The sequence below is a fragment of the Streptomyces sp. NPDC040410 genome (assembly GCF_055595715.1).
On sequence record NZ_JBVIVK010000007.1, the window covers coordinates 111,547 to 330,328 of the forward strand.

Annotated in this window: 192 protein-coding genes, 1 tRNA gene, 23 pseudogenes and 1 riboswitch (1 of these 217 cut by a window edge); of the genes and pseudogenes, 110 read left to right on the plus strand and 106 right to left on the minus strand. The window is 71.0% G+C overall.

What is annotated here, in order from left to right:
• On the plus strand, nucleotides 1–1,169 hold the 3' portion of the coding sequence (locus ACZ562_RS16830; RefSeq protein ID WP_471179138.1) for a DoxX family protein. It extends 658 nt beyond the left edge of the window; the window shows 1,169 of its 1,827 coding nt (coding positions 659–1,827); the start codon falls outside the window, past its left edge; it ends in the stop codon at nucleotides 1,167–1,169.
• Between the two features lie 164 nt (nucleotides 1,170–1,333).
• Here the strand turns inward: ACZ562_RS16830 and ACZ562_RS16835 are convergent, their stop codons facing one another.
• The 3 genes from ACZ562_RS16835 to ACZ562_RS16845 form a co-directional block, all read right to left on the minus strand.
• Nucleotides 1,334–2,065, minus strand: a complete 732-nt coding sequence (locus tag ACZ562_RS16835) for a nucleotidyltransferase family protein (protein ID WP_471179141.1) — start codon at nucleotides 2,063–2,065, stop codon at nucleotides 1,334–1,336.
• Between the two features lie 94 nt (nucleotides 2,066–2,159).
• Nucleotides 2,160–2,615, minus strand: a complete 456-nt coding sequence (locus ACZ562_RS16840) for a hypothetical protein (protein ID WP_471179144.1) — start codon at nucleotides 2,613–2,615, stop codon at nucleotides 2,160–2,162.
• A gap of 246 nt (nucleotides 2,616–2,861) precedes the next feature.
• Complete coding sequence (locus ACZ562_RS16845) at nucleotides 2,862–3,998, minus strand: ABC transporter ATP-binding protein (RefSeq protein ID WP_471179146.1); 1,137 nt, start codon at nucleotides 3,996–3,998, stop codon at nucleotides 2,862–2,864.
• A 229-nt stretch (nucleotides 3,999–4,227) separates the two neighbouring features.
• Between ACZ562_RS16845 and ACZ562_RS16850 the strand changes: the two genes are divergently transcribed.
• Nucleotides 4,228–4,301 (plus strand) — tRNA-Thr (locus ACZ562_RS16850).
• Nucleotides 4,302–4,373: 72 nt separating this feature from the next.
• Here ACZ562_RS16850 and ACZ562_RS16855 read toward each other — a convergent pair.
• Both ACZ562_RS16855 and ACZ562_RS16860 read right to left on the minus strand, forming a co-directional pair.
• Nucleotides 4,374–4,556 carry an IS3 family transposase gene (locus ACZ562_RS16855; protein ID WP_471179149.1) on the minus strand — a complete coding sequence of 61 codons (183 nt, stop codon included), beginning with the start codon at nucleotides 4,554–4,556 and terminating at the stop codon, nucleotides 4,374–4,376.
• A 139-nt stretch (nucleotides 4,557–4,695) separates the two neighbouring features.
• Nucleotides 4,696–5,117: pseudogene (locus ACZ562_RS16860) on the minus strand (IS3-like element ISMyma3 family transposase); the annotation flags it as partial.
• Between the two features lie 223 nt (nucleotides 5,118–5,340).
• Here ACZ562_RS16860 and ACZ562_RS16865 point away from each other — a divergent pair.
• The 3 genes and pseudogenes from ACZ562_RS16865 to ACZ562_RS16875 all read left to right on the plus strand — a co-directional run bounded on the left by ACZ562_RS16865 (nucleotide 5,341) and on the right by ACZ562_RS16875 (nucleotide 6,821).
• On the plus strand, nucleotides 5,341–6,207 hold the full coding sequence (locus ACZ562_RS16865) for a PhzF family phenazine biosynthesis protein (RefSeq protein ID WP_471179151.1): 867 nt from the start codon (nucleotides 5,341–5,343) through the stop codon (nucleotides 6,205–6,207).
• Nucleotides 6,208–6,396: 189 nt separating this feature from the next.
• Nucleotides 6,397–6,552 (plus strand): annotated as a pseudogene (locus ACZ562_RS16870) (hypothetical protein); the annotation flags it as partial.
• Between the two features lie 68 nt (nucleotides 6,553–6,620).
• Entirely contained in the window at nucleotides 6,621–6,821 is a 201-nt protein-coding gene (locus ACZ562_RS16875; RefSeq protein ID WP_471179647.1) for a hypothetical protein, read from the plus strand.
• Nucleotides 6,822–6,841: 20 nt separating this feature from the next.
• Here ACZ562_RS16875 and ACZ562_RS16880 read toward each other — a convergent pair whose 3' ends face one another.
• Nucleotides 6,842–7,129, minus strand: coding sequence for a hypothetical protein (locus tag ACZ562_RS16880; protein WP_471179650.1), 288 nt, complete (start codon nucleotides 7,127–7,129; stop codon nucleotides 6,842–6,844).
• A 35-nt stretch (nucleotides 7,130–7,164) separates the two neighbouring features.
• Nucleotides 7,165–7,365, minus strand: a pseudogene (locus ACZ562_RS16885) (enoyl-CoA hydratase-related protein); the annotation flags it as partial.
• Between the two features lie 305 nt (nucleotides 7,366–7,670).
• Here ACZ562_RS16885 and ACZ562_RS16890 point away from each other — a divergent pair.
• A complete protein-coding gene (locus tag ACZ562_RS16890) occupies nucleotides 7,671–10,412 on the plus strand; it encodes a SpoIIE family protein phosphatase (RefSeq protein ID WP_471179154.1) in 2,742 nt (913 codons plus the stop codon).
• Between the two features lie 90 nt (nucleotides 10,413–10,502).
• Here ACZ562_RS16890 and ACZ562_RS16895 read toward each other — a convergent pair whose 3' ends face one another.
• Nucleotides 10,503–11,393 (minus strand): ABC transporter substrate-binding protein, encoded by an 891-nt coding sequence (locus tag ACZ562_RS16895; protein ID WP_471179156.1) that lies wholly within the window; start codon nucleotides 11,391–11,393, stop codon nucleotides 10,503–10,505.
• 270 nt (nucleotides 11,394–11,663) lie between these two features.
• On the opposite strand from ACZ562_RS16895, the gene ACZ562_RS16900 reads away from it, so the two are divergent.
• Together ACZ562_RS16900 and fxsT are read left to right on the plus strand one after the other, a co-directional pair.
• The gene (locus ACZ562_RS16900; RefSeq protein ID WP_471179159.1) at nucleotides 11,664–13,145 is read left to right on the plus strand and encodes a VMAP-C domain-containing protein; all 1,482 of its coding nucleotides are present in this window, start codon (nucleotides 11,664–11,666) and stop codon (nucleotides 13,143–13,145) included.
• 339 nt (nucleotides 13,146–13,484) lie between these two features.
• Nucleotides 13,485–17,426, plus strand: coding sequence for an FxSxx-COOH system tetratricopeptide repeat protein (gene fxsT, locus ACZ562_RS16905; RefSeq protein WP_471179161.1), 3,942 nt, complete (start codon nucleotides 13,485–13,487; stop codon nucleotides 17,424–17,426).
• Nucleotides 17,427–17,485: 59 nt separating this feature from the next.
• Here the strand turns inward: fxsT and ACZ562_RS16910 are convergent, their stop codons facing one another.
• The 3 genes from ACZ562_RS16910 to ACZ562_RS16920 form a co-directional block, all read right to left on the minus strand.
• Nucleotides 17,486–19,312: an HEXXH motif domain-containing protein gene (locus tag ACZ562_RS16910; RefSeq protein WP_471179164.1), complete on the minus strand. Its 1,827-nt coding sequence runs from the start codon at nucleotides 19,310–19,312 to the stop codon at nucleotides 17,486–17,488.
• A gap of 17 nt (nucleotides 19,313–19,329) precedes the next feature.
• Nucleotides 19,330–19,503 (minus strand): hypothetical protein, encoded by a 174-nt coding sequence (locus ACZ562_RS16915; protein ID WP_471179167.1) that lies wholly within the window; start codon nucleotides 19,501–19,503, stop codon nucleotides 19,330–19,332.
• Nucleotides 19,504–19,633: 130 nt separating this feature from the next.
• A complete protein-coding gene (locus tag ACZ562_RS16920; protein WP_471179169.1) occupies nucleotides 19,634–20,698 on the minus strand; it encodes an effector-associated domain 2-containing protein in 1,065 nt (354 codons plus the stop codon).
• A gap of 306 nt (nucleotides 20,699–21,004) precedes the next feature.
• Here ACZ562_RS16920 and ACZ562_RS16925 point away from each other — a divergent pair, with 306 nt between their 5' ends.
• Both ACZ562_RS16925 and ACZ562_RS16930 read left to right on the plus strand, forming a co-directional pair.
• Nucleotides 21,005–21,184: a hypothetical protein gene (locus tag ACZ562_RS16925; protein WP_471179172.1), complete on the plus strand. Its 180-nt coding sequence runs from the start codon at nucleotides 21,005–21,007 to the stop codon at nucleotides 21,182–21,184.
• An 8-nt stretch (nucleotides 21,185–21,192) separates the two neighbouring features.
• The gene (locus ACZ562_RS16930; protein WP_471179174.1) at nucleotides 21,193–22,908 is read left to right on the plus strand and encodes an HEXXH motif domain-containing protein; all 1,716 of its coding nucleotides are present in this window, start codon (nucleotides 21,193–21,195) and stop codon (nucleotides 22,906–22,908) included.
• Here the strand turns inward: ACZ562_RS16930 and ACZ562_RS16935 are convergent, their stop codons facing one another.
• Nucleotides 22,909–23,385 (minus strand): GNAT family N-acetyltransferase, encoded by a 477-nt coding sequence (locus ACZ562_RS16935; RefSeq protein ID WP_471179177.1) that lies wholly within the window; start codon nucleotides 23,383–23,385, stop codon nucleotides 22,909–22,911.
• Between the two features lie 116 nt (nucleotides 23,386–23,501).
• Here ACZ562_RS16935 and ACZ562_RS16940 point away from each other — a divergent pair, with 116 nt between their 5' ends.
• On the plus strand, nucleotides 23,502–24,155 hold the full coding sequence (locus tag ACZ562_RS16940) for a rhomboid-like protein (protein WP_471179179.1): 654 nt from the start codon (nucleotides 23,502–23,504) through the stop codon (nucleotides 24,153–24,155).
• A 130-nt stretch (nucleotides 24,156–24,285) separates the two neighbouring features.
• On the opposite strand, the gene ACZ562_RS16945 is transcribed toward ACZ562_RS16940, so the two are convergent.
• The 4 genes from ACZ562_RS16945 to ACZ562_RS16960 form a co-directional block, all read right to left on the minus strand.
• Nucleotides 24,286–24,810: a hypothetical protein gene (locus ACZ562_RS16945; protein ID WP_471179182.1), complete on the minus strand. Its 525-nt coding sequence runs from the start codon at nucleotides 24,808–24,810 to the stop codon at nucleotides 24,286–24,288.
• A gap of 201 nt (nucleotides 24,811–25,011) precedes the next feature.
• A complete protein-coding gene (locus ACZ562_RS16950) occupies nucleotides 25,012–26,511 on the minus strand; it encodes an MFS transporter (RefSeq protein ID WP_471179185.1) in 1,500 nt (499 codons plus the stop codon).
• 56 nt (nucleotides 26,512–26,567) lie between these two features.
• Nucleotides 26,568–27,548 (minus strand): zinc-binding dehydrogenase, encoded by a 981-nt coding sequence (locus ACZ562_RS16955; RefSeq protein WP_471179187.1) that lies wholly within the window; start codon nucleotides 27,546–27,548, stop codon nucleotides 26,568–26,570.
• Between the two features lie 45 nt (nucleotides 27,549–27,593).
• Complete coding sequence (locus ACZ562_RS16960; RefSeq protein WP_471179190.1) at nucleotides 27,594–28,754, minus strand: NAD(P)-binding protein; 1,161 nt, start codon at nucleotides 28,752–28,754, stop codon at nucleotides 27,594–27,596.
• A gap of 129 nt (nucleotides 28,755–28,883) precedes the next feature.
• On the opposite strand from ACZ562_RS16960, the gene ACZ562_RS16965 reads away from it, so the two are divergent.
• Nucleotides 28,884–29,570, plus strand: coding sequence for a pentapeptide repeat-containing protein (locus ACZ562_RS16965; RefSeq protein WP_471179192.1), 687 nt, complete (start codon nucleotides 28,884–28,886; stop codon nucleotides 29,568–29,570).
• Between the two features lie 26 nt (nucleotides 29,571–29,596).
• On the opposite strand, the gene ACZ562_RS16970 is transcribed toward ACZ562_RS16965, so the two are convergent.
• Complete coding sequence (locus tag ACZ562_RS16970; RefSeq protein ID WP_471179625.1) at nucleotides 29,597–30,097, minus strand: hypothetical protein; 501 nt, start codon at nucleotides 30,095–30,097, stop codon at nucleotides 29,597–29,599.
• Nucleotides 30,098–30,362: 265 nt separating this feature from the next.
• Here ACZ562_RS16970 and ACZ562_RS16975 point away from each other — a divergent pair, with 265 nt between their 5' ends.
• Nucleotides 30,363–31,793, plus strand: a complete 1,431-nt coding sequence (locus ACZ562_RS16975) for a M1 family metallopeptidase (RefSeq protein ID WP_471179195.1) — start codon at nucleotides 30,363–30,365, stop codon at nucleotides 31,791–31,793.
• A gap of 228 nt (nucleotides 31,794–32,021) precedes the next feature.
• Here the strand turns inward: ACZ562_RS16975 and ACZ562_RS16980 are convergent, their stop codons facing one another.
• Together ACZ562_RS16980 and ACZ562_RS16985 are read right to left on the minus strand one after the other, a co-directional pair.
• On the minus strand, nucleotides 32,022–33,023 hold the full coding sequence (locus ACZ562_RS16980) for a bifunctional GNAT family N-acetyltransferase/NUDIX hydrolase (RefSeq protein ID WP_471179197.1): 1,002 nt from the start codon (nucleotides 33,021–33,023) through the stop codon (nucleotides 32,022–32,024).
• 82 nt (nucleotides 33,024–33,105) lie between these two features.
• A complete protein-coding gene (locus ACZ562_RS16985; protein ID WP_471179200.1) occupies nucleotides 33,106–33,681 on the minus strand; it encodes a TerD family protein in 576 nt (191 codons plus the stop codon).
• A gap of 172 nt (nucleotides 33,682–33,853) precedes the next feature.
• Between ACZ562_RS16985 and arfB the strand changes: the two genes are divergently transcribed.
• Nucleotides 33,854–34,291, plus strand: a complete 438-nt coding sequence (gene arfB, locus ACZ562_RS16990) for an alternative ribosome rescue aminoacyl-tRNA hydrolase ArfB (protein WP_471179202.1) — start codon at nucleotides 33,854–33,856, stop codon at nucleotides 34,289–34,291.
• Nucleotides 34,292–34,356: 65 nt separating this feature from the next.
• Here arfB and ACZ562_RS16995 read toward each other — a convergent pair whose 3' ends face one another.
• A complete protein-coding gene (locus ACZ562_RS16995; RefSeq protein ID WP_471179628.1) occupies nucleotides 34,357–34,962 on the minus strand; it encodes a hypothetical protein in 606 nt (201 codons plus the stop codon).
• Between the two features lie 6 nt (nucleotides 34,963–34,968).
• The gene (locus tag ACZ562_RS17000) at nucleotides 34,969–35,553 is read right to left on the minus strand and encodes a flavin reductase family protein (protein ID WP_471179205.1); all 585 of its coding nucleotides are present in this window, start codon (nucleotides 35,551–35,553) and stop codon (nucleotides 34,969–34,971) included.
• Between the two features lie 359 nt (nucleotides 35,554–35,912).
• Here ACZ562_RS17000 and cdgB point away from each other — a divergent pair, with 359 nt between their 5' ends.
• Nucleotides 35,913–37,565 carry a diguanylate cyclase CdgB gene (cdgB, locus tag ACZ562_RS17005; protein WP_471179207.1) on the plus strand — a complete coding sequence of 551 codons (1,653 nt, stop codon included), beginning with the start codon at nucleotides 35,913–35,915 and terminating at the stop codon, nucleotides 37,563–37,565.
• A gap of 122 nt (nucleotides 37,566–37,687) precedes the next feature.
• Nucleotides 37,688–38,641, plus strand: a complete 954-nt coding sequence (locus tag ACZ562_RS17010; RefSeq protein ID WP_471179209.1) for a CBM35 domain-containing protein — start codon at nucleotides 37,688–37,690, stop codon at nucleotides 38,639–38,641.
• Between the two features lie 221 nt (nucleotides 38,642–38,862).
• Here the strand turns inward: ACZ562_RS17010 and ACZ562_RS17015 are convergent, their stop codons facing one another.
• The 3 genes from ACZ562_RS17015 to ACZ562_RS17025 form a co-directional block, all read right to left on the minus strand.
• Nucleotides 38,863–39,792, minus strand: a complete 930-nt coding sequence (locus ACZ562_RS17015) for a 1-phosphofructokinase family hexose kinase (protein WP_471179211.1) — start codon at nucleotides 39,790–39,792, stop codon at nucleotides 38,863–38,865.
• A 117-nt stretch (nucleotides 39,793–39,909) separates the two neighbouring features.
• Nucleotides 39,910–41,124 (minus strand): N-acetylglucosamine-6-phosphate deacetylase, encoded by a 1,215-nt coding sequence (nagA, locus tag ACZ562_RS17020; protein ID WP_471179213.1) that lies wholly within the window; start codon nucleotides 41,122–41,124, stop codon nucleotides 39,910–39,912.
• Nucleotides 41,124–42,068, minus strand: a complete 945-nt coding sequence (locus ACZ562_RS17025; protein ID WP_471179215.1) for an ROK family protein — start codon at nucleotides 42,066–42,068, stop codon at nucleotides 41,124–41,126. The genes nagA and ACZ562_RS17025 overlap by 1 nt, the downstream gene beginning before the upstream one ends.
• 107 nt (nucleotides 42,069–42,175) lie before the next feature.
• Between ACZ562_RS17025 and ACZ562_RS17030 the strand changes: the two genes are divergently transcribed.
• From ACZ562_RS17030 to otsB, 3 genes are all read left to right on the plus strand, one after another.
• Entirely contained in the window at nucleotides 42,176–43,450 is a 1,275-nt protein-coding gene (locus ACZ562_RS17030; RefSeq protein ID WP_471179217.1) for an ABC transporter substrate-binding protein, read from the plus strand.
• A gap of 40 nt (nucleotides 43,451–43,490) precedes the next feature.
• Nucleotides 43,491–43,724, plus strand: coding sequence for a DUF3263 domain-containing protein (locus ACZ562_RS17035; RefSeq protein WP_471179220.1), 234 nt, complete (start codon nucleotides 43,491–43,493; stop codon nucleotides 43,722–43,724).
• A 148-nt stretch (nucleotides 43,725–43,872) separates the two neighbouring features.
• Nucleotides 43,873–44,721: a trehalose-phosphatase gene (gene otsB, locus ACZ562_RS17040; protein ID WP_471179222.1), complete on the plus strand. Its 849-nt coding sequence runs from the start codon at nucleotides 43,873–43,875 to the stop codon at nucleotides 44,719–44,721.
• Here the strand turns inward: otsB and ACZ562_RS17045 are convergent.
• Both ACZ562_RS17045 and ACZ562_RS17050 read right to left on the minus strand, forming a co-directional pair.
• Nucleotides 44,709–46,127, minus strand: a complete 1,419-nt coding sequence (locus ACZ562_RS17045) for an alpha,alpha-trehalose-phosphate synthase (UDP-forming) (RefSeq protein WP_471179225.1) — start codon at nucleotides 46,125–46,127, stop codon at nucleotides 44,709–44,711. The genes otsB and ACZ562_RS17045 overlap by 13 nt on opposite strands.
• A gap of 90 nt (nucleotides 46,128–46,217) precedes the next feature.
• Nucleotides 46,218–47,162 carry a glucosyl-3-phosphoglycerate synthase gene (locus ACZ562_RS17050; protein WP_471179227.1) on the minus strand — a complete coding sequence of 315 codons (945 nt, stop codon included), beginning with the start codon at nucleotides 47,160–47,162 and terminating at the stop codon, nucleotides 46,218–46,220.
• Between the two features lie 162 nt (nucleotides 47,163–47,324).
• Nucleotides 47,325–47,479, plus strand: a riboswitch (SAM riboswitch).
• Nucleotides 47,480–47,497: 18 nt separating this feature from the next.
• On the opposite strand from ACZ562_RS17050, the gene thrC reads away from it, so the two are divergent.
• From thrC to ACZ562_RS17075, 5 genes are all read left to right on the plus strand, one after another.
• Nucleotides 47,498–48,781 (plus strand): threonine synthase, encoded by a 1,284-nt coding sequence (gene thrC, locus ACZ562_RS17055; protein WP_471179229.1) that lies wholly within the window; start codon nucleotides 47,498–47,500, stop codon nucleotides 48,779–48,781.
• Nucleotides 48,778–49,053 carry a MoaD/ThiS family protein gene (locus ACZ562_RS17060; protein ID WP_128381122.1) on the plus strand — a complete coding sequence of 92 codons (276 nt, stop codon included), beginning with the start codon at nucleotides 48,778–48,780 and terminating at the stop codon, nucleotides 49,051–49,053. Before thrC ends, ACZ562_RS17060 begins: the two co-directional genes overlap by 4 nt.
• Nucleotides 49,054–49,494: 441 nt before the next feature.
• The gene (locus ACZ562_RS17065) at nucleotides 49,495–49,701 is read left to right on the plus strand and encodes a cold-shock protein (protein WP_007493268.1); all 207 of its coding nucleotides are present in this window, start codon (nucleotides 49,495–49,497) and stop codon (nucleotides 49,699–49,701) included.
• Nucleotides 49,702–50,024: 323 nt separating this feature from the next.
• A complete protein-coding gene (gene groL / locus ACZ562_RS17070; RefSeq protein ID WP_471179233.1) occupies nucleotides 50,025–51,647 on the plus strand; it encodes a chaperonin GroEL in 1,623 nt (540 codons plus the stop codon).
• 198 nt (nucleotides 51,648–51,845) lie between these two features.
• Nucleotides 51,846–52,979 carry an NADH:flavin oxidoreductase gene (locus ACZ562_RS17075; RefSeq protein WP_471179236.1) on the plus strand — a complete coding sequence of 378 codons (1,134 nt, stop codon included), beginning with the start codon at nucleotides 51,846–51,848 and terminating at the stop codon, nucleotides 52,977–52,979.
• 103 nt (nucleotides 52,980–53,082) lie between these two features.
• On the opposite strand, the gene ACZ562_RS17080 is transcribed toward ACZ562_RS17075, so the two are convergent.
• The 4 genes and pseudogenes from ACZ562_RS17080 to ACZ562_RS17095 all read right to left on the minus strand — a co-directional run bounded on the left by ACZ562_RS17080 (nucleotide 53,083) and on the right by ACZ562_RS17095 (nucleotide 55,515).
• Nucleotides 53,083–53,652, minus strand: coding sequence for a hypothetical protein (locus ACZ562_RS17080; RefSeq protein ID WP_471179238.1), 570 nt, complete (start codon nucleotides 53,650–53,652; stop codon nucleotides 53,083–53,085).
• A 52-nt stretch (nucleotides 53,653–53,704) separates the two neighbouring features.
• Nucleotides 53,705–53,980 (minus strand): annotated as a pseudogene (locus ACZ562_RS17085) (Uma2 family endonuclease); the annotation flags it as partial.
• Nucleotides 53,981–54,425: 445 nt separating this feature from the next.
• Nucleotides 54,426–54,692, minus strand: a complete 267-nt coding sequence (locus ACZ562_RS17090; protein ID WP_471179240.1) for a DUF397 domain-containing protein — start codon at nucleotides 54,690–54,692, stop codon at nucleotides 54,426–54,428.
• Nucleotides 54,676–55,515, minus strand: coding sequence for a helix-turn-helix domain-containing protein (locus ACZ562_RS17095; RefSeq protein WP_471179243.1), 840 nt, complete (start codon nucleotides 55,513–55,515; stop codon nucleotides 54,676–54,678). Before ACZ562_RS17095 ends, ACZ562_RS17090 begins: the two co-directional genes overlap by 17 nt.
• Nucleotides 55,516–55,623: 108 nt before the next feature.
• Here ACZ562_RS17095 and ACZ562_RS17100 point away from each other — a divergent pair, with 108 nt between their 5' ends.
• Entirely contained in the window at nucleotides 55,624–56,016 is a 393-nt protein-coding gene (locus ACZ562_RS17100) for a hypothetical protein (RefSeq protein WP_471179245.1), read from the plus strand.
• Here ACZ562_RS17100 and ACZ562_RS17105 read toward each other — a convergent pair.
• From ACZ562_RS17105 to ACZ562_RS17115, 3 genes are all read right to left on the minus strand, one after another.
• The gene (locus ACZ562_RS17105; protein ID WP_471179248.1) at nucleotides 55,988–57,400 is read right to left on the minus strand and encodes a PTS transporter subunit EIIC; all 1,413 of its coding nucleotides are present in this window, start codon (nucleotides 57,398–57,400) and stop codon (nucleotides 55,988–55,990) included. The genes ACZ562_RS17100 and ACZ562_RS17105 overlap by 29 nt on opposite strands.
• Nucleotides 57,401–57,416: 16 nt before the next feature.
• Nucleotides 57,417–58,352: an N-acetylmuramic acid 6-phosphate etherase gene (gene murQ, locus ACZ562_RS17110; protein ID WP_471179251.1), complete on the minus strand. Its 936-nt coding sequence runs from the start codon at nucleotides 58,350–58,352 to the stop codon at nucleotides 57,417–57,419.
• A 139-nt stretch (nucleotides 58,353–58,491) separates the two neighbouring features.
• On the minus strand, nucleotides 58,492–59,409 hold the full coding sequence (locus ACZ562_RS17115) for a MurR/RpiR family transcriptional regulator (RefSeq protein WP_471179254.1): 918 nt from the start codon (nucleotides 59,407–59,409) through the stop codon (nucleotides 58,492–58,494).
• Between the two features lie 55 nt (nucleotides 59,410–59,464).
• Here ACZ562_RS17115 and ACZ562_RS17120 point away from each other — a divergent pair, with 55 nt between their 5' ends.
• Nucleotides 59,465–59,848 carry a hypothetical protein gene (locus ACZ562_RS17120; protein ID WP_471179257.1) on the plus strand — a complete coding sequence of 128 codons (384 nt, stop codon included), beginning with the start codon at nucleotides 59,465–59,467 and terminating at the stop codon, nucleotides 59,846–59,848.
• Nucleotides 59,845–60,123: a DUF4031 domain-containing protein gene (locus ACZ562_RS17125; protein ID WP_471179259.1), complete on the plus strand. Its 279-nt coding sequence runs from the start codon at nucleotides 59,845–59,847 to the stop codon at nucleotides 60,121–60,123. The genes ACZ562_RS17120 and ACZ562_RS17125 overlap by 4 nt, the downstream gene beginning before the upstream one ends.
• Here ACZ562_RS17125 and ACZ562_RS17130 read toward each other — a convergent pair.
• Entirely contained in the window at nucleotides 60,105–61,199 is a 1,095-nt protein-coding gene (locus ACZ562_RS17130) for a GNAT family N-acetyltransferase (protein ID WP_471179262.1), read from the minus strand. The two genes, ACZ562_RS17125 and ACZ562_RS17130, sit on opposite strands and share 19 nt — an antisense overlap.
• A gap of 26 nt (nucleotides 61,200–61,225) precedes the next feature.
• Entirely contained in the window at nucleotides 61,226–61,870 is a 645-nt protein-coding gene (locus tag ACZ562_RS17135; RefSeq protein WP_471179265.1) for an HD domain-containing protein, read from the minus strand.
• Between the two features lie 47 nt (nucleotides 61,871–61,917).
• Here ACZ562_RS17135 and ACZ562_RS17140 point away from each other — a divergent pair, with 47 nt between their 5' ends.
• Both ACZ562_RS17140 and ACZ562_RS17145 read left to right on the plus strand, forming a co-directional pair.
• Entirely contained in the window at nucleotides 61,918–62,589 is a 672-nt protein-coding gene (locus tag ACZ562_RS17140; protein ID WP_471179268.1) for a maleylpyruvate isomerase family mycothiol-dependent enzyme, read from the plus strand.
• 87 nt (nucleotides 62,590–62,676) lie between these two features.
• Nucleotides 62,677–63,375 (plus strand): copper homeostasis protein CutC, encoded by a 699-nt coding sequence (locus ACZ562_RS17145; RefSeq protein WP_471179271.1) that lies wholly within the window; start codon nucleotides 62,677–62,679, stop codon nucleotides 63,373–63,375.
• Between the two features lie 194 nt (nucleotides 63,376–63,569).
• Here ACZ562_RS17145 and ACZ562_RS17150 read toward each other — a convergent pair whose 3' ends face one another.
• Nucleotides 63,570–65,639: a HelD family protein gene (locus tag ACZ562_RS17150; protein ID WP_471179273.1), complete on the minus strand. Its 2,070-nt coding sequence runs from the start codon at nucleotides 65,637–65,639 to the stop codon at nucleotides 63,570–63,572.
• A 274-nt stretch (nucleotides 65,640–65,913) separates the two neighbouring features.
• Here ACZ562_RS17150 and ACZ562_RS17155 point away from each other — a divergent pair, with 274 nt between their 5' ends.
• A complete protein-coding gene (locus ACZ562_RS17155) occupies nucleotides 65,914–66,099 on the plus strand; it encodes a hypothetical protein (protein WP_471179276.1) in 186 nt (61 codons plus the stop codon).
• A 67-nt stretch (nucleotides 66,100–66,166) separates the two neighbouring features.
• Here the strand turns inward: ACZ562_RS17155 and ACZ562_RS17160 are convergent, their stop codons facing one another.
• Together ACZ562_RS17160 and ACZ562_RS17165 are read right to left on the minus strand one after the other, a co-directional pair.
• Nucleotides 66,167–67,810: a DNA repair helicase XPB gene (locus ACZ562_RS17160; protein ID WP_471179279.1), complete on the minus strand. Its 1,644-nt coding sequence runs from the start codon at nucleotides 67,808–67,810 to the stop codon at nucleotides 66,167–66,169.
• Nucleotides 67,811–67,877: 67 nt separating this feature from the next.
• Nucleotides 67,878–70,400 carry a helicase-associated domain-containing protein gene (locus ACZ562_RS17165; RefSeq protein WP_471179282.1) on the minus strand — a complete coding sequence of 841 codons (2,523 nt, stop codon included), beginning with the start codon at nucleotides 70,398–70,400 and terminating at the stop codon, nucleotides 67,878–67,880.
• 211 nt (nucleotides 70,401–70,611) lie between these two features.
• Here ACZ562_RS17165 and ACZ562_RS17170 point away from each other — a divergent pair, with 211 nt between their 5' ends.
• Complete coding sequence (locus tag ACZ562_RS17170; RefSeq protein WP_471179285.1) at nucleotides 70,612–71,622, plus strand: hypothetical protein; 1,011 nt, start codon at nucleotides 70,612–70,614, stop codon at nucleotides 71,620–71,622.
• A 48-nt stretch (nucleotides 71,623–71,670) separates the two neighbouring features.
• Nucleotides 71,671–72,321: an HAD family hydrolase gene (locus ACZ562_RS17175; protein ID WP_471179288.1), complete on the plus strand. Its 651-nt coding sequence runs from the start codon at nucleotides 71,671–71,673 to the stop codon at nucleotides 72,319–72,321.
• Here ACZ562_RS17175 and ACZ562_RS17180 read toward each other — a convergent pair.
• On the minus strand, nucleotides 72,300–72,548 hold the full coding sequence (locus ACZ562_RS17180; RefSeq protein WP_471179291.1) for a hypothetical protein: 249 nt from the start codon (nucleotides 72,546–72,548) through the stop codon (nucleotides 72,300–72,302). The two genes, ACZ562_RS17175 and ACZ562_RS17180, sit on opposite strands and share 22 nt — an antisense overlap.
• A 163-nt stretch (nucleotides 72,549–72,711) precedes the next feature.
• On the opposite strand from ACZ562_RS17180, the gene ACZ562_RS17185 reads away from it, so the two are divergent.
• Entirely contained in the window at nucleotides 72,712–73,095 is a 384-nt protein-coding gene (locus ACZ562_RS17185; RefSeq protein WP_471179293.1) for a cold-shock protein, read from the plus strand.
• 124 nt (nucleotides 73,096–73,219) lie between these two features.
• Here ACZ562_RS17185 and ACZ562_RS17190 read toward each other — a convergent pair whose 3' ends face one another.
• The 4 genes from ACZ562_RS17190 to ACZ562_RS17205 form a co-directional block, all read right to left on the minus strand.
• A complete protein-coding gene (locus ACZ562_RS17190) occupies nucleotides 73,220–74,083 on the minus strand; it encodes a 1,4-dihydroxy-6-naphthoate synthase (protein ID WP_471179296.1) in 864 nt (287 codons plus the stop codon).
• The gene (locus ACZ562_RS17195; RefSeq protein ID WP_471179298.1) at nucleotides 74,067–74,780 is read right to left on the minus strand and encodes a futalosine hydrolase; all 714 of its coding nucleotides are present in this window, start codon (nucleotides 74,778–74,780) and stop codon (nucleotides 74,067–74,069) included. Before ACZ562_RS17195 ends, ACZ562_RS17190 begins: the two co-directional genes overlap by 17 nt.
• Nucleotides 74,781–74,805: 25 nt before the next feature.
• Nucleotides 74,806–75,318: a hypothetical protein gene (locus tag ACZ562_RS17200; RefSeq protein WP_471179301.1), complete on the minus strand. Its 513-nt coding sequence runs from the start codon at nucleotides 75,316–75,318 to the stop codon at nucleotides 74,806–74,808.
• A gap of 62 nt (nucleotides 75,319–75,380) precedes the next feature.
• Nucleotides 75,381–76,814 (minus strand): MFS transporter, encoded by a 1,434-nt coding sequence (locus ACZ562_RS17205; RefSeq protein WP_471179303.1) that lies wholly within the window; start codon nucleotides 76,812–76,814, stop codon nucleotides 75,381–75,383.
• A 299-nt stretch (nucleotides 76,815–77,113) separates the two neighbouring features.
• Here ACZ562_RS17205 and ACZ562_RS17210 point away from each other — a divergent pair, with 299 nt between their 5' ends.
• Entirely contained in the window at nucleotides 77,114–78,040 is a 927-nt protein-coding gene (locus ACZ562_RS17210; protein ID WP_471179306.1) for a DUF3027 domain-containing protein, read from the plus strand.
• Nucleotides 78,041–78,219: 179 nt separating this feature from the next.
• The gene (locus tag ACZ562_RS17215; RefSeq protein ID WP_471179309.1) at nucleotides 78,220–81,354 is read left to right on the plus strand and encodes a sacsin N-terminal ATP-binding-like domain-containing protein; all 3,135 of its coding nucleotides are present in this window, start codon (nucleotides 78,220–78,222) and stop codon (nucleotides 81,352–81,354) included.
• Nucleotides 81,355–81,526: 172 nt separating this feature from the next.
• Here ACZ562_RS17215 and ACZ562_RS17220 read toward each other — a convergent pair whose 3' ends face one another.
• The 3 genes from ACZ562_RS17220 to ACZ562_RS17230 form a co-directional block, all read right to left on the minus strand.
• Complete coding sequence (locus ACZ562_RS17220) at nucleotides 81,527–83,923, minus strand: HAD-IC family P-type ATPase (protein ID WP_471179312.1); 2,397 nt, start codon at nucleotides 83,921–83,923, stop codon at nucleotides 81,527–81,529.
• A 137-nt stretch (nucleotides 83,924–84,060) separates the two neighbouring features.
• Complete coding sequence (locus ACZ562_RS17225) at nucleotides 84,061–84,345, minus strand: DUF2530 domain-containing protein (RefSeq protein ID WP_471179315.1); 285 nt, start codon at nucleotides 84,343–84,345, stop codon at nucleotides 84,061–84,063.
• A 102-nt stretch (nucleotides 84,346–84,447) separates the two neighbouring features.
• Entirely contained in the window at nucleotides 84,448–84,639 is a 192-nt protein-coding gene (locus ACZ562_RS17230) for a ribbon-helix-helix protein, CopG family (protein ID WP_471179318.1), read from the minus strand.
• Between the two features lie 152 nt (nucleotides 84,640–84,791).
• On the opposite strand from ACZ562_RS17230, the gene ACZ562_RS17235 reads away from it, so the two are divergent.
• Both ACZ562_RS17235 and ACZ562_RS17240 read left to right on the plus strand, forming a co-directional pair.
• Nucleotides 84,792–85,229: a MarR family winged helix-turn-helix transcriptional regulator gene (locus ACZ562_RS17235; protein WP_471179321.1), complete on the plus strand. Its 438-nt coding sequence runs from the start codon at nucleotides 84,792–84,794 to the stop codon at nucleotides 85,227–85,229.
• Between the two features lie 28 nt (nucleotides 85,230–85,257).
• Nucleotides 85,258–86,634, plus strand: coding sequence for an MFS transporter (locus ACZ562_RS17240; protein WP_471179324.1), 1,377 nt, complete (start codon nucleotides 85,258–85,260; stop codon nucleotides 86,632–86,634).
• Nucleotides 86,635–86,646: 12 nt separating this feature from the next.
• On the opposite strand, the gene ACZ562_RS17245 is transcribed toward ACZ562_RS17240, so the two are convergent.
• Nucleotides 86,647–87,234, minus strand: a complete 588-nt coding sequence (locus tag ACZ562_RS17245) for a Uma2 family endonuclease (RefSeq protein WP_471179326.1) — start codon at nucleotides 87,232–87,234, stop codon at nucleotides 86,647–86,649.
• Nucleotides 87,235–87,345: 111 nt separating this feature from the next.
• Between ACZ562_RS17245 and thpR the strand changes: the two genes are divergently transcribed.
• Together thpR and ACZ562_RS17255 are read left to right on the plus strand one after the other, a co-directional pair.
• Nucleotides 87,346–87,918 carry an RNA 2',3'-cyclic phosphodiesterase gene (thpR, locus tag ACZ562_RS17250; RefSeq protein WP_471179329.1) on the plus strand — a complete coding sequence of 191 codons (573 nt, stop codon included), beginning with the start codon at nucleotides 87,346–87,348 and terminating at the stop codon, nucleotides 87,916–87,918.
• 206 nt (nucleotides 87,919–88,124) lie between these two features.
• Complete coding sequence (locus ACZ562_RS17255; protein WP_471179332.1) at nucleotides 88,125–89,120, plus strand: aldo/keto reductase; 996 nt, start codon at nucleotides 88,125–88,127, stop codon at nucleotides 89,118–89,120.
• A 99-nt stretch (nucleotides 89,121–89,219) separates the two neighbouring features.
• On the opposite strand, the gene ACZ562_RS17260 is transcribed toward ACZ562_RS17255, so the two are convergent.
• Nucleotides 89,220–89,894 (minus strand): SGNH/GDSL hydrolase family protein, encoded by a 675-nt coding sequence (locus tag ACZ562_RS17260; protein ID WP_471179335.1) that lies wholly within the window; start codon nucleotides 89,892–89,894, stop codon nucleotides 89,220–89,222.
• 89 nt (nucleotides 89,895–89,983) lie between these two features.
• Between ACZ562_RS17260 and ACZ562_RS17265 the strand changes: the two genes are divergently transcribed.
• Complete coding sequence (locus ACZ562_RS17265) at nucleotides 89,984–90,955, plus strand: WD40 repeat domain-containing protein (RefSeq protein WP_471179338.1); 972 nt, start codon at nucleotides 89,984–89,986, stop codon at nucleotides 90,953–90,955.
• A gap of 161 nt (nucleotides 90,956–91,116) precedes the next feature.
• Here the strand turns inward: ACZ562_RS17265 and serC are convergent, their stop codons facing one another.
• Entirely contained in the window at nucleotides 91,117–92,235 is a 1,119-nt protein-coding gene (gene serC / locus ACZ562_RS17270; protein ID WP_471179341.1) for a phosphoserine transaminase, read from the minus strand.
• A 144-nt stretch (nucleotides 92,236–92,379) separates the two neighbouring features.
• On the opposite strand from serC, the gene ACZ562_RS17275 reads away from it, so the two are divergent.
• From ACZ562_RS17275 to ACZ562_RS17285, 3 genes are all read left to right on the plus strand, one after another.
• On the plus strand, nucleotides 92,380–95,328 hold the full coding sequence (locus ACZ562_RS17275) for an FAD-binding and (Fe-S)-binding domain-containing protein (RefSeq protein WP_471179343.1): 2,949 nt from the start codon (nucleotides 92,380–92,382) through the stop codon (nucleotides 95,326–95,328).
• Nucleotides 95,329–95,412: 84 nt separating this feature from the next.
• Complete coding sequence (locus ACZ562_RS17280) at nucleotides 95,413–96,543, plus strand: lipid II:glycine glycyltransferase FemX (protein WP_471179346.1); 1,131 nt, start codon at nucleotides 95,413–95,415, stop codon at nucleotides 96,541–96,543.
• 89 nt (nucleotides 96,544–96,632) lie between these two features.
• Entirely contained in the window at nucleotides 96,633–97,613 is a 981-nt protein-coding gene (locus tag ACZ562_RS17285) for an EamA family transporter (protein ID WP_471179349.1), read from the plus strand.
• Between the two features lie 46 nt (nucleotides 97,614–97,659).
• On the opposite strand, the pseudogene ACZ562_RS17290 reads toward ACZ562_RS17285, so the two are convergent.
• Nucleotides 97,660–97,773: pseudogene (locus ACZ562_RS17290) on the minus strand (XRE family transcriptional regulator); the annotation flags it as partial.
• A gap of 119 nt (nucleotides 97,774–97,892) precedes the next feature.
• Between ACZ562_RS17290 and ACZ562_RS17295 the strand changes: the two are divergent.
• From ACZ562_RS17295 to ACZ562_RS17330, 8 genes are all read left to right on the plus strand, one after another.
• Nucleotides 97,893–98,687 carry a TIGR03084 family metal-binding protein gene (locus ACZ562_RS17295; protein WP_471179351.1) on the plus strand — a complete coding sequence of 265 codons (795 nt, stop codon included), beginning with the start codon at nucleotides 97,893–97,895 and terminating at the stop codon, nucleotides 98,685–98,687.
• Nucleotides 98,684–100,408, plus strand: coding sequence for an acyclic terpene utilization AtuA family protein (locus ACZ562_RS17300; RefSeq protein WP_471179354.1), 1,725 nt, complete (start codon nucleotides 98,684–98,686; stop codon nucleotides 100,406–100,408). Before ACZ562_RS17295 ends, ACZ562_RS17300 begins: the two co-directional genes overlap by 4 nt.
• Complete coding sequence (locus ACZ562_RS17305) at nucleotides 100,405–102,003, plus strand: acyl-CoA carboxylase subunit beta (RefSeq protein ID WP_471179357.1); 1,599 nt, start codon at nucleotides 100,405–100,407, stop codon at nucleotides 102,001–102,003. Before ACZ562_RS17300 ends, ACZ562_RS17305 begins: the two co-directional genes overlap by 4 nt.
• Nucleotides 102,004–102,008: 5 nt before the next feature.
• Entirely contained in the window at nucleotides 102,009–103,856 is a 1,848-nt protein-coding gene (locus tag ACZ562_RS17310) for an acetyl/propionyl/methylcrotonyl-CoA carboxylase subunit alpha (protein WP_471179360.1), read from the plus strand.
• Between the two features lie 97 nt (nucleotides 103,857–103,953).
• Nucleotides 103,954–105,114 (plus strand): acyl-CoA dehydrogenase family protein, encoded by a 1,161-nt coding sequence (locus ACZ562_RS17315; protein WP_471179363.1) that lies wholly within the window; start codon nucleotides 103,954–103,956, stop codon nucleotides 105,112–105,114.
• Nucleotides 105,115–105,151: 37 nt separating this feature from the next.
• Nucleotides 105,152–106,717 carry a 4-coumarate--CoA ligase family protein gene (locus ACZ562_RS17320; RefSeq protein WP_471179365.1) on the plus strand — a complete coding sequence of 522 codons (1,566 nt, stop codon included), beginning with the start codon at nucleotides 105,152–105,154 and terminating at the stop codon, nucleotides 106,715–106,717.
• On the plus strand, nucleotides 106,714–107,448 hold the full coding sequence (locus ACZ562_RS17325) for an enoyl-CoA hydratase family protein (RefSeq protein WP_471179368.1): 735 nt from the start codon (nucleotides 106,714–106,716) through the stop codon (nucleotides 107,446–107,448). Before ACZ562_RS17320 ends, ACZ562_RS17325 begins: the two co-directional genes overlap by 4 nt.
• Nucleotides 107,436–108,044 (plus strand): TetR/AcrR family transcriptional regulator, encoded by a 609-nt coding sequence (locus tag ACZ562_RS17330; RefSeq protein ID WP_471179370.1) that lies wholly within the window; start codon nucleotides 107,436–107,438, stop codon nucleotides 108,042–108,044. The genes ACZ562_RS17325 and ACZ562_RS17330 overlap by 13 nt, the downstream gene beginning before the upstream one ends.
• Nucleotides 108,045–108,156: 112 nt before the next feature.
• Here the strand turns inward: ACZ562_RS17330 and ACZ562_RS17335 are convergent, their stop codons facing one another.
• Entirely contained in the window at nucleotides 108,157–109,257 is a 1,101-nt protein-coding gene (locus ACZ562_RS17335) for a citrate synthase 2 (RefSeq protein ID WP_471179373.1), read from the minus strand.
• Between the two features lie 281 nt (nucleotides 109,258–109,538).
• On the opposite strand from ACZ562_RS17335, the gene pdxH reads away from it, so the two are divergent.
• From pdxH to ACZ562_RS17365, 6 genes are all read left to right on the plus strand, one after another.
• Nucleotides 109,539–110,207, plus strand: a complete 669-nt coding sequence (gene pdxH / locus ACZ562_RS17340; protein WP_471179376.1) for a pyridoxamine 5'-phosphate oxidase — start codon at nucleotides 109,539–109,541, stop codon at nucleotides 110,205–110,207.
• 424 nt (nucleotides 110,208–110,631) lie between these two features.
• The gene (locus ACZ562_RS17345) at nucleotides 110,632–111,012 is read left to right on the plus strand and encodes a hypothetical protein (protein ID WP_471179379.1); all 381 of its coding nucleotides are present in this window, start codon (nucleotides 110,632–110,634) and stop codon (nucleotides 111,010–111,012) included.
• Entirely contained in the window at nucleotides 111,009–111,227 is a 219-nt protein-coding gene (locus tag ACZ562_RS17350) for a helix-turn-helix transcriptional regulator (protein ID WP_471179382.1), read from the plus strand. The genes ACZ562_RS17345 and ACZ562_RS17350 overlap by 4 nt, the downstream gene beginning before the upstream one ends.
• Complete coding sequence (locus ACZ562_RS17355; RefSeq protein WP_471179384.1) at nucleotides 111,211–111,651, plus strand: hypothetical protein; 441 nt, start codon at nucleotides 111,211–111,213, stop codon at nucleotides 111,649–111,651. Before ACZ562_RS17350 ends, ACZ562_RS17355 begins: the two co-directional genes overlap by 17 nt.
• A gap of 233 nt (nucleotides 111,652–111,884) precedes the next feature.
• Nucleotides 111,885–112,445: an RNA polymerase sigma factor gene (locus ACZ562_RS17360; protein WP_471179387.1), complete on the plus strand. Its 561-nt coding sequence runs from the start codon at nucleotides 111,885–111,887 to the stop codon at nucleotides 112,443–112,445.
• Nucleotides 112,442–112,789: a hypothetical protein gene (locus ACZ562_RS17365; protein WP_471179390.1), complete on the plus strand. Its 348-nt coding sequence runs from the start codon at nucleotides 112,442–112,444 to the stop codon at nucleotides 112,787–112,789. The genes ACZ562_RS17360 and ACZ562_RS17365 overlap by 4 nt, the downstream gene beginning before the upstream one ends.
• Nucleotides 112,790–112,824: 35 nt before the next feature.
• On the opposite strand, the gene ACZ562_RS17370 is transcribed toward ACZ562_RS17365, so the two are convergent.
• Nucleotides 112,825–113,337: a CGNR zinc finger domain-containing protein gene (locus tag ACZ562_RS17370; protein ID WP_471179392.1), complete on the minus strand. Its 513-nt coding sequence runs from the start codon at nucleotides 113,335–113,337 to the stop codon at nucleotides 112,825–112,827.
• A gap of 26 nt (nucleotides 113,338–113,363) precedes the next feature.
• Here ACZ562_RS17370 and ACZ562_RS17375 point away from each other — a divergent pair, with 26 nt between their 5' ends.
• Together ACZ562_RS17375 and ACZ562_RS17380 are read left to right on the plus strand one after the other, a co-directional pair.
• Entirely contained in the window at nucleotides 113,364–114,449 is a 1,086-nt protein-coding gene (locus ACZ562_RS17375) for a threonine ammonia-lyase (RefSeq protein WP_471179395.1), read from the plus strand.
• A 174-nt stretch (nucleotides 114,450–114,623) separates the two neighbouring features.
• A complete protein-coding gene (locus tag ACZ562_RS17380) occupies nucleotides 114,624–116,030 on the plus strand; it encodes a PAS domain-containing protein (protein WP_471179398.1) in 1,407 nt (468 codons plus the stop codon).
• A 35-nt stretch (nucleotides 116,031–116,065) separates the two neighbouring features.
• Here ACZ562_RS17380 and ACZ562_RS17385 read toward each other — a convergent pair whose 3' ends face one another.
• Complete coding sequence (locus tag ACZ562_RS17385; RefSeq protein ID WP_471179400.1) at nucleotides 116,066–116,821, minus strand: SIS domain-containing protein; 756 nt, start codon at nucleotides 116,819–116,821, stop codon at nucleotides 116,066–116,068.
• Between the two features lie 281 nt (nucleotides 116,822–117,102).
• On the opposite strand from ACZ562_RS17385, the gene ACZ562_RS17390 reads away from it, so the two are divergent.
• Both ACZ562_RS17390 and ACZ562_RS17395 read left to right on the plus strand, forming a co-directional pair.
• Nucleotides 117,103–117,795 (plus strand): metal-dependent transcriptional regulator, encoded by a 693-nt coding sequence (locus ACZ562_RS17390; RefSeq protein ID WP_355190959.1) that lies wholly within the window; start codon nucleotides 117,103–117,105, stop codon nucleotides 117,793–117,795.
• A 505-nt stretch (nucleotides 117,796–118,300) separates the two neighbouring features.
• The gene (locus ACZ562_RS17395; RefSeq protein WP_471179405.1) at nucleotides 118,301–119,164 is read left to right on the plus strand and encodes an alpha/beta fold hydrolase; all 864 of its coding nucleotides are present in this window, start codon (nucleotides 118,301–118,303) and stop codon (nucleotides 119,162–119,164) included.
• A gap of 220 nt (nucleotides 119,165–119,384) precedes the next feature.
• Here ACZ562_RS17395 and ACZ562_RS17400 read toward each other — a convergent pair whose 3' ends face one another.
• The 3 genes from ACZ562_RS17400 to ACZ562_RS17410 form a co-directional block, all read right to left on the minus strand.
• Nucleotides 119,385–120,974, minus strand: a complete 1,590-nt coding sequence (locus tag ACZ562_RS17400) for a transporter (RefSeq protein ID WP_471179407.1) — start codon at nucleotides 120,972–120,974, stop codon at nucleotides 119,385–119,387.
• On the minus strand, nucleotides 120,971–121,762 hold the full coding sequence (locus ACZ562_RS17405) for an ABC transporter ATP-binding protein (protein ID WP_471179410.1): 792 nt from the start codon (nucleotides 121,760–121,762) through the stop codon (nucleotides 120,971–120,973). Before ACZ562_RS17405 ends, ACZ562_RS17400 begins: the two co-directional genes overlap by 4 nt.
• A gap of 147 nt (nucleotides 121,763–121,909) precedes the next feature.
• Nucleotides 121,910–122,563, minus strand: a complete 654-nt coding sequence (locus ACZ562_RS17410; RefSeq protein WP_471179412.1) for a bifunctional DNA primase/polymerase — start codon at nucleotides 122,561–122,563, stop codon at nucleotides 121,910–121,912.
• Between the two features lie 316 nt (nucleotides 122,564–122,879).
• On the opposite strand from ACZ562_RS17410, the gene ACZ562_RS17415 reads away from it, so the two are divergent.
• Both ACZ562_RS17415 and ACZ562_RS17420 read left to right on the plus strand, forming a co-directional pair.
• Complete coding sequence (locus ACZ562_RS17415) at nucleotides 122,880–124,265, plus strand: transcriptional regulator (protein ID WP_471179415.1); 1,386 nt, start codon at nucleotides 122,880–122,882, stop codon at nucleotides 124,263–124,265.
• A gap of 200 nt (nucleotides 124,266–124,465) precedes the next feature.
• Nucleotides 124,466–126,145 carry a hypothetical protein gene (locus ACZ562_RS17420; protein WP_471179417.1) on the plus strand — a complete coding sequence of 560 codons (1,680 nt, stop codon included), beginning with the start codon at nucleotides 124,466–124,468 and terminating at the stop codon, nucleotides 126,143–126,145.
• A gap of 81 nt (nucleotides 126,146–126,226) precedes the next feature.
• Here ACZ562_RS17420 and ACZ562_RS17425 read toward each other — a convergent pair whose 3' ends face one another.
• Nucleotides 126,227–127,534: an ABC transporter substrate-binding protein gene (locus ACZ562_RS17425; RefSeq protein ID WP_471179420.1), complete on the minus strand. Its 1,308-nt coding sequence runs from the start codon at nucleotides 127,532–127,534 to the stop codon at nucleotides 126,227–126,229.
• A gap of 117 nt (nucleotides 127,535–127,651) precedes the next feature.
• Between ACZ562_RS17425 and ACZ562_RS17430 the strand changes: the two genes are divergently transcribed.
• Nucleotides 127,652–128,152, plus strand: a complete 501-nt coding sequence (locus tag ACZ562_RS17430) for an SCO4402 family protein (RefSeq protein ID WP_471179422.1) — start codon at nucleotides 127,652–127,654, stop codon at nucleotides 128,150–128,152.
• A gap of 47 nt (nucleotides 128,153–128,199) precedes the next feature.
• The gene (purU, locus tag ACZ562_RS17435; protein ID WP_471179424.1) at nucleotides 128,200–129,081 is read left to right on the plus strand and encodes a formyltetrahydrofolate deformylase; all 882 of its coding nucleotides are present in this window, start codon (nucleotides 128,200–128,202) and stop codon (nucleotides 129,079–129,081) included.
• 72 nt (nucleotides 129,082–129,153) lie between these two features.
• On the opposite strand, the gene ACZ562_RS17440 is transcribed toward purU, so the two are convergent.
• On the minus strand, nucleotides 129,154–130,701 hold the full coding sequence (locus ACZ562_RS17440) for a zf-HC2 domain-containing protein (RefSeq protein WP_471179427.1): 1,548 nt from the start codon (nucleotides 130,699–130,701) through the stop codon (nucleotides 129,154–129,156).
• Entirely contained in the window at nucleotides 130,698–131,279 is a 582-nt protein-coding gene (locus tag ACZ562_RS17445) for a sigma-70 family RNA polymerase sigma factor (RefSeq protein WP_471179429.1), read from the minus strand. Before ACZ562_RS17445 ends, ACZ562_RS17440 begins: the two co-directional genes overlap by 4 nt.
• Before the next feature lie 318 nt (nucleotides 131,280–131,597).
• Here ACZ562_RS17445 and ACZ562_RS17450 point away from each other — a divergent pair, with 318 nt between their 5' ends.
• Both ACZ562_RS17450 and ACZ562_RS17455 read left to right on the plus strand, forming a co-directional pair.
• The gene (locus ACZ562_RS17450; protein WP_471179630.1) at nucleotides 131,598–131,978 is read left to right on the plus strand and encodes an STAS domain-containing protein; all 381 of its coding nucleotides are present in this window, start codon (nucleotides 131,598–131,600) and stop codon (nucleotides 131,976–131,978) included.
• A 145-nt stretch (nucleotides 131,979–132,123) separates the two neighbouring features.
• The gene (locus ACZ562_RS17455) at nucleotides 132,124–132,636 is read left to right on the plus strand and encodes an EF-hand domain-containing protein (protein ID WP_471179432.1); all 513 of its coding nucleotides are present in this window, start codon (nucleotides 132,124–132,126) and stop codon (nucleotides 132,634–132,636) included.
• Here ACZ562_RS17455 and ACZ562_RS17460 read toward each other — a convergent pair.
• A pseudogene (locus ACZ562_RS17460) lies at nucleotides 132,615–133,605 on the minus strand (class I adenylate-forming enzyme family protein); the annotation flags it as partial. The gene ACZ562_RS17455 and the pseudogene ACZ562_RS17460 sit on opposite strands and share 22 nt — an antisense overlap.
• On the opposite strand from ACZ562_RS17460, the pseudogene ACZ562_RS17465 reads away from it, so the two are divergent.
• A pseudogene (locus ACZ562_RS17465) lies at nucleotides 133,603–134,308 on the plus strand (amidohydrolase family protein); the annotation flags it as partial. The pseudogenes ACZ562_RS17460 and ACZ562_RS17465 sit on opposite strands and share 3 nt — an antisense overlap.
• A 205-nt stretch (nucleotides 134,309–134,513) precedes the next feature.
• Here the strand turns inward: ACZ562_RS17465 and ACZ562_RS17470 are convergent.
• Together ACZ562_RS17470 and ACZ562_RS17475 are read right to left on the minus strand one after the other, a co-directional pair.
• Nucleotides 134,514–135,866, minus strand: coding sequence for a WD40 repeat domain-containing protein (locus ACZ562_RS17470; protein ID WP_471179435.1), 1,353 nt, complete (start codon nucleotides 135,864–135,866; stop codon nucleotides 134,514–134,516).
• Between the two features lie 210 nt (nucleotides 135,867–136,076).
• Nucleotides 136,077–136,265, minus strand: coding sequence for a hypothetical protein (locus tag ACZ562_RS17475; protein WP_471179437.1), 189 nt, complete (start codon nucleotides 136,263–136,265; stop codon nucleotides 136,077–136,079).
• Between the two features lie 273 nt (nucleotides 136,266–136,538).
• Between ACZ562_RS17475 and ACZ562_RS17480 the strand changes: the two genes are divergently transcribed.
• Both ACZ562_RS17480 and ACZ562_RS17485 read left to right on the plus strand, forming a co-directional pair.
• Entirely contained in the window at nucleotides 136,539–137,213 is a 675-nt protein-coding gene (locus ACZ562_RS17480; protein ID WP_471179633.1) for an acyl-CoA dehydrogenase family protein, read from the plus strand.
• Between the two features lie 509 nt (nucleotides 137,214–137,722).
• Nucleotides 137,723–138,184, plus strand: a complete 462-nt coding sequence (locus ACZ562_RS17485; protein ID WP_471179440.1) for an ATP-binding protein — start codon at nucleotides 137,723–137,725, stop codon at nucleotides 138,182–138,184.
• A 382-nt stretch (nucleotides 138,185–138,566) separates the two neighbouring features.
• Here the strand turns inward: ACZ562_RS17485 and ACZ562_RS17490 are convergent.
• Nucleotides 138,567–139,498 (minus strand): annotated as a pseudogene (locus ACZ562_RS17490) (cyclase family protein).
• An 84-nt stretch (nucleotides 139,499–139,582) separates the two neighbouring features.
• Between ACZ562_RS17490 and ACZ562_RS17495 the strand changes: the two are divergent.
• Nucleotides 139,583–139,873: pseudogene (locus ACZ562_RS17495) on the plus strand (SDR family NAD(P)-dependent oxidoreductase); the annotation flags it as partial.
• Between the two features lie 86 nt (nucleotides 139,874–139,959).
• Here the strand turns inward: ACZ562_RS17495 and ACZ562_RS17500 are convergent.
• Nucleotides 139,960–141,015 (minus strand): GlxA family transcriptional regulator, encoded by a 1,056-nt coding sequence (locus tag ACZ562_RS17500; protein ID WP_471179443.1) that lies wholly within the window; start codon nucleotides 141,013–141,015, stop codon nucleotides 139,960–139,962.
• 71 nt (nucleotides 141,016–141,086) lie between these two features.
• On the opposite strand from ACZ562_RS17500, the gene ACZ562_RS17505 reads away from it, so the two are divergent.
• Nucleotides 141,087–142,400: an MFS transporter gene (locus ACZ562_RS17505; RefSeq protein ID WP_471179445.1), complete on the plus strand. Its 1,314-nt coding sequence runs from the start codon at nucleotides 141,087–141,089 to the stop codon at nucleotides 142,398–142,400.
• 246 nt (nucleotides 142,401–142,646) lie between these two features.
• Here the strand turns inward: ACZ562_RS17505 and ACZ562_RS17510 are convergent.
• From ACZ562_RS17510 to ACZ562_RS17520, 3 genes and pseudogenes are all read right to left on the minus strand, one after another.
• Nucleotides 142,647–142,934: pseudogene (locus tag ACZ562_RS17510) on the minus strand (acetate--CoA ligase family protein); the annotation flags it as partial.
• Nucleotides 142,935–143,070: 136 nt separating this feature from the next.
• A pseudogene (locus ACZ562_RS17515) lies at nucleotides 143,071–143,181 on the minus strand (FAD-dependent oxidoreductase); the annotation flags it as partial.
• A 21-nt stretch (nucleotides 143,182–143,202) separates the two neighbouring features.
• The gene (locus tag ACZ562_RS17520; RefSeq protein ID WP_471179448.1) at nucleotides 143,203–144,468 is read right to left on the minus strand and encodes a flavin-containing monooxygenase; all 1,266 of its coding nucleotides are present in this window, start codon (nucleotides 144,466–144,468) and stop codon (nucleotides 143,203–143,205) included.
• A gap of 303 nt (nucleotides 144,469–144,771) precedes the next feature.
• Here ACZ562_RS17520 and ACZ562_RS17525 point away from each other — a divergent pair, with 303 nt between their 5' ends.
• From ACZ562_RS17525 to ACZ562_RS17535, 3 genes are read left to right on the plus strand one after another with little or no spacing between them, the layout of a single operon-like run.
• Nucleotides 144,772–145,221, plus strand: a complete 450-nt coding sequence (locus ACZ562_RS17525; RefSeq protein ID WP_471179451.1) for a DoxX family protein — start codon at nucleotides 144,772–144,774, stop codon at nucleotides 145,219–145,221.
• Nucleotides 145,221–145,640 (plus strand): Zn-ribbon domain-containing OB-fold protein, encoded by a 420-nt coding sequence (locus tag ACZ562_RS17530; protein WP_471179635.1) that lies wholly within the window; start codon nucleotides 145,221–145,223, stop codon nucleotides 145,638–145,640. Before ACZ562_RS17525 ends, ACZ562_RS17530 begins: the two co-directional genes overlap by 1 nt.
• Nucleotides 145,640–146,242 (plus strand): GNAT family N-acetyltransferase, encoded by a 603-nt coding sequence (locus ACZ562_RS17535; RefSeq protein ID WP_471179453.1) that lies wholly within the window; start codon nucleotides 145,640–145,642, stop codon nucleotides 146,240–146,242. The genes ACZ562_RS17530 and ACZ562_RS17535 overlap by 1 nt, the downstream gene beginning before the upstream one ends.
• Before the next feature lie 25 nt (nucleotides 146,243–146,267).
• Here the strand turns inward: ACZ562_RS17535 and ACZ562_RS17540 are convergent, their stop codons facing one another.
• Both ACZ562_RS17540 and ACZ562_RS17545 read right to left on the minus strand, forming a co-directional pair.
• The gene (locus ACZ562_RS17540) at nucleotides 146,268–146,933 is read right to left on the minus strand and encodes a pyridoxine/pyridoxamine 5'-phosphate oxidase (protein WP_471179456.1); all 666 of its coding nucleotides are present in this window, start codon (nucleotides 146,931–146,933) and stop codon (nucleotides 146,268–146,270) included.
• Entirely contained in the window at nucleotides 146,906–147,895 is a 990-nt protein-coding gene (locus ACZ562_RS17545) for an acetyl-CoA acetyltransferase (protein ID WP_471179459.1), read from the minus strand. Before ACZ562_RS17545 ends, ACZ562_RS17540 begins: the two co-directional genes overlap by 28 nt.
• Nucleotides 147,896–148,025: 130 nt before the next feature.
• Here ACZ562_RS17545 and ACZ562_RS17550 point away from each other — a divergent pair.
• Together ACZ562_RS17550 and ACZ562_RS17555 are read left to right on the plus strand one after the other, a co-directional pair.
• Nucleotides 148,026–149,209: pseudogene (locus ACZ562_RS17550) on the plus strand (acyl-CoA dehydrogenase family protein); the annotation flags it as partial.
• A 1-nt stretch (nucleotide 149,210) separates the two neighbouring features.
• The gene (locus tag ACZ562_RS17555; protein WP_471179461.1) at nucleotides 149,211–149,702 is read left to right on the plus strand and encodes a nitroreductase family deazaflavin-dependent oxidoreductase; all 492 of its coding nucleotides are present in this window, start codon (nucleotides 149,211–149,213) and stop codon (nucleotides 149,700–149,702) included.
• A 3-nt stretch (nucleotides 149,703–149,705) separates the two neighbouring features.
• Here the strand turns inward: ACZ562_RS17555 and ACZ562_RS17560 are convergent, their stop codons facing one another.
• Nucleotides 149,706–150,329, minus strand: coding sequence for a LysE family translocator (locus tag ACZ562_RS17560; protein WP_471179464.1), 624 nt, complete (start codon nucleotides 150,327–150,329; stop codon nucleotides 149,706–149,708).
• An 82-nt stretch (nucleotides 150,330–150,411) separates the two neighbouring features.
• Here ACZ562_RS17560 and ACZ562_RS17565 point away from each other — a divergent pair, with 82 nt between their 5' ends.
• The gene (locus tag ACZ562_RS17565) at nucleotides 150,412–150,864 is read left to right on the plus strand and encodes an Lrp/AsnC family transcriptional regulator (RefSeq protein WP_471179470.1); all 453 of its coding nucleotides are present in this window, start codon (nucleotides 150,412–150,414) and stop codon (nucleotides 150,862–150,864) included.
• Nucleotides 150,865–150,949: 85 nt separating this feature from the next.
• Here the strand turns inward: ACZ562_RS17565 and ACZ562_RS17570 are convergent, their stop codons facing one another.
• Nucleotides 150,950–151,585, minus strand: a complete 636-nt coding sequence (locus ACZ562_RS17570) for a TetR family transcriptional regulator (RefSeq protein ID WP_471179637.1) — start codon at nucleotides 151,583–151,585, stop codon at nucleotides 150,950–150,952.
• 134 nt (nucleotides 151,586–151,719) lie between these two features.
• On the opposite strand from ACZ562_RS17570, the gene kbpA reads away from it, so the two are divergent.
• The 3 genes from kbpA to ACZ562_RS17585 all read left to right on the plus strand — a co-directional run bounded on the left by kbpA (nucleotide 151,720) and on the right by ACZ562_RS17585 (nucleotide 155,653).
• Nucleotides 151,720–152,451 carry an AfsK-binding protein KbpA gene (kbpA, locus tag ACZ562_RS17575; RefSeq protein ID WP_471179473.1) on the plus strand — a complete coding sequence of 244 codons (732 nt, stop codon included), beginning with the start codon at nucleotides 151,720–151,722 and terminating at the stop codon, nucleotides 152,449–152,451.
• A gap of 188 nt (nucleotides 152,452–152,639) precedes the next feature.
• Nucleotides 152,640–155,012 carry a protein serine/threonine kinase AfsK gene (gene afsK / locus ACZ562_RS17580; RefSeq protein ID WP_471179476.1) on the plus strand — a complete coding sequence of 791 codons (2,373 nt, stop codon included), beginning with the start codon at nucleotides 152,640–152,642 and terminating at the stop codon, nucleotides 155,010–155,012.
• A gap of 86 nt (nucleotides 155,013–155,098) precedes the next feature.
• Nucleotides 155,099–155,653, plus strand: coding sequence for a hypothetical protein (locus ACZ562_RS17585; protein ID WP_471179479.1), 555 nt, complete (start codon nucleotides 155,099–155,101; stop codon nucleotides 155,651–155,653).
• A 12-nt stretch (nucleotides 155,654–155,665) separates the two neighbouring features.
• On the opposite strand, the gene ACZ562_RS17590 is transcribed toward ACZ562_RS17585, so the two are convergent.
• The 3 genes and pseudogenes from ACZ562_RS17590 to ACZ562_RS17600 all read right to left on the minus strand — a co-directional run.
• Nucleotides 155,666–156,439, minus strand: coding sequence for an enoyl-CoA hydratase/isomerase family protein (locus ACZ562_RS17590; RefSeq protein WP_471179481.1), 774 nt, complete (start codon nucleotides 156,437–156,439; stop codon nucleotides 155,666–155,668).
• A pseudogene (locus ACZ562_RS17595) lies at nucleotides 156,436–156,851 on the minus strand (Zn-ribbon domain-containing OB-fold protein). The gene ACZ562_RS17590 and the pseudogene ACZ562_RS17595 overlap by 4 nt, the downstream one beginning before the upstream one ends.
• Before the next feature lies 1 nt (nucleotide 156,852).
• Nucleotides 156,853–157,251: pseudogene (locus ACZ562_RS17600) on the minus strand (thiolase C-terminal domain-containing protein); the annotation flags it as partial.
• Here ACZ562_RS17600 and ACZ562_RS17605 point away from each other — a divergent pair.
• Nucleotides 157,250–157,543 (plus strand): annotated as a pseudogene (locus ACZ562_RS17605) (AMP-binding enzyme); the annotation flags it as partial. The pseudogenes ACZ562_RS17600 and ACZ562_RS17605 sit on opposite strands and share 2 nt — an antisense overlap.
• Nucleotides 157,544–157,777: 234 nt before the next feature.
• Here ACZ562_RS17605 and ACZ562_RS17610 read toward each other — a convergent pair.
• The 5 genes and pseudogenes from ACZ562_RS17610 to ACZ562_RS17630 all read right to left on the minus strand — a co-directional run bounded on the left by ACZ562_RS17610 (nucleotide 157,778) and on the right by ACZ562_RS17630 (nucleotide 164,593).
• The gene (locus ACZ562_RS17610) at nucleotides 157,778–157,954 is read right to left on the minus strand and encodes a hypothetical protein (RefSeq protein WP_471179484.1); all 177 of its coding nucleotides are present in this window, start codon (nucleotides 157,952–157,954) and stop codon (nucleotides 157,778–157,780) included.
• Nucleotides 157,955–158,158: 204 nt separating this feature from the next.
• The gene (gene afsR, locus ACZ562_RS17615; protein ID WP_471179486.1) at nucleotides 158,159–161,131 is read right to left on the minus strand and encodes an SARP-family global regulator AfsR; all 2,973 of its coding nucleotides are present in this window, start codon (nucleotides 161,129–161,131) and stop codon (nucleotides 158,159–158,161) included.
• A 302-nt stretch (nucleotides 161,132–161,433) separates the two neighbouring features.
• Nucleotides 161,434–161,967, minus strand: a pseudogene (locus ACZ562_RS17620) (aldehyde dehydrogenase family protein); the annotation flags it as partial.
• Nucleotides 161,968–162,403: 436 nt separating this feature from the next.
• Complete coding sequence (locus ACZ562_RS17625) at nucleotides 162,404–162,799, minus strand: nitroreductase/quinone reductase family protein (RefSeq protein WP_471179489.1); 396 nt, start codon at nucleotides 162,797–162,799, stop codon at nucleotides 162,404–162,406.
• Nucleotides 162,800–163,122: 323 nt separating this feature from the next.
• A pseudogene (locus tag ACZ562_RS17630) lies at nucleotides 163,123–164,593 on the minus strand (CehA/McbA family metallohydrolase).
• Between the two features lie 156 nt (nucleotides 164,594–164,749).
• On the opposite strand from ACZ562_RS17630, the pseudogene ACZ562_RS17635 reads away from it, so the two are divergent.
• The 3 genes and pseudogenes from ACZ562_RS17635 to ACZ562_RS17645 all read left to right on the plus strand — a co-directional run bounded on the left by ACZ562_RS17635 (nucleotide 164,750) and on the right by ACZ562_RS17645 (nucleotide 168,774).
• Nucleotides 164,750–165,420 (plus strand): annotated as a pseudogene (locus ACZ562_RS17635) (TIGR03619 family F420-dependent LLM class oxidoreductase).
• A 69-nt stretch (nucleotides 165,421–165,489) separates the two neighbouring features.
• Nucleotides 165,490–168,075: a bifunctional FO biosynthesis protein CofGH gene (locus ACZ562_RS17640; protein ID WP_471179492.1), complete on the plus strand. Its 2,586-nt coding sequence runs from the start codon at nucleotides 165,490–165,492 to the stop codon at nucleotides 168,073–168,075.
• Nucleotides 168,076–168,207: 132 nt separating this feature from the next.
• Nucleotides 168,208–168,774, plus strand: a complete 567-nt coding sequence (locus ACZ562_RS17645; protein WP_471179494.1) for a hypothetical protein — start codon at nucleotides 168,208–168,210, stop codon at nucleotides 168,772–168,774.
• Nucleotides 168,775–168,937: 163 nt separating this feature from the next.
• Here the strand turns inward: ACZ562_RS17645 and ACZ562_RS17650 are convergent, their stop codons facing one another.
• Both ACZ562_RS17650 and ACZ562_RS17655 read right to left on the minus strand, forming a co-directional pair.
• Complete coding sequence (locus ACZ562_RS17650) at nucleotides 168,938–170,542, minus strand: solute symporter family protein (protein WP_471179497.1); 1,605 nt, start codon at nucleotides 170,540–170,542, stop codon at nucleotides 168,938–168,940.
• Nucleotides 170,539–171,225, minus strand: coding sequence for a DUF485 domain-containing protein (locus ACZ562_RS17655; protein WP_471179499.1), 687 nt, complete (start codon nucleotides 171,223–171,225; stop codon nucleotides 170,539–170,541). The genes ACZ562_RS17650 and ACZ562_RS17655 overlap by 4 nt, the downstream gene beginning before the upstream one ends.
• 463 nt (nucleotides 171,226–171,688) lie before the next feature.
• Between ACZ562_RS17655 and ACZ562_RS17660 the strand changes: the two genes are divergently transcribed.
• Entirely contained in the window at nucleotides 171,689–172,804 is a 1,116-nt protein-coding gene (locus ACZ562_RS17660) for an ADP-ribosylglycohydrolase family protein (RefSeq protein WP_471179502.1), read from the plus strand.
• Nucleotides 172,805–172,868: 64 nt separating this feature from the next.
• On the opposite strand, the pseudogene ACZ562_RS17665 reads toward ACZ562_RS17660, so the two are convergent.
• Nucleotides 172,869–173,653: pseudogene (locus ACZ562_RS17665) on the minus strand (SDR family oxidoreductase).
• Nucleotides 173,654–173,733: 80 nt separating this feature from the next.
• Between ACZ562_RS17665 and ACZ562_RS17670 the strand changes: the two are divergent.
• Nucleotides 173,734–174,572, plus strand: a pseudogene (locus ACZ562_RS17670) (hypothetical protein).
• Here the strand turns inward: ACZ562_RS17670 and ACZ562_RS17675 are convergent.
• Together ACZ562_RS17675 and ACZ562_RS17680 are read right to left on the minus strand one after the other, a co-directional pair.
• Complete coding sequence (locus ACZ562_RS17675; protein WP_471179504.1) at nucleotides 174,573–176,465, minus strand: MFS transporter; 1,893 nt, start codon at nucleotides 176,463–176,465, stop codon at nucleotides 174,573–174,575. It abuts the pseudogene before it with no gap.
• Between the two features lie 241 nt (nucleotides 176,466–176,706).
• On the minus strand, nucleotides 176,707–179,238 hold the full coding sequence (locus ACZ562_RS17680; protein WP_471179507.1) for a D-alanyl-D-alanine carboxypeptidase: 2,532 nt from the start codon (nucleotides 179,236–179,238) through the stop codon (nucleotides 176,707–176,709).
• Nucleotides 179,239–179,459: 221 nt separating this feature from the next.
• On the opposite strand from ACZ562_RS17680, the gene ACZ562_RS17685 reads away from it, so the two are divergent.
• From ACZ562_RS17685 to ACZ562_RS17695, 3 genes are all read left to right on the plus strand, one after another.
• Nucleotides 179,460–180,215 carry a GOLPH3/VPS74 family protein gene (locus ACZ562_RS17685; RefSeq protein ID WP_471179509.1) on the plus strand — a complete coding sequence of 252 codons (756 nt, stop codon included), beginning with the start codon at nucleotides 179,460–179,462 and terminating at the stop codon, nucleotides 180,213–180,215.
• Between the two features lie 350 nt (nucleotides 180,216–180,565).
• Nucleotides 180,566–181,423 (plus strand): helix-turn-helix domain-containing protein, encoded by an 858-nt coding sequence (locus ACZ562_RS17690; protein ID WP_471179512.1) that lies wholly within the window; start codon nucleotides 180,566–180,568, stop codon nucleotides 181,421–181,423.
• A 181-nt stretch (nucleotides 181,424–181,604) separates the two neighbouring features.
• A complete protein-coding gene (locus tag ACZ562_RS17695; RefSeq protein WP_471179514.1) occupies nucleotides 181,605–181,793 on the plus strand; it encodes a DUF397 domain-containing protein in 189 nt (62 codons plus the stop codon).
• A gap of 166 nt (nucleotides 181,794–181,959) precedes the next feature.
• On the opposite strand, the gene ACZ562_RS17700 is transcribed toward ACZ562_RS17695, so the two are convergent.
• From ACZ562_RS17700 to ACZ562_RS17730, 7 genes are all read right to left on the minus strand, one after another.
• Entirely contained in the window at nucleotides 181,960–182,457 is a 498-nt protein-coding gene (locus ACZ562_RS17700) for a glutathione peroxidase (protein ID WP_471179516.1), read from the minus strand.
• A 374-nt stretch (nucleotides 182,458–182,831) separates the two neighbouring features.
• Nucleotides 182,832–183,581 (minus strand): PP2C family protein-serine/threonine phosphatase, encoded by a 750-nt coding sequence (locus ACZ562_RS17705; RefSeq protein ID WP_471179518.1) that lies wholly within the window; start codon nucleotides 183,579–183,581, stop codon nucleotides 182,832–182,834.
• Between the two features lie 53 nt (nucleotides 183,582–183,634).
• Entirely contained in the window at nucleotides 183,635–184,087 is a 453-nt protein-coding gene (locus ACZ562_RS17710) for an SRPBCC family protein (RefSeq protein WP_471179521.1), read from the minus strand.
• Nucleotides 184,088–184,169: 82 nt separating this feature from the next.
• Nucleotides 184,170–185,126: an ATP-grasp ribosomal peptide maturase gene (gene tgmB, locus ACZ562_RS17715; RefSeq protein ID WP_471179524.1), complete on the minus strand. Its 957-nt coding sequence runs from the start codon at nucleotides 185,124–185,126 to the stop codon at nucleotides 184,170–184,172.
• Nucleotides 185,127–185,140: 14 nt separating this feature from the next.
• Entirely contained in the window at nucleotides 185,141–185,332 is a 192-nt protein-coding gene (gene tgmA, locus ACZ562_RS17720) for a putative ATP-grasp-modified RiPP (RefSeq protein WP_471179527.1), read from the minus strand.
• 252 nt (nucleotides 185,333–185,584) lie between these two features.
• Nucleotides 185,585–185,737: a hypothetical protein gene (locus tag ACZ562_RS17725; RefSeq protein ID WP_471179530.1), complete on the minus strand. Its 153-nt coding sequence runs from the start codon at nucleotides 185,735–185,737 to the stop codon at nucleotides 185,585–185,587.
• A gap of 487 nt (nucleotides 185,738–186,224) precedes the next feature.
• The gene (locus ACZ562_RS17730; RefSeq protein WP_471179532.1) at nucleotides 186,225–186,578 is read right to left on the minus strand and encodes a carboxymuconolactone decarboxylase family protein; all 354 of its coding nucleotides are present in this window, start codon (nucleotides 186,576–186,578) and stop codon (nucleotides 186,225–186,227) included.
• 189 nt (nucleotides 186,579–186,767) lie between these two features.
• On the opposite strand from ACZ562_RS17730, the gene ACZ562_RS17735 reads away from it, so the two are divergent.
• Nucleotides 186,768–187,037, plus strand: a complete 270-nt coding sequence (locus ACZ562_RS17735; RefSeq protein ID WP_471179639.1) for a maleylpyruvate isomerase N-terminal domain-containing protein — start codon at nucleotides 186,768–186,770, stop codon at nucleotides 187,035–187,037.
• A gap of 72 nt (nucleotides 187,038–187,109) precedes the next feature.
• Here the strand turns inward: ACZ562_RS17735 and ACZ562_RS17740 are convergent, their stop codons facing one another.
• Together ACZ562_RS17740 and ACZ562_RS17745 are read right to left on the minus strand one after the other, a co-directional pair.
• Nucleotides 187,110–188,153, minus strand: a complete 1,044-nt coding sequence (locus tag ACZ562_RS17740; protein WP_471179535.1) for a fatty acid desaturase family protein — start codon at nucleotides 188,151–188,153, stop codon at nucleotides 187,110–187,112.
• 343 nt (nucleotides 188,154–188,496) lie between these two features.
• Nucleotides 188,497–189,264 carry a hypothetical protein gene (locus tag ACZ562_RS17745; RefSeq protein WP_471179537.1) on the minus strand — a complete coding sequence of 256 codons (768 nt, stop codon included), beginning with the start codon at nucleotides 189,262–189,264 and terminating at the stop codon, nucleotides 188,497–188,499.
• Between the two features lie 201 nt (nucleotides 189,265–189,465).
• On the opposite strand from ACZ562_RS17745, the gene ACZ562_RS17750 reads away from it, so the two are divergent.
• The 5 genes from ACZ562_RS17750 to amaP are packed head-to-tail and all read left to right on the plus strand — an operon-like array spanning nucleotide 189,466 to nucleotide 191,899.
• Entirely contained in the window at nucleotides 189,466–189,897 is a 432-nt protein-coding gene (locus ACZ562_RS17750) for an Asp23/Gls24 family envelope stress response protein (RefSeq protein ID WP_471179641.1), read from the plus strand.
• Nucleotides 189,898–189,935: 38 nt separating this feature from the next.
• The gene (locus tag ACZ562_RS17755) at nucleotides 189,936–190,163 is read left to right on the plus strand and encodes a hypothetical protein (protein WP_471179540.1); all 228 of its coding nucleotides are present in this window, start codon (nucleotides 189,936–189,938) and stop codon (nucleotides 190,161–190,163) included.
• The gene (locus ACZ562_RS17760) at nucleotides 190,160–190,609 is read left to right on the plus strand and encodes an Asp23/Gls24 family envelope stress response protein (protein WP_471179542.1); all 450 of its coding nucleotides are present in this window, start codon (nucleotides 190,160–190,162) and stop codon (nucleotides 190,607–190,609) included. Before ACZ562_RS17755 ends, ACZ562_RS17760 begins: the two co-directional genes overlap by 4 nt.
• Nucleotides 190,606–191,295 (plus strand): DUF6286 domain-containing protein, encoded by a 690-nt coding sequence (locus ACZ562_RS17765; RefSeq protein ID WP_471179545.1) that lies wholly within the window; start codon nucleotides 190,606–190,608, stop codon nucleotides 191,293–191,295. The genes ACZ562_RS17760 and ACZ562_RS17765 overlap by 4 nt, the downstream gene beginning before the upstream one ends.
• Before the next feature lie 10 nt (nucleotides 191,296–191,305).
• The gene (gene amaP, locus ACZ562_RS17770; RefSeq protein ID WP_471179548.1) at nucleotides 191,306–191,899 is read left to right on the plus strand and encodes an alkaline shock response membrane anchor protein AmaP; all 594 of its coding nucleotides are present in this window, start codon (nucleotides 191,306–191,308) and stop codon (nucleotides 191,897–191,899) included.
• 31 nt (nucleotides 191,900–191,930) lie between these two features.
• Here amaP and ACZ562_RS17775 read toward each other — a convergent pair whose 3' ends face one another.
• The 6 genes from ACZ562_RS17775 to ACZ562_RS17800 all read right to left on the minus strand — a co-directional run bounded on the left by ACZ562_RS17775 (nucleotide 191,931) and on the right by ACZ562_RS17800 (nucleotide 197,619).
• A complete protein-coding gene (locus ACZ562_RS17775) occupies nucleotides 191,931–192,647 on the minus strand; it encodes an ANTAR domain-containing protein (RefSeq protein WP_471179549.1) in 717 nt (238 codons plus the stop codon).
• Nucleotides 192,648–192,727: 80 nt separating this feature from the next.
• Entirely contained in the window at nucleotides 192,728–193,417 is a 690-nt protein-coding gene (locus tag ACZ562_RS17780; protein WP_471179552.1) for an ANTAR domain-containing protein, read from the minus strand.
• Between the two features lie 61 nt (nucleotides 193,418–193,478).
• Nucleotides 193,479–193,931: a hypothetical protein gene (locus ACZ562_RS17785; protein WP_471179554.1), complete on the minus strand. Its 453-nt coding sequence runs from the start codon at nucleotides 193,929–193,931 to the stop codon at nucleotides 193,479–193,481.
• Nucleotides 193,932–193,987: 56 nt separating this feature from the next.
• Nucleotides 193,988–194,413 (minus strand): STAS domain-containing protein, encoded by a 426-nt coding sequence (locus ACZ562_RS17790; protein ID WP_471179556.1) that lies wholly within the window; start codon nucleotides 194,411–194,413, stop codon nucleotides 193,988–193,990.
• Nucleotides 194,414–195,061: 648 nt separating this feature from the next.
• Nucleotides 195,062–196,303, minus strand: coding sequence for a PP2C family protein-serine/threonine phosphatase (locus ACZ562_RS17795; RefSeq protein ID WP_471179559.1), 1,242 nt, complete (start codon nucleotides 196,301–196,303; stop codon nucleotides 195,062–195,064).
• A 611-nt stretch (nucleotides 196,304–196,914) separates the two neighbouring features.
• Entirely contained in the window at nucleotides 196,915–197,619 is a 705-nt protein-coding gene (locus tag ACZ562_RS17800; RefSeq protein ID WP_471179562.1) for a DUF5994 family protein, read from the minus strand.
• Nucleotides 197,620–197,813: 194 nt separating this feature from the next.
• Here ACZ562_RS17800 and ACZ562_RS17805 point away from each other — a divergent pair.
• Nucleotides 197,814–198,005, plus strand: a pseudogene (locus ACZ562_RS17805) (acyl-CoA desaturase); the annotation flags it as partial.
• Nucleotides 198,006–198,402: 397 nt separating this feature from the next.
• Here the strand turns inward: ACZ562_RS17805 and ACZ562_RS17810 are convergent.
• Nucleotides 198,403–198,654 carry a hypothetical protein gene (locus ACZ562_RS17810; RefSeq protein ID WP_471179564.1) on the minus strand — a complete coding sequence of 84 codons (252 nt, stop codon included), beginning with the start codon at nucleotides 198,652–198,654 and terminating at the stop codon, nucleotides 198,403–198,405.
• 167 nt (nucleotides 198,655–198,821) lie between these two features.
• Between ACZ562_RS17810 and ACZ562_RS17815 the strand changes: the two genes are divergently transcribed.
• From ACZ562_RS17815 to ACZ562_RS17835, 5 genes and pseudogenes are all read left to right on the plus strand, one after another.
• Entirely contained in the window at nucleotides 198,822–199,307 is a 486-nt protein-coding gene (locus ACZ562_RS17815) for a DUF5994 family protein (protein WP_471179566.1), read from the plus strand.
• Nucleotides 199,308–200,015: 708 nt separating this feature from the next.
• Entirely contained in the window at nucleotides 200,016–200,327 is a 312-nt protein-coding gene (locus ACZ562_RS17820) for a hypothetical protein (protein WP_471179569.1), read from the plus strand.
• A 52-nt stretch (nucleotides 200,328–200,379) separates the two neighbouring features.
• Nucleotides 200,380–200,907: a WXG100 family type VII secretion target gene (locus ACZ562_RS17825; protein WP_471179643.1), complete on the plus strand. Its 528-nt coding sequence runs from the start codon at nucleotides 200,380–200,382 to the stop codon at nucleotides 200,905–200,907.
• Nucleotides 200,808–203,891 (plus strand): annotated as a pseudogene (locus ACZ562_RS17830) (polymorphic toxin type 28 domain-containing protein); the annotation flags it as partial. The gene ACZ562_RS17825 and the pseudogene ACZ562_RS17830, both read left to right, overlap by 100 nt.
• A gap of 18 nt (nucleotides 203,892–203,909) precedes the next feature.
• Nucleotides 203,910–204,326 carry a contact-dependent growth inhibition system immunity protein gene (locus tag ACZ562_RS17835; RefSeq protein WP_471179572.1) on the plus strand — a complete coding sequence of 139 codons (417 nt, stop codon included), beginning with the start codon at nucleotides 203,910–203,912 and terminating at the stop codon, nucleotides 204,324–204,326.
• Nucleotides 204,327–204,628: 302 nt separating this feature from the next.
• Here ACZ562_RS17835 and ACZ562_RS17840 read toward each other — a convergent pair whose 3' ends face one another.
• Together ACZ562_RS17840 and ACZ562_RS17845 are read right to left on the minus strand one after the other, a co-directional pair.
• The gene (locus tag ACZ562_RS17840) at nucleotides 204,629–204,811 is read right to left on the minus strand and encodes a hypothetical protein (protein WP_471179574.1); all 183 of its coding nucleotides are present in this window, start codon (nucleotides 204,809–204,811) and stop codon (nucleotides 204,629–204,631) included.
• 424 nt (nucleotides 204,812–205,235) lie between these two features.
• Complete coding sequence (locus ACZ562_RS17845; protein WP_471179577.1) at nucleotides 205,236–205,775, minus strand: DUF2252 family protein; 540 nt, start codon at nucleotides 205,773–205,775, stop codon at nucleotides 205,236–205,238.
• A gap of 72 nt (nucleotides 205,776–205,847) precedes the next feature.
• On the opposite strand from ACZ562_RS17845, the gene ACZ562_RS17850 reads away from it, so the two are divergent.
• Nucleotides 205,848–206,216 carry an amphi-Trp domain-containing protein gene (locus ACZ562_RS17850; RefSeq protein ID WP_471179579.1) on the plus strand — a complete coding sequence of 123 codons (369 nt, stop codon included), beginning with the start codon at nucleotides 205,848–205,850 and terminating at the stop codon, nucleotides 206,214–206,216.
• Nucleotides 206,217–206,351: 135 nt separating this feature from the next.
• Here the strand turns inward: ACZ562_RS17850 and ACZ562_RS17855 are convergent, their stop codons facing one another.
• Complete coding sequence (locus ACZ562_RS17855) at nucleotides 206,352–207,662, minus strand: diacylglycerol/lipid kinase family protein (RefSeq protein ID WP_471179582.1); 1,311 nt, start codon at nucleotides 207,660–207,662, stop codon at nucleotides 206,352–206,354.
• Nucleotides 207,663–208,327: 665 nt separating this feature from the next.
• On the opposite strand from ACZ562_RS17855, the gene ACZ562_RS17860 reads away from it, so the two are divergent.
• Nucleotides 208,328–209,677: a chloride channel protein gene (locus tag ACZ562_RS17860; protein WP_471179645.1), complete on the plus strand. Its 1,350-nt coding sequence runs from the start codon at nucleotides 208,328–208,330 to the stop codon at nucleotides 209,675–209,677.
• A 135-nt stretch (nucleotides 209,678–209,812) separates the two neighbouring features.
• On the opposite strand, the gene ACZ562_RS17865 is transcribed toward ACZ562_RS17860, so the two are convergent.
• Entirely contained in the window at nucleotides 209,813–210,097 is a 285-nt protein-coding gene (locus ACZ562_RS17865; protein WP_471179585.1) for a hypothetical protein, read from the minus strand.
• Nucleotides 210,098–210,383: 286 nt separating this feature from the next.
• Between ACZ562_RS17865 and ACZ562_RS17870 the strand changes: the two genes are divergently transcribed.
• The 5 genes from ACZ562_RS17870 (at nucleotide 210,384) to ACZ562_RS17890 (ending at nucleotide 217,118) form a co-directional block, all read left to right on the plus strand.
• Entirely contained in the window at nucleotides 210,384–210,599 is a 216-nt protein-coding gene (locus ACZ562_RS17870; protein ID WP_471179587.1) for a hypothetical protein, read from the plus strand.
• Complete coding sequence (locus tag ACZ562_RS17875; protein WP_471179590.1) at nucleotides 210,596–212,014, plus strand: DUF2252 domain-containing protein; 1,419 nt, start codon at nucleotides 210,596–210,598, stop codon at nucleotides 212,012–212,014. Before ACZ562_RS17870 ends, ACZ562_RS17875 begins: the two co-directional genes overlap by 4 nt.
• 536 nt (nucleotides 212,015–212,550) lie before the next feature.
• Nucleotides 212,551–213,888 carry a ferredoxin reductase family protein gene (locus ACZ562_RS17880; protein WP_471179593.1) on the plus strand — a complete coding sequence of 446 codons (1,338 nt, stop codon included), beginning with the start codon at nucleotides 212,551–212,553 and terminating at the stop codon, nucleotides 213,886–213,888.
• Between the two features lie 520 nt (nucleotides 213,889–214,408).
• On the plus strand, nucleotides 214,409–214,723 hold the full coding sequence (locus ACZ562_RS17885; RefSeq protein ID WP_471179596.1) for a hypothetical protein: 315 nt from the start codon (nucleotides 214,409–214,411) through the stop codon (nucleotides 214,721–214,723).
• Between the two features lie 430 nt (nucleotides 214,724–215,153).
• Nucleotides 215,154–217,118: a pentapeptide repeat-containing protein gene (locus tag ACZ562_RS17890; RefSeq protein ID WP_471179599.1), complete on the plus strand. Its 1,965-nt coding sequence runs from the start codon at nucleotides 215,154–215,156 to the stop codon at nucleotides 217,116–217,118.
• Nucleotides 217,119–217,194: 76 nt separating this feature from the next.
• On the opposite strand, the pseudogene ACZ562_RS17895 reads toward ACZ562_RS17890, so the two are convergent.
• Together ACZ562_RS17895 and ACZ562_RS17900 are read right to left on the minus strand one after the other, a co-directional pair.
• Nucleotides 217,195–217,328: pseudogene (locus ACZ562_RS17895) on the minus strand (ISAs1 family transposase); the annotation flags it as partial.
• A 174-nt stretch (nucleotides 217,329–217,502) separates the two neighbouring features.
• Complete coding sequence (locus ACZ562_RS17900; RefSeq protein WP_471179602.1) at nucleotides 217,503–217,862, minus strand: MerR family transcriptional regulator; 360 nt, start codon at nucleotides 217,860–217,862, stop codon at nucleotides 217,503–217,505.
• A gap of 114 nt (nucleotides 217,863–217,976) precedes the next feature.
• Between ACZ562_RS17900 and ACZ562_RS17905 the strand changes: the two genes are divergently transcribed.
• The gene (locus ACZ562_RS17905) at nucleotides 217,977–218,687 is read left to right on the plus strand and encodes an SDR family NAD(P)-dependent oxidoreductase (RefSeq protein ID WP_471179605.1); all 711 of its coding nucleotides are present in this window, start codon (nucleotides 217,977–217,979) and stop codon (nucleotides 218,685–218,687) included.
• The last annotated feature ends 95 nt before the right edge of the window (nucleotides 218,688–218,782 follow it).

Consider the following 218,782-nt stretch of genomic DNA (forward strand, 5'->3'; position numbering starts at 1 on the left):
CGGACCACCGGGACCATCGGGACCGCCCGGACCACCCCGACCACCCGGACTACACGGACTACTCGGGGTACGCGGACTACACGGACCACTCGGAGACCGGTGAGGCCGCGGCCGAAGACCGGCCCGCCAGGCGCCACGCAGACGACCCGGCCCGGCACGCCTACTACCCGAGCCGCCGGATGAACCTCGGCGTCGTCCTGCTCCCGCTGCGCATCTTCCTCGGCTTCATCTCCATCTACGCCGGCATGGGCAAACTCTGCGACCCGCTCTACTTCGACGGCGGCAAACGCGGGTCGATGGTCAAGTGGCTCAACACCCTGCACCCCTGGGAAGTCGCCGAGCCCCTGCGCCAGTTCGCCCTGCAGCACCCCGTGGGCTCCGGCCTGGTCATCGCCTTCCTCCAGGTCATCGTGGGCGTTCTGACGGTCCTGGGCTGCTGGCAGCGGATCGCCGCCGTGTGCGGCGCGATGCTGTCGGCCGCGTTCATCGTCACCGTCAGCTGGAAGACCGTCCCGGCCTACGACGCCCCCGACATCATCTACCTCGCCGCCTGGTCCCCGCTGATCATCGCCGGCGCCCCCGTCTACTCCGTCGACGGGCGCCTCGCGAGCAGCGCCTGGCGCCGCCTCGGACCCCATTCCGACATCTGGGATCTGCGCCGCTACGTCCTGCGCCGCGGTGCCCTCGTCACCGCCGTCGCCATCGGACTCACCCTGCTCGTCGGCTCGCTGCTCGGCGGCGCCGTCCGCGACGCCGACCGTGTGGTGGTCCCCGGCCCCGGCGAGGCCCCGCGCAACGAACTGCCCGGCTCGCCCCTCCCCGCGAAGCCCGGCAAGCGGAACGAGAAGACCCCGTCGGCCTCCGGCTCACCCACCCAGGGCGCCACCTCGGGAGCGGCCAGTCCGTCGGCCGGCGCGACGACCCCGGCCGCCACCAGCGGCGCCGGGACCGTCACCGGCGGCTCGCCCAGCCAGACCCAGGGCACGGCCGGCCAGGCGCCTCCGCAGCAGTCCTCCCCGGCCGGTCAGGCGCCGAGCACCAGCTCAGGCCCGACCTCCGGCGGTACCGCCACTGGCGGCAGCGGCTCCAGCGGCGGCTCGGGCGGCAACTCCGGCGGCGGAGGCTCGTCCTCGGGCCAGCCGGGCCTGGTGGGCGGCCTGCTGGGGTAGGACAGAGGGCTCTCACGACGAAGGGTCCCGCACCACGAGGTGCGGGACCCTTCGTCGTGAGAGACTGCGGCGCCCCCACAGGGGCACGGGCACCTATTCAGGCGGTTCCGCCGCGCGGGCGCGACAAGCCGCAGACGGCCCGCGCTGTGAACACGGCCGAACCGTCAGCGGCCCAGTGCCGCCAGTTCCTTCGCCGCCTCGGTCAGATCCTTGGCCGTGTCGATGGCACGCCAGTACGAACCCTGCGGAATCGGGAACCCGGCCAGCCGGCGCTCACGCGCCAGGTGCGGGAACGTGGTGCGCTCGTGGTCGCCCCGCTCGGGGAGCAGCCCGGAGAACTCGGGGGAGAAGACGTACACGCCCGCATTGACCTCGTACGTCGTAGGCGGCGCCTCGATGAAGTCCGTGATGTGTCCAAAACCGTCTGTCTTCACCGCGCCCCAGGGAATGCGCGGACGCGCCAGGGCGAGGGTCGCGACGGCGTCGCGCTCGGTGTGGAAGTCCGCCATGTCGCGCAGCGAGAAGCGGGTCCAGATGTCGCCGTTGGTGGCGTACCAGGGCCGGTCCGGGTGGGGGAGGTGCGCGGCGGCGTACTTGAGGCCGCCGCCGCGGCCCAGCGGCTCCGTCTCGACGACGGTCTTGACGCTGAGGGCCAGGTCGGCCGTTTCCAGCCATTTCTGCAGGACGTCGGCGAGGTGGCCGCAGCTGACCACGACGTCCGTCACGCCCTCCTCGGCGAGCCAGGCGAGCTGATGGCCGATGATCGGCGTCCCCGTGCCGGGGATCTCGACCATCGGCTTGGGCCGGTCGTCGGTGTAGGGACGCAGCCGGGAGCCCTGGCCACCGGCCAGGACCACGGCTTGAACGGGGCGGGACGCGGCGTTCGGATCGGTCATGACCGAACTGTACGCGGCGCCCCGCTCGCGGCTTCTTCCGGCAACCGTTCCTTAATCAGGCGTTCTCCGTCCCGAGTGTCGGGGCCCGGGCCGGTCAGCTGCGCGTGGCCGCGACGCCCGCGGCGAAGGACGTGTCGCAGACGGGGCGGGCGTACGACTGGGCGCGCGAGGGGCCGTACACCCGCACCGCGGCGCGGCCGAGGGCGCGGGCGATGGAGACGCAGTGCTCGGCCAGCGACGGGCTGCCGTTGACGGCCTGCTGGAGGTGCGTCAGCGCGACGCCCGGGTTCTTCTCCTGGAGCTCGGTCAGAAGCTGGTCGCGCAGCACGTCCTCCGGCGCGCGGGAGGACGTGCGGGAGGAGGTACCGGCCGCCGAGACGTCGGATGCCGTGAGGACCGAGGTGGAGGGGCTGCCCGACCAGCTGACTCGGGTGACCGCGAGGGTCCCGGAAAGCACCAGGACGACGGGCAGGACGAGGGCGAGCGTGCGGCCGATCCGGCGGGCGGGGCCCCGGCCGCGTTGCGTCTGTTGGTTAGTGGAGTGCTTCACGCGTGTGAGGGTAGCGCGGGGTAATGATTTGGCGACATTTAGTCACCGGTTCGGGGGATGTAGTAGTGCTGCTTTTTGGGTAGGGCGTTGACGCACATGCTCGAAATGACCGGTCTGCCGGGGTATTTGTCGACATCGGTCCACGAGGGTCCACGAGGGCCTGTGTCGCACTACGACGGTCGACAACGAGAAGTGCCCCGCACAGGCTGCGGGGCACTTCTTCGCGTCAGTCGGCGTCAGCGGGCGTCAGTCGGAGAGACGCTCGCCCGTGGAGGTCGAGAACACGTGGATCTCGCCCGGCCGCGGCACGACGTGCAGCCGGGAGCCCTTCTCCGGCACCTGGCGGCCGTTCACGCGGACGACGAGGTCCTTGGTGTCGCCGCCGACCTCGGCGGTGCCGTAGACGTAACCGTCGGCGCCGAGCTCCTCGACGACGTTCACGGAGACCGCGAGACCGGCCGGCGCGTTCTCGGTGTTCTTCGACAGGGCGGAGGCGGCGGCGCCGTTGTGCTCGACCACGTCGAAGTGCTCGGGACGGACGCCGACGGTGACGCTGCGGTCGCCCCTGTCGGCGGCGGCCTTCAGCGCGTCACGGCTGACCGGCACCACGCTGTTGCCGAACGTCACACCGCCGTCGGTGATCGGGACCTCGACCAGGTTCATCGCCGGGGAGCCGATGAAGCCGGCCACGAAGAGGTTCGCCGGGCGGTCGTACATGTTGCGCGGCGAGTCCACCTGCTGCAGCAGACCGTCCTTCAGCACGGCCACGCGGTCGCCCATCGTCATGGCCTCGACCTGGTCGTGGGTGACGTAGACGGTGGTGATGCCGAGGCGGCGCTGGAGCGAGGCGATCTGCGTACGCGTGGACACACGGAGCTTGGCGTCCAGGTTGGACAGCGGCTCGTCCATGAGGAACACCTGCGGCTCACGCACGATGGCGCGGCCCATGGCGACACGCTGGCGCTGACCGCCGGAGAGCGCCTTCGGCTTGCGGTCGAGGTACTCGGTGAGGTCGAGGATCTTCGCGGCCTCCTCGACCTTCTGCCGGATCTCCGCCTTGTTGACGCCGGCGATCTTGAGCGCGAAGCCCATGTTGTCGGCGACCGTCATGTGCGGGTAGAGCGCGTAGTTCTGGAACACCATGGCGATGTCCCGGTCCTTGGGCGGCAGGTGGGTGACGTCGCGGTCGCCGATGCGGATGGCTCCGCCGTTCACGTCCTCGAGCCCCGCGAGCATCCGGAGCGAGGTGGACTTGCCGCAGCCGGACGGGCCGACCAGGACGAGGAACTCCCCGTCCTCGATCTCGATGTCGAGAGCGTCAACGGCGGGCTTGGTGGAACCCGGGTAAAGGCGGGTCGCCTTGTCGAACGAGACAGTGGCCATGATGAATGGACCCCTTCTACCGGCAGGAACGTGCCGGACGATCCGTTGTGGAAGGTGGCGGGCCACGACGGGCGAACCCGGCGTGGCGTAGTCCACGAGAGTGAACTGGATCAGGACGGTACCTGGCGTTCACCTCGTCTGTCAGTACCCCCCGCCCTGTGAACTTCGCGGAAACTTTCGACCGGGGCCCCTGGGACCTGGGTACACTGCACGGGCACACCACGTGCAGGCCTCCTTAGCTCAGCTGGTCAGAGCGCCGCTCTTGTAAAGCGAAGGTCGTCGGTTCGAATCCGACAGGGGGCTCTGTGATCTACCTCTCCATGTGACCCATCTCCCGTCGCGTGTCGTCGCTCACATGGGCCTGGACGTTCATCGTCACCGATCGACGAGATCGGGGGCCCGCTCGGCCTGCCCGCCGGGGATCGTGGTGATGACGCGCTTGCCGCGCACCGCGCCCTGGATGCCGAGCTCGCGCATGAGTAGGCGCTCGACGGTGCAGCGGGCATTTTCGTGGCCCTGCCGCTTCAGCTCGCGCCAGATCTTCGTCCAGCGAACCATCCGACGGCCCCGCCGTCAGCGCCCGGACAGCATCACCAACAGAGTCCCAGCATTGCGTTTAGAGCGCCTGGATCCGTTCTTTGAGCTCCTCGTCGCGCACGGAACGGGCGGAGGGAGTTTCGAGGCGTTTCTTGTGGGCGTAGTACGTGGATGGGGCGATCTTGCAGTCGTGCTCGGTGAGCGTCCTGCAGATCGGCTCGACGCCGCCGAACAGGTGCGGTGCTCGTCGATGAAGCTACGAGCGTGTGCGCGGCCGGTCGAGCTCGGCCGCAAAGAAGATCGCCGCGGCCTTCAGGATCTCGTTGGCCCGCTTGAGTTCGGCGTCCTCCTTCTTCAGTGCCTTGATCTGGGCGGACTCCTCCGTCGTCGTCCCCGGCTGCTGGCCCGCGTCGATGTCGTTCTGCTTCACCCAGTTCCGCAGCGTCTCGCGGAACCGATGTCGAGCTTGTCCGCGACCGCCTGCAAGGCGGCTGTCTCGTTCGGGTAGTCGCCGCGGACCTCGGCGACCATGTGCACCGCGCGACGGCGCAGCCCAAGCGGGTAAAGGGAGGGTCGTGCCATGACTCAATCCCTACTCCTTACGCATGTTGCGTCTCCTCCGACTCCAGGCAGACCTCTGCGGCAGGCCAGTCTCTCGCGATTGGCCATGGTGTGCGGCCTCACCGGGTGCAAAGACTTCTCTCACCTGCCCTGGCCCTGTGCCAGTTGCCACTGACAGGCCGCAAAGTGAGCGGTCTGCTCGACCGTGGTTTCACGTTTCCGTCCGTCATAAGGGAAGGTCAACATGACCCCAGCGACCGGTGTAGATGTTCTGCGTTACGCCGCTTTCACCACCGATCCGGCCGGGGGCAACCCTGCCGGTGTCGTACTCGACGCTACCGGGCTCGATGATGTCGACATGCTCCGTATCGCGGCCGACGTCGGCTATTCGGAGACCGCGTTCCTGACCGGCGGGGTCGGCCGGACCTATGACGTGCGGTACTTCAGTCCGTTGACCGAGATCCCCTTCTGCGGTCACGCGACCGTGGCCGCCGCCGTGGCACTGACCGAGCAGGCGGGCCCCGGCGAGCTGCACTTCGTCACCAAGTCCGGAACCGTGCCGGTCATCACCACCGTGGACGCGACAGGTGCGGCGCGGGCGACGCTGACCAGCGTCGAACCGAGCGTGGACCCGGTGACGGACGTGGACCTCGGCGAAGCGCTTGCCGCACTCGGCTGGGAGGCCGGCGAGCTGGACCCGGCGCTGCCGCCGAGGATCGCCTACGCCGGTGCACGCCACCTGGTGCTCGCGGCGGCCCGCCGTACCCGGCTCGCCGACCTCGCCTACGACTTCGATCGGCTGGGTGCCCTGAGCCGCTCCCTGAACCTGGCTACAGTGCACCTGGTGTGGCGTGAGCCGGGGACCCACACCTTCCATGTACGGGACCCGTTCCCGATCGGCGGTGTCATCGAGGACCCCGCCACAGGCGCCGCGGCTGCCGCCTTCGGCGCATACCTCCGCGACCTTGGACAGGTCGGCCCTTCGGCCGAACTGGTGCTCCTCCAGGGGGAAGACATGGGCCGCCCCAGCATCATCGAGGTGCGGTTCACCGAGGGTGATGCGCGCATCCGGGTCAGTGGAGCCGCTGTACGCTGTGCCCCGATGGCTTAGCTTGACTCTGTCGGGGATCTTGGAGTTTCGGGGTGCGGCAGCATGGTCAACAGGCATGCTCGGGTAGTTCCGACACCAATGCAGTCGTCGAGGTGCCCGTTGTCCCTGCGCCCGCGTTCCGGTGAGCACGTCCCGCCTCTGACCGTGGTCGCGCGGGCGAGTAACCCGGGTGGCACGACGGCGATATGAGTGCGCGACCAGCCGGACGGACTGTGGCGTGACGAGGACTTCGCCGACTGGTACCCGCGTGACAGGGATCCGGGTCTCTCGCCTGCTCAACTGGCTGCCGTCCGTGTCCTGCAGTTCCTGCTCGGCCTGTCGGAGCGGCAGGCCGCCGAGGCGGTCCGCTGCCGCATCGACTTCAAGTACGCCACGGCCATGGAGCTGGACGACCCCGGCTTCCACCACCCAGCGTGCCGGCCGACTACCGAGACCGTCTCGCCGAAGGCGACCGCGCCGACCGCTGCCTCGACCTCGCACTGGCCCGCCTCAAGGAGGCCGGCCTCGTGCGGGAACGCCCCACGCAGCGCACCGACTCCACCCGAGATGCGGCGCCGGAGCGTCCCCGCAACGGCTTCATCACCGGCACCGGGCGGATCCCGGCCCCGGCGTGACGTCACCGCTGACGGCAACCTCAGTGGTCGGCTCGTTCGGCGAGCGCCTTGAAGCCGCGCAGGGTGGCTTCCATGTTGGTGCCTAGCTCCGCAAGCCGGGAGGTCAGAATTGCCTCCTCGCGCTCCGGCATGCGCTCGATTGCCTGGCTGAGACCGGAGCGCCCCGGCCCGATCCGGGCGAACTGCCGCAGCCTGGTTCCGGTCCCCTCCGGCTCGAGCTCGAAGCGCCATGTGGCCATCGGCGTCGCAGGGTTCGGGGTCGGGTCGCCGAACCGGCCGTCCGGATCAACCACCGCCCAACCGAACACGCGCTGCTCCTCCAGGTCGACGACATTCCGGCGTGTTCCTTGAGATCCTGGGCGACGCAGAAGTGCTTGCCGCGCCCCGTGATCAGGGCTGCCCGTACCCCACCGCGTGCGGTGTCCGTGGTGAGGCGTCGCGCCGCCATGAGGAGTGCGCTGCGCATGTGCGCGTCGAGCGCATTGCCTGGGGCGGGTCCTCGCAGCTCGATGACGGCCACGGCATCGGTGACGTCGTACGCCACCCCGTAGGGGCAGGGTGCCCCGGTCCGTTCTCCTCAGCCGGGAGGGCCGGGCTGTCGTTCATTGCCATCGGTGGAACACCTCCTCACCGGCCTGACCACTCACACCCGCACCGACGCAACTGACCCACGGCAGGCGCAGGCCGACCAGCAGTGACGGTCAGCAGTGCCTTGCTCGCGGGGCCTGATTACGGAGAAGGTCGGGGATGCACGCCGACGAGCCGACTCGTGGCCGACGAGACCGAACGGCGCGGTTACTCGCCGGATTGCACTCCAGCACGGTCTGCCATGCGATCCATAATGCGCATATGGGTATTCCTGGATCATTTCCGCGGACAGGGGGGCGGCTGCGCTCATCGTTGAATCCGCGAACCGTTGCAGGCCAGGTCTTCCTGCTGCAGCTGGTGCTCGTGGTGCTGCTGGTCGCGGGGGCGCTGGTGACACTCCTGCTGCAGGACCGGCGTCAGGCGACCGCCGAGGCGCGTGGCCGGTCACTCTCTGTCGCTGAGGCGTGGGCCAACTCCCCGGGCATCGTGAACGCGATGACGAGCCCGAATCCGACGGCGGCGCTGCAGCCACCCGCTGAGCGGGCCCGGAAGCGGTCAGGGGTGGACTACATCGTCGCGCTGAGCCCCTACGGCTTCCGATGGACACACCCCGACCCGAGATTCATCGGGAAGCACGTCAGCGCCTCTTTCGACAAGGCGCTGACCGGCGAGCCCTACCAGACGACCTTCGACAGCAGCCTGGGGCGAGCCGTTGACTCCACCGTTGCTGTCTTCGACGGCAAGGGCTCGGTGGCCGGCCTGGTCACCGTGGGGGTCACGGTGAAGCGGGTGAGCAGCACGGTGAACCACCAGCTGCCGGTGCTCTTCGGCTCGTCCGGCATCGCCCTCCTCCTGGCCGCCGGGGGATCCGCGCTGGTGAGCGGGCGGCTACGGCGCCAGACCCACGGCCTGGGCCCGGTGGAGATGACCCGCATGTACGAGCACCATGACGCGGTGCTCCATTCGGTCCGCGAGGGTGTACTGATCGTTGACGGGAACGGGCGGCTGCTGCTCGCCAACGACGAGGCGCGGTGGCTGCTGGATCTGCCCGAGGACGTCGAGGGGCACCGGGCCACCGACCTCGGCCTGAGCCCGACCATGGCCTCGCTGCTGGTGTCGGGGCGAACGGCAACCGATGAGGTGTGTCAGGCCGGGGATCGGTTGCTGGCCGTCAACCTGCGGACGGTGGGTCGCAAGGGAGGTTCGCAGGGCAGCGTGGCGACCTTGCGGGACACCACCGAGCTGCGCGCGCTTGCCGACCGGGCCGACTTGGCGCGCGGACGTCTGCAACTTCTCTACGAGGCCAGCATCAGGATCGGCACCACACTCGACGTGGCCCGCACGGCCCAGGAACTGGCTGAGGTGGCCGTGCCGGGGTTCGCCGACTTCGTCACCGTCGAGCTGTTGGAACCGGTCCTCAGCGGTGGAGAGCCGAACGCGGCGAGCACCGAGATGCGCCGGACCGCGGCCGCTGGTATCCGGGACGACCAGCCCCTCTACCCGGTCGGGAAGCTGATCCGTTTCGTTGCCGACAACCCCGTGGTGTCCACCGTGGCCAGCGGCCAGCCGGTTCTGGTGCCGGACCTCGCCGCCTCCGACGGCTGGCGCTCCCAAGACCCGGCAAGCTCCCGGAGAGTGCTGGACTACGGCATCCACTCCCTGCTCTCGGTGCCCCTGCAGGCCCGCGGCGTGGTGCTGGGCATGGCCGAGTTCTGGCGCTCCGAGCATGGCCCGTTCGAACAGGACGACCTGACGTCCGCCGAGGAACTGGCCGCACGGGCGGCAGTCTGCATCGACAACGCGCGCCGCTACACCCGGGAGCACACCACGGCCGTCACCCTCCAGCGCAGCCTGCTGCCCGGCAGACTGCCTGAGCCGTCCGCCCTGGATGTGGGCCACCGCTACCTGCCCGCGGAGGCCGGCGTGGGAGGGGACTGGTTCGACGTCATCCCACTGCCCGGAGCCCGGGTGGCCCTGGTGGTCGGCGACGTCGTCGGCCACGGCTTGCACGCCGCCGCCACCATGGGTCGCCTGCGCACCGCGGTGCACAACTTCTCCGCGCTCGACCTGCCTGCCGATGAAATCCTCGGACTCCTCGACGATCTCGTCACCCGTGTCGACCAGGACGCGGCCGCCGAGGGTGAGTCCGAGGCCATTACGGGTGCCACCTGCCTGTACGCCATCTACGACCCGGTCTCCGGGTCCTGCGTGGTGGCCAGGGCGGGCCATCCGGGGCCGGTTCTCGTGTCCGCCGACGGCTCCGTGACCTTCCCCGAGGTCCCTGTCTCCCCGCCCCTCGGTGTAGGCGGCGCCATGCCCGTCGAATCCGCCGAACTGCAACTTCCCGAGGGCAGCCGACTGGTCCTGTACACCGACGGCCTCGTCGAGAACCGCACCCGTGACATCGACGCAGGCCTCGACCTGCTGCGGGACACCCTGGCGGCCGCCCACCCGGACGACAGTCCGGAGGACACCTGCCAGCGGGTGATCGATGCCATGCTCCCTGCCCGGCCCGTCGACGACGTCGCCCTGCTGGTCGCCCGAACCCGCCGACTGAACCAGGAACAGGTCGAGAACTGGGAGGTCCCGGATGACCCCGCCGCAGTCCCCGGCATCCGCGCGGAGGTGACCCGCAAGCTGGACACCTGGGGCCTCGGTGACATCTCGTTCTCAACGGAACTGATCGTCAGCGAGCTGGTCACCAATGCCATCCGCTACGGCGCCGCTCCCATCCGGCTGAGACTGCTGCGTGATCGTAAGAACCTGGTCTGCGAGGTCACCGACAGCAGCAGCACCTCGCCTCACCTGCGTCGGGCGACTCTGACCGACGAGGGAGGCCGCGGTCTTTTCCTGGTGGCTCAGTTCTCCAGGCGGTGGGGTACGCGATACACGGATCGAGGCAAGATCATCTGGACCGAGCAAGCCATCGACGAGACGGGAGACGATGCCGCAGGGAAATCTCAGGAAAGCCTGCTGGATCTGTGGAGCGACATGGAACCGTGACCGCTGTTGTCACCTTTTCCGTTTCCGTTGTCCACCAGCGCGATTCGGCGTACATCAAACGCCGGAGCGCAGCAGGACCGTCGGACTCGGTCATCCAAGTGCTGGATCGACCGGAAAGTACGGAATCTCGGCCGGATCACGGCCATAGGCCTTTCCCAGATAGGTGGCCGAGAGCTTGGCGAGGGTCCCGTCATTGATCAGTTGCCGGATGATCCGATCCATCGGCGCTTTGTTCGGGGATCCCTTCGGATAGAGGGCACCATAGTGCTCGCCGGTCCGGTACTGGCCGACGACCTTCATTGTGCCCCTCGACTCCTGGGCAAACGCCAGCAAGATCGTCGTGTCGTGCACGACCGCGTCCACGCGCCCGTGAGCCAGCGCCGAGAGCATGTCAGGGGGAGTGCGAAACGCCGTCACCGGTCCGTCCGGCTTCAACCGGCTCTCGACGAACTCCTCACCCGTTGTTCCAGCGCGGACTCCGATGCGAATGTGATGCATACTGCGGGCGTTGACGGTCGCACCGCTCTTCGTAAGCACCCCCTGGTTGGCAGAAAGGTAGGGCGGGGAAAAGTCGGCCACCTTCTCGCGCTGACGGTTGATCGTGATTTCCGACAGCGCCAGGTCGAAGTCTTTCGTCTTACCGGACACGATCTCGGCGAAAGGCGCGTCCTTCACCTCGACCCGGTCGAGCCCGGCACGGTAGGCGATATTGGCTGCCATGCAGTACTCGTATCCGTCCCGGATCGAGTCAGGCGATGAGCCATTCCACCAGCCGGGCGCCGGCAGGCTCACTTTGACCGTCAGCGCACCGGCCGACGCAGGAGTGAGCTTGAACTGTCCGTAGTTGCCGGTCACCTCGCAGTCACCGTATGCCGGGCGGGCTCCACGGTCCCCTCCATCATCGACGCACGCCGCCAATGTGATGGCAATGGTGAAAGCTCCGATGGCGGCCCGGGTGACGATCACTGCGGTGGTGGGCATGGCACCTCCAGATGAGCACCAACCCCATTGTTCCCAGTAAACATCCTGGAGCCTCCCAGCGCGTGGCCGCAGGACAGGCCCACCGAGCCCGCTCTTCATCTCGAAGCCTCCTCGGCCTCGCCGTCCGCCTGAGCACCCACCGCCCCGTAGCTGCCGAAACGGGGGGCTCCGACAGCAGAGGGTGACGTTCCTCTGCCGTGCCCCGCTCCGCGGCCTTAGGCTGGTCGGCACCATCAGGGATCCGCGCCGGCTTGTCTGGAGGTAACGGGGTTGAGAGGGCGTAGTCCGGAACGGGTCCGCAACGAGCTGGTCGTCTCCATCGTGGACGCCCTCCAGGGCTCGGCCACGGTGAACCATCCGAGCAGCCGGGAGCTGTGGCGGCAGATGCTCGCCGACGAGCTCGGGTTACCCGTGGAACCGTTCGGGGGAGACCGGCTGCGGCCCTGGCTGCTGCAGGTGGTCAAGGAGTGCATCGCGGTCGGCGACGGCCTGGCCTGCCTGGTGCGGACGCTGGAGTACGTGGAACAGCAGTCCGCGAGCGTGGCCGAGCTGTGGCCGCTCGTGGACGAGTGGGAGGCCGTCGACTTCTTCGCCAACGCCGACCTGCGCGACCTGCGGCCCGTCCTGCTCTCCATGAGGCACTCGGAGCTGTCGGCCATGGCGCGCCGGGCGAGCCGCTCCCGGGTGCAGGAACTGCCCCCGTGGTGCCAGACGGCGTGGCAGGTCTTCCTCCGTCTGGCGGGCCAGAACGCCCAGCCCGGCGACCTGCCGCCCAGCATGGCCTTCCTCGCGCTGTCGGCCGACCGGCTGGTGGAGGACGGCCGGGCGGACGCCGCCGAACAGCTGCGCCGCTTCAACCGCGTCCAGGCCGGTGCCCTGCACCTGGAGAGCCCGCTGGCGGACTGGCAGCACTCGGAGTTCCCGCAGCCCGCACCGTCCCTCGTGCCCGCGTATCTGATGATCCAGTTCGAGCCGGACCGGATCGAGACCGGCCGCTACTACCTGTCGCACTGGCGCCAGTCCGACTCCGAGGGCTGGCACCCCGTGCGGGGCGAGACCGAGCACCTGCACCGCGACGAACTGCCGGGCGCGGTGGAGCAGCTGATCGAGGAGGCCGAGGAGCGGTGGGCCGACCTGCGCCAGCCGGTGATCCTGGAGTTCGTCCTGCCGTGGGAGCTGCTCAACGAGCCCGTCGAGTGGTGGTCGAAGGAGTCCGATTCCGAGGCCCCGACCCCGCTGGCCCTGGACTATCCGGTGGTGGTGCGCAGCCTCGAGCGCTTACAGCGGGCCGCATGGCACCGGCCCTGGCACACCAAGTGGCGGCAGCTGCGGGAGCGCCCGGCGGACAGCCACTCGCACTGGAGCACTCCGGCGCAGGACGGAGCGGACGGCGCGTACTTCTTCCATCTGGAACGTGAGCTGAAGGAGGACCGGCACGCGGTGTGCCTGGTGCTCAGCCGGCCTCCCGGCGACGACTCGGGCATCGGCCGCCGCGAGATCCTCGCCGGGCTGCGGGCCGGTGTGCCCGCGATGATCTGGCACCGCAGCGACTGTTCGGACCCTGTGTTCCGGGACGCCATCGGCGAGATACTGCAGGACCGGGGGCTCGGCAGTCTGGCGGAACGCGTGGGGAAGTGGCGCAAGGAGGCGCTGGCTCTCGGCCCCGACGGCTGGGAGCAGCACGTGGGCCGCCACATGGCGATCCTGCTGGACGATCCGGAGCACAAGCCGAGCCCGCCGGGACCGGTGTAGTCCGCCATGGCCCCGCAGACGGGGGCGCGCCCCGGGACGGGCCCGTGGCCGCCCCGCGCAGGCAGGAACTGGACGGTCTTGCACACGACTTCCCGGAGTGCCACGCTGGTGCCGAGACAGGCCCACCGGCCGTCAGGCGTGCTCGACACCACAGGGGGGCGCGTACCACCCGCCGTTCGACTGTCCTACCTCTCCACCCGTCCCCTGTGGCCTGCCGTCTTGCACCGCACGCAGACCACTGCCAGGCTTGGCACGTGGATGTCACGCATGCCCGCGGACTGCGGGACTCCTCGGTACTTCCTTCGTCCTCGGGCACTACCGGACGCTCTGAGAGCGCTTATGCAGTGTGACGACGGCCCACGAACAGCACCGGCAACGGCACTTGACGACACGTCGATCGACTCGCTGCCGCACGCCCTGAACGGGCTTGCGCCCGCGGACTCCGCGGACCGGCCGGCGGTCCTGCTCATCGTCGACGACCATGTGACGATGCGCGTCTGGGACGAGACGGTCGGCCGTCTGGCCGACGACCTCGCCCGCCAGGAGCGGCTGGGCCCCGTCTCCCGGGTACGGCTGCTCAGTTCGGACGACACCGAGCCGGCCCGTATCCGGCTGGAGCACCTGCCGCCCGCCGAGACCGGCCATCGGGTGGTGCTGGTGCTGACCGACGGTCTGGCCGCGGGCTGGCGCTCGGACGCGGTCTTACCGCTGCTGCGTGAGCTCGGCCGGGCCGAGCCGCTCGCGGTGCTGCACATGCTGCCGCAGCGCCTCTGGTTCCGGACCGGCCTGGACCCGCACCGCATGCGGCTGCGCGCCGCCCGCCCCTGGGCCCCGAACCACTCCCTGAAGTGGCAGCTGCGCACCTCCCCCCTCGAACCGGTCGCGGACGACGCGGCCGCGCGGGCCGGCGTGGTGCCCGTGCCCGTCCTGGAACCGACCGAGCGTTCCCTCAGTGCCTGGGTCGACCTGGTGTCCGGGCGCCCCGGCGACTGGGTCGAGACCTCCGGAGTCCGGGCCCGCGACTGGAAACGGCGCGCGGACGCGGCGCGTGCCGTGCCGTGGGTCGACGACGTGCCCGACCCCTTCAGCGCCGTGCCGCCGTGGGAGCGCGTCTCGGAGTTCCGGGCCGCCGCCTCGCCCACCGCGTTCGCGCTGGCCACCCGTCTGGCGGCGGCCCCGCTGACGCTGCCCGTGATGAGTGCGCTGACCGCCTCGGTGCCCGGCGCCGGACCCGCCCATCTCACCGAGCTGCTGATGAGCGGCCTGGTGCGGCCCGCGGGCGGGGAGGCGGAGCGCGCGGCCGAAGTGGCCTTCGCCTTCGGCCCGAACATCCGCCAGGAGTTATTGGCGCTGTCCCGCCGCCGGGACACCGCACGCGTGCTGCACGACGTGAGGGCGCTGCTCGCGGCCCCGTCCGCCGGCGCCGAGCCGGTGCTCCCGTCCGCCGACGAACTGTCCGAGACGGCCGCGGTGCCGCCCGTGACCCGGCGCAACGTGGCGTTCCTGCGCGTCGAACTGACCGCGCTGCGCGCCCTGTCGGGGCGTTTCCTGGCCCGCGCCGAGCGGCTCGCGCGGGCGCTCGGCGAGTACGACCGGCGTAACACCCTCAGCCTGCGCAAGCGCGCGGGCGCCCGCACCGGGCGCCGGGACCCCGCCCCCCGAGCCCCCAGGGGGCCCGAGACAACTTCAGAAGGAGCCACTGCCATGGCCACCACGCAGCAGCAGCCCGCGGTGGAGAGCGGGCGCTCGACGCAGCCGCGTATCTGGGGCAACATCCCCCCGCGCAACCCGAACTTCACCGGCCGCGTGGACCTTCTGGAACGACTGAGCGAACGCCTTCAGGAAGGCACGACCACCGTGCTGCCCGAGGCCATCCACGGCATGGGCGGCGTCGGCAAGACCCAGCTGGCCATCGAGTACGCCTACCGGCACCAGGCCGAGTACGACATCGTCTGGTGGATTCCCGCCGAGCGCCCCGGCCAGATCGGCCAGGCCCTCGTGGAGCTCGCCCAGCGGCTCGGCCTCGGCACCAGCGCCGAGGCCAACATCGCCGGTCCCGCGGTGCGCGAAGCACTGCGCGAGGGGCGGCCGTACTCCCGCTGGCTGCTGATCTTCGACAACGCAGACAGTCCGGAACGCGTCCGCGACTACTTCCCCACCGGCGGCAGCGGCACCATCCTCGTGACCTCCCGCAACCGCCGCTGGAGCGTGGTGGGCCACTCCCTCGAGGTCGACGTCTTCACCCGGGCGGAGAGCAAGGAACTGCTGCGCCGCTCCGGCCCCGCCGGGGACGACCTCGACGACGCCGAGGCGGACCGCCTCGCCGACGCCCTCGGCGACCTCCCGCTCGCCCTGGAACAGGCCGCCGCCTGGCGCGCGGAGACCGGGATGCCCGTCTCGGAATACCTGCGCCTGTTCGAGCACAAGCGCAACGAACTCCTCGAGGTCTCCCCGCCGCCGGACTACCAGCTTCCGGTCGCGGCCGCGTGGAACGTCTCCCTCGACCACCTGGAGACGCGCAGCCTCACCGCACTGCGCCTGCTCCAGCTGTGCTCCTACTTCGCGCCCGACCCCATCTCCCGCTCCATCTTCTCCGGCCTCGGCGGCTCCAGCATCGACCCGGAACTCGACCGTGCCCTCAACGACCCGATGCGCCTCGCCCGGGCCATACGGGAGATCAACCGCTACTCGCTGGCACGCATCGACCACCGGACCAACTCGATCGAGATGCACCGCCTCGTCCAGGCAGTGCTGATCAACCGCATGACCCCCGAGGAACAGAACCGCATGCGCAGTGGGGCCCACACTCTCCTGGCCGCCTCCGACCCGAAGGGGCCGAACCAGGCCGCCAACTGGCCTCGCTACGCCGAGCTGTACGGCCATGTCATCGCGTCGGACGCCATCGAGTCCGACCAGCCGTGGGTGCGGGAGCTCGTGCGGAACGTCGCCAGGTACCTCTGGTACTGGGGTGACCACACGGTCGCCGTCGAGTTCTCCGAGCAGGCCTGGCAGACCTGGCAGCGGCTGCACGGCGAGGATGACCAGCAGACGCGCCTGATGGGCTGGTGGCTGTGCTTCCTCTACCTGAAGGTGGGCCGCCATGCCGAGGCCTCACGGCTCGTGGCCCAGCTCAAGGACGTCTACGCCCGCACGGCGCCCTCCGGCCGCGAGGACACCCGGGAGGACGCCCTGGAGACGATCAACCTCGAAGCGGCGGTGCGGCGCGTCGAGGGCGACTTCGCCGCTGGGGCCGAGCTGGACGAGGTGGCGTACGAGCGGGCCCGCCGGGCCTTCGGCGAGGACGATCCGACCACCCTGGTCACCGCTCACAACCTCGGAGTGAGCCTGCGTATGGTCGGCAACTTCCAGCGCGCGCTGGAACTCGACCGGCACACGCACGCGATGAAGGCGCGGCTGTACGGCCGCGACCACACGCAGTCGCTGATGACCGAGGCGAGCATCTCCATCGACGTGCGCGAAACCGGTGACTACGTCGGCGCGCGGTCCCTGCAACAGGCCGTCGTCGACGGCTACCAGGCCGTCCTGGGAGCCGGCAACCCGTCGACTCTGCAAGCCGTCCGGCAGCTGAGCGAGGCCTGCCGCAAGGAGGGCGACCCCGCCACCGCGCTGGAGCTGGCGCGCGACGCGTTCAGCCAGTTCACCCGCCGCTACGGGGACACGCACCCGGAGGCCCTGATGGCCGCGCTCGCCCTGTCGGTGGCGCTGCGGCACAACGGCGAGCTGGAAGCGGCCCGTGATCGCGGCGAGAAGGCGTGCGACCGGTTCCGGAAGATCTTCCTGCCCGACCATCCGCACGTGCTGGCGGCCGACATCGACCTGGCGGTCACGCTCCGACTGCTGGGCCGGGTGGAGGAGGCCAGGCAGCAGGACGAGGCCGCGCTCCGGTCGCTGACCGACCGCCTCGGGGAGAGCCATCCGACCGTGCTGGCCTGTGCCATCAACCTGGCGAGCGACCTGAGCGCGCTGGGGCGGACCGCCGAGGCCCGCGAACAGGGCGAGAAGGCGCTGGCACTGTGCCGGGCGAGCCTGGGCGAGGACCACCCCACCACACTGGTGTGCGCGGCCAACCTCGCCCTCGACCTCGTCGCCGTCGGTGAGGAGACGCGGGGCGAGGCACTGCACGCGGACACCCTGGAGCGCATGGAGCGGGTCCTGGACGCCCCACGCCAGCGTGCCTCCCAGGCCACCCCGCACCCCGCGACCGAGCAGACCCGTTCCCGGGTACGGGCCAACTGCGACATCGACCCGCTGCAGCTGTGATCTGAGCGCCCGCGTCGGGAGCCGAGCCCCCGGTCACTCCGGGGGCCGAGCCCCCGTGCTCACGCCGGGCCGGGCAGGGACGCGCCGAGCCAGGTGGCGAGCCGGACCGGGTCCGGGGGCGTGCCCGTGGCCCGGAACAGGGCGGCCCGGACGGCCGTCGCTCGTTCGGGGTGGCGGCGCAGCAGCCGTGCCGCTGCCAGGTCCGTGCCCCCGAGTTCCAGCGCCAGTCCCAAGCCGGCCCAGGCCGCCGCGGCCGGTCCGGGTTCCTCGGTCAGCCGCGCCACGTAGGCGTGCCGGGCGGCCGTGGCGTCGCCCGCGGCCAGCAGGGCGTCGCCGGTCAGGGCGCCGGTGACCCGGGCCGCGGTCTTCTCGGGTTCTTCGGGGGACTGCCGGCCGTCGTCCGGGCCGCCGAGGCGGTGGCGGACGAGCATCGCAAGGCTGTCCAGCCAGCGTGCGGAGGGGTCGGGCACGACGTGGGGCTCGGCGGCCAGGGAGGCGGGCGGCACGCTCGCCCCGTCCAGCCATGCGCGGACGGTCTCGTCCACCGCCCGTGCGGCGGGCCGCAGATGGTGGGCCCGCCAGCGGGCGGCGTGGTCGGCTGCGCACAGCCGGGCCAGGGCGAGCGGCTCCTCGGGGACCGGCGCGTCCAGCCACTGCGCGCAGCGGTCGCGCAGCGTGTCCAGCAGCGCCGCGCCGAGCGGGGTGAAGTGGGGGTGGCCGTGGATCTGGTCCATCGCGGTCGTCACATGGGCCCGCCACAACGCGAACTCGAAGTGGGCCATGGCGTCGTGGGCGCCAGCGCCCTGACGGCGGCCGTGCCAGAAGCGGGTGATCCCCATGAACGCGTAGATCCCCTGGAGCAGTCCCTGGAGCGGCCTGGGGTCGTCCCGCCAGGGCGCGTACCACCGCTCCCTGCCGATGTCCGGTCCGCGCTCCAGGAGCGGCGTCAGATGCAGCAGGCCGCCGAGTTTGGTGTGCTGGAACTCGTGCACGAGCGTCACGGCCAGTTGAACGGCGTCGTCCGGTTCCGAGACCTCGATGCCGCCGAACGCGTCCCCCGTCGTCACGCTGCGCGGGCGAAACCTTTCCCTTGCGGGGGTGGGGCTGAGGGAGAACACGCCCCGCCGCATGGCCTCAGCCGTCGCGGGCTGCTCGCGCAGCAGCACGGTCCACGCCCGCTCCAGCACTCGCCGCCACTGCGCCGCGGCCTCGTCGGACAGCGGACGGGGCTCGGTGGGCTGCGGATAAGTCCGGTACGGGTCCACGTCGTCCAGCACCACGTCGAGCCGCTGCCCGGCCGGCCCGACCGCGAGCCGGCGCACCGCGTGCCACCCCGGTCCCGGCGTGCCCGGCGGGAGCGGTACGGCGACCGTGGCCCCGGCCGTCTGGACCACGGCGCGTCCGGACTCGGCCCGCACCGTGGCCGTCGTCCACGCCCCGGCCGCGGGAACCGTCGCACAGCCCAGGGTCGGCAGCGGTACCCGGCCGTGCCGCACGGGTACGTCGATGGTGAAGTCCAGGCCCGCGAGCAGCGCGGCCGCGGCGGCGAGGGCGGAGACGTGGCCGATATCCACCCACAGCGGCGGCCCGTCCGGCGGTGTCGCGTTGCGCAGCCGACGCAGTGTCCCGGCGAGCCACATGCCCGTCTGCGGGTACATCAGCACGTCGTCGACGACGGAGGGGGAGCGCCGCTGAGCCTCGCTGAGGAGGTCCCAGGCGGGGCCGAGGGGGGTCGCGTCGTCGAGGATCCGTAACAGCAGCAGACGGCGGCTTCGTTCGGCCGCGAGGAGGCGCTCCACGGTGGCCGGTCCGCCGTCGCCGCAGGCCAGTTCGGTCAGGCTGTCATGGGGCAGGAAATGATGGGGCAGGGAGGGCTCAGCGCGCATGGGCGAACCCGGCGTCGTCAGTCGAAACGCTCCGCGTCTCCGCCGCCGAAACCATTGACGCTGGCCAAGGGCTGATCGATCCTTTGCAGCAGCTCCTCCAGAGATGCGGCGAGATCCTGACCGTCCATGGAGCGCAGCGTTTCAAGGGACACCCCCGCGAGATCGACAAGGTTGGACTCGACGGCGGCCACAGACGGCTCCATGACGGCCAAACCCCTTTCCCCCGGCTATATGTTGGATGTGGGCTGCCTACATCCTCCTGATAATGGCCCGCGGCACGGAGGATGAAACCCCGCACCCCCGCGGCCGTGCCATATCAGGTCAGCGCCCTTCATCGGCTTCGCGGTGGCGCCGGGCCAACTCCACCGCCTCCTGGTCCATGCGGGCCACCCCGGCGGAGTCGCCCTCCAACAACCGTATCGCTTCCAGTAATTGGTCGATGGTCCCGGGATATCGCAAGCAGGTCCCGAGGATGCCGAACACATCCGGCCGCAGGGCCGGTGACCGGGGGCTCATCGCCGAGACCATGGGGTCGATGCTGTTCAGCAGCAGCGCCAGGGTGGTGGGATCACGCACGGTGGGGAGCGCGGTCAACGCGTCGACCAGTCCGCTCAGTTCGCGCAGGGGCAGGCGGTCCGGGAGGCGGGCCGGGGCGACCGGCCGCGACGCGGCCGTCTCCGGGGAGTCGAAGCGGACCAGTTGGGAGGCCGAGCCGGGCAGTCCGGCGCACCGGCGCAGCAGAGCCAGTTCGGGCCCGGTCAGCAGTTCGTACCAGCGGTCCACTCGGACGGCGGCGAGGCGGCCCAGCCCGTCCGTGCGGTGGTGCGCGGCGACGAGCCCGATGAACGTGCCGTCGTGCCAGACGGCCGCACCGGACATGCCTTCCCAGGGCGAGCGGTGCGGCTCGGTGTCCGACTCGGGCGGAGTGACCGCGAGTTCGAGGGTTCCCTCGCGGCGGTTGGACAGTACGGAGGTCATCCCGGTCGCATGGCACGAGTCGCGGTACTGGGAGGGCGAACCGTCGTCGAGCAGCCGCATCCGGTCCTCGCGCAGCTTGAACCGGGGAAAGCCCACGGCGCTGCACGGCAGCACGACGTCCGCGTCGGGTACGGCCCCGTACACGGGCGGCTCGGTGACGGCGGCGTGGACGCCCTCGGACGGCGTCGGCCCCGCGATCTCCAGGAGTGCCACATCGGCCTTCTCCGCGGCGAGGACGACCTGGGCGGGCACCGTCCACTCGTCGGCCCGGTCGGCCTCGAACCGTACCCGTACGGCGTCCGGCTCGGCGTGCCGCACGACGTGCGCGGCGGTGACCACCCACCGCGGCCCGACCCGGTATCCGGAACCGCGCCGTCCTGGACCCCCGCCGCCGGGTGAGCCCGCCATGACCTCGGCCACCCGCTGCGGATCCAGTCCGCGCCCTCCGCCTGCCGCCGGCACTCTGCCTGGCCCACCCTTCTGTGCAGCCTTCTGCGCAACTCCTCGTTCGGTCCGGGGAGTTCGACAACCGGGCTTCTACCCGGTCCGGTCGGCCGTCACTCGATTCGGGGGGATTCAGCGGTGTGGTCCTGTGTGACGCCTGTGGTGCGCTACGGTTCACTCAAGTGGCCCGAAAACCGCACAAAGTGGTTTGTCAAGCCGCAATCACGGCATTATGTGCATCACCACCTTCACTGTCACGGGGACGGCGCCATGGAGAAGTCCGGAGTCGAGTCGGAACTGATCGACCTCAGCGACATCCCGTTGGACGCCTGGCCCTCCCTGGACCTCCGGTCCGCCGGCGACTCGATGCGGCGTCTGCTCGCCCGTATCGACGACCCCGCGAGCAGCCTCGGGGGCTACCAGCCCCAGCGTGACGCATACGGCGAGTAGGTCCCACCTTGTTCCAGACGCCCCGCACCCACGTCCTGTCCCCGGAGTCCTTCGACGAACTGCTGGGTGGTGGAGGGGGCCCGGCCACGGTGGGCGCCCTGCGCGCGAGCGAGCGCAGCTGGCGGCTGCTCGTCGTACGGGCCCTGCTCGACTCGGCCGCGACGGCACCGGCCGGCCCCCTGCCCGCGCCGGCCGACGGCTGGCGGCTGCTGATCCGGGCCTGGGCGGAGTCGCGGGAGGCGGTGGAAGCCCTGCTCGCCTATCCGGCCGTCGGCGTGTGGGCGGCGCACACGCTGCGCCGGCTGCGCGGGAGCGCCGAGGACGCCGCGCCCCTGTGGGCCGACACCGGCCACCTCCACGCGCTCGCGGCCGCGGCGGCCGTCCGGGCAGGCCTTGGGTTCCGCACCCACGTCCCCGTCCGGCACGGGTGGGCGGTGCTGCCCTCGCTCGGGGCGATGCGGCTGGCCGGGCAGGGGAAGTGGGGCGTGGCCGAGGTCTCCGCGGACGCCGGACGCGTGCGGATCGCCGGGCGCCCGCTGGAGGGGCCGGACTGGCACCCGCTGACGGAGCTGCGGGCCGACGGATGCACCCTGCTGCTGGACGCCGTCGACCCCTACCGTGCCCTGCGGAAACCGGTCGCGGCCGAGCCCCTCGACGCGGCCGCCGGATGGCAGGAGCTGTTCGGCGAGGCCTGGGAGATCCTGCGCGGCACCGACCCCGAGGCGGCCCGGGCCCTCGCCGACGGGCTGGTGTCGCTGGTGCCCCGCCCGCGGAGCGAGCGGTTCCGGCCGCACAGCGCCTCCTCGGGCGACGCCTTCGGCACGGCGCTGGCGTCCTTCCCGGACGACGCCGAGCAGTTCGCGTCGACGCTGGTGCACGAGTTCCAGCACAACAAACTCAGCGCGTTCATGCACCTGTTCACGCTGTACGACGACCGGGACACGGCCGGGCCGCACTACGCCCCGTGGCGCGACGATCCCCGGCCGCTCGGCGGACTGCTCCAGGGTGTGTACGCCTTCTTCGGAGTCACCGCGTTCTGGCGGCGCCGCCCGCACGCGCTCGGGCAGTTCGAGTTCGCGCTGTGGCGTTCCCAGACGGCGTACGCGCTGCGCGCGATCGGCCCGTCGGACGGGCTCACCGACCTGGGCCGACGGCTGGTGGCCGAGCTGTCCGGGCGACTGGAACCCTGGCTGGCGGAACCCGTGGACGCCCGGGTCCGGGCAGCGGCCGACCTCGCGGCCGCTGACCACCGCGCGACCTGGCGCGCCCACCATCTGCGGCCCGACCCACAGGAGGTCCGCGCCCGCGCGACGGCCGTGCCCGAACCCGGCCCCGCACCCGCCGGGCCGACGCTCGTCCCGGGCACTCCGGCGCGCGGCTTCGACACGCGTGCGGTGCTCCTGCGCTGGCTGCTGGCCGACCCGGTGGGCTTCGAGGGCCTGCGCGACGAGCCGGGCGCCACGGTGGAGGGGGCGCGGCCCGAGGACGTCGACCTGGTCACGGGCCGGACGGCCGAGGCGCTCGCCGCCTGCCGCGCCCGCATCGTCCGGGGCGACGGCGACCCCGACACCTGGGTCGGACTCGGCCTCGCGGCGCGGGCCGAAGGGGACCCGGCAGGGGAGGGGCTGCTCGCCCGCCCGGAGCTGGCGATGGCCCTGTACGCCGAACCAGGCGGCCGGGCCGATCCCCTGGAGCTGGGCCGCCGGCTGGCCCCGCGGGACTGATCAGCCCTTGCCCAGCCGTTCCAGCGCCTCGTCCGTCAGCCGGTACACCGTCCACTCGTCCTGCGGGCGTGCGCCGAGGGACTCGTAGAAGCCGATGGCCGGGGTGTTCCAGTTCAGGACGGACCACTCCAGGCGCTGGTAGCCGCGGGTCACGCAGACGCGGGCGAGTTCGCCGAGGAGGGCCCTGCCGTGGCCGCCGCCGCGAGCGGTGGGGCGGACGTAGAGGTCCTCGAGGTAGATGCCGTGGACGCCGCGCCAGCTGGAGAAGTTGAGGAACCAGAGGGCGAAGCCGACCGCCTCGCCGGTCGTGTCGTCGGCCGCGATGTGGGCGTACGCGGCGGGCCGCTCGCCGAAGAGGGCCTCGTGGAGTTGTTCCCGGGTCGCCCTGGCCTCGTGCGGGGCCTTCTCGTACTCGGCGAGTTCGCGGATCAGGGCGTGGATGACGGGGATGTCGGCGGGAGTCGCGGCACGGATCACGGGGGAAGGCTAACCCCGGCCGCGCGCCGCTTCCCAGCGAGGGCCAGCTTGCCACCGCCGGCTGTTGCGGGATGTCGATCACGTGGCGGACCCCACCGGCGTGCGTGAATCGGCTCATGCGAATTCGCCGGGGCCTGAACAGGGTGTGGACGTACGTCCGCGGCGCCCCCGGAACGTATGTCTGGCTGGCGGTCCTGTTCGTCACCACCGTGGCCATGCACCACATGTCGCCGCGGTTCGAGGACGAGTTCCTGCGGCAGCGGTCCACCAACCTCCACGAGCTGTCCCAGCACCCCGTGCGCGTCCTGGTGACCAGCGCGATGTGGATCGACGGCGGGATCTGGCTGCCGTACGCCGCCCTCTACAGCCTTTTCCACGCGCAGGCGGAACGCTGGCTCGGCACCCTGCGCTGGCTGCTGGTGTGCGTGGCCGCGCACGTGCTGGCCACGCTCGTCAGCCAGGGCGCGCTGGGGCTGGCGATCCGCGACGGCCGGGCTCCGGACTCGGCGGCGAACACACTCGACTTCGGGGTGAGTTACGCGCTGGCGGGCGTGATGGCGGTCCTCACGTACCGGATCGCGGCGCCCTGGCGGTACGGGTACCTGGCGGCCCTGCTCCTGCTGTACGGGTGGCCGCTCGTGGCCGGTCCGACCTTCACGGACTTCGGGCACTTCGTCTCGGTGGTGACCGGGCTGGCCTGTCATCCGCTGGTCGGAGGCCGTGGAAAAGCATGGAATCCGACGGAGACACCGGCCGCGCACAGGGGTTGACGTCCCGGCCATGAGCGGCTCGGCTTCGTCCACCGGAACGAACAGCAGTTGTTCACCACTTCGGGCGGCACCCCACGGAGCGTGGAAAAACGAACCCCCAGCAGAAGTGACGGCTGGCAGCCCGGTCTGATCAGTCGCCGGTGGGGAGAGGCTCGTGCTGGGTGTCGTCCAACGCGGCTACAAGGCCGTCCAGGATCTCCACGAACTCCGGTACCGGGACTTCCACGACGAAGACGTGCCCGGCGTGCGCGGGATGCGTGAGCAGGTGCTCCTCGCGCCAGAACTGAAAGGTGAGTGTCAGGCTGTCCCGGTTGCGGAACAGCGAGCCGATCAGGTTGTCCGTGGTGGGACCCCATTCCAGTCCCCGGTAGCGGTTGCCGGGATCGGCGTCGGAGTCGTCCGGCGTCTCGGAACCCAGGAGACGCAGGTGGTTGACCTCGGGGGGCAAGTCGGACCACGGCAGTGGCGAACCCTTGCCGGAGCGCAGACCGTCAGCGGTCGCCAGCACCGTGTGCCGGAACTGCGCAACGAAGGCCATGTTGTCGTCGCAGGTCAGCCACTGCCCGGCAGCCCACAGGTCCACTCGACGCAACCCGTGATCCTTTTCGCCGAGCTCGACGGCGAACCTGTCCCTGTCTCCCAGGAGTACGGTCACGCACGGACCGTTTCAGGCTCCCGCACCCCTACGCAAGCCTGTTTTCGGGACTGTGGACCGCGTATCCGGCGGGAGCCGGCGACGCACAGCGCCGAGTCGTCGCGGCTGGCACGGTGGGCGGACCGGGTGGCGGGCAGGCGCTGAGACCGTTCGGGGGGCGGGGAGGGGCTCCGCGGTCCGCTGAGGCCCCTCCCCGCGTTCTCAGGCCACCGACTCCGGCACCGGCGTGCCCGCCGGGGCGCCGTGTTTCGGGGGCTTCGCCGTCACCATCAGGCCCGCGATCAGGCCGGCCAGCAGCATGATGCCGGCAGCCCACCAGATGGCGACCGTGTAGCCGTGGACGATGCCCTCCCGGGTGACCTGTGCCTGCTGTGCGGGGTCGCCGAGGTGGGCGGCGATGTAGGCGGTGCTGCTGGTCGTGGCGATCGTGTTGAGCAGGGCCGTGCCGATGGAACCTCCCACCTGCTGCGAGGTGTTGACGGTCGCGGACGTCACGCCGGAGTCCTGCGGGGCGACGCCCGCGGTCGCGGTGGCGAACACCGGCATGAAGGTCAGGCCCATGCCCAGGCCCATCAGGAGCAGCGCGGGAAGGATCTCCGTCGCGTACGCGCTGTCCACGGTCATCTGCGTGAGGATCACCATGCCGCCGGCGGCCAGGATCATGCCGGGGACCATCAGCGTGCGCGGCGGCACGCGGCTCATCAGCCGGGCCGAGATCTGGGTGGAGCCGATGATGATCGCCGCGGTGAGGGGGAGGAAGGCGAGCCCGGTCTTCAGCGGCGAGTACTCGAGGATGACCTGCAGGTAGTAGGTCATGAACAGGAACAGGCCGAACATGCCGATGATGGCGAGCCCCATGGTCAGGAAGCAGCCGGCCCGGTTGCGGTCCTTGACGATGTGGAGCGGCAGCAGCGGCATCGGCGCCCTGGACTGCCACCACACGAACACCACGAGAAGGACGACCCCGGCCGCGAACAGGGCCAGCACCAGCGGGTCCGTCCAGCCGCGTGGCTGGGCCTCGCTGAAGCCGTAGACGATCGCGACGAGGCCGCCGCAGCCCAGCACGGCGCCGGGCACGTCGAGGCGGGCGCCCGGGTGGCCGGGCTGGTCGTGGACCAGGGCGAGGGCGCCGAAGAAGGCGATGGCCGCGATGGGCACGTTGACGTACAGGCACCAGCGCCAGTTCAGGTACTCGGTGAGCAGCCCTCCGACGATGAAGCCGATCGCCGATCCGCTGCCCGCGAGGGCGCCGTAGATGCCGAACGCCTTGCCGCGTTCCTTGGGGTCGGTGAAGGTGGTGGTCAGCAGCGACAGGGCGGACGGGGCCAGTACGGCGGCGAAGGCGCCCTGGAGGGCGCGCGCCCCGAAGAGCATGCCCGAGCCGGTGGCCGCGCCGCCGAGCGCGGAGGCGGCGGCGAAGCCGACGAGGCCGATGACGAAGGTGCGCTTGCGGCCCACCAGGTCGGCTATCCGGCCGCCGAGCAGGAGCAGGCCGCCGAAGGCCAGGGTGTACGCGGTGATCACCCACTGGCGGTTGCCGTCCGAGATCCCGAGGTCCTGCTGGGCGGAGGGCAGCGCGATGTTCACGATGGTCGCGTCGAGGACCACCATCAGCTGCGCGAGGGCGATGATCACCAGGCCCCACCAGCGGCGGGGGTCGGCGTTCTCGGGAGCGGGTTCACCTGTTCGGGTGACACTCACCCGGCCAGAAGACCACGGATCGGGATGCCCCGCATCCCCTGCCGCCCTGTGCCTGGTCATGGCTCCAGTACCACCTTTCCGGTCGTTCCGCGTGTTTCGAGCGCTCGGTGCGCGGCCGCCGCCTCGGCGAGCGGGAAGCGCTGCACGGCCGGTGTCAGCCGGCCCGCGGCAGCCTCGGAGAGGGCGCGCAGCTCGAGGGTGCGTAGCGGGTTGGGCCCGCCGGTCTTCCGCAGCATCACCGGGCCGAGGACGGACTCCGACACGCCCTCGACGAAGTAGCCGCTGCCGGCCCGGATCCCCTCGGCCGACCAGCCGAAGACGATGTGCCTGCCGTCGGGTCCCAGCAGCGCGACGGCCTCGCGGGCCACGGCGCCGCCGACGCCGTCGAAGACGACGGTGGCGGGCCGCCCGCCGAGGTGCGCGCGGACCTTGTCCGGCCAGGCGGGGTCCTTGTAGTCGACGGCGAGGTCGGCGCCGCCCGCTTCGACGCGGGCCGTCTTCTCCGGTCCGCCCGCCAGGCCGACGACCGTGGCGCCGGCGTTCTTGGCGTACTGCACGAGCAGCGTGCCGATGCCGCCGGCCGCCGCCGGGATCACGGCGACCGAGCCGGGGCCGAGATCGGCGAACTGCACGATCCCCATCGCCGTACGGCCCGTGCCGATCATGGCGACGGCCTGTCCGGCGTCGAGGTTCCGCGGTGTCTCGTGGACGCGGTCGACGTCGGTGACGGCCAGCTCGGCGTAGCCGCCCGGGGCCAGGCCGAGGTGTGCCACCACCCTTTTGCCGAGCCACAGCCCGGCCACGCCCTCGCCGAGCGACTCGACCGTGCCGGCGACCTCACGGCCCGGGACGGTGGGCAGGGCCGGCGGCTCGGGCAGCGGGCCCTGCTCGCCCTCGCGCAGGGCCGTGTCCAGGAGATGTACGCCCGCGGCCTCGACGGCGATACGGACCTGGCCCGGGCCCGGGAGGGGAGCCTCGACCTCCTCGTAGGTCAGGTTCTCGGCCGGGCCGAAGGCGTGCAGGCGGATGGCGTGCATGGCGGGCTCCCTTGGTGACGTCCGGTAGGGGCCCACTCTTCAACCTCAAGCGTGCTTGAGGTCAAGGGAGTGGCGGCCCAGCGCCAGCGACACCGCGGTGAGGGCGCTGTTGAAGGAGACCTCGGACAGCACACCCGGGGCGGCGACCTGGTCGCCCGCGAGGTAGACGCCGTCGCCGCGGTCGACGGCGGGCCGGTCGCGCCAGCTGGTGCCGGGCAGGTCGACGGCGCCGGTCCGGCCGTTCGCGACGGCCTCGCGCCGCCAGGTGACGCGGGAGCGCCAGCCGTCGAAGGCGAGGTCGAGGAGCTCTTCGGCGCGGGCGGTCCCGTCGGCCTTCGACTCGTGCGGGGCGATGGGGATCTGCCCCTGGACGAGCTGCTCGCCGGCGGGGGCGAGGGTGCGGTCCTGTGCCGTGAACCGCTCGATCCAGCCGGGAGAGTCGAGATCGGAGACGGCGAACGCGTCACCGCGCCGGGTGCGCACGGCCAGGTCGACGAGGACCGTACGGCCGCTGGTCCAGGTCAGCGAGTCGTCCTTGAGGAGGCGGCGGGCGGCGTCGAGGGAGGTGGCGACGACGACGGGGGCGTCGGCCGGGAGCGTGTCGACGCGGGAGAGGGTCTCGATCCGCACGCCCAGATTCCATGCCCTGGCGGCCATCCGGTCGATGACGGTGCCCCAGCCGCCGCGCGGGTAGTGGGCCTCGGGCGGGAGCCTGGTGGCGCGGCGCAGACGCTCCTGGACGAACGCGGCGGACAGCGCGCCCGGGTCGTGGTGGAAGAGGGCGACGGCGGAGTAGTGGGCGGCGGCGCGGGCGCCTTCCCCTCCCGCCTGCTGGGTGGCCCAGGTCAGGAAGTCGACGTCTTCGGGCGCCTGGCGGGCGCTGCGGCGCAGCAGCTTGAGCATCGCGAAGGGCGGGGTGCGGCGCAGTACGCCCTGGTGGCGCAGATGCAGCCGGGCCGCTTCCAGGGGCGGGACGGGGGCGAGCGGTCCGAGGAGGTCGCGCTGCCGGAGCCAGGCCCAGTGCGGGCCGCCGTTGTAGAGGGCGTGCGGTCCCTCGTTCGTCCGGTACGGGCCCTCGGCGGTCCGTGCGCGCCCGCCGAGGGTGTGGTGGGCTTCGAACACGGTGACCTTGGCGCCCGCCTCGGCGGCGGTGACGGCCGCGGTGAGTCCGGTGAGGCCGCCGCCGATGACGGTGATGCGGTGCATGGCTGGGGATCTCCCTCGCGTTGGGGTCGCCTTTCGGTGAGTACGACTGGTCGAGGGGCCCGGAATGTGACATGGGGCGGGTTTTCGCAGGTCAGGTGGATTGTCAGTGGCGGGGTGCAGGATGGGCGCATGGCGAGGAGAGCGACGGGTGGGACCGACGGAGCCGGTGTGAAGGGCGCGCGGCGGCCGGAGCTGCGGCTGCCGCCACTGGAGCCGTACGGCGGAGGGGAGTTGGAGCCCGACGGGGACTATGACGGGCTGGAGTTCCGGGAGGCGGATCTCGCCGGGCAGAACGGCGGGGGCGCCCGGTTCATGGACTGCGCGCTGACGGAGTGCGCGCTGGACGAGACGTCGCTGCACCACGCACGGCTGCTCGACTCGGTCCTCACCGGCATACGGGGTGTCGGCACCGACCTTGCCGAGGCGACCCTGCGCGACGTCGAACTGGTCGACGCACGCCTCGGCGGGGTGCAGCTGCACGGCGCCGTGCTGGAACGGGTGTGGATCCGCGGCGGCAAGATCGACTACCTGAACCTGCGCGCGGCCCGTCTCAGAGACGTCGTGTTCGAGAACTGCGTCCTGGTCGAGCCGGACTTCGGGGGCGCCCGTCTGGAGCGCGTCGAGTTCGTCGACTGCGCACTCACGGGCGCGGACCTGGGCGGCGCGACCCTGACGGACGTCGACCTGCGCGGAGCCGCTTCGCTGGAGATCACCAGGGGTGTGGACCGGCTGGCGGGAGCGGTGATCAGTACCGGGCAACTGCTGGATCTGGCACCGGTCCTGGCGGCGGAGATGGGGATTCGGGTGGAGGCGTAGGAGGGGGAGGCCCGCGCGGGCTCAGCTCACCTCACCCGGGGAAACCGGGCCTGCAGTGTCCATATCGCCGGGTTCTCGCCCAGGTCGTCGTGCAGGTCGGTCAGGTCGGCCAGCAGGTCGTGCAGGAAGTCGCGGGCCTCGCGGCGGAGTTCGGTGTGGGAGAAGGTCAGGGGTGGTTCCTCGGCCGGCATCCAGTCGGCCTCGATGTCCACCCAGCCGAAGCGGCGCTCGAAGAGCATGCGGTCGGTGGACTCGGTGAAGTCGAGTTCCGCGTGCTGGGGGCGGGCGGCGCGGGAGCCCGCCGGGTCGCGGTCCAGGCGTTCCACGATGTCGCACAGGGCCCACGCGAAGTCGAGCACCGGTACCCATCCCCAGGCTGTGGACAGTTCCCGGTCCGCCTTGGTGTCGGCGAGGTAGACGTCACCGCAGAACAGGTCGTGCCGCAGCGCGTGGACGTCCGCGCGACGGTAGTCCGTCTGCGGAGGGTCCGGGAAGCGGGTGGAGAGGGCGTAGCCGATGTCGAGCACGTGGGTGATGGTGTCACGCCCGCCCGGCGCCGCGTCGGCCAAGGTTCGCCCCGTCGCGACGCCCGGCACGTTCCCCCACTGCCCCAAGGGCGTGGGAGGTGCCCCCACTCGCCGCACCGGCCGAAAGCCCGAGTACGTCCAGCCCGAGTACGTCCAGCCCGAGTACGTCCGGTACGAGGACCTCCGGCCGGCACGCCGAGAGCACGCCCCGGACGCTGCTGCTTGGCGGGCAAGCCTCGGCTGACGCGGCACTAGGATCACTGATGTGTCCCGATCCGCGCCAGTTGTCCCAGCCTCGGCCGCCTCCGCCGCGTCGCTGCTCCTGGCGCTCGCCCTGACCGCGTGCGGCGGGGCCGCCGGAGCGAGCGGCACCCCGGGCGGCTCCGGCGTGCGCGACCCGTACTTCCCGAAGGCGGGCAACGGCGGCTACGACGTCACGCACTACGACCTGAAACTCGCCTACGCCCCCGGCCGGAACCACCTCACCGGCACTGCGGCGCTCACCGCCCGCGCCACCCGGGACCTCACCGCCTTCGACCTCGACCTCGAAGGCCTGGACGTCGAGCAGGTCACCGTCGAGGGCAGACGGGCCCGGTGGAACCGCAGCGGGCAGGAGCTGACCGTCCGCCCGCACGGCAACCTCGGCGAGGACGAGACGTTCCGCGTCACCGTCCGCTACTCCGGCACCCCCGGGACGATCACCGACCCGGACGGTTCCCGGGAGGGCTGGCTGCGCACGGAGGACGGCGCGCTGGCCCTCGGCGAGCCCACCGGATCCATGACCTGGTTCCCCGGCAACCACCACCCCTCCGACAAGGCGTCGTACGACATCGCCGTCACCGTGCCCGAGGGTCTGCAGGCCGTGTCCAACGGGGAGCCGACCGGACAGTCGGCCTCCCGCGGCCGTACGACCTTCACCTGGCACACCGCCGAGCCCATGGCGAGCTACGCCGCCACGGTCGCCGTCGGCAGGTTCGAGATCAGCCGGGCCGGCACGGGCGACGGGGGCCTGCCCGTGTACGTCGCGGTGGACCCGGCCCTGGCGAAGGAGAGCCGGGGCGTGCTCGCCAGGATCCCCGAGGTCATGGAGTGGGCGGAGGACAACTTCGGCCCGTACCCCTTCAGCTCCACCGGCGCGATCGTCGACCGGGCGGACGGCCTCGGCTACGCCCTGGAGACCCAGAACCGGCCGGTCTTCCCGGGCACCCCCGACACCGGGACCCTCGTCCACGAACTCGCCCACCAGTGGTACGGCGACTCGGTCACACCGAAGACCTGGCGGGACATGTGGCTGAACGAGGGCTTCGCCACGTACGCGGAATGGCTGTGGCAGGAGGACCACGGCGGCGACACGGCCGACGAGATCTTCAAGTCCCTCTACAAGGGCGACCATTACGACGACGCCGAGGCGAACGAGGCCCTCTGGGCCTTCCCGCCCGCCAGGCCGGCCGGCGCAGCGCACATCTCCGACAGCTCCGTCTACGACCGCGGCGCGATGGTGCTCCACAAGATCCGGCAGACGGTCGGCGATGACACCTTCTACGACATCCTCCAGGGCTGGGCCGCCGCCCACCGCCACGGCAACGCGTCCACCGCCGACTTCACCGCGTACGTGGAGAAGAAGGTGCCGGACAAGGAATTCGGCCGGATCTGGAAGGACTGGCTGTACGGGGCCGGAAAGCCGGCGAGTGGGTGAGCCACAGGCGTGAGCCGCCGTGTACGCGTCACGGACGCCGTTCGAGATCGTCCCGCAGCGCGTCGCGGGCCACGCCGCGAGCGTGCGTGCCGGGCGGCGGGCGCCCGGCCGGGGATGTGACACAGGCTCTGGCGCGCCCGGTCCGCCGAATCCGGCGACGGCGCGTACGGCCGGCGAGCTGGGTCGCACCGACAGCGACCGCCGCACCGGCGCCCGTACCGGCCAGGGTCATCCACTCCACGTCGGGCCGTTCCGGTCCGACTCGTCCAGCAGTCGGGCCAGTTCCGGCGGCCACACCGGTTCCGGTTCCTCGGCGAGTTCCTCCCGGGTCCACCAGCGCCAGGTGAGGATGCCGTCCTCGGCGTGCACGGCGGCCAGGTTCGGGCCGGTGGGTTCGCGGCGGGGGCCGCGGGTGACGTAGATGTACTCGTGCTGCCGGACGGGGATGCCGATGGGGGTCCCCCCGCTCGCGCGAAGCCGAGAGTGGGGGAGGGTGAAGTCGTGCTCCCACGTGCACAGCAGGGGGCCCGGGGACAGGTCCGTCCAGCCGGTCTCCTCGCGCAGTTCGCGCAGGGCGCCCTCGCGCGGGCCCTCGTTCTCTTCGAGGCCGCCGCCGGGCAAGGCCCAGTGCACGCCGGCCTCGGCGTTGTCGTAGCGGAAGAGGAAGACCGAGCCGTCGGGGTCGACCACGGCGACACGGGCCGCGCGCCGCGGGGTGCGCAGCCCCTTGCGCAGGACCGTGCAGGGGCGGCCGAGGCGGCGGTCCGGGCGGCGTGCGACCACCTCGTAGCCGAGGGCGGTCCAGAAGGCGAGGCCCTTGCGGTTGGTGTCGAGGACGGCGAGGCGTACGGCTGTGCGGCCCGCCGCACGGAAGCGGTCCTCCACAAGGGATGCCAACTGCGTTCCGTAGCCCTGGCGTTGGACCTCCGCGTCCACCAACAGCAGGCCGATCCACGGGTCCGGGTCCGCCGGGTCGGGGTGGTGCGCGAGGGTGATCGCGGTCCCGACCAGCCGTCCTCCACTGCGGGCGAGCAGCACCTCAGCGTCCGGGTGGGACAGCTCGTCGGCCAGCGCGGCCGCCACCTGCTCCGGGCGGATGTCGTCCGGGTCGGGGAAGTCGCCGCTGAGGGCGTGGAACTCGCGGTGGGAGGCGTAGAGCGCGGTGAGTTCGGTGAGCAGGGCGGCCGGGATGTCGTGGTCGGGGGTGAGGCGCAGCGTCTCGATGATCACGCGGGGCAACCTATCGCGGGGCACGGCGAAGCCCCCGGCCCTCTGGTGGCTGGGGGCTTCGCCGAGGTGCCGGGCTGGTCCGTCAGACGTTGACGCCGAAGTCCTGGGCGATGCCCACCAGGCCCGAGGCGTAGCCCTGGCCGACCGCGCGGAACTTCCACTCGGCGCCGTTGCGGTACAGCTCGCCGAAGACCATCGCCGTCTCCGTGGCCGCGTCCTCCGACAGGTCGTAGCGGGCGATCTCCGCGCCGCCGGCCTGGTTGAGGATGCGGATGTAGGCGTTGCGGACCTGGCCGAAGTTCTGCGAGCGGTTCTCGGCGTCGTAGATGGAGACCGGGAAGACGATCTTGTCGATGTCGGCCGGGAGGGCCGCCAGGTTGACGTTGATCGCCTCGTCGTCGCCCGCGCCCTCACCGGTGCGGTTGTCACCGGTGTGGACGATCGTGTTGTCCGGGGTCTGCTTGTTGTTGAAGAAGACGAAGTGGGCGTCGGAGTAGACCTTGCCCTGTCCGTTGACCGCGATCGCGGACGCGTCGAGGTCGAAGTCCGTGCCGGTGGTGGTGCGGACGTCCCAGCCGAGACCCACGGTGACGGCGGTCAGGCCCGGAGCCTCCTTGGTGAGCGAGACGTTGCCACCCTTGGACAGGCTTACAGCCATTGTTGGGAGTCCCTTCCTTCGTTTACGTACGGCAAGAAGCTACAGCTACCCCTATGAACGCCGAGAGGGGTATGTGAGGTTCCAGGTGTCTTTACTTTCTTTACCCGGACGCACCCGTACGGCGGTGCGGCCGGGAAAAACCGGGTGACGTGAACCGGACAGTGCCGCGAACATGGACGTCATGTCCGGTCCCTACATCGTCCGCGGCTCCGTCTCGCTCCCCGAGGCCGAGCTCATGTGGCGTTTCTCGCGGTCGTCCGGGCCCGGCGGGCAGCACGTCAACACCAGCGACTCGCAGGTGGAACTGCGCTTCGACCTCGCGAAGACCGACGCGCTGCCCGAGGTGTGGAAGCAGCGGGCGCTGGAGCGGCTCGCCGGGCGTCTGGCCGACGGGGTCGTCACCGTCCGCGCCTCCGAGCACCGCTCCCAGTGGCGCAACCGTGAGACCGCCGCCGTGCGCCTGGCCGCCCTGCTCGCCGAGGCGACCGCCCCGCCGCCCAAGCCGCGCAAGCCGACGCGGATCCCCCGCGGCATCAACGAGCGCCGGCTGCGGGAGAAGAAGCAGCGCTCGGACACCAAGCGGGGACGGTCCGGGCGGGACTGGGGATAACCCGTTTCATCGTCTTCTGTCACGTCCAGGGCTCGTCTTCTGTCACACCCCCGGCGCGGGAGCCGTCAGGCGGTCGCCGACCGGCCGCGACGACGGGTGACGGCCGAGGCTGCCGCGGGAGCCGCGCCGAGGAGCCCCTGGGCGCCAAGCCACCCGCGCCGTCCGCGGCCGCCGGCCCCGAGCTGGACGCGCTGCCCGCCGACTCGGTGGGCGTCGCGCTGCTGGTCGCCCTGGAGACGCTGAGCCCCGCGGAGCGGCCGGCGGTGCTGCACGACCTGTTCGCCGTGCCGTACGAGGAGATCGCGACGACCCTCGGGCGGGTCGCCGGAGGCAGCGCGGCCGCCGGCCGGCCGGGCCCGGCACCGGAAGCGGGGCACCGAGGCGCGGGATGCCGGGCCGGGCCGGCAGCGGGCGGTCGTCGACGCCTTCGTGGCCGCCGCGCGGGCCATGAGGAAGCCGACGGGCCGTTCGCCGTCGACGATCAGACGGGGCCGGGCGACGTACGCCTCGGCGAGAGACGTCACGACCGGCTCGACCGCGTGTTCCTGGTCGGGGCGGATCCTGATGCCGACGGCCGTTTCCAGATTTGCGGGGGTGATTACTTCGAGGCGGGGGTCGGTTTCGTCACGCCGGCAACACCAGGCGGACGGATCACCGGTGGGCCACGGAATTCCCGGTCACCCCAACTGCCGGTAACGGCCCCGGAAATACGTCAGCGGCCCGCCGTCCGCGCTCGGCACCCGAGCCGTCATCACGCGGCCGATCACCAGCGTGTGGTCACCGGCCGGGACCCGCTGTTCCGTGTGGCACTCCAGGGTGGCCAGGGCCCCGCCCACCAGAGGAGCGCCGGACACCTCGCCCCGTACGTAGGGGATGTCCTCGAACAGCAGCCGGTCGCTGATGCGGCCCTTCATCGCGAAGCGGCCGGCGATGTGCCGCTGGCCGTCGGAGAGGACGGAGACGGCCCACACGGGCTGCTCGTCGAGCAGGTCGTCCATGCGGGAGCCCTCACGCAGGCTGACCAGCACCAAAGGCGGGTCGAGGGAGACCGACATGAACGCCGTGGCCGTCATGCCGACGTCCTCTCCGCCCGGAGCCCCGGGGTCGTCGGGGTCGAGCGGCGGCTCGTGCGCGGTCACCAGGACCACCCCCGCGGCCAGCCGGGACATGGCGGCGCGGAACTCGTCGTTGCTCACCCCCTCAGCATGCCCGGCGGCGGCGGGCGGGGCGGCGGGGAGCGCGGCAGAGGGAGTCTTCAGCACGCCGGAAACGCTAGTGTCCGGGCCGCGCGCGCCGCATCGGGCCTCGGGCCGAGACCGGACCTAGGACCGCCGATGTAGCCTGCGACGCACGTTCTGCGGCCATCTCCCGGCATCTCCTCATCGGCTCCTCACAGTCCAAAATTTGCGTTCAGAAAACGCACAGGAAAAATCGCAGAAACCCCGTTCAATTGTTCATGTTTCGCTGTGACTTGAGTCACAAGGGGCATTAATTGTTGACCCTGTGTACCGAGTGGGCAGCGCGCTGTGATTCAGTGGCGGGGAAGATGCAAGAGCACCACCGATAAGAAGCGCCGAAGAGAACCCTTGATTCGCTGCGAGGTCTCGGGGGGAGGGCGAGCATGGAGACCGAGTCGGAACCCTACGTCCGTCTTGCGTCCCTGCGACAGCTGCACCAGGTCATGGCGGACATGAACACCGCCCGCAGCCTCGCGGACACACTGCAGACAGTCGCGGACGGCGTGATCACCGCCCTCGGGTACGAGCTGGCGTGCGTCAACCTCGTACGCGCGGACGGCGATCTCGTGGTCGCCGCCTTCTCCGGCAACCAGGCCGCCGAGGCCCTCATCACCGGCCGGGTCGGCTCCCGCGAGTCCTGGGAGCGCCGGCTGAGCATGGGTGAGCACTGGGGCGACCTGATCTTCATTCCGCACACCGAGGGCTGGGTCCTCGACGACGACGACGTACCGCAGTGGTACACCGACGGCCCCGCGCCCCGCTTCCAGGACGAGTGGCACCCCTCCGACCGGCTCTTCGCGCCCATGTACACACCCGTCTCGCCGGGCGGCTCCGGCGGCGAGCTGATCGGCGTGCTGTCCGTGGACCGGCCGCGCAACGGCCGCCGGCCGGGCGCATGGGGGCGCGAAGCGCTCCAGATGTACGCGTTCCAGGCCGCCATCGCGATCAGCAACGCACGTCTACGCGCGAATATGCAGCGGGCGCTGCTCAGGCTCGAAAGGGAGCAGCAGGCCCTGCGCGCCAGTGAGGAAAGCTTCAGGCAGGCCTTCGAGTACGCCCCCTCCGGCATGGCCATCGCCGAGATGGGCGGCGAGGAGCACGGCCGGATCCTGCGCACCAACGACGCCCTGTGCCGGCTGCTGGGCCGACCCGCCTCCGCGATGCGCCGCTACTCCTTCTCCGACCTCGTCCACCCCGAGGACATAGGCACGCTTCTGCGGACCTCCGCCGAGGGCGGGCGCGCGGAACTCAGGCTCGGCCGCCGGGACGGCACGTACGTCTGGGTGAGCCTGCGCAACTCCGTCGTCGCGGACGCCGCAGACGGTCCCCGCTTCCTGCTCACCCACGTCGAGGACATCGAGGAGCGCAAGCGCCGCGAGCTGCAGCTCGCCCACCGCGCCTCCCACGACTCGCTCACCGGCCTGCCGAACTCCGCCGAGCTGCGCTCCCGTCTGTCCTCCCGCCTGTGTACGCGCCCCAGTCACCCGGGCGTCCTGGAGACCCTGGACTCCGCCTACGGGCACCCCGTCCACGAGGCGGGCGGCCACGGCTTCGACTTCGGGACGCGTGTCGAGGCGTTCGACGCCTACGACCACCATGTGCACACCGTCGCCCCCGAGGGCGAGCGCGACGACGGCACCAAGGGGCTCGCGGTCCTCTTCTGCGACCTCGACGGCTTCAAGTCGATCAATGACCGGTTCGGGCACAACGCCGGTGACGCGGTCCTCGTCGAGGTCGCCCGGCGGCTGTCGAACCAGGTGCGCGACGGCGACACCGTGGCCCGGCTCGGCGGCGACGAGTTCGTGATCCTCGCCGACGGGCTCGGCAAGGCCGACGCCCAGGATCTCGCCGTACGCCTGCGCAACGAGATCATCCAGCCGATCCGGGCCGAGGGACGGGCCGTGCGGGTGGGGGCCAGCTTCGGCATCGGCTGGGCGCATTGCGGGATGACTGCGGACGAAGTGCTGAAGTCAGCCGACGAACGGATGTACGTAGAGAAACGATCTCGTCCCAAACAACACAGACGCGCCGGATGATCCCCAGGTCAGCGAGCTGATGCGGTCCGAGTCACCCGTTTGGGCCATCCGGAGCGGGTAGGCTCGCCATTCTGACCACACGCATCGCATCCGACCCGCACCTGTTCGAGGAGTACCAAGGGATGACGTCCGGCAACAACGGCGCGAGCTCGCCCGAGGACGACGACCCGTTCGGCTACCTCTACGCCGACGGGCAGGCCAACGGGGCCCAGCCGCCGTCCGGAGGCTACGGCTACCCGAACTCCGTCAACCGGGTGCGCGCGGTCGGCCAGCGGCAGTACGGGCAGACGGCACCGACCGCGCAGTACGGCCAGTCGGCCGTGCCGCAGCAGCAGGGCGCCCCGGGTCAGCCGAACGCCCACTACGCCGCGCCCGAGACCTTCCCGGGCGGCGCCCCGACCACCCAGCAGCCGATGCCCGGCGGCGGAGGCGGCCGCGGCCGCGGCCCCAACACCAAGGGTCTGCTGATCGGCGCGATCGCGGTGGTCGCGGCGGTCGTCATCGGCATCGGCGTGGCGATGATGAACGGCAACTCGGACGACGACGCGGGCGGCGGCAACCAGGCGTCCACCAAGCCGACCACCTCGCAGAGCACGCAGCCGAGCCCGTCGAACAGCAACAGCGCGGCGGCCGAGGAGGACCTGCCGACGATCGACGCGAAGGCCCTGCTGCTCGGCGGCGGCGCCGCCACCGCGTCCGACGTCAAGGGCGCCAAGGCCGACGGCGGCGTCTACGTCACCGGCTTCAACCAGACCGGCGCCTCGGTCACCTGGAACGTCAGCGGGATCCCGAAAGCCGGCAAGTACACCGTGTACGTCGGGTACAGCGTCCCCGGCAAGGACGCCAACGCCACCCTCACGGTCAACGGCACGGCCTCCGACACGGGCGTCGAGCTGAAGAACTGGGCGAACGCCGGCGAGGGCGACTACGAGAAGGGCTGGACGCAGACCTACAACTACGTCCAGCTCAACAAGGGCACGAACACGATCAAGGTCTCGTGCGAGCAGGGCAACCAGTGCGACGCTCTCCTCGACCAGATGTGGATCGTCAAGGGCTGGGTCGACTCCAAGTCCTAGGCCCTGTCGTCAAATTCCCGCCTGCCCCGCGGCACTAGGGCGTGTTTCGAAAGTAGCGTCGTCCGCCCGAAGGGCGGGGCCCGCGGCGTCTGGTGCGGTGCATCGCAAGGCGGAGGGTCGCCCGCGTACTGGGCGTACGCGGGCGATGCCGACAACGCGGCGAGGCGCCGTGCCAGGCGTCGCGGGCCAGACGGGACTTTCGAAACACGCCCTAGGCCGCGTCACGCCGCGCTGACCTCCCCCGTCACGGCGACCCGGCCCAGCAGGTCCTCGTACGCGCTGTGGCTGAACTCGCCCGCCACCGGCGTCAGGACGCTCGCCGTGGACAGGGCGACCGCGCGGGCCAGGCGGTCCGGCCAGGGCAGGCCGTCGGACAGGCCCGACAGGAGGCCCGCGACCGCCGAGTCGCCGGCGCCCGTGGGGTTTCCCTGGACGCGGGCGGGCGGGGTGGCGCGCCAGCGGCCGTCGGGGGTCACCGCCAGGAGGCCCTCGGCGCCCAGTGAGGCCACGACTGCCTGGGCGCCACGGCGTCGGGCGTCCTGGGTGGCGCGCAACGGCTCGTGGGAGCCGGTGAGTTCGGCCAGTTCGTCGGCGTTCGGCTTCACGAAGTCGGGACGGGCGGCCACGCCTCGCCGCAGCGGCTCCCCGCTGGTGTCGAGCAGGACCGGGACTCCGGCGGTCCGTGCGGCCCGTACCAGCCCGGCGTACGCCCCGACCGGCACCCCCGGCGGCAGGCTGCCGCACAGCGCCACCGCGGACACGGACGCGAGCAGATCCTCGTACGCCTCCCGGAAGGCGGCCCACTCCGCCGAAGTGACCGTCGGCCCCGGCTCGTTGAGCTGGGTGGTGTCGCCGGTCCGATGGTCCACGACGGCGACCGTGCGCCGGGTCGCGCCCGCGATCGGGACCAGCGCGTCCACCACCCCCGGCACGGCTGTGAGCTGCTCCTGCACGACGCGCCCGGTGGCGCCGCCCGTGAAGCCGGTGACCGTCACCCCGTGGCCGAGGGCCGCGAGGACCCGGGCCACGTTCAGGCCCTTGCCGCCCGGGCGTTCGGTGACCTGGGAGACCCGGTGGGATGCGTGCGGCCGCAGGGCGGGCACGCGATAGGTGATGTCGAGAGCGGTGTTCAGCGTGACCGTGAGGATCACCTGTGCCGACCTCCCCCGATGTACGCCTGCCGTCTTGTCCGGAGGCCTGATCATGCCAAAGAGACGGCGGTCCGCCCAGTGCGCGGATCGGCCACCGTCCCTGTGGAGCCGGACAGATCAGGCCAGTTGGGGATCGACCACCCACTCGCCCCGGCGCATCACGCCCTTGAGCTCGAACTCCGCGTCCAGGAGCACCAGGTCGGCGTCCTTGCCCGGTTCCAGGGAGCCCACCCTGTCGTACATCCCGAGGAGCTCGGCCGGATGGGCGGACAGGGCGGTCACCGTGTCCTCGACCGACAGCCCGTCGATCGTCACCGCCCGCTTGAAGGCGCGGTCCAGGGTGAGGGTGGAGCCCGCGATCGAACCGCCCTCCACCAGGCGCGCCACACCCTCGCTGACCTCGACCTCCAGCGGGCCGAGCATGTAACGGCCGTCGCCGATGCCGGCCGCGTCCATCGCGTCCGTGATGAACGCGACCCGGCCCGCACCCGCGTGATGGAACGCCAGCTTGAGGGAGGCCGGATGCAGGTGCGTGCCGTCGTTGATGAGCTCGACCGTGACGCGCTCGTCCTCCAGGAGGGCCGCGATCGGGCCGGGGGCGCGGTGGCCGAGGACGGGCATCGCGTTGAAGAGGTGGGTCGCGACGGTCGCGCCCGCGTCGATCGCCGCCACGGTCCGCTCGTACGTCGCGTCCGTGTGCCCGACCGCCGCGATCACGCCGTGCTCCGCGAGCAGCCGTACGGAGTCGATGCCGCCCTGGAGTTCGGGGGCGAGCGTGACCATCTTGGCCCGGCCGCGCGCCGCCTCGATCAGCTTGCGGACCTCCGCCGGGTCCGGGTCGCGCAGCAGTTCCTCGGAGTGCGCGCCCTTGCGGCACGGCGAGATGAACGGGCCCTCGAAGTGGATTCCGGCGAGGTCGCCCTGCTCGGCCAGTTCGGACAGGAGCCCGGCCTGTCTCACCAGGAAGTCCATGTCGTCGGTGACGGTGGAGGCGACCAGGGTGGTGGTGCCGTGCAGCCGGTGCGCGCGGATGGCCGTCAGGGCGTCGTCGGCCGAGCCGGAGAAGGACGCGCCGCCGCCCCCGTGGTTGTGGATGTCGACGAAGCCGGGCACCACCCAGTGGCCCCGGAGGTCGATCACCTGGGCGCCGGGTGGGGCTGAGCCGGCGATTCTCGTGCCGTCGACGACTACCTGGCCGTTGGGGACGGTTCCCGTCGGGAGGACCACCCGGGCGCCGGTGAGGACCTTCGGCCGCGGGCCGTTCGTGGCCGGTCGCGCCCCGCGGCGGAGCCGCGTCTCGTCACAGCCCCGGGCCCGTGGGTCGGTTGCCATCAGGGGGTTACCTCCGTACGGTCCGTGTTGTCCAGGAGATCCCAGGCCATGAGCCCCGCGCCCAGGCATCCAGCCGTGTCGCCCAGCGCCGCGGGGACGATGGACGGCAGCTTCTGGAAGGTGACGCGCTGTTGGACGGCGTCCCGCAGCGGTGTGAACAAGGTTTCCCCCGCCTCGGCCAGTCCGCCACCGATGATGAGCGTGCCGGGGTCCAGCAGGGTGAGCGCGGTGACCAGGCCGTCGGCGAGCGCGTCGACCGCCTCCTGCCACACGCGTAGGGCGTCCGGGTCACCGGACGCGACGGCCTTGGCGCAGTCCTCCGCGTCCGCACCCGGATCCCCGGCAGCCTCGGCCCACGCCTTGCTCACCGCCGCCGCGGACGCGTACCGCTCCAGGCAGCCGCGCTGCCCGCACGGACACGGGGTGCCTCCGGGCCGTACGACGACGTGGCCGATCTCGCCCGCGAAGCCGTGGGCGCCCGCCTCCACCCGGCCGCCGATGCCGATGGCACCCGCGATGCCGGTACCGAGCGGCACGAACAGGAAGCGGTCGGTGCCCCGTCCGGCGCCGATCCGGCCCTCGGCGAGGCCGCCGGTGCGCACGTCGTGGCCGAGGGCGACCGGGATGCCGCCGAGCCGTTCGGCGAGCAGGTCGCGCAGCGGTACGTCCAGCCAGCCCAGGTTGGCCGCGTAGGTGGCGATGCCCCGCTCGGCGTCGACGATGCCGGGGACGGCGACGCCGGCGGCGGCCGCGGGCGCGCCGAAGTGCTCGGCGCCGTACGCGCCGAGCTCGGCGGCGAAGTCCAGGACGGCCCTGACGACCGCGTCGGGTCCGCGCTCGCGCCCGGTGGCGCGGCGGGCCTGGTGCAGCAGCTCGCCGCCGGGCCCCGCCAGGGCGGCCTTCATCCCGGTGCCGCCCACATCGAGGGCGATGACATGTCTCACGGGAGACAGTGTGACCCTTTTACCCGCAAGAGGTCTAGTCCACTAGGTGGTGTAGACCTTATGGTTCGGCCTGTCGAAGGATTCCGGCAGGGTTGGGGGCGAGCGAAGTGCAGCGTCGCAGCAAAGGAACGGTCGCGGCGGTGGCCGCCCTCGGCATCACGGCGGTCCTCGGCGGATGCGGGCTCGCCGGCGGCATCGGCGGCTCCGGCGAGGTCACCCTCAGGCTGGTCGCCGCCGACTACGGCGACACCGCGGCGAACAGCTCCGAGAGGTACTGGGACGCACTCGTCGAGGAGTACGAGGCCGAGCATCCCGATGTGAAGATCGACGTCACCGTCCACTCCTGGAACGACGTCGACCGCAAGGTCAAGGAGATGGTCGACGCCGGGCACGCCCCCGACCTGGCGCAGATAGGAGCGTACGCCGACTACGCGGCGAAGGGCCTGCTCTACTCCGCCGACGACCTGCTCTCCATCACCACACAGGCCGACTTCGTCCACCAGCTCGCCGGCGCGGGCGAGGTGAAGAACGTGCAGTACGGCATGCCGTTCGCGTCCTCCACGCGCCTGCTCTTCTACAACAAGGCCCTCTTCGCCGAGGCCGGGCTCACCCCGCCGAAGACCTGGGAGGACCTCGCCGCAGCCGCCGGGACGCTCAAGGCGCAGGGCGTGAAGTACCCGTACGCACTGCCGCTCGGCCCGGAGGAGGCGCAGGCCGAGACGATGCAGTGGCTGCTCAGCGGCGGGGGCGGCTACACCGACCAGCTCGGTACGTACGAGATCGACTCCACCCGGAACGTCGACACCTTCACCTGGCTCAAGAACGACCTGGTCGGCAAGGGGCTGACCGGACCGGTCGAGCCCGGCAGGCTCGACCGGGCCGCCGCGTTCGCCGCGTTCGCGGACGGGGACGTCGGGATGCTCAACGGCCACCCCTCCCTGATGAAGATCGCCGCCAAGAAGGGCGTGCGGGTCGGCATGGTGCCGATGCCCGGCGTGGACGGACAGAGCAAGGTGGCCATGGGCGTCGCCGACTGGATGATGGCCTTCAGGAAGAACGGTCACGCCAAGCAGTCCGGGGACTTCCTGGACTTCGTGTACGCCGAGAAGAACGTGCTCGCCTTCTCCCGCGAGTACGACCTGCTGCCGGTCACCAACTCGGCCTCGGAAGTCATGAGCACGGCGAAACAGGACGGGGACCTCAGGCCGTTCCTGAAGGAACTCCCGCTCTCCGAGCTCTACCCGGTCGGCAAGACCTCCTGGGCCGACGTCAGCGCGGACGTCAAGCAGGAGATAGGCGGGGCCGTCGCTCCGGGCGGCAGCCCCTCGTCCGTCCTGAGCCGGCTCCAGGCGACGGCGTCCTCGGCCCAGAGCGCGGAGTAGGCGTACCGCGCTGTCGGTGGCGGGGACTACGGTGCGGGACATGGACCAGGCACAGCTCGGCCGCAGGGAACAGGACATCCTCGCGCTGGAACGCCGCGGCTTTCCGGGCCCCGGCGCGAAGGAACGAGCGATACGGGAAGAACTGGGCCTGGCCCCGGTCCGCTACTACCAGCTGCTCAACGCGCTGCTGGACGACCCTCGGGCCCTGGCACACGATCCGGTGACGGTGAACAGGCTGAGACGGGTACGGGAGGCGCGTCGGTCCGAACGGTGAGGCCGTCGCAGGGTGGGACTGCCGCCCCGGACCCCGGCTTTCGGCCTGAACCGTCTCGTCCTCGAACTCCACCACTCTCGGCTTCGCGCGAGCGGGGGACCCCCACGACGGGCTGGGATGTCGCCTCCCTCGTGGATAGGGTCCCCCTATGGGCAGCCACACGGACTCCACCGACCCGCACCCCACGACACAGCCCGGCCGCGACGGCCTCGCCGCCCTGCTGGCGCAGCCGGACCGCGCGGTCGTCGCCCTCGACTTCGACGGCACTCTCGCCCCCATCGTCCCCGACCCCGAGCAGGCCCGCGCCCACCCCGACGCCGTGCCCGCGCTCGCCGCGCTCGCGCCGAAGGTCGCCTCCGTGGCCGTGATCACCGGCCGCCCGGCCGCCGTCGCCGTCGAGCACGGAGGCTTCGCCGGCGTCCCCGGTCTGGAGCACCTCGTCGTCCTCGGCCACTACGGCGCCGAACGCTGGGACGCCGTCACGGGTACCGTCACCGCCCCCGCACCGCACCCCGGCGTCGCCGCCGTCCGCGCCGAGCTGCCGGGGCTCCTGGACGGGACCGGCGCCGGGCAGGGCACGTGGATCGAGGAGAAGGGCCGGGCCGTGGCCGTGCACACCCGCCGCGCCGCCGACCCCGAGGCCGCCTTCGAGGCCCTGCGCGAGCCCCTCACCGACCTGGCCGCCCGCCACGGCCTCATCGTCGAACCCGGCCGCATGGTCCTCGAACTCCGCCCGCCCGGCATGGACAAGGGCGTGGCCCTGCTCAAGCACGTCCGTGAGACCGACGCGGCCTCGGTCCTCTACGCCGGCGACGACCTCGGTGACCTGCCCGCCTTCGCCGCCGTCGACACGCTCCGCTCCGACGGCACCCCCGGCGTCCTGGTGTGCAGCGGCAGCGACGAGGTGACCGAGCTCAGGGAGCGGTCGGACCTGGTGGTCGACGGCCCGGAGGAGGTCGTACGGCTGCTGGCGCGACTGGCGGCTCAGCTGGGCTGATCGCCGAGCGCGTGCAGCTGCTCCAGGAACCACTGCGCCGGAGGCAGCGCGGTGGCCGCCGCGGCGAGCCGCTTCGCGCGCTCGGCCCGCTCACCTTCCGGCATGGTCAGCGCGCTGTGCAGCGCCCGTGCGGTCTCCATCACGTCGTACGGGTTGACGACGATCGCGTCCTCCCGCAGCTCCTCGTACGCCCCCGCCTCCCGTGACAGGACCAGCGCGCACCCCTCTTCGGAGACGACCGGTACCTCTTTCGCCACCAGGTTCATGCCGTCCCGGATCGGGTTCACCAGGGCCACGTCCGCCAGCCGGTAGGCACCCAGCGACCGCGCGAAGTCGTCCTGCACATGGAGGACGACGGGAGTCCAGCCCGGTGTGCCGTACCGGGAGTTGATCTCCTCGGCCACCCGCTGCACCTCGGCCGTGTAGTCCCGGTAGACGGCGAGGTCCTGCCGGGAGGGGTAGGCGAAGGCGAGGTGCACCACGCGTTCGCGCCACTCGGGGTGGTCGTCGAGGAGCTGCCGGTACGCCAGCAGCCCGCGCACGATGTTCTTCGACAGCTCGGTCCGGTCCACCCGCACGACGGTCCTGCGGGGACGCCCGTCCGGCCCCGCGCCGATCTCGGCCCGCAGCGCCTTCATCCGTTCCCCGACGTCGGCCTCGTGCGCCCGCTGCCGCAGGAAGTCGGCGTCCGCCCCCAGCCCGTGCACGCCGACCCGGGTCTCGCCGAGCCCTCCGGCGAACTCCGTGGCGCAGGCGGTGAACGCGTCCGCCCAGCGGTGGGTGAGGAAGCCGAGCCGGTCGGCGCCCAGCATCCCGCGCAGCACCTGTCCGGCGACGTCGTCGGGCAGCATCCGGAAGTACTCCGGCGGGGCCCACGGCGTATGGGAGAAGTGGCCGATCCGGAGGTCGGGGCGCAGCTCGCGCAGCATCCCCGGCACCAGGGTGAGGTGGTAGTCCTGGACGACCACCGCCGCCCCTTCGGCCGCCTCCTCGGCCAGCGCCTCGGCGAACGCGCGGTTGTACGCCTCGTACGACGCCCACTGCCGCCGGAACTCCGCGTCGAAGACCGGCTGCAGCGGCGTCTGGTACAGCATGTGGTGGACGAACCACAGCACGGAGTTGGCGATGCCGTTGTACGCGTCGGAGTGCACGTCGGCCGGGATGTCCAGCATCCTCACCCCTGCCTCACCGACCCCGCGCCGTACCGCCTCGCGGTCGCCGTCACCGAGAGCGGAGCACACCCACAGCGCGCCCGCGTCCGGCCCGATCGCCGAGAGGCCGGAGACCAGCCCGCCGCCGCCGCGCTTGGCGTGCAGCGAGCCGTCCTCCCGCACCTCGTACGACACCGGGCCGCGGTTGGACGCGACGAGAACCGGGGCACCCTGAGCAGCCTGCGTAGAAGCCATACGCCTCAACCTAGCCCGGCCCGGAAACGCTCAAACGTACGGTCGGTCCCGCGGCCGTATACGGCCCGCCATATGCCGAAACCCGCACGGTCAGGCTACTCTTCGCGCCGCGTACTCCGCGATCTCCACCATCGGCGGACGCTCCTCGGTGTCCACGGAGTAGGTGCGCGGCTCGAAGCCGTCCTCACCCCGTTCGAACTGGGTCAGGGAGGGGCGGATGAGATGGCCGCGGGCCAGCCGGAGCTGGGCCGTGCGGTAGATCGCCGCGGCCATCCGGCCCAGCGCCTGGCCGTCCTGGTGGCGGTGCTTGCGCACGCCGACGTCGACCTGCGCCAGGGCGTCGAGCCCGACCAGGTGCAGGGCGTCCACCAGCATGCCCAGCTCCACCCCGTATCCGACCGGGAAGGGGAGCTGTTCCAGGAGCGAGCGGCGGGCCGCGTACTCGCCGCCGAGCGGCTGCACGAAGCCGGCCAGCTGCGGCCAGTGCATGTTCAGCAGCGGGCGGGCCATCAGTTCCGTGACCCGGCCGCCCTGGCCCGCCGCGCCGCCGAGCGGGCGGTCGTACATCGCCTTGACGAGGTCGACACCGGGGTCGGTGAGCAGCGGGCCCACGATCCCCGAGACGAAGTCGGAGGAGAAATCCTTCAGGTCCGCGTCGATGAAGCAGACGATGTCCCCGCTGGTGACCAGGAGCGAGCGCCACAGCACCTCGCCCTTGCCGGGGACGGGCGGGATGTGCGGCAGGATCTCGTCGCGGTGGACGACCCGGGCGCCCGCCGCGGCGGCCACCTCGGAGGTGTGGTCGGTCGACCCCGAGTCGACGACGACCAGCTCGTCGACCAGGGGGACCTGATGCATCAGGTCGTGGCGGATCACGGCGACTATGTCACCGACCGTCTCCTCCTCGTTGAGTGCGGGCAGCACGACGGAGACCGACTGGCCCGTACGCTGCTTGGCAGCGAGAATCTTGTGAAGCGGGCGATCGGTCAGGGACCAGGAGCGGGTGCTCAGCCAGCGCTCGACTTCTTCCAGCACAGTGCGCGGCTCCTCTGCGTTCTCTCGGCGAGCATGTGATCAGCGTGTGATCCGTCTCGCGGTTCGGACGACTATCTCAACTGTCCTGGCCTTCGGTTACAGTCTTGAACAACGCTGATGACCATCGCATGTCGGTGGCCGCCCGCGCCTACAACCGAATACCGCTCATCCAGAGGGGCAGAGGGATACGGCCCGATGAAGCCCCGGCAACCCTCCAGCCGGTCTCGTAGATCAGTGTTGATCGTTCCGCGAGGCTCCCGGCTAGGGAAGGTGCCAAATCCGTCTCACGGCGAGATGCGTCGTGAGGAAGATGAGGAGAAAGGGCCTCGCCTCACATGGCTGTGCAGACTGTTGCAAGCACCACCGACTCCGTCGATCTCGGTTCCGCCGCGGCGCTCTCCTGCCGCGAGTGCGGTCACCGGGTACCCCTCGGACCGGTCTTCGCGTGCGAGGAGTGTTTCGGCCCGCTCGAGATCGCGTACGACTTCTCCGCCTACGACACGGAGGAGCTCCGCAAGCAGATCGAGGCGGGACCCGCGAACATCTGGCGCTACGCGCCGCTGCTGCCCGTCCCCGCGGACGTGGCCGACAAGCCCAACATCAACCCCGGCTGGACCCAGCTCGTCAAGGCCGACAACCTCGCGCGCGAACTCGGCGTGACCGGCGGGCTGTACGTGAAGGACGACTCCGGCAACCCGACGCACTCCTTCAAGGACCGGGTCGTCGCCCAGGCCCTGGAAGCCGCCCGCGCCTTCGGCTTCACCACGCTCTCCTGCTCCTCGACGGGCAACCTCGCCGGTGCCGTGGGTGCCGCGGCCGCCCGTGCCGGCTTCCGCTCCTGCGTGTTCATCCCGCACGACCTGGAGCAGGGCAAGGTCGTCATGGCCGCGGTGTACGGCGGCGAGCTCGTCGGCATCGACGGCAACTACGACGACGTGAACCGCTTCTGCTCCGAGCTGATCGGCGACCCGGCCGGCGAGGGCTGGGGCTTCGTCAACGTCAACCTGCGGCCGTACTACGCCGAGGGTTCCAAGACCCTGGCGTACGAGATCTGCGAGCAGCTCGGCTGGCGGCTCCCGGACCAGCTCGTCGTGCCGATCGCCTCCGGCTCCCAGCTCACGAAGATCGACAAGGGGCTGCAGGAGCTGATCAAGCTCGGGCTCGTCGAGGACAAGCCGTACAAGATCTTCGGTGCGCAGGCCGAGGGCTGCTCCCCGGTGTCCGTCGCCTACAAGGCGGGCCAGGACGTCGTGCGGCCGCAGAAGCCGAACACCATCGCCAAGTCACTGGCCATCGGCAACCCGGCCGACGGGCCGTACGTCCTCGACATCGCGCGCCGCACGGGCGGGGCGGTGGAGGACGTGACCGACGAGCAGATCGTCGACGCGATCAAGCTGCTCGCCCGGACCGAGGGCATCTTCGCCGAGACGGCGGGTGGCGTGACCGTGGGTGTCACGAAGAAGCTGATCGAGAGCGGCGTGCTCGACCCGACCCTGACGACGGTCGTCCTGAACACCGGAGACGGCCTCAAGACGTTGGACGCGGTGGCAGGCACCGGCCTGACCGCGACCATCCGCCCGAACCTGGACTCCTTCCGAGAGGCTGGCCTCGCATCATGAGCGTCAACGTCCGCATCCCCACCATCCTGCGCACCTACACCGGTGGCCAGGCAGAGGTGACCGCCGAGGGAGCCACCCTCGCCGAGGTCATCGCCGACCTGGAGAAGAACCACACCGGTATCGCCGCCCGGGTCCTGGACGACCAGGGCAAGCTGCGCCGCTTCGTCAATGTGTACGTGAACGACGACGACGTGCGGTTCGAGCAGGGTCTGGAGACGGCGACTCCGGACGGTGCGGGCGTGTCCATCATTCCGGCCGTCGCCGGAGGCTGACCGAGGCCGATTATTACCCTCGGTAATGCCGATTACCAAGAGTTCATGCGATTGCCCCCTCCGTGAGAGAAGCGGAGGGGGCAATTCTGTATGGTTGAGCACGGTACAGTTGGGGAACGCACCGTCTCCGGCATGCCGGACGCATATGAGTTCCGGCTCCGCGTGCGGCGAGAAGTAGCCAAACTGTGTGCGTCTTTTGCGCCATTCGCGCCTTTTATGGGGCCCGACTTGCCCTGAATTCAGGTAAATTCTCCGTACATTCCCGACCGGTCATGCCTGGATTTCTCGTCCGATTGACCTGTTGCACACGGCAGTTGGACAGATACATTCAGCCGCGGTCGACGCGTTCCGGCGCACGCCCCCGACCAAATGGGGGGTGAGGTATGACCCGGATCCGCGAAGTGTGGATCTGTGCAAGGGCCAGTAATAGGGGAGTTAGGCATGGCTCAGGGCACCGTCAAGTGGTTCAACGCGGAGAAGGGGTACGGCTTCATCGCGGTCGACGGTGGTGCGGATGTTTTCGTCCACTACAGTGCGATTCAGATGGACGGCTACCGCACCCTGGAAGAGGGCCAGCGGGTCGATTTCGAGATCTCGCAGGGCCAGAAGGGGCCGCAGGCGGACATGGTTCGTCTGGCGACCGGCTGAAGCACGCGCCGGGTTACTGCAGCGACGTTCTTCTGTTTCTTCGAAGGGCTCGCACCTCCTGGGGTGCGAGCCCTTCGGCATGCCCGGAACCGGCCCGGGCCCCTCGCGCGGCCCGGGGCCCGACCTACGAGAGGCGCTTGCACTCGGCATGGGCGAGTGCTAATCATTGGCGTTAGCACTCTGAAGGTGAGAGTGACAACGAGGACCGGGTCGGTGAGGCCCGCAGGCCATGTGGGGCAAGGAACCACAGGCCGGCGAGCCGTCCGTCGCGGGCGCCAGCGCGGTCCGGAGCAATCCACCCCAGTCCGGGAGGACCACTTCACATGGCCAAGATCATCGCGTTCGACGAGGAGGCGCGGCGCGGCCTCGAGCGCGGCATGAACCAGCTCGCGGACGCCGTCAAGGTGACGCTCGGCCCCAAGGGCCGCAACGTCGTCCTCGAGAAGAAGTGGGGCGCCCCCACGATCACCAACGATGGTGTCTCCATCGCCAAGGAGATCGAGCTCGAGGACCCGTACGAGAAGATCGGCGCCGAGCTGGTCAAGGAAGTCGCCAAGAAGACGGACGACGTCGCCGGTGACGGTACGACCACGGCCACCGTCCTCGCCCAGGCTCTCGTCCGCGAGGGTCTGCGCAACGTAGCCGCCGGCGCCAACCCGATGGCCCTCAAGCGCGGTATCGAGAAGGCCGTCGAGGCCGTCTCCGGTGCCCTGCTCGAGCAGGCGAAGGATGTCGAGACCAAGGAGCAGATCGCCTCCACGGCCTCCATCTCCGCCGCCGACACCCAGATCGGCGAGCTCATCGCCGAGGCCATGGACAAGGTCGGCAAGGAAGGCGTCATCACCGTCGAGGAGTCCCAGACCTTCGGTCTGGAGCTGGAGCTCACCGAGGGTATGCGCTTCGACAAGGGCTACATCTCGGCGTACTTCGCCACCGACATGGAGCGTATGGAGGCCGTCCTCGACGACCCGTACATCCTGATCGCCAACTCCAAGATCTCCTCGGTCAAGGACCTGCTCCCGCTCCTGGAGAAGGTCATGCAGTCGGGCAAGCCGCTGCTGATCATCGCCGAGGACGTCGAGGGCGAGGCCCTGTCGACCCTGGTCGTCAACAAGATCCGCGGCACCTTCAAGTCCGTCGCCGTCAAGGCCCCGGGCTTCGGCGACCGCCGCAAGGCGATGCTGAACGACATCGCCATCCTCACGGGCGGCGAGGTCATCTCCGAGGAGGTCGGTCTCAAGCTGGAGAACACCTCCGTCGACCTGCTGGGCCGCGCCCGCAAGGTGGTCATCACCAAGGACGAGACCACCATCGTCGACGGTGCCGGCTCCACGGAGCAGGTGCAGGGCCGGGTCAACCAGATCCGCGCCGAGATCGAGAACAGCGACTCCGACTACGACCGCGAGAAGCTGCAGGAGCGCCTGGCGAAGCTCGCCGGCGGTGTCGCGGTCATCAAGGCCGGTGCCGCCACCGAGGTGGAGCTCAAGGAGCGCAAGCACCGCATCGAGGACGCCGTGCGCAACGCCAAGGCGGCCGTCGAGGAGGGCATCGTCGCCGGTGGTGGCGTGGCGCTCATCCAGGCGTCCACCGTCTTCGAGAAGCTGGACCTGGAGGGTGACGAGGCGACCGGCGCCGCCGCCGTCAAGCTCGCCCTTGAGGCCCCGCTGAAGCAGATCGCCGTCAACGCCGGCCTTGAGGGCGGTGTCGTGGTGGAGAAGGTGCGCAACCTGACCCCGGGCCACGGCCTGAACGCCGCGACCGGCGAGTACGTCGACCTGGTCAAGGAAGGCATCATCGACCCGGCGAAGGTGACCCGTTCTGCCCTGCAGAACGCCGCCTCCATCGCCGCGCTCTTCCTCACCACCGAGGCCGTCATCGCCGACAAGCCGGAGAAGGCCGCGGCCCCGGCCGGCGGCGGCATGCCGGGCGGTGACATGGACTTCTGATCCTTCCGAGGATCGGTTTTCCCCCCGAGGGCGGCACTCCCTGGACACAGGGGGTGCCGCCCTCGGGCGTGTCCGGGATCACACCCCGGCGCGGCGGGGGGCGGAATGTGGGCCCCGTGCAGGGTGTTACTTAAGTAGGTGTAACAATGCGCGCACACATACCACCTGGTTAACAGAGCCACTTCCGAGGAGCCCCGCGTGACCGTCACAGAGTCCCCCGCCCCCGCCTCCCGTGCGGCCCAGATCCTGTCCCGGCCGACCACGATCAACGGCCTCACCGTCCCCAACCGCATCGTGATGGCGCCGATGACGCGCCAGTTCTCCCCGGGCGGCGTCCCGGGCGCGGACGTGGCGTCGTACTACTCCCGCCGCGCCGCCGCGGGCGTCGGCCTGATCGTCACCGAGGGAACGTACGTCGGCCACGAGTCGGCCGGCCAGAGCAACCGCGTCCCTCGTTTCCACGGCGAGGAGCAGCTGGCGGGCTGGGCGAAGGTCGCCGAGGCGGTGCACGCGGCGGGCGGGACGATCGTGCCGCAGCTGTGGCACATCGGCATGGTGCGCAAGCAGGGCGAGCCGCCGGTCGCGGACGCCCCCGCCGTCGGCCCGTCCGGCATCGCCACGGAGGGCGCCGAGCCCACCGGCAAGGCCATGACCCAGGCAGACCTCGACGACGTGATCGGCGCCTTCGCCGCGGCCGCGGCCGACGCCGAGCGCATCGGCTTCGACGGCGTCGAACTGCACGGCGCCCACGGCTACCTGCTCGACCAGTTCCTGTGGGCGGGCACCAACCGCCGTGGCGACGCGTACGGCGGAGACCCGGTGGCCCGTACGAAGTTCGCGGCGGAGATCGTGGCGGCCGTCCGCAAGGCGGTCTCCCCGGCCTTCCCGGTCCTCTTCCGCTACTCCCAGTGGAAGCAGCAGGCGTACGACGCCCGCCTCGCCGAGACCCCGGAGGAGCTGGAGGCGATCCTGACGCCGCTGGCCGAGGCCGGAGTGGACGCCTTCCACGCCTCCACGCGCCGCTACTGGGTGCCCGAGTTCGACGGCTCCGACCTCAACCTCGCCGGCTGGACGAAGAAGATCACCGGTCGGCCCGCCATCACGGTCGGCTCCGTCGGCCTGGACGGTGAGTTCCTCAAGGCCTTCCAGGGCGAGGGTTCCTCGGTCAAGGGCATCGACGACCTCCTCGACCGTCTGGAGGCGGAGGAGTTCGACCTGGTCGCCGTGGGCCGCGCCCTGCTGCAGGACCCGGAGTGGGCGGCGAAGGTCCTGGACGGCCGCGTCGGCGAACTGGCGGCGTACGAGGCAGGGGCGCTGAAGACGCTGAGCTGAGTCGCGGCCACGGAGGCGGGTCAGCGGGGGCGGCGTCAGGGAGGTGGGGGTTCTTCATCTCTCTCAGCAAGGACTGACGCGGCACCAGGCCCTGTCGTCAGACCTAGAGGTTGCCGAGTGGCTCGATGTCGACGCGTACCGGTGTGCCCCAGATCCGCAGGACCTCGTAGTCGGTGAACTCGTGGACGAGCCGGTAGGCCATGGCGGGACGCGGGCCGCGACGCTGTGCGGCGAGGTACAGCTCGGCCTCGTGCCGGTCGCGGCGCGGGGTGCCGCACAGCTGCCATGCCTGTCCGTTCCACTGCTCGGGCAGCCAGCGCTGCTGCGGCTGGGGCCGGTCCTCGCGGACGCCGTAGCGGGAGGGGGCGGGGTCGGCGGGCCGGGCGTGCGCGGCGGGACCGTTGATCTCGGCGCGGCGGGCGGCACGGCGCCGGGTCTCGCACAGCAGGCACAGGTCGGGGGCGTTCTCGTCGACGGGGCCGCCCGGGTGCTCGGGGCAGCGGGTGGAGGGGGCGGCCGTGGTGACGCTCTCCTCCAGCAGATCCAGGGCACGCCGCAGATCGGCCTTGACCTCGTGCAGCCGGGCGTCCGGGGTGTCACCGGTCAGTGCCTCCCCGTGCTCGCCGAGGAGCCGCAGGGCGCGGCCGAGGGCGGTGAGCTGGGCGTGGTTCATGGGAGTGCGGCTCCGATCGATCGGCTCAGTCGGCGAACTCCTTCAGCTCCTCGCCCGCGGCAGCGTAGCCGACGGGTTTGTCGACACGGTCTCGGCGGTCGGTATCGCGGTCGTGGGAGGTGATCTCCACGGTCATAAGGATGCCGTCGGAGTCGGACCACTCGCCATGCCCCTTGAAGTGGCCGCGCCGGGCGAGGGCCCCGTCCGTGCGACGGCCCTGGCGGTAGGCCTCTGCCTTGACACAGGACTCAGGATAGAGGCGGAGGTCGGGGCGGTGCTGCATGCACCGCTCCTGCAACCAGACGAAGATCTCGCGGTGATTGCTGTCCGTACGGCAGCGCCTTGGCCAGCGTCTTTACGGAGATGTCGGCGAGGCGGTCGATGTAGGCGGCGATGGCGGCTTCGCGGGGTGGGAGGTGGGCGAAGTCGTGGGGGAGTGACGGAGTTGGCCGGGGGCGGAGCGCTTGCCGTAACCCGGGTTGGCCATGGGGTGGGGGAAGGCGTGCGCGGACGGGAAGGCAGGACTAAGGTTGGCGTCAGCCACGGGATCATCGCCTCTGATCTCGGTGGTTAAGCCCCCGCAGGTGTTGCTAGCACCTGACGGGGGCTGTTCGTTATGCGGGATCGTGACTGTGCGTGGCAGGCCGAACGCGTCAAGTCAACACGCCGGGTGGGAGGGTGGGTTGGAGTCCTCCACCCGTTCCTTGAAAAGAGGGCTCGGAGCTGGGGGCTTGAGCTTCGAGGCGGTCCTCACGTGGCCGTGCGGGCCCGCGTCAGCGGGCCTTCACCGCTTCGACGAACGCGGACCAGGCCTCCGGCCGGAACACGAGCTTCGGGCCGTGGGGGGCCGCCTTGGAGTCGCGGACGGGGATGAGGGCGGGGTGGCCGTCGGCGACTTCCAGGCAGTTGCCGCCGCTGCCGCCGCTGTAGGTTGACTTGCGCCAGCGGGCGACTTCGAGGCAGTTGTCGCCGCTGCCGCCGCTGTAGCTGGACTTGTACCAAGTGGCCGCGTCCAGGTCGTACTCAGGGATGCTCCTCATGGGCATAATCCTGCGCTACCGCTTCGATCACGGCCAGAGACTTCTCCGGTGAGAGTGCCGAAGCCGTGAGGAGTTCGTAGTAGAGCCGGTAGCGCGTGACGATGGCGGAGTCGTCCTCCAGCCGACCGGTGTCGATGCCTTCGAGATACACGAGCGGAGGGGCATCGTCGAAGTCCATCAGCTTGACGCAACCCTGCATCCCCGGGTGGGCTCCTGCGTCGAACGGCAGGAGCTGCACAACGACGCGATTCCTACGGGCCAGGCCGACGATGTGAAGCAATGCCTCCGCCATCACCTCTCGCCCACCTGTCACTCGACGCAACGTTGCCTCGTCAATCACCACCCGCAACATCGGCTTTGTTGGATGGTCGAGGATGCGAGCCCGCTCCGTCCGACCCGCCACCAGCTCATCGATTGCCTCCCCCGTCGCCGTCGGCTGGTAGGCCCTGCACACTGCACGTGCGTACGCGGGCGTCTGCAGCAGCCCAGGGATCAGCATCGACGCGTACTCCCTGATCGCCGTAGCTCTCGCCTCCGCCTCCGCCGCCTCCGCAAAGTGATCCGGATACCTCGACCTGGCCGCCGCCCCGCAGTTCCGCCGGAAGAAATCCTCCGCCCCCAGCACCTCGTCCAGCATCCGGGCGTACTCAGGCTGCATCCGCCGCGTGCCCGCCTCCAGCTGGCCGATGAACGAGCCGCTCACGAAGAGCCGTTGCCCCAGCTCCTCCTGGCTCAGGCCCGCTTTTTCGCGGGCGTGGCGCAACTCCGCGCCCAGGAGCGCGCGTGGGGATGACGACGGGTCGAGGTCCTTCGGTCCGGCCATTTCGAGTCCCTGACATCGGAGGTTGTTGGGATGTCCCGTCTGGCCAGGTTAGGCGTGCTTCGGACACGCTGTGTCGCGAATGGCGAACTCAGCGTGGAGGTAGGAACGGTGCGGTCGACCGAAGAAGTGGTGCAGTCGTTGCGGGAGGCGCTCGGGGGCGTGGGTGTCGTGCTGCCGTCCCTTGCCGTCGATCCCGTGACCGGCGCGAGTGAGGAGCGGTTCCCTCTGGTCGACCTGGGGCGCTGCAACGTCCGTACGGCGGAGCGGCTGGCGTCCGTGCTGCGGGGCGAGGTGCCGGCGATCGGGTCGCATGTCGTGGACGTACGGGACGGGCGGATCGGTGAGGTCATGGGGCACCTGGGCGGCAGGGTGCAGTTGCGGCCCGTCGCCGGGGGCCGGGAGTGGGACTGTCCGCCTGAGTCGACGGGGCCCGCGCCGTCGGGCGAGGTGCTGCGGGCGCGGGTGCGGAGGGTCAACGAGGAAGGGCGGCTTCCCTGTTGACGGGAGGCAGATGAGATCGCGCGCCGCCGGTGAAGCCGAAGGCGTACGTCATCAGGAAGCCCACCAGGTAGCCCGTCAGCAGGCCGCCCGCGTACACCGCCGCCGTCACTCCCAGCCCCCTGTTCCCCGCCAGCAGCGGGAACAGGGCCCAGCCCGACGGGCCGATCGCCGTCGCCCCCACCTTGTCGCCGAGCATCGCGAAGAAGCCCACGAAGGCGCCGCCGGCCGCGCCGCCCGCGCAGGCGGTGAGGAAGGGGCGGCCGAGCGGGAGTGAGACGCCGTAGATCAGGGGTTCGCCCACGCCCAGCAGTCCGGCCGGGAGCGCCGATTTGATCGTCGTACGGAGAGAAGCGTCGTGGCGCAGGCGGACGTACACCGCCATCGCGGCGCCCACCTGGCCCGCGCCCGCCATGGCGAGGACGGGGAGCAGGACCGTGTAGCCCTGTTGTTCGATGAGGGTGGTGTGGATGGGGATCAGGGCCTGGTGCAGGCCCAGCATCACCAGGGGGAGGAAGAGGCCGCCGAGGACCAGGCCCGCGAACGCTCCCGTGGTAGTCAGCAGCCAGTTCGCCGCCGAGCCGATCGCCGACGAGACCTCGCCGGCCGCGTACATGAGGCCGTACAGCGTCACCAGGCCCGACACGAGGACCGTGAGCGTGGGGGTGAGGAGGACGTCCAGGGTCGCCGGAACCCAGGTGCGGCACCACTTCTCCACGTACGTGCCCAGCAGCGCGGCGGTCAGCGCGCCGAGCACTCCGCCCTGGCCGGGGGCGAGCGTCACCCCGAACGCCGTCACCTTCGCCACGCCCGGGTACACGACCACGGCGGCGACCGCACCGCCGAGCACCGGGGTCCCCCCGAACTCCTTGGCCGTGTTGTGGCCGACGAACACCGCGATCAGCGCCATGAAGGCGGAGGCGATGGAGGCGAGGGCCGGGGTCAGGCCGGGCAGCCGGCCGAGGTTGATCAGCAGGCCGTTGACTCCCGCCAGGACGCCGCAGCCGATCAGCGCCGGGATCAGCGGGACGAAGATGTTCGCGAGGCGGCGGAGCGCCCGCTTCAGCGGGGTCGCGTTGCGCTGCCGCTGCGCCTGCTTCAACGCGGCGCCGCGTGCGGCCAGTTCGTCCGCCCGCGAGCGCGCCACCAGCGCCTCGAACTCCGGCGTCACCTTCGCCACCACGCCCGGCCCCAGCACGATCTGGTACGTGTCGTCGTCGACGAGACCGAGCACGCCCGGCAGTGCCCGCAGCGCCTCCTCGCACACCAGCGAGCGGTCGGCCAGGTCCAGGCGGAGACGGGTCATGCAGTGGGCGACGGAGATGACGTTCGCGGGGCCGCCCACCAGGGGGAGGATCGCGGCGGCGGTGTCGTGGGAGGTGTGCACCCCCCGAGCGTGCTGGTCAGCGGCCCGTCGCCGCCAGCGCGGCACGCAGATGGCCGTCGGACTCCTCCAGAAGGCGGCCCGCCGTCGGGCCGTCGACGCCCGCGAGGATCGTCAGGATCGCGTTCTTCACCTCGCCGTCCGTCGCCGCGAGCGCCCGTTCGATCTCCTCGTCCTTTGCGCCGGTGGCGAGCGCGACGATGCGGCGGGAGCGTGCGCGCAGCTTCTCGTTGGAGGCGCGTACGTCGACCATCAGGTTCCCGTACGTCTTGCCCAGCCGGATCATCGTGATCGTCGAGAGCATGTTGAGCACCAGCTTCTGTGCCGTGCCCGCCTTCAGACGGGTGGAGCCGGTGAGGAGTTCGGGTCCCACGACGATCTCGATGCCGTGCTCGGCGGCCGCGGCGAGGGCGCTGTCCGCGTTGCAGGCCAGGCCGATGGTCAGCGCCCCGCGCGTTCGGGCGTGCTCGACCGCGCCGACGGCGTACGGAGTGCGGCCGGAAGCCGAGATCCCGACCACCGTGTCGGCGGCGGTCAGAGCGAGCGCGTCGAGGTCGGCCCGTGCCAGCTCCGCGGAGTCCTCCGCCCCTTCGACAGAGGTGACCATGGCCCCCGGGCCGCCCGCGATGAGCCCCATGACCTGGGAGGGGTCCGTGTCGAAGGTGGGCGGGCACTCGGAGGCGTCCAGCACGCCCAGCCGGCCGGCCGTGCCGGCACCGGCGTACACCAGCCGCCCGCCCCGTCCCATCCGCTCGGCCACGGCGTCGATCGCCGCGGCGATCTGGGGAAGACTCGCCGCGACCGCCGCGGGGACGGTGGCGTCCTCACTGTTCATCAGCCGCGCGATGTCGAGGGTGGGCAACCGGTCGATACCGGCGAGCTCGGGCCGGAAGGCCTCGGTGGTCAGGGATTCCAACTCGGCGCGGAGATCACGGGGGTTGGAGGCGGAAGTCATGAGGGAGCGGCTCTTTCTGAGTACGTCGAGGTGTCTTGACTGAAGGGGGCGGGGGGCTGTGCCGATGTGCGGCTCCGCCGCGCGGGCGCGACCGGCCCTCACGGGCCCGCAGCCGCCCGCAGCGGCCGGACCTGCGGATCTACCGCCGATGCCGGTGCGCCAATGCCTCGTACGAAGCGGCCAGCGCCCCCGCCGCGGCGTCATACGTCCGCTGCGCCACCCCCACGAACAGACAGTCCACGACCAGCAGCTGACTCGTCCGGGAGGACATCGCCGCCGGCCGCAGCTCGCTCTCCCGGGCCGTGGACGTCGTCAGCACATGGTCGGCGTACTGAGTCACCGCCCCGCCCGGCCGCCCGGTGATCGCGACGGTCGTCGCCCCGTGCTCGAACGCCACCCGCAACGGCTCGATGACGTCCCCCGTCGACCCGGAGTGCGTGATCGCGATCGCCACGTCGCCCGCGCGCAGTTGCACCGCGTTGGTGACGGCGAGGTGGGGATCGCTGTGGGCGTGGGCTATGAGCCCTATGCGCAGCAGCTTCTGGGTGAGGTCCTGGGCGACCAGCCCCGACGCCCCGACGCCGTACACGTCGATCCGCCGTGCGGCGGCCGCCGCGGTGACGGCCGCGCCGAGTTGCGCGGTGTCGAGGCCGGCCGCGGTGTCGGCGAGGGTCTGCTGTTCGTCGTGGGCGAGTTTCGCCACCACGTCGGCGATGGGGTCGTCCACCGCGATGTCCGTCGTGATCGCGGGAGCGCGGCCGGACTGCTGCTGGGCGGCGAGCCCGGCGAGGGCGAGGCGCAGGTCGCGGTAGCCGGGGTAGCCGAGCAGGCGGGCGGTGCGCACGACGGTGGCCTCGCTGGTGCCGGTGAGTCCGGCGAGGCCGGTGACCGTGAGGGCCGCGCAGCCGGCCGGGTCGTTCGCGACGGCCTCGGCGACCCGCTGCATGGACCGGGTCATGGAGGGGGCGAGCGTACGCACCTTGGCGGCGAGGGCGGCGGGCGCGGGCGGCGTGCTCCCCGAAGAGCTCCCGAAAATTTCCTTCACCTTCTGGGTCACAGCTGAAAGATATTTTCGGCTCGGTGCTGCGGTCAAGAGTGCGCACAATGGGGGCATGGACCCCATCAGCCCCCTGGAACAGGCGTTGCATGCGGCGCGCGCCCGCGTGCTCGCCGATCTGGCCGCCGGCGAGGTCGCCGCGGCGGACGTGGTGTCCATGGTCGAGGAGTCCGTCGTACAGCGGCGCTGGTGGGTCGAGCAGTGGCCGGACGGCGTCGCGTACGTGGCCGGGCTGGTCGCGCAGGACGTGCAGGACGCGCTCCTGGAGCGGTACGGCCGCTGGCCTCTGTGCCCCGTGTGCGGCTCCGGCGACCCGCACGCGCTGGACGTCGAGCCGGAGCTCGGCCCCGACCCGCACTGGGTGTGCCACAAGGCGGGTGTGAAGGTCGCGGCGGTGGGGGCACTGTGGTCGGCGGCGGGCGGGGGGGCGTCCTCGTGACCGTGTACATCGATCCGCCGGACTGGCCGGGACACGGCCGGATGTGGTCGCACCTCGTCAGCGACCTCTCGTTCGACGAACTGCACAAGTTCGCAGACGAGTTGGGCGTCCCCCGGCGCGCCTTCGAACGGGACCACTACGACATTCCCTCCCACCGGTACGCGGACGCGGTGCGCGCGGGCGCGGTGGAGGTCAGCAGCCGCGAGGTGGTGCGGCTGCTGACCGCGGCCGGACTGCGGCGGCCGAAGGGGCGGACTCAGCCGCGCAGTTCGTAGGCCAGCAGCCCCTCGTCGCCGTGGTCCTCGCTCACCTTCACGAATCCGGCGCGGGAGATCACGGCCTGCGACGGGAGGTTGTCCTTCTCTATGGTCGCGAACAGGGTCCGTACGTCGTCCCGCGCGAGCGCCCACGCGGACAGCGCGCGCAGGGCCTCGGTCGCGTAGCCGTTGCCGCGGGCGGCCTCGGCCAGGTCGTAGCCGATCTCGGCGCGGCCGTCATCGTCAGGGGCGCCGTGGAAGCCCAGGCCGCCGACCGCGTGCCCGTCCTCCCGGCGCACGAGGACGAAAAGGCCGAACTCCGGCCGGTGGACGCCCGCTTCGTACGCCTTGACCGCCATCCCGGCGGCCTCCCGCGTGCCCTCGCAGGGGCGGCCCTCGAGCCACTCGAACCCGCCGTCACCGCCCGCGCTCAGGTCGGCTGCGGCGGCGGGCGTGACGCCCTGCAGCGTGAGCCGCTCGGCCTGGACGACCAGGTTGTTGTTCCAGCGCCACTCGGTGACCGGGGCGCGGCCGGGCAGTTCGCCGCGGCCGGTGGCCCACAGCAGGGTGCGCCAGTGGTCGGGGCCGGGCTGGACGTGCGGGAAGATCCGGGTCAGGACGAACTCGGGGAGATGGGCCGGGGGTTCGTACGGCAGATCCAGGCCCTCGGCGATGTCGTGGGTGTGCAGCAGGACTTCGGCGATGCCCATCGTGGCGAAGCCTTCGCGGTTCGCGCTGCGGAAGGGGTACGGGTGGAAGGCGCGGACCTCGCGCGGGGTGGCGCGGAGGGTGGCGGCGAACAGCGCGCCGGTCGTCTCGATGACGTGGACGACGCCCGCGTTGTCGGCGCGGTCCACGCCGTCGTCGGTGCCGTCGAGGGTGATGTCGAAGGGTACGTACGCGTCCTGCGCGCGCCCGGCGAGCTGTCCCGCGTACGCGAGGAGATCGCTCGCGACGTGCGCGGCCGTCTCCCGGCAACTCCACTCCAGGCGGCCGGCCTTCACGTCCTCCCAGTTCCGGTCCAGCGCCGCCCGCAGCACCTCCGCGCAGCCCGCGACGGCTTCCTCCACCCGTTCCCCGCCCATGAATCGCATGCGGGCAGGGTAAGCGGCCACGTCCCTCAGAGCGACAGCATTTCCAGCTCGGAGCGGAGGTTGTAGCGCGCCGTCGCCTCCCACTCCGCCTCCCCGTACGGTGTCCTGAACAGCCTTGGCAGGCCGAGGAGTTGGCGCAGGATCGCGGCGCGGCCCGCGCGGAAGGCGGTGTTCGGGACGAAGTGGTACTCCTCGCGGACGGCGGCGGTGTAGGCGGCGTACGCGGAGGGGGGCGAGGCGAGGATCGCCAGGTCGGCGTCGCACAGGACCTGCCCGTCGCGGTCGTCGTCGGCGGGGGCGTGGGTGACGGTGAGCCGGACGAGGCGGGCGACCTCGGCCGTCTTGTCCTGAGGCACCCCGGCCTCGGGAAGGGCGCGCTCGGCGAGGCGGGCCGAGCGCTCCTCGTTCTCGGAGCGGTCGGGCTGGTAGACCGCGTCGTGGAACCAGGCGGCCAGGCGCACCACGTCCGGGTCCGCGGCGTACTTCTCGAGTACGTCGATGTGGTCGAGGACCGCCGTGAGGTGCGCGAGCGTGTGGTACCGGCGCTGCGGTTCCTGCCAGCGGGCGAGCAGGCTGTCGGCGTACGGGGCCGGGTCCGGGCCGGCGCCGGGGGTGCGGGCGCCTTCCAGGGCGCGGGCGAATCGGGTGCGCAGGGCGTCTGGATCGACCATGCCCTCATTCTCCCGCGGTGCGCCCCGCGGCCCCTAGTTTGGACCGTATGACTTCCGACGTTCACGAGGCACGTGACCCAGAACTCCCCGGACGGCTGCTGGCCGCCGCGCGCGACGCCCTGATCCCGCTGCTGCGGGCCCGGCCGGGCGCGGACTTCGCGCTGCCGGCCGAGGCGTGTCCGGGATGGACCGTGCGGGACGTGCTCGCGCATTGTTCGGCCGCGCTGACGCGGGTGGTGGAGAGCCGCTACGAGAAGGGGGTGTTCTCGCCCGAGTCCAACGACCGGGACGTCGCCGAGCGGGCCGAATGGACGAACGCGCAGGTCGTGGACGAGCTGGAGCGCGGGATGACCGAGGCCGGGCCCGTGATCGCCAAGGCGGGCGGGGTGCTGGACCTGATCGCGCTGGGCGAGTGGGTGCACGCGGGAGACGTCCGTGAGGCCTTCGGGGAGCCGGGGGCCTATGCGGGGGCGGGGCTGCCGGACGCGCTGGCGCTGCTTGCCCGGATCACCCGGGAGAAGGGGCACGTGCCGCTGCACGCCGACCTCGACGACGAGGACGAGCCGCTGCGGCTGGGGGACGTGGGCGGGCAGCGGCCTCCGGCACGGTTCATCGGGGACGCCGCGACCCTCGTACGGCTGTACTCGGGGCGGCCGGTGCGGGGCGCGTCGTACGAACTGGCCGGGGCGGAGGCGGAGCAGCTGAACATCTTCGGGTGAGCGGGGCGCCGTTACGGTGCGGCGGGGCATGGTCTAAATTGGACTAGACCTCTCGTTACACCGTCAGCCGCCGAGGATTGGGGCCCCATGAGCAAGCGTGCAGTCCTGGAGGTGATCGCCCTCGGCGTCGAGGACGCGGTCGCGGCCCAGGCCGGAGGCGCGGACCGCCTCGAACTCGTCACCGACATCGCGGCCGACGGACTCACCCCGTCGGCCCGCACCTTCGCCGGGATCCGCGGTGCCGTCGACATCTCGCTGCGCGTGATGCTGCGGCTGGAGGACGGGTTCGCGGCGGGGGACGTGGACCGGCTCGTGGGCGCCGCCCGGGAGATGCGAGCCACCGGGGCCGACGAGTTCGTGCTCGGGTTCCTCGACACGGACGGGGGTGTCGATCTGGCGGCCGTGGAACGGGTGGTCCCCGAGCTGAACGGCTGCCGCTGGACCTTCCACCGGGCGATCGACCGGGCCGCCGACCGGGACGCCCTCCGCAAGCAGCTGGACGGGCTCCCGGGCCTGGACACGTATCTGACGGCTGGTTCGGCCACCGGTGTCGACGAGGGACTCCCCACGCTCGTCGCCGAAGCGGCGAGACGCGGAGAGCCGGCGTACGAGCAGCAGATCCTCGTGGGCGGCGGCCTGCGGCTCGACCACGTACCGACCCTGCTGGCCGCCGGGATCGACGGGTTCCACATCGGCGGGGCGGCCAGGCCGGACGGCTGGGCAGGGCCGGTCTCGGCCGACGCGGTGGCGCAGTGGCGGAGGGTGCTGGACGCCAGGTGGCACTAGTGCCGCGTCAGCCAAGGTCCGCCCCGTCGCGACGCCCGGCACGCTCCCCCACTGCCTCAAGGGCGGGGGAGGTGCCCCCACTCGCCGCACCGGCCGAAAGCCCACGTACATCCAGTACGAGGACTTCCGGCCGGCACGCCGAGAGCACGCACCGGACGCCGCTCCTTGACGGGCAAACCTTGGCTGACGAGGCACTAGGACAGCTGCGGCGGCAGCGGCGCCGCGTGGGTCACGATCAGGCCCGAGACCGCTCGGGTCAGGGCCACGTACAGGCGGCGCAGGCCCGTGCGTTCGTCGGGCTCGCCGTCGACCACCGCCTGCGGCTCGTCGAGGACCACATAGTCGTACTCCAGGCCCTTCGCGAGCGAGGCCGGGACCAGGGTCAGGCGGGTGTCGTACGTCGTCTCCTCGCCGGGGCCGAGGTAGCCGATGCCCGCCGCCGTGAGCGCCTCGGCCAGGGCCGGGACGCGGGCGTCGGCGGCGATCAGGCCGGTGGAGCCCTCGTTGCGCAGCAACTCCTCGCAGGCGGCGACGACCTCGGCCGGGTCCTCGATCGCGCGGAGGTCGAAGAACCCCGGGTTCTCCCGGACCGAGGCGACCGGGGTCAGGCCCGGGGCGATGTGCGGGAGCAGGCGTGAGGCATACGTGATGACGTCGGTCGGTACGCGGAAACCGGCCGTCAGCTCCTCGATCACGCCGTCCGCCTTCCCCAGATGGGCCAGGGCCTGGTCCCAGCTCCGGGTCGCCCAAGGCGTGGTGCCCTGCGCCAGGTCGCCGAGCACGGTCGCGGAACCGGTGGTGCAGCGCCGGCCCACCGCCCGGTACTGCATCGGGGAGAGGTCCTGTGCCTCGTCCAGCACCACATGACCGAGCGAGTGCGTGCGCTGGACCAGGTCCCGCGCCTCGTCGATCAGCACCGCGTCCGCGGGCGACCACTTGGCGGACTTCACCGACCGCACCGGCTTCGCCCACAGAATCGTCTTCTGCTCATCCCCGGTGAGGACGCCTTCCGCGTGCACGGCGAGAAAGTCCGCGTCCGTCAGCAGGCGCAGCACCAGCTTGGCCGGGTCGACCGGCGGCCAGATCTGCTTGACGGCCGCCTTCACCGCCGAGTTGCGGGCGACGGCGTCCTGCACACGGTCGTCCGGGGCCTCACCCGACCGCTCCATCTGCACCAGCACGGCGTGCGCGATGCGCTGCGGCAGGGCCTCACGGGCGGCGCCGTAGCGGATACCGCGACCCAGCAACTCGCGGACGATGTCCTCGAGTTCGTACGCCGCCACCCGCCAGCGGCGCGAACCGCGCACCACCACGACCGGCTCGGTGGGCATGGTCACGTGCGAGTGGACGGCCTTCTTCAGTACCTCCGCCATCCTGGCGTCGCCCTTGACGATCGCGGCCGCCGCGTCGTCCGTGCCGCGCACCTCGACGTGCGCGACCAGGTCGTCCACGGTGGCCTGCCTGACCGTCAACTCGCCCAGCGCGGGCAGCACCTGCTCGATGTAGTGCAGGAAGGACTTGTTCGGCCCGATGACGAGGGTGCCGGTACGGGCGAGCCGCTCGCGGTGGGCGTAGAGGAGGTAGGCGACCCGGTGGAGGCCGACGGCTGTCTTCCCGGTGCCCGGGCCTCCCTGCACGCAGACGGTCCCGCCGAGCCCGCTCCGTACGATCTCGTCCTGCTCGGGCTGGATCGTGGCCACGATGTCGCGCATCGGGCCGACGCGCGGCCGCTCGATCTCCTGCTGGAGCAGCTTGCTGGTGGCGGCGGCCTCTGCCGGATCGGACAGGTGCTCGTCCTCGTACGCCGTGAGGTCTCCGCCCGTGTAACCGAAGCGGCGGCGCAGCGCGACGTCCAGCGGGTCCTTCTTGGAGGCCCGGTAGAACGGCTGCGAGACCGGCGCACGCCAGTCGATCACCATCGGGTCGCCGTCGCCGTCGTGCACATGCCGGCGCCCGATGTACAGAGTGTGACGAGCGGCCTCCGGCTGTGGGCGCTCCCCCTGCGCGTCCTCGGCCCGGTCCGCGCCCGGAGCGTGCAGGTAGTCGAGCCGGCCGAAGAACAGCGGGGTGTCGCTGAGGTCGGCGAGGGCCTTGATGCGCTCCCCGATCTGGCGCTCCAGGATCTGTGCGTTGACCCAGTTCGCGGTGACGTCGCTGATGTCGAGCGACTCGACGTCCTCACGCATGGCGCGCAGGGCGGCGCGGGACGAGGCGAGGTGCGAGCGTTCGCGGGCGAGGGGGTCGTCGTCGACGGGCGTGGACAAGGGGGTGCCTCCGAAGGACCTGCGGTGTGGACGGCGCGGGACTGCGGGATGCCGGCCGGTTTCCGTCCGGGCGGCGGCGCTCCGTGGGGGAGGCGGGCAAGAGCGGAGATTCTAGGCGAGCGGGAGGAGCGGCCGCCAACGCGTTTTCCGTCCCTTAGGGGACGTCCCCGCCACCCTGGGGGTCGTGGGTCAGCCCGGAGTACTACGCGGTGACGACGGAGGTTCGCACCGAAGACCGATGCCGTTCCTGTCCCCGGAGAGCCACCATGGAGACATGAGCGCAGCAACCATCACCCCAGCTCCGCGCCCGCCCCGCCCGGCCGGCGCCACTCCCGTCCTGGGCAGCCACCGTCACGTCCTCGGCGAGGCCCTGCGAGCCGTGAAGGTGTTCGTGGGCGCCGCCTTCGATGTGATCATCCTCGGTGAGTACGGCGAGGAGGCGGGCGTCCGCCGCAAGTAGGGCCACCTCGTGACCTGACCACCCTCCGCGACTCGCAGGACCTGCCAGGCCCTCCACGCGCTCCCGCTCACCCCTCCGCCAGCAACTCGTCCGCGTCCATGATCCGGTACGCGTACCCCTGCTCCGCCAGGAACCGCTGCCGATGGGCGGCGAAGTCCTGGTCGATCGTGTCGCGGGCGACGACCGAATAGAAGTGCGCCTGGTGACCGTCGGCCTTGGGGCGCAGGACCCGTCCCAGCCGCTGGGCCTCCTCCTGCCGGGAGCCGAAGGTGCCCGACACCTGGACGGCGACCGTCGCCTCCGGCAGGTCGATCGAGAAGTTCGCGACCTTCGACACGACCAGCACGCTGATCTCGCCCTCCCGGAAGGCGCCGAAGAGCTTCTCGCGCTGGGCGTTGCTGGTCTCGCCCTTGATGACGGGCGCGTTCAGATGCTCGCCCAGCTCGTCGAGCTGGTCGATGTACTGCCCGATGACGAGGATCTGCTGCCCGGCGAACCGCCGCACGATCGCCTCCGTCACCTTCCGCTTGGTCGCGGTGGTGGCACAGAAGCGGTACTTCTCCTCGGTCTCGGCGGTGGCGTAGGCGAGCCGCTCGGAGTCGGTGAGGTTCACCCGCACCTCCACACAGTCCGCGGGCGCGATGTACCCCTGCGCCTCGATCTCCTTCCACGGCGCGTCGAACCGCTTCGGCCCGATGAGCGAGAAGACGTCCGACTCGCGGCCGTCCTCCCGCACCAGGGTCGCGGTCAGCCCCAGCCGCCGCCGCGCCTGGAGGTCCGCCGTGAACTTGAAGACGGGCGCGGGCAGCAGATGCACCTCGTCGTAGACGATGAGCCCCCAGTCCCGGGAGTCGAACAGCTCCAGGTGCGGGTAGATGCCCTTCCGCTTCGTCGTCAGGACCTGGTACGTGGCGATCGTGACGGGCCGGATCTCCTTCTTCGTCCCGCTGTACTCGCCGATCTCGTCCTCGGTGAGACTCGTGCGCCTGACCAGCTCGTGCTTCCACTGCCGGGCGGAGACGGTGTTCGTGACGAGGATCAGCGTGGTCGACTTGGCCTGCGCCATGGACCCGGCACCCACGAGCGTCTTGCCCGCACCGCAGGGGAGTACGACGACTCCCGAACCGCCGTGCCAGAAGTTCTCCACGGCCTGCTTCTGGTAGGGCCGGAGCGCCCACCCTTCCTCGGCCAGCTCGATCGGGTGCGCCTCGCCGTCGACGTAGCCGGCGAGGTCCTCGGCGGGCCAGCCCAGTCTCAGCAGGGTCTGCTTGATCTGCCCGCGCTCGGAGGGGTGCACGACGACGGTGTCGGGGTCGATCCGGGCCCCGACGAGCGGGATGATCCGCTTGGAACGCAGGATCTCTTCGAGGACGGGCCGGTCCGTGGTCGTCAGGACGAGGCCGTGCGCCGGATGCTTGCTGAGGGTCAGCCGCCCGTACCGGTCCATCGTGTCGGCGATGTCGACGAGCAGCGCGTGCGGCACGGGATACCGGCTGTACTGCACCAGCGCGTCCACGACCTGCTCGGCGTCGTGCCCGGCCGCCCGGGCGTTCCACAGCCCCAGCGGGGTCACCCGGTAGGTGTGGATGTGCTCGGGCGCCCGCTCCAGCTCGGCGAACGGCGCGATCGCCCGACGGCACTCGCCGGCCTGCTCGTGGTCGACTTCCAGGAGCAGAGTCTTGTCGGACTGGACGATCAGCGGACCATTCACGCGCGGCACCCTTTCCGTTAGGCCGGACGTCGCGGCCAAACGTCCAGTGTGCCCTACTCGCCGACGATCACAGCTGGTCGTCCGCCAGCTCCGCCACCCCGGTCACCCGGTGCAGCGGGTACGTCCGCACCTCGTCCGCCGTGTGGTCGTACGCCGTGACGAAGCCGCCCTCGACGCGGATCGGGGCGATGACACGCTGGCTGGCGGCGCCCTCGGCGTTGACGTAGCCGATCCACAGGGCCTCGCCGGTCAGGACGGCGGCCTGCATGGTGGCGAGGGTCTCCGCGGAGCCGGTGCGCGGGAGTTCGCCGGCCGTCGCCGGGGTGGTGGTGGGCTTGCGCGGGGCCGTGGAGGCCAGGTCGCCGGCCCGGACGGCGCGGATCGCGGCCGACAGGAGCGTCGCGTCCGGGACCGGCGGGCCCTCCGGGACCGGCTCGGGGGCGCTGCGCGGCGGGGTGCGGTGGGCGTGCACGCGGGTGATCAGCACATCGCCCTCGGCGGACTCCGCGGCCGGCGCGAAGCCCATCGCCCGCAGCCCCTCCAGGAGCGCGGCCGGGTCGGCCTGGGCGGCCAGGACCGTGCCGGCGAGCCGGCGCAGACCGAGACCCGCGGCGCGCTTGTCGGCGAGGATCTCGCTGAGCAGCGCGTCGTCGTCGCAGCGCACATATGCCGAGGCCGCGCCGACGCGCAGATGCCCGTGCTTGCGGGCGACATCGTCGATCAGGTACGCGAGCGGCTGCGGGACCGGCGTACGGGAGTGCGCGCCGAGGAAGGCGTGCAGGTCGGAAGCGGACCGGCCGGCGTCCAGGGCACGGCGAACCGAGCCGGGTGTGAAGCGGTAGACCGTCGCCCCGCCCTTCGACTCGACGTCCGCGAGCACGCCCAGCATGTCGGCCAGCGGGCGCTTCAGCGGGCCCGGCGCCACCGCCGTCAGGTCGGCCTGGAGCAGGACGTGGTCCAGGGGCTCGGGCAGCAGCGGGGCGAGGAGGCGGGCAGCCGCGGCCGACGCGGTGGCCTGTTCGCTGGGGGAGAGGGGCTCCACGGGGACCGGCACATGGTGCACGGGCAGCTTGTCTCCGGGGCCCTGCGGCTCCTCGTCCGGGGGCTTCGGCGCGGGTGCGCCGAACAGCGCCCGCCCGTGTGCGGACAGCGCGCCCCGGCCGGTGACGCCCAGCAGTTCCGCCTCGGCCAGCGTCCACCGGGCGAGCCGGCTGCGCAGGTCGTCGCCCTGCTGCGGGCCGCGCAGCGGGCGCTCCCAGCGCAGCCGGGCAAGGACGGACTCGGCGGACGGAGACGTCCCCTGCGCCAGCCGGGCCAGCAAAGTCAGCACCCGGTGCCGTACCTCGGGCGCGGCGGAGCGGTCGAGGCCCGGCCCCAGCGCCGACAGCGTGCGCTCCTTCGCGTCCCGCCCGCCGACCACACCCGCCGTTCGCGTGGCGTGCAGCCACGTCTCGGCGAGCCGCGCCCAGCGCTGTGCCGCGGGCTGCTCCAGCCACTCGTCGTACGCGGGGGTCGCCGCGTACCGCTCGTCCGCCTCCCCGTCGGAAGCCAGCAGCCCTGCCGCGTAGGCGAGCTCGACCCAGAACGCGGCGACGGGTTCGGACACGTCGAGGGCGACGGCCGTACGCTTCAGATCGCGGACGCTGAGCCCTCCGGCCCGCAGCACCGCGGGGCCGCCCTCGTCCCAGTCCTTCAGCAGCTCCTCGACGGTCGCCAGCGCCGTGTACGCCTGCCCGGCCGCCGTCGCGTCCACAACCTGTGGACGGTGCGCCGCGGTCGCCTCCACTGCGGGCGGCAACGGCTCGGCGGTGCGGTGCGCGCGACCGCCGCGCAGATGAAGCGCCACCTCCCGCGGCAGGACGACCGTCCCGGGCGCCGTCGGCAGCAGCAGCCCGCGGTCGAGGAGCCGGCGCAGGTGCGGCGCCGGATCGGGGGTGACCTGGCCGTACGGCGGCCCCCAGACGAGCCGGGACAGGACCTCCCGCGACTCCTCGGACGCCTCGGCGAGCAGCTCCGCCATCCGCGCGCGGTCCCTGAACAGAGCGGTGAGCGCCCCCGCGGCCGAGACCGGGTCATGGGTCGAGGGGAGTCCCACGGTCGTGACGATCTTCTGGATACGTCCCGGGGACATGCCCGCGGTGGCCTCCGCGACCGTGGGCCCGAGCCCCGTCGGCGACGGGTGCTGCGGCGACGGCGCGAGCAGTTCGCGGGCCGTGCGGACCAGACGCAGCCGGTCGTCGTCGCCCCACACCAGGGCCTGCTCCCGCAGGGTCGCCACGGCCCGCGGCAGCGCGGCGGCGACGACCGGGTCGCCCTCGTCACCGGCCATCAGAGCGAGCAGCTCGTCGTACGACGCCGGGTCCGCCGCCACGGCCAGGGCCTCGGCCGTCTGCAGCGCGAAACGGTCCAGCCGCTCCAGTGCCCGCACGACCGAGGCGCGGGTGCCGGCGCGCGTGGCGAGCTGGGTGAGGTCGGTGGGGACGGGGGTGATGAGGTCGGGGCGGGCGCGCAGGAGGGCGGCCAGCGAGGCGTCGTCCCTCGCGCGGAGCGCTTCCGCGAGGGAGCGGGGCGGGGGTGCCGGGCTGCTCATCCTGCCCACGGTAGCGGGTTGCCTCCGGCGGTTGAGCCGAGCGCGGGCCGGTGAGGGCCGCCGCCCTCGGCACTGTGCCCCCAGACCCCCCTTCGGCCTGAACGGCCTCGTCCTCGAACGCCGGACGGGCCGGGTTGTGCCCGGCCGGTGCTGACAGCGGTAACGTCTGTCACCACGGGGTATTCAACGCACCAGCCCCCGAGGGGACTTCGTGGGTATCGAGAGCGACCAGGTCGTCTACGAGTACTTGAGCCGCGTCGGCGACGTGGCACAGCAGCGGCAGCTGCCGTCGGCCACCCGGATGCGGCTCGTCGCGGAACTGCGCAACGAGATCGACCGGCGGCGCGCCAAGGCCACCGTGGACAGTCCCGCCGCCGTCCGCCGCATCCTCGACCGGCTCGGCAGCCCCGACGACGTCGTCGCGGCCGCGGGCGGCACCGGCCGCGCACCGCAGGCACCGGCCGCCGCCGTGCCCGTACAGCGGGACCGTGAGCCGGAGGAGGAGCAGCGCCCGAAGGGGCTGCGCCGGATCATCCCGCGGCCGCGCCCGGCCCGGCCGCCCGGCCCCGCCCGGTCCGACGCGCCCTCCCCGCCGCACCTCGCGGGCACGCACGAACTCGGGGACAGCGCGACGCAGCCGGACTGGTGGCGGGTGGACAGCAGTCCGTTCGGGGTCGGGGACAGCGTGCCGGGGTTCGTCGGCGGTGTGGAGATCCCGGAACTGCTCAAACCCCCGCCCCCCAAGGAGACTGCCGAGGAGGAGCCGGCCGCCGTGGAGCGGGCGGAGCCGGTGGTGGAGGCCGGGGCCGTCGTGGACGGCCCCGCCCCGCGCCGCCTCCGTCTCCTGCCCCGGCGCACCGGCGCGACCGGTTCCGACGGCCCGGGCGGCTGGAGCAACCCGCTCCTGCTGCTCGCCGCGGGCCTCCTCGTCGCGGGCGCCGTCCTCGGGAACCTGGTCGTCCTGCTGGTGGGCTGGCTCATCGCCTACGCCTCACGGCGGCTGACCGAGACCGAGACCAAGTGGGCGGTCATGTTCCTGCCCGGGCTCGCGGTCGCGGCCGGTGTGGTGTGGCTGTGGGGCAGGACCGACGGCCGCTGGGGCGACCCCATCGCCGAGGGGCACATGAACGACGCGGTCGCCCAGACCTGGCCGTGGGTGGTCCGCGGGGCGGCGGTGGCGTCGGCGCTGTTCCTGGTGTGGCGGTCGCAGCGGCAGCGGTGACGCAGCGGCGAGAAGCCGAAAGCCTGTGCGTCACACCGACTCGGCACAATGGCCCGTATGGCCTCCAAGACCTCCACGAGCTCTTCCGCGCTGACCGTCGGCTTCGACCTGGACATGACCCTCATCGACTCCCGCCCCGGCATCCGCGCCTGCTACCTGGCGCTCGCCGAGCGGACGGGCACGTACATCGACGCCGACCTGGCGGTCACGCGGCTCGGTCCGCCGCTCGCGGAGGAGCTGGTCAACTGGTTCCCGGCGGACCAGGTGAAGGTCATGGGCGACCTGTACCGCTCGATGTACCCCGCGATCGCCATCGTGCCCACACCCGCGATGCCGGGCGCCCGCGAGGCGATCGCGGCCGTGCGGGCGGCCGGCGGGCGGGCGATCGTGGTCACGGCCAAGCACGAGCCCAACGCCAAGCTGCACCTGGAGCATCTGGGCATCGAGCCCGACGCGGTGATCGGCGACCTGTGGGCCGAGCAGAAGGCGCTGGCGCTGCGCGAGCACGACGCGGGGGTCTACGTCGGCGACCACGTCGGCGACGTGCGCGGCGCCCGTACGGCCGGTGCCGTCGCGGTCACCGTGGCCACCGGCCCGTGCGACGCCCAGGAGCTGCGGACGGCGGGCGCGGACGTCGTCCTCGGCGACCTCACCGAGTTCCCGGCCTGGCTGTCGGACTACCGCCCGGCCCGCGCCTGACGGCGTCCCGCCGCGGCCGACCGCAGAACGCCCGCACCGGCCAGCAGGAAGCCGACGCCCATGAGCATGCTCAGTCCGAACATGTATGCCGGAAAAGGCGTCGTCCCGAGGAACAGCGGGGCCACGGTGACGAGTGTGGCCACCGCACCGATGAAGAACACGACGGCACCGGCACGGATCAGTCGGTCACCGGGCGAGGCGGAATTCGTTTGGGTTTTGTCACGCACCCGACCAGGGTAGTTCCCTGCGCGAAGGAACAACCCGGCGACGTCTTGTCACCGGCCTGAAGACCATTAGCCTTGGTACCGGCGGGTCCCGACGACCCGCCCAAGTGCTATCAAGAGCCGTTTCAGAAGCAGTTTTCCGACGAGTACGAGGACGAGGACAGACGTGCCTACCGGCAAGGTCAAGTGGTTCAACAGCGAGAAGGGCTTCGGCTTTCTCTCCCGCGACGACGGCGGTGACGTCTTCGTCCATTCCTCGGTCCTCCCCGCCGGAGTCGAGACGCTCAAGCCGGGACAAAGGGTGGAGTTCGGAGTGGTCGCCGGCCAGCGCGGCGACCAGGCACTTTCGGTCGCCATCCTCGACCCGACCCCCTCGGTCGCGGCCGCGACCCGCAAGAAGCCGGACGAACTGGCGTCCATCGTCCAGGATTTGACGACCCTCCTGGAGAACATCACACCGATGCTCGAGAAGGGCCGCTACCCCGACAAGGCCTCCGGCAAGAAGATCGCGGGCCTGCTCCGCGCTGTCGCCGACCAACTGGACGTGTGACAAGGCCGTTCACGGGAAAATCGAGCGCACCCGGGCCGAGGGGCGGCACCAGCCCCTCGGCCGCCGCACGCATGAGCGGGCCGCGTACCGCCGCGGCGCTCCCGGCGGCCGGGCGGAGTTCCGTTCAGGGAAACGCGAGCGATCCGGGTCCGAGTGCCGGTACCAGCCCTTCGGCGGCGGCCCGGGTCAGCAATCCGCGCACCGCCGCGTAGCCGTCCTCGCCGAGGTCGGCGGTGAATTCGTTGACGTACAGCCCGATGTGCTGGTCGGCGACGGCCGGATCCATTTCCTGCGCGTGTTCCATGACGTAAGGGCGGGAGGCCTCGGGGTCGTCCCAGGCCGCGCGTACGGATGTGCGGATCGACTCGGCGAGCAGCGTCAGCGTCTCCGCACCGAGGGACCGCCTGGCGATGATGGCGCCCAGCGGAATCGGCAGCCCGGTCGTGTTCTCCCAGTGCTCGCCCATGTCGGCGAGCTTGTGCAGCCCGTAGTTCCGGTACGTGAAGCGCGCCTCGTGGATGACGAGCCCCGCGTCGACCTTCCCGTCCCGTACGGCGGGCATGATCTCGTGGAACGGCATGACCACGATGTCGCCGACCCCGCCCGGCAGGGTGTCCGCGGCCCACAGCCGGAACAGCAGGTACGCCGTCGACTTCTCGCCCGGCACGGCGACCGTACGGCCGGTGAGGCCGCTGCCCGCCTCCCGTGTCAGCACCAGCGGCCCGCAGCCCCGGCCCAGCGCGCCCCCGCAGGGCAGCAGGGCGTACTCGTCGAGGACGTACGGCAGCACGGCGTACGACACCTTCAGCACGTCGAACTCGCCGCGCTCGGCCATGCCGTTGGTGATGTCGATGTCCGCGAACGTCACGTCCAGCCCGGGCGCGCCCGGGACGCGGCCGTGGGCCACGGCGTCGAAGACGAAGGTGTCGTTCGGGCAGGGGGAGTACGCGATGCGCAGGGGCTGCCGGTGCTCAGTTCGGTCGGTCATGTGAGTTCCAACTCTCCAGGGCGGGCGTCAGCTTCCCGAAGGCCTCCGTCAGGGCCGTGAGCGCGTCGCCGATGCGCCAGGCGGCGCGGTCGCGCGGGCCGACCGGGTTGGAGACGGCGCGGATCTCCAGCACGGGCACGCCGTGTGCGGCGGCCGCCTCGGCGACCCCGAAGCCCTCCATGGCCTCGGCGAGGGCGCGTGGGTGCCGGGCGCGCAGCGCGTCGGCGCGGGCGGCCGTGCCGGTGACGGTCGACACCGTGAGGACGGCACCGGGGCGCGCTCCCGTCGCGGTCGCGACCTCTCGTACGAGTGTTTCCGGTGGACGGTGGGTGACGGTCCCGAAGCCGAGGCCGGTCACCGGCAGGAAGCCGTCGGCCGTCTCGGCGCCCAGGTCGGCGGCCGTGATCTCGTCGGCGACGACGAGGGAGCCGACGGGCGCGCCCGGCTGGAAGCCGCCCCCGATGCCGGTGGAGACCGCCAGATCGTAGGGGGCACCGTCCAGGGCCGCCGCGGTGAGGGCGGCGGCGGTGGAGGCGGCGGCGAGGGCGGGGCCGACGCCCGCGGCGACGAGGTCGCAGCCGCCGGTGACCTGATGCAGGGTCACTCCCGGGACCCGCACCGCACGCACCGGCCCCTCGAACGCGCGGGCCACCGCGTCCCGTTCGACGGGGACGGCGGTGGCTACCAGGATGCGCATGGCCGGACGCGGAGACGGCCGCGGATCAGGCGTCCGCGTTCTTGAGCTTGAAGTTCCACACGCCCTTGTACTCCGAGCCGGACTTGTTCTGCTCGACGATGCTGATGTACAGCTGCTTCGGCGCGGGCTGGCCCTGCTGCTCGGCGAAGAGGTCGACGCCCTGGAAGGCGTAGTACGTCTTCTTGTAGACGGGGGTGACCTGCTGGCCGTTGATGTACAGGGCCCAGCCGGTGTCCGCGACCTCGGGGTCGACACCGATGCGCAGCGTCTCGCTCTGCGGGACCTCGATCGAGTCCGACGCCTTCTTCAGGGCGCACTTGGTGGCCTCGGTGCGGCCGATGTCGTCGCCGTCGTCGTAGCAGGCGGCCTCGGCGCTCGCCGAGTTCTTGCCGACCGTCACGGTGGCGCGCGGCGTCGGCTTGTCGCAGGCCGACAGGACGAGCAGTCCGGCGGTAACGGCGCCGGCGGCGGCGACGGCGCGGCGGCGTCGCACAGCGCGGTATCCAGTAGCGGCGGTGCCGCGGGGCAGCAGGGTCATGGTCGAAGGCTATCGGGCACCTCCAGCCGTCCCCCTACGCGGGGTGCGGCGTGGCCCGTCCGTTAGGCCACACGCGGCCGGGAGGCACCGCCCTGCCGGGCCGAGCTCAGCAGGCCCCGGACGGTGGTCAGCCAGCCCACGGCGATGATTCCCGCGGCCACCGACAGGCCGAGCCGGCCGTTCAGCGGCAGCACGATGCCGATCGCGCCGCCGAGCACCCAGGCCATCTGCAGCATCGTCTCGGAGCGCGCGAACGCGGACGTGCGCACCTGCTCGGGCACGTCCCGCTGGATCAGCGCGTCCAGGGCCAGCTTGGCGAGCGCCTGCGCGAACCCGGCGATGGCCGCCAGACACGCCACCAGGAACGCGCCGAAGAAGATCGCGCCTGTGATCGCCGTGCCCAGCACGAACGCCACGACCGTCACGATGATGATCTCCGGTGCCTTCGACCTGAGCCACGCCCCGACCGCCGTACCGAGCGCGTTGCCCACGCCCGCCGCGGCGATCACTATCCCCAGCGACACCGCCGCGCTCTCGCCGGTCAGCGGGTGCTCCCGCAGCAGGAAGGCGAGGAAGAAGATCAGGAAGCCGGAGAGGCAGCGCAGGGAGGCGTTGGCACCGAGGGCATGGGTCACGGCGATACCGACCGTCCGTAGCCCGGGTCGCTTGACCGGCCGCCGGTGCGGCCCGTGCAGGTGCTGCTCGTCCGCGGCGAGCAGCGCGGTGTCCTCGCCCTTCGCCGAGTCGACCTTCGGCGGCAGGGAGAAGGACAGGAACGTACCCGCGATGAAGATCACGAAGGCGCCGTACAGCGGCCACCGCGCCCCGAGGGCCTGCAGGCCCGCCCCGACGGGCGCCGCGACGGCCGTCGCGAGGAGACCGCCGAGCGTGACCCGCGAGTTGGCCTTCACCAGGGAGAAGCGGGGCGGCAGAAGACGGGGCACCACGGCACTTCTGACCACGCCGTACGCCTTCGACGCGACCAGCACGCCGAGCGCCGCGGGATAGAGCTCCAGGCTGCCGCTGGAGACGGCCCCGGCGAGGATCAGCGCGAGCAGCGCCCGGGCGAGCATCGCGCCCGCCATCGCCGCACGGCGGCCGTGCGGGAGACGGTCGAGGAGCGGCCCGATGACCGGCGCGAGAACGGTGAAGGGCGCCATGGTGATCGCGAGGTACAGGGCGACGCGCCCGCGGGCCTCGTCGGTCGGCACGGAGAAGAAGACGGTGGAAGCCAGGGCAACGGTGATCATGACGTCGCCGGCGCCGTTCACCCCGTGCAGCTCGATCAGCTTGCCGAGGCCGGACTCGCCCGCGCCCTGCGCGTGGGTCGCCTTGCGGATTCCGCGGGCCGGACCCGTCACCGGGAAGTGCAGGACACGGCCGACGGAGCGGAGGGAGCCGCGTACCCGGCCCGTCCCGCTGTCCCGGCTGCTCCCCTTGATCCCTTTGGATCCACCGACCCCGGTGGCTCCCTGGGGCGTCCTCGCGGCTGCCACGACGTCATAGTGCCCCGAGAAAGGCGTACGTAGTGCGGTTTGCGGCGCGTTTGGCGCCGAGTGACTCGGGTGGGGGTGCGCGAAACACCCGCCCGAAGCGGCGAACAGGTCGGTCGGTGTAGGCCGAGCGCCGACGAACAGGTAGCGTGCGTATCTCAGCCATCCCGCAGAATGGGTGGTACAGGTGCGCCCGAGTGCGATCGGGCGCGGACGTCGACGCGGTCCCCGGGTCCGCTCCGTCCGCCCCGCCGCCAGAGGCAGCCGCACCAGAGAGACGGCGTAGGAGAGAAGCGATACCTGTGAGCGCAGCGACCACGCGAAGCCGCACCACCGACCGCCTGTGCGCCGAGGCCGTCGACCTCGCCCGCGCCGCAGCCGAGGAGGCAGCCGCACCCGGCGTCGTCGGCGAGCACGCGGGACTGGAGCCCGAGGGCGACCGCGTTGTCACGCACTTCTTCGAGTGCAAGGAACTCGGGTACCGCGGCTGGCGCTGGGCCGTGACGGTGGCCCGGGCGTCGCGCGCCAAGGTCGTCACCCTGGACGAGGTCGTCCTCCTGCCCGGCCCGGACGCGCTGCTCGCGCCCGAATGGGTGCCGTGGAGCGAGCGCCTGCGCCCCGGCGACATGGGTCCCGGCGACCTCCTTCCGACGGACGCCGAGGATCTCCGGCTGGAGCCCGGCTACTCCGGCGAGGACGAGCCGCCGCCGAACTCCGCCGTGTCCCAGGAGATGGCCGAGCTGGTCGAGGCCGAGGACCTGGAGGTCACCGAGGCGCCTCCGGCGCGCCTTCCCGTCGCCCCCGCGCGCGGTTCGATCGCCGCGGTCGCCGAGGAACTCGGCATGCGCCGGGCCCGGGTCCTTTCCCGCTACGGGCTGCATGTCGCCGCCGACCGCTGGGAGGAGGCGTACGGCCCCAAGACCCCGATGGCACAGGCGGCCCCGGCGTCCTGCGTGAGCTGTGCCTTCCTCGTCCCGATCGGCGGATCGCTGGGGCAGGCCTTCGGCGTCTGCGCCAACGAGTTCTCTCCGGCCGACGGCCGTGTGGTGTCCGTGACGTACGGCTGTGGCGGCCACTCCGAGGCGGCGGTCATGCCCAAGCCGCCGCAGCCGGCTCCGCCGGTGATCGACGAGACGAGGGTGGACCCGTTCCCGCTGCGGCCGGCGGCGGATTCCGGTTCCGTACCGGTCGTCTCCGACGAGGACGCGGCGGAACTGGGGCACTCGTAGGTCTGCGGGTGTGTGGGGGTGCGCCTCCCGGGGGCCGTGCCCTCAGACCCCCTTCGGCCTGAACGGCCCGTCCTCAAGCGCCGGACGGGCCGAGCGGGCCACGTCCTGGCCTCCGGCGCGTCACCGCGGGTGTGCCGCCGCGCGGTACCTTCATCGTCACGCCGATGAGGAGAGTCAACGTGAGCAAGTTCGTGCGGCCGGCGGCCGAAGGCGCCGACCCCTTCGGGACGGCCCGTCTGCGCCGTGGCGTGCTGGACGCCTGGGCCACCAGCCCGGCACGGTTCCGCGAGGACGCCAACGCCGAGGAGGATCTCGTCCTCGGCGGCTACCGGGACCGGCTGGTCGTCGAGCTCGCGCAGAACGCGGCCGACGCGGCAGCCCGGGCAGGCGTGCCCGGCCGTCTCCGTCTCACCCTCCGCGACGGCGTCCTCGTCGCCGCCAACACGGGCGCGCCCCTCGACGCGGCCGGTGTGGAGTCGCTGTCCACTCTCCGTGCCTCCGCCAAGCGAAGCCCCGCCGACAGCGTGGCCGGCGCGGTGGGCCGCTTCGGCGTCGGTTTCGCCGCCGTCCTCGCCGTCACCGACGAGCCCGCGGTCGTCGGCCGCCACGGCGGTGTGCGCTGGTCCCTCGCCGAGGCGCGCGAGCTGGCCGCCGACACGGCCCGGCACAGCCCGGGGCTCGGCGACGAGATCCGCCGCCGCGACGGTCACGTCCCTCTTCTGAGGCTCCCCTTCGCCGCCGAGGGCACCGCCCCCGACCCGTACGACACGGCCGTCATCCTGCCGCTGCGCGACACGGCCGCGGCCGACCTCGCCGAGCGCCTCCTCGACGCCGTCGACGACGCCCTCCTCCTCGCCCTCCCGGGCCTCGAAGAGGTCGTGGTCGAGACCGACGCCGTCCGCACCCTGAGCCGCCGCACCGAGGGTGCCCACACCGTCGTGGAGGACTCGCGGGACGGCACCACCCGCTGGCGTACCGCCGCCGCGCACGGACCCCTCACGCCCGACCTCCTCGCCGACCGTCCCCTGGAGGAGCGGCTGCGTCCCCACTGGTCGGTCACCTGGGCCGTGCCCACCGCCGACGACGGCGCCCCGGCCCGCCCCCGCACCAGCCCGTACGTCCACGCCCCCACGCCCAGCGACGAGCCCCTCGGCGTCCCCGCCCTCCTCATCGCCTCCTTCCCGCTGGACACCACCCGCCGGCACGCCGCGCCCGGCCCGCTGACCGACTTCCTCGTCCAGCGCGCGGCGGACGCGTACGCCGAACTCCTCGCCGGCTGGCGGCCGGTGACCGAGGGAGTCATCGGCCTGGTGCCCGGCCCCCTGGGCAAGGGCGAGCTGGACGGCGCGCTGCGGCAGGCCATCCTCGAACGGCTGCCCCGCACGTCGTTCCTCCCGCCCGCCGCAGAGCCCGCGGGCCACGAGACCGACGACGAGCTGCCCGAATCCCTTCGCCCCCGCGACGCCGAGGTGGTGGAGGGCGCGGGCGCCGACACGGTGCGCGTCATCGCCGAGGTGCTGCCCACGTTGCTGCCCGCCGGGCTCGAACGGCGCGTCGAGCTGCGGACGCTGGGCGTCGCCCGCGTTCCGCTGACGGACGCGATCGACCGGCTGGCGGGCCTGGAGAAGGACCCCGGCTGGTGGCGGCGGCTGTACGACAGCCTGGCCGGCGTCGACCCCGACCGGCTCTCCGGCCTGCCCGTGCCGCTCGCCGACGGGCGTACGACGATCGGGCCGCGCCAGGTCCTCCTGCCCACCCCGGACGCCCCCGCCGTCGATGCGGAGGTCCTCGCCCGGCTCGGCCTCAAGGTCGCCCACGAGGAGGCCGCCCACCCGCTGCTGGAGAAGCTCGGCGCCCTGCCCGCGACTCCCCGGGCCGTGCTGACCACCCCCCAGGTGCGGGCCGCCGTCGCGGCCTCCCTGGACGACGGGGGCGGCGTTGCCTGGGAGGAGGACGCGCCCGACGCGGAGGAACTCGCCGACACCGTCCTCGCCCTCGTCCGGGACGCGGGCCTGGAGCCCGGCGACGAGCCCTGGCTCGGCGCCCTCGCCCTGCCCGACGAGGACGGGGAGCTGTCCCCGGCGGGCGAACTCGTCCTCCCCGGCAGCCCGTTCGCCGAGGTCATGCGGGAGGACGAACTGGCCTTCGTGGACGCCGAACTGGCTGAGAAGTGGGGCGAACACCCGCTGGCCGCCTGTGGCGTGCTCGCCAACTTCGCGCTGGTCCGCGCCACGGACGTCGTCCTCGACCCGGACGAACTGGAGCCGCGGGAAGGCGACTTCGCCGAACCGGACGACGCCGGCCTGCTCGACGCCGTCGACGTGTGGAGCGAGGACATCCTCGACCGCTTCCCGGACACCCCCGTGCCGCCGGTCGCCACCGAGCTGGTCGCCGTGCGCGACCTGGACCTCGTCGACGAGGACAGGTGGCCCCGAGCCCTTGCTCTGCTGTCGCAACCCCCCTTGCGTGACGCTCTCGTCCAGCCGGTGCGGATCCTGCTGCCGGACGGCACGCACGAAGTCGTACGGCCCTACACGGCGTGGTGGCTGCGCGGGCACCCGGTCCTGGCCGGCCGCCGCCCCGCCGGCCTGCTGGCGGCCGGCGGCGACCCGCTCCTGCGCGGCCTGTACGACGAGGCCGACGCGACCGGCTTCGACGACGAGCAGGTGCTGCGGGCGCTGGGCGTCAGGACGTCGGTGGCCGCGCTGCTCGACGAGCCGGGCGGCGCCGCCGAACTGCTGGACCGCCTGGCCGACCCGGACCGCGACGTCACCGCCGCCCAGCTGCACGCCCTCTACGGCTCGCTGGCAGAGCTGGACCCCGAGCAGGTGACCCTGCCGGACGAGCTGCGGGCCGTCGTCGACGGACGCGTGGAGGTCGTGGACGCGGCCGAGGCGGTGGTGGTCGATTCGCCCGACCTCCTCCCCTTCACGCAGGGTGTCCCGCTGCTCCCCGTACGGCCGCAGCGCGCCGCCGAGCTCGCGGAACTCTTCCAGGTGCGGCGCCTCAGCGAGTCCGTCACGGGCGAGGTCGACTCCGAGGGCACCGAGCACGAGGTACCGGAGCCGGTACGGGTCCTGCTCGGCCCGCGCACCCCGGACACGTTCGTCGAGCACGAGGAACTCGTCGTCGACGGCGTGGAGATCGACTGGCGGCTGACGAACGACGGCGCGCTGCACGCCGCCACCCTGGAGGGCGTGGCCGCGGGCCTGGCCTGGGCGGCTGGACAGTGGCCACGGCGGTTCGAGGTCGCGGCGCTGCTGGAGGACCCGTCCCGCACGGCAGAGCTGGCCCGGGACCGCTGGTTCGACTGAGGCCGGTTACGCCGGGCAGGACGGGCCGGCCACCACCAAGCTCCAGCGCCAGCCCAAGCTGATGGTCAACGCCTCCCGGCGGTCGACGCACGGGTGACTTCGTCGACGTGCGGTAGGGCCCCATTCGGGGGCGCGGAAACGACGGCGCCGGGTCCCCGGTCGACGCCGGGCGCTACGCGGGAACGCGGCGGTCGACCCACGTCCACAGCGCCTCCAGGGCGACCGCCGCCACCGCCGAGATGCCGACCGCGATCCACGGCATCGTCATGCCCACCAGCTTCAGCGCGAAGAAGTGCTGCAGCCACGGCACCACCAGCACCAGCAGGAACGCCGCGCCCATCGACGCCACCAGGGCGATCCGCCACCAGGTGTAGGGGCGGGCGATGATCGCCAGCACCCACATCGAGACCAGGAACAGCGTCAGCGTGGCGGCGCTGGTCTCCGCGTCCAACGCGCCGCTTCCGGTGTAGTGGTGACGGGCGATCAGGTAGGTGGCGAAGGTCGCCACCGCCGCCACGACTCCACCCGGGACCGAGTACCGCATGACCCGCCGTACGAAGTTGGGTTTCGCCCGTTCCTTGTTGGGGGCGAGGGCGAGGAAGAACGCCGGGACGCCGATGGTGAGGGTGGACAGCAGGGTCAGGTGGCGCGGCAGGAACGGGTACTCCACCTGCCAGCACACCACCAGGACGGCCAGCAGCACCGAGTAGACCGTCTTCACCAGGAAGAGCGTGGCCACCCGGGTGATGTTGCCGATGACTCGCCGGCCCTCCGCGACCACCGAGGGAAGCGTCGCGAAGCTGTTGTCGAGCAGCACGATCTGCGCGACGGCCCGGGTCGCTTCGGACCCCGACCCCATGGACACCCCGATGTCGGCGTCCTTGAGGGCCAGTACGTCGTTCACGCCGTCGCCGGTCATCGCGACCGTGTGGCCGCGCGACTGCAGGGCGCCCACCATGTCCCGCTTCTGCTGCGGGGTGACCCGCCCGAACACCGTGCCGTCGTCGAGGGCCTTCGCCATGTCGTCCCTCTCGCCGGGCAGCCGACGCGCGTCGACGGTGCTGCCGGACAGCCCGAGCTTCGAGGCCACCGCGCCCACCGAGACCGCGTTGTCCCCGGAGATCACCTTGGCGTGGACGTCCTGTTCGGCGAAGTAGCGCAGCGTGTCGGCCGCGTCGGGGCGCAGCCGCTGTTCCAGTACGACGAGCGCGGCGGGCCGGGCACCCTTGCCGACCTCGGGGTCGTCGAGGTCACGTGCGGCACGGGAGAGCAGCAGCACACGCAGGCCCTTCTCGTTGAGCCTCTCGGTCTCGGCGAGGGCGGGGTCGTCCTTGTCCAGCAGCACGTCCGGTGCCCCGAGCAGCCACGTACTGGCCTCGCCGTTGCCCTCGCTGAACGAGGCGCCGCTGTACTTGCGGGCGGAGGAGAAGGGGAGTGACTCGGTGCAGCGCCAGTCTTCGGCGTCCGGACAGGCGGCGATGATGGCCTGGAGCGAGGCGTTCGGCCGGGGGTCGGACTCGCCGAGGGCGCCGAGGACCTTCCGTACGTACGTCTCGTCGCTGCCGCCCAGGGCCCGCAGCTCGGTGACGTCCATGCCGCCCTCGGTGAGGGTGCCCGTCTTGTCGAGGCAGACCGTGTCGACGCGGGCGAGGCCCTCGATGGCGGGCAGCTCCTGGACGAGGCACTGTTTCCGGCCGAGGCGGATGACGCCGATGGCGAAGGCGACGGAGGTCAGGAGCACCAGCCCCTCGGGGACCATGGGCACGATGCCGCCGACCGTGCGCGCGACGGAGTCCTTGAGGTCGTTGTTCTTCACGACGAGCTGGCTGATGATCAGGCCGATCGCGGTCGGGACCATCATCCACGTCACGTACTTGAGGATCGTGGAGATGCCGGAACGCAGCTCGGAGTGGACGAGGGTGAAGCGGGAGGCCTCCTCGGCGAGCTGGGCTGCGTAGGCCTCGCGCCCGACCTTGGTCGCCTGGAAGGCGCCCCCGCCGGCGACGACGAAACTCCCGGACATGACCTGGTCACCGGGCCGCTTGACTACGGGGTCGGCCTCGCCGGTGAGCAGTGACTCGTCGATCTCCAGCCCGTCGGCCTCGACGCACACGCCGTCGACGACGGCCTTGTCCCCGGGCCCGATCTCGATCAGGTCGTCGAGCACGATCTCGGACGTGCCGACCGCGGAGGCGACGCCGTCCCGCCGTACCGTGGGCCGGGCCTCGCCTATCACGGCCAGTGAGTCGAGGGTCTGCTTCGCACGCCACTCCTGGACGATGCCGATACCGGTGTTGGCGATGATCACGAAGCCGAAGAGGCTGTCCTGGATCGGCGCGACGACCAGCATGATCAGCCAGAGCACGCCGATGATCGCGTTGAACCGGGTGAAGACGTTCGCGCGGACGATCTCGCCCATGGTGCGGCTGCTGCGCACCGGCACATCGTTGACCTGACCCCGCGCGACCCGCTCCGCGACCTCGGCGGCGGTCAGACCGGTCGCGGCCACCGCCCGGACCGGGGCGGGGTGCACGGGATCGAGTCCGGCGCCCGCGTCGATGTGCGTCATGCATCCGACGGTACGTGCGGTTTCACGGCTTCACCCGCCGAGTGCGCGGAAGATCCGACCTGGGGATGAGGGGAGGGGAGGCGGTGTGGTGCCGTGGTTGTACGGGGTGCCGGCCACTCCGCAGCACGGGCCCTGACCTACTCCGCAGCAGGGGCCTTGGCGCCTTCGTCCTCCGCCTCGGCCGCCGCCCTCTTGATCGCCGCGTCGCGTTTGCGGACGTACCAGATGCCGATGAGTCCGAGGCCGCTGCCGGCCAGGCATGTCCACACCCACCAGGTGTGGCCGTGGTCGTCGAACCAGCCGTAGAAGGGGAGCTGGACGAGGAAGAGGACGAACCAGACGATCGTGCCGCCGATGATGGTGGCGACAACGGGGCCCTCCAGGGGCTCCGGCGCCTCGTGCTTGGGGGTCCACTTCGCCATGCAGACAGCTTACGAGGCGATCGGATCTACGCGCGGAGATGGCGTCTCCGTGTCAGCGCGCTGGGCCTGGCCTGAGCGCCGGGGTCATCGGAACCGCCGGGGTCAGGTGGCCCCGTTGACCCCGTAGAACCTCTCCGTCTCCTCGACGGCGGTCTGGAACCGCTCGTCGAAGTCGTCGCGGATGAGCGTCCGGACCACATAGTCCTGGACGCTCATTCCCCGTTTCGCCGCATGGTGCCGGAGCCGTTCGAGCAGCTCCCCGTCCATCCGCAGGCTGAGCACGCTGGTCCCCATGACACGAGGGTCGTCGGACCGCACCCCGCGTTGCGTCACTTTCCGGAGCCAGCTCACTCGTAAGGGTGATGCTCGGGTTTCAGTGGCGGGTCTCACGGGAATCCCGGCGCGCCCCAGCTTGTTTAGCGAGAGTAATGAGTTACCCTAAAGAGATGCCGGACCTTACCCATGGCGACGACGCTGCCGCCGTGAACTCCCTTCGCTCCGCCGTGATGCGACTCTCCCGTCGGCTCAAGCACCAGCGGGTCGACGAGTCGCTGAGCCCCACCGAGATGTCGGTACTGGGCACCCTGTCCCTCTGCGGCAAGGCCACCCCGGGCGAACTCGCCCGCAAGGAGCACGTACAGCCGCCGTCGATGACCCGCATCGTGGCGCTGCTCGAAGCCAAGGGTCTGGTCCGTCTGGAGCCGCACCCCGAGGACCGGCGCCAGAAGGTGGTCAGCAAGACCGAGCAGGCCGAGGCGATGCTCGAGGAGAGCCGCCGCAAGCGCAACGCCTTCCTGGCCACCCTGGTCGACGGCCTCGACGAGGACGAGTGGGCGAAACTCCGCGCCGCCGCCCCCGTACTGGAGAAGCTCGCACACCTGTAAGAAGCATGTACCGAGGAGGCGAACCCGTTTGAGTTCGGGACCCGGAGCAGACTCCGCCCCCGCACCGACCACCCACGACTCCCAGTCCACCCCCGAGACCCCCGACCCTGCCGGTACCACCCGCAGGTCCTCGATGTTCAGCTCGCTGAAGATCCGGAACTACCGCCTCTTCTTCATGGGCCAGGTCGTCTCCAACATCGGCACCTGGATGCAGCGCATCGCCCAGGACTGGCTGGTCCTCAGCCTCACCGGCTCCTCCACCGCCGTCGGCGTCACCACGGCCCTGCAGTTCCTGCCGATGCTGTTCTTCGGCCTGTACGGCGGTGTCCTGGTCGACCGTCTGCGCAAGCGCCCCACACTGCTCGTCACCCAGGTGGCGATGTCCGTCACCGCGCTCGCGCTCGCCGTCCTCACGATCTCCGGTCACGTCCAGGTCTGGCACGTCTACCTCGCCGCCTTCGCCGTCGGCCTCGCCACGGTCGTCGACAATCCGGCCCGCCAGTCCTTCGTCTCCGAACTCGTCGGGCCGGGCCAGCTGCAGAACGCGGTCAGCCTGAACTCCGCGAACTTCCAGTCGGCCCGTCTGGTCGGCCCCGCCGTCGCCGGCCTGATGATCACCGGTGTGGGCACCGGCTGGGCGTTCCTCTTCAACGGCCTGTCCTTCGTCGCCCCCGTCGCAGGCCTCCTGCTGATGCGCGCGCGTGAACTGCACGTCGTCGAGCGCGCCCCGCGCGGCAAGGGACAGCTGCGGGAGGGCCTGCGCTACGTCGCCGGCCGCCCCGAGCTCATCTGGACCATCGTCCTGGTCGGTTTCATCGGCACCTTCGGCTTCAACTTCCCCGTCTACCTGTCGGCCTTCGCCGACGACGTCTTCCACGCGGGCGCGGGCTCCTACAGCCTCTTCAACACGCTGATGGCGATCGGCTCCCTGGCGGGCGCGCTGCTGGCGGCCCGTCGCGGCACGGCCCGGATGCGGGTGCTGATCGCGGCGGCGGCGGCCTTCGGCGCCATGGAGCTCGTGGCCGCGACCGCCCCCTCACTCTGGCTGTTCGCCCTGCTCATGGCCCCGATCGGCATGTTCGGCATGACGGTCAACGTCACCGCGAACACCAGCATCCAGATGACCACCGACCCGGCCATGCGCGGCCGCGTCATGGCCCTGTACATGATGGTCTTCCTCGGCGGCTCGCCGGTGGGCGCGCCGGTCGCCGGCTGGATCACGGACGCGTACGGCGTCCGGGCGGGCCTCGCGGTCGGCGGCGCCATCGCCGCGGCGGCGGCCGTCACGATCGGCCTGATCCTGGCGCGCGTGGGCAACCTACGGCTGTCGGTGGGCTGGAACGACGGGCACCCGCGGCTGCGGTTCGTGCCGCGGGAGCTGGAGGAGCCGGCCGCGGTGGCGTAGCTCGCCGGGCTGTCAGTCGCGGGGGAACTCGTCGGTTCTGAGGGTGAGGTCGACCACGGTGCCGGTGAGGTCCACGTCGTCTCCGAAGGTGACCTTCGTCTCGGTCGCGTAGTCGCCGTCCTTGGGGTGGGTGTGGATGTGGCACCTGCCCTGGTACGGGTCAGCGATCAGGTAGACGGGGATCTCTGCGGTGGCGTAGGCGGCCTTCTTCGGGCCGTAGTCGTTGGCGGCCGTACCCTTGGAGATCACCTCGGCTACGAACTCGACGTCTTCGTAGCGCCAACGGCCCTCCTCCGTCTGGGCAGCGCCTTCGGCCATCAGCGTCACATCGGTCGCGAATCCGTTGAGGTGCCCCGGGTAGTCGATGCGGACATCTGACTTCAGGCGCTTGCGGGCGTACTTGGCGCGCAACTGCTCGATGATGTCGAGGGTGATCTGCCAGTGCGTGTCCCGCTGCGGTGACATGACGATGGTCCCCTCGACGATCTCGACCTTGTATCCCTCGGGGATGTGCATCTCCTCGAGCCGATCGAACATCTCGTCGAGAAGACGCGTGTTGTCGCTCTCGGCCATCACGATCCTGTCTTCAAGGACGGTCATCTGGCGCTCCTCACCGGCTGCTCCTCGTTCGAGTGCAGCCGCGCAGTACAACGATACGCACGGTGACCATGACACGCCCGAACGCTGGCGTGCGGCAGGCAGACTGAGCCCATGAGACTCTTCGCCGCCGTGCTGCCCCCCGAGGCCGTGACCAGCGAACTCGCCGCCGAAGTGGCCGCGTTGCAGAAGCTGCCCGGTGCGGACGGGCTGCGCTGGACCGGCCGCCCCGGCTGGCACTTCACGCTCGCGTTCTACGGAGAGGGCGACGACGACCTCGTACCTGATCTGTCGGCCCGTCTGGAGCGCGTGGCGCACACGACGGACCCCTTTCCGCTGTCGTTGCGCGGCGGCGGCCAGTTCGGGCGCGGCCGTGCGCTGTGGGTCGGCGCGGAGGGAGACGTACAGGCGATGCGCCTGCTGGCCGGCCGCGCCGAGGCGGCGGCGCGCAAGGCGGGCCTGCCGACGGGGGAGCACCGCCGCTACAAGGCCCACCTGACGGTGGCCCGCAGCCGGGACGCGGCCGACGTACGGCCGTACGTCGACGCGCTCCGCGCGTTCGCGAGCCACCCTTGGACGGTGACGGAGCTGGTGCTGATGCGCAGCAACCTGCCGAAGTCGGGGGTGCCGGGGGAGCAGCCCCGCTACGAGGCGGTCGCCCGGTGGCCGCTCGGAGCGGCCGGTTAGTCTCGAGTACGTGGACCCGAAAACCCGGAACCGGATCATGGCCTGTGCGCTTGTGCTGATGTTCGTCGTGGTGGCGCTCGCGGCGGCGCTCGGAAGGTAGTTCCGAGAGACCGCCGCCACGACGGGCGCCAGTGGGGCGACAGTGCTGACAAGCGCCGAATGGGACCCTTGCCTTGAGCGGACTCGAAGGAGTTCGCTGGGGACTCATGAAGTACACGCAGCTCGGACGCACGGGACTCAAGGTCAGCAGGCTGGTCCTCGGGACCATGAACTTCGGACCGCAGACCGACGAAGCCGACAGCCACGGCATCATGGACGCGGCGCTGGACGCGGGACTGAACTTCTTCGACACGGCCAATGTCTATGGCTGGGGCGAGAACAAGGGCCGTACCGAGGAAATCATCGGCAACTGGTTCGCGAAGAGCGCCGTGAACCGCGACAAGGTCGTCCTCGCCACCAAGGTGTACGCCAACATGGCCGCGGACGGCGAAGCGGCCTGGCCCAACCACGACAAGCTCTCCGCGCTGAACATCCGGCGGGCCGTCGACGCGTCGCTCAAGCGGCTGCAGACCGACCACATCGACGTGTACCAGTTCCACCACGTCGACCGCGCCACTCCCTTCGAGGAGATCTGGCAGGCCATCGACGTGCTGGTACAGCAGGGCAAGATCCTCTACGCGGGGTCCTCCAACTTCCCCGGCTACAAGATCGCCCAGGCCAACGAGATCGCCGCGAAGCGGGGCGGCACCATCGGTCTCGTCAGCGAGCAGTGCCTCTACAACCTCGCCGAGCGCCGCGCCGAGATGGAGGTCATCCCGGCCGCCGAGGAGTACGGCCTCGGGATCGTCCCCTGGTCGCCGCTGCACGGCGGTCTGCTGGGCGGGGTCATCAAGAAGGAGGTCGTGGGCGGACGCCGCGCCTCCGGCCGCGCGGCCGACACCCTCAAGGACCCGGCCGCCCGCGCGCAGATCCAGTCGTACGAGGACCTCCTCGACAAGCACGGCCTGGAGCCCGGCGAGGCGGCCCTGGCCTGGCTCCTCACCCGTCCCGCCGTCACGGGCCCGATCGTCGGCCCGCGTACGGCGGAACAACTTGCGTCCGCGCTGCGGGCGGTCGAGATGGAACTGTCGGACGAACTCCTGGCCGGCCTCGACGAGATCTTCCCGAGCCCGGGCCCCTCCCCGGAAGCGTTCGCCTGGTGACGTCTTGAGCGCGCCGTTTCGCGTGGTGGCCGCCGCGGCCTCGGCCGACACGGGAGTCGGGGGCGCCGGCCGGGCCTGCCGTCGGATGCCTGGCCGGGGTCAGGCGGCGTAGGGCTCGCCCAGGTCCCAGGCCTGGTGCATCGCGTCCGCGAAGGCCGCCGCGATCTTGTGCTCGCCGCTCGCGTTGGGGTGCGTGCCGTCGTAGGTGTCCGTGTAGATGTCGTACGACGCCGGCGTCGACGCCACCAGCAGCGGCGACCGGCGTTCGTCCAGGTCCGCCGCCGTCTTCGCGAGCAGTTCGTTGAAGCGGGCGACCTGCGCGTGGAAGTCGGTGTCCGACTCGGCGCGGACGTTCGGGATCACCGGCAGCAGCACCATCCGCACGCGCGGGTTGGCCGCCCGTGCCTGCGTGACGAAGTTCCGTGCGTTCTCCGCCGTCTGTTCGGCGTTCGTGTAGAAGCCCAGGTCGATCAGGCCCAGGGAGACCAGCAGGACGTCGGCCCGGTGCGTCCGGACCGCCTCGCCGATCAGCGGGGCCATGTGCAGCCAGCCCTCGCCCCAGCCCGCGAGGTGGGCGCGCGGGAAGTCCGGGTCGGCGTACTCGTACGAGGTGGGGGCGTCCGTCGCCTTGTCGTGCAGCGTCTCGCGCGGGCCGACGAGAGCGAACGGGCCGCCGTACGTCTCGCGCAGGTGCTGCCACAGCCGGTAACGCCATGTGTGTTCGCCTGCGCTTCCGATGGTCATGGAGTCGCCGACGGGCATGAACCTGAGCATCCGCTCATGATGGACGATCAGCGCGACGGGCGGGGTGTGAGGCCGGACACGCCCGCTGAACAGGAGGCGGGGATGGCAGGCTTGGGGGCATGCGTCGCTCTCTTGCGTTCCTTGCCGCGGGCCTCCTCACCGGCGTGCTCGCCGTTCCGGCAGCCGCCGCGGACGGAGACGAGGGGTTCACGATCTCGGACCCCCGGATCACGGAGTCCAGCGGACTCGCCGCCTCGCGCCTCCACCCCGGCATCTACTGGACGCACAACGACAGCGACGACGGTCCCTACCTCTACGCCGTCGACAGCGCCACCGGCAAGACGGTCGCCCGGATCACCCTCACCGGCGTCGGCACCCCACGCGACGTCGAGGCCATCTCCATCGGGCCCGACGACCAGATCTACGTCGGCGACATCGGCGACAACCTCGGCGGCAGCTGGGACTACGTGTGGATATACCGGCTGACGGAGCCCAAGGAGCTCAAGGACCAGACGATCCGGGCCACGCAGTACGTCGTGAAGTACTCGGACGGGGCCCGGGACGCCGAGTCGCTCGTCGTGCACCCCAAGACCGGGCGCGTCTACATCATCGACAAGAACGAGGACGGCGGGCATCTGTACGAGGGGCCCGCCAACCTCTCCCCGTCCGGTACGAACGTCTTCGAGCCGGCCGCCGCCGTCGACCTGTGGGCCACCGACGCCGCCTTCTCCCCCGACGGGAAGCAACTGGCCGTAAGGGGCTACTTCGGCGGTATCTGGTACGCCTGGAACGGCGGCGAGATCAAGCGGGAGGGGCGGCTCAGCGTCCCCCTGGGACAGGGGGAGTCCGTCAGCTACTCCGCCGACGGCACGAAGCTCATGCTCGGCACCGAGGGCGCGGACAGCGAGGTCGTGGCCGAGGACGCGCCCGGGGACAGCGGGGACGGCGGTTCCAGGTCACCTTCGTCGAGCGGCAGTTCGTCGGACGCGGAAGGCGACGGCGGAAGCGACGACTACAAGGTCGGTGCCCTCGCCGTGGCGGTCGCCTGCGCGGCCGTGTTCGGACTCCGGCGGCTGTTCCGGCGGTCGTGACTCTCGGCCCTGCGCCCGCTGTTCCCTCGTACGTGCCGCCCCTCCGCCCTGCGCGGTCCGGCGGGCGACGAACACCTCCAGGCCGACGGCGGCATGAGCCTGCGCACGACGAAGGGCGCCCGGTGTTCGCCGGGCGCCCTTCAGCGTCGTAGCGGAGACGGCTACAGCTTCTCGATCACGTAGTCGACGCACTTCGTCAGCGCCTCGACGTCCGCCGGGTCGACCGCCGGGAACATGGCGATGCGGAGCTGGTTGCGGCCGAGCTTGCGGTAGGGCTCGGTGTCGACGATGCCGTTGGCGCGCAGAACCTTGGCGACGGCGGCGGCGTCGATCTCGTCGGCGAAGTCGATCGTGCCGATGACCTGGGACCGCTTGGCCGGGTCGGCGACGAACGGGGTCGCGTACTTGCTCTCCTCCGCCCAGCTGTACAGGCGGGTCGAGGAGTCCTTCGTGCGGGCCGTGGACCAGGCGAGGCCGCCCTGGCCGTTGAACCACTCCAGCTGCTCGTTGAGGAGGAACAGGGTGGCCAGCGCCGGGGTGTTGTACGTCTGGTTCTTGCGGGAGTTGTCGATCGCCGTCGGCAGGCTGAAGAACTCCGGGACGTGACGGCCGGAGGCGTGGACGCGCTCGGCGCGCTCGATCGCGGCCGGGGAGAAGATGCCGATCCACAGGCCGCCGTCGGAGGCGAACGACTTCTGCGGGGCGAAGTAGTAGACGTCGGTCTCGGCGATGTCGACCGGGAGGCCCCCGGCGCCGGAGGTGGCGTCCACCAGGACGAGGGAACCCTCGTCGGCGCCCCGCACGCGTTTGATGGGGGCGGCGACACCGGTGGAGGTCTCGTTGTGGGTGAAGGCGTAGACGTCGACGCCCGCCTCCGCCTGCGGCTCCGGGTGCGTGCCGGGGTCGGAGGAGATCACGGTGGGCTCGGCCAGCCAGGGGGCCAGCTTCGCGGCCTTGGCGAACTTGGAGCTGAACTCGCCGAAGTTGAGGTGCTGCGACTTGTTGTCGATCAGGCCGTGCGTCGCGACGTCCCAGAAGGCGGTGGAGCCGCCGTTGCCGAGGACGACCTCGTAACCCTCGGGGAGGGAGAACAGCTCGGCGAGGCCCTCGCGGACCTTGCCGACCAGGTTCTTGACCGGGGCCTGGCGATGGGAGGTACCCATAAGGGACGTGCCTGTCGCGGCGAGGGCGTCCAGCGCCTCGGTCCGCACCTTGGAGGGACCCGCGCCGAAACGTCCGTCCGCGGGCTTGATGTCAGAGGGAATCTGGATCTCAGCCACGAGGCGGAGGGTATCTCTTCGGTGAAACCGGACGGAAACTTGTCCGTTCGGTGAGACGACTCTTCCACTGCTTGGACTCTGGGGGAATTCACCGGGTCCCACGGGCGGTCTGTGACCGTCAGTGGTCGCGTGCATCCTTGACGTATGACGAATGCGGAGGACGACGAGGCCGTCGGGGCTCTCGATGCGGAGCTGCGCGGAGCCGTCCGGGGTGAGGTGGGGTTCGACGTCACCTCCCGGGCGCTGGTCACCATGGACGCGTCCAACTACCGCCGCATCCCCCTCGGCGTCGTCGCCCCTCGGGACGCCGACGACGTGGCGGCCGTGCTGGAGGTGTGCCGGCGGCACGGCGTGCCGGTCGTGGCGCGCGGCGGCGGTACGTCGATCGCGGGCCAGGCGACCGGCACGGGCGTGGTGCTGGATTTCACCCGCCACATGAACCGGCTGCTGTCGGTCGACCCCGTGGCGCGTACGGCGGTCGTGCAGCCGGGGCTGGTCCTGGACCGCCTCCAGGAGGCCGCCGCCCCGCACGGGCTCCGCTTCGGCCCCGACCCCGCCACTCACAGCCGCTGCACGCTCGGCGGGATGATCGGCAACAACTCGTGCGGCTCCCACTCGGTGGCGTGGGGGACGACGGCGGACAGCGTGCGTGAGCTGTCGGTGGTCACCGCGCGCGGGGAGCGGCTGCGGCTCGGGCAGGGCTGGGCCGGCGCGCCCGGCGGCCTGCGGGAGCTGGTGGAGGGCGAGCGGGCGCGCCTGCGCACCGGGTTTCCCGAGCTGCCCCGCCGTATCTCCGGCTATGCGCTGGACGCCCTGCTTCCGGAGCGGGGCACCGACGTGGCCCGCTCCTTCTGCGGTTCGGAGGGCACGCTGGGCGTGCTGACGGAGGCGGCCGTACGACTGGTCGAGGCGCCCCGCGCGCGTGCGCTCGCCGTGCTGGCGTACCCCGACGAGAGCGCGGCCGCCGAAGCGGCGGCCGGACTGCTGCCGCACCGGCCGCTCACCGTGGAGGGGATGGCGGCGGACCTGGTGCCGTCCGCCGCCGCGCTGCCGAGGGGCGGGGCCTGGCTGTTCGTGGAGACGGGCGGGGAGTCGGAGGGGGAGGCACGCGCGCGTGCGGAGGCGGTCGTGCGGGCGGCCGACGTCGTCGACTCGCTGGTGGTGACGGATCCGGCCGGGCAGCGGGCGCTGTGGCGCGTCCGCGAGGACGCGAGCGGTACGGCGACGCGCACGCCGGACGGCACGGAGGCGTGGCCCGGCTGGGAGGACTGCGCGGTGCCGCCGGCCCGGCTCGGCGCGTACCTTCGGGACTTCAGGCGGACGCTCGCCGCGTACGGTCTGCGCGGCACGCCGTACGGCCACTTCGGGGACGGCTGCATCCACGTCCGCATCGACTTCGACCTGATCACCCGGGCGGGGATCGCCCGCTTCCGGCGCTTTTCGGAGGAGCTCGCCGAGCTGGTCGTCTCGCACGGCGGTTCGCTGTCCGGCGAACACGGGGACGGGCAGGCGCGCGCCGAGCTGCTGCCCCGGATGTACGGCGCGGAGATGGTCGCCCTGTTCGAGCGGGCGAAGGGTGTCTGGGACCCGGACGACCTGCTCAACCCCGGGATGCTGGTCCGCCCGGCGCCCCTCGACGCGAACCTCCGCTTCTCCGCCCTGCCGCGGCAACCCGTGGATGTCGCCTTCGGCTACCCGGGGGACGGCGGGGACTTCTCGGCGGCGGTGCGCCGCTGCGTGGGCGTGGCGAAGTGCCGTACGACATCCGTGTCCGGCCCGGCGGTGATGTGCCCCTCCTTCCGGGCGACCGGCGAGGAGGAGCACTCCACGCGCGGGCGTGCCCGGCTGCTGCACGAGATGCTCGCGGGTGAGCTGGTGACGGACGGCTGGCGGTCGGCCGAGGTCCGCGACGCGCTGGACCTGTGCCTGTCCTGCAAGGGCTGCCGGTCCGACTGCCCGGTCGAGGTCGACATGGCCACCTACAAGGCGGAGTTCCTGCATCACCACTACGGGGGACGGCGCCGCCCGGCCGCCCACTACACGATGGGGTGGCTGCCGGTGTGGCTGCGCTGGGTGGCGCGTCTGCGCGCGGCCCGGGTGGTCAACGCGCTCGCTTCGGTACGGCTGTTCGCGCGGGCGGCGAAGCGGCTCGGTGGGATCGATCCCGAGCGGGAGATTCCGCGCGTGGCGGCGCAGACGTTCAGCCGGCTGTGGGGGAGGCGGATCGAGGAGCGGGTGCGGCTGCCGGCGGCCGGGCGGCGGCCGTTCGGCGACGGGCCGCGCGAGACCGTCCTGCTGTGGCCGGACACCTTCACCGAGCACCTCTCGCCGTCCGTGGGGCAGGCGGCCGTGCGCGTGCTGGAGTCGGCGGGCGTCTCGGCGGTTCTCCCGCCGACGCTGCGGATGAAGAGGTCGCCGGAGGGCAGATCGGTCGGCTTCAGCCCGCTGACCGCCCGCCGTGGCCGGGTCTGCTGCGGCCTCACCTACGTGTCGACGGGCCAGCTCGACCGCGCCCGTACGGTGATGCGCCGCACCCTCGACCTGATGGCACCGCTTCTGGAGACCGACGTCCCGGTCGTCGTCCTGGAGCCCAGCTGCGCCGCCGCCCTCCGCACGGACCTGCCCGAACTGCTTCACGACGACCCGCGCGCGGCCCGCCTCGCCGCCCGGGTCCTCACGTTCGCACAGGCACTGGAGCGGCTGGCCCCCGACTGGACCCCTCCCGCACTGAACCGTCCGGTCGTCGGCCAGACCCACTGCCACCAGCACGCGGTACTCGGCGACGCGGCCGACCTCCGCCTGCGCGAGGCGGCGGGCCTGACCGGAGCCCTGAGCGGCGGCTGCTGCGGCCTCGCGGGCAACTTCGGCTTCGAAAAGGGCCACTTCGAGGTGTCGCGGGCGTGCGCGGAGGACCAGCTGCTGCCGTCGGTACGGGGCGCGGCGGGCGGGACGGTGGTCCTGGCGGACGGCTACTCGTGCCGTACGCAGCTTGAGCAGTTGGCGGGCGTGCGCGGGAGGCATCTGGCGGAGGTGCTGGCGGAGGGGCTGCCGGAGGGGCTGGAGGCGTCGGATTCCCGGGACGGGCGGGGCTGATCCCCGGACGGCCGCGGCTGATCCCGGGAGACGGACTCCGACGACCTACGCTGACAAGATCAGCCACTGGAAGGAGCCCCGCCCATGACCCTCCGCCTGCGGCCCGTCTCCCGCGGCGAGCACCTCGCGTTCGTCGCGTCCCGCCCCTCCGCCAGTCACATGCAGCTCCCCTCCTGGGGCGAGGTGAAGCCCGACTGGCGGGCGGAGCGACTGGGATGGTTCGAGGAGGGCCGGGGTGAGGAGCGGCTCGTCGGGGCGGGGCTCGTGCTGATGCGGCCGTTGCCGAGGCTGAAGAAGTACCTCGCCTATCTGCCCGAGGGCCCGCTGATCGACTGGTACGCCCCCGACCTCGGCCGCTGGCTGGAGCCGATGCTCGCGTACCTCAAGGGGCGGGGCGCCTTCTCGGTGAAGATGGGGCCGCCCGTCGTGGTACGCCGCTGGAGCCCCGACGCGGTCAAGGCGGCGATCGCCGACCCGGACGCCCGGCGTCTGCGGGACGCGCAGGCGACCTCCTACGAGCCGCGTGCCGCCGACATCGCCGACCGGCTGCGGCGCGCGGGCTGGCGGCAGAGCGAGCCCGGCAGCGAGGACGGCTTCGCCGCAGGACAGCCCCGGTACGTCTGCCAGGTCCCGTTCGCCGGACGGTCCCTGGAGGACATCCACAGCGGCCTGAACCAGCAGTGGCGGCGCAACATCAAGAAGGCGGAGAAGGCAGGCGTCAAGATCGTCCGCGGCGGCCACGAGGACCTGCCCGCCTTCTACGAGCTGTACACCGAGACCGCCGAGCGCGACAGCTTCATCCCCCGCCCGCTGCCCTACTTCCAGCGCATGTGGACCGCCCTCACAGCCGAGGACCCCGACCGCATGCGGCTCTACCTCGCCCACCACGACGGCGACGTCCTCGCCGCGGCCACGATGCTGACCGTCGGCGACCACGTCTGGTACTCCTACGGCGCCTCCACCAGCCGCAAGCGCGAGGTCCAGCCCAACAACGCCATGCAGTGGCGGATGATGACCGACGCCCACGAGCTCGGCGCCGCCGTCTACGACTTCCGGGGCATCACCGACACGCTGGAGGAGTCGAACCATCTGCTGGGCCTGCTGCGGTTCAAGGTGGGCGCGGGCGGAGAGGCCGTCGAGTACCTCGGTGAATGGGACTTCCCGCTGAACCGGCTGCTCCACAAGGCGCTGGATCTGTACATGGCCCGGCGCTGAGCCGACGGGGCCGGCTCGCGCGGGACAGTCGCATAAAGGGTTTGCACGCCTGACTAAGTCTATTACCCTGGACTCTGACGTACAGCAAGATGGACGAGCCGCAAGCCGATACCCCGGAAGGCCCCGTGAGCACCCCCAGCGCCATCCCGTCGGCCGTCCCCGCGACGAGCCGCACGCCCGCCCCGTCCGGCGCCCCGCACCGCTCAGGCTCCCTCGGGCCCGTCGGTCTGGTCCTCGCCGGAGGCGTCTCGGTGCAGTTCGGCGGCGCGATCGCGGTGATGCTGATGCCGAGGGCGGGCGCACTGGGCGTCGTGGCGCTACGGCTGCTCGTGGCGGCCGTGGTCCTGCTCCTGGTCTGCCGCCCCCGCCTGCGCGGGCACTCGCGCACGGACTGGGGCACGGTGATCGTCTTCGGCATCACGATGGCCGCGATGAACGGCCTCTTCTACCAGTCGGTCGCCCGCATCCCGCTGGGCCCGGCCGTCACGCTGGAGGTCCTCGGCCCCCTCGCCCTGTCCGTCGTGGCGTCGCGAAGAGCGCTCAACCTGGTGTGGGCCGGGCTGGCCCTCGCCGGCGTCTTCCTGCTCGGGGGTGGCGGCTTCGGCGACCTCGACCCGGCGGGCGTCGCCTTCGCGCTGGGCGCGGGCGCGATGTGGGCGGCGTACATCGTCTTCAGCGCCCGCACGGGTCGCCGCTTCCCACAGGCCGACGGCCTCGCGCTGGCGATGGCGGTGGGGGCGGTCCTCTTCCTGCCGCTGGGCATCGCCGAGTCCGGGGCGAAACTCGTCGACCCGGTGACGCTCGGCCTGGGAGCGGCGGTGGCGCTCCTCTCCTCCGTCCTGCCCTACACCCTCGAACTCCTCGCCCTGCGCCGCCTGCCTGCCTCGACCTTCGCGATCCTGATGAGCCTGGAACCGGCCATCGCGGCGACGGCGGGCTTCCTCATCCTGGACCAGGCCCTGTCCGCGATGGAGGCCGCCGCGATCGCGCTCGTCATCGCGGCGAGCATGGGCGCGGTGCGGACGCAGGTGGGGCGGGCGAAGGCAGTGGGCGCGGGGACGGCTTCCTGACGGTTGTCGCGGCGTGGTGAGGCTCGGTGGGACTGGGGACGGGCTCGACGACCGACCCGAGCCGCGCCAACGTGAGCCCCACCGCCTCCCGTGCCCTGCGCAGCTCAGAGCCGTGGCAGTCCAACGGCGACGCACTCGGGTCGAGTTCGCGGCTTCGCATGCCGACGACCTCCGATCGCCGAGAGTGGCGAGACGGGTGCGCACAGGTGGCCGAGCCGTGGAAAACAAATCAATGCAATCATGCTTGATTGTTTCTGGGGGCGCTGCCATGCTCCCCACATGGCCGATCCGACGCCCGTATTCGACGACCTGCGTGCAGAGAGCGACGAACTCGACCGGCTCGTTGCCGGGTTGAGCCCGGAGCGGTGGGCCCTTGCGACCCCCGCCCCCCGCTGGAGCATCGCCCACCAGATCGCCCATCTCGCCTGGACCGACCACTCGGCCCTGCTGGCCGTGACCGACGCGGCAGCGTTCCGCACGCTGGCCGAGAAGGCCCTCGCCGTGCCGGAGTCGTTCGTGGACGAAGGGGCCGAGGAGGGAGCCCGGCTCGCGCCCGCCGAGTTGCTGTCGAGGTGGCGGGAGGGACGGGCCGCACTCGACAAGGCCCTGCGCGAGACCCCGCACGGGGCCCGTTTCCCCTGGTACGGCCCGCCCATGTCGGCCGCCTCCATGGCCACGGGCCGTCTGATGGAGACCTGGGCCCACGGCCAGGACGTGGCGGACGCACTGGGTGTGGTGCGCCCACCCACCGACCGGCTTCGGCATGTGGTGCGCATCGGGGTGCGGGCGCGGGACTTCGCGTTCGGTGTGCACGGACTACCGGCCCCCGCGGGCGACTTCCGTGTGGAACTCGTCGGCCCCTCCGGCGACTTGTGGGCGTACGGCCCCGAGGACGCCGACCAGCGCGTCACCGGCCCCGCCGTCGACTTCTGCCTCCTGGTCACCCGGCGCGCCCACCGCGACGACCTCGCCGTACGGGCCGTCGGCCTCGAAGCCGACCGCTGGCTGGACATCGCCCAGGCCTTCGCGGGCCCGCCCGGCACCGGTCGCCCGTCGAAGGGAGCCGCCGGGTGACCCTCCGCACCCTCCGTATCGGCAACGCCTCCGGCTTCTACGGCGACCGTTTCGACGCGATGCGCGAGATGCTCACCGGCGGCGAACTGGACGTCCTGACCGGCGACTACCTCGCCGAGCTGACCATGCTCATCCTGGGCCGCGACCGGCTGAAGGACCCCGGCGCCGGATACGCCCGCACCTTTCCGCGGCAGATGGAGGAGTGCCTGGGGCTGGCGCACGAGCGGGGCGTGAGGATCGTAACCAACGCCGGCGGGCTCAACCCCGCCGGACTGGCCGAGCGCGTACGGGAGTTGGCCGCCCGGCTCGGCGTCCCCGTCCGCATCGCGCACGTCGAGGGCGACGACCTCACCGCCGCCCTCCCCCAAGCTCCCGACCTCGCTCGACCAGGGGGGACCCCCATCGGCAGCCTCGCCGCCCACGCCTACCTCGGCGGCTTCGGCATCGCGGCCTGCCTCAAGGAGGGCGCCGACGTCGTGATCACCGGGCGTGTCACGGACGCGGCCCTGGTCACCGGTCCGGCGGCGGCCCACTTCGGCTGGGCCCCGGACGCCTACGACCGGCTCGCCGGTGCCGTCGTCGCCGGGCATGTGCTGGAGTGCGGGGCGCAGGCCACCGGCGGCAACTACGCCTTCTTCCGCGACGGCGACGTCCGGCGCCCCGGCTTCCCGCTCGCCGAGCTCCACGAGGACGGCACCGCCGTCATCACCAAGCACCCCGGCACGGGCGGTCTCGTCGACGTCGGCACGGTGACCGCCCAGCTGCTGTACGAGACCGCCGGGGCCCGGTACGCGGGACCCGACGTCACCGCCCGCCTCGACACCGTACGGCTCACCCAGGACGGCCCCGACCGGGTGCGGGTCGAGGGCGTACGAGGGGAAGCCCCGCCACCCGCCCTCAAGGTCGGCCGCAGCCGGCTCGGCGGCTTCCGCAACGAGGTCGCCTTCGTCCTGACCGGACTCGACATCGAGGCCAAGGCCGCTCTCGTGCGCGAGCAGATGACCGACGCGTTGGCCGAGGCGCCGCCCGCGGAGGTCCGTTGGGAGCTCGTCCGTACCGACCGGGCCGACGCCCCGACCGAGGAGACCGCGAGCGCCCTGCTCCGGCTCGCCGTGCGGGACCCCGACCAGGAGACGGTGGGGCGGACGCTCAGCGGGGCCGCCGTCGAGCTGGCGCTCGCCAGCTACCCCGGCTTCCATGTGCTGGCCCCACCGGGAAAGGGCGCGCCCTACGGCGTCTTCGAGGATGTGTACGTCCCCCATGGTGCCGTCGGCCATGTGGCCGTCCTCCACGACGGGCGCCGGATTCCCGTGCCCCCGGCCCAGGACACCCTCGTACCGGACGACGTGCCGCAGCCGCCCCCGCCCGAGCCGCTGCCGCCGGCCGGAGCGACCCGCCGCGCCCCCCTCGGCCTTGTCGCCGGTGCCCGCAGCGGCGACAAGGGCGGCAACGCCAACGTGGGCGTCTGGGCCCGCACGGACGACGCCTGGCGATGGCTCGCCCACACCCTCACCGTCGACCGGTTCCGTGAACTCCTCCCGGAGACGGCCGACCTGAAGGTGGTCCGGCACGTCCTGCCCAATCTGCGCGCCCTCAACTTCGTCGTCGAGGGCATCCTCGGCGAGGGCGTCGCCGCCCAGCACCGATTCGATCCGCAGGCCAAGGCCCTCGGCGAATGGCTGCGCTCCCGCCACCTGGACATTCCGGAGGCCCTCCTGTGACGGTCATCGCGTCCGCCCTCGACGCCGACGGCCCCGAGCACCGGGCCAACCGTGAGGCCATGCTCGCCAGGCTCGCCGAACTCGACGCCGAGCACGCGAAAGCCCTCGCGGGCGGCGGCGAGAAGTACATCGCCAGGCACCGCGGGCGCGGCAAGCTCCTCGCCCGTGAGCGCATCGAGCTGCTCCTCGACCCCGACACCCCCTTCCTGGAGCTGTCGCCGCTGGCCGCCTGGGGCAGCGGCCACACGGTCGGCGCCTCGCTCGTCACCGGCATCGGGGTCGTCGAGGGCGTGGAGTGCCTGATCACCGCCAACGACCCGACCGTGCGCGGCGGCGCCAGCAACCCGTGGAGCCTGAAGAAGGCCCTGCGGGCCAACGACATCGCCCTCGCCAATCGGCTGCCCTGCATCAGCCTCGTCGAGTCCGGGGGCGCCGACCTGCCGTCCCAGAAGGAGATCTTCGTCCCCGGCGGCGCCGTCTTCCGCGACCTCACCCGGCTCTCCGCCGCCGGCATCCCGACCGTCGCCGTCGTCTTCGGGAACTCGACCGCGGGCGGCGCGTACGTCCCCGGCATGTCCGACCACGTGATCATGGTCAGGGAGCGCGCGAAGGTCTTCCTCGGCGGGCCGCCGCTGGTGAAGATGGCCACCGGCGAGGAGAGCGACGACGAGTCGCTCGGCGGCGCGGAGATGCACGCGCGCGTGTCGGGCCTCGCCGACTATTTCGCCGTCGACGAGCAGGACGCCCTGCGCCAGGCGAGACGGGTGGTGGCCCGCCTCAACCACCGCAAGGCGTACGGGGATCCGGGCCCGGCGGCACCCCCGAAGTACGACGCGGAGGAGCTCCTCGGCATCGTCCCGGGCGACCTCAGAACCCCCTTCGACCCGCGCGAGGTCGTCGCCCGGACCGTCGACGCCTCCGACTTCGACGAGTTCAAGCCGCTGTACGGGACGAGCCTCACGACCGGGTGGGCCACCCTCCACGGCTATCCCTTGGGCATCCTCGCGAACGCCCAAGGAGTCCTGTTCAGCGAGGAGTCCCAGAAGGCCGCCCAGTTCATCCAGCTCGCCAACCAGCGCGACATCCCGCTCCTCTTCCTGCACAACACCACGGGGTACATGGTCGGCAAGGAGTACGAGCAGGGCGGCATCATCAAGCACGGCGCGATGATGATCAACGCGGTGTCCAACAGCAGGGTGCCGCATCTGTCGGTCCTCATGGGGGCGTCGTACGGGGCCGGCCACTACGGCATGTGCGGGAGGGCGTACGACCCGCGCTTCCTGTTCGCCTGGCCCAGCGCCAAGTCCGCCGTCATGGGCCCGCAGCAGCTCGCCGGCGTGCTGTCCATCGTCGCCCGGCAGTCGGCGGACGCGAAGGGGCAGCCGTACGACGAGGAGGCGGACGCCGCCCTGCGGGCCATGGTGGAGCAGCAGATCGAGTCCGAGTCGCTGCCGATGTTCCTGTCCGGGCGGCTGTACGACGACGGCGTCATCGACCCGCGCGACACCCGCACCGTCCTCGGCCTGTGCCTGTCCGCGATCCACACCGCGCCCTACGAGGGCGCGCGCGGTGGCTTCGGCGTCTTCCGGATGTGAGGTCCATGATTTCCACTCTGCTGGTCGCCAACCGCGGCGAGATCGCCTGCCGCATCGTCCGCACATGCCGTGAGCTGGGAATCCGGACGGTCGCCGTGCACTCGGACGCCGACGAGAACGCCCTCCACGCGCGCGTGGCCGACGCGGCGGTACGGCTGCCGGGGGCGACACCCGCCGAGACGTATCTGCGCGCCGACCTGATCGTGAAGGCGGCCGTGGCGTCCGGAGCGGACGCGGTCCACCCCGGCTACGGCTTCCTCTCCGAGAACGCCGGCTTCGCGCGCGCCGTCCGCGCCGCGGGCCTGGTCTGGATCGGACCGCCCCCGGAGGCCGTCGAGGCGATGGCGTCCAAGACACAGGCCAAGCAGCTCATGGGCCTGGCCCCCCTCGCCGAGGTCTCCGAGGCCGACCTGCCCGTGCTGGTGAAGGCGGCCGCGGGCGGCGGCGGACGGGGCATGCGGGTCGTACGGCGGCTCGCGGACCTGGACGCGGAACTGGCCGCCGCGCGCGCGGAGGCGACGAGGGCCTTCGGGGACGGCGAGGTCTTCGTCGAGCCCTACGTGGAGGGCGGCCGCCACGTCGAGGTGCAGATCCTCGCCGACACGCACGGCACGGTCTGGGCCCTCGGCACCCGCGACTGCTCCCTCCAGCGCCGCCACCAGAAGGTGATCGAGGAGGCCCCCGCACCGGGTTTGAAACCCGAACTCACCGGCGAGCTCCACGAGTTGGCCGTACGGGCCGCCCGAGCCGTCGACTACGAAGGCGCGGGAACCGTCGAGTTCCTGGTCTCCGCCGACGACAAGGCCCACTTCCTGGAAATGAACACGCGCCTCCAGGTCGAGCACCCCGTCACGGAGGCCGTGTACGGCATCGACATGGTCGCCCTGCAGATCCGCGTCGCCGAAGGCCACGCCCTGGAAAGCGTCCCCCCACGCGCGCGTGGCCACGCCGTGGAGGCCCGCCTCTACGCCGAGGACCCGTCCCGCGACTGGACCCCGCAGACCGGCACCCTGCACCGCCTGTCCGTCCCCGGCGTACGCCTGGACACCGGTTACACCGACGGCGACCCCGTCGGCGTCCACTACGACCCGATGCTCGCCAAGGCCGTCGCCCACGCCCCCACGCGCGCGGAGGCGGTCCGCGTGCTCGCGTCCGCCCTGGAACGGGCGTCCGTCCACGGGCCGCCCACCAACCGGGATCTCCTCGTCCGCTCCCTGCGGCACAGGGAGTTCACCACCGCCCGCATGGACACCGGCTTCTTCGACCGCCACCTCCCGGAACTGACCGCCCCGGCCCCCGACCCGTACGCCCCCCTGGCCGCGGCCCTCGCCGACGCCCACGGCCGCTCCCGTTTCGGCGGCTGGCGCAACGTCCCTTCACAGCCGCAGACGAAGCGCTACGTGATGGCGGGCGAGGAGCACGAGGCCCACTACCGGCACACGCGCGCGGGCGGCCTCACCGCGGACGGGGTACGGGTCGTGCACGCCGACGCCGGTCTCGTCGTGCTCGAAGTCGACGGCGTGCGAAGGAAGTTCGAGGTCGCGCGGTACGGGGACGACCAGGTGTACGTCAACACCACCGCGCTCACCGCCCTGCCCGGATTCCCCGACCCGACGACTCAGCACGCCCCCGGCTCCCTGCTGGCCCCCATGCCGGGGACGGTCGTCCGCGTAGCGGAGGGCCTGACCACAGGAGCGGCTGTAAAGGCTGGGGAGCCCCTGTTGTGGCTGGAGGCGATGAAGATGGAACACAAGATCACAGCCCCGGCCACGGGAACACTGAGCGCCCTGCACGCAGCGCCTGGCCAGCAGGTGGAGCCCGGCATGTTGCTGGCGGTGGTGCAAGAGACCTGAGGGGCGCGGGGCTGCATTTGACATGCGTTTCCGCCGCGTGAGCGCGACCAGCCACATACGACCCGCCACATACGACCCGCCCTGAGGAGCCACCTGCATGACCACTCTCGTCGAACCGGAAGAACACAAGGCTCTCCGATCAGCCGTGGCCGCACTCGGCAAGCGATACGGCCGCGACTACATCACACGCATCGTTGCTGAAGGAGCCCACCCCGACGAACTCTGGTCAGAGGCCGCGAAACTCGGGTACATCGGTGTCAACCTCCCCGAGGAGTACGGAGGCGGAGGTGGCGGAATCGCCGAACTCTCCATCGTCCTCGAAGAACTCGGCGCGGCAGGTGCCCCCCTGCTGATGATGATCGTCTCCCCGGCGATCTGCGGCACGGTCATCGCCCGCTTCGGCACCGAAAGGCAAAAGCAGGACTGGCTCCCGGCCCTGGCCGACGGAACCCGCACCATGGCTTTCGGCATCACAGAACCCGACGCCGGGTCCAACAGCCACCGCATCACGACCACCGCCCGCCGCGACGGACTCGACTGGCTCCTCACCGGCCGCAAGGTCTTCGTCTCCGGCGTCGACATCGCCGACGCCACCCTCGTCGTCGGCCGCACCGCGGACTCGCGCACCGGCCGCCTCAAGCCCTGCCTGTTCATCGTCCCGCGCGACGCGGACGGCTTCAGCAGGCGCCGTATCGACATGGAACTGCACGGCGCGGAGAAGCAGTTCGAGCTCACCCTCGACGACGTACGGCTGCCCGCCGACGCGCTCGTCGGCGACGAGGACGCGGGCCTGCTGCAACTGTTCGCCGGCCTCAACCCCGAACGCATCATGACGGCCGCCTTCGCGATCGGCATGGGCCGTCACGCCCTCGCCAAGGCGATCGAGTACGCCCGCGACCGCACGGTCTGGAACGCCCCCATCGGCGCCCACCAGGCCATCGCCCACCCCCTCGCCCAGGCGCACATCGACCTCGAACTCGCCCGCCTGATGATGCAGAAAGCCGCCCACCTGTACGACGCGGGCGACGACGAGGGCGCCGGAGAGGCCGCCAACATGGCCAAGTACGCGGCCGGGGAGGCCTGCGTGAAAGCCGTCGACCAGGCGGTGCACACCCTCGGCGGAAACGGGCTCACCCGGGAGTTCGGGCTCGCCTCGTTGATAACGGCCGCGCGCGTGGCTCGTATCGCTCCGGTGAGCCGGGAGATGATTCTCAACTACGTCTCCCACCAGACGCTGGGTCTGCCCAAGTCGTACTAGACCGCGCTCGACGCACCGAGTCGTGCCAGGAGGAACCGTGTTCCGAAGCGAGTACGCAGACGTTCCGCCCGTCGACCTCCCCATCCACGAGGCGGTCCTCGCCCGGGCTGCCGAGTTCGGTGACGCGCCCGCGCTGGTCGACGGCACCGACGGCACCACCCTCACCTACGAGCAGCTGGACCGCTTCCACCGGCGCGTCGCGGCCGCGCTCGCCGAGGCGGGCGTGCGCAAGGGCGACGTCCTCGCACTGCACAGCCCCAACACGATCACCTTCCCGATAGCCTTCTACGCCGCCACGCGCGCGGGTGCCTCCGTCACCACCGTGCACCCGCTCGCCACGCCCGAGGAGTTCGCCAAACAGCTCGGCGACTCGGGGGCCCGCTGGATCGTCACCGTCTCGCCGCTGCTGCAGACCGCGCGCCGGGCCGCCGAGACGGCGGGCGGCATCCAGGAGATCTTCGTCTGCGACAGCGCCCCCGGACACCGCTCGCTCATCGACATGCTGGCCTCGGCGGCCCCTGACCCACAGGTGGACATCGACCCCGCCGAGGACGTCGCGGCCCTCCCGTACTCCTCGGGCACCACCGGCATCCCCAAAGGCGTGATGCTCACGCACCGGCAGATCGCCACCAACCTCGCGCAGCTGGAGCCCGCAGTCCCCGCCGGTCCGGGCGACCGCATCCTCGCCGTGCTGCCCTTCTTCCACATCTACGGCCTCACGGCCCTGATGAACGCGCCCCTGCGCCGGGGCGCCACCGTCGTCGTGCTGCCGCGCTTCGAGCTGGACACGTTCCTCGCGGCCATCCAGAACCACCGCATCACCGGCCTGTACGTGGCCCCGCCGATCGTCCTGGCCCTGGCGAAGCATCCGGCGGTCGCACAGTACGACCTCTCGTCGCTGCGGTACATCATCAGCGCCGCGGCTCCCCTCGACGCCCAGCTGGCGGCCGCCTGCTCCAAGCGGCTCGGCCTGCCGCCGGTCGGCCAGGCGTACGGCATGACGGAACTGTCACCGGGCACCCACGTCGTCCCCCTCGGCGCCGAGAACCCGCCCCCCGGAACGGTGGGCAAGCTCATCGCCGGCACCGAGATGCGGATCGTCTCCCTCGACGACCCCGACAAGGACCTCGGCATCGGCGAGTCCGGCGAGGTCCTCATCCGCGGCCCCCAGGTCATGAAGGGCTACCTCGCCCGCCCCGACGCCACCGCCGCCATGATCGACACCGACGGCTGGCTGCACACGGGCGACGTCGGCCACGTCGACGCCGACGGCTGGCTGTTCGTCGTGGACCGCGTCAAGGAGCTCATCAAGTACAAGGGCTTCCAGGTGGCACCCGCCGAACTGGAGGCCCTCCTGCTCACCCACCCCGGCATCGCCGACGCCGCCGTCGTCGGCGTCTGCGACGACGAGGGAACCGAGGTCCCGCACGCCCACGTGGTCCGCCAGCCGGCCGCCACCGACCTCTCCGAAGGAGAGGTCATGATGTACGTCGCCGAGCGCGTCGCCCCCTACAAGCGCGTCCGGCGGGTCTCCTTCATCGACGCGGTGCCGAGGGCGGCCTCCGGCAAGATCCTGCGCCGGCAGCTCAGGGAACAGCCGTGACACTGATCGCGCGCACGCGCGCGCGTGGCGTCGAGACCCTCACCCTCGACTCGCCGCACAACCGCAACGCCCTGTCGGCCGCGCTCGTGGGCGAACTGGCGGACGCGCTGACCGACGCCGCCGAGGACGGTGACGTGCGCGCGATCGTCCTCACCCACACCGGCGACACCTTCAGCGCGGGCGCCGACCTGCGCGACCCACCGGCGCCGGACGCGCTCGTCGGCCTGCTGCGGCAGATCGTCGAACTGCCCGGACCGGTCGTCGCGCGGGTCACCGGGCACGTCCGAGCGGGCGGCCTCGGCCTGCTGGGCGCCTGCGACATCGCGGCAGCGTCGCGGGCGGCGACGTTCGCGTTCACGGAGGTACGGATCGGGGTGGCCCCCGCGGTCATCTCGCTGCCCTTGCTGCCCCGCACGGACCCCCGCGCGCTGGCCCGCTACTGCCTCACCGGCGAACGCTTCGGCGCGGCCGAGGCAGCCCGCATCGGCCTGCTGACGGCGACCGGCGACGACGTGGACGACGTACTGACCCCCGTCCTGGACGGACTGCGCCGGTCCTCGCCCCAGGCCCTCGCCGAGACGAAACGGCTGCTCACAGCTAAGGTTCTGGAGGCATTCGACCTGGACAATGGCGAACTGGGCCGGCTCTCGGCCCGGCTGTTCGCCTCCGCCGACGCCCGCGAGGGAATGTCGGCCTTCCTTGAACGACGGGACCCCACATGGGCGGTGTGAACACAGCCGAACGCGAACGCGTCCCCAAACAGGACCGCAGCCGCGCCACCCGGCAGCGGCTCCTGGAAGCCGCCGTGGCCTGCCTCGCCGAACACGGCTGGGCGGGCTCCACGGTCCTGGTCGTCGCCGAACGCGCCGGCGTCTCCCGAGGCGCCGCCCAGCACCACTTCCCGACCCGCGAGGACCTCTTCACGGCCGCGGTCGAGTACGTCGCCGAGGAACGCTCGACCGCCCTGCGCGCCCTCTTCCCCGAGGGCGCGGCGGAAGACCGGCGCGCCGTGGTCACAGCCCTCGTCGACCTCTACACCGGCCCGCTCTTCCGAGCCGCCCTGCACCTGTGGGTCGCCGCCTCCAACGAGGAGCAGCTGCGCCCGCGCGTGACCGAGCTGGAGGCCCGCGTGGGCCGCGAGACCCACCGCATCGCCGTCGACCTCCTCGGCGCCGACGAGTCCCGCCCCGGCGCACGCGAAACCGTCCAGGGCCTCCTCGACATGGCCCGCGGCCTCGGTCTCGCCAACCTCCTCACGGACGACACGGCACGCCGGGACCGGGTGGTGACCCAGTGGACGGCATTGCTGGACGAGGCGCTGGACTGACGCAACCGGAACTGCTCGGCCCTGTGCGACGGCCACCTCGTACCGGGCCACGTCCGCCCGGAGGGCGGGCGACGGGAATGTGACGGCGGGACCTGGTGCGGCTTACGCGGCACTAGCGGGAGATCTCCTCGTAACCGTCGATCTCCTGCGGACTGCGCGCACCGGGGCCCACATAGAGGGCGGACGGGCGGACGAGCCGGCCAGTCCGCTTCTGCTCCAGGATGTGCGCCGACCAGCCCGCGGTACGGGCGCAGGTGAACATCGACGTGAACATGTGGGCCGGGACCTCGGCGAAGTCCAGCATGATCGCCGCCCAGAACTCCACGTTCGTCGCCAGAACGCGGTCCGGGCGGCGGTTGTGGAGCTCCTCCAGGGCCGCCTTCTCCAGCGCCTCGGCGATCTCGAAACGGGGCGCGCCGAGTTCGCGGGCGGTACGGCGCAGCACACGCGCGCGTGGGTCCTCCGCGCGGTACACCCGGTGACCGAAGCCCATCAGGCGCTCGCCCCGGTCCAGGGCACGCTTGACGTACGCCTCCGCGTCCCCCGTCCGCTCGATCTCCTCGATCATGCCGAGGACCCGGGACGGGGCACCGCCGTGCAGCGGCCCGGACATGGCTCCCACGGCGCCGGACAGGGCGGCCGCCACGTCCGCGCCCGTGGACGCGATCACGCGGGCGGTGAACGTGGACGCGTTCATGCCGTGCTCGGCGGCCGACGTCCAGTAGGCGTCGACTGCGGCCACGTGCTTGGGATCGGGCTCGCCCCGCCAGCGGATCATGAAGCGCTCGACGACGGACTGCGCCTTGTCGATCTCGCGCTGCGGCACCATCGGCAGGCCCTGGCCGCGGGCGGACTGGGCGACGTACGACAGGGCCATGACCGCCGCGCGGGCCAGATCGTCCCGGGCCCGCTCGGCGTCGATGTCCAGCAGCGGCTTCAGGCCCCACACCGGGGCGAGCATGGCGAGCGCGGACTGGACGTCCACGCGGATGTCACCGGAGTGCACCGGGATCGGGAACGGCTCGGCGGCCGGCAGACCGGGTTTGAAGGCACCGTCGACGAGCAGCCCCCACACGTTGCCGAAGGAGACGTGGCCGACCAGGTCCTCGATGTCGACGCCCCGGTACCGGAGGGCGCCGCCCTCCTTGTCCGGTTCGGCGATCTCCGTTTCGAACGCGACGACTCCTTCGAGTCCGGGTACGAAGTCGGACATCAGGCGGCTCCTCGGATGTGTGCGGCATGTGGCACTCGACGGATCCACGGCCGTGTCCGGACTCCCACGCCCGAACGCCCACGTGCAAGACCTCACGTCGAAGACTCGCGGTCCTGAGCGGTCACCCCTGTGATGCCCGGTGCGGCAGGCGCTCACCCAAACGGGATGGCAGCAGCACCATATCCCTGAGTGCCACCTTTGGGGAGTACTCGCGGCACTGAGTGCCACCTCTGTCGAGGGACGCCGCCCGGCGGCAGCCGCACATACGGCAAGATGATCGTGTGACCGACCGAGACGCCGCCCACCCCGATCCCGCCTCGATGCGCAAGCAGTACCGGGACGAGGGCCTCTCCGAGGCCGACCTGCCCGCCACTCCCGTGGAGCAGTTCGCGCGCTGGTTCAAGCAGGCCGCGACGGAGGCCCACCTGTACGAACCGAACGCCATGATCGTCTCCACGGCCGACGCGGAGGGCCGCCCCAGCTCCCGCACGGTGCTCCTCAAGCACTTCGACGAGAAGGGCTTCGTCTTCTACACCAACTACGACTCCCGCAAGGCCCGCGACCTCGCCGAGAACCCGTATGTCTCGCTGCTGTTCCCCTGGCACCCGATGGCGCGCCAGGTCATCGTCACGGGCATCGCCCGGCGCACCGGCCGCGACGAGACCGCCGCGTACTTCCGCACCCGCCCGCACGGCTCCCAGCTGGGCGCCTGGGCCAGCGCCCAGTCCTCGGTCATCGCCACCCGCACCGACCTCGACGCCTCCTACGTCGAACTGGCCGCCCGCTACCCCGAGGGCGAGCAGGTCCCGGTCCCCCCGAACTGGGGCGGCTTCCGGGTGGCCCCACAGTCGGTCGAATTCTGGCAGGGCCGCGAAAACCGCCTGCACGACCGCCTGCGCTACATGGCGGAACCGGACGGCAGCTGGCGAGTGGAGCGCCTCGGCCCCTGAGCCGTACCTGAACGCAGGCGACCCGCGAGCTCAGGTCCCTCCGCTTCACAGCGGGGGAGCCGGCCGGACGTACCGGCGAGCTCGCGGGTCGGGTGACTGCTGGGATTGGGCCGGCTGCACGCGTCTGTCACGTGCTGGTCCGGCACCGCACTGGGTGTGGTGGCGGGCCGCTAGCCCGCAGTCACCTCACGCGTCCGGTTTTCATACATCTGCCGAACCACCTCCCTTCTCGTGTAGCCGACACATTAGGAACCGATCGGCGCACGATCAACCGTTTTTCCGGGATGTCGACCGGGCCGGTTCGCGTGGGCCGGCGCAGGTCTCCGCCGGCGGACGGGACGGAGCCGGGTGCAGCGGCGAGGATCAGCCGGACGTGAGTAAAGGAACCTTGCCATGATGGCATGTGTGCTTTACATTCGGCGTTATGAACGCCCCCTCCCGCCGGTACGCCCTCGAGTCCGGCGTTGCCCTCGCCGCGTACGCCGGATTGCTGGTGTTGTCGCTGACGCTGCTCAAGAGCGGCCACCTCGGTGTCTGGCGCTACCCCGTCGCGCTGCTCCCCGTGCTCTCAGTGCCGGCCGCGATGATCGCCTTCGTCCGGCTGCTGAGGCGTATGGACGAACTGCAACGCCGTATCGAGTTCGACGCCCTCGCCTACAGCTTCGCGGCCACCGTACTGATCACCTTCACCTGCGGCTTCCTGGAGAACGCCGGACTCCCCCGGCTCAGCTGGGTCTGGGTCCCGGCGCTGGCGGTCCTGCTGTGGGGCGCGGCACGGGTGGCCGCCCGGCGGAGGTACGCGTGAGAAACCGGCTCAAGGTGCTGCGCGCCGAACGTGACTGGTCGCAGGCCGACCTCGCCGCCGCGCTGAGTGTCTCCCGGCAGACCACCAACGCGATCGAGACCGGGCGCTACGACCCGAGCCTTCCCCTGGCCTTCGCCATGGCGAAGCTCTTCGGACTCCGTATCGAGGACATCTTCCTCCCCGACGAGGAGCAGACCGATGACCACGACCGCTGACGGCGCAGCCACCGCCCGCGCCCGGATGTTCGGGCGCTGCGTGATGACCGCGAGCGCGGTGCTCCTGATGGGTGTCGGGGCGGTGCTCGTCTTCTCGCCGCGCGAGGCCGCCGCCGGGACGGGCTTGTCCGCGCCGGCTGCGGAGGTCCCCTTCGCCATGCTCGGTGCGCTGGGCCTGGGCGCGGGGATGACCAACTGGACGGCCAGGAGGAACGTGGTCGGCGGCATCTACGGCCGCCCCCTGGCCGTCGGCAACATGGTCCATTTCGTGGTCGGCGCCTTCACGCTGCGACGCTTCGCCGGCGCGGGGTGGATGCCCGCGGTCGCGTGGCCCCTGTTCGTGACGTATCTGCTGCTCGCGCTCTGCTTCGCCTGGATGGTCTTCGGCGCGAAGGTGGTGTCCGGTTCGCCGAGGAGTTGCTGAGGCGGTGCCGGTGAACCGTCGCCGCCCAACGGCGATGACGTGAGCGTGGACGAGATTCCCCACGAGATTCCGCGAATCCTTTTCCCGGTCGGCGGCTCTTATGATCGAGCGGCTGCGAGGCCGACGTACTGGAGGAGGTTCGATGACGGTACTAGTGGTCGGTGTGGTGGTCGCAGCGGTGCTGGTGTGCAGTTGCGTGGTGTTCCTGCGGTCGCGCGGGAAGCAGGGCCGGCGTGGCTAGCTCCGCAGCACGGTCCTGGCCGGACGACCGGCTCGTCAAAGCCGCGCAGGCCGGCGATGAGGCGTCGATCGCCGTGCTCGTGTCGGGTGCCTACCCGCACGTGCGGCGTTTCGCCTTCTCGCTGTGCGCCAGCAGTCAGGATGCCGAGGACGCCGCGCAGGACGCGATGATCGTCCTGTTCCGCAAGGTCGGAACGCTGCGGGCGACCGCCGCGCTGGCGTCGTGGATGTTCCGGATCGTGCGCAACGAGTGTCTCCACCGTGCACGCGCTCTGGCGCGCGGCGGCGAGCCGTTCACGGAGGTGGCGGTCCCGTCGGCCGAGGACGACGTGCTGGGCAGGCTGGAGATCGAACGGGTGGCCGCCGCCGTCGCGTCCCTGCCCGACGACCAGCGCCGCGTGCTGATCATGCGGGACGTCCGGGGGCTGCCGGGCAGGACCGTCGCCCAGTCGCTCGGGCTGAGTACGGCGGCCATGAAGTCGCGGCTCCACCGCGCTCGTGCCGGCGTCCGTGAGTACCTGGACACCGTCCCTGAGGAGGGCACCCGCCGATGAACAGCACCCCCGACACGATGGTGCGTCACACCGGTCCCGCGACGAACGGCACCGCGTCCGCGGGGAACCACGCGAAGGCCGCCGCCCCGTCGTTCGCGAGCAAGTCGCTGGCCCGGCACCTCGCACGAGGAGTCGTCGGGTTCGGCTCGGTCGCCGCCTCGATCGCGCTGATCCCGGTCATCGGCTGGGCCGCCCTGCTGCTCCTGCCCGTGGGCCTGGTCGCGTTGCGCGGCTGCCCGATGTGCTGGGCGGTCGGACTGGTGCAGACGATCTCCCGCGGACGCCTTGAGCGGCAGTGCGTGGACGGAAGCTGCCGGCTGACCTCGGCGAAGCATCCTTCATAGGTCGCCCAGGGCGCCCGGCCTGGACGGCCGGGCGTTCAAGGACGTGTGCGGTCGCGGTGGCGTGCCACTGCGGCGTTGTTGGCGCAGCGGACGGTGCAGTAGACGCGTCGTCCGTTGCGTGAGGTGTCGACGAAGGCAAGGCCGCAGCGGCGGCAGCGGCCGAGGCGGTCGGGGCCGGACACGCAGACGACGTAGGCGAGCCCGCCGGCCGTCCTGGCCCGGATGCGGGCGGCGGCATCGGCGTCCGGGGCGTCGTAGTGCAGGTGCGGGTGACCGTCGTGCAGGGAGACGTGGGGCGGGGTGCACGCTGCGGCCAGGAGTGCGTTGACCGCCTGACAGCGGGCGGCCAGAGTCTGGGTGCCGAAGCACGGGGCCAGGCGCTCGCTCCAGGTTTCCAAGCCGGCTGCCTGAGCGGCGGTCAGACGCGAGGCCACCACGTGATGCTCTTCGAGCAGAGGCTCCAGGGTGAGAGGGGCGAACGGGGCGGATGTGTTGACGAGTCCTGCTGCCAGGAGCGCGGCCTCGACGCCGTAATGGTTGAACTGCACAAGGCCATGACACCAGGGTTGGTGGTGTGTCGCGCAAGCCGCCGGACGGAGACACCCGTTCACGGAGGTTCTTACCGCGCCCGAGCGCTCAGGCGGCACGCGAATTTTCTCATGGTGGCGATACCCAGGAGCAGTTCATGACGCTTGTGGCCCTTGAAGACATTCTTGAGGCACGGAGGAGAATCCACGGGATCACGGTGCGCACGCCGTTGCTGCCCTGTCCGTGGGCCTCGGACGGCGAGCGGTCTCTCGTTCTGAAGCCGGAGAACCTGCAGCTCGCCGGTGCCTTCAAGATCCGCGGCGCGTACAACCGCATGGCCGCGATGTCGCAGCGGGAACGCGCCCGGGGGGTTGTCGCCCAGTCCAGTGGCAACCACGGCCAGGCCCTGGCCTACGCCGCGCGGATCCTGGGAGTCAAGGCCGTGGTCGTCATGCCGGACACGGCGGCGCGAGTGAAGATAGAGGCGACCCGTGCTCAGGGAGCCGAGGTGCTGCTGGTGCCGCCGGAGGACCGCGAGAAGGTAACCGCGGAACTGGCCGGGGAGCGCGGCCACGTGGTGGTGTCCCCGTTCGATGATCCTTACATCATTGCAGGTCAGGGTACTGTTGGTCTTGAGATCTCTGAGGACGCGACGGCGCTGGGACTGGAGCTGGACACGGTGCTGGTGCCGGTCAGTGGTGGCGGTCTGATCTCCGGTGTCGCCGCGGCGATGAAGCTCAGGAGGCCGGAGGTGCGGGTCATCGGGGTGGAGCCGGAGTTCGCAGCCGATGCCCGGGAGAGTCTCCGCAGTGGAAGGCGGGTCAGCTGGCCCGCTGCCGAAACCGGCCGGACCATCGCCGACGGCCTGCGTATCAGCTCGGTGGGCGAACTGCCCTTCGAACACATCCAGGCCTACGTGGACGACATCATCACGGTCCGCGAAAGCGACATCCGGGCCGCGGTGGCCGTGCTGGCCCGGCAGGGACGCCTGATCACCGAGCCGTCCGGCGCCGTCGCGACAGCCGCCTACCTGTACCAGCAGGACGCCCTGCCGGCCGGCCGCGTGTACGCCTCCGTGATCAGCGGCGGCAACATCGATCCCACACTGCTGACGGACCTGCTCGCGCCCTGATCCACTCCAGGAGAGGGGCAGACCAGGTCCCGGACGGGCGTCGCGTTTCCGCCACGCAACGTTTCCCTCAATCTTGGGGAACTCGATGTGTGCTGCGTCACGTTCCAGTTAGATGATTACAAGTGAGCGAACCGACGCGCCGTACGTGCGGACGCAGCTTGGCAGGGGGTCCAGGTGAGTGCTTCCCGGCGTAGTGGGACCACCGACGAGCTCGGACCGGACGAACCCGGGCGGGACGGTCCGGAGGGCTCGGGTGGTTCGGATCTCCTTGCCGCGCTGCTCGACGGCATGGACGCGGCTCTGTGCGCCTTCGACGCGGACGGGGTGGTGACCCACTGGAACCGGGAGGCGGAGCGGATCCTCGGGTGGACCGCGGCCGAGGCGGTGGGTCGGCAGGGATTCGCCGGGTGGGCCGTACGCAGCGCGGACGCCGAGGAGGTCGAGGCGCGGCTGATGTCCGCGATGCGCGCTCCCGGCCGGCAGGTGCACGAGTTCGCGCTGCTGACGAAGGACGGCGGGCGGGTGCTCGTGCGGACGCAGTCCGCGGCCGTGCGCGGGCCGGACGGGAAGCCGGCCGGTGTGTACTGCGCCTTCAGCGAGGTGCACGCGCAGATAGACCTGGAGCGGTCGATCGCGCTGAGCGAGGCGCTGTTCGAGGACGCGAGCTGGGGTGTCGTGCTGGTCGACGCGGACCTGCGGCCCGCCGTCGTGAACGCGCACGCGGCCCGGGCCCTGGGGATCGGGCGTACGTCCGTGCTCGGGCGGCCGCTCGGGGAGTTGCTCGCGCAGGGTGTGGAGGAGCTGGAGAGCGCGCTCACACATGTGCTGGCGGAGGGTGCGCCGCCCGCGCCGGCCGAGATCTGGGTGAGCGTGCGCATGCCGGAGGGCGAGCAGCGGCGGTGCTGGCGGAGCGGTTTCCTGCGGCTGGCGTCGCCGCTCGCGGAGGAGCCCGTGCCGCTGGGTGTCGGCTGGCTGTTCCAGGACGTGACCGAGGTCAAGCAGGGCGAGCAGGAGGCGTCCCTGCTGCGGTTCAGGACCAATCAGCTGCACCGGGCCGCCCGGGCGGCCGCCGAGTGCGAGGACGCGCGGGAGGCGGCCACCGTCCATCTGGACTTCGCGCTCGCCGGGTTCGCCGACCACGCGCTGATCGACCGGGTTGCGGGCGGCGCGCTGTCCGACGCGGAGGCTGCGGGTCCGGTGCGGTTGGTACGGGTCGCCGCCACGCCCTCCGGTGCGCCGGGGCCGAGCCTGCTCACCGGGCAGGCGGGGCTGCCCGTGCGGTACGGCCAGGGGCATCCGGCGTTGCAGTGCGTGGGGCGGGCGGGGTCGGTGCGGGCGAGCGTGGGGTCGGTGCCGGCCGAGCAGGCGCGCGAGTGGGCGGTGGGGCGGCAGTGGCCGGCGGACGCGGTGCACGCGCTGTGCGCGGTGCTGCGGAGCCGGGGGCGGACGCTGGGTGTGGTGACGTTTCTGCGCGGGGCGGGCCGGAGCCACTTCGAGCGGTTCGACGCGACGTACGCGGAGGATGTCGCGGTACGGATCGCGGCGGCGCTGGATCTGGCGGCGGCGCTGGATGAGCAGTGACGGGCGGCCTGCTGTTCAGCGCGCCGTCAGTGCCGTCAGTGCCGGTAGAAGATCCGGTCGCCGTACTCCTCCATCACCCGGCTGTTCCACTCGTGTCCGCCGTCGACGTTGCCGGAGCGCAGCAGCGGGGGTTCGATGCCGCGGTCGGCGAGAGAGCCGGCCGCCGTGGCCATGACCGCCTGGAGGAGGGCCGAGGTGACGACGGTGGAGGCGGGGGCGAAGGGGGCCGGGACGGCGTCTAGGACGAGTTCCGCGTCGCCGATCGCGATCTTCGAGTCGAGGACGATGTCGCAGTGGTCCTTCAGGTACGTCCCGGACAGGTGCCGCGATCTGGTCTCGGTGGCGTACGCCACCGATGTCACGCCGATGACCTTCACGCCCCGGGCGCGGGCGTTCACGGCCATTTCCACGGGGAGCGCGTTGCGGCCCGAGAGCGAGATGATCAGGAGCGCGTCGCCCGCGCGGAGGGGGGAGCAGTCCAGGACGGCGCTCGCGAGGCCGTCGACGCGTTCGAGGGCGGAGCCGAGTGTGGCCGGCATGACGTCGACGCCGACGACGCCGGGGACGGCGAGCAGGTTCATCAGGGCGAGGCCGCCGGCGCGGTAGACGACGTCCTGTGCGGCGAGCGAGGAGTGGCCGGCGCCGAAGGCGAAGAGACGGCCGCCGGCGGCGACGGTGTCGGCGAGGAGGGTGCCTGCCGCGTCGATGCGGTCGGCCTCCTCGTCCCGGACCCGTCGCAGCAGGCCGATCGCCGCGTCGAAGAACTGGCCGGCCAGCGTGCGGTCGCTCATTCGGGGCCCTTCCGAGCGTCGGGGTCTGTGCCGCGGATCACGGTGCGGTCTGGACCAGTGCGGTGTCAATACGGCCGCACGGGCGCGCCGGTCATCCGGTGCCCGGGGACGCGCGGGCGGACGTGTCCGGAGCCGGCGGACACACGCGGGAACACCCGCGTAACCCTTTGGTTTCAACGGCGCGGCACGGTTGTCAGTGGTATGCGTCAGAATTGAGGTCAGGGCCAGCGCACGCGCCGCGGAGCCGTCGTGCTTCCGGCAGAGCTAATCGAGGGGCACGAATGTCCGGACTGATCGACACCACGGAGATGTATCTCCGCACCATCCTCGAGCTGGAGGAGGAAGGTGTTGTCCCCATGCGCGCCCGGATCGCCGAGCGGCTCGACCAGAGCGGTCCGACGGTCAGCCAGACGGTGGCGCGGATGGAGCGTGACGGCCTGGTGTCCGTGGCCAGCGACCGCCACCTGGAGCTCACGGACGAGGGGCGACGGCTGGCCACGCGCGTGATGCGCAAGCACCGGCTCGCGGAGTGCCTGCTCGTCGACGTGATCGGGCTGGAGTGGGAGCAGGTGCACGCCGAGGCGTGTCGCTGGGAGCACGTGATGAGCGAGGCCGTGGAGCGGCGTGTGCTCGAGCTGCTGAGGCACCCCACGGAGTCGCCGTACGGCAACCCGATCCCGGGCCTGGAGGAGCTGGGCGAGAAGGACGGCGCCGACCCGTTCCTGGACGAGGGCATGGTCTCGCTGGCGGATCTCGACCCGGGCAGCGACGGCAAGACGGTCGTCGTGCGCCGGATCGGCGAGCCGATCCAGACGGACGCGCAGCTGATGTACACGCTGCGCCGGGCGGGCGTGCAGCCGGGCTCTGTGGTGAGCGTGACGGAGTCGGCGGGCGGCGTGCTGGTGGGCAGTGGCGGTGAGGCGGCCGAACTGGCGGCGGACGTCGCCTCTCACGTGTTCGTCGCCAAGCGCTGAGCGACAGGGGCCGGGGCGGTGGCGCGGCCGTAAGTGGTCAACTCCCGTTGATCCTGGGGTAGTTGCGGCATCGCGTCGATCTCGCCGAATCCGAGATTCACGCTCCGAATCGCAGCGCTCGGACGCTTCGCGTGCGAGGCTGTCGCGTGAGGCATATGACCTGAGGGGGCGGGAGGATGCGCCGCAAACGTGTCGAAGGCCCCGGCGCCGTGTGGCGCCGGGGCCTGTCCTCCCCTGTGCTGACCCGGAGCCCCGAGCTCTCAGGGTCATCCCCTTCGGACCGGTTTCCCCGAGCGGTCCGCCTCCCGCTGAAGATCTCCCCCAGGCGGCGGCGATCATTCCTGGCGGGGGGTCACTCGAACGAGGGGTGTTGTCCGCAGAGACGGCATTTTCGAATACCCATTCGATAGCCTTCGGGTGACGGGTCGGGCGGGATGTGCGCTACAAGGATGTGCACGAGCACCGGCAGGACAGCTGTACGCGAAGCCAGGGGGGTGCCAGGACCATGGTGCGACGCATCGACGTGACCGGGGCGGGCGGCGTACGTCTCGCGGCCTGGGAGTTCGGCGACCCTCCCAAGGGAGATATGGCCGAGCACACCCCCGGCGTGCTGTTACTGCACGGCCTGATGGGCCGCGCCTCGCACTGGGCCGCCACCGCCCGCTGGCTCTGCGAACGGCACCGCGCCGTGGCGCTCGACCAGCGTGGCCACGGCCAGAGCGACAAGCCCCCGCGGGCGTCCTACACGCGCGAGGCGTACGTCGAGGACGCCGAGGCCGCCCTGGAGCAGCTCGGACTCGCCCCGGCCGTCCTGATCGGCCACGCCATGGGTGCCCTGACCGCCTGGCAGCTCGCCGCCAAGCGCCCCGACCTGGTCCGCGGGGTGATCATCTCCGACATGCGTGCCTCCGCGCTCGGCGCCGCCTCGCAGCGCGAGTGGGCCGACTGGTTCAAGGCCTGGCCCGCTCCCTTCGCCACGCTCGCCGACGTACGCAAGTGGTTCGGCGAGGACGACCCCTGGGTGGAGCGCCCGAACCCGTCCCGCGGCGAGTTCTACGCCGAGGTGATGCACGAGTCCCCCGACGGCTGGCGTCCGGTCTTCGACCCTGAGCAGATGCTCGAGTCCCGCGAGACCTGGGTGTACGACGCGCACTGGGAGGAGCTCGCCCAGGTCCGGTGCCCCGCCCTGGTCGTCCGCGGCCTCGACGGCGAGCTCGGCCGCGCCGAGGCCCAGGAGATGGTCCGCGTCCTGCCCCGCGGGGAGTACGCGGAGGTCGCCGACGCCGGCCACCTCGTGCACTACGACCAGCCGGACGCGTGGCGGGCGGCCGTCGAGCCGTTCCTGGACGCGCTGCTCACGTCCGGTTAGGACCTGTCCGGCCGATCACGGCGGAGACGCGGGGTGTGGCGGCACACACATCTGCCGCGTTGTCGTCGGTTGCCGACGCTCCGCGTCGACGCCCTCCTCCGCCTTGCAGCCGCACGCACCACACCCCGCTCACCGGAACCGACAGGGCGCCGCCGTGTTCCTCCGCCGTGATCGCCCGGACAGGTCCTGGCCACCGCGACGCGGTGCTCGCCTCCGGCGGTCACCCCCGGCTGACCGCCGCCAGGATCTCCGGCAGCCGCCGTGCCGTGCGCGGCGCGGCCAGGCGGAGGCCGAGCAGGGTGATCGCCGCCCCGTAGGCCGCGCCGCCCGGCAGGAGCAGCGAGGCCCAGGAGTCGCCTTCCCCGCTCGCGTTCAGCCAGATCGTCGCCGCGATGACGGGAGCGCACAGCAGGGCGGCCGCGATCATGCCGCCGAAGATCGCGACCCAGGCGAGCCCGACCTGTCCCGGAGCGACGTTCTTGTAACCCTCCTGCGGGATGGAGTAGGGGAAGCGGGCGGACGTCCACGCCCCGGTCGCCAGCATCGCGCCGAGCAGCGCGAAGGACAGCCCGAGCGCCTCGGGCAGCCTCGGCCAGTCGCCGAGCATCGCGGTCGTCAGCACGGTCACGAACGTGGCGTACGGCAGGGTGATCAGCAGCAGGGCCAGGGCCCGGCCGCGCAGCTCGACGTACGCGTCCCGGGTGGAGGAGATCGTCAGCGCGACCATCCAGAACGCCGACGTGTCCTGCCCGAACTGGTTGTACATCTGGATGCCGAGCATCCCGGCGGCGAAGCACGCGAAGTAGATCGAGCCGGTGCCCTGCAGCGCGTTGAACACCGGCACGATCAGCCCGATGGCCAGGGACGTCACCCAGGCCGCCTTGGTCTTGGGGTCGCGCCAGATGTAGCGCAGGCTGCGCTCCATGACGGTGCCGGTGCGTCCGGCGGGCAGCAGCCGGGCGAGCCCCGTCGACGTCCGCTCGCGCGCCGTGGACTCGGCGGTCTGCAGGGTGGATCCGTCCGGGGCGGTCATCAGCCGGGTCAGATGCCGCGACCACACCGCCAGCAGTCCGGCCAACGCGCCGGCGCTCACGGCGAGCTGGGCCGCCGCCACGCCGTACGACCCCTCGCTCACCGAGTCCACCGCGCCGATCGCCGACGCGGGCGGCACCCATCGCAGCACCTCCGCCGCCGGGTCGAGCTGCGCCAGCCCGGACGAACCCAGCTTCTGCGCCCCGAAGTTGACCAGCTGCGCCCCGATCGCGATGACCAGCCCGCTCAGCACCGCGAGGTCCCGCCCCTTGCGGCTGGTCAGCAGCCGCACGTTGGCGGCGGCGACGGCCCGCGCAAGGGCCACGCACACCAGCAGAGCGAGTGCCACGGCGACGACCCCGACCGCGTAGGCGGCCCCGCCACGGGCGACCGACACCACCGAACCGGCCAGCATGCACAGCGTGAACAGCGGCCCGATGCCCACCAGCGAGGCCACCAGCAGCGCCCGTACCAGCGGCCGGGGCCGCAGCGGCAGCATCACCAGGCGGGTGGGGTCCAGGGTCTCGTCACCGCCGGGGAAGAACAGCGGCATCACGGCCCAGCCCACCGCCAGCACCGCCACCAGCAGCACCACGACGGACGCGGCGTGCGCATGTCCGCGCAGCGCGATCAGGCCGACCAGCTGCAGCGCGGCGAAGAGGAAGGTGACGACGGCCGACGCCACGTACGCGGCCCGCCGCCCCCCGGACTGCCGCAGTCCGTTGCGCAGGAGCGACAGTTTCAGCCGTACGACGACGGGAGTGACGCCCGCGGTCATCGCGCCCCGCCGCCCAGCCAGTCGAGGTCGGAGCCGGCGTCGCGGCCGTTCGCCCCGACGAGTTCGAGGAACGCCTCCTGCAGCGAGGGCGCGTTCCCGCGTACCTCGGCGAGGGTGCCGTGGGCGCGGATACGGCCGGCCGCCATCACGGCCACCCAGTCGCACAGCGACTCGACGAGCTCCATCACATGGGAGGAGAAGACGACGGTGGCGCCCGACCCCGTGTACCGCTCCAGAACACCACGGATCGTCTGCGCGGACACCGGGTCGACTCCCTCGAACGGCTCGTCCAGGAACAGTACTTCGGGATTGTGCAGGAGAGCGGCCGCGAGCCCGATCTTCTTGCGCATGCCGGTCGAGTAGTCGACGACGAGTTTGTGCTGGGCTCCGGCCAGATCGAGTACGTCGAGCAGCTGGGTGGCCCGTTTGTCGACCTCGGCACCGGGCAGCCCCCGCAACCGCCCCGAATAGGCGAGCAGTTCACGCCCCGACAACCGTTCGAACAGCCTGAGCCCCTCCGGCAGCACCCCGATCCGCGCCTTCACCGCCACGGGATCCCGCCACACGTCGTGCCCGACGACCTCGACGGTCCCCTGATCGGGCCGCAGCAACCCGGTCACCATCGACAAGGTGGTGGTCTTCCCCGCCCCGTTGGGCCCGACCAGCCCGATGAACTTCCCCGCGGGCAACTCCAGATCGATCCCGGCGACGGCCACCTGCTGCCCGAACCGCTTCCAGAGCCCTTGCACGCGTACGGCGGCTGTCTCCGCGAGTGTTCCCTCCGTCATGGGATCACCCTACGGTCGGGCAGCATGCCTGAGGGCGCGGGACTGTGCTTTCATACGGCTCCGCCGCATTTCATACGGCTGGGCGCGAGAAGCCACGAACAAGCCGCAGCCGCCGGATCCCCGCACCAGGCAGACCGGCAGGCACTGCTACCGATCCCTGCCGCACGCATACGCCAACGCCGAGATCAGTTCCTCCGCGTCGGGCAGCCACCGGTTGGCCGCGGTCGGCCGGCAGGCCCACTGCACAGCCCCCCGCGACCCGTACCGCGTGGGCGGCCCCGCGACATAGGCCCCCTCCCCGAGCGGGACCAGATCGAGGGACGAGAGCGACCACCCCAGCTTCCGTACCAGCTCCGGCACCTTCACCGATCCTCCCGGCAGAACGAAGAACCGCATCCGCCGATCCGGCGACAGCGTCACCGGGCCGAGCGTCAGCTTCATCCGCTCCATCCGCGCGAGCGCGTGGAACCCCGCGGTCTCAGGGACGTCGATCGCGTCGAACGTACGGCCCGTCGGCAGCAGAATCGACGCCCTCGGCTGCTGCGACCACATCCGGCGTACGGCGACCGCACTGCCCGTGGCCTGTGCCGCCCAGTCCTCACGTGCCGGATGCGCGCCCGGCGCGGCGCACGCGGGGTCGCCGCACGAGCAGCGCTGCACCCCGCCCACGGCGTCCAGCCAGGAGCCCGGGACGACGTCCCAGTGGCGCTCCTCGGCGTAGCGTACGGCTGTCTCCAGCAGGGATTCCCCGCGCTGCTTCGGAATCTGAGCGGCTTCGGTGACCGCGATCGTCTCTTCCACGCTCCACTCAACTCCCGCGTCCACCTCGGGTTACGGGGGTAACGCGCGCGGGGGAGGAGCATCGATTCGGCATCTGGGGCGCATGGATGCATGTGTGGGGGCGCGCAGGAGGAACCTCAGCCTGAGCCGGGTAGCCACGTGTGGGGTCGGTATCCGCCACTACCCCGGCAATCCTCGCATGCCTCGCATTTTCGGTATGTCGGCGGGGCATTGATCTTCACGGCCGGATCTTTTCGCTGAACGTGACTCGGCCCGGTCCCGGAAGACACGTCAACTCGGTGTGTGGGCAGGCACCGCAGCCACAGGGGGTTAAGCCATGGCCGCAAGGCCTCTCGTCGCGCGGCAGCCGAACGAACGGCTGCAGGCGCTCATCCAGGAAGCGGGCTGCTCGAACGCAGGGCTCGCCCGCCGGGTCAACATGTGCGGTGCCGAGCACGGCCTCGACCTGCGCTACGACAAGACGTCCGTGGCCCGCTGGCTCCGCGGACAGCAGCCGCGCGGACGCGCCCCGGCGATCATCGCGGAGGCGCTCGGCCGCAAGCTGGGCCGTACGGTCACGATCGACGAGATCGGCATGGCCAACGGCAAGAACCTCGCCTCGGGCGTCGGCCTCCAGTTCTCGCCGACCGTGCTGGGAGCCATCGAGCAGGTGTGTGAGCTGTGGCGCAGCGATGTCGGGCGCCGCGACTTCCTCTCAGGCTCCTCCGTCGCCGCGTCCGCGCTGGTCGAGCCCAGCCGAGACTGGCTGATCTCCTCGCCCGACTCGCAGGTGGCGCGCGCCGCCGGGCCGCGGGTGGGGCAGTCGGACGTGTCGGCCGTGCGCGCGATGACGCAGGCGCTGGTCGATCTGGACCACCAGTACGGCAGCGGGCATGTGCGCCCGGTCGTCGTGCACTACCTCAACAGCGTCGTCTCCGGGCTGCTCGCCGGCTCCTACCGGGAGGCCGTCGGGCGTGACCTGTTCGCCGCGGTGGCCCGGCTGACCGAGCTCGCGGGCTACATGGCGGTCGACACCGGGCAGCCGGGCCTCGCCCAGCGGTACTACATCCAGGCGCTGCGCCTTGCGCAGGCGGCGGGGGACCGGGGATACGGCGGCTACGTCCTCGCCGCGTCCATGAGTCACCTCGCCGCGCAGCTCGGAAACCCGCGCGAGATCGCCCAGTTGGCGCGGGCGGCGCAGGAAGGGGCGCGGGGGCGCGTGACACCGCGCGCGGAGGCGATGTTCCATGCCGCGGAGGCACGCGGGCACGCCCTGCTGGGTGACGCGCGGGCCGCCCAGGCGGCGTCCGGGCGCGCCGTGGGCGCGCTGGAGGCCGCGGATCCGTCCGCCGGGGACGACCCGGAGTGGATCGCGCACTTCGACGAGGCCTATCTCGCCGACGAACTGGCGCACTGCCACCGGGACCTGGGGCAGTCCGAGGCGGCGGCGCGGTGCGCTCAGGAGTCCCTGGCCGGGCATCCCGAGTCCCGGGCGCGCAGGCGGGCCATCGGCTATGTGCTCCTGGCCACCGCGCAGGTGCAGCAGCGTGAGGTGGAACAGGCCTGCAACACCGGGCTGAAAGCCGTGGAGTTGCTCGAGTCCCTCCGGTCCAACCGGGGCGCCGAGTATCTGGAGGACTTCCAGCAGCGGCTGGATCCGTTCCGCGACGAGCCGGTGGTACGCGAGTTCGGGGCGCGGCTGGAGCTGCAGGCGGCGGCGTGAACGGGGGTCCGCGGACGTGTGAACGTGCGGGAAACGGCCGGTTCACGCGCCCAGGGTGACATGTACAGCGGTCTGCGGGCCGGTTTTGTTACTGCGGTCACAGGGAAGGAGGTTGCGTCCTGAGCTGCGTGGCACCGGGCTCCGGGGACCCGGTAGCGTGAGCCGACGATTCCGAAGGTCCCCCATAAGCAGGAGTCCCGGTGACGCAGAGTGGACAGGGCGAGGAGCCCTCGGCGCGCCCCGCGCGCGAAGGCATCGTGCTGCCATCGGACGGTGGAGAACCTCTGCTGCCGGGCATGACCGGCGGGCACGCGAGCGCATACGACGGTCAGCAGCCGCCGGCCGCGGCACCGGCCGGCGGCCAGGCCTGGGGCACACCGTGGGGACCCGACCAGCCGCAGGCCCCGGCCCCGCAGCCGGGACAGGGCTGGAGCACCCCGCCGGCGCACTCGGCGCGGCCCGCACTCTGGGGCACTCCGGAAACGCCGGGCGCCACACCGTCCCAGCCGCTGCCGCCGGAGGGGACGCAGGCCCCGGCCTACGGTCGGGCCGAGGGGTACGGCTCGCCCGCCGCGGGCGGGTACGGCCCGCCCGCCGCCGGTGGGTACGGCTCCCCCGGCGCCGCAGCGCCGCTGCCGCCCGCGGCCGGGTACGGCGGCCACAGTGCCCCGAACGCCCCGCTGCCCACCGCCGGTGACGGCGCCACTCAGTACATCCCGCCGGTCTCGGCCGCTCCGGCTCCCGGGGTGGACGGAGCCACCCAGTACCTGCCGCCCGTCGCCGCGGACGAGGGGGCGACCCGGTACATCCCGCCGGTGCGGCCCGGCGCGCTGCCGCCCGAGATGCCCGCCGAGTCCGCCGCGGAGTCGACGCACTTCCTGGGCCGCGCCCCACAGGGCGGCCCGGGCGCGGGATCGGGACCGTTGCCGGCCGCCGGCCCGTTGCCGCCCGCCGCCGGCCCCGACGCCGAGGCCACGCAGTACATCGCGCCCGTTCCCGGCGGGCCTGCCGCTGCGCCGTACGGCATGGGGCCGGGCGGGGCGCAGGACCGGCAGCCGCCCGCCGACTTCGACAACCTCTTCCGCAGCGAGCCGGGCCGTGAGAGTCCGGCCGCGTCCACGCAGCAGATGCCGCGCTTCACGCACCCCGAGGCCCCGCACTCGAACCGGCCCGCGTACGCCGCGCCGGCCGCCGGCGGCCGGCGCGGCGTGTACGACGACGGTGACGACGGCGGCCGGGGAGGCCGGGGCGGTCGCACCGGTTCGCGGGTGCCGCTGATCGCCGCCGTCGGCGTCGGCATCGCCGTCCTCGGTATCGGCGCGGGCGCGCTGCTCGGCGGCGGGGGCAGCAACGACGACGACAAGAACCAGCCCGTCTCCGCCACGGCCCCGGCGACCGAGGCCTCCGCCTCGCCGTCCGCCGATCCGGCCGAGCAGCAGGCCGTCGCCCTGGACAAGCTGCTCGCGGACAGCGGCAGCAGCCGGGCCTCCGTGATCAACGCGGTGGCCGATGTGCGGGCTTGCAAGAACCTCGGCCAGGCGGCCAAGGACCTGCGCGCCGCGGCCACTCAGCGCGGCGAGCTGGTGACACGTCTGTCGGGCCTCTCGGTCGACAAGCTGCCCGACCACGCGGCGCTGACCGACGCCCTCACCAAGGCGTGGCAGGCCTCCGCGTCCGCCGACAACCACTACGCGGCCTGGGCCGACCAGGTCGCCGGCAAGAAGGGCTGCCGGAAGGGCCAGGCCCGCACCACCCCCGAGACCCAGGCCGGAAACCGGGCGAGCGGCGTGGCCAGCGCCCAGAAGACCAAGGCCGCCCAGCTGTGGAACGGGATCGCGAAGACCTACGGCCTGACCGAGCGCCAGCCGACCCAGCTGTGACGGGCCCGGGCCGGCCGAGGCCGGCCCGGGCGACCGAAGTCCGGTCCGCGCGGAACTCCCGGAGTCGGATCCGCGCAGAACTCAGTTCAGTTCGGCGTTGGACAGTGTCGTCGTCACGTCCGTGAAGCCCTTGGCGGCCGCGACCAGACGGCCCTGGCGTACGACCTGCAGGGTCACGTCGGCGTTGACCAGGCGCGGGAAGCCGACGGACGCGAGCCGGCCCCGGAACGTCCACTGGAGCGGCGGCGTGAGCCCGCCCGTGGTGACCTTGAGCCCGTCGTCGAGGGCCTGACACACGGTGTCGCCGGACACCTCGCCGTCGCCGAGCGCCTCGACGACCTGCCGGAACACGGTGTAGGCGATCCATGTGGTCTGCACGCCGGTGTCCGCGGGGTCGATGCGGTTGTCGCCGAAGGCCTGCTTGCTGATCACTTCTTTCATGCCGTCCCAGCGCCTGTCGCTCGCCACCGGGTACCAGCCCGTGATGTACGCCCCCTCGTACGGCCCCGACCGTCCGCCGGACGCGTTGATCACCGTCTGGTCGACGTTGCCCAGCGTCATCGCGGTGCGCACCGCCGGATAGTCCTCGCGGGAGCGCCGGAAGGAGTCCATGAAGGTGCCGGTGCGGTCGCCGAGGGCGGGCACCACGCAGCCCTTCTTCTCCGGGTCGGTGGTCGTGGTCCGCAGGGCCTGCTGCGACTGCCCCGAGTACTCGGTGGCGTCCTCCTGCGCCCGGTGGTCGCCCGTGGCCCCGTGCCCGCCCGTCTTCAGCCCGGAGTCGAGCAGGCCCGGCAGCTCGTCACCCGCGATGGTGTCGGGCCGGACGAGCACCACGGGACCGCAGCTCGCGGCGAGTTCCTTGCCGAGGCCGGCCAGGAGGGTGGGCTGGCCGCCGTTGACGGGGTAGGAGAGCGGGCTGGTGAACTCGGCGCTGGTGACGCCGTAGCCGCCGATGTACGGGATGCCCGCGCCCTCCAGCGGTGAGAGGAAGGAGTCGCTGTACTGGCTGTAGGAGCCGACGACGGCGACAACGTTTTCTTCCACCGCGCGCCGGGCGCACCTCGCCGCTTCCACGCTGTCGTTGTGATCGTTGCAGGTCAGGACCTTGAGCTTGCGGCCGTTGATGCCGCCCTTGCCGTTGATCCAACGCGCGTACGCCTGCGCGAGGGCGGGCATGCCGGGTTTGTTGGTCGCGTTGGTGTGGCTCGGGGCCCAGGTCATGACGGTGATCGGGTCATCCCCGGAGCCCCCCGTCACCCCGGGGATGCCCCCGCAGCCGGCCACGAGCGACGCACACGCCACCAGTGCCCCCGCACTGAGGGCGGTGGCTCTGACGGGCCGGGTCATCGTGGGGAGGAGGGTCCTGCAAAAGCGTCGCCTGCCGGTCATGGACACACACGATTCCGTCACACCGCTAACCCAGGAGTGACCCTCGGTCAATGGAAGGTGACGTAAGGGTGAATTACAGGGGCGGGTGAGACGCCTGCGGCGCAGAACGTACGATCGATGACCGTGCAAGGTTCGGAGAACTCTTCCCGTCGCGGCCGTCGCTCCTCCACCATGGGCGGCATGCCACTGAACGACATGCCGTGGTGGCGCTGGCGCAGCAATGTGCGCTCCGCGCTGCACATGCTCTCCGATCCGGTGTTCCAGCAGAACGTCTGGCTGGCCGGCGTGGACGGGTACGGGGACGTCACCGACGCCGTGTACCGCCTGGTCGAGGACACCTGGCTCGACAACTGGTCCGCCGAGAAGTACGTGGGCACGATCTTCCGCGACTCGCAGGAGGCGGCGCTCGTCGACACCGCCGTGCTCCGGGTGCTGCGGATCATGCACCAGGTCGGGCCCGACGCCCCGGTCTCCGCCTACGTCGACCACCAGGCGTGGCCGGAGGCGGTGCGGGCTGCGCGGGACGCGCACGTACGGATGGCGGTGGCCGACGCGGAGGACCCTGACGCGCCGCCGCGCACGCTTGAGGTGCTGCGGATCCTCACGCGGTCTGCGTAGCGGGCCGCCCGTTCGACGGGACGGCCGGATATGGGACCCTGTCCTGCATGAACGAGCAGCCCCGTCGGGCCGTGGCCCCCGCCGACCAGTACGTCCTCACCCTGTCCTGCCCCGACAGGACGGGCATCGTGCACGCCGTGTCGAGCTACCTCTTCATGACCGGCTGCAACATCGAGGACAGCCAGCAGTTCGGCGACCACGACACGGGTCTGTTCTTCATGCGGGTCCACTTCTCGGCGGAGGCGCCGGTGACCGTGGACAAGCTGCGGGCGAGCTTCGCGGCGATCGGTGACTCCTTCCACATGGACTGGCAGCTCAACCGGGCCGACGAGAAGATGCGCATCGTGCTCATGGTCAGCAAGTTCGGGCACTGTCTCAACGACCTGCTGTTCCGCGCCCGGATCGGCGCACTGCCGGTGGAGATCGCCGCCGTGGTGTCCAACCACACCGACTTCGCCGAGCTCGTGGGGTCCTACAACATCCCCTTCCAGCACATCCCGGTGACGAAGGACAACAAGCCGCAGGCCGAGGCGCAGCTGCTCGACCTCGTGCGCGCGGAGCACGTGGAGCTGGTCGTCCTGGCCCGCTACATGCAGGTGCTCTCCGACGACCTGTGCAAGCAGCTCAACGGGCGGATCATCAACATCCACCACTCCTTCCTGCCGAGCTTCAAGGGCGCGAAGCCGTACCACCAGGCGCATGCGCGGGGTGTGAAGCTGATCGGCGCGACCGCGCACTACGTCACCGCCGACCTCGACGAGGGCCCGATCATCGAGCAGGAGGTCGAGCGCGTCGGCCACGACGTGACACCGGACCAGCTCGTCGCGGTCGGCCGGGACGTGGAGTGCCAGGCGCTGGCGCGCGCGGTGAAGTGGCACGCGGAACGCCGGATCCTGCTGAACGGCCGGCGGACCGTGGTGTTCGCGTAGGGTTCGCGAGCGCCCGGGCGGGTCCGCGGGCCGACGCCGTCGCGCCGCGGACGACACGACGACCGAGGGAACCTACATCCGGCTCAGCGACGCCGCCGCGAACAGCACGTCCCTGATCGCCTCGCGGTCCCCGACCTGTCCGGCGGCGGCCTCCTGCGGAGACACATGGCCCGCGGCCAGGCGGCAGAACTCCACTCCGTCGAGCGCGACATGGGCCACCTCGTGGTCAGCGGAGCCCTTCGCGGCGGGGGAGTCCAGCGGGATCAGCCACTCGCCGCCGCCCAGGCCCTCGATCTCCAGCCGCAGGCTGCGTCCCGGCTCACCCGCCGGGACGAGGTGCCGCCCCTGGCGGGGTGCGGCGAGCCCGGCCTGCCGGCGTGCGGCCAGCGTGACGGGAAGCAGGCGCGCCCCGAGGTCGATCATGCGGTGCAGATGGCGCGGTGACGGCGGCTCGTAGGGGTAGTCCACCGCCTCGGCGATGTCCTCCGCGTGCACCCAGGTCTCGAACGCGCGGTCCAGCATCGCGTCCGCGAGCGGCAGCTCGAAGTCGCCGTACGGGACGGAGGACGTGCCGGGGCGGCCACCGGTGAACGACACGGTGCGCACGAGGTCGTGGCTCTGTTCCCGCCAGGGCGCCCGCACGGAGCGGTTGTACGGGAAGTGGGGGGCACGCCAGTACGCCTCGGTGCGGGCGGACGGGGTCGGCGCGTCGGCCGTCACCTCGCCCAGCGGGTCGTCGAGGCCGAGCGCGACGGAGACCAGTCCGTCGACGGTCAGCAGATGCGCGATGACTCCGGCGACGGTCGTACGACGGCTCGTCGGCCGGTCCGCCTCGAACCAGCGCAGCCGTACGGGCGCGTGCCACTCGGCGTCCCCGATGTCCTGCAGCAGCGCGTCCAGGCGCGCGCTCTCCGCGTCGTACGGGCCTGCCCACTCGGGCACCGGGATGCGCGGCGGGCGCCGGTCGAGGCACCCCTCCAGGACGCGGGTGCGCAGGGCCGGGTCCAGGTCGAGGCTCTCGGGAGGGTGGAGCAGACCGACCGCCTCGCGCAGCCGCAGCGCCTCGTCCGCGCAGGTGCCGCAGGTGCCGAGGTGCTCCTCGACGGCCACCGTCTCCTCCGGCGAGCAGGCGGCCAGAGCCCATGCCCCGAGGAGCGACTTCAGGACAGGGTGTTCCAGGACGAGCGGGGCGGGGCGAGGCGTCAGGTCCCCCGCTTCACCCGTGTCTCCCGGGCTTGGCGGGTCCGTCAGGTCCTCCAGCTCGGGCAGCGGACGTCCGCCGTCCTCGACGGACGCGCGGGGCATGGGGATGCGGGGCGGCGGGGCGGGGTCCTGGCCGTCTCCGTGGCCGTTCGACGGGCCGTCGGGTCCGTCAGGGCCGCCGGGTCCGTTCGCACCCGCTCCGCCGGAGTCTTCCCGGCCGACGGCACGATCACCGGCGTCCCGCGCCTTCTCGTCGTCCCTCTTGCCCTTCTCATCCTTCTCGTCCTTCTCCTCCTTCTCCTCCTTCTCCTGACTCTCGTTCGTCTCGTTCGCCTGGTCCTCGTCGTCCCCGCCGTCCTTGCCGGCGTCGAACCCTTCGTGCTCGTCGTACGCCTCGAACCGGTGCGCGTCGTTCACACCGCACCCCCGTATTCGGGCGGCGCCCCGGGAGCTCCGGCGTTGTGGGCGGTGGACAGCAGCTGGAGGCCCAGGCGGAGGCGGCGGCGGGCCTCGTCCTCGGTGACGCCGAGGTCGACGGCGGTCTGGCGGTAGTCGCGGCGCTGGAAGTAGGCCAGCTCCAGGGCGGCCCGCAGCGGGACGGGCATGGACTGGACGATGTAGTCCGCGCGGGCGGCGACCGAGGCCACGCGCACCTTGCGCTCCAGTTCCTCGGTGGAGCCGTGGCCGGTCCGGGCCAGCGCTGCGGTCTCGGTGACGCGCAGCCGCTGCACGGCGAGGCGGTGGGTCAGCGTGGCCACCCAGGTGCGCAGGGGGCCCTGCTTGGGGTCGTAGGCGTCGGGGTGTTCCCAGACGTGGGTGAAGACGTCGCGGGTGATGCCGTCGGCGGCCCGCTCGTCTCCGAGCACGCGGTGTGCGAGGCCGTGCACGAGCGAAGCGAAGCGGTCGTAGAGCTCACCGAGGGCGGCCGCCTCACCGCGTGCGAGCCGCTGCTGCATCCTGCGGTCCCAGCGGGGCGGTGCGTCCTTCTTCGCCATGCGGCCCCCTCACCCTGCCTGTGCCCGAGTCAAGCCTGCGCCCACCGTCATCTCGAATGTAGTCGGCAGCTCTCACAGCGCACGCCCCTTTATGCCAATGTGCGCCCCCGGAAGGGCCGCGGGTGGTAGTGGACCTTCGAATCCCGGCACCCACCCCTTCCACTTATGAGCAGACCAGATCGAACAGGATCGAAGGTGACTGGAACAAGCCCTTTTTGATCGGTTTCTGTTTTCCTGGCGGCGTTTCAGGGAACGGCCGGTGGGCAGCCGCGCTGCAAGGAAGCGTAGGGACTGCTTCCGTTTCCGGCGAGGAAGGGCCTGGTGGTGGCGTTCAATGTGACCGACGGCGAGCGGGGCCAGTGGGCCGTGCTCCACGTGTCGGGCGAGCTGGACCTGGTGACGTCGCCGGCGCTGCGTCAGCGGGTGCACGACGCGGTGGCCGACGGCCGCCACAGCCTCGTCCTCGACCTTTCCGAGGTCTTCTTCTGCGACTCCAGCGGCGTCGGCGTCCTGATAGCCGCCCGCCGCCTCATCCGCTCCTGCCAGGGCCGGCTGCGTCTGATCCTCCCCACCCAGGGGGCGGTCGACGGCTCGCACGTCAACCGGGTCCTCGGAGCCCTGGGCGTCCGCCGGCTGTTCGACGTGTACACCGGCCTCGACGAGGCCGTCGACGAGGAGGCGGGACCGTTGTCGGCGTGAGCGGGTGCCGGGCTCTGCCACATCGTTGTCGCAAAATTCCCCCGGTCTTGGCACAAGCGTCGGTTTCCTGCTCCAGGACGGCCGCCGGCGTCGTACGCTCCGTGCCAGATACACCTCCACGTGACGTAAGGCGGCCCGAAAAGACATGGTCAGCAGCGAGTACGAGCGCAGGATCGCCGGCCGGTTCGCCACCTTCGACCAGGACGGCAACGGCTACATCGACCGTGCGGACTTCAGCGTGGCGGCCAAGGCGCTGCTCGCGGAGTTCGGCACGGCGGCCCGCTCCGACAAGGGGCAGGCCCTGTATGTCGGAGCGGAGGCGTTCTGGCAGGGCATGGCGGGCATCGCGGACCGGGACGGCGACCAGCGCATCACCCGGGACGAGTTCGTGAACGGCGCGGTCAAGCGCCTGCGCGACAACCCGGACCGGTTCGCCGAGATCGCCCGCCCCTTCCTGCACGCGGCCCTCGCGGTCGCGGACACGGACGGGGACGGCCGGGCCACCGTCGAGGACACCGTACGGGCGCTCAGGGCCCTCGGTGCGCCCGAGGAGGCCGCGCAGGCGGCCGCCGCCGCGCTCGACACCGACGCGGACGGCAAGGTCGGGGAGGCGGAGATCGTGTCGGCCTTCGCCCGCTACTTCACGGTCCCCGAATAGCGTTCGCGCAGCTTGTACTTGAGCACCTTGCGCAAGGTCTCGTTGCGCGGGAGGGCGTCCACCACCTCCAGCTGCTCCGGCAGCTTGTGCACCGACAGCCCTTCCGCGCGCAGATACGACGTCACCGCGTCCAGGGTCAACTCCCCGGCCCCCGGAGGCTGTTCGATGACCGCGCAGACGCGCTCCCCGCGTTCGGCGTCCGGCGACAGCCACGTCCCCGACGGCGGGGTGTCCGTGCAGCAGGTCCTCGATCTCCTTCGCGGAGACGTTCTCGCCCTTGCGGATGATCACGTCCTTGAGCCGGCCGGTCAGCACCAGATGCCCGCTGTCGGTGAGACGCCCGAGGTCACCGGTGCGCAGGAACCCCTCCTCGTCGAAGGCCTCCGCGGTCTGCGCGGGATCGACGTAGCCCCGGCACACGGCCTCACCGCGCAGCCGCACCTCCCCGTCGACGATCCGTATCTCCATCCCCTCCGGCGGCCGCCCCTCCGTCGTGGCCAGGTTCTCCTGCGTGTCGTCCGGCGATCCCATCGTGATCATCGGCACCTCGGTCATGCCGTACCCGTGGGTGAGCTGCACCCCCATCTCCCGTACGACGGCGTGGTGGAGCTCCGGAGGCCTGGGCGCCCCGCCGCCCGCGAGCAGCCGTAGCGTCGGAATGACCGGCCGTCCGGGCTGTTTGCGCTGCTCCGCCAGGAACATCGAGTAGAACGCCGTGGATCCGCCCGCCATCGTCACCCCGTGCCCGCGGTATCCGTCCAGCGCGTCCGGCAGCGCGAACTGCTCGAAGAGCACCGCCGGGAATCCGTACAGCAGCAGCATCACCGTGTAGTCGGCGCCGCCGATATGGGCGTACGGGAAGGCGATCGAGCCGACGTCGGCGGCCGAGGGACTCAGGGCGTGGGCGAGGCACGATCCGCCCGCGACGAGTGAACGGTCGGTGTGCAGCACGCCCTTGGGGCCGGAGGGATCACCCGGCAGGAGATGCGTCGCGGATGCTGGGACCCCGCCGAACGGCTCAAGGACATGGACCTCAACCATGTCGAGGCCTCCCTCTGCTTTCCCACCTTTCCGCGCTTCTGCGGACAGACCTTCGCCGAGGCGCACGACAAGGAGGTCGCGCTGGCCTGTGTGCGGGCCTACAACGACTGGATGGTGGAGGAGTGGTGCGGGGGCAGCGGCGGGCGGCTCATCCCGCTGTGCCTGATCCCGCTGTGGGACGTCGAGCTCGCGGTCGCGGAGCTCCGGCGCAACGCCGCGCGCGGAGTGAAGGCGGTGACGTTCTCCGAGATCCCCGCCTGCCTCGGCCTGCCCTCCATCCACTCCGGCTACTGGGACCCGTTCTTCGCGGTCTGCCAGGAGACCGGCACGGTCGTCAGGCATGCACATCGGCAGCAGCTCGCAGATGCCGGCCGCCTCCCCGGACGCGCCGCCCGCCGTACAGGCCTCGCTCTCCTTCAACAACGCGATGGCCTCGATGACGGACTTCCTCTTCAGCGGCGTCCTGGTGAAGTTCCCGCGCCTCAAACTCGCCTACTCCGAAGGACAGATGGGCTGGATCCCGTACGCCCTGGAGCGCGCCGACGACGTGTGGGAGGAGCACCGAGCCTGGGGCGGCGTCCGCGACACCGTCCCCGAGCCGCCGTCGACGTACTACTACCGGCAGATCTTCAATGATCACACAGCGTCGCAACTCCGTTATCACCGAGACCGGCGCCCGACCCTGCCACCGGGGATCCCCATCGCCCCTATCGGCGCGGGCTCTGACACACGCTCCTAGCGGGACCAAGCCTCGCCTGCACGGTCCGACCAACGCCCGCATCGCCAGGCCCCGTTGCGTCTGCGGCACGGTGAATTCCGCTCTGCGCCCGCTCGGCTCAACGGGGCGCCAGGACCGCGGTGTCCCGGCCGAAGCCGACGACCAGTCGTCCGTCCGCTGCCACGGTCACCGCGTGCACCTCATCAGGGAACACCAACTCCTCCCGCAACTGCCGACTGGTCAAGTCCCATACCCGCAGTGTCTCGTCCTCGCCGGCTGCGAACGCGACGGGGCGGCCGTTGACGACTCCCGTCGCCACGAGCCAGACAGGGCCGGGGTGGCTGGTCATGGGTTCGCCGATCTGACAGCGGCTGGTCAGGTCCCATGTCCGCAGATTCCCGTTCCGGTCGCCGACGACGGCGAGGGGGCGGCCGTCCACAATTTCGGTCGCCACCGACACGAGATCAACTTGGCTGGTCATGGGTTCGCCGATCTGGCGTTGAGTGGCCATATCCCAAATCCACAGAGTTTCGTCACCGCCGCTGACGGCGACGGGGCAGCCGTCCACCACTGTCGTCGCCACCCCTCGCACCCGGTAGGGCCCGGTCATAGGTTCGCCGATCTGACCGCCGGTGGTCAGGTCCCACATCATCGCCGTTTCGTCCATGCTGCAGGTGACAGCGACGGGGCGGCCCTTCACCACCGTCGTCGCCACCGCCAACACCGAGTCACTGTGGCCAGCCAGGGGTTCGCCGACCGGCTGGCCGGTTTCCAGGTCCCACACCCGCACTTCCTCATCCCGACCAGCGGCGATACCAACGGGGCGACCGTTCACCATCCTCGCTGCGACCACAAGGGCCCACTCATCTTCCAGGCCGGTCAGGGGTTCGCCGATCTGATGGCCGGTCGTCAGGTCCCACACCCGCACCGTCTCATCCGCACCGACGGTGACGGCGAGCGGGCGGTGGCCCTCCTCGACCACCGTCGCCACCGACCACAGCCCGCCAGGGTGGCCGGTCAGGGGCTGCCGAGCGGGTGCGGCAAGCTGGTTGCCGGTGGCCCATTCCACCACCCACCGCGTGTCGGTCGCGCCTTCCACCGGTACGGCGGTGATCCGCGCCGACAGTTCCCGGTCGCCGTACCGGGCCGCGTCCAGGGCCAGAAGCTGCCGCCGCACCCCAGGCGGGGCGTTCCGGTGGACGTGCGCCGACGCCCGGTACACCGCTGCCGCCAGCACCTCTTCCCGCCCCGTCGCGCAATCCAGCGCCGCCAGGACCTGCCCCGGGTCGGCGCTCACCAGCCACCCCGGATCGGTCAACCGCCCGCCCACCGTTGCACCCTCACCGTACCGGCCACCGCTTTGAAGATCGTCAGACATGAACGGCACGGTAACCGCCCCAACCCCACCAACCCGCCCCCGGCAAACACCAGAAGCAAAATTGAGTGCTTCTACGCACCCCCATGACAGCACCCCCAGCCCGATACCCGAGCAACCCACACCGACCTACGGAGACCGCACCACCAACACCTCGTCCCAACCACCAACGTCCCAGCACCGCAGACAGGACCACACCGCGCCCCGCAAGGGGCCAAGAAGCGACCAGCCCCACCATCGGCAACACTCACAACGAGTAACGGCTGCAGGACCACGGCATGAACCGATCGCTCCCCCAACCCGCGCCTATCCGCGCGAGTTCTTAGTGCTCCGAGTCCAGTCGGCCAGGGCGTTGACCATGTCGAGGACGACCTGTTGGCGCTGCCCCGACAAGAAGGGCCAGGTCAACCAGGCCGGCGCGGAGAGCGCGACGACAAGGAGGACAGGGAGGAGCTTCAGCACGACCAGCGCGTGCTTGAACACAGTGAAACTCAACGAACAGCCAGCCTTAATCCGCTTCCTGAGCGGGGTCCGGTCCGTCCGGTGTGTCCAGTTAGGCACCTGCATGCATGGTGGGAAAGGTCACACGCGGCGGACTTTTCTTAAGGCCGCCGCCCCAGAGGCGCCAACGGCGCCATGGATGCAAGCCGACTTGCGATGTTACAGAGAGCAGTTGGGGGGCTACAAGGTGATCACCGCGTGCTGAGGCAGACGCCGCTGCCATCCACTCCTCCCTGCCCAGCTGCTTAGTTCAGAGAAGGTCTCGGCCTGCCCGAGGCGGTATTGGCCTTCGAGGAGGCGGGACGGGTACTGCTGCCCGGGCCGCTGGCGGCCTCTCATCTCGCGGCGGGGGAGGTGGCGGGCGCGGCCGCCGGGGAGACGGTCGTGGCCGCCGTCGACGACGGCGGCCTGGTGGAGTGGCTGGCGGAGGCGGACCTCGTGCGCGGGGACGCCGAGGGCGCCCTGCCGCTGCGGTCGGTGGATCCGCTGACCCCGCTGCACAGGGTTCCCGCGACGACGGCCGCGACAGTCGATCCCGTCGCCGTACTCCTGACCGCCGCCGAGCAGCTGGGCACGGCCGGCCGGACCTGCGATCTGGCGGTGCAACACGCCCGGACGCGTGAGCAGTTCGGGCAGCCGATCGGGGCCTTCCAGGCGGTCAAGCACCTGTGCGCACAGATGCTTGTGCGGACGGAGGTGGCCCGGGCCGCGGTCTACGCGGCCGCCGTCACCGCCGAGCCGGCCGACGTGGCGGCGGCCCGGCTGCTCGCCGACGAGGCCGCCGTGCGCGGCGCCCGCGACTGCCTCCAGGTGCACGGCGGAATGGGGTTCACCTGGGAGTCCGAGGTGCATCTGCATCTGAAGCGGGCGTGGGTCCGGGCCCAACGTGGCGGTGGGAATACGGAGAGTGAGGATCTGTTGGCTGCCGATCTGCTGGCCTGAACGGGGGGCTGTCTGCGGCGTTGCGGAGACGGCCGGTACGGATGTCGCGGATTGTGGCATACCGGAATTACGGAGCGTTGATATCGGCTTGTGTCCTAGGCGTGACTCGTCACGTCCTGGAGTCAGTGCCCCACTCCGGTACCTTGTGTGGGATGCGAGTGGTTCCGAGCACGAGCCATGCCGGTGTTGCCTCCGAGGCGACTCCGGATCCGGCGGTGCGCGCCGTTGCTCGCAAGGCGGGAAGGCCTTTCGGTCCCGCCTGTTCGACTCCCCGCAGCGAGCGTCGCACAGTATGCCGCACGGGTACTCCTTCGCGCTGGAATATGCCCGAAGCGCTTGTTGGGGTGACTGTACGTCAACCATGCTGTCTCGTAAGGGATTCACGTTCTGTGACCCTGGCTCTGGCCGTTGTTCTGGTCATGCAAAAAAAGGCCACGATCGTGGCCCTCGTGAGGCGCGAGGCTATGTGTCCGCCGGTTCGGATGGTGTGAGCGGTGCAGGTGCTTCAAGTGCAGCTGGAAGTCCGGCCCGACCCCGCTGAGGTGGGGCGAGCCCGGAGGTGGGCCCTCTCCCGGCTCGTAGGGTCCGGGATAGGGGTCGACGAACCGCTCGCCGAGACCCTGATCCTGCTCGTCTCCGAACTCGTCACGAACGCCGTGGTGCACACCGGCTGTCCGGCCGTACTGCGATTGTCCCTGCCCGGTGGGGCGGCCCAGCCGGCCACCGTCCGCCTTGAGGTGGCCGACACCAGTGACCGGGCCCCGGTGCCCCGGTGTGCGGACGGCGAGGAGACCGGCGGCCGCGGCCTCGCCCTGGTCGACGGTCTCGCCGACCGCTGGGGCTGGAACAAGGAAGGCGCTGGCAAACGAATCTGGTGCGAACTCGACCGCTGCGCACAGTCCGGCAAGTCCCCCGCGGCCTGCGGGGGCGGCGCCTCCGCCTACGAGGGGCTGGCGTTCGAGGCGGTGTGAGCCGGCTCGGCGGGCCGAGCCCCGTGCGCGGTACGGCGGCGCGGCTGGGGCATGGTTGCAGCGGGCCGGCGATTCTCGCCTGGAACGCGAGGCGGTGCGCCGGGACATGCATCCGTGCGCGCCCGCAACAAATAGGGCGTAAGTAATAAATCACCGAACGGGTGTTGACGCGACGTGTCCGTTTGATCACGCTTGTGTCCAGCGATTCGCCGCGAGGGGACGGCGAGGGTTTCGGTGACGGGAGCCCTCGGCGAGTGTGGGTCGTGATTCGGCGTCGGCTCCCCTAGGGCCAGGGGAGCCCGGGCGGGTACGCCGGAGCCGGTTGGCGGCGCGCGGTGCCGTGCTCGGGGCGGGCAGCGCCGCGCCGCCATCCGACGCTTCCTCACAGAACGGCGACGGGTGCCACCGGGGTTCCCGTCGCGCCGACGAAGAGCTCGGGCATCGCCGACAGCAGGAACGTGTACCGGCCCTCTTCTCCACAGGCTGTGGACAACTCTTCGAGATTCCAGTTCTGGCCCTGGAGCATCCCCATCTCCACGAGGTCGAGCGCGTGCACGGGCAGCCACAGGTCCTCGATCTCGGGCGGAAATATCTCGCAGGTGAGGGTGTCGTTCGCGACCGCCGCGACATCCCGCGCGTGGAACCACTCCGGGGTGCGGATCGAGAGCCCGGGCGACGGATAGCCGTACGCGGCCCTGTCGCCGGCGAGGCAGACCTGGATCTGTCCGGTCTGTACGAGCACGATGTCGCCCGCACGCGCGTACCGGCGAGTTCCTCGGCGGCCTCCAGGTCCTCCGGGGTGACGGCGTGCCCGCCCTCCAGCCGGTCGACGCCACGCGCGCGTGCCACATCCAGCAGCACCCCGCGCGAGACGACGTGCCGCGCCTTGTCGATGCCGCTGAACTCGGCGCCGCCGTGCGGGGTGATGGTGTCCGCAGGGCGGCCGTTGTAGAGCCGGCCCGAGTGCGAGACGTGGGTGAGCGCGTCCCAGTGCGTGGCGGCCTGCAGCCCCATGGTCACCGCGTCGTCGCTGCACGCCACCGTTCCCGGGCCGAAGATCTCCTGGTTGGTCTGCACCATGGCGTGCAGGGGGTTGATCCGCCCCGGTATCAGCCCGGTCTGCACCCCGTCCTGCCGCAGGGGCAGCGCGAGGGGGACGCGGCGGCCGCTGCGGACGCACGCGGCGGCCTCCCGCACCACCTCGTCGGTGATCAGGTTGAGGGTGCCGGTCTCGTCGTCGTCCCCCCAGCGGCCCCAGTTGCTGACGCGCTCGGCGATGTCGTGGAACGCGGGATGGAGCGCAGGCAGCGACATCCGTCCTCCCCGGGGCTTGTCTCCGACTGTCTGACGGGGCATAAAATCTAACGGTCCGTCAGAAACCTCGGGAAGGGGCCGGGCGTGGGGAACTTCTTGGCAGGCAAGGCCGTCGCCGTGACGGGCGCCGGGCGGGGCATCGGCCGTGCGGTGGCACTGGCCGCGGCGGCCGAGGGCGCGCGGGTCGTCGTCAACGACTACGGCGTGTCGGTGAACGGCGCATCACCCACCGGCGAGGTCGCCGGCGCCGTGGTCAAGGAGATCGAGGCGGCGGGCGGGGACGCGGTCGCGGTCGCCGACGACGTGTCGACGATGGCGGGCGGTCCTCGACGAACTGGTGACGCGGACCTACCCGGTGGAGGACTTCGAGAAGGCGACGGAGGACGCGGAGGGGGGCGGGTGGCCCGGGGGTGCTGACGCTCTGACGCGCCGAGGAGCCGGGGGCGCGCCGCGCCCCCGGCTCAGCGCAGGGTGCCGACACCGCCATGGATCCCGGGCCCGTCGGTTCCCGGCCCGACGGCTGCGGTGCGGAAGGTGCGGCGGTACGCGGTCGGCGTGACCCCGAGCGCCGCCTGCAGGTGCTGCCGCATCGACTGGGCGGTGCCGAAGCCGGCGTCCCGGGCCACCTGGTCCACGGACAGGTCGCTGGCCTCCAGCAGGTGCCGGGCCCGCTCCACCCGCTGCTGGGCGAGCCACTGGCCCGGGCTGACGCCGGCCTCCTCGCGGAAGCGGCGCGTGAAGGTGCGTACGGACATGGCCTCCTGCTCGGCCATGTCCCGCAGCTGGATCGGTTCGTGCAGGCGGCTCAGCGCCCAGGCGCGGGCCGAGGCCGTGGTGGACGCCTGCGGGTCGGGCACGGGGCGGTCGATGTACTGGGCCTGACCGCCGTCGCGCTGCGGCGGTACGACGGTGCGGCGGGCCACCTCGTTGGCGACCGCCGTGCCGTGGTCGCCGCGCACGATGTGCAGGCACAGGTCGATCCCGGCCGCGACGCCCGCCGAGGTCAGGACGTCGCCGTCGTCGATGAACAGCACGTCCGCGTCGACCTTGATCCGCGGGAAGATCCGCTGGAAGTGCTCGGCGTCGGCCCAGTGCGTGGCCGCGGGGCGGCCGTCGAGGTAGCCGGCGGCGGCCAGGACGTACCCGCCGGTGCAGATGGCGGTGAGCCGGGTGCCGGGGCGGATGTGGGCGAGCGCGGCGGCCAGCTCCGGGGTGAGCGCGCCCTCCTCGTAGACCGGGCCGAGCTCGTACGACGCCGGGACGACGACGGTGTCCGCGGTGGCCAGGACTTCCGGGCCGTGCTCGACCATGACGGAGAAGTCGGCGTCGGTCTCGACCGGGCCCGGCGGGCGGATCGAGCAGGTGACGACCTCGTACAGATGCCGTCCCTCGGCGTTCCTGGGGCGCCCGAAGATACGGTGCGGGATGCCCAGCTCGAAGGGGAGCAGTCCGTCCAGCGCGAGGATGACGACGCGGTGCGGGCGGAAGCCTGTGGCCGGCTCGGATTCCGATTCCATGGCCCGATCCTAATGAATACTGTCCTTCGGGCCACTCGTTCGGAAGGGTTCCGGACCGGAAGCTCTATGGCGTGCCCCAGACAACCGAAGCCGCAGCCGCCGTCGAGGAATCCCCGTCCCGAAAGACGCTTCGCATCCACCGCGCCTGGTTCGTCGCCGCCGTCACCTTCGTGACGATCATCGGCGCCGCCGCCTTCCGTTCCCTGCCCGGACTGCTCATCGACCCGCTGCACCAGGAGTTCGGCTGGTCGCGCGGCACGATCGGCGCCGCGGTCTCGATCAACCTGGCGCTGTACGGGCTGACCGCCCCCTTCGCGGCGGCGCTGATGGACCGCTTCGGCATCCGGCGGGTGGTCGCGGTCGCGCTGACCGTGATCGCGGTCGGCTCGGGCCTGACGGTGTGGATGACGGCGGCCTGGCAGCTGCTGCTGTGCTGGGGCCTGCTGGTCGGCCTGGGCAGCGGCTCGATGGCGCTGGCCTTCGCCGCGACGGTCACCAACCGCTGGTTCACCGAGCGGCGCGGCCTGGTCACCGGCATCCTCACCGCCGCCTCGGCCTCCGGCCAGCTGATCTTCCTGCCGCTGCTGTCCTGGATGGTGGAGACGCACGACTGGCGCCCTGCGGCCGTCACGGTGGCCCTCGCTGCTCTCGCGGTCGTCCCCTTCGTCTGGCTGCTGCTGCGCGACCACCCGGCCGACGTGGGACTGAAGCCGTACGGCGCGAAGGAGTTCGTGCCGAAGCCCGAACCGGTCCCGGGCGCCGCCCGGCGCGCCGTCACCGTCCTGTTCAAGGCCGCCCGCACCGGCCCGTTCTGGCTGCTGGCCGGCACGTTCGCGATCTGCGGCGCCTCCACCAACGGGCTGATCCAGACCCACTTCGTGCCCGCCGCCCACGACCACGGCATGCCCGTCACGGCGGCGGCCTCGCTGCTCGCGGTCATCGGCGTGTTCGACGTGGCCGGTACGGTGGCCTCCGGCTGGTTCACCGACCGCTTCGAGGCGCGCCGCCTGCTCGCCGTCTACTACGCCCTGCGCGGCATCTCACTCCTCTTCCTGCCGATGCTGCTCGCGCCGAGCGTGCACCCGCCGATGCTGTTCTTCATCGTCTTCTACGGCCTCGACTGGGTCGCCACAGTCCCGCCCACCGTGGCGCTGTGCCGCGAGCACTACGGCGAGGACAGCGCGATCGTCTTCGGCTGGGTCCTCGCCTCCCACCAGGTCGGCGCCGCGCTCGTGGCCTTCCTCGGGGGTGTCGCGCGGGACGTGTTCGGCTCGTACGACATGGTCTGGTACGCGTCCGGGGCGCTGTGCGCGGCGGCGGCGCTGATGGCGCTGGTGATCCGGCGGCGGCCGGCCGCCACCGCGGGTGGGATCGCGGTCGCCTAGGCAGGCACTGTCGTCGAATTCCCGCCTGCCCCGCGACGCCGTGCACGCTCCCCCTGCCTTGAGGGCGCGGGGGGTGCCCCCACTCGCCGCACCGTGCCCTGGCCCGCGTACAGCCGGTACGAGGGCCGGGGCACGGCACGCCGAGAGCACGCACCGGACGCCGCGGGGCCCGCCCTCCGGGGCGGACGACGGGAATGCGACGACCGGACTAGAGGAAGCGGCCCTTGTGGAAGAGCAGGGGCGCCGCGTCCTCGTCGCCCGTGCCCAGTGCGTCCACGCGCCCGCGATCAGCTGACGGGTGATACCGGTGTTGGGCCGCCCCTCGGCGTCCGAGGCGCCGACCACGGCGACGGACTCCGGCCGGAAGAAGCGGTCCAGATCGGGAACGCCGGCATACAGCGGCCGGCCGCTGACGTCGAGGTCGTCGACCTCCGCGGGCCTGCCGTGGACGGCGGGCCCGGGTTGCTCGCCGCAGGCGATGACCCGGGCCCGGCGGGAGTCGGTGGTGAGGGTGCCGTGGGTTGATCCAAGCATCGGTCCGCCCGCTCCTGTGTGACAGCCAAATAACTGACGCATTGTCAGATTACTTGACTGACTTTCCGTCAGGAACCCGCCGTGCACGCAGAGAACGGGCGGAGGAACCGCGGACGAGAGGTGCGCGGCGACGGCAGAGCGCCGCCAGAACCTCCTCGGCCACCCGCTCGCCCGACCGGACCGCCCCGTCCCTGAACCCGTTGCGGTCCGTGGAGGTCTCGGTGCCTGCCCAGTGGATGCCCCCGACCGTGAGTTGAGGATTCCTGTGTCAGCCGGAAGCCCGGAGAGCCCGGCCGTCTCGGCCCGGGATCCGGGGCAGCTTCCCCGCGCCCTCCTTGGCGACGGCCTTCGCGATCTTCTCCGCGTCGATCGCCAGCTCGCGGAACGTGCCGCTGATGGGGGTTGTGAAACCGGTGAAGTACAGGCCGGGCGCGCTCTTCGGGGCGCGGGGGCCGTGGGCGACCGGTCTGCCGCGGGGGTCGAGGACGTCGAGGCCGCCGACGAGGCCTTCGAGGGCGCGGACGTAACCGGTGGCCGCGATCACGGCGTCCGGGGAGACGCGGTTGCCGTCGGCGAGGACGACCTTGCCGTCCTCGAAGCCGTCGACGGCGGCCACGATCTCGACCCGGCCCTTGCGCACGGCGTCGATCAGGCCGACGTCGCACACGGGGATCGCGCCCTCCTTGACCCGGCTGTAGAGGCCGGTGTCGGGGCGGGGCAGGCCCTGGGCCGACAGGTCGGGCACGCTGAGTCTCGCCAGCAGCCCGGCCAGCCGGTCGACGACGCCGACCGGAAGCCGTCGTACGAGCACGCCCGTGTGCTGGGCGGTCCAGCCCGCGGTCGAGCGGCGCACGATGTGCGGGGCCGTCCGTACGGACAGCCGCACCCGCGAGGCGCCGCCCTCCACCAGGTCGACGGCGACCTCGGCGCCGGTGTTGCCGACGCCGACGACGAGGACGTCGCGGCCGGTGAAGGGCTTGGCGTTGCGGTAGTCGCCGGCGTGCAGGAGTTCGCCGGTGTAGGTGTCGCGCCCGGGCCACTCCGGGAGGTGCGGGGTGTGGTTGTAGCCGGTGGCGACGACGACCGCGGCGCCGGTCAGTTCGCGGCCGCCCGTGGCGTGCAGCAGCCAGCCCGTGCCGTCGGGGGAGCGCTCGACGCGGGAGACCTCGACGCCGGTGACGATCTCCAGATCGTGGTGCTCGGCGTACTTCTCCAGGTACCGGACCACGTCGTCCCGGGACACCCACCGCCCGAACCGGCGCGGCATCGGCAGGCCGGGCAGGGCCGACAGGCGGCGGGTGGTGTGCAGGTGCAGCCGGTCGTAGTGGCGCCGCCAGGACGCCCCGACGCGGTCGGACTTCTCCAGCACGACGGCTCGTATCCCCCGGGCGCGCAACGCGTACGCGGTGGCGAGCCCGCCCGGTCCGCCGCCGATGACGTACACGGGGCGGTCCGCCTGGTGCGCGGGTGCGGGGGAGGGCGATGTGGAGTCGGCTTTGGAGTCGGCTTTGGAGTCGGCTATGGAGTCGGCCATGAGCGCGAGCGTAATCACGCAGGTGGTTGATGGGTCTCGGTCAAGACCGGAATTGGTTGCGGATTGATCACGGCTGTAGGAGGAGTGGGTGGGATTCGTGGCGTAGGCCACCTGGTTGTGGTGACGGGATGTACGTGCGCCAGGGCTGAATGGCATGACGCCGAGCCCGGCTGGTGCAAAGGGCTCGGCGTCGTGGTCCTTGTCACGGCGGGCGCACCGGGTTCTCTCACCTCCCGTGACGGCCTCCCCGATGGGGTGTGCGCGGGCTTCCCCGTACCAGTTACCTGACGTACCGTCAGATTCATGGACATGATCTGGCTCACCGGAGCGCAGTGGCTGGCCGTACTGCGCGTGGGACTCGGCCTGTGGTGGCTGGAGAGCTGGCGCCACAAGGACAAGAAGGGCTGGTTCGAGCGCGGCACCGGGATCGCCTGGGCGGCGGACGTGGCGGCGAAGCACCGCTGGAACGCCGTACGGTCCGGGTTCGAGGTCGTGGTCGCGCCCCGGCCGCGCACGATGGCGTACGTCGTCGTCTGCGCGGAGCTCGCGGTGGGACTGGGGCTGGTCGCGGGGTTCCTCACCCCGCTCGCCCTGCTCGGCGGACTGGCCCTGAACGTCGTGTACTTCACGCTCATGATCCACGACTGGGCCGAGCAGGGGCAGAACGCGATGATGGCGCTGATCTCCGCCGTCGCCCTGTTCGGGATGTCCTGGCAGACATGGTCGTTCGACAGCGGGCTCGGGCTGTTCTGATGGGCGGCGCGCGGTACGACCTCCCCGACCCCGACGCCTTCACCCGGCCCTACTGGGACGCGGCCGCCGAGGGACGGCTGCTGCTGCGCCGGTGCGCCGCGTGCGGGCGGGCACACCACTACCCCCGGGAGTTCTGCCCGCACTGCTGGAGCGAGGACGTGACGTGGGAGGACGCGAGCGGCCGGGCGACCCTGTACACATGGTCCGTCGTCCACCGCAACGACCTGCCGCCCTTCGGGGAGCGGACACCCTACGTCGCCGCCGTCGTCGACCTCGCCGAGGGGCCGCGGATGATGACGCAGGTCGTGGGGGCCACCGAGGGGGAGCTGCGGGCCGGGACGGAGCTGGGCGTTGTCTTCCGGGACGGGGTGCCGGTGTTCCGGCCCCGCCGGTCGCGGGGAGCGGCTTCAATGGACTGATGGCTCACGTCGACGCAACGCACACCGTCCGCCCCTTCCCCGACCTGTACGGCAACGGCCTGCGCCTGCGCCGCTGGGACGCCGGCTCGGACGCCGACGTCGAGGCATGGCTGCGCGGAACGACCGACCCGGAGTTCCTGCGCTGGAACACGCCGCTGAAGGCGGTCACGGACGCCGACGGCGCGCGGGCCGCTTTGCGCGGCAAGGCGGAGCGCGACGCGGACGGCACCAGCGCGTCGTTCCGCGTCACGGACGCGGAGAGCGGTACGACGGTGGGGCACATAGGCGTCAACGACATCAGCCGCGTCTTCGACCGCGCCGTGATCGGCTACTGGGTCCTCCCCGAGGCCCGCGGCAAAGGTGTCGCGACCCGGGCCCTCGCGCTCGCCGCCCACTGGGCCTTGGCGGAACTCGGCCTGCACCGCCTGGAGCTGGACCACGCCCTCGGTCATGCCGCCTCCTGCCGCGTGGCCGAGCGCTGCGGCTTCCGTTACGAGGGGACGCTGCGAGGCGCGATGTGGGAGGCGGGCCGGCGGGACGCGTACCGCGACGCGCACCTGCACGCCCGGCTGGCGACGGACCCCGTCCCGGGGCGGTCATGACCCCGGGACGGGCCGTACCGCTCCGTCAGGGCCACAACAGCTCCGTCTCCCAGCCCCCGTCCTTTCTCCGGTAGCTGAGCCGCACGTGTCTGCGGCGTTCGTCGCCCTGGAAGAACTCCACCTCGTCCGGCCGGAGACGGTAGAGCGTCCAGGAGGGGACAGGGGCGTCCGGATCCCGCTGGGCGCGCTCCCAGGCGGTCTCCGAAGCCCGGGCCAACTCCTCCACCGAGCCCAGGACTTCGCTCTGGCGGCCGGTCAGCGCGGCGGCCAGGGCACCGGTGGAGCGGGCGTGCAGGTCCGCCTGACCCTCCTCGGACGGGGCGGCCGTGACCGGGCCGCGCAGGCGCACCTGGCGGCCCTGGACCGGCCAGTAGAAGGTGAGGGCCGCGTACGGGCGGGCCGCGAGCTGCAGGCCCTTGCGGCTGGTCGCGTGCGTGGCGAAGGCCCAGCCGTCCGCGTCGGCGCCGTGCAGCATCACGATCCGTACGTCCGCACGGCCCTCCTCGTCCGTCGTCCCCAGCGACATGGTGTGCGGCTCGGCCCGCCCGGCCGCCACCGCCTCGGCGAACCAGGCGGTGAACAGGGGGAGGGGTTCGGCGGGTGCCGTGCCCGGGTCGAACGGCGGCAGTGCGGTGACCTCAGGGTCCCACACCCGCAGCGATCTCAGCAGCTCGTGAAGCTTTGATTCCATGCCCCGATTGTCCTGCGTGACGCGGGCTCACACCGTACCGAGGCCGGACGACACCCAGCGTTCGGGCCGCATGCCGACGACCACCATCTCGCCGTGGTTCTTCCAGGAGAAGCCGACGTAGGCGCCCGTTCGAAGGCGAGCCGGCCGCTGACCGCCGCCGGGGACGTGGTGAAGTCGGGCCACTCGGACATCGCGGCGTGGGAGACGTACTCGCCGGTGCCGAGGATCCACACCGGGGCCGTACGGCAGTCCCGTACGTACTCCTCGGCGGCCAGCAGGACCGCCGCCCCGCCGTCGGAGCGTATGCAGCAGTGGAGCTTGGTGAAGGGGCCCGCGATGATCGGGCCGGACAGGACGTCGTCCACGCCGACCGGCTCGCGGAACATCGCCTCCGGGTTCAGCGTCGCGTTGGCGCGGGCCTGGACCGCCACCGGCGCCAACTGCTCGATGGACGTGCCGTGTTCCAGCATGTGACGGCGGGACGCCATGGCGTACTTGGCGATCAGCGTGTGGCCGTAGGGAGCCTCGAACTGCAGGGGGCCGCGGGCCCCGAAGGAGAGATTGCCCGTGCGGTGGCCCGCCTTGATGTCCGCCCGGGCGGTCGAGCCGTACACGAGCAGGACCGCGTTCGCGTGTCCGGCGGCGATCGCGTCCGCCGCGTGGGCCGCCATGACCTCCCAGGCGGAACCGCCCACGGAGGTGGAGTCGACCCAGGTGGGGCGCAGGCCCAGATACTCGGCGACCTCGACCGGGGCGAGGGTCCCGGTGCCGGCCGAGGCGAAGCCGTCGACCGTCGACCGGTCCGGTCCGGAGTCGGCCAGGGCCCGCCGGGCCGCCTGCGCGTGCAGGGCGTAGGGGGTCGCGTCGTCCACGCGGCCGCAGTCGGCGAGGGCCACGCCGACGACCGCGACTCTTCGGCCCGTCGAGCCCGCAGGTGAACCCGCCCGTGATCCCGCAGTCATGAATCTGACGGCACATCAGATTCCCCCCCGGTGCGGCAGGGCGCCCGGGGCAGGGTGCCGTGCCGCACCTCTGGGCATCCCGTCCTCCCCGCCCTAATATGATGGCCCGTCAGATCCGTAAGGGGGGCCCATGGATGCCGGCTTCACCGCCGAGCAGGACGAGATCCGCCGCACCCTCCGCGAGCTGCTCGGCAGGCGCTGCGGGACAGCGGCGGAGATACGGGCCGCCGTCGACAGCCCCGCCGGGCACGACCCCGCCCCGTGGGACGCCCTCGCCGGGCGGCTCGGGCTGCCCGGCCTCGCCCTTCCCGAGGCGTACGGCGGTGTCGGCTGCTCCGTCACCGAGCTCGCCCTGGCCGCGGAGGAGACGGGGCGGTTCCTCGCCCCGTCACCGCTGCTCGCCACCGCCGGCCTCGCCGCCCTCCTGCTGCTCGCCCTGGGGACACCGGCCCAACGGGCCGAGCTGCTGCCGCGCATCGCCTCCGGCGGACTCACAGCGGCCCTCGCCGTACCCGGCTCGGCCCTCGCCACCGCCCTCGCGCTGACCGGCGCCGACGGCGGAGACTGGGCCGGCGGAGGGCGGGCGGGCGGGTGCAGGCCCGGCTCGCCGGCCACGACTGGCGGCTGTACGGGCAGGTCGACCAGGTGCTCGGCGGCCACAGTGCGGGGCTGCTCGTGGTCGCCGCCCACGCCGGAGGCTTCGCCCGGTCGCGGACCCTGCTCTTTCTCGTTCCCGGGGAAGCGGAGGGGCTCGTACGGACACGGCAGACCGGGCTGGACCCGACGCGACCGCAGGCCCGCCTCCAACTACGCGAGGTGGAAGCCGAGTTGCTGGGCGACGACCAGGGGGCGGAGGTTCTGGACAGCCTCGCCCGGGTCGGCGACGGCGCCGCCGCCCTGCTCGCCTGCGAGGCCGTCGGGGCCGCGGACCGGGCGCTGGAGCGGACCGTGGAGTACGTCCGGCATGAGCAGTTCGGCCGGGCCGTCGGCTCCTTCCAGGCCGTCAAGCACCGGCTGGCCGACGTGTACGTGCAGGTGCAGGCCGCACGCTCGGCGGCCTACTACGCGGCCTGGGCCACCGCGAACGGCGAGCAGGCCGGCGGGCTCGCCCTCGCGCAGGCCTTGGAGGCGCTGCGCCACGCCGCCGGCGAGGGCATCCAGCTGCACGGCGGCATCGGGTTCACCTGGGAGCACGAGGCCCACCTGTACTTCAAGCGCGCCGCGGGCGACGAGCTGCTGTTCGGGCCGGTCCACCGGCTGCGCGGGCACGCCGCCGACCGGGCCCACCTGTTCGAGGCGACGGAGGTGCGTGTGTGTGGCTGTCGGTGTGCGTGTGGTGCAGAAGGTGTCGTCGACGCGCGGCTTCGCCAAGGTGGCGCCGCACGTGATCCCCGCGCTCGACCGGGCCGTCCACCGGCTCACGCGCGGCAGAGTGCTGCTCAGCGCGCAGCTGCTGCCCGGGGTCGTGCTGATCTCGACCGGTGCGCGCAGCGGCCTCGAACGGCGTACGCCGCTTGCCTGCATGCCCGAGGAGGGCGGGCGGAGCTGGATTCTCGTCGGCTCCAACTTCGGACGGACCGGCCATCCCGCCTGGACCCACAACCTCCTCGCCCGCCCCGACGCCTCCGTCAGCTGGAGGGGCGAGGACATCGCCGTCACGGCCCGGCTGCTGGAAGGAGAGGAGCGGGCCGCGGCCTGGAAGGCGCTACAGGGGTTCTGGCCGCCGTACGCGACGTACCAGGCCCGGGTGGAGCGGGAGATACGGGTCTTCAGGATCGTACGGAGGCGACAGCTGCAGGGGCCGTAGTCCTCACAGCGTCGCCAGCCGCTGCACCAGCAGGAACGCGCCGATTCCCAGCATCGCCGCCCCCGACGTGCGCGCGACCGCGCGGGCGGCGGCCGGGCGGGCGCCGAGGACCGCGCGGGCCGTGCCCCCGACCGTCAGATAGACGGCGGCGCAGCACGCCATGTGGAGCACGCCGAGGACGGCGGTCTGCGCGGCCACCGGCAGGTGCCCGCCCCCGGTGACGAGGAACTGCGGCAGGACGGAGAGATAGAGCAGCAGGCCTTTGGGGTTCAGGCCGCTGATCGTGGCGCCGCGCAGGAAGACGCGGGCGCGGGTCGTCTCGTCGGCGGCTTCCGCCGCTCCCGGGGCGTCCGGCCGGCGCAGCACGCCCCACCCCAGCCACACCAGATACGCCGCCCCCGCCGCCGTCAGCGCGGTGAGCAGGCCCGGTGAGCCCGCCACCAGGACCGCAAGGCCCGCCGCCGCCAGCACGGTGTGCAGCGCGTATCCGGCGACCAGGCCCGCCACCGCCGTGACCGCCGAGCGGTCGCGCAGGCCGGCCGAGATCGCGTACGCCCAGTCGGCGCCCGGCACGCAGACCAGCAGCAGGTCCACGGCGAGGAAGGAGATGAGGGTTCCCGAGTCCATGATGGGGACATTAGGCGCGGATAGCCCGAAAGTGTTCCTCAAATTTGCTCATGATCGCGGTTCTCGGGGGAAGATCTGCCTCATGGATGACATGGACCGGAAGATTCTTTCCGAGCTGCAGCAGGACGGGCGGCTGACCGTGACCGAGCTGGCCGCGCGGGTGCGGCTCAGCGTCTCGCCGTGTCACCGGCGGCTGCGTGAGCTGGAGCGTTCGGGTGCCGTCCGCGGCTACCGGGCGGTCGTCGACCCGGCCGCCGTCGGGCTGAACTTCGAGGCGCTGGTCTTCGTCTCGATGCGGCAGGAGGACCGGGACACGGTCGCGGAGTTCGAGCGGGCGCTTGCCGAGGTGGAGGAGGTGCTGGAGGCGCAGCGGCTGTTCGGGGAGCCGGACTACCTGCTGCGGGTCGTCGCCGCCGACCTCACCGCCTACCAGCGGCTGTACGACGAACGCCTCGCCACGCTGCCGGGCGTGCAGCGGCTGACCTCCACACTGGTGATGAAGCACGTGGTCAAGGACCGCCCGCTGCCCGGATAGCGCAGCAGGCGGCCGCTCACCTCGGTGAACAGCCGCCTGCCTGACAGGACTTGGACCTGGGAAAGGGTGTGACCGGTTCGGCCGCCTACTTCGTCGGCTTCTTGCCGGTCACGCCCAGGTGCACCAACAGCGCCAGATTCGGCTTGAGTTCAGCCTGTTTGACGCCCCATGTCTGGAAGCCCTTCTGGTGCGAGGCCACGGCTGCGAGCATGGCGACCAGCGAACCCGCGACCGCCGCGGGGTTCACGTCCTTGTCGACCCTGCCCTTGGACTGGAGTTCGGCGACCGAGTCCGCGAGGGAGTTGTTCACGGAGTTCAGGATCTTCATGCGGATCTTGTAGAACCGCTTGTCACCTTCGGCCGCGCCGAGGTCGACGACCCTGAGGATCGCGTCGTTCCTGCGCCAGAACTCCAGGAATCCGTCGACGAGTTCCTGGGCGGTCTGCCAGCCGGCCTTGCCGACCCACGACCTGCCCTCGAGGAGCTCGGTCAATCCGGCGCCCTCGGTGGCCATTTGCTCGGCGATCTCCAGGACGGCGCCTTCGACGTCCGGGAAGTACTGGTAGAAGGTGGCGGGCGAAGTGCCCGCCTTCCGGGCGACATCGATGACTTTGACGTCCCGGTACGGGGAGGAGCTGAGCATCTCGCTGAGGCAGTCGAGCAGCTTCTGCCGGGTCGCCTGCCCACGCCGGCCGGCCACGCGGCCGTCGACGGTACGCACTTGTCCTGTCATGCCGTCAGCTTACCGAGGGGTGATCGGAGCGCGATTCGGCCGACTGCAAATGGGGTGCACGGGTGAGGAAAGGGTGGTGCGCCTGGTCTGCGGGGTGCGTGGGACACCGTTACGTTGGCGGCATGGCCGAAAACAGGGCATCCGCATACGGAGAGGGCGTCCCGTGCTGGATCGACGCCCAGCTTCCCGACCTGGCGGCGGGCAGGCGGTTCTACGGTGATCTCTTCGGGTGGACCTTCGAGGACCAGCCGGCGGCGTCCGGGCCCACCGTGTGGGCGCTGAAGGACGGCGAGCCCGTCGCCGCGCTCGCGCACAAGGCGGACGGCCGTATGCCCACCGTCTGGACGGTGTACTTCGCGACGCCGGACGCCGAGGGGCTGGCCGACCGGATCTGGGCCGCCGGCGGCCAGATCGTCGTGGCCCCTACACCGGTCGGCGACCTGGGCACGGCCGCGCTGGCCACCGACCCCGAGGGCGCCGTCTTCGCCCTCTGGCAGCCGGACCACCACCCGGGATTCGGCAGGCGGCACGAGCCGGGCACCTTCGCCTGGGCCGAGCTCTACGCCCGGGACACCGAGGCCGCCAACACCTTCTACGGCGAGCTCTTCCACGACGCCCTGTTCGGGCCCGACGCCGAGCCCGACTTCGGCCGCGCGCCCGTCTCCGACGTCTTCGCGGCCGAGATGCCGCCGCACTTCCTCGTCCATTTCGGGGCCGACGACTGCGAGGCCGTACTCGCGACGGTGAACCGGCTCGGCGGACGGGTTCAGGTACCGCCCTTCGACACCTCGTACGGAAAAGTGGCCGTGGTCTCGGACAATCAAGGCGCTTCATTCGCGGTGCTGGAGCGCTGAGCGGGCATTTTATGTCCGTAGATGTGCGCAGATGTAAAGAGACACCCCGATATTTCCCCGGGTTCGCAACCAGTGCCCCGGACAGGAAGAATCGGGGTGCGTGCCACCACCACGGGCGGTGGTGAGACGCTGCACGGGGTCGCGTACATATCTGGATGACGCGGCTCGTACGGGGAGGTGGCAGGCAAGTGGTGGATCAGCTGACGCAGCACGATCCGCGGCGGATCGGGCCGTTCGAGGTGCTGGGACGGCTGGGCGCCGGCGGCATGGGGCTGGTCTATCTCGCGCGCTCGGCGTCCGGCCGGCGCGTGGCGATCAAGACGGTCCGGACGGAGCTGGCCGAGGACCAGCTCTTCCGCGTCCGCTTCACCCGTGAGGTGGAGGCGGCCCGGGCGGTCTCCGGCTTCTACACGGCGGCCGTGGTCGACGCCGACCCCCGCGCGGCCGTGCCATGGCTGGCCACGGCGTACGTTCCCGCGCCTTCCCTCGAGGAGATAGTGAACGAGTGCGGGCCGATGCCGGCCCAGGCGGTGCGCTGGCTGGCCGCGGGTGTGGCCGAGGCCCTGCAGTCGATCCACGGCGCGGGGCTCGTCCACCGTGACCTCAAGCCCTCGAACGTCCTGGTGGTCGAGGACGGGCCGCGGGTCATCGACTTCGGTATCGCGTCCGGTGTCTCGAACACGCGTTTGACCATGACGAACGTCGCCGTCGGTACGCCCGCCTACATGTCCCCCGAACAGGCCAAGGACTCGCGGAGCGTGACGGGTGCGAGCGACGTGTTCTCGCTCGGCTCCATGCTGGTCTTCGCCGCCACCGGACACGCCCCCTTCCACGGGGCGAACCCCGTCGAGACCGTGTTCATGCTGCTGCGCGAGGGCCCCGACCTGCAGGGCCTGCCGGACGAGCTCCGCCCGCTCATCGAATCCTGTATGCAGATGGAGGCCACGGCCCGCCCCAACCCGGCCGACCTCCAGGCCCAGCTGGCCCCCCACCTCTTCGGCTCCGGCTCCGACGACAGCGGTACGGCGTCGGCGTGGCTGCCCGAGCGCGCGGTGGGCCTGATCGAGTCGCGCCGCGGCGGCCGTCCGGCGGCCAAGCCCGCGCCGCAGAGCGCCCGCAGCGGCGGCGGAGGCGGTGGCCGGGTCGCGCCCCTGCCGCCCCCGCCCCCGCCCCCGCACGACCCCGTCGTCCCGGCCGCCGTGACCGCCCCGCCCCTGCCCGTGGGCGCCCCCGACACCGGCCCCGTGCGGCTGGCCGGCGCCAAGGTGCCCATCGGGCCCGGTCCGCGCGTCGCCGACGCCCGCGCGGCCGCCGTCAAGGCGCCCCCGCCGGAGGCCGGCCTGGCCGCCTCCTGGTCCAAGCCGCGCCCCGGGGTCAACGGCGCCGACCCCGTCGTGCCGGCGCCTGCCGCGGCCCCGCCGGAGACCGCGGCCGGCTGGCGCCCGTGGCGGTTCCGCATGTCGAACGACGTGTGGGGCACCCCGTCGGTCGCCGGCGACCTCGTCTACGTCACCTCCTTCGAGGTCCACGCACTGGACGTGGCCACCGGCCGGCGCCGCTTCAAGACGCGGGACGTGGCCTGGTCGATGGCGGTCGCGGACGGCCGTATCCACGCCTCCGACGGCCCCACGCTCTTCGCCCTGGAGGCCCGCGAGGGCGGCGACCTGTGGCGGCTGTCCACGGATGCCTGGGTGTACTCGCTGACGGCCGACCGCGGAACGGTCGTCACCGGCACCCGCGGCGGGGGCGTACAGGCCTGGGAGGCCTCCAACGGCCAGAAACTGTGGGAGATCACCGGCGCCCAGACCGACTTCGAGTCCCCGGAGGCCGGACCCGCCCTCCACGACGGCACGGTGTACGTCTGGCAGGACGCCCGGCTGCGCGCCCTGGACGCCCGGACCGGCGACGAGCGCTGGTCGTACCCGATCGGCGACGCGGCCTCCTGCGGCGGCGTGCCGGTGCGGGTGAGGCCCGCGCCGGACGGATACGTGTACGTGTCCGCCGGCACCCGGGTCCTGGCCGTCGACGTGGCGAGCGGTCACGTCCGCTGGCACTTCGAGGCGCCGGCGGTCTTCCTGTGCCCGCCGGCGTTCGTGCCGGGCCCCGCGGTGACCGGCGGGGGCGTCTACCTCGCCGACTACCTCGGCACCGTGTACGCCCTGGATGCCGCCGACGGCCGCGACCGCTGGCGCATCGCGACCGAGTCCCGGGCGTCGACGGAGCCCGTCCTGGTGGCGGCGGGACATGTGCACGTGGGCAGCGGCAAGGGCCTCTACACCCTGGACGCCGTCACCGGCACGCCCAAGTGGCGGTTCCAGGCGGGCGGTGACGTCGTGGGCACCCCCGTCGTGGCCGAGGGCCGCATCCACTTCGGCTCCACGGACCACCTGCTGTACACGCTGAAGGCCGACGACGGGCGCCTGAGATGGAAGCTCGCGACCGGCGGTGAGATCACCGGATCCCCGGTGGTCGAGGACGGCGTCGTGTACGCGTGCAGCAAGGACCGCTGCGTGTACGCCCTGGACGCGGAGAAGGGGACCGGAACGGCCAGGACGGCCTAGGAGACCCTCCTCGCCGTCCGGTGATCTCCACACGGTGATCGAAGCACGGTGACATGATCGTGACAGGTGATCCCTAGGCTTGGGGGATGCATCTACGGGGGCGCAGGCTCAAGTTCACAGCGGTCACGGCACTGGTGGTCCTCACGCTGACCGGTTTCTCGACAGGGCGCGGTCACGGCCACGGCCACGGAAGCAGCGACGGAGGGGGCGGCTGCAGCAGCTCAGGCCAGGACCACGACAGCTCGTCGACGACGTCCGGCGGCGGTACGTCGGGATCGGGCAGCCACCACGATTACGACGACCACGACGGCTACGACGACGACTCCTACGGCAGTGGCGGCGGGTCCGGCGACACGTCGACGGCGTCGCCGCAGGACGCCGAGGTGCGGCTGATCACCTGCGCGACCGAGAAGGCCCCGTACGCGACGGTCACGGTCACCAACCCGAACGGCACCGGCGGCACTTTCGCCTTCGACGTCACCTTCGTGGACGAACAGGCCGACACGGTCGTCCGGCGGAGCATGGAGGCGTACGTGTCGGCGGACAACTCGACCAGGGTGACGGTGGACGTGGACGACGCCGGCCTCCTCGCCCGCATCGACCACTGCCAGGTCGACCCGTACGCCCCACCGGTGAGTTGAGGACCGCGCCCGTCATCTGACCCGGAACCCCACGGACCGCCGGCCGGCGAACAGCTCGGCCTGGCGGTCCGGGGGCAGGTTGCCCAGCGAGATGAGATGCGGGGCCAGGGCGAACCCCTGGGCGACGGAGGCCTCCCTGGCGGCCCAGAGGGCACGCACGGTCCCCTGCACGCCCTCGGCCGGACAACCGGCGATGACCGCGGCGCACTCCTTCGCCGCCGCCAAAGCCCCGCCCGGCTCGGTGAGTTCGGAGACGAGCCCGATGTCATGGGCCCGCCGGGCACCGATCCGCTCCGCCGTCCCCATCAGCATCATCCGCGCGACCTCCCCGAACGGCATCCGCTGTGCCATCAGCACCGACTCGTACGCGCTGACCATGCCGTAGGTGGTGTGCGGGTCGAAGAAGACCGCCGTCGGGTCGGCGACGACGAACTCCGACTCCCCGAGGAGATAGAAGGCGCCCCCGCAGGCCATCCCCCGCACGGCGGCGACGACCGGCTTCCACAGGTCGTTGGCCTTGGGCCCGGCCCGCAGCAGCGGATCGTCCGCCATGTACGGCGAGTTCGGCTGCGGCACGACGGCGTCCCGGTCGAGCCCCGTGCAGAACGCCCGCTCACCGGCCCCGGTCAGGACGACGGCCCGTACGGAGTCGTCGAACCGCAACTCCTGCCAGACCTCCGTCAGTTCGTCACGCATGCCGAGGTCGATGGCGTTGAGCCGCTCGGGCCGGTCGAGGGTGACGACGGCGACGCCGGTGTCCTTGTCGGCGCTGAGGCGCACGCTCATGACCGCTCCAGGACCCACTGGGGAAGCCCGGCGGAGGTGAACACGACCAGCACCTCGGCGCCGATGCGGTCGCGTTCGGGCGGAAGGGAGCCGAGGGGCGCGCCGGCTTCCGTGACCAGATTGCCGACGAGCCGTATCCGGGGAGCGTCGGCGAGCTCGACGACCACGACGTTGTACGGCGCCTGCTCCGCGTAGTCCGGCAGGAGCGGCGGGTGGGGAACGGCGTACGACCAGACACGACCTCGCCCGGAGGTGGTGCGCCACTCGCTGCCGAAGGACTGGCAGTGAGGGCAGCAGGGCCGGGGCGGGAAGCGGAGTTCACCGCAGCCGGCACAGGCCTGGACGCGGAGCTCGCCCCGGGCGGCGTACCGCCAGAACGGGCGCCATCGGGGTCGATGACGGGGTAAAGCATCTCAACTCCTCAGCAGCAGCGCGGACGTGGGGACTCCCTCGCCCGCCGTGACCAGGCAGGTCGAGGCCCCCGGGACCTGGGCGGTGCTGGTCCCGCGCAGCTGCTTCACGCCTTCGGTGATGAGGTTGAAGCCGTGCACGTACGCCTCCGAGAGCCCGCCGCCGCCCGTGTTGACGGGCAGCCGCCCGCCGATCTCCAGGGCGCCTCCCTCGGTGAACGCCCCGCCCTCCCCTCTCCCGCAGAACCCGTAACCTTCCAGGGAGAGCGGTATGAGCGGGGAGAACGCGTCGTAGGTCTGGGCGACGTCGACGTCCTCGGGGGTGAAGTCCGCGTGCTTCCAGAGGTGCCGGGCGGCGGTCCAGGCGGGCCCGACGAGGGGATCGTCGTTCCAGTAGTTGATAGAGCAACTGCTCGGCCTGCACCCGGATGTGGCGGACGTGGCGGTGATCGGGGTCCCGGATCCGTGGCTGGGGGAGGTCGGGAAGGCCTACGTGGTACGACGGCCCGGGGCCGTGCTGACGAGTGACGACCTGATGGCCTGGGCCCGCCGGGAGATGGCGAACTACAAGGTGCCGACAGCGGTGGAGTTCGTGGGAGAGCTGCCCCGGAACGCGAGCGGGAAGGTGGTCAAGGGGGAGTTGCGGGGGCGGGCCGGTCAGACGTGGGGCGCGGCACGGAGGGAGATGAGCTGACGGACTCGCACGACGTCGGCCGCGGCGGCTCCCCTCCGCGCCGCCGCGGCCGATCCCCGTGTGGTGGCACTAGTGCCGCGTCAGCCAAGGTTTGCCCGGCAAGGAGCGGCGTCCGGTGCGTGCTCTCGGCGTTCCGGCCGGAAGTCCTCGTACTGGACGTACTCGGGCTTTCGGCCGGTGCGGCGAGAGGGCGTGCCGGGCGTCGCGACGGGGCGAACCTTGGCTGACGCTGTACTAGTTGGGGCGCTCGGTCGTCGCGTGGGCGTCGAGCGTCGTGATCTCCTCTTCGCCCGTCGCGTGGGCGTCCGCCGGCTTGAGAACCCCGCCGGTCGCGTGTGCGTCCTGAACGGTCAGCTCCTCCCCGGTGGCGTGGGCGTCGTTCGGCTTGATCTCGCCGCTGTTGTCGGCCATGACGGTCAACTCCCTTGAACTCTGCTGAGGGTTGAACTGCCCGTCCGGCGATTCCCCCGTGGACCGCCGGACGGGCATTCGTAAGGCCGTTCACCCTAACGGTGGGGCCAAGTGCCGAGCCGTCTGCCCCCCGACGCGACGGACCGGCACTGATGAGAGTGCCGGTCCGCGATAAACGATTGATGAACGCCTGAACGCCGCAGGTCAGGCGACCGCGGCCGGAGCCAGCAACGCGCGTACGTCAGCGGCCTCGGGTGACCCGAGTTCCTCGAAGATCTTCAGGGACTCCTGCCAGCACACCTGCGCCCGGTCCCTTTGCTCGATCCCCGTCAGGGCACGGCCGAGGACCGTCAGCACATTCGCGCGCCGCCAGTCGCCGCCGATGCCCCGCAGTTCGGCCAGGGCCTGCTCGGCGTGGGTGGCGGCCGGCGCCGGTGCCCGGTCGGCGAGATGCAGCTCGGCCAGCCGGAACAGCGTCATGCCGTGCCACAAACGCTGTCTGCTGTCGCGGAAGACCTCCAGAGCCGCCAGGAGGGCCGACTGTGCCTCGGCGGTCCTGCGAGCGCTGGTCAGCGCCAGACCGAGGGCGTACTTCCCGTTCGCGAGCCGCAGCGCCTGTCCGGAAGCGTCCTGCTCATAGATCTCGATCCCCGTCTGCGCCAGCGTCACCGCGCTGTCCGTACGGCCGGTGGCCAGATGGACGCGGGAGAGGTTGCACAGGGCAGCGGCGGCACCGGGCTGGTTTCCGTCGGCGCGGAAGGCCGCCAGGGCGCTTTCGAAGTGGGCCTCGGCGTCGGAGTGCCGGCCCTCGTAGAGAGCGATGATGCCTCGCTGGTTCGGGGCCTGTCCGCAGGCGACGGGATCCCCGACCGCCGTCGCGACTTCAAGGGCGTGCTTTCCTTCCGACTCCGCCTCGGCGAAGCGCCCGCACACACTGTGGACATGGGAGAGCATCGTGCGGGCCCTGCCCTCGGCCCAGGCATCGCCGGCGGCCTGGGCCGCATCGCTCACGGCCGTGGCAGCCTGGGTGAACTGCAGGGAGTTCGCGCCCGATTCGCCGAGATCCACGGCGGCCATCAGCAGGTCGGCGGCCTTGCGCTGCATCCCTGCGGCAGCCGCCTGCTGGGCTGCGGCCAGCAGGCAGTTCGACTCGCTGAACAGCCACTCCAGCGCGCGGTCCCGGTCGGGGAAGGACAGACCGGGCTGCTCGGTCGCCGCGAAGTGCTCCAGGACCCGCTCCCCGGGCCGTTCGATCGCATAGACCCCCGCCGCGGTCCCCAGATAGAAGTCCAGCAGCCGTGACAGTGCCTCGTGCCCGCTGGGCGGCCACTCGTCCCGCTCCGCGCAGGCACGCGCGTAGAGGCGTACGAGGTCGTGGTAGCGGTAGCGGCCGGGTGCCGCGGATTCCAGTAAAGAGGTGTCGACCAGCGACTCCAGCAGGTCCTCGGTGTCGTCCGTGGGCAGATTCAGTAAGGCCGCTGCCGCCGCCAGGGAGATGTCGGGGCCGTCCGCGAGGCCCAGCAGGCGGAACGCCCGTGCCTGGGCCGGTTCCAGTTGGCCGTAGCCCAGCTCGAAGGTCGCCTTGACGGCCAGGTCTCCCGCCTGGAGCTCGTCCAGGCGGCGTCGTTCGTCGGCGAGTTTGGCGGCCAGGACCGAGACCGTCCACGTGCGGCGGGCGGCCAGGCGGGACGCCGCGATGCGGATCGCCAAGGGGAGGAATCCGCACGCCGCCACCACGTCCAGTGCCGCTTCCCGCTCCGAGGCCACCCGTTCCTCGCCCACGATCTTCGTGAACAGGGACAGCGCCTCCTCCGGCGACATGACGTCCAGGTCGACCAGATGGGCGCCGGCCAGGTCCACCATCCGTACCCGTGACGTCACCAGCGCCGCGCAGCCCTCGGTGCCCGGCAGCAGCGGGCGCACCTGGGCGGCGTCCCGCGCGTTGTCCAGCAGGACCAGGATCCGGCGGCCGTCGAGGACCGAGCGGTACAGGGCCGCCCGTTCCTCCAGGGAGTCGGGGATCGCCGAGTCCGCCGTGCCCAGGGCACGCAGGAAGGAGCCGAGGACGGTCTCCGGGTCGGTCGCCCGCGCGCCCTCGCCCTGGAGGTTGGCGTACAACTGGCCGTCCGGGAAGGCTCCCCGTGCCTGGTGGGCCACATGGACCGCGAGCGTCGTCTTGCCGACGCCGCCGATTCCGGCCAGCGCCGAGACCGCCATCACGCGGCCGTCTGCCGAGGCCAGGACCTCGCTGAGTTCGGACACGAAGGAGGTGCGTCCGGTGAAGTCGGGTACGGTCGCGGGAAGCTGTGCGGGGCGGACCGGTGCCGCTGTGGGCTCGGTCTTCGGGGCGGACGGTTCCGCCAGGCCCGGGTCGGCCTGCAGGATCCGCTGCTGAAGTTCGCTGAGGCCCGGGCGCGGGTCGACGCCCAGTTCGTCGGCGAGGAGCCGGCGCGTGTCGGCGTACACCGCGAGGGCCTCCGCCTGCCGGCCGCTGCGGTACAGCGCCAGCATCAGCAGTTCGCGCAGGCGTTCCCGCAGGGGGTGCGCCGCCGTCAGCGCGGTCAGTTCCGAGACCGCCTCGGCGTGGCAGCCCTGTTCGAGGTCCATGTCCAGGCGTGATTCGAGGAGTTGCAGCCGCCACTCCTCCAGGCGGACCCGCTGCGCCTCCGCGTACGGGCCAGGCACGCCGGCCAGGACCTCGCCGTCCCACAGGGCCAGCGCCCGGCCCAGGACGTCCCGGGCGTGGCACAGGTCTCCGGCGTTCTTCGCCTTCTCCGCCTCGGCGGACAGTTCCTGAGCCACCGCCACGTCCAGGGCGCCCTCGCCCGGCGACCGGATGGCGTATCCGCCCGACTCGCTGACCAGGACGCCGGGGCCCAGCACCTTCCGCAGCCGTGAGGCGTAGGTCCGCAGCGCCGCCAGCGCCTGCGACGGGGGTTCGTCAGCCCACAGGGCGTCGATCAGTTCGGCCGCTGTCGCCGTGCGGCCCTCGCGCAGCAGGAGCGCGGCGAGCAGGGCGCGTTGCTGGGGGGAACCGGTGTTCAGCGGCTCCTCGCCGCGCCAGGCGCGCACGGGTCCGAGCACGCTGAAGCGCAGCGCCGCCGACTCCGTCGCGGAGTCGTAACGCCTCTGCTCCGGTACGCGCGGCGCCCCGGGCACCTGCGGTACACCGTCCATCGTCGTCTCCCTAGAAACAGTGAGCAACCCCGCCAGTCTGCCTTGTTCAGGCCAGACGCGTCAGCTGTGGAGAGGGTGATCACAAGGAGGCGAGCGGGATTCACGAGGTCTTCACCCGGCGTCAGCGTGCGTCCGCTCAGGACGACCACGCCCGGCACGCCCGCCCATCACCCGCCCCCGCTCCGCCTCTTCACCAAGCTGACGGATCGTCAGATCGGCGCTACCGTGAGCGCCATGGACACCGACGCCAGCACCCCCCGCACCTTTCCCCTGATCATCTCCGTAGACGACCACACGGTGGAGCCGGCGAACGGCGCCTCCATGTTGCGGCCGACGGTGTTGATCCCGACCCCGCCGGCCCGCAGCCGCCGTGCCACGCGGAAGGCACGGGCCACGTCGCCCGACCAGACGTAGTCGATCAGGCCGTAGTCGCTGTCGTCGGCGAGGGCGATCCCCTCGTCCTCCTCGTCGAAGGGGACGACGACCACCACCGGGCCGAAGATCTCCTCCCGGGCCACGCGCATGTCGTTCGTGCAGTCCGCGAGGAGGGTCGGGGCGACGTAGAAACCCCGGCCGGTCGACGGCCGTTCACCGCCGGCGACCACCGTCGCGCCCTCCTTCCGGCCGAGTTCGACGTAGGACTCCACCCGGTCCCGGTGCGCCGCCGAGATCACCGGCCCAACGACGGTGTCCGGCTCGCGGGGGTCACCCACCTTCAACCGGCCCGCGTAAGAGGCCAGTTGGTCCACCAGCCGGTCGTACACGCCCCGCTGCGCCAGCACCCGCGTCGGCGCCGTGCAGATCTGCCCGCTGTAGAAGGAGAAGGTGGTGCCGACGGCCAGGCAGGTGAAGGGGTCCACGCCCCGTTCGGCCGCGATGTCCTTCACCACGCGTCCGCGGAGCCCCGGTTCGCGTTGCTCGTACGTGATGACTTCGAGCCTGATCTCGTCCCTGCTGTATCCGACGGCGGTGTCGAGACGGGTGAGGGGGCGGTGGAGGTCCTCGTAGACCCACCAGTCGCCGAGAGGCCCGTCGTCGCCCGGTCGGCCCATGACGGGCTTGAACCGGCCGCCGAGGAAGGTCATTTCCTTCAGCGGGGCGCGGACGATGCGCGGGCCGGTGTCCAGGTACTTCTTCGGGAGGCGGTCCTGCCAGACGTTGGGGGCTTCAAGAAGAGCGGGGTCGGCCGGGACGTCGGCTCGTACGCGCTGCACGCCTACAGCGAGGTGCAGGCGATCGTGTGGCCGGGGTGAGCCTCCGGTGACCGGAGACTCACCCGTCCAGGTCCACCCGCACCGTCAGCAGCCCGGTCCCGATCACCCGTACGGCCGCGCTGTTCAGCCTGGGCAGGCTGCGCAGTCGTACGACGGCGTCGTCCTCGGGCATCAGATGCGCCGTGCCGCTGTGCCACCGCCCGCAGATCCGTACCCGGACCTTCGGGTCGGCCATGATGTTGCGGACGTACTGCGACCGCTCCCCGAACTCGGAGACCAGCCAGAAGGAATCGCCGACGCGCCGCCCGCCGACCGGAGTGCGGCGGGGCAGGCCCGACGCGCGGCCCGTGGTTTCCAGGAGGGTGTGGAAGGGGAGCCGGCGCATGAGCGGATTGGCGATCCGGCGCTGGATCGCCGTGGCGGCCCGGTACTTGCTCTCGGCGTTGCGGGACATCGCTGCTGAGACTCCCGTCTCCTGTCTCCCGTCTCCTGCCTGGCGCCGGTGACGGTGGTCTTCAATGTTCCCGGCGTTCGGGGACGTCCAGGGCGGGGGGTCGGCGATGCGCGTGATGACCTGGAATCCGTGGTGGAGGTTCGGCCCCTGGGAGCAGCGGCAGAAGGCCGTGCCGGCCACGTCCGCACCGTCCGGCGAGCGGGCGACGGCCCGTGGACGGGGTGTGGCCGTCGGGCCGCATTGCGGCGGTCGCCGACCTGGCCGGGGCCGGCCACGAGGGAGCCCCGCCCCGGCACCACGCGAACCGGGCTCAGGAGCGCCGTTCAATACCCGAGGAAGATCGGGTTCGTGAACGCGGCCAACGCCCCCGGCAGTGGTCCCGCCGCCGTCTCGTGGCGCAACTCCGCCCGTACGTACGCCGCGTACGACGGCGTCGTACGCCATTCCACGGCCCCCTCGCCCGACACCGGCAGGACGGCGCCGGTGAACAGCACGCCCTGGTCGGTCACGAAGCGGGCCGTGCAGCGGGGGGCTCCCGTCACCTCCAGGCGTACGGTCACCGGGGTGTCCGGGTCGGTCTTCAGGCGTTCTCCGATGCCCGCGTGTGCGCCCCGGTCGCCGGTCGCCGTGAACGACAGCGAGACTCTGCTCGACTCCGCCGCATACGAGCGCCCCGCCCGGATCCCCTCCTGGATCGCCTCCCGGGTCAGGTCGTCGGCCAGGACCACCGTCTGCGGCAGGCCGACCACGTCCGGGTCGCGGTGGGCGTCGCTGTTCCCCATCGCCGGGATCCAGCCGCGCCCCTCCCGCACGGACGCGACCAGCATCCCGTCCCAGGCCGCCAGCGTCACCTCGTCGTCCGGTGTGCAGGGGCCGTTCCACACCTCGACCGCGTCCGCCTCGCCGAAGCCGAACTTCCAGTTGCAGCCGATGCAGGTGGCGTGCGGGTGGGCCGGGACGACCAGGCCGCCGGCCCGGCGGATCCGGTGGGCGAAACGGCCGAAGCGGTCGTCGCGGGCCCGGTAGCGCCAGTCGACGAACGTGCCGGGCTCGGTGCCCAGCGCCACGACGTGGCCGTTCCGGGTGGTGACCTCCTCACCCAGCATGACCAGCAGGTCGTCCCCGGCGACGTCCGCCCAGTGCGGGTGCGCCGCGTGCGTGTTGTGCTCCGAGGTGTTGATGAAGTCCAGGCCCGCGGCCCGGGCGAGGGCCCCGATCTCATCCGGGGTGCGGCGGCCGTCCGAGTACCAGGAGTGCAGGTGGCAGTCGCCCCGGTACCAGGCCCGGCCCCGCCCCTCGGCACGGGCGGGCGGGTACACCGGCTCGACGACGGCGCCCTGCTCGCCGTAGGTCAGCGTGACCGTGATCTCGTACGACAGGCCCTGGGGAGCGACCGTGTACGGGCCGAGCGCGATGTTCCAGGTGCCTTCGCGGACCGGTCCCGGGACGTATCCCGGCGTCGCGTCGTCCGTGCGCAGGAAGAACTCCGTGCGGGCGCCGCCCGACCAGCCCCGGAAGCCCTGGCCGCCCGGTTCGGTGCCGCGCTCGTCGAAGATGCCGATGTCGAGGGCGTTGCCCGCGGTGCCGGCCGGGACGGACGGCTTGTCATAGGTGTACGCGACCTTGATCTCGCGTACGCCGGAGGGGACTTCGACGGGGACGTACACGAAGTCGGGAGAGCCGGTGGGCAGGGTGCCCCGCACCGTCCTCGTCTCCTGGCCCCCGGTCCGGCCGGCCGCTGACGCGAAGCTCACGCTTCCCAACGTAAGCGCGGCGGCGGCGCCCGTCCAACAACGCGCGGCTGCCGAGGCCGTTTCCGCAGCCGAGGTCGTCGCCGCGGTGGTCGCCGTGGTGGTCGCCGTGGTGGTCGCCGGGGTTGTCCTGGCACACGCTGGAGGGCCCGACCGGTCGGTATGGACAGTTTGAGTCCCTGCCGGTAGAGACTGGGGCATGCGCATCTCCGTGACGATCTTCCTCACCGACGAGACGATCACGCCCACGCGGCTCGCCCGTGAGCTGGAGCAGCGGGGCTTCGCCGGGCTCTACCTCCCCGAGCACACCCACATCCCCGTCGAGCGCACCACTCCGTACCCGGCCGGTGGCGAGCTGCCGCCCGAGTACGGCCGGATTCTCGACCCGTTCGTGGCGCTCGGCCAGGCCGCCGCCGTCACCGAGCGCCTCGGCCTCGGCACCGGCGTCACGCTCGTCGCCCAGCACGACCCGATCGGCCTCGCCAAGCAGATCGCGACCCTGGACCACCTCTCCGGCGGCCGCTTCACCCTCGGCCTCGGCTTCGGCTGGAACGTGGAGGAAGCCGCCGACCACGGCGTCGAGTGGCGTACGCGGCGCGAGCTGGTCCGGGACCGGATGGGGCTGATGCGCGCCCTGTGGGCGGAGGAACCCACCGCGTACGAGGGGGAGTTCGCGAGCGTGCGCGCCAGCTTCGCCCACCCCAAGCCGGTGCGGAAGCCACGCCCGGCAAGCTCGCCCACTACGCCGGCCTCGGCATCGAGGAGACCGTCGTCCAGCTGCCGCCGGCGGAGGAGGCGGAAGTGCTGCGACTCCTGGACGAGTACGCGAGGTACGTGACCGGAACCGCCGACTCCAGTGACACCGTGTAACGGCCGCCGCCCGGGGACGAACCGGCCAGCGGCTGTCTGACCTGATCACATCGCTCGTATGCTCGATGGATGACGACTTCCGCGACCTCCGGAACGCGCCCGACCGAGAACTCCATGCGTCGCGCCCTCAAACGTGCCCGGGACGGCGTCGCCCTCGACGCCGGAGAGGCGGCGGTGCTCCTGCAGGCACGCGGCGAGGCTCTCGAAGACCTCGCCGCGTCGGCTGCCCGGGTGCGGGACGCCGGCCTCGATGCGGCCGGCCGTCCCGGCGTCATCACGTACTCGAAGAGCGTCTTCATCCCCCTCACCCGGCTGTGCCGGGACAAGTGCCACTACTGCACGTTCGTCACCGTCCCCGGCAAGCTGCGCCGGGCCGGTCACGGAATGTTCATGTCGCCCGACGAGGTGCTCGACGTGGCGCGCCGCGGGGCTGCCCTCGGCTGCAAGGAAGCCCTCATCACCCTCGGCGACAAGCCCGAGGACCGCTGGCCCGAGGCGCGCGAATGGCTCGACGCGCACGGCTACGACGACACCATCGCCTACGTCCGCGCCATCTCCGTCCGCGTCCTGGAGGAGACGGGGCTCCTGCCCCACCTGAACCCCGGCGTGATGACCTGGACCGACTTCCAGCGGCTGAAGCCGGTGGCGCCGAGCATGGGCATGATGCTGGAGACGACCGCGACCCGCCTGTGGTCCGAGCCCGGCGGCCCCCACCACGGCTCCCCGGACAAGGAGCCCGCGGTACGGCTGCGCGTCCTCGAGGACGCCGGCCGCTCCTCCGTGCCCTTCACGTCCGGCATCCTGATCGGGATCGGCGAGACGTACGAGGAGCGCGCCGAGTCGCTCTTCGCGCTGCGCCGCGTCTCCCGGGCGTACCACGGCATCCAGGAACTGATCATCCAGAACTTCCGCGCCAAGCCGGACACGGCGATGCGCGGCATGCCGGACGCGGAGCTCGACGAGCTGGTGGCGACAGTGGCGGTGGCCCGGCACATCATGGGGCCGAGCGCCTGTCTCCAGGCCCCGCCGAATCTCGTCGACGGCGAGTACGAGCGGCTCATCGGTGCCGGCATCGACGACTGGGGCGGCGTCTCCCCGCTCACCGTCGACCACGTCAACCCCGAGCGCCCCTGGCCGCAGATCGAGCAACTCGCCGAGAAGTCCGCGGCAGCCGGCTTCGAGCTGCGGGAACGGCTGTGTGTCTACCCGGAGTTCGTGCGGCGCGGCGAGCCCTGGCTGGACCCGCGGCTGCGGCCGCACGTACGGGCGCTGGCGGACCCGGAGACGGGACTGGCGCGTTCCGAGGCGCTTCCGCAGGGGCTGCCGTGGCAGGAGCCGGAGGAGGCTTTCGAGGCGAGCGGCCGTACGGACCTGCACCGCACGATCGACACCGACGGCCGTACGTCCGACCGCCGCGACGACTTCGACGAGGTGTACGGCGACTGGGGCGCCCTGCGCGAGGCTGCCGCGCCCGGCATGGTGCCGGAGCGCATCGACACGGACGTGCGCGAGGCCCTGCGCACCGCGGCCGACGACCCGGCGAAGCTGACGGACGCCGAGGCGCTGGCGCTGCTGCACGCGGACGGACCGGCACTGGACGCGCTGTGCCGGGTCGCGGACGACGTGCGCCGTTCGGCGGTCGGGGACGACGTGACGTACATCGTGACGCGGAACATCAACTTCACCAACGTCTGCTACACGGGCTGCCGCTTCTGCGCCTTCGCTCAGCGCCGCACGGACGTCGACGCGTACACGCTGTCGCTGGAGCAGGTCGCGGACCGGGCGCAGCAGGCCTGGGACGTGGGCGCGGTGGAGGTCTGCATGCAGGGCGGCATCCACCCGGACCTGCCGGGCACGGCGTACTTCGACATCGCGAAGGCGGTGAAGTCCCGCGTCCCCGGGATCCATGTGCACGCCTTCTCCCCGATGGAGGTCGTCAACGGCGCGACGAGGACGGGACTTTCGATCCGCGAGTGGCTGACGGCCGCGCAGGAGGCCGGACTTGACTCGATCCCCGGCACGGCGGCGGAGATCCTCGACGACGAGGTCCGCTGGGTTCTGACGAAGGGCAAGCTGCCCACGGCGACCTGGACCGAGGTCGTCACGACGGCCCACGAACTGGGCATCCGCTCCTCCTCGACGATGATGTACGGCCATGTGGACCAGCCGCGCCACTGGCTGGGGCATCTGCGGACACTGGCCGGGATCCAGCAACGGACGGGTGGCTTCACGGAGTTCGTGACGCTGCCGTTCGTCCACACCAACGCGCCGGTGTACTTGGCGGGGATCGCGCGCCCGGGCCCGACGACCCGCGACAACCGGGCGGTGACGGCGATGGCGAGGCTGTTGCTGCACCCGTGGATCCCGAACATCCAGACCAGCTGGGTGAAGCTGGGCACGGAGGGGGCGGCGGAGATGCTCCGCTCGGGGGCGAACGACCTCGGCGGCACGCTGATGGAGGAGACCATCTCGCGGATGGCGGGCTCGTCGTACGGCTCGTACAAGTCGGTCAAGGACCTGGTCGCTGTGGCGGAGGCGGCCGGACGCCCGTCGAAGCCGCGCACGACGCTGTACGGGGAGGTGCCGGAGGAACGGCGGCGGGCGGCGGCGGTGTCGGACGGACATCTGCCGGAACTGCTGCCGGTGCTGGACTGAGGTGGTGCGGGACCGAGGTGGTGCGGGACTGAGGTGGTGCGGGACTGAGGTGGGCTCGGCCGTCGGGGGACGGCCGGCCCACAGTACGATGATCGGACCCCTGTGTGGAGGGGTCCGTAGCTGAGGAGATGCGTGCCCGTGCCTGCCCGACTTCCCTCGTGGGCCTGGGTGTCCGGCCTGACGGCGGGGGCGATCGTGGCCGTCGCCGTCCTGGCCGTGCAGGCGGACCGGGGGGCGCACCCCACCGCCACGGTCACCCGGCCGAGCGCCTCGGCGTCCACGGACCCGCATCCCAAGCCCAGGAAGTCCTCCGCGCCGGCGGCCGTGCCGGCGGACTCCGGCACCGGCCGGCGGATCGTGTACTCCCTCGGCCAGAAGCGGGTGTGGCTGGTCGACGCGAGCGACGCGTCCCGCCGCACCTTCACGGTGTGGCCGGGCACGGTCAGCCCCGACCCCGGTACCTACACGATCTCCCTCCGCCGGGACGCCACGACCGGCTCCGACGGCGTGAAGATCGAACACGTCGTCTACTTCGGAGCCAAGTCCGGCATCAACTTCGCCTTCTCCCACGCGGCCGACGGCTCCTCGCCGCCGCCTGCGTCGGGGGTGCGGACGGGCGGGATCCGGATGAAGGTGGCCGACGGGTCGGCGCTGTGGACGTTCGGGTCGACGGGAACGAAGGTCAGGGTCGTCGAGTAGCCGCGGATAGCCGCGGATAGCCGCAGGGTCCGCCTGCCCGTGAAGGTTCGGACGGGCTCCCGGGAACGGACCGGGCCGTTCCCGCCTGCTCCCGGGAACGGCCCGTACCGGCAACGGCTGCCACCGGACTGTGGCGGACGCGGGCCCGTGCCCGTCCGCCGGGTCAGCTGCCGCCGTGCCCGGGGCCTGCTCCGGTGAGAACACGGATCTCGGTTTCCTCGTAGTCCGCCCCACCCCGCTGACGCCGGTCGAGTACCGAGCCGAGCCAGGCGAGCAGGAATCCCACAGGAATGGAGATGAGACCGGGGTTCCTCAGGGGGAACACCGCGAAGTCCGCTCCGGGCAGCAGCGCTGTCGGGTTCCCCGAGACCGCCGGGGACAGCATCGTCAGGGTCACAGCGATCAGCAGGCCGCCGTACATGCTCCAGACCGCTCCCCTCGTGGTGAAACCCTTCCACCACAGGTTGCAAAGCAGCGCGGGCAGGATGGACGAGGCCGCGATGGCGAAGGCGAGGCTGACCAGGAATGCGATGTTGAGATGCTGGGCGAGCATCGACAAGGCGATCGCCGCCACACCGATCAGCCCCACGCCCAGGCGGGCCACGAAGAGTTCACTCTTCTCGGACGCTCTGCCCCGCATGATCGTCGCGCCGTAGACGTCGTGGGCCAGGGACGCCGCTGCGGTGAGCGTGAGAGCGGCGACGACGGCCACGATCGTGATGAAGGCGACGCAGGAGACCACGGTCAGCAGCAACGAACCACCCAGGCGCTCGGCCAGCAGGAGCACGGCCGTGTTGCCGGAGGCACTGTCCTCCGCGATTTCCTTCGAGCCGATCAGTGCCGCGGAGCCCAGGCCCGTCACCACCTCGAACAGGGTGAAGACGATGACCAGGCAGGCCGCCCACGCGGCCGACTTGCGGGCCCTGCGTCCGCTGGACACCGTTCCGATGCGCATCAGGACGTGCGGCAGGGCGGCCGCCCCGAGCACGAACGCCAGTTGCAGGCTGATCGAGTCGATCTTGCTCGTGCGGTCGTGGAATTTGATGCCGGGTTGCAGGAAGGCGTCACCGAGGCCGCTCCGAGCGACAGCGGCGTCCAGCAAGCGCATCGGGCTCCAGCCGAACTCCGACACAACCGCCAGCACGACGACCAGACCCGTGGCGAGGAGCGCCACCGCTTTGATGCCCTGTACCAGGGTCGCCGCCCGCATGCCGCCGATGATGACGTAGAGGACCATCAGGAGACCGAGGGCGGCCACGACGATCCGCTGGGCGCCGTCTCCGTCCACGCCCAGGACTCTCGCCGCGAGCGCTCCGGCGCCGACCAGCTGGGCAGTCAGATAGAGCAGGCACACGACCACGCTCGTGATGCCCGCCGCCAGGTGCGCGGGCCGGGCGCGCAGCCGCAGGGCGAGAGAGTCGCCGATGGTGAACCGCGAGGTGCTGTGGTACGGCTCGGCGACCAGCATGACCAGTACGGACCAGGCGACCATCGGCGCGAGCACGTACGCGATCCCGTCATAACCGGTGAGCGCGATCAGACCGGGATTGCCCAGCAGTCCCGCCGCGGACATGTAACTGCCGAAGATGGCCAGCCCGTTGACGACCGACGACAGCCGCCTCTGACCGAGGTAGAAACCGCCCAGTTCATCCTTTTCCGGGAGGATCGTCCCGATCGCGAGGAACAGCGTGCACACGACACAGATGCCGAAGGCGAAGAGGATGGGGACGGAGCTGCCGGAACGGGAAAGCGCGAGGACGGAGTTCACCGGTGGCTCTCCAGCTGTGAGAAGGAGGCGCTGTGCCGCTCGGCCATGGGCTCCAGCGAGGTTCTCCCATAGCGTGTGTACCACAGGACCGCCCAGCCGGTGATCACCACCTGCATCAGGACCAGGGTGAGCCCGATGTTCAACGGCCCCACCCATGTGAACGCCATGAGACCGGGTGCTTCGTTGGCCAGGACGACGCCTGCCATCTGGGCACCGAGGACAGAGGCAACGACCCGGACCGGGCGGCGGCGTGCGGCACGCAGTTCGCGCAGCGCCACGGCCCGCCGGGGACGCTGGACGGGCCCCGGGTCCGTCTCAACGGACGGTGCCGCCGCCTGCGTGGGCGGAGACGGCTCCGACCACGTCGTGACCGGCCCTTCCCAGACCGCCCGCGTCGAAGCCGCGGCCGGGGGCGGGCCGTCGTCCGTGGCCAGTTGCCGGGCCATGTGAAGGGCCCAGGACCTTCGTCTCGCCCGGACATCGCGCTCGGCGGCATCGGCCCCCTGCACGGACCTCCAGTACAGGTCCAGAAGCACCCCCGGCTGGTCGAGGGTCGCGTAGGTGCGGGAGATCGCCTGCCGCAGCTCCGCATCGGAGTAGGGGTGCTCGTGGTCGAGCGCGCTGAGATAGAGCGCGGCAGCCGTCGGAGGGTCTTGGTCCGGGAAGGTGTCGAGGGCATTCATGAATGGTCCTTGGCAGGGAGGGGCGCCGATGAGGAGGGCACGTCGTTCGAAGGCTTGTGGCCGCACGCGTTCTCCCGGCCCGTGAATGGGGGCCGCCGTCAGTGACGAAGAGGCTCGACACGGAATGCGACCGAAACAGGCCGGACCTGCACCAAATCCATGCGCTCAATTCACCGACGGAGCCGCGCCAGGTCCCTTCTGGCGTCCTCGCCTCATCTGATCGGCTCAACCGTGCCGCGTGATCGTCGGGCCGACAAGGGCGTCAACGGCAACGATCCGACGTACTTGCGTGCATTACGTTCCCCACGCCATGGAATCGTCAATTCCGGCAACAGGCGGTCATTTGTCCCGATGGCTGGTCAAGGGGCAGGCGCAGCAGCCGTCCGCCCCCTGAATCGACCCTTCCCGTTCGATTACAGTGCTGAGCTGTCGTTCATACGGTCGGTACCGCAGGGAGGTCGTGGTGAGTGCGACAGCCGGGCCTGTCTGGGGCCGTACCGAGCAGCAGGACTTTCGCAGCCGGGTGCGCGGCACGCTGCTCGGCGCGGCCGTCGGGGACGCGCTCGGGGCGCCCGTCGACGGGTTCGGCCTCGACGCGATCCGGGAGGCGTACGGCGCCGAGGGCGTCGCCGACCTGGCCCCGGCCTACGGGCGGCGCGGCGCCGTCACGCATCTCACCCAGCTGACCCTCTTCACCGTCGACGGGCTGATACGTGCCCAGGTGCGCCGTGACACCGGCGCCTGGCATCCGCCGACCGATCTGCACCGGGCGTATCTGCGCTGGGCCGCCACCCAGCGCGACTGGGGACCCGACGAGCGCCGCAAGGACGACGGCTGGCTCGCGCGGAAGGAGTGGCTGTACGCGCGGCGTGATCCCACGCGCGCCCTGCTGCTCGGGTTGGGCGACGAGACGATGGGCACCTTGGACGCTCCCAAGAACCCCGGTGAGGCCGGTCCCGAGGCCGCCGCCCGTTCCGCGCCGTTCGGGCTGCTCGTCGGGTGGGAGCCGCAGCTCGTCGCCCAGCTCGCCGTGGAGTGCGCCGCGCAGACGCACGGGCATCCCGCCGCCTGCCTCTCGGCGGGCGCGTACGCCGTGATCGTGCATGCGCTGGCCTGCGGCGACAGTCTCGACGGGGGAGTGCAGCGGGGGCTGGCGCTGCTGGCCGCCAGTCCCGGGCATCAGTCCGTGTCGGATGCCCTCCAGCACGCGCTGGGCGCGGTGCGGCAGGGGATACCCACGCCGGGCCGGGTGGGAGAGCTCGTCGCGAACGGTACGGCGGAGGGGGTGCTGGCCGCCGCCGTCTACTGCGCGCTCGTGGGAGAAGACGTACGGCACGGGCTGCGCCTCGCCGTGAACCACGACGGGCCCTCCGCCGCCACGGGCGCGCTGACCGGCGGCCTCCTCGGCGCCCTGCACGGCGAAACGGCCCTCCCGCCGGCCTGGCTGGCCGAGCTCGAGGGCCGTCCCACACTGCTGGAACTGGCGGACGACTTCGCGATGGAGATGACCCAGGGCCCGGCGCTGCACGGCCCGGCGGGGGCGTCCCCCGGGTGGCTGGCGAGATACCCGCGGGCCTAGTGCCCTTCTTGCGTCAGTGTGTCAGAACGCGATGGCTGAACTCGGCTGATCTGCAAGGGGTGTGTCACCGCATCAGTTCCCCCGCGTTCACGAGCAGCGACTGCCCCGTGATCGCCCGTGCCCGGTCCGAGGCCAGGAACACCGCCGCGTCCGCCACGTCGCCGTCCGTCGCCGGCTCGGGCAGGGCCGTCCGCCCGGTCAGCCGCCCCAGAACCTCGGCCTCCGGCACGCCTTCCTTCTGCGCCGTGAACCGCACGTAGGCCTGCACCGGCGGCCCCCACATCCAGCCCGGCAGCACGGTGTTGACCCGGATCCGGTGCCGCCCGAGCTCCCGCGCCAGCGAGTACATCGCGCTCGTCAGCGCCCCCTTCGAGGCCGCGTACGCCGCCTGCCGCACCTGCGAGGGGCCGCCACCGCCGACTGCGTCCCGATGAAGACGACCGAGCCCCCGCACGACTTCAGTGCCGGCAGACACGCCCGCGTCATCCGCAGCGTGCCCAGCAGGTTCACGTCGATCACCGACTGCCAGATCGTGAAGTCGGCGTCCTCGAGCCCGCCGAAGCAGGAGTCCCGGGCCGCCACGTGCACCACGGCGTCGATCCGCCCGAAGCGCTCCGCCGCGAGCCTCGCCAGCGCCTCGCACTGTCCCTCGTCGGTGATGTCCGTCGCCCGGTAGGCCGTGCGCGCCCCGTCCGGGTCGATCTCGGCGGCGCTCTTCGTGAGGTTCGCCCCGGTGCGGGCTCCGAGCACGGCGTTGCCGCCGTCCCGTACGACCGCGGCGGCGACCTGACGGCCGAGCCCCGCGCCCACTCCCGACACGACGACCGTCTTGCCCGCGAGCAGTGTCATCGGCTGCCTCCCGGCCCTGGCGCATGTTCTGACGGAGCGTCAGAGTATGGGCGACCGCCGGATGACGGAAGGGGAGCGCCATGTCCGAAGACACCCGCAGTGACCTGTACGCCGAGCTGGCCGCCGTGGGCCCGTACGGGGTCCGTCCCGGCCACGCGCTCATCACCATGGTCGAACCGCACCCGGGCCACGAGTACGCGTACAACCGCTGTACGAGGACGACCACTACTACGCCGGCGCGATGGCGATGCCCTGGATGTACGCCGGCCGCCGCTGGGTGGCGACCCGCGACCTCCAGCTCCTGCGCTACCCCGGCGAGTCGGCGATCGCCCGGCCGGTCACCGCGGGCTGCTACCTCTCGACGTACTGGATCACCGACGGCCGCTACGACGACCACATGAGGTGGACGGTCGGCATCAACAAGCGCCTCAACCGGGACGCCCGCGTCTACCAGGACCGCACCCACGTCTTCACCGCGTTCCAGGACCACGAGGCGACCGTGTACCGCGACGGCGCGGCCGGCCCCCGCGACGTCCACGCCCTCGACCACCCCTACGCGGGGCTGGTCCTTGAGGTGATCGACAGCGAGTCGTCCGAGCAGCGGGACGGGCTGCTGGAGTGGCTGCGCTCGCGGCACCTGCCGAAGCGGGTGGCGGGCTCGCCGGCCGCGCTGGTGACCGTCTTCCGGCCGACACCGCTGCCCGGCGACCGGATGACGTACGTCAAGCAGGTCGAGGGCGTCGGTACCCGGCTGACGCTGCTGTGGTTCCTGCAGACCGACCCGCGGGAGTGCTGGGAGCAGTACTTCACCGGCCTCGGCACGGCCGTCGCCGAGTCGGGTCTCGGGAGGGTGGAGCTGGTGGCACCGTTCATCCCGACGGTTCCGGGCACCGACAGATACGTGGACCGGCTGCGCTGATCACTTCAGCTCGTCAGGGCACGGAGTTCCGCGCGGCAGCGTGTACGGCGCCGCCAGCCGGTACGTCCCCGCCTTCGGCGCGATCAGCATGGTCCACTTGTCGCCCTCCGCGTCCTCCTCCGTCTCCATCAGGCACCCGTTGACGTTGTCGTACGTCTTCGGCGTGCCGTCGGCCCGGTTCCTGGACGCCTCCGTCTCCTGGGGCGGCTTGAGCTTCTTGCCGTCGGCGTCGACGATGCTCAGCCACGGCGAGTACGGGATGCGGATGAGAACGCGGCCCGCCTTCTTCACCACCATCGTCATCTCGCCCTGCTCGGCACGCTGGACGACGGCGTTCGGCTCCGCGAGCGGAGCCGGGTCGGTCACCTTGAACAGCTGCCAGTTGGCGTCGCCCCAGATCTGCGTCAGATACGGCATGCCCCGCTGCACCAGCTCCCGCTCCCGCTCGCCGCCGTCGCCGTCGGGCTCGCCCTTCGGCAGGACGACGAAGTGCACGGCCCAGCGCTGGAGCCATTCGTGGTAGTTCGCCGAGTTGAGCGTGTCGTCGTAGAAGAGGGGGTTGCGCTCCATGTCGGCCTGGCGGTTCCAGCCGCGGGCCAGGTTGACGTACGGGGCGAGGGCGGAGGCCTCGCGGTGGGAGCGGGCGGGCACGACCTCCACGCGGCCCTTCTCGGCGCCGACCTCCTGGAGTTCGTTGACCAGCGGCGCCAGCTCGCGCGCCCAGGACGCCGCCGGGGTGGTGTGCATGATGTCGTCGACCGACTTGAAGCCGATCCAGCCGCACATGCCGACGAGGGCCACGACGGTCGTGTACCACTTGCGCGAACGCGGCACCGTGAAAGGCAGTGCCGCCACCAGGGCCACCCCGGCGAACAGCATCGGCAGCCGGCTGATGTTGGAGCCGATCTGGGAGCTGACCAGCCAGACGAGGATGACCCCGAGGCTGTAGACCGCGGCCGTGATCCGGACCGTCGTCCACTCCCTGGGGACGAGGAAGAGGACGAAGAGCCCGTACGTCAGGGGCAGGATCACCGAGAAGATCGTCATCGGCTGGGTGCCGGCGAAGGGGAACGCCCAGGCGGAGACGGCCACGACGGCCGTCGGGGCGATGCCCAGCGCCCACGCGCCCGGACGCCGCTTCTGCAGGAACAGCGCCACCGCCACCAGGCCCACGAACAGGCCCGCGACCGGAGACGACATCGTGGCGAGCGCGGCCAGGGGAGCCGCGCACAGCGCCTTCGCCCACCGCTTGTAGCGCCAGCGGTACGGCCAGCAGAACACGACGGCGACCGCGCCCAGCGCGAACACCGTGCCCAGGCCGAAGGTCACGCGCCCCGACGCCGCGTTGCACAGGAACGCGAAGAGACCCGCCAGCGACGCCCACAGCGGGTTCTTCACCGAGCGGCTGCGGATGAGGATCATCGTCAGCAGGCCCGCCGAGATCGTTCCCGCGATCATCATCGTCGTACGGACGCCGAGGACCGACATCAGGTACGGCGACACCACGCTGTACGACACCGGGTGCATGCCGCCGTACCAGGCGAGGTTGTACGCCGAGTCGGGGTGCCGGCCGACGAACTCGGCCCAGGCGTCCTGAGCCGCGAGGTCGCCGCCGCTGTTGGCGAACGTGAAGAACCAGACGACGTGCAGCGCACCCGAGAGGGCGGTGACGGAGAGGACGGGATGCCGCAGCAGCCGCTCGCGCAGAGCGAGGACGAGGCTCGCGGCCGTGGACCTCACCGAGGAGGGCCTGCCCGTCGTATCCGCCGTACGGCCGGTCTCGGCACGACCGTCCTCGCGGCCCTCGGCCTCGGGCGCGGGCACGCGTATTCGCGGACCGGCTCCCGGTCCCGGATCGGCGTCGTCGGCGCGTGTCGGCTCCGCAGTGGCCACCTGAAGGCAACTCCCCGTGCTGTCCCGTGTTCTGTTCTGGCCGCGTCCCGTTTCCCGCGCGTTGCCGGCCGCGTCCTGGTGGGTTCGGCGACCACGTCCCGCGAGCGGCGACCTGCCCTGATTCGCGACGCTAGCACGCACCCCGCCGGTCAGCGCCCGGGCGGGGCGGCTGCCCTGTTCGTGGCCCGGTTCGCCTCCGGCGCGCCCCTCGGCCCACTCGCCGAGGGGCGGCGGTACGGAATCAGCGGAGGCGGGTCAGCTTGTCCGTGAAGCCCGGCTCGACCAGGTCCTTCTCCAGGGCGACCGGGACCTTCACGGCACCGCTCGTGCCGCCGTCGCCCACGGTGAGGGTGCCCACCTTGGTGCCGGCTTTCGCGGAGTGCGGGATCTCGCCGGAGACGAAGGACAGCTTCACCCGGAGGCCGGCCCAGCCGACGGCCGAGACGTCCTTGGTGATCACGATCGGCGTACGGCTGCCGAGACCGTCGTCGACGTAGCCGACGACATCGCCCTTCTTCAGGATCGTCGCCGACTCCAGCTCGCCCTGCGCGGCCCGGATCAGCTTGTCGCCCGCGTCGAGGGCGCCGCTCAGGATGGTGTTGTCGTAGCCGCCCGGGCCCTGGCCGAGGACAGCGCCGACGATGGTCCGGGTCTCGCCTCCGACCTCCTTCACCGCGGCGAAGACGAGGTTGCCGCCGGCCGCTGTGGTGGTGCCGGTCTTGATGCCGACGACGTCGTTGTGGCCGACCAGGCGGTTCCAGTTGCTGTGCCTGGCGCCCTTGTAGTCGATGTACTCCATCATCCGGGCGATCTCGCGGAAGGTCTCGTCCTTCATCGCGGCCTTCGCCAGCCTCACCTGGTCCTGGGCCGTGGAGACGGTCGTCTTCTCCAGACCCGACGGGTCGGTGTACGTCGTGTTGGTCATGCCGAGTTCCTTGGCGGCGGCGTTCATCTTCGCCACGAAGCCCTTCTCCGAGCCGGCGTCCCAGCGGGCGAGCAGCCGGGCCACGTTGTTCGCGGACGCGATCAGGACGCCTTCGAGGGCCTCCCTCTGGGTGATGCTGTCGCCCGCCTGCACCTCGACCGTCGACTCGCCGTCCGCGGTCGCCTGGTCCTCTGCCGCCTGGTCCACCTCGATCTTCGCGCCCTCGCCGCCGCCGAGCGGGTGGTCACGCAGGATCACGTACGTGGTCATGACCTTCGCGACGCTCGCGATCGGCACGGGCTTCTGCCCGCCGGACGAGCCGAACGAACCGATGCCCTGCACGTCGAGCGCACCCTGCCCGTCCGACGGCCACGGGATGGACGGCTTGCCGCCGTCGAACGTGTAGCTCTCCTCGGCGGTGAGGTCGAGGGCCGGCTCGGGCAGCGGGCGCATGCCCTGCGCGATCGCAAAGATGATCGCCAGCAGCAGCACCAGCGGGGTCCAGATCTTGACCCGTCGGACGAATGTGCGGACGGGGGTCGCCGGGGGCGGCGGCGTGTTCGTCAGCTCCGCCAGCAGGTCCAGCGGCGGCTTCGGAGGCAACGGCTGCTGCATGGTCCGCTCGGGGCCGAGCTGCGGGACAGAGGCCGTGACGTCCTGGGTGGCGGGCTTCGGCTGCGCCGGGCGCGGCTCGTCCAGGGGCCTGAGCGCGACGAACTTGCCGGTGCGCTCGGCCTCGGGCGCCGGCTTGGGGCCGGTTTCGTGCTTGGGGCCGGTGCCGTCCTGGGGCCCGGTGTCGTCCTTGGGCCCGGTGTCGTCCTTGGGCGCCTTGGTCGCGCCGCCGAGCTTCAGCATGGTCGTCGGCTGGTCCACGGCGGGCGCGGACGGCCGTACCGCCTTGAAGACGGCGGTGGCCTGATCAACGGGGCGCTCGTCGTCCCCGGCGTCCTTGGCCCAGGAGGGGGAGCCGGCCTTGGGAGTGCCTGCGCCGGACCTGGCAGGGGTGCCGGCGGTCGGTGCGGGCCTGGACTCGGGGCCCGGCTCGGAGCCCGTGCCTGCGCCGGACCTGGCGGGGGTGCCGGCGGTCGGTGCGGGCCTGGACTCGGGGCCCGGCTCGGAGCCCGTGCCTGCGCCGGACCTGGCGGGGGTGCCGGCGGTCGGTGCGGGCCTGGACTCGGGGCCCGGCTCGGAGCCCGCCTCGGCCGGCTCGGCGTCAGCCTCGGCGGCAGCGCCGGTCTTCGGGGCCGATTCGGCGGCGTCGGCTTCCTCGTCACCGGCAGGCGCGTCCGCGGGCTCGTCCGCGCCGGCAGGCGCGTTTGCCGCGTCCGCCGCGTCCTGGTCGTCCGCGTGCGTGTCGGAGGCCGCCTCAGCGGCTTCCTGGTCCTCCGCCTCGGCGTCGGCCTCGGCCCCCGCGTCACCGGCGCCCTCGGCCACGTCGTCGGTCTCGGCGGCGTCCCCGGTCCCGGCCTCGGGCTCATGGTCCGCCGACCGCACCCACGCGGCAATGGCGGCCCGCAGCCGGGCGTCGCCCTTCGGAGCGGCCGCGTCGTCCCCGGAAGCCGCCTCGTCCGCCGGATCGTTCCCGTCCGCGTCCTGGGACCCGGACTCCGCCTCCCCGGCTTCCCCGGTCTCCCTTGTCAGCTCGCGGACCGAAAGCACCGTCGTTGCCGAGTCGACGGTCACCCGGGCCCGGGCGACCCCCAGGCGGGGGTCGCGTGTCTCGTTCGCCGTGCTGTCCTCGGTCCTGGCCTCGGGAACCGGACCCGCGCTCCCCGACGTCGGTTCTGCCGACGACTCGCGCTGCTTCGACCTGTCGGGGGACTCGCCCGCCACCGATGCCTCCTCCATGCGCCGTACGCTCTCCGTGCGCCAATCGAACCGTGAACCGCCGTCCGGACACCGCCTCATGGCGCTGTCCGAACCATGTACCAGTGTCCTGTGTGCGGGCCTACCCCAAGCGGTAGACGAGAACGACATACCTACTGGTTCCACTACAAACAGGTCACGCACCCTCGACAGACCAATGTGAGAGGGGTCACCCTGTCATTCATCCACGCGGGGAGGCATGGATGGGCAGGAGCCGCAGAACAATTCCGGAGGAGCTTCTGCTGCTGGCACTGGACCCGGCCACGGGTACCACTGCGCAGCCGCAGTCGCTCGACCTCGGTCTGGCCGGAGCACAGCTAGTGGAGCTGGCGCTGGCCGGACGGATAGCCCCAGACGGGGATCGTATCGCCGTGGTGGTGCCACGGCCGACTGGAGATCCGACTTTGGACTGTGCGTTGGAGTTGCTGCGCAGGCGTGGCGCTCCCGTACGGGCTGTGAACTGGATCGGCGGGCCGCGACTGGGGCTCCGCCAGATCTACCTCTCGCATCTGGAGCGGTGCGGCATGGTTGCCGCCGTGCCGGGTCAGATGTGCGGAGTGCTGCCGACGACTCGCTACCAGGCGACGGACACCGAAATCAGCCGGGAGATCAGGGCCCGGCTGGATTCCGCGATCCGCACCGGCGTACCGCCGGACCCGCGGACCGCGGCACTCGCCGCACTGGCACACGCGGTCGGGCTCGGCAAGCACCTGTATCCGGGCAACGAGGGACGCTCGTCCCGCTCCCGGCTGCGGGACCTGATCAGGCACGACCCCATGGGCGGCCTCGTGGCGCACGCCGTGATGGACGTCCAGAACGGCGCGGCGGCCCAGCCGCGCCGCAGCCCGGCACCGGCCGGCCGCCAGGCCGCGCCTGGAGTCAGGCCGGCAGCGGAGCCCCCTCGTGGCGTTCCACTGCAACCGCGCCGCGGTTCCATGGCGCGCGCCGTGGCCCACTGAGCCGCGGTCCCACGGCAGCACCACCGCGACACGACCCGCACCACACCCGCACCACCGGCACCACACCCGCACCACCGAGCGCCGCACCGAGCCAGAGAGCCCAGTCCCCAAGACCCGGTACGGGAGCCGCTGGTCCGCGCGGGGCGACGAGACCGTACGTCCGGACGACGACGCGGTCCGACGCCCCGCGCGGCCGCATCTCGGGGCAGGATCCCCCGATTCCCCGAAACGGCGTGCACGCAGCGCATATCCACCGTTTCCCAGCGGTAGGAAGCACCTTGGTGGCAGTCTGCTCAACAGCAGATACGCAAAGTGGCAACCAGAGGCACGCAGCCGGAGGTGCACGTCCCGTGGCGTCCAATGTCAATCCCACCGTCAGGCGGCGCCGGCTGGGCCAGGAGCTGCGCAGGCTCCGTGAGCTCAAGGGCATGACGGCCGAGGAAGTGGCGGAACGACTGCTCGTGTCGCAGTCGAAGATCAGCCGGCTGGAGAACGGCCGCCGCAGCATCAGCCAGCGTGACGTCCGTGATCTGTGCGGGGTCTACGAGGTCGAGGACCAGCGCATCGTCGACTCGCTGATGCAGATGGCCAAGGACTCGCGCCAGCAGGGCTGGTGGCATGCCTTCGGGGACATCCCGTACAGCGTGTACATCGGCCTGGAGACCGACGCGGAGTCGCTCAGGGTCTACGAACCCCAGGTCGTCCCCGGCCTGTTGCAGACCCGCCAGTACGCGGAGGCCATCATCCAGGGGGCGCTGCCCGAGACCTCCGTCACCGACATCGAGAAGCGGGTCCAGGTCCGGCTGCGGCGGCAGGATCGTATTGCCGCCGAACGGGACCCGCTGCGGCTGTGGGTGGTCCTGGACGAGGCTGCGCTGCGCCGGGTCGTGGGGAGCCGTCAGGTGATGCGCGAGCAGCTGGAGCAGGTCGCCGAGATGTCCCAGCAGCCGCACATCACCGTGCAGGTGCTGCCGTTCGAGGTCGGGGCGCACCCCGGTATCAACGGCCAGTACGCGATCCTGGAGTTCGCGGACGCGGCCGACTCGAGCGTGGTGTACATCGAGGGCGTGACCAGCGACCTGTACCTGGAGAAGGCGCACGACGTGCAGAAGTACACGGTGATGTACGAGCACCTGCGGGCGCAGGCGCTGAACGTGGACCAGTCGCGCCGGCTCATCGAAGATGTCGCGAAAGAGTACGCCCGCTGAGCCTCTCGCGAGTGAAGGGCCGGATGCTACACCCGTGAGAGGCCAGACTGTAAGACTCACCTGGAATATGCCATCCGGTCGAGTGAACGGCTGCTCCGAACAGGGATGGCGGCGAGTAGCGTCGATCACGCCACGATCAAAGGCGTTGGCTCAAACCGTACAACTCGCCACCGGAGCAAACATGGCAATTCTTCAGGGTGCCACGGCATTGTGGACGAAGTCCTCCTATTCCACGGGAAACGGCGCATGCGTCGAGGTCAAGTCGCCGTCCGCGACGCTGGCCGTACGTGACTCCAAGGTCCCCGAGGGCCCCACCCTGGCGTTCCCCGCCGACGCGTGGAAGGCCTTCGTGGCAGCGGTCAGGGCGTAGGCAGGGAGCCTCCTGATACCCGCCGGACCACCCGATCGGCAACCACACGATCGAGAACCGCACAAGCACCAATGGCAGAGCCCTCTCGACCAGCCCGCCGTCCTTGCCGAGAGGGCTCCGCCTGTGCCCGCCCGCGGTCCGGTGCCCCGAGGGCAACGCCGACCGGTCAGCCGGCGAGCTGTGCCTCGATGGCCGAGACGACCTCGGCCGACTCCGGCTCGGCCTTCGGCGAGAAGCGGGCGGCGACCTTGCCGTCCCGCCCGATGAGGAACTTCTCGAAGTTCCAGCGGATGTCCCCGCTGTGCCCCTCGGCGTCGGCGAAGCCGACCAGGCCGTCGTACAGCGCGTGCCGGCCCTCGCCGTTCACGTCGACCTTCTCGGTCAGCGGGAACGTCACGCCGTACGTCGCCGAGCAGAACTCGGCGATCTCCTCGGCGCTGCCGGGCTCCTGCCCGAGGAACTGGTTGCAGGGCACCCCGAGCACGGTGAAGCCCTGGGCGGCGTACCGCTCCTGCAGCCGCTCGAGCCCGGTGTACTGGGGGGTGAGCCCGCACTTGGAGGCCACGTTCACGACGAGCACGGCCTGCCCGGCGTACTGCGCGAGGTCCGCGGAACCGCCCTTCAGAGCGCCGATCTCAACGTCGTACAAGGATTCAGTAGTCATGCGGCGATGCTAGTGCCGCGTCAGCCAAGGTTCGCCCCGTCGCGACGCCCGGCACGCTCCCCCACTGCCTCAAGGGCGTGGGAGGTGCCCCCACTCGCCGCACCGGCCGAAAGCCCAAGTACGTCCAGTACGAGGACTTCCGGCCGGCACGCCGAGAGCACGCACCGGACGCCGCTCCTTGCCGGGCAAACCTTGGCTGACGCGGCACTAGCCAGCGTCCAGGGGACGCTCGAGGACGGTCTCCAGTCCACCGGCTGTTCAGCCGACGTGGCGCTGCACTCGTCCGCGGACGGCGGACCCGCCTTCGCGAGTGCACGCGTTCCCACCCCCCCGGTGGACGGCCCGGCGACCGGACCGCGACCCCCGCGCCCGTCCTACTCGTCCCCGACGCGTACGACCGCCAGCGTGATGTTGTCGGGGCCACCCGCCTCGATGGCGGCCTTCCACAGCTCGAACGCCGCCCGGCCGTCCTCGTGCTCCCGCAGCACCTCGTCGAGCACATCCGTCGTCAGCGGGTCGGTCAGGCCGTCGGTGCAGATGAGGTAGCAGTCGCCGGACGAGACGGGCGCGGCCGTCACATGGGGGTGAACGGGGCGGTAGCCGGGGCTCCCGCCGAGGCACTGGGTGACCAGCGACGTGGTGCGCCGCCCGGGTTCGAGCGGGGGGCTGTCGTCGACGCTCACCTGGCGCAGCCCGTCGCGGGAGACCGCGAAGACACGGCTGTCGCCCACGTTGAACGTCAGGACCGAGCCGGGCTGCACGACGACGCCGGCGATCGTCGTCCCCATGGTGGCGAGCTCGCTCCCCTTGTCGCCGCCGGCGGCCTCGTACACGGCGCGGTTACAGGTGTGCAGAGCGTCACCCACGGCGTCCTCGCTGCTCAGAGCAGGACCGATCGCCGCGATCCGGCAGGCGACCAGGGCGCTGGCCACGTGGCCGCCCGGATGCCCGCCGAGTCCGTCGGCGACGGCGACGACAAGGGGTGTCCCGAGCCGGAAGACGAGGGTCTGCGGATTCTCGGTCACCGTGCCGCACAGGGTCCACGGCCCGGCGACGAGACTGTCCTCGTTGCGCTCGCGGAGCAGCCCGGGATGGCTGAGCGCACTCACAGCGACGTACAGCATGGCGCGTCACCGCCTCCGCCCCGGACAGACCGCGCGGCGGGGGGCACCCGGAGTCACCCGGTCCCGTGCCCCGGCTGCTGCTCTTGTTCCAGGTACTCCCTGAGGTGCTCCAGATCGCTGCGGACCATCCGTTCGATCGCGTTGGCCTGCGCGAGTCCTTTGGGCCCGCCGAAGGTCTCCCGGATCGTGGCGGGGGCGTACTCGAGCCGGGCCTGGACCCGGGTGTGGTTCCGGTCGATCGGCTGCAGAGAGAAGGAACCCGTCAGCTCGGGGTCGGCCGTGGTGTGCCACTCCATCACGCGTTCGCCCCCGCGGTCGGAAAGCTCGGCCTCGAAGCCGCGGGACCGGCCGCCGGCCTCGACGTCCAGACGCGCGCGGCCCCCCGCCTCCGTACGGGCGTCGCGCACCCCCGCCACGAAGCGCGGATAGTCCTCCACCCGGTGAAGGCTGTCCCAGGCCCTGTCGATCGGAACTCCGACGTCGACGTGTTCTTCGAGGGTGCTCATGGCTCACCTCCACGCTCGGCTCATGAGGCACCGCCTCTGCCTCCAGTGTGCGCCCGCCGCGCCCGCCACGTGCCGCGCCGCCTCACCGGTGCCTTGCGCGAACAGGGCGATCCGCGTCGCACTGGGACAGCCATTGGGCGACCGCCTCCGCGATCGGCTGCCCGGTCTCCAGCTCGACGAAGCCGAACTGGCCGCCCTGATTGCACTCCAGGAACCACCAGGTGCCCTCGCCGTCCTCGGCGAAGTCGAAGGCGGCGTACGCCAGTCCCGCCAGGGTGACGTACTCGTGAACCGCCTTTCCGATACGCCCTGGCACCGAGACCGCCTCCCAGGCGTGCTCGGTGTCGCCGTAGCGCCCGTCGACCTGGCCGGGCTCGGCCGTCTTCCGCGCGGCGAACATCCGGGTGCCGACGCAGGTCAGACGAATGTCGGCACGTTTGGGTATGTACTTCTGCAGGAGCGCGGGACCGGCTGCCACGGCGGAGAAGTCCGCGTCGGCACCGATCAGGGTGGTCGGCAGAGCCACGCCGGGATCACCGGGCGGCGGTCCCGAGGCGGACTTCACCACGACGTCCTTGTGCTCCTCGGCGAACTGCCGTGCCAGACGTGGGGCGGTGGTGAAGACGGTCGGTGGTACGGCGAAGCCGCTGAGGTGAGCAACCCTCAACTGCCACGGCTTCAGGCGGGCTTGGTCGGCGTTGCGCGGATGGTTCATCCAGCGGGTGGGGGCGCAGTAGAGCATCCCGAACAGCGCCTGACGGGTCTCGGCGCTCAGCCACGGTGAGCGCTGTGCCGCGTTCGCGGCCGGTTCGCCGGGCCTGCGCACCCATACGGAGCGCAGGCCTCCCATGCTGAGCACATGCCCGTTCACCGACAGGTGGCCGCCGAAGTCGCCGTGGGCGTATTCGGCGGACAACACTGCCTTGCCCGGCAGGTCGGCCGGATCCAGCCGCATCACGGGTGTTCCCGTCTCGTGCAGCTTGGCCACCACCATGTCGGCGGTCACGTCCTCCTCGGACGTGAGGATCAGCACGGTCATTCGGTCACCGGTCGTCAGTCGTCGAAGTGCGTCGCGGAACCGGCGGTCGACGTCGTCGTACCGGCCGCCATGAGGAGGTCCCGGTCACTGACGGCCGGGCGGCCGTCGGGAAGCACGTTCAGCTGGCGGGACGCGTCGAAGCGGTACGGCGTCACCACGGTCGTAAGCCCACTGCGGTAGGCGTAGTTGAGGGTGAACGGTCGCACGTGAATCCTCCAAGGTCGCACGATGACTGCGTACAGTCCTTACGCGTTGGTTGCGTAAGAAATTCATCACCTTCCGGCACATCGGGGTGAAGGTCATTCCATTGCCCGTCGCCTCACGCGCATCGACTGCATCGGCTGCATCGGCTGCTTCTGGCAAACACACCTTCCCCATGAGTCACACATCGGATGGGGCGCCGCAGATGTCACACCGCGACCAAGGGTGATTGGCCCCTCACTCCAAGGCAGTCTGTGTCACCGCACGTCGACGAAGTCGCCCGCGGCCCTGGCCGCGAAGGACAGCAGCCACGCGCCGTTGGTGCCCGAGGGGCACTTCAGCGTGTGCCGGAGGGGCACGAGTTGGACCGTCGCCGACCCGCCGTCGACGGTCACGTCGGTGATCTTCACGTCGACCCGCGCCTTCGTGCAACCGCCGCCGGCCTCCTCGACCGCCGCCCCTTCTCCGCGAGCGCGGTGAGGTCGTCCTGCACGTGGGCCGCGACGGCAGGGGTGGCCGTGACGCGGGAGGCGGCGAGCCGTGCCGCCGGACGAGCCGTCGTCATCATGTCGGCCCGCTGCTGCAGGTAGCCCTCGGCGAGTTGGGTAAGTTGTGCAAGTCCCGTCGTGTCGGCGTTCGGTGAGGCCGGCGAAGCGGGTCGGTCGTTCGCCGGCCATGTCGATGAGCGCGGGCGCCACGACGGCCGTCGCCGAGGCTGCGACGAAAACGGGTCGGTACTGCGCAGTGCGCACGAGCCCCCCTGGCCGCGAGCTGACTGACCGGCGTCAGCCTGCATGCCAAGAGGGCCGATTCACCCATCACATTTCCCGTGGGCCGGTTTCCCGACCCCGGAATGTCTGGTTCTCCTTCAGGAAAGCGCGCTCGCCGCCGTCCTGCTCACTTGCTCCGGCTCTGGGCCTCGGCCTCGGCGATGGCCTCGGCTTCGGTGTCCGCCAGCGCGATGGCGACGCCCAACGCCTGGGAGATGTGGCCTGCGGCCGACATGACGCGTGCCGTGCCCACCACGGGCGCGATCGCGACGAGTACGTCCTGCAACTGCTCGACGGTCAACTCGGCCTTGACCGCGGGACCGATGTGGGCCAGATACGAGATCGCCGGTGCGTCCATGGACACGAGCGCGGCGATGCGGGTGAGGATGAGCGTGCGCTGGTCCAGCCCGCAGCGTTCGAGGGAGTCGAGGGTCATCGCGGTGATCGTGTCGAGAACGGGAGCGTCAGACGCGGTGGCCATGTCCGGACCGCCTTCCAGTGCCGTGAGAAGCCGAACGCCCGCCCGCTCAACGCGGGAATGCCTGCGTGTCGGCGGTTTGCCTCCTCAAGCGTAGGGTCCCCCCACGTCTTCCGCGCGTCGGGCCGAGCGGGCCGATCGCACGCCGACTGATCCTGTGACCTGCGGAAACGGCCGCGGTGGGGACTTGGCCTGGGGAAACACCCTCCCTGGTCCCAGCGGCCCGCGGCGCCCACCGATGTCCGCGGCTCCGCCGCCCGCGTCGGCGCCGGCCTCGACCCGCTGACCGACTTCCAGGCCCGCGAGCCGTCGGCGCTGCCCGGCTGGAGCCGCGGCCACGTCATCGCCCACCTCGCCGCAGCGCTTCGTGGGAACATCGAGGTCTGCCAGGAGCCGCAGCAGGGACTCGCGGTCCTGCGAGATCGCCGCTGCCAGGTTCTCCAAGTCGTCGTCGTGCGTTGAATCGCCGTGCTCCTGGACCGGTGCGTGCCCTCCGTAACCCACATCACTGCCGCCGATGGCTGCGGCAAGTCTCTAGGCAGGGACGCGGGCGTGCCGGAGTGGTGCTCCGGCCTGATGGAGACTGGCGAGGGCCAGCCGGTAGGAGGTGATCAGCCCGGTCTCCACGTAGTCCAGACCCAGTTCCTGGCAGTAGCGCCGCACGATGGTTCGGGCCTTGCGCAGGTTGGGGCTGGGCATGCTGGGGAACAGGTGGTGCTCGATCTGATGGTTCAGCCCGCCCAGTGCGATGTCGGTGAACCTGCCGCCGCGCACGTTGCGGGAGGTGAGCACTTGGCGGCGGAGGAAGTCCGGGCGGTCTTCGCCTTTCAGGATCGGCATGCCTTTGTGGTTGGGCGCGAAGAGGGAGCCAAGGTAGACGCCGAACAGGCACTGGTGGACGGCCAGGAAGGCGATCGCCATGCCGGGCGGCAGCAGCCGGAACAGGACGGTCAGGTAGGCCGCGAAGTGCGCGAACAGCAGGGCGCCGTCGAGCGTTCGGTGCTTGAGCGAGCGATTGGCCAGCGCCTTCACGCTCGACACGTGCAGGTTGAAGCCTTCCAGTGTGAGGAGCGGAAAGAACAGGAACGCCTGCCAGCGGCCGATCAGGCGGGGGAGCCCCTCGGCGGCCCGGGCCTGATCCTGTGACCAGACCAGCAGGTTGGGGTCGAGGTCGGGGTCGAGTTCCTCATGGTTGGGGTTGGCGTGGTGGCGGGTGTGCTTGTCCTGCCACCACCCGTAGCCCATCCCGATACAGGCACCGGCGATCCGTCCGGACACCTCGCTGGCCCGGCGTCGGCGGAACACCTGGCGGTGGGCTGCGTCATGGGCGAGCAGGGCGACCTGGCCGAAGACAACGGCCAGGAAGACGGCGACCGCCAGTGTCCACCAACTCTCGCCGATGAGCGCGACGGCGGCCCACCCACCGGCGTAGACCCCGGCCACCACTGTGGTCCGCAGTGCGTAATAGCCGGGACGGCGTCCCAGCAGGCCGGCTTCAGCGATCTTTCTCGACAATCGGGCGAAGTCACTGCCGGGCGCCTCCGAGGGCCGGGGGCGGACCGTGGTAATTCTGGTCATGATGGTGAAACTCTCCGAAGGAGGCAGATGGCTCGGCGCCGCCTCGGGAGTTGCTGAGACCGGGCCGCAGACAGGGATGCGCTTCCGCCACTGCGGGATCGCATCGCGCGACCTCGGAGCAAGGACGACGTCTGCTTCGTCTGCCAGCGGCAGCGCAAGCCCTTTGTCTGAAGGCGGGTTCCCTGCCAGACAGGTCTCACACCGTGACTGGACAGGGCTTCTGGAGCGGTCCGAGCGCTCTCATTACAGAACCGAGGCCGGCCGGTGAAGAGGGTCCGGCTGATCACTGAGGGGCGCTCGGCACGGCCATCTCGGGCACCAGCGGCCGTTGACGCCTGGCTGGCTAGGCCGCGGTTTCTGTGATGAGGACGGCGGCGGTGACCGGGCCCGGGGCGTCAGTGGTGGCTGCGCCGGCTACGGCGTCCCGGACGGCGCGGGCGACTTCCAGTGGATGGTGTCCGGGGGCGACCGCGAGTCGGACCTCGATGTGCCGGCCGGGTGGATCGTCATGGTCCTCCATCATGACCGGGCGGCCTCCCAGCACGGCGGTGAGGCGGGCGACGCCCGGAACACCCGCCGCGACGTCCGCGAGCTCCCCCACAGGCCCCTGCATGGATCCTGCTCCGGACACCTGGGGCGAGCTCCGCGCGGCTGCGGTTTCCGGCGCCGACCTCATGGCCCTCGCTGCGGTTCGCGGCTTCACGCCTGTCTCCGGGCCCTCATGGAGATCCGTGACGCGCAGGTCGGCTGTCACGGCGGCCAGGCCGAGCCGTTCGGCGGCCGCGTTGAGCAGTGTGCTCCTCAACTGGTCGGCGGTCTCAGGCAGCGGCCGCCCGAGGGATGCTGTGAAGGCGGCTTCGATCCTGAGCGGGCCAGGCGGTAGCGCGCTGGCCGGCGGGCGGACGGCCGGCTCGGACACGGGCTCGAGCGGTGCCGACCCGATGCGCAGAGAGTCCAGCCGAACACCGGGAATCTCAGCGGCAGCGCGCCCGAGGGCCCGGACGGCCGCTTGCTCGGTGATCCACGTCCCGTCGTCGGGCCCGCCGAGCGGGAGCAGCCGGCCCAGGTCGAGCCGGCGCAGTACTGGCTGCGTCCACGCTTCGGCTTTCACCGGCCTCTCACCCTTCCATGGCCGCGGTTCTCTTCCTGCCGCACCGCGCCCGGAGTGGCTGCGAGTGCTCCGAGCGGGGGTGCACGGGCCACTCGCTGGACCACCATGCCCCACGGTCGACATTACGAGAAAAACGTACAAACTCGACTATAATCTGAGAAAACGTGCGATGTGCTCCTTGGAGGGCAGGAGGCCGTGATGATGACTGAGAACACCGGCGTAAAACAACTCGGTGCGCCCGGCTCTCGCGGCCGGACGACCATCGCCGATGTTGTGGTGGAGAAGATCGCCGGAATGGCGGCACGGGACGTGCTCGGCGTCCACGCCCTGGGCAGCAGAACCGCGCGCTCGATGGGATCCATGCGGGAGCGGATGCCCGGCGCCGGTAGTGGCAAATCCGCCACGCGCGGGGTCAGTGTCGAGGTCGGCGAGCTGCAGGCGGCCATCGATCTGGAGATCGTCGTCGACTACGGCGTGTCGATCACGGACGTGGCCGGTGCGGTGCGGGAGAACGTGATCTCCGCAGTGGAGCGGATGGCGGGCCGGGAAGTCGTGGAAGTCAACATCATGGTCAGCGATGTGAAGCTGCCCGACGAGGAGGACGAGGGGGAGGAGCGGCAGCGGATCCAGTAGCCGGGGCGCAGCAGCCCGAGTGAGTGAAGGAGCGCGTGATGAGCAGGGCGGTGGTGGGCTTGATGGCCGGAATGGCGCTGGGTTTCGCCGCGTATTTCGGTGACTTCTGGGCTTTTCTGCTGGTGCTGGGGCTGGGCGTCGTCGGTCTCGCGGTCGGGCGGTTCATGGAAGGTGATCTCGAACCGGGCGACTTCGTCCGCCGCCGAGACCGGCAGGAGCGGATCCGCGATGACCGGCGACGGGCACGGGGAGACTGGCAGCAGTGACCGGTGAAGCAGATCGGCGCCCGCGCATACCCCGCGGGGAGCGCGGTGCGACCACCGTCGCCGACCGGGTCGTTGCGAAGATCGCTTCCCAGGTTGCACGTGAGGCGCTGAGCCGGTTCACCGAGTCGGCCCGCCACGTACCACCCGGCCGCCGGACGCCACACGTGACCACATCCGTGCGGCGGGCACCGGAGCGGAGTACCGCAGGACGAGACGCCGCCGAGTCCGCCGCCAGACGGCAGGCGGTGCTCGGCGAGGCACGGCTGCACATCACCGTCGAACTCGGCTACCCGTCCGACATCGGGGCACAGTGCGCCGCGGTGCGCCGGGAGGTCACCGAACGGCTCAGGACATGGGCCGGCATGGACGTCCCCGACCTCGCGGTGTCGGTCGGGAGACTGCACTCGGTGCACTCACGGCACACGGACCAGGAGAGGGTGACATGAGCGCGAACACCCGGCGGCAGCCGACCGGTGACAGCGACCTTCCCTCCGATTCCGGACAGGCAGCTCCGTCCGCCGATGGCACCCCGGGGGAGGGGGCGGGCGCGACGGCGGCGATCGATGCATCAGGCCGGTCGACGCGGCGTTTCTGGTCGGCGCGGCGGGTTCCCGCGGCCTTGGTGGCCCTGCTGTCCGCCGCGGCCGTCGGATTGCTCCTGTACGACGTGGTCTCGGTGCGGGCAGGCCGGTCTGCGATGCGCTGGCGGCGGCGGCTCGCCGAGGAACTGGCCACACGGCCACTGGATGACATCTGGATGATCGTCGGGGCCGCACTGGCGATGGCCCTCGGCCTGTGGCTTTTCCTGCTGGCGGTGACGCCGGGACTGCGCAGGCTGCTGCCCATGCGGCAGCCCACCGGTACCCCCGGGACAGAGGAGGTCCGCGCCGGGCTCGACCGCCGCGCGGCCGCCCTGGTTCTGCGCGACCGGGCCATGCAGGTGCCCGGTGTCCAGTCGGTACGGGTCGCTGTCGGCCGCCGGAAGGTCAAAGCCCGGGCACAGGCACATTTCCGCGATCTCGAGGAGGTCCGCGCGGACCTGGACGCCACGCTGGGGGAAGCCGTGACGTTCTTGGGTCTCGCCCGGCAACCCACGCTGACCGTGCACGTCCGGCGCCCGAAGAAGGGCTGAGGTGATCCTGATGCTCAAGACAGTGAACCGGGTGCTGCTGGGGCTTCTCGGCCTTGGACTGTTCGCCCTGGGCGGCGGCGTGCTGCTGGGCGCACTGGACCTGCAGCGCCACTGGGATTTCGGCATGCCGGACTGGTGGCCCTTCCGTGGGCCGGACGATGTCGTGCTGGGCACCGAGGGACGCACCCGGTGGCGGGAAGAAGGCTGGTGGTGGCCGACCGTCATCGCGGTGCTCGCCGTGCTGCTGGCCCTGCTGCTGTGGTGGCTCCTTGCACAGCGCAGACACCGCCTGGGCCGGGTCCTCGTCGAGAGCGAGGACGGCACGGCGGCCCGACTCGACGGCCGCACGCTGGAGGACGTGATCGAGGAAGAGGCGCAGGCCCTGGACGGGGTCTCGCGGGCACATGTACGGCTGACAGGCCGAGGTACTGCTCCGGCCGCACGCGTGCGGCTGTTGCTGGAGCCTCACGCGGATCCAGCGCGGACTCTGGGCCAACTGAGCAGGGAAGCGCTCGCACACGCACGAGACTCGGCCGGCCTGGACCGCCTCCCGTCGAAGGTCCGACTCCGGGAAGTCCGCCACCGCGCCCAACGCACCGCCTGAGATCCCCCGGGCCGAAGCCCCCGGGCGTGGGTCAGGACCCCAGACCGGTGAGGGGTTCGGAACCGTCGATGAGAGCGCGGGCCACATCTGCCAGGCGCCGGTTGTGGGCGCGGGCGTAACCGCGCAGCGCGGTGAACGCCTGCTCCATGTCCATCCCCTGGCGTTCGGCGAGTTTCCCCTTGGCCTGTTCGATCAGAACCCGGCTGTTCAGCGCCGTCTGCAGTTGTTCGTTGAGCACCGTGCTGCGCTGAGCGGTCCGTTGTTGCAGCAAGCTGATGGTGGCGACGTCGGCCAGGGCCTGGGCGACGGGTGTGGCGGCCGGGTCGAAGGGGCCAGGGGTGGTGCGGAAGAGGTTCAGGGCGCCGACGATCTCGTCCCGCAAACGCATGGGCAGGGCCTGGACCGCCTCGAACCCGCTGCGCTGGGCCGCCGCCGCGAAGCGCGGCCAGCGGGCGGTCACCGTGCCGAGGTCGGGGACGATCACCGGTACGCCGGTGCGGAAGCACTCGAGGCAGGGGCCTTCGTCGTTCTGGAGCTGGAAGAGCTCCAGCAGGCGCACCTGTTCGTCGGAGGCGGCCATGACGCGGAGTTTGCCGTCCCGGTCGGCGAGCAGCACCCCGGCGGCGCTCGCATCGAGCATGCCGACGCAGCGGTCCGTCAGCAAGCGCAGAAAATCGATGAGGTCGAAGTCGGCGACCAGATTGTCGGCCAGCTCGACGAAGGCCTTGGCCAGAAGCTGTTCATCCATCGTGGGCACCCTCGGTTGAGACTGGTCCCTGCCCTGAAGGGGCGGGAAGTACGGCACGTTCCCCGGCCGGCACCGATGCGTCAGGTTTCCTCCTCGGCCTGTTCCGGCTCCGCGTCCGGGGAGAAACGAAGCCGTCGGGCCACCACGTCGGCGGCCACGTCTGCGAGCCGGCGTCCCTGCGCATAGGTGTAGGCGCGGAGCCGGGCGAAGGCTTCTTCGATGCCGACTCCGAGCTGACCCGTGAGCATCCCGCTGGCCTGGTCGATCTCCGCCCGGTATGCGCCCAGGTCCTGGAAGTCGCGGTCCGGCATCGGTCCGCCGGTCGGCGCGCCCGCCTCGTCGATCCTTGTATCGAGCAGGAGCAGCGTCGCGAGATCGGCGAACGCCAGTGCGTCGGCCAGTTCCTCCGTGTCCAGTACGGTCGGAATGGTGGCGTACAGGTCCAGAACTCCCGGGCTGATCGCCCCCTTCTGCAGGGGGAGCGAGAACACCGCGCGGGCTCCGGCTTCCAGGGCCGCATCGGCGAACACGGCCCAGTGATCCTGAAGTTCAGTGGTGAGCAGGTCGGGTGTCAGGACGGCCGAGCCGCGTACGAAGGCGTCCACGCAGGGCCCCTCGCCCAGCGTGAGCTGGAGCTCTTCCAGTTGCTCACTGATGTCGTCGGTGCTGCACAACGGATGGCTCGCCGCGGTCCGGGACATCGCCGACAGCCCGGCCCCGCCGACCGGCAGCGCGGCCACGGCCGCGGTGCATACGTCCACCACACTCATCCGGGCACTTCGTCGGACCGCCTGCTCGGCCACCAGCATCTGAATGCGGGTCGACCGCCCGTCAGGCCCCACCGGGGCCACCGCCTCCAGGCATCGTGACCGGGCCCTCCAGCCTCGCCGTGGTGCGTTCCCCGAGGGGGAGTACCAGCGAGCGGAACGTGGTGGCGCCCGCCGGCCTGCGAACCTCTCCGATGTCCAGCCACCCCCAGGAGCGGAGCGCAGCGAGGGTCGGTTGATCGGCCCGGTTCATCAGGGTGGCGCCGAGCGAGGCCTGATGGCCGGTCAGCAGCCGCTCCTGCACACGACGGGCGGGTGCCCGGTCCTGCGGGTGCGGCCGGACCAGGATGCCGGAGAACGCGAAGACGTCTCCGGACGCTGTGAGTTGCTCGATGCCGCACGGCAGTGCTCCCTCGAAGCCGAGCCACCAGGAGCCGTCGCCGCGTTCCGGGAATCCGAAGGCGCATCCCCTCAGGCTGTCCGTCTCGGCAAGCCGACCCAACCGCACCGGAGCCATGGCCGAGGGCTCACCGTCCCCCGGCTTCCGTGGCTGTCCCCGCCCGGGTTCGGCCGTCATCGCACATCGCCCGAGAGCGCGGGCGCAGGCGGGACGGACCGGTGCGGCGGGGCTGGACGGGGCGCGGCCGGGGCGTCGCCGAGAGGAGGTGCCGGGTGGCCGAACGGAAGGCCGAGGAGCAGGAACCTGCAGCCGGCGAGGTCGAGAATCCGAGCCAGCATCGCCGGCGGGTGGTGCAGGCGCAGGGTTCCACCGGCCACGGTGGTCTGCTGCGCGGCGTGGAGGAATACGTTGAGTCCGCTGCAGTCGCAGAAGGTGACGCGGGTGAGGTCGACGTCGATGGTGCGGACACCGTCCCGCAGGCACCGCTCCAGGGACCCGCGCACCAACGGCGCGGATTCGAGGTCGATCTCACCGGCCAGGGTGATCAGCGCCTGTTCCCTTCGGTCATGGCGGTGGACGGTGAGCTGTGAGAGGGGCATGACGCCTCGGTTCGGAAGACCATCCGGCAGTGGGCACGGTGGGCCGGAGTTCCGGCCCCGTGGGCGCGCTCCCGGCAGGGGCGTGTTTTCGGCGGAGGCAGAGCACCGGCCGGTCCGACAGCCTGCGCAGCAGGACAGTGGACCCACCCGGTTCTCTCCAGGGATGCGCCGGGTGACAGACGAAAAGTCCGCACCAGGCAGCCATCTGTGTTCAGCATCTCGCCGGGGTCTGGGACGTCTACACAGCAGCGTAGTCCTCGCGTCGTGTGACGGACGGTCCTATTCGGCCCAATCCCAGGATATGGACGGTGCAAAATTCGCGTCGGCTCGCGGATGATCGCGGCATCGCTACAGCAGTTGGACAGAAAGCACTCATGACGGCCGTCCGGGTACGGCACCCCGCGCACCGCCCCAGGAGGTGGCTCGCATGACGGAGTCGAACAGTTCGACTCGCGGAATCCGGTCACGTGATCCCTGGGGCTGGCAGGGGCTGGCAGGGGCGCACCGGCGGACCGGGTGGCACCGGCGGACCGGCGGACCGGCGGCACCGGGCGGACCGGCGGACAGCCGGCGGCGAGCGCCCACCGAGGTTCGCCAGGCAGCGGGTCCCGTGGCGGCGGCCTGTCTTCGGTCGTGCGGTTGAACGGCTCACTCCAGGAGCGCGAGGTGGTCGGCGGAGCCCCCTCGCCATTCGATCAGGAAGAGGGTGGCGTCGTCGGTGGTGTGGCCGCCCCGTTGCTGCTTCAGGGCGTGGGAGAGCGAGCGCACCACCGCTCGTACTCCCTTCGCTGTGTGTTCGATGTGGTTGACCGAGTGGATGAGTTGTTCTTCGCCGAACTGTTCTTCGCCGGATTCGTGCTCCTCGATCAGGCCGTCGGTGAAGCACAGCACTCGGTCGCCGCGTTGGAGTATCTGCCCGCTGATCCGGGGCTCTTCACCGCCGAAGCCGACGGGCAAGGTGGTCGGGCCTCCCAGTTGCCGGACGACCTTGTGGTCACGGATCAGCAGCGGTGCGGGGTGGCCCGCGTTGACCCACTGCAGGTGGCCCGTCGCGATGTTCAGACGCATCATCTGGGCCGTGACGAAATGGTCAGGCCCGAACTGATCGGCGATGGCCCGGTCCATGAACGCGTAGATCTCGGACAGGCCGATGTCGGCACGTCTGGCGTGCCGGTAGGCCCCGACGGCGACGGTCGCCATCGTGGCGGCGTCCAGGCCGTGGCCCATCGCATCGACCATGGCCACGTGCAGGATGTCCTCGTTGAGGGCGTAGTCGAAGCTGTCGCCCGCGACGTTGTAGGCGGGCTCCAGGATTCCGGCCACCGCGACCTGCGGGACGGCCATCGCCAGCGGCGGCAGCAGGGACCACTGGATCTCCGCGGCCACGCTCATCGGTTCGCGGCGCCGGGCGAGGAAGAACTGATCGGTGTAGCTGTGCTTGGTGACCAGCATGTCGGCGACCAGGCCGGCGAGCCTGCGAAGCAGCGGCCGGTCGTCGTCATCGACGGTGTCCAGGGTGAGGACCATCACGCCCACCTGGTCGCTGCCGTCCAGCAACGGCAGGTACATGCGGACGCCGTCGGGCCGCGGCACCTCGACAGTGGTCGCGTGCAGAAAGGCCGTGCCGGCGGGAGAGCCACCGATCGGCTCAGGTTCACCGACCATCAGCCGCCGACCCGCCAACGGCACCAGCACCAGCTGGCCATAGTCCTGCAGGAGGATCGAGACGTCGCGGCCACCGACCCTGGCCACCTCTTCCGCGATCAGCGGGGCGATCAGCTGCGGCGGCATCTCGTGTGCCCGGTCCAGCAGCACCCCCAGCAGTCGCTCACCGAACCCTTCCGACCGGTCCAGCATGCCCTCGGCGGGTCGGCGCTCACCTTCCGCCATAACCGCACCCCCGCATCGGCGTCGTCGAAGCTCCGGCCGCCGTGTCCATGCTCACCTCGTGCCGTGAGCCCAGCGCCCGCACCGACTCGCGCGGTCCGTCCTGCGGTCACGGCGGGTGCGCTCGACCCGCAAGCAGACACCGTTCCAGGGCGGAATGCACCTGGGGCCCGGCGGCCGGGCCGATCGCACCGGCCAGGGTGATCAGTGCTCGCGTGCCCCGGTCGTGCCGGTGCATGGTCAGCTGCGGAAGAGTGCATGATGCCTCGGTTCACGGGGCCCGGCCGCTCCTCGCACAGTCGATGCGCCGGTGGCGGAAACCGGCTGGTCACCCGTGGTGAGTGGTACGGCTGCGGCGTCTGCGCGGCGGGAAGCGGCCGCGGCCCCCGTCGCGGTGGTCCCGTCGTTCGCCGGTGGTCGGCGGCTCGGACCGGGCCGGTCCCGATGGGGGCTGTGGTATTCCGCGGCCTCGGCGGCCGGGGAGGGGGGCGCTGTACTGGTGCACGGCGATCCTGTCTGCGTGTTGGATGTTGAGCCGGTGGATCACGTATGCCGCCGCTGGGATGAGAACCATGAAGGCGGCGGCCGTCAGGAAGGCGTTCATGGCGGCCACCTCAGATACCGGTGATCAGGCGGCCGGCCCGACTGGGCGGACCGGTCTGTTCCGGAACGGCCGCGGACACCGCGGAGGCACCGCCTTCGTACTCCCATGACTCGTCCGGGTCCAGTGGCTCGTCGGTCGCGGAGACGCCGTGCCGGGCCCGGTCCGCGGCGATGAACGCGCTCGCTGTCATTGGCGGACCGTCGTAGTCGGACGCGGCAGCCATCAGCCGGGCCGCCGCCTCCGCCCCGGTTTCGGGCGGGATGATCAGCAGGTCCCAGCGGCCGGTTCCGTAGGAGAGGAGCAGCAGCTTGTGCGGGTCGATTTCCGGGGTGAACCAGCCGACCTTGACGATGTGGCCGTCCACGGGAATCTTGCGGGGGATGACCGGCCAGTGCTTCGGGTTGACGGCGATGCGGGTGATGCGGCCCCACAAGGGGTCCAACACGTCGGTCAGTGCCGGCAGTTCGCTCAGCAGATCCCGGGAGCGGGGCCACCAGGCACCGTCCAGGAGTCCGCGGGAGGTGCCGTCGGTCTTCAGGGTGAGACGCGCGGCCGGGGCTGCGACGGGCTCGGGGCGCGGCAGTATCGAGTGCAAGGTCGCCGACATGATGCGGACCCGTCTCCGGGCCGCCTCTGCGGCGGCCCGGGTTTCATCTCTCGCCGAGAACGACCCGGCGTGGAAGCCGGTGTGCGAAATGCCCTCGGTAATGTCCACCCTACTCCGCGCTCCGCCGCGGCGCGGAGTAGTGGCCGTCTGGATGTGGAGCAGTCGCTGGGTGATCGCCCGGTACCGCCTCAGCGCGTGCCGGAGTGCGTCGGAGTGCGCCTCGGGGTCCGGTCCTGCCGGCCGGCGCGCAGGACCCGGCGCCGTTCTGCGAGTGCGCTCACGAGCTGGGCGGTGGCTTCGTCGCCCTGGCCCTGCTCTCGTTCGGCGAGAGGTGGCACAACCTCCATCACGCCGATCCCACCAGCGCCCGCCCCGGCGTCGACCGCGGTCAGCTCGACCCCGCGGCCGCCGTCATCCGCCTCCTCGAACGCCCCGGCTGGGTGTACGACGTGCGTCGGCCGACGGCGGAGCGCGTCGCGGCCCGTCTCGCCTGACACCAACCACTCAATCTCTTACGGCTGTTGGCAGGAGCCGCGACCGACCACCGCGTGCAGTCCGCGCCCCCCTCCCTCCTACCCTTCCTCCGGCTGCGTCTCGCATCCCGCAGCGGCATGCCCCGGCCCATCGACGAAGCGTGGTAGCCCCGTTCATGCGACTTGCTCGCGGAACTCCCCCGGCTGCTCGCCGAAGGGAACGGGTCCGTAGCGGTGGATGAGAGGTGATCGCGGACATCGCGCGCCCCGTCCCCGTCCCCGGGCCTCTGCGCGTGGACAGTTGGCCGGTGGCGTTGCTCACCGGGAACGACGCCGGCATCGGGGCCGGTCTGCGAAGTGCTCCCGGTGAGGCCACGCTACTGCCCGAAGGGGCCGCGGACCGTTCCTGTACCTAGGCTCACTTCCGTCGGCGGTCCTTCTCCGAGGAGCGGCTGGTCTCCAGCCAGGACCGTGCCGGTTCTGCCGGGCGGGTGGTGTCCACGCTGAGCTGGAGGCGGGTACCTCCCTCAGCGCCCGCGGGATAGCTGCGCTGCTCGGTGGCGGCGAAGCAGTGGCGGAGAACCTCCGCGACCCGACGGGCGACCTCGGGCGAGGCGGCGACGATGCGGACCTCGGCGTGCCCGTCCGAGGGTCTTTCCGTGGGCTGCATGGCGACCCCTTGTTGGGCACAGATCAGCGGACCGGAACTCTCACTCTACTCCGGCATGCCCCGTAGCCTCGGGTCTGACCAGCGAGCTTTCCAGCCGCTGTGGGCCGCGGAGTAACGTGAAACGAGGAGGTCACGCCCTTTTCCTCACAGGGAGGCAGGCGAGTGCGATGTCCGACTCCGGCTCCCCGCGTGTGACCAGGCTCCCGCCGGACGCCGTCCCCCAGGCCGTGAAACCCGGGACGGCTGTCGTACGGCTGGAGACGACGCACGACCGCCGGGGCGTTCTCGACGGGGCGTGGTGGCCGCGTTCCCGGGACATCGCCGCGGAGCTCCCCGCCCTGATCGCCGCACTGACCGAGCACCTCGGGCCGGTCACCCGCGTCGGCCTGGACGCCGGTGCCTGGGAAGGACTGCCGACGAGGCTGGTCATCGATGACCGCGTCGTGCACATCGACTCCTTTCCGGTCGGCGATGACACCGTCCTCATCACCCGGGGCGATCAGGACCACTTCTCCCTGCTCGTGGTCCCGCCGCACGCGACGCCGGACGCGGCTCGCGCCGCGATGGCCGAAGCCGTCCGCGCCGACAACGTGATGCAGGCCGAACAGATCCTCATCGACACCGGCACCCACCGAGCAGCGCCGGAGACGTGAGAAAGCGGGGCAGCCGCAGCGGTCCTCGGGCCGGATGCCGGTTCCGGTTCCGGTGAAGCCGTAGCGGACCCAGATGCCGTCGGCAGGGTCGGCGCCGGGGAGCGGGGGCGAAGCCGGCCCGCCCTGCGGTGGCGGTCTGTCTCAGCATGTAGCGCGAGAAGAGGGCCAAGGGAAAACACCGCTCCCGCTCCTCGGCCAGATCAAGTCGCTTGGACAACCCGCTGGCCCTCTCGCCGATCTTGTCCGTGTGCTTGCCCTTCAGGCCGTCGCTGTCGGAGATGGCCTGCAGGGCCGGGCCTGGTCGCGGAGCTTCTTGGCGAGCTCTTCATGTGGCCGACCTCTTCGCGGATTCCCTCCGGGTCACCCGGAACGGGATCCGCTTCGGCAAGCGGTGACCGGTCAGCTGGCCGCGCAATGAGAAATACCCTCCGTCGGGAGTTGCAAGCGGCATCGGTCCCTGCGCGCCCGTGGCGCTATTTCTTCTTGTCGACCGGAAGCTCAGAACCCTTGGACACCCGTCTTCCTCGCAGCGGTCAGCCGTCGTGACCTCCAAGGTCGGGGCAGCCTGAGGGTGTTGATGCCCCGATGCGCGACCCGCAGGGCGGCACTTTGCCTGCTCTTGGTATGTGCCTTATCTATCCATGAAGCGTGCTGGCTAAAGTCGCGAGGTTGGCATGTGCACAGAGCGAAGTGCGGGGGTTGAGTGTCGTGTCGGATCTGAGCAAGGAAGCCGCGTCCATGCACAAGGCGGCTTCCGAGCTGCGCAGGGTGGGGCATCACACGGCGAAACCGTTGCAGGAGTTCAAGGCCGCCTCGCACGACCTGGACGCGCTCGGCGCACTCGGCTCCCTCCTCGGCGCGAAGAGCGACATCGAAGAGGGCATGACCACCCTCGCCGAACTCACCAAGGAGCTGGACGAGGAGTGGGAGGCGGAGGCGAAGCTGATCGGGGAGGTCTCCGACGCGTTCGACCTCCTCGACATCCTGCTGGCGGCCGCGGCCCGTGAGAAGAAGGGCTGAGCCGGGCGTGGTCGACCTCAATCCCCTGCACTATGTCAACAAGTTCAACCACATGTTCGGCGACACCGTCGCCAGCGGCCTGGAGTTCCTCGGCATCACCGACCCGGCCGTCGACCCGGACGGTATCCGGGAGCTCGCCAACAAGTGGCGACATCTGGCCACCGGCCTGGACGACGCAGCCGAGGCGGCCCGGAAAGCCCTGGCGGATGTGGAGTGGGAGGGCAAGGCAGCCAAGGCGTTCAACAAGCGCTCCAAGGCCGCCCGCAAGCAGGCCACGGAGATGGCGGACGCGCTGCGTGAGGGCGCGAAGGCGCTGGACGACTTCGCCGACCAAGCCCACGAGTTGCTCTCCGAGATCGGCGTACTGCTCGCGGAAATAGCCGAGTTCGAGATCGCGGGCCTGGCACTGTCCGTGCTGACCGGCGGGGCCTCCGCGGTCGTCTCCTCCCTCATGGCGGGCTCGCCGCGGTCGACCTGCCCCTCCAGCACATCCGGGACCGCAACGGCAACCGCATCACCGTCGTCTACGCCGAGGGCGACATCCCCTCCGCAGTGCTCCACTCCGGCGGCTACCACATAGCCCTCGACCACCACCCGGCCTGCTCCCGTATCACCGGCCTGCGCCTGCTCGACCCCGACGCCCCGGACAGCCCCGGCACCACACTGCTCACCTTCGGCTACGACGAGGCCGGGAACCTGACCGAGGAGACCAACTCCTCAGGCCTGCCGATGCGGTACACCTACGATGCAGACGGCCGCATCACCTCCTGGACCGACCGCAACAACACCACCTACTGGTACGCCTACGACGAGCAGGGCCGCGTCGTGGCCACCGGCGGCACCGGGGACGCCCTGGCCTCCACCCTCACCTACGAAGACGCCACCCGCACCACCCGTGTGACCGACTCGCTCGGCCACACCCGCGTCTACGAGCACAACGAGGCGCTACGCCTGGTCCGCGAGACCGACCCGCTCGGCAACGTCACATGTCAGGAGTGGGACGATCGACAGCGACTCACTTCTTTCATCGACCAGCTGGGGCAGGCCACACAGTTCCGCTACGACGAGCGCGGTGACGTGATCAAGGTCGTCCGGCCCGATGGTCAGGAAACGGCGGCCACGTACAACGCTCCGGGACTGATCGAGACGGTGACGGACCCGGACGGCTCGGTGTGGCGCCAGACCTACGACGAGCGCGGGAACCGGGTTGCCGTGACCGAGCCGAGCGGAGCGACGACCCGCTTCGCCTACAACCGCTCGGGTCATCTGGCGTCGATCACCGACGCCTTGGGGCGTACCACCTTCATACGAAGCAACTCTGTCGGCCTGCCGCTCGGGATCCAGGATCCGCTGGGCAACGACACGGTGTACCAGCGCGATCACTTCGGCCGCACGGTTGCGATCACTGATCCTCTGGGTGCCACAACTCACCTGGAATGGACGATCGACGGCCAGCCTGCGCTACGCACCATGCCTGACGGCGGTACGGAGAGCTGGGAGTATGACGGCGAGGGCAACTGCACGGTCCACGCCGGCCCGACAGGAGCGGTCACCCGCTTCGAGTACGGTCACTTCGATCTACTAGCCGCCCGTGTCGAACCCGACGGCAGGCGCTACGAGTACGCCCACGACACCGAGCTGCGCCTCACCCGGGTCGTGAATCCTGCGGGGCGTACCTGGCACTACGACTTCGACCCCGCCGGCCGCCTGACCTCCGAGACGGACTTCGACGGCCGCATGCTCCGCTACACCCACGACGCCGTCGGCCGTCTTGCCAGCCGGACCAACGCCCTCGGCCAGACGATCCGCTTCGACCACGACGCGCTTGGCCAGGTTGTCCGCCAGGACGTGCAAGGCCGGGTCACCACTTACGAATACGATTCCAACGGTCGCCTCGCACACGCCACCAGCCCGGACGTGACGTTGATCCGCCAGTTCGACCGCAGCGGCAACCTGACCGCCGAGACCGTCAACGGACGCACCACGACGTACACGTATGACGAGCTCGGACGACGCACAGGCCGTATCACCCCCTCCGGCGCCGTGAGTGACTTCAGCCACGACGACGCCGACAACCTCGTCGAGCTCGTCACCGCAGGGCGCACGATCAGCCTTGAGTACGACGGCGGTGGCCGGGAACTCATCCGGCGCATCGGCAAGTCCGTCACCATGACCAGCGACTACGACGCGGTGGGCCGTCTCACACACCAGGCTTTGATGAGCCTCGGTGGCCGGGTCATCCAGAAGCGCAGCTACTCCTACCGCCCGGACGGATACCTCAAGCGCCTGGACGACCACCTGAACGGCAGGCGTTGGATCACCTTGGACGCCATGGGACGTGTCACGGACGTCCGGGCGGAGGACTGGACCGAACGCTACACATACGACGAGACCGGGAACCAGACCACAGCGGAATGGCCGGTCAGCCACCCCGGCCACGAGGCTACCGGGCCACGTGAGTACGACGGCAACCGGATCACACGGGCCGGGCGCGTTCGCTACGAGCACGACGCCCAGGGCCGGATCACGCTGCGCCAGAAGACCAGGCTCTGCCGGAAGCCGGACACCTGGCGCTACACCTGGGACCCCGAAGACCGTCTCGCCGTAGTCGTCACACCGGACGGCACCCCCTGGCGCTACCTCTACGATCCCCTGGGGCGCCGCATCGCCAAGCAGAGGCTGGGTGAGGACGGCACCACAGTTGTGGAGCAGGTCGACTTCACCTGGGATTCCAGCACCCTGTGCGAGCAGACCACCAGCGTCGTGGGTTCGTCGCGCCTCGTCACGCTCACCTGGGATCACGACGGCTTGCACCTGCTTGCCCAGAGCGAACGCGTCGCCCTGGCCGATGCTCCTCAGGAAGAGATCGACTCACGCTTCTTCGCGATCGTCACCGACCTCGTAGGTTCCCCCACGGAACTCCTCGCCGAAGACGGGACCATCGCCTGGCGGACGCGCTCGACGCTCTGGGGCAAGACCGCGTGGGCGGCGGACAGCACGGCCTACACACCTCTGAGGTTTCCGGGACAGTATTACGACCCCGAAACCGACCTTCACTACAACTACTTCCGCTACTACGATCCCGAGAGCGCCCGCTACCTCACTCCCGACCCTCTCGGGCTGCTTCCTGCTCCGAACCCCAACACGTATGTCCACAACCCCCAGACGTGGACCGATCCTCTGGGGCTTGCGCCCAAGTGCCGCGAACTGGGCTTGCGAGAGGACGCGCAGAGGGCGATTACGAAGCTTGAGAACATCAAGAAGGATCCTGTCGGAGAGATAAACTCCCAGCCGAACCACAACCACTACAGTGCAGCTCGCAGGGAAGCGAATGGCGAAGTTGTTGCCCGGAAATCCGACGGAACGCCCTTCGATCACGTCTCGGACCTGACGCAGGCACGCAACGGTTTGAACAAAATCCGGCTGGCCCTGGAAGCGGAGCTGAAGAACCCCCCGGACTCCATCACCGGACGAGGCATGGAGGTCCTGAAGAAGAAGCGTAAGGAGACCATTGAGGAGCTTGACCGCCTAAATGGCTTCCTGCACTCCATTGGCCATCGGTAAGCACGAAAGGACCTGACGATGTCCCATCCCGTTGACCGCTGTAAGTCGCTTGAACAGTTGGAAGGCCAGCGTTGGCCCGACCCTCCGGAAGACGCAACCTCGTTGGTCAGGGCCGTCCACTACCTGCGACGACGCCCGGTCGGAACGCTGGAGCCCCATGAATTGGCACGGCTGATCACCCAGAAGGTCGGCCTGCCCTGGCTCCTCCCCTTGGCAGTGGAGATCCTGAGGGATACCGCACCCAACCAGGCAAAGGGTGGCTTTTATGACGACGACCTGTTGTACGCGGTGGTCATCGTCAGCCCGGACGTGTGGGCGGACGTCCCCGAACTCGCCCGTGAAATGAAAACCACCGTGATGATGCTGAGAGATCTGTCGAGTTATGTGAAACCTGACGTTGATCAGTTCCTCGCCTCCCTTCCCAAGGATATTTGATACCTTGACTCGCCTTGCTCCCGAGGTCACCAAGTGGCGGCCCGATGCAGTGACTTCCGCAGGGCATGGCAAGGCTGACCACTTCCTCGCCCGCACTCTTTCACGAGGGTCTGCATGCCGGGAGAAGAGCGACCGTGAGGATGAACGCCTGAATGTCGGACCTTTTCGGAGGAGTCGAACCTCACGCCCGGGAAGAGGACGTACCCGACCGGTTCCGCCACCTCTGCGGACGTAGGGCCTCCTACCGCCCCGGCGCAGTCGATCCCGTACACCTGACGCTCGATGCGAACCGTGACCTACAGCTAGCGGATCACGTCGGCCGGGCCGAGCCGGGACGGGTCGAGCTGCTGCAGCTGGGCGACGAGCTTGGCCTGGGCGACGGAGGCGAGGCAGGCGTGTCGGCGGGCGACATCGCGGGCAGCCTGCCGGCGCTCGCCGCGCCACCGCCGGTCCTGTTCCCGGTCCCATGCCTTGGCCCGAAGCACCCCTGGGTCCTGGACCAGCGTTCGACGGGGGCGTGAACGCCTGCGGGGACGCGAGCGGGGACAGAGATCAAGACGTCGCCTTGCGTCACCCTCCCCGCCGACGTCCCCGCACGCATGAAACAGCCCCTCGGAGATCATCCCGATGGGGCTGTTCGATGCTCCGACGCAGGTCGGATACGGTGCCCCCGGCAGGATTCGAACCTGCGACAGCCGCTTTGACGGTTTTCCCTGGGCGGGGCTGTGACCTGCGGAAATGCCGGCCGCACGGCGTCTGACCTCAAGATCCACCCCTCCGTGGCTCTCGCGTGTTCGCGGGGTTTCCCGTTCTGATGTGTGCTGAATCCTTTCTGGCTGGAGGCTGCTCGACAGCAGGCTTTCCGGGATCTGTTGGCGCGCGGCAAGGCGAGCCGGTGCCTCGCCCGGGTCAGGCCGTCGCCAGTTCCTCCGCCGGTAGCCGGCCTGCGCATACCGCGTCGACCAGGGCTTGGTGGTCGCGCTCGTTATGGTCGGCGTATGCCTCCGCGAAGGTGGCGAGTGCCCGGTCGAGCGAGTCGCCGCCGCCCAGGTACGCGGCGATCGCGATGCGGTCGCCGGACCGCGCGTGCGCGCGAGACAGGGGGTCCCCGCTTCGCCGAACGCCCGCATGTCCTTCGGCTGCATCCTCTCCGGCATGGCGATGCCCTTCCCGTCGCGCAACTGGCGGACGTAGAAGTCGCGCTGCTTGCCCGTCGATCCCGTCCACCCGTGCCCGGCCGAGGAGGATATCGCTCGCGGCCTGCATCAGCCGCTGGCGCCTGCTCTCAGCCCTGAGACCCGATCTCGGTATCGGCGATGGCGATGGCGAGTGCCGTGTGCCCTCCCGGTGAGATTCGACCCCGAGAGACAAGAGGCGGGAGGAACCGAGTTCCGCGAACGGGAGCGCGTGGTTCGTCGCGCTGGAGAGAGGCTCCATGCGCCCGGCCATGAGGATGTCCGATCCCGCGCATGGCCTCAGAATGGGCGTTATCGTCTCTTCTATTCCAAATGGGAGAAGCCCATGAAGGACCTCAAGTTTGAGCAGAAGCGCTCTCTGTCGCGCTTTGAGGCGGCTGACCAGCTCACGGCACTCGCAGCCGCACTGAGGGAAGGTGGGGATGCCGAACTGGAACTCAGCCCCGGAACGCTCAGCCTGCGGATCCCCGACGACCTTCGCAGCGAGATAGAGGTCGAGATCGGCAGTGGGGAGATCGAGCTGGAGATCGAGTTCAAGTGGCCGACCGCACCGACCGGGACATCGCCATCGAGGACGGTCGCAGCCACGGAGAAGGCCAAAGGGGGGAAGAACGTGTCGGCCGAGCCCGGTCGGAGCAGCACAGGCACCAGCAGGAGCAAGAGCGTGAAGCGGCCCGCTTCGAAAGCGCCCTGAGGTGTCCGCCGGCCGGCCGACGGCGTTCGCAGATGGGCCTGTCACAGGCTTCTCCAGCTCGATCGAAGCCCGCGTACCGCGCCGGCGCGTGGCGCCGACCTGCGCTCGATGACGTCCGGAAAGGACGACGGCTTCTCAGCTCAGCGCCAGCTTCCGTAGCCGCCTCCAGTCCATGGGGGCTCGGGTCCGAGGCACGCCGGGGCGGTGGCGTGGTACCCGTACACGCAGTGCCCGGCGTCGGATCGTGCATCGTACGGGCGTGGGCAAGGTGAGTGCCTCACCGTCGACCCCGGCGTCGATCTCGGGCTCGTCCGCGTCGATGACGACCTCCTGGGCGGTCAGGCGGGTGAGGCCGGGCGAGTGCTTCCCCGCGAGCAACTCGGCTGCCTGCGCGGCGTTGTCGACGTTGACGCCCAGGACACCGAGGGTGCCTGAGTCCAGGACCTCACGGCGTCCGAGGCCGGCGAGGTCGCCCATCCGGTAGGGGTTGTTGCTGACGAGCACGGCCTGGGGTCCGTCGATGGCCGTGTCCGCGGCGTGGACGGCCAGCCGGGGACCGCGTCGGTGGGTCAGCAGGTCGGGAAGCGTCTGGAGGATGGTGCGGACCTTGTCGTCGCGGTAGGCGGGACTTTGCACCACGGCTGCGTAGGTGCCGAAGGACGCGTTGTTGACAAAGGCCCGCTCACCGATGAAACCGAGGTCGACGCGGAGTTCGACGCCGTCGGTGAGCGCGTCCAGGCAGGTCGACGGGTCGTCCCGGTCCAGGCCGAGGTCGAGGGCGAAGTGGTTGCGGGTTCCGGCCGAGATCACCATGAAGGGAATGCCGTGCCTGGCGGCGACTCCGGCGACCAGGGCCTGTGTGCCGTCACCCCCTGCGACTCCGAGAAGGTCGGCGCCGTCTTCGACTGCCTTGTCGGCGAGCGCCGCCACGTCCTGCTGATGAGCTGTGTCCAGCAGGAGGACGTCGGCGTCCAGCGCCTCGGCCTTTTCCCTGAGGTGGAACTTCACCACCTTTCCACCGCCTGATCGCGGATTCATGATGATGAAGGGGCGCTTGGGAGGAGCCGTCCGCGTCTCCGGGGGCCCGGCCGGCTCGCTGTCCCTGCTGAGTGCCGCTCCACCGACGGCGACCCCGAGGGCCCACAAGGCAAGGGAGACGAGGACGACCCACAGCAGCTCCGTCCATGCGTAGAGCGCCAGCACCGCAAGGGGGGCGACGGTGGCCAGGGTGAAGGCGAGCAGTCTGCCTATTCCACGCAGGGTCAGTGCCCACCACAGGCTCGCTGCCGATATGACCAGCCCGGCCAGCCCGGCACCCAGGAGCGCGAAGCTCTTGACTCCGGCGAACACGAGAAGGATCACCACCGCGCCGAGCCCGGACACGAGGGCAAGCCGTGCGGACCAACGCTGTACGAGGCGACCGCGCGCCCCGGAGTCCCTGTGCATGGAGCCTCCTGCCGGTCGGGGGCAAGGCCGACGCAACTGTGTGTGGCACCGCGTCCAGTGGCGATCCCAACTGTTGTCCGGGCGGAGCGCGTCAAGAGTGAAGCAGCCTGGTATTCGAACCTGTCCGGGGCTCGCGATTCGGGCGTCTGCCTCGTTCGCCGCCCGACGGGAAGCACCATGGCAACGGTACGGTCTGCCGACGGCCGCGACCGGTACGGCGGCGACGGGGCCGGAATCGCCTACGGTGCCAGTTCCACGTAAGGGCACTCCCGCCGCCATGCCCATTGCACCACCCGGCCGTGTGTGCCGCATGTTCACCACCACCGCCGCGGCACTATGCACGGCGGTTCCCTCCGCCCGGATCGATCGACACGCCAAACGCGGCGGAATGCCATCGCTGCCGAGCCTTCATGCCGCCTTCGGTCGGCGCCGGCACTCCGGGCGGTGATGCACCCGGCTCCGGAGAGCCACCGGGCTCGGAAGATCCGGTCGGTAAGGGTGACGCGCCGGAGTTACCCGCGTGGGCGGCATTGCAATGCCTGCATCGGAACGGCGTGCCAAGCTCGGAACAGCGCCTCTCGTATCAGGTGGCGGAGCGTTCCAGGTTCGCTGAAAGCGGCCGGTCAGACCACCGACGAGGTCCGCATCACGAGGAGGCAATGCGCATGCCGGTCGCCAGGACTGGACCGGAGACCGCGTCTCCGCCGGACCCGCTGACTTTTCTTCGGAGCCGCGCGTACCTGGTGCTTCTGGTGATGGCCGCGCTGATCGGCGTGCCGGTGTCCGCGGCGGCGTTCGGCTTCCTTGCACTGGTCGGCGAGGTTCAGCCACTGATCTACACGGATCTGCCCAAGTCCCTGGGGTTCGACGGAACGCCACCGTGGTGGCCGCTGCCGCTGCTTGCCGTAGGGGGGCTTCTTGCGGGACTGACGATTCGGTATCTGCCGGGACACGGCGGCCATGAGCCGACAGCCGGGTTCAAGACCGCTGGTCCGCCCACACCCATCGAGCTGCCCGGCATCTTTCTCGCCGCTCTGGCGACGCTCTGCTTCGCTGCTGTCCTCGGACCCGAGTCCCCTCTCCTTGCGCTCGGCGGCGGGCTCGCCGCCGGTGCCGTGCGGATGGTCAAACGGGACCCCCCGGAGCAGGTGAGCGCGGTGTTGGGCGCGGCGGGCAGCTTTGCGGCCGTCAGCTCGCTGCTGGGATCACCCCTGCTCGGAGCATTCCTCCTGATGGAAGCCTCGGGGTTGGGCGGGCCGATGATGGCGCTGGTGTTGGTGCCCGGCCTGCTGGCTGCGGGCATCGGCGCACTCATCTTCGTCGGGCTGGGATCCTGGACCGGGCTGGGCACCTACTCGCTGGCACTGCACGACGTGCCCGAGGCCACGCGCCCGACAGCGGCGGAGTTCGGCTGGGCCCTGGTCATCGGACTGTCAGCAGCACTCGTGGGCGTGGGAATCCGATGGCTCGCCGTCCGGCTCAGGACGCGCGTCGAGAGGCGACGGGTGCCGGCCACGGTGGTCATGGGCCTGGTCGTGGCGGGGCTGGCGATCGGCTACGCGGAGGGCACCGACAAAGCAGCGACCGACGTGCTGTATTCGGGGCAGAATGCGCTGGATCCAATCCTCACGCACAGCGCCGCGTATTCGGTGGGAGCGTTGTTGCTGCTGGTGTTGTGCAAGGGCCTGGCCTACTGCGCGTCGCTCAGCAGCTTCAGGGGAGGCCCGATCTTTCCCGCGATGTTCATGGGAGCGGCGGGCGGCATCCTGTTCTCCCACCTGCCGGGGCTGACCCTGGTCGCGGGGTTCGCCATGGGCATCGGAGCGATGAGCGCCGCGATGCTGAGACTTCCACTGGTCTCCGTCCTGCTTGCCACACTGCTGATCGGGGCACAGGGGCTCACCGTCATGCCGCTGGTGATCGTCGCGGTCGTGGTCTCGTACGTCGCGACGGCGAAGCTCACACCTCCTCCTGCCCCGGCTCCGGGGAAGGAACCGGGGCCACGTCGGCGGTAGCCGTGAGCTCGCCGAGAGACCCCCGCCCGCTCGCTGCGAGTGAGTCCGGGGTGCCGGCTGGGTCGTACGCCGGAACGAAGGCATCGCTCCACCCACCGGGCCCCGTGACCCGGTGGGTGGAGAGGCTTCGCCAAACTAGCGGGCGAGCGACCCGTTCTGGGCCTCGGCAGCGGACTGCCACGCCCGCATACCCGCTCGGGACGCCTCCTTGGCCTGCTGCCACTTCGCGGCCGCCTGCTGGGCCGGGGGCACGTCCATGTCGCGGATCATGCGCCGACCTGCCGTGAACACGGCGAAGGCCCCGATGGCCATGCCTGCGCATGCCACCACGGCACCGGCCGCGGTGAGCACGGCGCCGGTCCTGACGAGCCGGGTGTCGATCTCGATCGTTCGATGGGACTGCTGGTGGTGCTGGTTCATGACTCCACCATCCAACGGGGGGAACCGCCTCGCATCCCGACCAACTGCTCAGGCCGCCGCACGCGATCGGGTGCGTACCGCCAGGACGACCGCCGGCACGCTCGGGAGGACGCGGGCCACAGGCCCTGGCCTGCGTACTCTGGATGAGCATGCTCGCGCCAGCCGTGGAGGGTACGGTCTTCACCCTGCCGGACGATGATCATCGCCCGGCAAGCTGGGCGGCGCGGCGGACAGGTTGGCCCAAGTCGTCGGGAGCGCCGTCCGGGGATACGTTGTATGCGAGTGCGTGTACCTCATTCGACGGGGGCGGAGCACCACCGTCCGCTGTGGCAGCGACCCGGCTGGTTCCGCACTCGACGTCAACGGAAAGGCCCACGACCTCGGCGACCTTCATGTCGTCGGCACGACCTTCGTCCCGAGCCTCGGCGCAGTCGATCCGTTCTTGGCAGGCATGGCCAACGCCGTGCGCATCGGCCACCACATCGTGGAGGGTCTGCAATGAACGACAACCATCTCTCCGGCGACGAGACACGGCACCTCACCCCGCAGGAGCGGGTCGCCCGGGGCAAGGCCGCGCGAGCCGACGTACCCCGGTCCAGCCACGCCGAGTTCAGGCCCCCGCCGAAGCGCACGGACCCAGTGGAGATCATCGAGAAGCAGTCCGCGATGCGGGTGCCGGAACTCGTGCCGATCCGCTACGGCAGGATGAGCGAGGCGCCGTTCCGCTTCTATCGCGGGGCCGCCGCCATCATGGCCGCGGACCTCGCGGAGACGCCGCGCAGCGGGCTCAGGGTGCAGTGCTGCGGCGACGCGCACATGCTGAACTTCCGATTGCTGGCCTCTCCGGAGCGCCGCCTGATGTTCGACATCAACGACTTCGACGAGACGCTGCCCGGCCCCTGGGAGTGGGACGTCAAGCGGCTGTCGGCCAGCCTGGTCATCGCGGGCCGGGCGAATGGCTTCAGCGCCAAGGAGCGCGCGTCGGTGGTGCGGACGACCGTGGGGTCGTACCGCGAACGGATGCGTGCCTTCGCCGGGATGGGCAATCTCGACGTCTGGTACACCCGCTTCGACGCGGACGAGCTGCAGGAGCAGTTCGCCCCGGCACTGAGCGCCGGGCAGCGCGACCGCTGGGAACGAACCCGCGAGCGGGCCCGTGCGCATGACACGCTGCAGGTCTTCGACAAGCTCACGCACGTCATCGACGGGAGGCGGCAGATCGCTCCCGATCCACCGCTGCTGGTACGGCTCCAGGATCTGCTGCCGGACGCCGAACGCGGCAGGCTGGAGCGGGAGATCGGCCGGCTGATCGAGCGCTACGGCCAGACCCTGGAGACGGACCGCCGGTTCCTGCTGGAGGGCTATCGCCTTGCCGACATCGCCCGCAAGGTTGTCGGCGTGGGCAGTGTGGGAACCCGCTGCTGGATCATCCTGATGCTCGGCAAGGACGACGAGGATCCCCTGTTCCTCCAGGCCAAGGAGGCCGACGAGTCGGTTCTGGCGCCTTACGTCGGAGGCAGCGCGTTCAGCACGCAGGGCGAGCGCGTCGTCGCCGGCCAACGGCTCATGCAGGCCACCAGCGACATCTTCCTGGGCTGGGAACGCGTCACGGGCATAGACGGCAAGCGGCGGGACTTCTACGTACGCCAGCTGCGGGACTGGAAAGGTATCGCTGTGGCCGAGAACATGTCGCCGAAGGGGATGGGCCTGTTCGGCCGGCTGTGCGGTGCCACGCTGGCCCGCGCCCACGCCAGGTCCGGGGACCGGATCGCGATCGCCTCCTACCTGGGTGGCGGCGACGTCTTCGACCGCGCGCTGGCGACGTTCGCCGAGCTGTACGCGGACCAGAACGAGAAGGACCACCAGGCCCTGGTCGATGCCGTCCAAGCCGGACGGGTCCCGGCCGAAGCGGCCTGACGGCTGCGGGATCACACACGAGTCCGGCATACGACTGGACTGTGTGTGATCCCGCACCTTCGTTGCGACGGCATCGGTGGGACCGGCCGTGGATCCCCCGCTGCTCGCAGAGCGAGCGCGCAATGTCCGAACCGTCGTTTAACTCAGGTGGCCTGGCCTGGGAAGACACCGCTCCATGGTTCGCACGTGTGCGCGCGGTTTCCCGTCCTCATGTGTGCCGAATCCCCCGGACGTCGCAGTCGTCGACCGCTCGTCCATGAACGTGTGCTCGCCGACGCCGCGCGGCGCGCAACGCGGCCGCCCTGGTGGACGTGGTGGACAGACGGACGCTCAGCCAGGCCGAGTCGGCCGCGGAACCCCAGGCCGCCGAGCGCACCAAATAGCCGTCAGATCGGATGGTTCCGACATGAACGGATCGGGCGCGCGCGTCGTATCCTTACGCGATCGAGGTGCGCATCCGGCCAATTTCCTCGGTCTTCATGGGGTTTGTGCACGCGGGCCGCGAGTACTGCGGCCACGGGGGATGAGGGGCAACCATGGCGGCGAGTAATACGGTGCGGACAGGCAACCTGCTTCCGGTGGACGCGGCGCGTTGGGCGATGTGGACATTCGTCATCATCAACGTGGTGATTGTCGAGGCGCTGTTCCTCAGCGCCGGTTCAGGCAAGAACGAGGTGCTCACGGTCGCCAAGTTCTTCGGCCTGCACGCGGCCCTGCTGATGCTGTTCCAACTGCTGCTGGTGGCCCGGCTGCCGTGGCTGGACCGCCGCATCGGGATGGACCGGCTCACGGTGTGGCATCGATGGGTCGGCTTCACCCTGCTGTGGACCGTCCTCACCCACGCCACCCTGGTGGTGCTCGGCTACGCGAAACTCGACGACGCGTCCATGGGGAAGACGTTCGTCGCACTGAGCGGGGTGCCGGCTTCCCTGCTGGGGATGCTCGCCGCGGCCGCCATCGTCGTGATCGCCGTGATCTCCACCCGGTCCCTGCGGCGGCGGCTGCAGTACGAGGTCTGGCACGGTCTGCACCTGCTGCTCTACGTGGCCCTGGGCCTGTCGTTCGCCCACCAGTTGCAGGAGACCACGACGTTCACATCCTCCGCGTTCGCCACGGCCTACTGGTGGATCCTCTGGTTGGTGGCCTTCGGCGCGCTGCTGACCGGGCGGGTCGCCATGCCGCTGCTGCGCAACGCCTACCACCGGTTCCGCGTCGCGGCCGTGGTGCCGGAGTCGGACAACGTGGTCTCCGTGTACGTCACCGGCCGACACCTCGACAAACTCCCCGCCCGAGCGGGCCAGTTCTGCATCTGGCGGTTCCCCGGGCAGAACCACTGGTGGCTGGCGAACCCCTTCTCGCTGTCGGCGGCGCCCGACGGACAGGGGCTGCGCCTCACGGCGAAGGCCGTGGGCAGCACCAGCGCCGGCCTGCGGAACATCCCGGTCGGCAGCCGCGCCTTCGTCGAAGGGCCGTACGGCGCGTTCACCTCGCTGCACCGGACCCGGCCCGACGCCGTGCTGATCGCCGGCGGCGTGGGGATCACACCCGTGCGGGCCATGCTGGAGGAGCAGACGACCGGCGACGTCGTCGTGCTGTACCGGGTTCGCAGCGAGGCCGACGCCGTGCTGCTCAACGAGGTGCGCCACCTGGTCGCCCTCCGGGGCGGACGGTTGCACCTGCTCACCGGCAGGACCGGCGAGGGCGGCGTCCCGCCGTTCGGCCCGAGCAGCCTGCACCGACTGGTCCCAGACATCACCGAACGCGACGTGTACGTCTGCGGCCCGCCTGCCATGACCACGGCTGTGCTCTCCGGACTGCGAGACCTGAGGGTCCCCGCGCGACAGGTGCACGCCGAGAGATTCGGCCTGGCCTGACCTGGAAAGGGGGCCCGCCGTCCGGACCCGCCCGTCGAGACCCGCTCCAGGCCGAGCAGCACACTCCGCGCCAGGTGCGGATCGGCGACGGTGCGGGGGCGTGCGTCGGCCGCCCAGTGAAACGCCGGCTTGCACGCGACCGCATCCCACGTGTCGTTGCGGCAGTGTCCGGCCTCCGACGCCCCGTCAGCGGGCGGGTCCTCGTTGCGCGGACTCCTTGCCGGAGGACCACAGGCCGAAGCCTCACGCAAACGGCCCCGGACGACGAGTCCGAGGCCGAATAGAGCGCGCTCCTGAGAGAGAAACCCTAGGTCAGAGCGATAATGCGTTGTGCCCCTGGCAGGATTCGAAGCTGCGACACCCGCTTTGGGAGTTCGATCACTGCGTGGCACTGTCGGGGAGTCGCCTGGCCACGCTGGCCGTGCCCGACTGCCTAGGACTGCTGACGTCCGGCGCCGTTGATGTCACTCGTGGATGTCAGCACAGTGCAAGCGTGTGCGCTCGCTGGCACGATGGTCTGGTGGTTGACCTGGAGCGCATCAAAGCAGAGAGCGTGGCGTACTTCAGAGCGCTTGATGAGGGCGCAACCCTGCGGCATCACTTCCGCCACGCTGACGAAGAAGGCGGCCTCTGGTACATCGAGGCCGTACCCGACCGTGGCGAGTTGATCGTCATCAAGCAGGCCGAGCTCACTTCGGCCGGCCAACTCCACCGGTACAGCTGGGAGCACCTGGAGGACGAGCACGGCTTCCTGGCAGACCAAGCGATCGATCCTGAAGAGGATCCGTTGGAGGCCATCCCTGCCGAAGAGTTCCTGAGGGTGTGGACGCGGTGAGCGGGCTGGACAACCACTTTAGGAGAGAGGCTGGCGGATCTTGCCACTGACCTGTGACTTCGATACCCGAGGATGCGGGTGAGCACTCGACCGCCGGACACCCAGGTTGACCGTGGCTGACCCCTGTATCTGGCACGGTTCTGGCACGAGCCTCAGCCGGCGACAGTCAGCCACGACAGCGGGTGCGCCCGCGGCTCAGGCGCATGCACGTTGTGCTGCACCCCACCGGCTTCAACGACGCTGCCGGGGTTCAGCGTCGACCAGAGCAAGCCGCGACTCTCGGCGACGACTGACCCGTGACGAAGGCTTGGCGTCCCCTCCCAACTGACCTACACGGACAGGTGAATGATGATTCTCTGTCGGGATGACGGATACATCGCCGCGCTCGATACCGCCTGACTGGCCGCATTGCGCCGAAGGCGCTCATGCTGTGAGCGACCCGGTGGGCTGCCGGGGCCGCACGGTCGAGCCGTATGACCGGTGCCTAAGACATCTCAGTGAGAGGGAGCAGGATGTCTACTTCGGTGGGTTGACGCCCGGTGCCGACGTCGACCATCGTGCAACGCGTTTTAGCGGGGCACTTTTGGCACGCCTCCTCAATGCTGTACGACCAAATCCTAATGTTCCCTCTATTTTGAGAAGAGGGCGGTTCAATTCAGCAGTCTTTGAAGAGTGGGAGTTCGAGAAAGTCGTATTCGAAGGGCGTGCAGACTTCTCTGAAGGGTACTTTGAATCGAGCGGCCTATTTATCAATGTAGAGTTCCGCAATCAAGCCAACTTTGATATTGCCAAATTCCGCGACTCTGTGAAGTTCGCTGACCTTGAATTCGCCAGACTATACATGAGTGGCGCGACTTTCGAGGGCAACGCCACCTTTGATTCGGTAAGCTTCAAGAAAGCCGCTTATTTTGATAGTGTGACTTTCGCCAAGCATGTGGATTTTATCGACACTTCATTCGAGGGAGCCTCTTCATGGAGGGGTGCACGCTTTGAGGCATGTACTACTTTCCAGCATGTGAACACCTCTAGCGGGGCCTCCTTCGACCGTGCATTTTTCCAATCCCTCCATGTTTCCGAATCCGTCTTCAGTGGCCTGTTTGACATTAGTGGGGCCGTTATTCGGGAGACCGATATGACGTCGACTGAGTTCGTGAAGTCGATAAATTGCGACCGTGTCAAATTCACCGGACCGGCGAGTTTCGATAGTTGCATTTTTTCTGGTCCGGCCACCTTTACCGGTGCCTGGTTCCATAGGTCGGTCAGTTTCTCTAGATCAACATTCGAGGCGTCGCAGACTTTGGGCCCCCTCTGGTGCAGCGAAGATGTACTCCTTGATGGAGCGCGCTTTTTGGAGCCCACTGCTATATCTGTAGTGGCGCAGAGATTGTCATGCTTCAGGACTCGCTGGGATGGAAGTTCTTCGCTTACCATAGGGTATGCGGAAGTGAATCTCGCCGCTGCTGTAATCATGCAGCCTTTTAGTGTAAATGCACATGTCCCGTCTCTGACTGACCAAGAATTTCAAGCAGCTACTGACACAGTGTGGGAGCGGGACGATGTAAGTCTAAGATCTCTCATCGGCGTGGACTGTTCCATGCTTACTCTGCATGACGTTGACCTGTCTTCCTGTCATTTCCTTCGGGCTATTCACTTGGATCAGTTGCGCCTTGAGGGGCGCAACACGTTTCGAACTACCCCCCAAGGTCGCATATGGGTCCACGGTTTCCCCTTCAAATGGACGCGGCGCCAGATCATCGCAGACGAGCATCACTGGCGTTTCAATCCGGCGCATCCGCCACGTCGGCGCCGAGGCTGGAGTCCTCACGAATACACGCTCTCCGGGCTGGACATGAACGGCACTTCTCTTGCGATCGCCTACCGTCAGCTTCGTAAGGGTCGCGAGGATGCGAAGGATGAGCCAGGCGCTGCTGATTTCTATTATGGCGAAATGGAGATGCGCCGCCACGAACGAAAATGGAGCGAGGTGGAACGTTGGCTTCTCCAGGCATACTGGCTGCTTTCCGGCTATGGTCTGCGCGCCTCGCGAGCACTGGGTTGGCTGGCCCTGGCGATGATGACGACACTCCTACTGATGATGGGTTTCGGCCTCCCTCAAGAATCACCCAAGCAGGTAGCGTCAGGCATCGTTCCCCCTGGAGGCGGGAAGGTTACGTTCGAGATCGATAAGGGCGATCCCCGGAATCCGGCAAGCGATCGTTTTACCAGCGAGCGTTTTGAAAAAGCCCTAAGCACGACTCTCAACTCGGTCGTGTTTCGCTCCAGCGGTCAGGATTTGACGACGGCTGGCGGATACATCGAAATGGCGTCCCGTTTCTCCGAACCTGTCCTGCTCGGTCTCGCGGTCCTTGCCATCCGTGGGCGGGTGAAGCGGTAGATAGATACTTGCCCTGGGTGTTGTCGGGGATCTTGTTGAGGTGGGTTTTTTGCTGGTCAGGGGCAGTGGCAGGGCGTCTCGGGTCGGTGACCGACTCGAACTCGGCGACCAGGCCGCGGCTTGATCCTTGGCGGCACCCTCACCAAGGGCTTCCAGACAGGGCGCATGAGGCAGGGGGACAGCGACAGGGGATGATGGAGGAACGAACACGGCACCTTCGTGGATCTTGCAGCGTAGAGAACTACATGATCCACAGGTGCCGTGTTCACCTGCTTCCGGGACCCTCCAGCACGATCAGCTCACCCAGACCGGGGCGATTCCGGCACTCGCCGGGGCCCTGGGCTCACAGTCTTTCCTTGATGGCCAACAGACATTGAACGGGTGTCAGTCGGCAGCCAGCGAGTTGTGCCGGTCGAGAAACTCGGTGAGTGCGGCGCGCGTGGTTTCCCACCGTGCCATTTTTTCCTCGATGCTGCGAAGGATCTCGGTGAGATGCTCGATCAACCCGGCACAGTCCATCGAGGCGCCTGCGTCGGCAAGGTGCGGAAGGACTACTTCGATCGACGCCGTGGTGAATCCGAGATCCAACAACGAACGGATAGCCCGCACCCTGCCGACGGCGGCTTCCTCGTAATGGCGGTAGCCGTTTCCGCTGCGCGTGGAATTAAGCAACCCGAGCGCTTCGTAGTAGCGCAGGGAGCGCGCGCTCGTTCCGCTTCGTGTGCTCAATTCACCGATCCGCATACATCCACTCCGTTGACATTGACATAGGTGTCAACGTTTAGCATAGCCGGGAAGAAGGTGCGGCGGTCCCGGCTGCCGCCCTCCCCCTCCCCCCGAGAGAGTTTGTGTCCAACCATGAGTGAAAAAGTCCTGATCACCGGTGGCACTACGGGAATTGGGCTGGCGCTGGCCGAGGCTTTCCTGGCACGGGGCAGCCAGGTCGCTGTCTGCGCCCGTTCCCAGGAGCCGTTGGAGGTTTTCGCCTCCGCACACCCGCAAGCCCTCGCTGTGCGTGCTGATGTAACCGACGCCCGGGCGCGGGCAGACGTCCTCGACGCTGTGGCCGAGCGGTTCGGCCGCTTGGATGTGTTGATCAACAATGCCGGTGTCTTCCTTGAGCGTGATTTCCTTGACGGTACTGAAGGCTTGGACGCGGAAGTCGCCCTGAACTTCTCCGCACCGATGCACCTGACTGGCAGCGCCCTGCGGCGATGGCCAGACCTGCAAGCCGTTGTATTTGTCACTGCCGGGTACGCTCTGGCGTCATCGATGCGGGCACCGAGTTACGGAGCCGCAAAAGCCGGTATCCACGTCTTCGCCGACGGCCTCCGCGAGCAGCTCCGCGATCGAGGCACCCACGTTTTGGAGGTGCTTCCGCCCCGCGTGGACACCGCGATGAACGCTGCTGTCTCAGGTAAAAAGCTGCCTCCCGCTGTGGTCGCCGAGGCCACAGTCCGGGCCCTCGACCGGAAGCTGCCAAGAGCACTGCCAGGAGAGATGCGCTACGTGCCCGCGCTGCTACGCGTTGCGCCCACGACACTCAGGCGCCTTATCGCCAAGTCCTAGCCTCGAGCTTTCATGAGGTGGCCTGTCCGCAGGCTGATCAGAAACACAGAAAGTGCTCTTGACCTGCAACGATAGGACTTGCTGAGGGTCCTGTT

Excerpts from the sequence above, each read along its gene's own strand:
- ACZ562_RS17625 (WP_471179489.1), bottom strand. The coding sequence starts at position 162,799 with ATGTCCCGCAACGCCGAGAGCAAGTACCGGGCCGCCACGGCGATCCAG.
- ACZ562_RS17120 (WP_471179257.1), top strand. The coding sequence starts at position 59,465 with ATGGACCCCATCAGCCCCCTGGAACAGGCGTTGCATGCGGCGCGCGCC.
- ACZ562_RS16985 (WP_471179200.1), bottom strand. The coding sequence starts at position 33,681 with ATGGCTGTAAGCCTGTCCAAGGGTGGCAACGTCTCGCTCACCAAGGAG.
- ACZ562_RS17255 (WP_471179332.1), top strand. The coding sequence starts at position 88,125 with ATGAAGTACACGCAGCTCGGACGCACGGGACTCAAGGTCAGCAGGCTG.
- kbpA (WP_471179473.1), top strand. The coding sequence starts at position 151,720 with ATGGCCGAAAACAGGGCATCCGCATACGGAGAGGGCGTCCCGTGCTGG.
- ACZ562_RS17035 (WP_471179220.1), top strand. The coding sequence starts at position 43,491 with ATGGACCAGGCACAGCTCGGCCGCAGGGAACAGGACATCCTCGCGCTG.
- ACZ562_RS17145 (WP_471179271.1), top strand. The coding sequence starts at position 62,677 with ATGAGCAAGCGTGCAGTCCTGGAGGTGATCGCCCTCGGCGTCGAGGAC.
- ACZ562_RS16910 (WP_471179164.1), bottom strand. The coding sequence starts at position 19,312 with ATGCGCGCTGAGCCCTCCCTGCCCCATCATTTCCTGCCCCATGACAGC.
- ACZ562_RS17295 (WP_471179351.1), top strand. The coding sequence starts at position 97,893 with ATGGCCGATCCGACGCCCGTATTCGACGACCTGCGTGCAGAGAGCGAC.
- ACZ562_RS17865 (WP_471179585.1), bottom strand. The coding sequence starts at position 210,097 with ATGAACCAGCACCACCAGCAGTCCCATCGAACGATCGAGATCGACACC.
- ACZ562_RS17010 (WP_471179209.1), top strand. The coding sequence starts at position 37,688 with ATGACGTCCGGCAACAACGGCGCGAGCTCGCCCGAGGACGACGACCCG.
- ACZ562_RS17810 (WP_471179564.1), bottom strand. The coding sequence starts at position 198,654 with ATGCAGCCCACGGAAAGACCCTCGGACGGGCACGCCGAGGTCCGCATC.
- ACZ562_RS17190 (WP_471179296.1), bottom strand. The coding sequence starts at position 74,083 with ATGACCGACCGAACTGAGCACCGGCAGCCCCTGCGCATCGCGTACTCC.
- thpR (WP_471179329.1), top strand. The coding sequence starts at position 87,346 with ATGAGACTCTTCGCCGCCGTGCTGCCCCCCGAGGCCGTGACCAGCGAA.
- thrC (WP_471179229.1), top strand. The coding sequence starts at position 47,498 with ATGGCTGTGCAGACTGTTGCAAGCACCACCGACTCCGTCGATCTCGGT.
- ACZ562_RS17140 (WP_471179268.1), top strand. The coding sequence starts at position 61,918 with ATGACTTCCGACGTTCACGAGGCACGTGACCCAGAACTCCCCGGACGG.
- nagA (WP_471179213.1), bottom strand. The coding sequence starts at position 41,124 with ATGGCAACCGACCCACGGGCCCGGGGCTGTGACGAGACGCGGCTCCGC.
- ACZ562_RS17855 (WP_471179582.1), bottom strand. The coding sequence starts at position 207,662 with ATGCACAGGGACTCCGGGGCGCGCGGTCGCCTCGTACAGCGTTGGTCC.
- ACZ562_RS17795 (WP_471179559.1), bottom strand. The coding sequence starts at position 196,303 with ATGGCGGAAGGTGAGCGCCGACCCGCCGAGGGCATGCTGGACCGGTCG.
- ACZ562_RS17535 (WP_471179453.1), top strand. The coding sequence starts at position 145,640 with ATGGCTCACGTCGACGCAACGCACACCGTCCGCCCCTTCCCCGACCTG.
- ACZ562_RS17090 (WP_471179240.1), bottom strand. The coding sequence starts at position 54,692 with ATGAGGAGCATCCCTGAGTACGACCTGGACGCGGCCACTTGGTACAAG.
- ACZ562_RS16895 (WP_471179156.1), bottom strand. The coding sequence starts at position 11,393 with ATGCCCACCACCGCAGTGATCGTCACCCGGGCCGCCATCGGAGCTTTC.
- ACZ562_RS16865 (WP_471179151.1), top strand. The coding sequence starts at position 5,341 with ATGACCCCAGCGACCGGTGTAGATGTTCTGCGTTACGCCGCTTTCACC.
- ACZ562_RS17525 (WP_471179451.1), top strand. The coding sequence starts at position 144,772 with ATGGACATGATCTGGCTCACCGGAGCGCAGTGGCTGGCCGTACTGCGC.
- ACZ562_RS16960 (WP_471179190.1), bottom strand. The coding sequence starts at position 28,754 with ATGCACCGCATCACCGTCATCGGCGGCGGCCTCACCGGACTCACCGCG.
- ACZ562_RS17390 (WP_355190959.1), top strand. The coding sequence starts at position 117,103 with ATGTCCGGACTGATCGACACCACGGAGATGTATCTCCGCACCATCCTC.
- ACZ562_RS17655 (WP_471179499.1), bottom strand. The coding sequence starts at position 171,225 with ATGAATGCCCTCGACACCTTCCCGGACCAAGACCCTCCGACGGCTGCC.
- ACZ562_RS17750 (WP_471179641.1), top strand. The coding sequence starts at position 189,466 with ATGACTGAGAACACCGGCGTAAAACAACTCGGTGCGCCCGGCTCTCGC.
- ACZ562_RS17245 (WP_471179326.1), bottom strand. The coding sequence starts at position 87,234 with ATGACCGTCCTTGAAGACAGGATCGTGATGGCCGAGAGCGACAACACG.
- arfB (WP_471179202.1), top strand. The coding sequence starts at position 33,854 with ATGGACGTCATGTCCGGTCCCTACATCGTCCGCGGCTCCGTCTCGCTC.
- fxsT (WP_471179161.1), top strand. The coding sequence starts at position 13,485 with ATGCAGTGTGACGACGGCCCACGAACAGCACCGGCAACGGCACTTGAC.
- amaP (WP_471179548.1), top strand. The coding sequence starts at position 191,306 with ATGCTCAAGACAGTGAACCGGGTGCTGCTGGGGCTTCTCGGCCTTGGA.
- afsR (WP_471179486.1), bottom strand. The coding sequence starts at position 161,131 with ATGGACGGTGTACCGCAGGTGCCCGGGGCGCCGCGCGTACCGGAGCAG.
- ACZ562_RS16940 (WP_471179179.1), top strand. The coding sequence starts at position 23,502 with ATGCGAATTCGCCGGGGCCTGAACAGGGTGTGGACGTACGTCCGCGGC.
- ACZ562_RS17835 (WP_471179572.1), top strand. The coding sequence starts at position 203,910 with ATGTCCCATCCCGTTGACCGCTGTAAGTCGCTTGAACAGTTGGAAGGC.
- ACZ562_RS17815 (WP_471179566.1), top strand. The coding sequence starts at position 198,822 with ATGTCCGACTCCGGCTCCCCGCGTGTGACCAGGCTCCCGCCGGACGCC.
- ACZ562_RS17765 (WP_471179545.1), top strand. The coding sequence starts at position 190,606 with ATGAGCGCGAACACCCGGCGGCAGCCGACCGGTGACAGCGACCTTCCC.
- ACZ562_RS17900 (WP_471179602.1), bottom strand. The coding sequence starts at position 217,862 with ATGCGGATCGGTGAATTGAGCACACGAAGCGGAACGAGCGCGCGCTCC.
- ACZ562_RS17130 (WP_471179262.1), bottom strand. The coding sequence starts at position 61,199 with ATGCGATTCATGGGCGGGGAACGGGTGGAGGAAGCCGTCGCGGGCTGC.
- ACZ562_RS17260 (WP_471179335.1), bottom strand. The coding sequence starts at position 89,894 with ATGCTCAGGTTCATGCCCGTCGGCGACTCCATGACCATCGGAAGCGCA.
- ACZ562_RS17060 (WP_128381122.1), top strand. The coding sequence starts at position 48,778 with ATGAGCGTCAACGTCCGCATCCCCACCATCCTGCGCACCTACACCGGT.
- ACZ562_RS17730 (WP_471179532.1), bottom strand. The coding sequence starts at position 186,578 with ATGGCCACCGCGTCTGACGCTCCCGTTCTCGACACGATCACCGCGATG.
- ACZ562_RS17500 (WP_471179443.1), bottom strand. The coding sequence starts at position 141,015 with ATGGAATCGGAATCCGAGCCGGCCACAGGCTTCCGCCCGCACCGCGTC.
- ACZ562_RS17445 (WP_471179429.1), bottom strand. The coding sequence starts at position 131,279 with ATGGCGAAGAAGGACGCACCGCCCCGCTGGGACCGCAGGATGCAGCAG.
- ACZ562_RS17230 (WP_471179318.1), bottom strand. The coding sequence starts at position 84,639 with ATGGGGACCAGCGTGCTCAGCCTGCGGATGGACGGGGAGCTGCTCGAA.
- ACZ562_RS17235 (WP_471179321.1), top strand. The coding sequence starts at position 84,792 with ATGCCGGACCTTACCCATGGCGACGACGCTGCCGCCGTGAACTCCCTT.
- ACZ562_RS16890 (WP_471179154.1), top strand. The coding sequence starts at position 7,671 with ATGGGTATTCCTGGATCATTTCCGCGGACAGGGGGGCGGCTGCGCTCA.
- ACZ562_RS17520 (WP_471179448.1), bottom strand. The coding sequence starts at position 144,468 with ATGGCCGACTCCATAGCCGACTCCAAAGCCGACTCCAAAGCCGACTCC.
- ACZ562_RS17850 (WP_471179579.1), top strand. The coding sequence starts at position 205,848 with ATGAAGGACCTCAAGTTTGAGCAGAAGCGCTCTCTGTCGCGCTTTGAG.
- ACZ562_RS17065 (WP_007493268.1), top strand. The coding sequence starts at position 49,495 with ATGGCTCAGGGCACCGTCAAGTGGTTCAACGCGGAGAAGGGGTACGGC.
- ACZ562_RS17825 (WP_471179643.1), top strand. The coding sequence starts at position 200,380 with ATGTTCGGCGACACCGTCGCCAGCGGCCTGGAGTTCCTCGGCATCACC.
- ACZ562_RS17875 (WP_471179590.1), top strand. The coding sequence starts at position 210,596 with ATGAACGACAACCATCTCTCCGGCGACGAGACACGGCACCTCACCCCG.
- ACZ562_RS17685 (WP_471179509.1), top strand. The coding sequence starts at position 179,460 with ATGGGCAGGAGCCGCAGAACAATTCCGGAGGAGCTTCTGCTGCTGGCA.
- ACZ562_RS16955 (WP_471179187.1), bottom strand. The coding sequence starts at position 27,548 with ATGCACGCCATCCGCCTGCACGCCTTCGGCCCGGCCGAGAACCTGACC.
- ACZ562_RS17280 (WP_471179346.1), top strand. The coding sequence starts at position 95,413 with ATGACCCTCCGCCTGCGGCCCGTCTCCCGCGGCGAGCACCTCGCGTTC.
- ACZ562_RS17355 (WP_471179384.1), top strand. The coding sequence starts at position 111,211 with ATGACCACGACCGCTGACGGCGCAGCCACCGCCCGCGCCCGGATGTTC.
- ACZ562_RS17195 (WP_471179298.1), bottom strand. The coding sequence starts at position 74,780 with ATGCGCATCCTGGTAGCCACCGCCGTCCCCGTCGAACGGGACGCGGTG.
- ACZ562_RS17175 (WP_471179288.1), top strand. The coding sequence starts at position 71,671 with ATGGCCCGTATGGCCTCCAAGACCTCCACGAGCTCTTCCGCGCTGACC.
- ACZ562_RS16965 (WP_471179192.1), top strand. The coding sequence starts at position 28,884 with ATGGCGAGGAGAGCGACGGGTGGGACCGACGGAGCCGGTGTGAAGGGC.
- ACZ562_RS17155 (WP_471179276.1), top strand. The coding sequence starts at position 65,914 with ATGAGCGCAGCAACCATCACCCCAGCTCCGCGCCCGCCCCGCCCGGCC.
- murQ (WP_471179251.1), bottom strand. The coding sequence starts at position 58,352 with ATGACTTCCGCCTCCAACCCCCGTGATCTCCGCGCCGAGTTGGAATCC.
- ACZ562_RS17275 (WP_471179343.1), top strand. The coding sequence starts at position 92,380 with ATGACGAATGCGGAGGACGACGAGGCCGTCGGGGCTCTCGATGCGGAG.
- ACZ562_RS17905 (WP_471179605.1), top strand. The coding sequence starts at position 217,977 with ATGAGTGAAAAAGTCCTGATCACCGGTGGCACTACGGGAATTGGGCTG.
- ACZ562_RS17220 (WP_471179312.1), bottom strand. The coding sequence starts at position 83,923 with ATGACGCACATCGACGCGGGCGCCGGACTCGATCCCGTGCACCCCGCC.
- ACZ562_RS17045 (WP_471179225.1), bottom strand. The coding sequence starts at position 46,127 with ATGGCTTCTACGCAGGCTGCTCAGGGTGCCCCGGTTCTCGTCGCGTCC.
- ACZ562_RS17415 (WP_471179415.1), top strand. The coding sequence starts at position 122,880 with ATGGCCGCAAGGCCTCTCGTCGCGCGGCAGCCGAACGAACGGCTGCAG.
- ACZ562_RS17585 (WP_471179479.1), top strand. The coding sequence starts at position 155,099 with ATGCATCTACGGGGGCGCAGGCTCAAGTTCACAGCGGTCACGGCACTG.
- ACZ562_RS17395 (WP_471179405.1), top strand. The coding sequence starts at position 118,301 with ATGGTGCGACGCATCGACGTGACCGGGGCGGGCGGCGTACGTCTCGCG.
- ACZ562_RS17680 (WP_471179507.1), bottom strand. The coding sequence starts at position 179,238 with ATGGAGGAGGCATCGGTGGCGGGCGAGTCCCCCGACAGGTCGAAGCAG.
- ACZ562_RS17265 (WP_471179338.1), top strand. The coding sequence starts at position 89,984 with ATGCGTCGCTCTCTTGCGTTCCTTGCCGCGGGCCTCCTCACCGGCGTG.
- tgmB (WP_471179524.1), bottom strand. The coding sequence starts at position 185,126 with ATGACCGTGCTGATCCTCACGTCCGAGGAGGACGTGACCGCCGACATG.
- otsB (WP_471179222.1), top strand. The coding sequence starts at position 43,873 with ATGGGCAGCCACACGGACTCCACCGACCCGCACCCCACGACACAGCCC.
- ACZ562_RS17285 (WP_471179349.1), top strand. The coding sequence starts at position 96,633 with ATGGACGAGCCGCAAGCCGATACCCCGGAAGGCCCCGTGAGCACCCCC.
- ACZ562_RS17545 (WP_471179459.1), bottom strand. The coding sequence starts at position 147,895 with ATGACTGCGGGATCACGGGCGGGTTCACCTGCGGGCTCGACGGGCCGA.
- ACZ562_RS16835 (WP_471179141.1), bottom strand. The coding sequence starts at position 2,065 with ATGACCGATCCGAACGCCGCGTCCCGCCCCGTTCAAGCCGTGGTCCTG.
- ACZ562_RS17540 (WP_471179456.1), bottom strand. The coding sequence starts at position 146,933 with ATGGAATCAAAGCTTCACGAGCTGCTGAGATCGCTGCGGGTGTGGGAC.
- ACZ562_RS17775 (WP_471179549.1), bottom strand. The coding sequence starts at position 192,647 with ATGGATGAACAGCTTCTGGCCAAGGCCTTCGTCGAGCTGGCCGACAAT.
- ACZ562_RS16845 (WP_471179146.1), bottom strand. The coding sequence starts at position 3,998 with ATGGCCACTGTCTCGTTCGACAAGGCGACCCGCCTTTACCCGGGTTCC.
- ACZ562_RS17455 (WP_471179432.1), top strand. The coding sequence starts at position 132,124 with ATGGTCAGCAGCGAGTACGAGCGCAGGATCGCCGGCCGGTTCGCCACC.
- ACZ562_RS17405 (WP_471179410.1), bottom strand. The coding sequence starts at position 121,762 with ATGACGGAGGGAACACTCGCGGAGACAGCCGCCGTACGCGTGCAAGGG.
- groL (WP_471179233.1), top strand. The coding sequence starts at position 50,025 with ATGGCCAAGATCATCGCGTTCGACGAGGAGGCGCGGCGCGGCCTCGAG.
- ACZ562_RS17095 (WP_471179243.1), bottom strand. The coding sequence starts at position 55,515 with ATGGCCGGACCGAAGGACCTCGACCCGTCGTCATCCCCACGCGCGCTC.
- ACZ562_RS16920 (WP_471179169.1), bottom strand. The coding sequence starts at position 20,698 with ATGGCGGGCTCACCCGGCGGCGGGGGTCCAGGACGGCGCGGTTCCGGA.
- ACZ562_RS17695 (WP_471179514.1), top strand. The coding sequence starts at position 181,605 with ATGGCAATTCTTCAGGGTGCCACGGCATTGTGGACGAAGTCCTCCTAT.
- ACZ562_RS17365 (WP_471179390.1), top strand. The coding sequence starts at position 112,442 with ATGAACAGCACCCCCGACACGATGGTGCGTCACACCGGTCCCGCGACG.
- ACZ562_RS16925 (WP_471179172.1), top strand. The coding sequence starts at position 21,005 with ATGGAGAAGTCCGGAGTCGAGTCGGAACTGATCGACCTCAGCGACATC.
- ACZ562_RS17345 (WP_471179379.1), top strand. The coding sequence starts at position 110,632 with ATGAACGCCCCCTCCCGCCGGTACGCCCTCGAGTCCGGCGTTGCCCTC.
- ACZ562_RS17860 (WP_471179645.1), top strand. The coding sequence starts at position 208,328 with ATGCCGGTCGCCAGGACTGGACCGGAGACCGCGTCTCCGCCGGACCCG.
- ACZ562_RS17385 (WP_471179400.1), bottom strand. The coding sequence starts at position 116,821 with ATGAGCGACCGCACGCTGGCCGGCCAGTTCTTCGACGCGGCGATCGGC.
- ACZ562_RS16855 (WP_471179149.1), bottom strand. The coding sequence starts at position 4,556 with ATGGTTCGCTGGACGAAGATCTGGCGCGAGCTGAAGCGGCAGGGCCAC.
- purU (WP_471179424.1), top strand. The coding sequence starts at position 128,200 with ATGAACGAGCAGCCCCGTCGGGCCGTGGCCCCCGCCGACCAGTACGTC.
- ACZ562_RS17335 (WP_471179373.1), bottom strand. The coding sequence starts at position 109,257 with ATGTCCGACTTCGTACCCGGACTCGAAGGAGTCGTCGCGTTCGAAACG.
- ACZ562_RS17785 (WP_471179554.1), bottom strand. The coding sequence starts at position 193,931 with ATGGCTCCGGTGCGGTTGGGTCGGCTTGCCGAGACGGACAGCCTGAGG.
- ACZ562_RS17560 (WP_471179464.1), bottom strand. The coding sequence starts at position 150,329 with ATGGACTCGGGAACCCTCATCTCCTTCCTCGCCGTGGACCTGCTGCTG.
- ACZ562_RS17590 (WP_471179481.1), bottom strand. The coding sequence starts at position 156,439 with ATGAGCGTGCGCCTCAGCGCCGACAAGGACACCGGCGTCGCCGTCGTC.
- ACZ562_RS17400 (WP_471179407.1), bottom strand. The coding sequence starts at position 120,974 with ATGACCGCGGGCGTCACTCCCGTCGTCGTACGGCTGAAACTGTCGCTC.
- ACZ562_RS17780 (WP_471179552.1), bottom strand. The coding sequence starts at position 193,417 with ATGAGTGTGGTGGACGTATGCACCGCGGCCGTGGCCGCGCTGCCGGTC.
- ACZ562_RS17530 (WP_471179635.1), top strand. The coding sequence starts at position 145,221 with ATGGGCGGCGCGCGGTACGACCTCCCCGACCCCGACGCCTTCACCCGG.
- ACZ562_RS17430 (WP_471179422.1), top strand. The coding sequence starts at position 127,652 with ATGACCGTGCAAGGTTCGGAGAACTCTTCCCGTCGCGGCCGTCGCTCC.
- ACZ562_RS17425 (WP_471179420.1), bottom strand. The coding sequence starts at position 127,534 with ATGACCGGCAGGCGACGCTTTTGCAGGACCCTCCTCCCCACGATGACC.
- ACZ562_RS17165 (WP_471179282.1), bottom strand. The coding sequence starts at position 70,400 with ATGAGCAGCCCGGCACCCCCGCCCCGCTCCCTCGCGGAAGCGCTCCGC.
- ACZ562_RS17315 (WP_471179363.1), top strand. The coding sequence starts at position 103,954 with ATGACCACTCTCGTCGAACCGGAAGAACACAAGGCTCTCCGATCAGCC.
- cdgB (WP_471179207.1), top strand. The coding sequence starts at position 35,913 with ATGGAGACCGAGTCGGAACCCTACGTCCGTCTTGCGTCCCTGCGACAG.
- ACZ562_RS17880 (WP_471179593.1), top strand. The coding sequence starts at position 212,551 with ATGGCGGCGAGTAATACGGTGCGGACAGGCAACCTGCTTCCGGTGGAC.
- ACZ562_RS17225 (WP_471179315.1), bottom strand. The coding sequence starts at position 84,345 with ATGGCGAAGTGGACCCCCAAGCACGAGGCGCCGGAGCCCCTGGAGGGC.
- ACZ562_RS17755 (WP_471179540.1), top strand. The coding sequence starts at position 189,936 with ATGAGCAGGGCGGTGGTGGGCTTGATGGCCGGAATGGCGCTGGGTTTC.
- ACZ562_RS17080 (WP_471179238.1), bottom strand. The coding sequence starts at position 53,652 with ATGAACCACGCCCAGCTCACCGCCCTCGGCCGCGCCCTGCGGCTCCTC.
- ACZ562_RS17700 (WP_471179516.1), bottom strand. The coding sequence starts at position 182,457 with ATGACTACTGAATCCTTGTACGACGTTGAGATCGGCGCTCTGAAGGGC.
- ACZ562_RS17710 (WP_471179521.1), bottom strand. The coding sequence starts at position 184,087 with ATGAGCACCCTCGAAGAACACGTCGACGTCGGAGTTCCGATCGACAGG.
- ACZ562_RS17610 (WP_471179484.1), bottom strand. The coding sequence starts at position 157,954 with ATGGCCGACAACAGCGGCGAGATCAAGCCGAACGACGCCCACGCCACC.
- ACZ562_RS17790 (WP_471179556.1), bottom strand. The coding sequence starts at position 194,413 with ATGCCCCTCTCACAGCTCACCGTCCACCGCCATGACCGAAGGGAACAG.
- ACZ562_RS17740 (WP_471179535.1), bottom strand. The coding sequence starts at position 188,153 with ATGACCAGAATTACCACGGTCCGCCCCCGGCCCTCGGAGGCGCCCGGC.
- ACZ562_RS17640 (WP_471179492.1), top strand. The coding sequence starts at position 165,490 with ATGACGACTTCCGCGACCTCCGGAACGCGCCCGACCGAGAACTCCATG.
- ACZ562_RS17200 (WP_471179301.1), bottom strand. The coding sequence starts at position 75,318 with ATGACCCTGCTGCCCCGCGGCACCGCCGCTACTGGATACCGCGCTGTG.
- ACZ562_RS17310 (WP_471179360.1), top strand. The coding sequence starts at position 102,009 with ATGATTTCCACTCTGCTGGTCGCCAACCGCGGCGAGATCGCCTGCCGC.
- ACZ562_RS17565 (WP_471179470.1), top strand. The coding sequence starts at position 150,412 with ATGGATGACATGGACCGGAAGATTCTTTCCGAGCTGCAGCAGGACGGG.
- ACZ562_RS17135 (WP_471179265.1), bottom strand. The coding sequence starts at position 61,870 with ATGGTCGATCCAGACGCCCTGCGCACCCGATTCGCCCGCGCCCTGGAA.
- ACZ562_RS17845 (WP_471179577.1), bottom strand. The coding sequence starts at position 205,775 with ATGGCCGGGCGCATGGAGCCTCTCTCCAGCGCGACGAACCACGCGCTC.
- ACZ562_RS17705 (WP_471179518.1), bottom strand. The coding sequence starts at position 183,581 with ATGCTGTACGTCGCTGTGAGTGCGCTCAGCCATCCCGGGCTGCTCCGC.
- ACZ562_RS17330 (WP_471179370.1), top strand. The coding sequence starts at position 107,436 with ATGGGCGGTGTGAACACAGCCGAACGCGAACGCGTCCCCAAACAGGAC.